General features: G+C 45.7%; 206 protein-coding genes, 12 tRNA genes and 1 pseudogene (2 of these 219 only partly in view). 119 read left to right on the top strand and 100 right to left on the bottom strand.

The genetic code is table 11. The features are described 5' to 3' along the window. Both arcB and M1D72_RS18845 read right to left on the bottom strand, forming a co-directional pair. Positions 1-55 carry the 5' portion of an aerobic respiration two-component sensor histidine kinase ArcB gene (arcB, locus tag M1D72_RS18840; RefSeq protein ID WP_456296174.1) on the bottom strand. It extends 2294 nt beyond the left edge of the window, so the window shows 55 of its 2349 coding nt (coding positions 1-55); the start codon lies at positions 53-55; its stop codon lies beyond the left edge, outside the window. A 154-nt stretch (positions 56-209) separates the two neighbouring features. Further along, on the bottom strand, positions 210-1160 hold the full coding sequence (locus tag M1D72_RS18845) for a TIGR01212 family radical SAM protein (RefSeq protein WP_456296175.1): 951 nt from the start codon (positions 1158-1160) through the stop codon (positions 210-212). A 510-nt stretch (positions 1161-1670) separates the two neighbouring features. Between M1D72_RS18845 and gltB (M1D72_RS18850) the strand changes: the two genes are divergently transcribed. From gltB (M1D72_RS18850) to M1D72_RS18870, 5 genes are all read left to right on the top strand, one after another. Continuing rightward, a complete protein-coding gene (gltB, locus tag M1D72_RS18850; protein ID WP_456296176.1) occupies positions 1671-6209 on the top strand; it encodes a glutamate synthase large subunit in 4539 nt (1512 codons plus the stop codon). Continuing rightward, positions 6209-7678: a glutamate synthase subunit beta gene (locus M1D72_RS18855; protein WP_456296177.1), complete on the top strand. Its 1470-nt coding sequence runs from the start codon at positions 6209-6211 to the stop codon at positions 7676-7678. Before gltB (M1D72_RS18850) ends, M1D72_RS18855 begins: the two co-directional genes overlap by 1 nt. A gap of 406 nt (positions 7679-8084) precedes the next feature. Beyond that, entirely contained in the window at positions 8085-12548 is a 4464-nt protein-coding gene (gene gltB, locus M1D72_RS18860; protein WP_456296178.1) for a glutamate synthase large subunit, read from the top strand. 22 nt (positions 12549-12570) lie between these two features. Beyond that, positions 12571-13983: an FAD-dependent oxidoreductase gene (locus tag M1D72_RS18865; RefSeq protein WP_456296179.1), complete on the top strand. Its 1413-nt coding sequence runs from the start codon at positions 12571-12573 to the stop codon at positions 13981-13983. 73 nt (positions 13984-14056) lie between these two features. Next, entirely contained in the window at positions 14057-14479 is a 423-nt protein-coding gene (locus tag M1D72_RS18870; protein WP_456296180.1) for a DUF1499 domain-containing protein, read from the top strand. A 45-nt stretch (positions 14480-14524) separates the two neighbouring features. Here M1D72_RS18870 and truB read toward each other — a convergent pair whose 3' ends face one another. The 12 genes from truB to rlmE form a co-directional block, all read right to left on the bottom strand. After that, positions 14525-15472: a tRNA pseudouridine(55) synthase TruB gene (truB, locus tag M1D72_RS18875; RefSeq protein WP_456296181.1), complete on the bottom strand. Its 948-nt coding sequence runs from the start codon at positions 15470-15472 to the stop codon at positions 14525-14527. Next, positions 15472-15867: a 30S ribosome-binding factor RbfA gene (rbfA, locus tag M1D72_RS18880; protein WP_456296182.1), complete on the bottom strand. Its 396-nt coding sequence runs from the start codon at positions 15865-15867 to the stop codon at positions 15472-15474. The genes truB and rbfA overlap by 1 nt, the downstream gene beginning before the upstream one ends. Positions 15868-15999: 132 nt before the next feature. Continuing rightward, on the bottom strand, positions 16000-18723 hold the full coding sequence (gene infB / locus M1D72_RS18885; RefSeq protein WP_456296183.1) for a translation initiation factor IF-2: 2724 nt from the start codon (positions 18721-18723) through the stop codon (positions 16000-16002). 27 nt (positions 18724-18750) lie between these two features. Continuing rightward, a complete protein-coding gene (gene nusA, locus M1D72_RS18890; RefSeq protein ID WP_390193551.1) occupies positions 18751-20238 on the bottom strand; it encodes a transcription termination factor NusA in 1488 nt (495 codons plus the stop codon). 36 nt (positions 20239-20274) lie between these two features. Next, complete coding sequence (gene rimP / locus M1D72_RS18895; RefSeq protein ID WP_390193553.1) at positions 20275-20730, bottom strand: ribosome maturation factor RimP; 456 nt, start codon at positions 20728-20730, stop codon at positions 20275-20277. Between the two features lie 209 nt (positions 20731-20939). Next, positions 20940-21016, bottom strand: a tRNA-Met gene (locus M1D72_RS18900). Positions 21017-21072: 56 nt separating this feature from the next. Further along, a tRNA-Leu gene (locus M1D72_RS18905) sits at positions 21073-21156 on the bottom strand. 9 nt (positions 21157-21165) lie between these two features. Then, complete coding sequence (gene secG, locus M1D72_RS18910) at positions 21166-21504, bottom strand: preprotein translocase subunit SecG (protein WP_390193555.1); 339 nt, start codon at positions 21502-21504, stop codon at positions 21166-21168. 221 nt (positions 21505-21725) lie between these two features. Next, entirely contained in the window at positions 21726-23066 is a 1341-nt protein-coding gene (gene glmM, locus M1D72_RS18915) for a phosphoglucosamine mutase (RefSeq protein WP_390193557.1), read from the bottom strand. A gap of 27 nt (positions 23067-23093) precedes the next feature. Next, the gene (folP, locus tag M1D72_RS18920) at positions 23094-23924 is read right to left on the bottom strand and encodes a dihydropteroate synthase (RefSeq protein ID WP_456296184.1); all 831 of its coding nucleotides are present in this window, start codon (positions 23922-23924) and stop codon (positions 23094-23096) included. A 66-nt stretch (positions 23925-23990) separates the two neighbouring features. Continuing rightward, positions 23991-25961: an ATP-dependent zinc metalloprotease FtsH gene (gene ftsH / locus M1D72_RS18925; protein WP_456296185.1), complete on the bottom strand. Its 1971-nt coding sequence runs from the start codon at positions 25959-25961 to the stop codon at positions 23991-23993. Between the two features lie 109 nt (positions 25962-26070). Continuing rightward, positions 26071-26700 carry a 23S rRNA (uridine(2552)-2'-O)-methyltransferase RlmE gene (rlmE, locus tag M1D72_RS18930; RefSeq protein ID WP_390193564.1) on the bottom strand — a complete coding sequence of 210 codons (630 nt, stop codon included), beginning with the start codon at positions 26698-26700 and terminating at the stop codon, positions 26071-26073. Positions 26701-26810: 110 nt separating this feature from the next. Between rlmE and yhbY the strand changes: the two genes are divergently transcribed. Next, a complete protein-coding gene (gene yhbY / locus M1D72_RS18935; protein ID WP_456296186.1) occupies positions 26811-27107 on the top strand; it encodes a ribosome assembly RNA-binding protein YhbY in 297 nt (98 codons plus the stop codon). Between the two features lie 88 nt (positions 27108-27195). Here the strand turns inward: yhbY and greA are convergent, their stop codons facing one another. Further along, positions 27196-27669, bottom strand: a complete 474-nt coding sequence (gene greA, locus M1D72_RS18940) for a transcription elongation factor GreA (RefSeq protein ID WP_390193570.1) — start codon at positions 27667-27669, stop codon at positions 27196-27198. Positions 27670-28220: 551 nt separating this feature from the next. Here greA and M1D72_RS18945 point away from each other — a divergent pair. The 3 genes from M1D72_RS18945 to M1D72_RS18955 all read left to right on the top strand — a co-directional run bounded on the left by M1D72_RS18945 (position 28221) and on the right by M1D72_RS18955 (position 31269). Continuing rightward, positions 28221-29228 (top strand): porin, encoded by a 1008-nt coding sequence (locus M1D72_RS18945; protein ID WP_456296187.1) that lies wholly within the window; start codon positions 28221-28223, stop codon positions 29226-29228. A gap of 100 nt (positions 29229-29328) precedes the next feature. Beyond that, complete coding sequence (gene dacB / locus M1D72_RS18950; RefSeq protein WP_456296188.1) at positions 29329-30762, top strand: serine-type D-Ala-D-Ala carboxypeptidase; 1434 nt, start codon at positions 29329-29331, stop codon at positions 30760-30762. 105 nt (positions 30763-30867) lie between these two features. After that, positions 30868-31269, top strand: coding sequence for a YbaN family protein (locus M1D72_RS18955; protein WP_390193577.1), 402 nt, complete (start codon positions 30868-30870; stop codon positions 31267-31269). 74 nt (positions 31270-31343) lie between these two features. On the opposite strand, the gene tyrS is transcribed toward M1D72_RS18955, so the two are convergent. Continuing rightward, complete coding sequence (tyrS, locus tag M1D72_RS18960; RefSeq protein WP_456296189.1) at positions 31344-32531, bottom strand: tyrosine--tRNA ligase; 1188 nt, start codon at positions 32529-32531, stop codon at positions 31344-31346. A gap of 127 nt (positions 32532-32658) precedes the next feature. Between tyrS and M1D72_RS18965 the strand changes: the two genes are divergently transcribed. Then, positions 32659-33945, top strand: coding sequence for a peptidoglycan DD-metalloendopeptidase family protein (locus tag M1D72_RS18965; protein ID WP_456296190.1), 1287 nt, complete (start codon positions 32659-32661; stop codon positions 33943-33945). Positions 33946-34009: 64 nt separating this feature from the next. Here the strand turns inward: M1D72_RS18965 and erpA are convergent, their stop codons facing one another. Then, complete coding sequence (gene erpA, locus M1D72_RS18970) at positions 34010-34351, bottom strand: iron-sulfur cluster insertion protein ErpA (RefSeq protein WP_390193583.1); 342 nt, start codon at positions 34349-34351, stop codon at positions 34010-34012. Positions 34352-34621: 270 nt separating this feature from the next. Here erpA and hemL point away from each other — a divergent pair, with 270 nt between their 5' ends. Then, on the top strand, positions 34622-35914 hold the full coding sequence (hemL, locus tag M1D72_RS18975) for a glutamate-1-semialdehyde 2,1-aminomutase (RefSeq protein ID WP_456296191.1): 1293 nt from the start codon (positions 34622-34624) through the stop codon (positions 35912-35914). Between the two features lie 35 nt (positions 35915-35949). On the opposite strand, the gene M1D72_RS18980 is transcribed toward hemL, so the two are convergent. After that, a complete protein-coding gene (locus M1D72_RS18980; RefSeq protein ID WP_456296192.1) occupies positions 35950-36111 on the bottom strand; it encodes a hypothetical protein in 162 nt (53 codons plus the stop codon). Positions 36112-36147: 36 nt separating this feature from the next. Between M1D72_RS18980 and M1D72_RS18985 the strand changes: the two genes are divergently transcribed. The 12 genes from M1D72_RS18985 (at position 36148) to M1D72_RS19040 (ending at position 56197) form a co-directional block, all read left to right on the top strand. Then, positions 36148-37233 carry an AI-2E family transporter gene (locus tag M1D72_RS18985; RefSeq protein ID WP_390193588.1) on the top strand — a complete coding sequence of 362 codons (1086 nt, stop codon included), beginning with the start codon at positions 36148-36150 and terminating at the stop codon, positions 37231-37233. A 63-nt stretch (positions 37234-37296) separates the two neighbouring features. Then, entirely contained in the window at positions 37297-38319 is a 1023-nt protein-coding gene (gene rsmC, locus M1D72_RS18990) for a 16S rRNA (guanine(1207)-N(2))-methyltransferase RsmC (RefSeq protein WP_456296193.1), read from the top strand. Positions 38320-38504: 185 nt separating this feature from the next. Next, a complete protein-coding gene (locus tag M1D72_RS18995) occupies positions 38505-41897 on the top strand; it encodes a response regulator (RefSeq protein ID WP_456296194.1) in 3393 nt (1130 codons plus the stop codon). Between the two features lie 712 nt (positions 41898-42609). Beyond that, the gene (locus tag M1D72_RS19000; protein ID WP_456296195.1) at positions 42610-44292 is read left to right on the top strand and encodes an ABC transporter substrate-binding protein; all 1683 of its coding nucleotides are present in this window, start codon (positions 42610-42612) and stop codon (positions 44290-44292) included. Positions 44293-44460: 168 nt separating this feature from the next. Continuing rightward, the gene (locus M1D72_RS19005) at positions 44461-45447 is read left to right on the top strand and encodes an ABC transporter permease (RefSeq protein ID WP_456296196.1); all 987 of its coding nucleotides are present in this window, start codon (positions 44461-44463) and stop codon (positions 45445-45447) included. A 2-nt stretch (positions 45448-45449) separates the two neighbouring features. Beyond that, positions 45450-46475 (top strand): ABC transporter permease, encoded by a 1026-nt coding sequence (locus M1D72_RS19010; protein ID WP_456296197.1) that lies wholly within the window; start codon positions 45450-45452, stop codon positions 46473-46475. 2 nt (positions 46476-46477) lie between these two features. After that, entirely contained in the window at positions 46478-47461 is a 984-nt protein-coding gene (locus M1D72_RS19015; RefSeq protein ID WP_456296198.1) for an ABC transporter ATP-binding protein, read from the top strand. 24 nt (positions 47462-47485) lie between these two features. Then, positions 47486-48478 carry an ABC transporter ATP-binding protein gene (locus tag M1D72_RS19020; RefSeq protein ID WP_456296199.1) on the top strand — a complete coding sequence of 331 codons (993 nt, stop codon included), beginning with the start codon at positions 47486-47488 and terminating at the stop codon, positions 48476-48478. Between the two features lie 84 nt (positions 48479-48562). Beyond that, the gene (locus M1D72_RS19025) at positions 48563-50302 is read left to right on the top strand and encodes a glycoside hydrolase family 9 protein (RefSeq protein WP_456296200.1); all 1740 of its coding nucleotides are present in this window, start codon (positions 48563-48565) and stop codon (positions 50300-50302) included. Positions 50303-50333: 31 nt separating this feature from the next. After that, complete coding sequence (locus M1D72_RS19030) at positions 50334-52262, top strand: beta-N-acetylhexosaminidase (RefSeq protein WP_456296201.1); 1929 nt, start codon at positions 50334-50336, stop codon at positions 52260-52262. 69 nt (positions 52263-52331) lie between these two features. Continuing rightward, the gene (locus M1D72_RS19035; protein WP_456296202.1) at positions 52332-54737 is read left to right on the top strand and encodes a GH36-type glycosyl hydrolase domain-containing protein; all 2406 of its coding nucleotides are present in this window, start codon (positions 52332-52334) and stop codon (positions 54735-54737) included. Between the two features lie 47 nt (positions 54738-54784). Next, on the top strand, positions 54785-56197 hold the full coding sequence (locus tag M1D72_RS19040) for a phosphoglucomutase/phosphomannomutase family protein (protein WP_456296203.1): 1413 nt from the start codon (positions 54785-54787) through the stop codon (positions 56195-56197). An 86-nt stretch (positions 56198-56283) separates the two neighbouring features. Here the strand turns inward: M1D72_RS19040 and M1D72_RS19045 are convergent, their stop codons facing one another. The 6 genes from M1D72_RS19045 to M1D72_RS19070 all read right to left on the bottom strand — a co-directional run bounded on the left by M1D72_RS19045 (position 56284) and on the right by M1D72_RS19070 (position 62336). Continuing rightward, positions 56284-57312 (bottom strand): ABC transporter ATP-binding protein, encoded by a 1029-nt coding sequence (locus M1D72_RS19045; protein ID WP_456296204.1) that lies wholly within the window; start codon positions 57310-57312, stop codon positions 56284-56286. After that, complete coding sequence (locus M1D72_RS19050; RefSeq protein WP_390193614.1) at positions 57312-58937, bottom strand: ABC transporter permease; 1626 nt, start codon at positions 58935-58937, stop codon at positions 57312-57314. Before M1D72_RS19050 ends, M1D72_RS19045 begins: the two co-directional genes overlap by 1 nt. An 80-nt stretch (positions 58938-59017) precedes the next feature. Further along, positions 59018-60031, bottom strand: a complete 1014-nt coding sequence (locus tag M1D72_RS19055; protein ID WP_456296205.1) for a Fe(3+) ABC transporter substrate-binding protein — start codon at positions 60029-60031, stop codon at positions 59018-59020. A 143-nt stretch (positions 60032-60174) separates the two neighbouring features. After that, entirely contained in the window at positions 60175-61404 is a 1230-nt protein-coding gene (locus M1D72_RS19060; RefSeq protein ID WP_390193619.1) for an ammonium transporter, read from the bottom strand. A 27-nt stretch (positions 61405-61431) separates the two neighbouring features. Continuing rightward, positions 61432-61770: a P-II family nitrogen regulator gene (gene glnK, locus M1D72_RS19065; protein WP_093274608.1), complete on the bottom strand. Its 339-nt coding sequence runs from the start codon at positions 61768-61770 to the stop codon at positions 61432-61434. A 197-nt stretch (positions 61771-61967) separates the two neighbouring features. Next, positions 61968-62336, bottom strand: coding sequence for a UPF0231 family protein (locus M1D72_RS19070; protein ID WP_456296206.1), 369 nt, complete (start codon positions 62334-62336; stop codon positions 61968-61970). Between the two features lie 87 nt (positions 62337-62423). Between M1D72_RS19070 and M1D72_RS19075 the strand changes: the two genes are divergently transcribed. The 3 genes from M1D72_RS19075 to M1D72_RS19085 all read left to right on the top strand — a co-directional run bounded on the left by M1D72_RS19075 (position 62424) and on the right by M1D72_RS19085 (position 66125). Continuing rightward, positions 62424-63569, top strand: coding sequence for a sugar diacid recognition domain-containing protein (locus tag M1D72_RS19075; RefSeq protein WP_390193623.1), 1146 nt, complete (start codon positions 62424-62426; stop codon positions 63567-63569). A gap of 137 nt (positions 63570-63706) precedes the next feature. After that, positions 63707-64972: a GntP family permease gene (locus M1D72_RS19080; protein ID WP_390193625.1), complete on the top strand. Its 1266-nt coding sequence runs from the start codon at positions 63707-63709 to the stop codon at positions 64970-64972. Positions 64973-64991: 19 nt separating this feature from the next. Then, positions 64992-66125 carry a glycerate kinase gene (locus M1D72_RS19085; RefSeq protein WP_456296207.1) on the top strand — a complete coding sequence of 378 codons (1134 nt, stop codon included), beginning with the start codon at positions 64992-64994 and terminating at the stop codon, positions 66123-66125. Between the two features lie 159 nt (positions 66126-66284). On the opposite strand, the pseudogene tnpA reads toward M1D72_RS19085, so the two are convergent. The 5 genes and pseudogenes from tnpA to hrpB all read right to left on the bottom strand — a co-directional run bounded on the left by tnpA (position 66285) and on the right by hrpB (position 76987). Further along, a pseudogene (tnpA, locus tag M1D72_RS19090) lies at positions 66285-66745 on the bottom strand (IS200/IS605 family transposase). 224 nt (positions 66746-66969) lie between these two features. Further along, the gene (gene acnB / locus M1D72_RS19095) at positions 66970-69567 is read right to left on the bottom strand and encodes a bifunctional aconitate hydratase 2/2-methylisocitrate dehydratase (RefSeq protein WP_456296208.1); all 2598 of its coding nucleotides are present in this window, start codon (positions 69565-69567) and stop codon (positions 66970-66972) included. A 253-nt stretch (positions 69568-69820) separates the two neighbouring features. After that, positions 69821-72088: a patatin-like phospholipase family protein gene (locus M1D72_RS19100; RefSeq protein ID WP_456297432.1), complete on the bottom strand. Its 2268-nt coding sequence runs from the start codon at positions 72086-72088 to the stop codon at positions 69821-69823. Between the two features lie 73 nt (positions 72089-72161). Then, positions 72162-74510, bottom strand: a complete 2349-nt coding sequence (gene mrcB / locus M1D72_RS19105; RefSeq protein WP_456296209.1) for a penicillin-binding protein 1B — start codon at positions 74508-74510, stop codon at positions 72162-72164. Further along, a complete protein-coding gene (gene hrpB, locus M1D72_RS19110) occupies positions 74507-76987 on the bottom strand; it encodes an ATP-dependent helicase HrpB (RefSeq protein ID WP_456296210.1) in 2481 nt (826 codons plus the stop codon). The genes mrcB and hrpB overlap by 4 nt, the downstream gene beginning before the upstream one ends. 56 nt (positions 76988-77043) lie before the next feature. Between hrpB and sfsA the strand changes: the two genes are divergently transcribed. From sfsA to panC, 7 genes are all read left to right on the top strand, one after another. Next, positions 77044-77757, top strand: a complete 714-nt coding sequence (gene sfsA / locus M1D72_RS19115; protein ID WP_456296211.1) for a DNA/RNA nuclease SfsA — start codon at positions 77044-77046, stop codon at positions 77755-77757. 137 nt (positions 77758-77894) lie between these two features. Beyond that, positions 77895-78344, top strand: a complete 450-nt coding sequence (dksA, locus tag M1D72_RS19120; protein ID WP_390193637.1) for an RNA polymerase-binding protein DksA — start codon at positions 77895-77897, stop codon at positions 78342-78344. A 118-nt stretch (positions 78345-78462) separates the two neighbouring features. Next, positions 78463-79353: a tRNA glutamyl-Q(34) synthetase GluQRS gene (gluQRS, locus tag M1D72_RS19125; RefSeq protein WP_456296212.1), complete on the top strand. Its 891-nt coding sequence runs from the start codon at positions 78463-78465 to the stop codon at positions 79351-79353. Positions 79354-79440: 87 nt separating this feature from the next. Beyond that, positions 79441-80790: a polynucleotide adenylyltransferase PcnB gene (pcnB, locus tag M1D72_RS19130; RefSeq protein ID WP_456297433.1), complete on the top strand. Its 1350-nt coding sequence runs from the start codon at positions 79441-79443 to the stop codon at positions 80788-80790. After that, positions 80787-81272: a 2-amino-4-hydroxy-6-hydroxymethyldihydropteridine diphosphokinase gene (gene folK, locus M1D72_RS19135; protein WP_390193641.1), complete on the top strand. Its 486-nt coding sequence runs from the start codon at positions 80787-80789 to the stop codon at positions 81270-81272. Before pcnB ends, folK (M1D72_RS19135) begins: the two co-directional genes overlap by 4 nt. 24 nt (positions 81273-81296) lie before the next feature. Further along, entirely contained in the window at positions 81297-82091 is a 795-nt protein-coding gene (gene panB, locus M1D72_RS19140; RefSeq protein WP_390193643.1) for a 3-methyl-2-oxobutanoate hydroxymethyltransferase, read from the top strand. Between the two features lie 11 nt (positions 82092-82102). Beyond that, entirely contained in the window at positions 82103-83005 is a 903-nt protein-coding gene (panC, locus tag M1D72_RS19145; RefSeq protein WP_456296213.1) for a pantoate--beta-alanine ligase, read from the top strand. A gap of 59 nt (positions 83006-83064) precedes the next feature. Here panC and M1D72_RS19150 read toward each other — a convergent pair whose 3' ends face one another. Together M1D72_RS19150 and M1D72_RS19155 are read right to left on the bottom strand one after the other, a co-directional pair. Continuing rightward, a complete protein-coding gene (locus M1D72_RS19150; RefSeq protein WP_390193647.1) occupies positions 83065-83835 on the bottom strand; it encodes an ABC transporter permease in 771 nt (256 codons plus the stop codon). Positions 83836-83839: 4 nt separating this feature from the next. Then, entirely contained in the window at positions 83840-84763 is a 924-nt protein-coding gene (locus M1D72_RS19155; protein WP_456296214.1) for an ABC transporter ATP-binding protein, read from the bottom strand. Positions 84764-85049: 286 nt separating this feature from the next. Between M1D72_RS19155 and can the strand changes: the two genes are divergently transcribed. Then, entirely contained in the window at positions 85050-85718 is a 669-nt protein-coding gene (gene can / locus M1D72_RS19160; RefSeq protein WP_390193652.1) for a carbonate dehydratase, read from the top strand. A gap of 79 nt (positions 85719-85797) precedes the next feature. Here can and hpt read toward each other — a convergent pair whose 3' ends face one another. Continuing rightward, positions 85798-86328: a hypoxanthine phosphoribosyltransferase gene (gene hpt / locus M1D72_RS19165; RefSeq protein ID WP_390193655.1), complete on the bottom strand. Its 531-nt coding sequence runs from the start codon at positions 86326-86328 to the stop codon at positions 85798-85800. 292 nt (positions 86329-86620) lie between these two features. Here hpt and M1D72_RS19170 point away from each other — a divergent pair, with 292 nt between their 5' ends. Beyond that, positions 86621-87235 (top strand): LuxR/HapR/OpaR family quorum-sensing transcriptional regulator, encoded by a 615-nt coding sequence (locus M1D72_RS19170; protein ID WP_390193658.1) that lies wholly within the window; start codon positions 86621-86623, stop codon positions 87233-87235. Between the two features lie 103 nt (positions 87236-87338). On the opposite strand, the gene lpdA is transcribed toward M1D72_RS19170, so the two are convergent. From lpdA to xerD, 7 genes are all read right to left on the bottom strand, one after another. Continuing rightward, positions 87339-88763, bottom strand: a complete 1425-nt coding sequence (gene lpdA, locus M1D72_RS19175; protein ID WP_390193660.1) for a dihydrolipoyl dehydrogenase — start codon at positions 88761-88763, stop codon at positions 87339-87341. 267 nt (positions 88764-89030) lie between these two features. Beyond that, entirely contained in the window at positions 89031-90908 is a 1878-nt protein-coding gene (gene aceF, locus M1D72_RS19180; RefSeq protein ID WP_456296215.1) for a pyruvate dehydrogenase complex dihydrolipoyllysine-residue acetyltransferase, read from the bottom strand. A gap of 17 nt (positions 90909-90925) precedes the next feature. Next, positions 90926-93586 carry a pyruvate dehydrogenase (acetyl-transferring), homodimeric type gene (gene aceE / locus M1D72_RS19185; RefSeq protein ID WP_390193666.1) on the bottom strand — a complete coding sequence of 887 codons (2661 nt, stop codon included), beginning with the start codon at positions 93584-93586 and terminating at the stop codon, positions 90926-90928. A gap of 49 nt (positions 93587-93635) precedes the next feature. Continuing rightward, the gene (pdhR, locus tag M1D72_RS19190; protein WP_390193670.1) at positions 93636-94403 is read right to left on the bottom strand and encodes a pyruvate dehydrogenase complex transcriptional repressor PdhR; all 768 of its coding nucleotides are present in this window, start codon (positions 94401-94403) and stop codon (positions 93636-93638) included. A gap of 355 nt (positions 94404-94758) precedes the next feature. After that, positions 94759-96498 carry a single-stranded-DNA-specific exonuclease RecJ gene (gene recJ, locus M1D72_RS19195; protein WP_456296216.1) on the bottom strand — a complete coding sequence of 580 codons (1740 nt, stop codon included), beginning with the start codon at positions 96496-96498 and terminating at the stop codon, positions 94759-94761. Between the two features lie 38 nt (positions 96499-96536). Further along, positions 96537-97325, bottom strand: a complete 789-nt coding sequence (dsbC, locus tag M1D72_RS19200) for a bifunctional protein-disulfide isomerase/oxidoreductase DsbC (protein WP_456296217.1) — start codon at positions 97323-97325, stop codon at positions 96537-96539. A gap of 5 nt (positions 97326-97330) precedes the next feature. Further along, positions 97331-98185, bottom strand: a complete 855-nt coding sequence (xerD, locus tag M1D72_RS19205; protein ID WP_456297434.1) for a site-specific tyrosine recombinase XerD — start codon at positions 98183-98185, stop codon at positions 97331-97333. Positions 98186-98371: 186 nt separating this feature from the next. Here xerD and fldB point away from each other — a divergent pair, with 186 nt between their 5' ends. After that, positions 98372-98890: a flavodoxin FldB gene (gene fldB, locus M1D72_RS19210; protein ID WP_456296218.1), complete on the top strand. Its 519-nt coding sequence runs from the start codon at positions 98372-98374 to the stop codon at positions 98888-98890. A 70-nt stretch (positions 98891-98960) separates the two neighbouring features. Here the strand turns inward: fldB and ampD are convergent, their stop codons facing one another. After that, complete coding sequence (ampD, locus tag M1D72_RS19215; RefSeq protein ID WP_456296219.1) at positions 98961-99506, bottom strand: 1,6-anhydro-N-acetylmuramyl-L-alanine amidase AmpD; 546 nt, start codon at positions 99504-99506, stop codon at positions 98961-98963. 132 nt (positions 99507-99638) lie between these two features. On the opposite strand from ampD, the gene nadC reads away from it, so the two are divergent. The 8 genes from nadC to yacG all read left to right on the top strand — a co-directional run bounded on the left by nadC (position 99639) and on the right by yacG (position 106639). Continuing rightward, positions 99639-100526 carry a carboxylating nicotinate-nucleotide diphosphorylase gene (gene nadC, locus M1D72_RS19220; RefSeq protein ID WP_456296220.1) on the top strand — a complete coding sequence of 296 codons (888 nt, stop codon included), beginning with the start codon at positions 99639-99641 and terminating at the stop codon, positions 100524-100526. A 94-nt stretch (positions 100527-100620) separates the two neighbouring features. Next, the gene (locus M1D72_RS19225) at positions 100621-101172 is read left to right on the top strand and encodes a type IV pilin protein (protein WP_456296221.1); all 552 of its coding nucleotides are present in this window, start codon (positions 100621-100623) and stop codon (positions 101170-101172) included. Beyond that, complete coding sequence (locus tag M1D72_RS19230) at positions 101169-102809, top strand: GspE/PulE family protein (RefSeq protein WP_456296222.1); 1641 nt, start codon at positions 101169-101171, stop codon at positions 102807-102809. The genes M1D72_RS19225 and M1D72_RS19230 overlap by 4 nt, the downstream gene beginning before the upstream one ends. Positions 102810-102821: 12 nt before the next feature. Continuing rightward, positions 102822-104039, top strand: coding sequence for a type II secretion system F family protein (locus M1D72_RS19235; protein ID WP_456296223.1), 1218 nt, complete (start codon positions 102822-102824; stop codon positions 104037-104039). A gap of 66 nt (positions 104040-104105) precedes the next feature. Then, positions 104106-104975 (top strand): prepilin peptidase, encoded by an 870-nt coding sequence (locus M1D72_RS19240; protein ID WP_456296224.1) that lies wholly within the window; start codon positions 104106-104108, stop codon positions 104973-104975. A 1-nt stretch (position 104976) separates the two neighbouring features. Next, positions 104977-105585, top strand: a complete 609-nt coding sequence (gene coaE, locus M1D72_RS19245; protein ID WP_390193692.1) for a dephospho-CoA kinase — start codon at positions 104977-104979, stop codon at positions 105583-105585. A gap of 40 nt (positions 105586-105625) precedes the next feature. Continuing rightward, positions 105626-106366 (top strand): cell division protein ZapD, encoded by a 741-nt coding sequence (gene zapD, locus M1D72_RS19250; protein ID WP_390193695.1) that lies wholly within the window; start codon positions 105626-105628, stop codon positions 106364-106366. Between the two features lie 75 nt (positions 106367-106441). Then, on the top strand, positions 106442-106639 hold the full coding sequence (gene yacG, locus M1D72_RS19255; RefSeq protein ID WP_390193697.1) for a DNA gyrase inhibitor YacG: 198 nt from the start codon (positions 106442-106444) through the stop codon (positions 106637-106639). Between the two features lie 333 nt (positions 106640-106972). Here yacG and rplS read toward each other — a convergent pair whose 3' ends face one another. From rplS to ffh, 5 genes are all read right to left on the bottom strand, one after another. Next, a complete protein-coding gene (rplS, locus tag M1D72_RS19260; RefSeq protein ID WP_390193699.1) occupies positions 106973-107326 on the bottom strand; it encodes a 50S ribosomal protein L19 in 354 nt (117 codons plus the stop codon). A gap of 41 nt (positions 107327-107367) precedes the next feature. Continuing rightward, positions 107368-108111, bottom strand: a complete 744-nt coding sequence (trmD, locus tag M1D72_RS19265; protein WP_456296225.1) for a tRNA (guanosine(37)-N1)-methyltransferase TrmD — start codon at positions 108109-108111, stop codon at positions 107368-107370. A 26-nt stretch (positions 108112-108137) separates the two neighbouring features. Next, the gene (gene rimM, locus M1D72_RS19270) at positions 108138-108686 is read right to left on the bottom strand and encodes a ribosome maturation factor RimM (protein WP_456296226.1); all 549 of its coding nucleotides are present in this window, start codon (positions 108684-108686) and stop codon (positions 108138-108140) included. 17 nt (positions 108687-108703) lie between these two features. Continuing rightward, the gene (rpsP, locus tag M1D72_RS19275; protein WP_004742593.1) at positions 108704-108952 is read right to left on the bottom strand and encodes a 30S ribosomal protein S16; all 249 of its coding nucleotides are present in this window, start codon (positions 108950-108952) and stop codon (positions 108704-108706) included. A gap of 262 nt (positions 108953-109214) precedes the next feature. Next, positions 109215-110594: a signal recognition particle protein gene (gene ffh, locus M1D72_RS19280; RefSeq protein WP_390193704.1), complete on the bottom strand. Its 1380-nt coding sequence runs from the start codon at positions 110592-110594 to the stop codon at positions 109215-109217. 176 nt (positions 110595-110770) lie between these two features. Here ffh and M1D72_RS19285 point away from each other — a divergent pair, with 176 nt between their 5' ends. Together M1D72_RS19285 and M1D72_RS19290 are read left to right on the top strand one after the other, a co-directional pair. Further along, complete coding sequence (locus M1D72_RS19285; RefSeq protein WP_456296227.1) at positions 110771-111565, top strand: cytochrome C assembly family protein; 795 nt, start codon at positions 110771-110773, stop codon at positions 111563-111565. Between the two features lie 110 nt (positions 111566-111675). After that, positions 111676-112944, top strand: a complete 1269-nt coding sequence (locus M1D72_RS19290) for an HlyC/CorC family transporter (protein WP_390193709.1) — start codon at positions 111676-111678, stop codon at positions 112942-112944. A 77-nt stretch (positions 112945-113021) separates the two neighbouring features. Here M1D72_RS19290 and rpoS read toward each other — a convergent pair whose 3' ends face one another. The 12 genes from rpoS to folB form a co-directional block, all read right to left on the bottom strand. After that, positions 113022-114002 carry an RNA polymerase sigma factor RpoS gene (gene rpoS, locus M1D72_RS19295; RefSeq protein WP_390193711.1) on the bottom strand — a complete coding sequence of 327 codons (981 nt, stop codon included), beginning with the start codon at positions 114000-114002 and terminating at the stop codon, positions 113022-113024. A 74-nt stretch (positions 114003-114076) separates the two neighbouring features. Continuing rightward, positions 114077-115039 (bottom strand): peptidoglycan DD-metalloendopeptidase family protein, encoded by a 963-nt coding sequence (locus M1D72_RS19300; RefSeq protein WP_456296228.1) that lies wholly within the window; start codon positions 115037-115039, stop codon positions 114077-114079. A gap of 4 nt (positions 115040-115043) precedes the next feature. Continuing rightward, entirely contained in the window at positions 115044-115670 is a 627-nt protein-coding gene (locus M1D72_RS19305; protein WP_456296229.1) for a protein-L-isoaspartate(D-aspartate) O-methyltransferase, read from the bottom strand. A 2-nt stretch (positions 115671-115672) separates the two neighbouring features. Next, a complete protein-coding gene (surE, locus tag M1D72_RS19310) occupies positions 115673-116419 on the bottom strand; it encodes a 5'/3'-nucleotidase SurE (protein ID WP_390193720.1) in 747 nt (248 codons plus the stop codon). An 11-nt stretch (positions 116420-116430) separates the two neighbouring features. Next, complete coding sequence (truD, locus tag M1D72_RS19315; RefSeq protein WP_456296230.1) at positions 116431-117477, bottom strand: tRNA pseudouridine(13) synthase TruD; 1047 nt, start codon at positions 117475-117477, stop codon at positions 116431-116433. A 17-nt stretch (positions 117478-117494) separates the two neighbouring features. Further along, complete coding sequence (gene ispF / locus M1D72_RS19320) at positions 117495-117971, bottom strand: 2-C-methyl-D-erythritol 2,4-cyclodiphosphate synthase (protein ID WP_456296231.1); 477 nt, start codon at positions 117969-117971, stop codon at positions 117495-117497. After that, positions 117968-118693, bottom strand: coding sequence for a 2-C-methyl-D-erythritol 4-phosphate cytidylyltransferase (gene ispD / locus M1D72_RS19325; protein ID WP_456296232.1), 726 nt, complete (start codon positions 118691-118693; stop codon positions 117968-117970). Before ispD ends, ispF begins: the two co-directional genes overlap by 4 nt. Further along, the gene (ftsB, locus tag M1D72_RS19330) at positions 118690-118971 is read right to left on the bottom strand and encodes a cell division protein FtsB (protein ID WP_390193734.1); all 282 of its coding nucleotides are present in this window, start codon (positions 118969-118971) and stop codon (positions 118690-118692) included. Before ftsB ends, ispD begins: the two co-directional genes overlap by 4 nt. 124 nt (positions 118972-119095) lie before the next feature. After that, positions 119096-119899: an undecaprenyl-diphosphate phosphatase gene (locus tag M1D72_RS19335; RefSeq protein ID WP_456296233.1), complete on the bottom strand. Its 804-nt coding sequence runs from the start codon at positions 119897-119899 to the stop codon at positions 119096-119098. Between the two features lie 91 nt (positions 119900-119990). Further along, complete coding sequence (locus tag M1D72_RS19340; protein WP_390193740.1) at positions 119991-120761, bottom strand: undecaprenyl-diphosphate phosphatase; 771 nt, start codon at positions 120759-120761, stop codon at positions 119991-119993. Positions 120762-120781: 20 nt separating this feature from the next. Further along, positions 120782-121270: a 2-amino-4-hydroxy-6-hydroxymethyldihydropteridine diphosphokinase gene (gene folK, locus M1D72_RS19345; RefSeq protein WP_390193743.1), complete on the bottom strand. Its 489-nt coding sequence runs from the start codon at positions 121268-121270 to the stop codon at positions 120782-120784. Continuing rightward, positions 121267-121620, bottom strand: coding sequence for a bifunctional dihydroneopterin aldolase/7,8-dihydroneopterin epimerase (gene folB / locus M1D72_RS19350; RefSeq protein ID WP_456296234.1), 354 nt, complete (start codon positions 121618-121620; stop codon positions 121267-121269). Before folB ends, folK (M1D72_RS19345) begins: the two co-directional genes overlap by 4 nt. Positions 121621-121741: 121 nt before the next feature. Between folB and plsY the strand changes: the two genes are divergently transcribed. Next, positions 121742-122356, top strand: coding sequence for a glycerol-3-phosphate 1-O-acyltransferase PlsY (gene plsY / locus M1D72_RS19355; RefSeq protein WP_390193748.1), 615 nt, complete (start codon positions 121742-121744; stop codon positions 122354-122356). Between the two features lie 19 nt (positions 122357-122375). Here plsY and M1D72_RS19360 read toward each other — a convergent pair whose 3' ends face one another. Both M1D72_RS19360 and tsaD read right to left on the bottom strand, forming a co-directional pair. After that, on the bottom strand, positions 122376-123191 hold the full coding sequence (locus M1D72_RS19360; RefSeq protein ID WP_456296235.1) for an alpha/beta fold hydrolase: 816 nt from the start codon (positions 123189-123191) through the stop codon (positions 122376-122378). 121 nt (positions 123192-123312) lie between these two features. Continuing rightward, positions 123313-124332, bottom strand: a complete 1020-nt coding sequence (gene tsaD, locus M1D72_RS19365) for a tRNA (adenosine(37)-N6)-threonylcarbamoyltransferase complex transferase subunit TsaD (RefSeq protein ID WP_456296236.1) — start codon at positions 124330-124332, stop codon at positions 123313-123315. A 228-nt stretch (positions 124333-124560) separates the two neighbouring features. Here tsaD and rpsU point away from each other — a divergent pair, with 228 nt between their 5' ends. From rpsU to M1D72_RS19400, 7 genes are all read left to right on the top strand, one after another. Further along, positions 124561-124776, top strand: coding sequence for a 30S ribosomal protein S21 (gene rpsU / locus M1D72_RS19370; protein ID WP_001145625.1), 216 nt, complete (start codon positions 124561-124563; stop codon positions 124774-124776). Between the two features lie 27 nt (positions 124777-124803). Then, positions 124804-125247 carry a GatB/YqeY domain-containing protein gene (locus M1D72_RS19375; protein WP_390193757.1) on the top strand — a complete coding sequence of 148 codons (444 nt, stop codon included), beginning with the start codon at positions 124804-124806 and terminating at the stop codon, positions 125245-125247. A gap of 99 nt (positions 125248-125346) precedes the next feature. Next, positions 125347-127110, top strand: coding sequence for a DNA primase (dnaG, locus tag M1D72_RS19380; protein ID WP_456296237.1), 1764 nt, complete (start codon positions 125347-125349; stop codon positions 127108-127110). A 102-nt stretch (positions 127111-127212) separates the two neighbouring features. Further along, positions 127213-129078 carry an RNA polymerase sigma factor RpoD gene (rpoD, locus tag M1D72_RS19385; RefSeq protein ID WP_390193763.1) on the top strand — a complete coding sequence of 622 codons (1866 nt, stop codon included), beginning with the start codon at positions 127213-127215 and terminating at the stop codon, positions 129076-129078. A gap of 143 nt (positions 129079-129221) precedes the next feature. Continuing rightward, positions 129222-129297 (top strand) — tRNA-Ile (locus tag M1D72_RS19390). Positions 129298-129395: 98 nt separating this feature from the next. Then, positions 129396-130487, top strand: a complete 1092-nt coding sequence (locus tag M1D72_RS19395; protein WP_456296238.1) for a tyrosine-type recombinase/integrase — start codon at positions 129396-129398, stop codon at positions 130485-130487. A gap of 428 nt (positions 130488-130915) precedes the next feature. Then, a complete protein-coding gene (locus M1D72_RS19400; protein ID WP_222803407.1) occupies positions 130916-131845 on the top strand; it encodes an Abi family protein in 930 nt (309 codons plus the stop codon). 326 nt (positions 131846-132171) lie between these two features. Here M1D72_RS19400 and M1D72_RS19405 read toward each other — a convergent pair whose 3' ends face one another. Both M1D72_RS19405 and M1D72_RS19410 read right to left on the bottom strand, forming a co-directional pair. Next, a complete protein-coding gene (locus M1D72_RS19405; protein ID WP_222803406.1) occupies positions 132172-132558 on the bottom strand; it encodes a hypothetical protein in 387 nt (128 codons plus the stop codon). Then, entirely contained in the window at positions 132551-133426 is an 876-nt protein-coding gene (locus M1D72_RS19410) for a hypothetical protein (protein WP_222803405.1), read from the bottom strand. The genes M1D72_RS19405 and M1D72_RS19410 overlap by 8 nt, the downstream gene beginning before the upstream one ends. A 698-nt stretch (positions 133427-134124) precedes the next feature. Between M1D72_RS19410 and M1D72_RS19415 the strand changes: the two genes are divergently transcribed. From M1D72_RS19415 to M1D72_RS19470, 12 genes are all read left to right on the top strand, one after another. After that, positions 134125-134364 (top strand): MerR family transcriptional regulator, encoded by a 240-nt coding sequence (locus M1D72_RS19415; RefSeq protein WP_017048924.1) that lies wholly within the window; start codon positions 134125-134127, stop codon positions 134362-134364. Between the two features lies 1 nt (position 134365). Then, positions 134366-134710 (top strand): TraK family protein, encoded by a 345-nt coding sequence (locus M1D72_RS19420; RefSeq protein WP_456296239.1) that lies wholly within the window; start codon positions 134366-134368, stop codon positions 134708-134710. Between the two features lie 343 nt (positions 134711-135053). After that, the gene (gene traJ / locus M1D72_RS19425; RefSeq protein WP_456296240.1) at positions 135054-135419 is read left to right on the top strand and encodes a conjugal transfer transcriptional regulator TraJ; all 366 of its coding nucleotides are present in this window, start codon (positions 135054-135056) and stop codon (positions 135417-135419) included. A 2-nt stretch (positions 135420-135421) separates the two neighbouring features. Then, the gene (gene traI / locus M1D72_RS19430) at positions 135422-137194 is read left to right on the top strand and encodes a TraI/MobA(P) family conjugative relaxase (RefSeq protein WP_456296241.1); all 1773 of its coding nucleotides are present in this window, start codon (positions 135422-135424) and stop codon (positions 137192-137194) included. Between the two features lie 29 nt (positions 137195-137223). Then, positions 137224-138000, top strand: a complete 777-nt coding sequence (gene trbJ / locus M1D72_RS19435) for a P-type conjugative transfer protein TrbJ (RefSeq protein ID WP_193267246.1) — start codon at positions 137224-137226, stop codon at positions 137998-138000. A 2-nt stretch (positions 138001-138002) separates the two neighbouring features. Further along, positions 138003-138191 carry a hypothetical protein gene (locus M1D72_RS19440; RefSeq protein WP_055467082.1) on the top strand — a complete coding sequence of 63 codons (189 nt, stop codon included), beginning with the start codon at positions 138003-138005 and terminating at the stop codon, positions 138189-138191. Between the two features lie 2 nt (positions 138192-138193). Beyond that, positions 138194-139285 (top strand): P-type conjugative transfer protein TrbL, encoded by a 1092-nt coding sequence (trbL, locus tag M1D72_RS19445; RefSeq protein WP_456296242.1) that lies wholly within the window; start codon positions 138194-138196, stop codon positions 139283-139285. A gap of 101 nt (positions 139286-139386) precedes the next feature. After that, entirely contained in the window at positions 139387-139632 is a 246-nt protein-coding gene (locus M1D72_RS19450) for a hypothetical protein (protein WP_456296243.1), read from the top strand. Between the two features lie 167 nt (positions 139633-139799). Continuing rightward, positions 139800-140462 (top strand): hypothetical protein, encoded by a 663-nt coding sequence (locus M1D72_RS19455; protein ID WP_456296244.1) that lies wholly within the window; start codon positions 139800-139802, stop codon positions 140460-140462. A 547-nt stretch (positions 140463-141009) separates the two neighbouring features. Next, positions 141010-141291 (top strand): hypothetical protein, encoded by a 282-nt coding sequence (locus M1D72_RS19460; protein ID WP_158141134.1) that lies wholly within the window; start codon positions 141010-141012, stop codon positions 141289-141291. A 302-nt stretch (positions 141292-141593) separates the two neighbouring features. Further along, on the top strand, positions 141594-141767 hold the full coding sequence (locus M1D72_RS19465; protein WP_158141135.1) for a hypothetical protein: 174 nt from the start codon (positions 141594-141596) through the stop codon (positions 141765-141767). Between the two features lie 53 nt (positions 141768-141820). Further along, positions 141821-143377: an anti-phage dCTP deaminase gene (locus tag M1D72_RS19470; RefSeq protein ID WP_456296245.1), complete on the top strand. Its 1557-nt coding sequence runs from the start codon at positions 141821-141823 to the stop codon at positions 143375-143377. A gap of 146 nt (positions 143378-143523) precedes the next feature. Here the strand turns inward: M1D72_RS19470 and M1D72_RS19475 are convergent, their stop codons facing one another. The 6 genes from M1D72_RS19475 to M1D72_RS19500 all read right to left on the bottom strand — a co-directional run bounded on the left by M1D72_RS19475 (position 143524) and on the right by M1D72_RS19500 (position 147055). Continuing rightward, a complete protein-coding gene (locus tag M1D72_RS19475; protein ID WP_456296246.1) occupies positions 143524-144309 on the bottom strand; it encodes a hypothetical protein in 786 nt (261 codons plus the stop codon). A gap of 102 nt (positions 144310-144411) precedes the next feature. Then, a complete protein-coding gene (locus tag M1D72_RS19480) occupies positions 144412-145299 on the bottom strand; it encodes an FRG domain-containing protein (protein ID WP_317344629.1) in 888 nt (295 codons plus the stop codon). A 157-nt stretch (positions 145300-145456) separates the two neighbouring features. Then, positions 145457-146185 (bottom strand): hypothetical protein, encoded by a 729-nt coding sequence (locus tag M1D72_RS19485; RefSeq protein WP_317344631.1) that lies wholly within the window; start codon positions 146183-146185, stop codon positions 145457-145459. Next, positions 146182-146598: a hypothetical protein gene (locus tag M1D72_RS19490; RefSeq protein WP_317344633.1), complete on the bottom strand. Its 417-nt coding sequence runs from the start codon at positions 146596-146598 to the stop codon at positions 146182-146184. Before M1D72_RS19490 ends, M1D72_RS19485 begins: the two co-directional genes overlap by 4 nt. Positions 146599-146681: 83 nt before the next feature. Beyond that, on the bottom strand, positions 146682-146909 hold the full coding sequence (locus M1D72_RS19495) for a DUF2188 domain-containing protein (RefSeq protein ID WP_456296247.1): 228 nt from the start codon (positions 146907-146909) through the stop codon (positions 146682-146684). 11 nt (positions 146910-146920) lie between these two features. After that, complete coding sequence (locus M1D72_RS19500; protein WP_082038639.1) at positions 146921-147055, bottom strand: zinc ribbon-containing protein; 135 nt, start codon at positions 147053-147055, stop codon at positions 146921-146923. A gap of 988 nt (positions 147056-148043) precedes the next feature. Here M1D72_RS19500 and M1D72_RS19505 point away from each other — a divergent pair. From M1D72_RS19505 to M1D72_RS19530, 6 genes are all read left to right on the top strand, one after another. Beyond that, positions 148044-149510, top strand: a complete 1467-nt coding sequence (locus M1D72_RS19505) for a leucyl aminopeptidase (RefSeq protein WP_456296248.1) — start codon at positions 148044-148046, stop codon at positions 149508-149510. A gap of 512 nt (positions 149511-150022) precedes the next feature. Continuing rightward, positions 150023-151774, top strand: coding sequence for a lysophospholipid acyltransferase family protein (locus M1D72_RS19510; protein ID WP_456296249.1), 1752 nt, complete (start codon positions 150023-150025; stop codon positions 151772-151774). A gap of 99 nt (positions 151775-151873) precedes the next feature. After that, positions 151874-152812, top strand: a complete 939-nt coding sequence (locus M1D72_RS19515; protein WP_456296250.1) for a CorA family divalent cation transporter — start codon at positions 151874-151876, stop codon at positions 152810-152812. A 469-nt stretch (positions 152813-153281) separates the two neighbouring features. Beyond that, complete coding sequence (locus M1D72_RS19520; protein ID WP_456296251.1) at positions 153282-155189, top strand: PTS mannitol transporter subunit IICBA; 1908 nt, start codon at positions 153282-153284, stop codon at positions 155187-155189. A gap of 131 nt (positions 155190-155320) precedes the next feature. After that, positions 155321-156469 carry a mannitol-1-phosphate 5-dehydrogenase gene (locus M1D72_RS19525; RefSeq protein WP_456296252.1) on the top strand — a complete coding sequence of 383 codons (1149 nt, stop codon included), beginning with the start codon at positions 155321-155323 and terminating at the stop codon, positions 156467-156469. Between the two features lie 48 nt (positions 156470-156517). Then, entirely contained in the window at positions 156518-157048 is a 531-nt protein-coding gene (locus M1D72_RS19530; protein WP_390193817.1) for an MltR family transcriptional regulator, read from the top strand. A gap of 87 nt (positions 157049-157135) precedes the next feature. On the opposite strand, the gene M1D72_RS19535 is transcribed toward M1D72_RS19530, so the two are convergent. Both M1D72_RS19535 and M1D72_RS19540 read right to left on the bottom strand, forming a co-directional pair. Continuing rightward, the gene (locus tag M1D72_RS19535) at positions 157136-158830 is read right to left on the bottom strand and encodes a methyl-accepting chemotaxis protein (protein WP_456296253.1); all 1695 of its coding nucleotides are present in this window, start codon (positions 158828-158830) and stop codon (positions 157136-157138) included. Positions 158831-159005: 175 nt separating this feature from the next. Beyond that, positions 159006-159995: a Solitary outer membrane autotransporter beta-barrel domain gene (locus M1D72_RS19540; protein ID WP_456296254.1), complete on the bottom strand. Its 990-nt coding sequence runs from the start codon at positions 159993-159995 to the stop codon at positions 159006-159008. A 194-nt stretch (positions 159996-160189) separates the two neighbouring features. Here M1D72_RS19540 and M1D72_RS19545 point away from each other — a divergent pair, with 194 nt between their 5' ends. Next, the gene (locus M1D72_RS19545) at positions 160190-162766 is read left to right on the top strand and encodes a glycoside hydrolase family 3 C-terminal domain-containing protein (RefSeq protein ID WP_456296255.1); all 2577 of its coding nucleotides are present in this window, start codon (positions 160190-160192) and stop codon (positions 162764-162766) included. A gap of 77 nt (positions 162767-162843) precedes the next feature. Here M1D72_RS19545 and glmS read toward each other — a convergent pair whose 3' ends face one another. After that, the gene (gene glmS, locus M1D72_RS19550; protein WP_456296256.1) at positions 162844-164676 is read right to left on the bottom strand and encodes a glutamine--fructose-6-phosphate transaminase (isomerizing); all 1833 of its coding nucleotides are present in this window, start codon (positions 164674-164676) and stop codon (positions 162844-162846) included. A 63-nt stretch (positions 164677-164739) separates the two neighbouring features. Further along, positions 164740-165504 (bottom strand): DeoR/GlpR family DNA-binding transcription regulator, encoded by a 765-nt coding sequence (locus tag M1D72_RS19555; protein WP_390193832.1) that lies wholly within the window; start codon positions 165502-165504, stop codon positions 164740-164742. Positions 165505-165937: 433 nt separating this feature from the next. Between M1D72_RS19555 and pykF the strand changes: the two genes are divergently transcribed. Beyond that, positions 165938-167350, top strand: coding sequence for a pyruvate kinase PykF (gene pykF / locus M1D72_RS19560; protein WP_390193835.1), 1413 nt, complete (start codon positions 165938-165940; stop codon positions 167348-167350). A gap of 165 nt (positions 167351-167515) precedes the next feature. Next, complete coding sequence (locus tag M1D72_RS19565) at positions 167516-168175, top strand: GntR family transcriptional regulator (protein ID WP_390193838.1); 660 nt, start codon at positions 167516-167518, stop codon at positions 168173-168175. Positions 168176-168225: 50 nt separating this feature from the next. Here M1D72_RS19565 and M1D72_RS19570 read toward each other — a convergent pair whose 3' ends face one another. From M1D72_RS19570 to M1D72_RS19580, 3 genes are all read right to left on the bottom strand, one after another. Next, positions 168226-170103, bottom strand: coding sequence for a diguanylate cyclase (locus M1D72_RS19570; protein WP_456296257.1), 1878 nt, complete (start codon positions 170101-170103; stop codon positions 168226-168228). Positions 170104-170224: 121 nt separating this feature from the next. After that, positions 170225-170923 carry an oxidative stress defense protein gene (locus M1D72_RS19575; RefSeq protein WP_456296258.1) on the bottom strand — a complete coding sequence of 233 codons (699 nt, stop codon included), beginning with the start codon at positions 170921-170923 and terminating at the stop codon, positions 170225-170227. Positions 170924-171020: 97 nt separating this feature from the next. Next, the gene (locus tag M1D72_RS19580) at positions 171021-171917 is read right to left on the bottom strand and encodes a LysR family transcriptional regulator ArgP (protein ID WP_456296259.1); all 897 of its coding nucleotides are present in this window, start codon (positions 171915-171917) and stop codon (positions 171021-171023) included. Between the two features lie 111 nt (positions 171918-172028). Between M1D72_RS19580 and M1D72_RS19585 the strand changes: the two genes are divergently transcribed. Continuing rightward, positions 172029-172643 (top strand): LysE/ArgO family amino acid transporter, encoded by a 615-nt coding sequence (locus M1D72_RS19585; RefSeq protein WP_456296260.1) that lies wholly within the window; start codon positions 172029-172031, stop codon positions 172641-172643. 49 nt (positions 172644-172692) lie between these two features. Here the strand turns inward: M1D72_RS19585 and mscS are convergent, their stop codons facing one another. From mscS to M1D72_RS19615, 6 genes are all read right to left on the bottom strand, one after another. Then, complete coding sequence (mscS, locus tag M1D72_RS19590; RefSeq protein ID WP_456296261.1) at positions 172693-173595, bottom strand: small-conductance mechanosensitive channel MscS; 903 nt, start codon at positions 173593-173595, stop codon at positions 172693-172695. Between the two features lie 313 nt (positions 173596-173908). Further along, positions 173909-174985, bottom strand: coding sequence for a class II fructose-bisphosphate aldolase (fbaA, locus tag M1D72_RS19595; protein ID WP_390193856.1), 1077 nt, complete (start codon positions 174983-174985; stop codon positions 173909-173911). Positions 174986-175143: 158 nt separating this feature from the next. Further along, entirely contained in the window at positions 175144-176307 is a 1164-nt protein-coding gene (locus tag M1D72_RS19600; RefSeq protein WP_390193859.1) for a phosphoglycerate kinase, read from the bottom strand. Positions 176308-176452: 145 nt separating this feature from the next. Further along, positions 176453-177475 carry an erythrose-4-phosphate dehydrogenase gene (gene epd / locus M1D72_RS19605; protein WP_456296262.1) on the bottom strand — a complete coding sequence of 341 codons (1023 nt, stop codon included), beginning with the start codon at positions 177473-177475 and terminating at the stop codon, positions 176453-176455. A 171-nt stretch (positions 177476-177646) separates the two neighbouring features. Then, a complete protein-coding gene (locus M1D72_RS19610; protein ID WP_456296263.1) occupies positions 177647-178603 on the bottom strand; it encodes a siderophore ABC transporter substrate-binding protein in 957 nt (318 codons plus the stop codon). A 77-nt stretch (positions 178604-178680) separates the two neighbouring features. Next, positions 178681-180774 (bottom strand): TonB-dependent receptor domain-containing protein, encoded by a 2094-nt coding sequence (locus M1D72_RS19615; protein WP_456296264.1) that lies wholly within the window; start codon positions 180772-180774, stop codon positions 178681-178683. A gap of 136 nt (positions 180775-180910) precedes the next feature. Here M1D72_RS19615 and M1D72_RS19620 point away from each other — a divergent pair, with 136 nt between their 5' ends. Beyond that, positions 180911-181825: a LysR family transcriptional regulator gene (locus M1D72_RS19620; RefSeq protein WP_456296265.1), complete on the top strand. Its 915-nt coding sequence runs from the start codon at positions 180911-180913 to the stop codon at positions 181823-181825. An 82-nt stretch (positions 181826-181907) separates the two neighbouring features. Here the strand turns inward: M1D72_RS19620 and M1D72_RS19625 are convergent, their stop codons facing one another. Further along, a complete protein-coding gene (locus tag M1D72_RS19625; RefSeq protein ID WP_456296266.1) occupies positions 181908-182465 on the bottom strand; it encodes a BON domain-containing protein in 558 nt (185 codons plus the stop codon). 201 nt (positions 182466-182666) lie between these two features. Further along, positions 182667-183092: a hypothetical protein gene (locus tag M1D72_RS19630; RefSeq protein ID WP_456296267.1), complete on the bottom strand. Its 426-nt coding sequence runs from the start codon at positions 183090-183092 to the stop codon at positions 182667-182669. A 211-nt stretch (positions 183093-183303) separates the two neighbouring features. On the opposite strand from M1D72_RS19630, the gene M1D72_RS19635 reads away from it, so the two are divergent. Continuing rightward, positions 183304-184650, top strand: a complete 1347-nt coding sequence (locus M1D72_RS19635; RefSeq protein ID WP_390193877.1) for a sigma-54 interaction domain-containing protein — start codon at positions 183304-183306, stop codon at positions 184648-184650. Here M1D72_RS19635 and M1D72_RS19640 read toward each other — a convergent pair. The 3 genes from M1D72_RS19640 to tkt form a co-directional block, all read right to left on the bottom strand. After that, a complete protein-coding gene (locus tag M1D72_RS19640; protein ID WP_456296268.1) occupies positions 184647-186302 on the bottom strand; it encodes a diacylglycerol kinase family protein in 1656 nt (551 codons plus the stop codon). The genes M1D72_RS19635 and M1D72_RS19640 overlap by 4 nt on opposite strands. 131 nt (positions 186303-186433) lie before the next feature. Beyond that, on the bottom strand, positions 186434-186667 hold the full coding sequence (locus M1D72_RS19645) for a hypothetical protein (RefSeq protein ID WP_390193882.1): 234 nt from the start codon (positions 186665-186667) through the stop codon (positions 186434-186436). Between the two features lie 234 nt (positions 186668-186901). Beyond that, the gene (gene tkt / locus M1D72_RS19650; protein WP_456296269.1) at positions 186902-188914 is read right to left on the bottom strand and encodes a transketolase; all 2013 of its coding nucleotides are present in this window, start codon (positions 188912-188914) and stop codon (positions 186902-186904) included. A gap of 314 nt (positions 188915-189228) precedes the next feature. Between tkt and metK the strand changes: the two genes are divergently transcribed. The 8 genes from metK to ruvX all read left to right on the top strand — a co-directional run bounded on the left by metK (position 189229) and on the right by ruvX (position 195682). Further along, positions 189229-190383 (top strand): methionine adenosyltransferase, encoded by a 1155-nt coding sequence (gene metK / locus M1D72_RS19655; protein WP_390197278.1) that lies wholly within the window; start codon positions 189229-189231, stop codon positions 190381-190383. Positions 190384-190603: 220 nt separating this feature from the next. Continuing rightward, complete coding sequence (locus M1D72_RS19660; protein WP_390197281.1) at positions 190604-191395, top strand: DUF2189 domain-containing protein; 792 nt, start codon at positions 190604-190606, stop codon at positions 191393-191395. A 79-nt stretch (positions 191396-191474) separates the two neighbouring features. Beyond that, on the top strand, positions 191475-191975 hold the full coding sequence (locus M1D72_RS19665; RefSeq protein WP_456296270.1) for a SprT family zinc-dependent metalloprotease: 501 nt from the start codon (positions 191475-191477) through the stop codon (positions 191973-191975). Positions 191976-192114: 139 nt separating this feature from the next. Continuing rightward, on the top strand, positions 192115-192780 hold the full coding sequence (locus M1D72_RS19670; protein ID WP_390197480.1) for an endonuclease: 666 nt from the start codon (positions 192115-192117) through the stop codon (positions 192778-192780). 116 nt (positions 192781-192896) lie between these two features. Next, a complete protein-coding gene (gene rsmE, locus M1D72_RS19675) occupies positions 192897-193628 on the top strand; it encodes a 16S rRNA (uracil(1498)-N(3))-methyltransferase (RefSeq protein WP_456296271.1) in 732 nt (243 codons plus the stop codon). Between the two features lie 14 nt (positions 193629-193642). Further along, positions 193643-194593 carry a glutathione synthase gene (gene gshB, locus M1D72_RS19680; protein ID WP_456296272.1) on the top strand — a complete coding sequence of 317 codons (951 nt, stop codon included), beginning with the start codon at positions 193643-193645 and terminating at the stop codon, positions 194591-194593. A gap of 59 nt (positions 194594-194652) precedes the next feature. Next, the gene (locus tag M1D72_RS19685; RefSeq protein ID WP_390197291.1) at positions 194653-195216 is read left to right on the top strand and encodes a YqgE/AlgH family protein; all 564 of its coding nucleotides are present in this window, start codon (positions 194653-194655) and stop codon (positions 195214-195216) included. A 34-nt stretch (positions 195217-195250) separates the two neighbouring features. Continuing rightward, a complete protein-coding gene (gene ruvX / locus M1D72_RS19690; protein ID WP_390197294.1) occupies positions 195251-195682 on the top strand; it encodes a Holliday junction resolvase RuvX in 432 nt (143 codons plus the stop codon). Positions 195683-195743: 61 nt separating this feature from the next. Here ruvX and M1D72_RS19695 read toward each other — a convergent pair whose 3' ends face one another. Together M1D72_RS19695 and M1D72_RS19700 are read right to left on the bottom strand one after the other, a co-directional pair. Continuing rightward, positions 195744-196853 carry a PilT/PilU family type 4a pilus ATPase gene (locus M1D72_RS19695; protein WP_456296273.1) on the bottom strand — a complete coding sequence of 370 codons (1110 nt, stop codon included), beginning with the start codon at positions 196851-196853 and terminating at the stop codon, positions 195744-195746. Between the two features lie 9 nt (positions 196854-196862). Next, positions 196863-197909, bottom strand: a complete 1047-nt coding sequence (locus M1D72_RS19700; RefSeq protein ID WP_456296274.1) for a type IV pilus twitching motility protein PilT — start codon at positions 197907-197909, stop codon at positions 196863-196865. A 24-nt stretch (positions 197910-197933) separates the two neighbouring features. On the opposite strand from M1D72_RS19700, the gene M1D72_RS19705 reads away from it, so the two are divergent. From M1D72_RS19705 to hemW, 8 genes are all read left to right on the top strand, one after another. Continuing rightward, on the top strand, positions 197934-198644 hold the full coding sequence (locus M1D72_RS19705) for a YggS family pyridoxal phosphate-dependent enzyme (protein WP_456296275.1): 711 nt from the start codon (positions 197934-197936) through the stop codon (positions 198642-198644). 45 nt (positions 198645-198689) lie between these two features. Next, positions 198690-199508, top strand: a complete 819-nt coding sequence (gene proC, locus M1D72_RS19710; RefSeq protein ID WP_456296276.1) for a pyrroline-5-carboxylate reductase — start codon at positions 198690-198692, stop codon at positions 199506-199508. A gap of 40 nt (positions 199509-199548) precedes the next feature. Further along, entirely contained in the window at positions 199549-200106 is a 558-nt protein-coding gene (locus M1D72_RS19715) for a YggT family protein (protein ID WP_390197309.1), read from the top strand. Beyond that, complete coding sequence (yggU, locus tag M1D72_RS19720; RefSeq protein ID WP_456296277.1) at positions 200106-200396, top strand: DUF167 family protein YggU; 291 nt, start codon at positions 200106-200108, stop codon at positions 200394-200396. Before M1D72_RS19715 ends, yggU begins: the two co-directional genes overlap by 1 nt. 297 nt (positions 200397-200693) lie before the next feature. Beyond that, positions 200694-202514, top strand: a complete 1821-nt coding sequence (locus M1D72_RS19725; protein ID WP_456296278.1) for an ATP-dependent nuclease — start codon at positions 200694-200696, stop codon at positions 202512-202514. A 502-nt stretch (positions 202515-203016) separates the two neighbouring features. Continuing rightward, a complete protein-coding gene (locus M1D72_RS19730; protein ID WP_456297435.1) occupies positions 203017-203424 on the top strand; it encodes a DUF4426 domain-containing protein in 408 nt (135 codons plus the stop codon). 39 nt (positions 203425-203463) lie between these two features. Beyond that, positions 203464-204060 (top strand): XTP/dITP diphosphatase, encoded by a 597-nt coding sequence (locus M1D72_RS19735; protein ID WP_456296279.1) that lies wholly within the window; start codon positions 203464-203466, stop codon positions 204058-204060. 28 nt (positions 204061-204088) lie between these two features. Then, entirely contained in the window at positions 204089-205261 is a 1173-nt protein-coding gene (gene hemW / locus M1D72_RS19740; protein WP_456296280.1) for a radical SAM family heme chaperone HemW, read from the top strand. A gap of 36 nt (positions 205262-205297) precedes the next feature. Here the strand turns inward: hemW and glsB are convergent, their stop codons facing one another. Beyond that, positions 205298-206218 carry a glutaminase B gene (gene glsB, locus M1D72_RS19745; protein ID WP_456296281.1) on the bottom strand — a complete coding sequence of 307 codons (921 nt, stop codon included), beginning with the start codon at positions 206216-206218 and terminating at the stop codon, positions 205298-205300. A gap of 123 nt (positions 206219-206341) precedes the next feature. After that, a complete protein-coding gene (trmB, locus tag M1D72_RS19750; protein ID WP_456296282.1) occupies positions 206342-207061 on the bottom strand; it encodes a tRNA (guanosine(46)-N7)-methyltransferase TrmB in 720 nt (239 codons plus the stop codon). 173 nt (positions 207062-207234) lie between these two features. On the opposite strand from trmB, the gene mutY reads away from it, so the two are divergent. The 12 genes from mutY to M1D72_RS19810 all read left to right on the top strand — a co-directional run bounded on the left by mutY (position 207235) and on the right by M1D72_RS19810 (position 211351). Further along, entirely contained in the window at positions 207235-208284 is a 1050-nt protein-coding gene (gene mutY, locus M1D72_RS19755; protein WP_456296283.1) for an A/G-specific adenine glycosylase, read from the top strand. A gap of 13 nt (positions 208285-208297) precedes the next feature. Next, entirely contained in the window at positions 208298-208573 is a 276-nt protein-coding gene (locus tag M1D72_RS19760; protein WP_390197332.1) for an oxidative damage protection protein, read from the top strand. Positions 208574-208683: 110 nt separating this feature from the next. Further along, entirely contained in the window at positions 208684-209811 is a 1128-nt protein-coding gene (gene mltC, locus M1D72_RS19765) for a membrane-bound lytic murein transglycosylase MltC (protein WP_390197335.1), read from the top strand. Positions 209812-209920: 109 nt separating this feature from the next. After that, positions 209921-209996: transfer RNA gene (locus M1D72_RS19770), tRNA-Phe, on the top strand. 53 nt (positions 209997-210049) lie between these two features. Then, positions 210050-210125: transfer RNA gene (locus tag M1D72_RS19775), tRNA-Thr, on the top strand. Positions 210126-210132: 7 nt separating this feature from the next. After that, positions 210133-210208: transfer RNA gene (locus tag M1D72_RS19780), tRNA-Phe, on the top strand. A 47-nt stretch (positions 210209-210255) separates the two neighbouring features. Then, a tRNA-Asn gene (locus M1D72_RS19785) sits at positions 210256-210331 on the top strand. A 498-nt stretch (positions 210332-210829) separates the two neighbouring features. After that, positions 210830-210905, top strand: a tRNA-Phe gene (locus M1D72_RS19790). 44 nt (positions 210906-210949) lie between these two features. Beyond that, a tRNA-Thr gene (locus tag M1D72_RS19795) sits at positions 210950-211025 on the top strand. A 32-nt stretch (positions 211026-211057) separates the two neighbouring features. Continuing rightward, a tRNA-Asn gene (locus M1D72_RS19800) sits at positions 211058-211133 on the top strand. A 35-nt stretch (positions 211134-211168) separates the two neighbouring features. Beyond that, positions 211169-211244, top strand: a tRNA-Thr gene (locus tag M1D72_RS19805). A 31-nt stretch (positions 211245-211275) separates the two neighbouring features. Continuing rightward, a tRNA-Asn gene (locus M1D72_RS19810) sits at positions 211276-211351 on the top strand. A gap of 506 nt (positions 211352-211857) precedes the next feature. Here M1D72_RS19810 and M1D72_RS19815 read toward each other — a convergent pair. The 8 genes from M1D72_RS19815 to mlaF form a co-directional block, all read right to left on the bottom strand. After that, on the bottom strand, positions 211858-212595 hold the full coding sequence (locus tag M1D72_RS19815; protein WP_390197338.1) for a 1-acylglycerol-3-phosphate O-acyltransferase: 738 nt from the start codon (positions 212593-212595) through the stop codon (positions 211858-211860). Between the two features lie 111 nt (positions 212596-212706). Continuing rightward, positions 212707-213972, bottom strand: coding sequence for a UDP-N-acetylglucosamine 1-carboxyvinyltransferase (gene murA / locus M1D72_RS19820; protein ID WP_456296284.1), 1266 nt, complete (start codon positions 213970-213972; stop codon positions 212707-212709). A 9-nt stretch (positions 213973-213981) separates the two neighbouring features. Further along, positions 213982-214236: a BolA family iron metabolism protein IbaG gene (gene ibaG / locus M1D72_RS19825; RefSeq protein ID WP_390197344.1), complete on the bottom strand. Its 255-nt coding sequence runs from the start codon at positions 214234-214236 to the stop codon at positions 213982-213984. 9 nt (positions 214237-214245) lie between these two features. Next, the gene (locus M1D72_RS19830; protein ID WP_390197347.1) at positions 214246-214557 is read right to left on the bottom strand and encodes an STAS domain-containing protein; all 312 of its coding nucleotides are present in this window, start codon (positions 214555-214557) and stop codon (positions 214246-214248) included. Then, complete coding sequence (locus M1D72_RS19835; protein ID WP_456297436.1) at positions 214557-215186, bottom strand: ABC transporter substrate-binding protein; 630 nt, start codon at positions 215184-215186, stop codon at positions 214557-214559. Before M1D72_RS19835 ends, M1D72_RS19830 begins: the two co-directional genes overlap by 1 nt. Before the next feature lie 25 nt (positions 215187-215211). Further along, positions 215212-215694: an outer membrane lipid asymmetry maintenance protein MlaD gene (gene mlaD, locus M1D72_RS19840; RefSeq protein ID WP_390197350.1), complete on the bottom strand. Its 483-nt coding sequence runs from the start codon at positions 215692-215694 to the stop codon at positions 215212-215214. Between the two features lies 1 nt (position 215695). Beyond that, a complete protein-coding gene (gene mlaE, locus M1D72_RS19845; protein ID WP_390197352.1) occupies positions 215696-216487 on the bottom strand; it encodes a lipid asymmetry maintenance ABC transporter permease subunit MlaE in 792 nt (263 codons plus the stop codon). Further along, complete coding sequence (gene mlaF / locus M1D72_RS19850; RefSeq protein WP_390197355.1) at positions 216484-217281, bottom strand: phospholipid ABC transporter ATP-binding protein MlaF; 798 nt, start codon at positions 217279-217281, stop codon at positions 216484-216486. The genes mlaE and mlaF overlap by 4 nt, the downstream gene beginning before the upstream one ends. Positions 217282-217526: 245 nt before the next feature. Here mlaF and M1D72_RS19855 point away from each other — a divergent pair, with 245 nt between their 5' ends. The 12 genes from M1D72_RS19855 to mgtE all read left to right on the top strand — a co-directional run bounded on the left by M1D72_RS19855 (position 217527) and on the right by mgtE (position 226755). Further along, positions 217527-218492: a calcium/sodium antiporter gene (locus M1D72_RS19855; RefSeq protein WP_390197359.1), complete on the top strand. Its 966-nt coding sequence runs from the start codon at positions 217527-217529 to the stop codon at positions 218490-218492. A 26-nt stretch (positions 218493-218518) separates the two neighbouring features. Beyond that, on the top strand, positions 218519-219481 hold the full coding sequence (gene kdsD, locus M1D72_RS19860) for an arabinose-5-phosphate isomerase KdsD (protein ID WP_456296285.1): 963 nt from the start codon (positions 218519-218521) through the stop codon (positions 219479-219481). Further along, positions 219481-220038 carry a 3-deoxy-manno-octulosonate-8-phosphatase KdsC gene (kdsC, locus tag M1D72_RS19865; RefSeq protein ID WP_456296286.1) on the top strand — a complete coding sequence of 186 codons (558 nt, stop codon included), beginning with the start codon at positions 219481-219483 and terminating at the stop codon, positions 220036-220038. Before kdsD ends, kdsC begins: the two co-directional genes overlap by 1 nt. Then, the gene (lptC, locus tag M1D72_RS19870) at positions 220035-220598 is read left to right on the top strand and encodes an LPS export ABC transporter periplasmic protein LptC (RefSeq protein WP_390197367.1); all 564 of its coding nucleotides are present in this window, start codon (positions 220035-220037) and stop codon (positions 220596-220598) included. The genes kdsC and lptC overlap by 4 nt, the downstream gene beginning before the upstream one ends. Then, a complete protein-coding gene (gene lptA / locus M1D72_RS19875) occupies positions 220579-221076 on the top strand; it encodes a lipopolysaccharide transport periplasmic protein LptA (RefSeq protein WP_390197370.1) in 498 nt (165 codons plus the stop codon). The genes lptC and lptA overlap by 20 nt, the downstream gene beginning before the upstream one ends. 2 nt (positions 221077-221078) lie before the next feature. Further along, positions 221079-221804 carry an LPS export ABC transporter ATP-binding protein gene (gene lptB, locus M1D72_RS19880; RefSeq protein ID WP_456296287.1) on the top strand — a complete coding sequence of 242 codons (726 nt, stop codon included), beginning with the start codon at positions 221079-221081 and terminating at the stop codon, positions 221802-221804. Between the two features lie 48 nt (positions 221805-221852). Further along, positions 221853-223358 carry an RNA polymerase factor sigma-54 gene (locus M1D72_RS19885; RefSeq protein WP_390197376.1) on the top strand — a complete coding sequence of 502 codons (1506 nt, stop codon included), beginning with the start codon at positions 221853-221855 and terminating at the stop codon, positions 223356-223358. 25 nt (positions 223359-223383) lie between these two features. Then, positions 223384-223671: a ribosome hibernation promoting factor gene (hpf, locus tag M1D72_RS19890; protein WP_390197378.1), complete on the top strand. Its 288-nt coding sequence runs from the start codon at positions 223384-223386 to the stop codon at positions 223669-223671. A gap of 2 nt (positions 223672-223673) precedes the next feature. Beyond that, complete coding sequence (ptsN, locus tag M1D72_RS19895) at positions 223674-224120, top strand: PTS IIA-like nitrogen regulatory protein PtsN (protein ID WP_390197380.1); 447 nt, start codon at positions 223674-223676, stop codon at positions 224118-224120. Positions 224121-224134: 14 nt separating this feature from the next. Then, positions 224135-224995, top strand: a complete 861-nt coding sequence (gene rapZ, locus M1D72_RS19900; protein ID WP_390197383.1) for an RNase adapter RapZ — start codon at positions 224135-224137, stop codon at positions 224993-224995. A 5-nt stretch (positions 224996-225000) separates the two neighbouring features. Beyond that, the gene (locus tag M1D72_RS19905; protein WP_390197386.1) at positions 225001-225282 is read left to right on the top strand and encodes an HPr family phosphocarrier protein; all 282 of its coding nucleotides are present in this window, start codon (positions 225001-225003) and stop codon (positions 225280-225282) included. 114 nt (positions 225283-225396) lie between these two features. Beyond that, on the top strand, positions 225397-226755 hold the full coding sequence (mgtE, locus tag M1D72_RS19910) for a magnesium transporter (RefSeq protein WP_456296288.1): 1359 nt from the start codon (positions 225397-225399) through the stop codon (positions 226753-226755). 83 nt (positions 226756-226838) lie between these two features. On the opposite strand, the gene pmbA is transcribed toward mgtE, so the two are convergent. Next, positions 226839-228182, bottom strand: coding sequence for a metalloprotease PmbA (gene pmbA, locus M1D72_RS19915; protein WP_456296289.1), 1344 nt, complete (start codon positions 228180-228182; stop codon positions 226839-226841). A 113-nt stretch (positions 228183-228295) separates the two neighbouring features. On the opposite strand from pmbA, the gene yjgA reads away from it, so the two are divergent. After that, positions 228296-228823, top strand: a complete 528-nt coding sequence (gene yjgA, locus M1D72_RS19920) for a ribosome biogenesis factor YjgA (RefSeq protein WP_390197394.1) — start codon at positions 228296-228298, stop codon at positions 228821-228823. Positions 228824-228866: 43 nt separating this feature from the next. Here the strand turns inward: yjgA and thiQ are convergent, their stop codons facing one another. Together thiQ and thiP are read right to left on the bottom strand one after the other, a co-directional pair. Beyond that, a complete protein-coding gene (thiQ, locus tag M1D72_RS19925) occupies positions 228867-229580 on the bottom strand; it encodes a thiamine ABC transporter ATP-binding protein (RefSeq protein WP_456296290.1) in 714 nt (237 codons plus the stop codon). Then, positions 229574-230686 carry the 3' portion of a thiamine/thiamine pyrophosphate ABC transporter permease ThiP gene (thiP, locus tag M1D72_RS19930; protein WP_456296291.1) on the bottom strand. Its footprint extends 513 nt past the window's final position, so 1113 of the gene's 1626 nt are visible here — the last part of the coding sequence; its start codon lies off the right edge, out of view; it ends in the stop codon at positions 229574-229576. Before thiP ends, thiQ begins: the two co-directional genes overlap by 7 nt.

Here is a 230686-nt window from a genome sequence, read left to right on the forward strand (position 1 = left end):
CGAGTTTGACAAGCAAATCGACATAATACTGGGCGAGGTTTTTTATAGTTTTCATGCCGCATCCTAGGGGTAAACGATGGTCAAAGTTTACCGTGTTTCTTACGAGGAGGTAAGAGCCGAACCAATCAGCCAAAGGTTAATTTGTCGTTGTGTGATAAAGACATAACAGCGACTATGACTTGACGGTAATCCGCGCTTGACGCTCTCTTTTATGACAACGTCGAGTGAAAAATGGGCGGAATATAATGAAAAGGTCGCCCTAAACTTGAGCCTTGCGGCCCCTGCTCATCCAGCGCTTTGCCAATTTCCGTCATCGCCAGCCAACGATTCTCACACCATAACGGCGCTAATAACGTCGGGCGGCGCGCCGCCGAACTGACGCGATGGTAGATAATATCGGGCGGCGTCATGCGAATCAGCCGACTGGCAGTCGAGACATACTCATCAAGGGTTGGAGCTTGCAGGCGCCCTGCCTTCCACGCTTTTGCCATGCTGCTCCCTTCAACGATATGTAACCCATGCAGTTTGATACCATCCGTCCCCGTTTCAAGCACTTGTTCCAGTGTTGAAACATTCTCGGTTTGCCCCTCTTTGGGTAAACCAACAATGAGGTGAGTACATACCTTTATACCCAACGCTCGGGCTCGCTGAGTAATGGCGTTGTAGCACGCAAAATCATGGCCTCGGTTAATACGTTTTAACGTTTTGTCATGTGCAGTTTGCAAGCCAAGTTCAAGCCAAATTTCATAACCTTGGTCGACATAATTCGCCAGCAGGCTTAACACCGAATCAGGCACACAATCAGGTCGCGTACCCACACATAAGCCGACAATATCCGCCGCAGTCAATGCTTGTTCATACATCGTTTTTAACGTCTGTACTTCTGCATAGGTACTGGTGTAAGCCTGAAAATAAGCGAGGTACTTTTTAGCTCGTCGAATTTCACCAGCGCGGTCACGAAGCTGCTGGTCAATCGTGTGTACTTGGGTATTTTCATCAACAAACGAGGAGACATTACAAAATGTGCATCCCCCTCGGCCGATCGTCCCATCGCGGTTAGGACAGCTGAAACCACCGTGCAGCGTCAGCTTATGAACGCGTTCTCCGTACCGGCGTGATAAATCTTGGCCTATGGTATTCACCAACTCATGTAACTGCACATGCCCTCCTAACGGGATAAGAATAACTCTCATTCCCATTTAGTAATAAAATTACACAATTAGTTTATTAAACAGAATATTGTACTTATTTTGGTCAATGTGACTTATGAGAATAATCAATAAAAATGCACAAAAATACGTGAAAATGCTTAATGTTAACTGGTTGTTACACATAAAAATGCACATTTGCAACTTTGTTTTGATTGCCAACCTAGCCCTCAAAAATGTAGGATACTTACAGATCCTACACATTTTGTGTAATTTTAAGTCCACAAAATGTGTAGGACATTCTGTGATATTCACCCCCTCCGCTATAAAGCACTATAAACTCATATAAAAACTATGGATATCACTAGGGATTAAGTTTCTCGCGACACATTTCCTGCGAGAGAGAACGGACTCAAACCAGTCGCCTAAACTGGTTTCGATACACATTACAAGGACAACGGCAGAACCAGAACGCAACACAGATGCGCCTAACGTTCTGCCAATAACTGGAAGGATGTATTTATGGTAGATCTAAAACAGGCGCCACAAGGCCTCTATACTCCAGAATTGGAGCATGATGCTTGTGGTATCGGTTTTGTCGCCCACCTAAAAAACCGAAAATCACACCAAGTGCTGACTCAAGCACTGGATATGCTGGCTCGTATGGAACACCGCGGCGGACAAGGTTGCGATCCGTGCAGTGGCGATGGTGCGGGCATTTTATTGCAAAAACCCCATGAGTTTTTGCTTGAAGAGGCACAAAAAGTCGGCATTAAGCTACCTTCTTTTGAGAAATACGGCGTCGGCGTGATGCTATTTCCTCAAGATGAATACCAACGAGCGCAATGTCGTGACATTTTAGAGCGTAACGCCAAACGCCTGGATCTGGATATCCTAGGCTATCGCGTACTGCCAACAGACAACAGCATGCTTGGCCATGATCCACTGACCACAGAACCACAATTCGAACATGTGTTTGTCTCTGGTGGACCAGGCATGTCACCAGAAGAACTTGAGCGTAAACTCTACGTATTACGCAACTACACCGTACGTGTATGTTTGGAAAGCGTGTCCAACATCGGGGATAATTTTTATATTAACTCCATGTCTTACAAGACGATTGTTTATAAAGGCCAGCTCACAACAGAACAAGTTCCGCAATATTTCCTCGAATTGCAAAACCCAACCATGGTCACGGCGCTGGCATTGGTTCACTCACGCTTTTCCACCAACACGTTCCCGAAATGGCGCCTAGCACAGCCTTTCCGTTATATTGCCCACAATGGTGAAATCAACACGGTTCGTGGTAACTTGAACTGGATGAAAGCTCGTGAAGCCATTCTCGATTCACAGCTATTCACACAAGCAGAAATCGATATGTTACTGCCGATCTGTCAAGAAGACAGCTCGGACTCCTCCAACTTCGATATGGTGCTTGAACTGCTTGTTCTTTCAGGTCGTAGCCTTCCTCATGCGCTCATGATGATGATTCCTGAAGCTTGGCAAGAAAATAAAAATATGGATCCGACGCGCCGTGCGTTTTATCAATATCATGCCAACATTATGGAACCTTGGGATGGCCCGGCATCAGTGTGCTTTACCGATGGTGTCCAAGTGGGCGCGACTTTAGACCGTAATGGCTTACGTCCATCTCGCTACACGGTAACCAAAGATGACTTTTTGATCATGGCGTCGGAGTCGGGTGTGGTCGAAATCGCACCGGAAAACGTTGAATACCGAGGTCGTCTGCAACCGGGCCGTATCTTTGTGGCGGATTTAGAACAAGGCCGCATTATCTCTGACGAAGAGATTAAAGATGGCATCGCCTCCGCACAGCCTTACCAGAAGTGGGTCGAAGATAACCTGCTAAGCCTGAAAAAACTGCCGGAAGCGGATAACGCCCACAGCCAACCAAATGCGGAGCGATTGCTTCATCGCCAGTTAGCCTTTGGTGTGAGCAACGAAGAAGTGAATGAGATCATCACGCCAATGACGCGTGACGGTAAAGAACCGTTAAGTGCGATGGGTGCCGACTGGCCTCTAGCCGTGCTTTCTCACCAATCTCAGCACCTTTCCAACTATTTCAAGCAGTTGTTCGCTCAGGTGACCAACCCACCGATCGACCCGATCCGTGAGCGAATGGTGATGTCACTTAACAGCTACATTGGTAAAGACCAAAACTTGCTGTCAGAGTCGCCGGTTCATTGTCGTAAAGTCGAATTAGAATCCCCGGTTATTTCTAACGCTGAGCTTGAAAAGCTGCGCGCAATTGACAATGAACACTTACAAGCCAAAACCTTGGATATTGTATTTCAGGCCAGCGGTGATACCGGTAAGCTTGAGCGAGCATTAAAACGTATTTGCCAATACGCCGAAGATGCCGTCATTGATGGCTACTCCATCCTGCTGTTGAGTGATCGCGCCATCAATTCTAACCATGCAGCGATTCCAGCTATGCTTGCCGTTGGTGCGGTTCACCACCACCTAATTCGTAAAGGCTTGCGCGCGAAATGCGGTATCGTGGTTGAAACAGGTGATGCTCGCGAAACCCATCATTTCGCAACGCTGCTTGGTTATGGCGCCGATGCGGTCAACCCATATTTGGTGATTGAAACTTGCGTAGATTTACAGCGCCGTAAAAAGTTACCGCAAGACCAAACCACAGCCCAACTGTTTGACAGCTATCGTAAAGCGGTCAATGGCGGGCTACTTAAAATCTTCTCAAAAATGGGGATTTCAACCCTGCAATCGTACCAAGGTGCACAAATCTTTGAGGCGCTTGGTATCAGTAAAGCCGTGGTTGATAAATACTTCACAGGCACCGTTACTCGCATTCAAGGTTTGACGTTGGATGAAATTGCTAGAGAAGTAGTCGTGCGTCATCGTGTTGGCTATCCGACTCGAGAAATTCCAGTACAGATGCTGGATGTTGGCGGCGTTTACCAGTGGAAACAACGCGGTGAAAAACACCTGTTTAATCCTGAAACCATTTCTTTGCTGCAGCAATCTACGCGTAACAAAGATTTCGCTCAGTTTAAGCAATACACCCAAGCAGTTGATCAGCAGTTAGATCATGCAGTGACACTGCGTAGCCAGCTCGAATTTGTCAAAAATCCAGCGGGCAGTGTTGCCATCGAAGACGTTGAACCTATTGAAAGTATCGTCAAACGTTTCGCAACAGGGGCGATGTCGTTTGGATCTATCTCCTACGAAGCTCACTCAACACTTGCCGTGGCTATGAACCGCCTTGGCGCCAAGTCAAACTCTGGCGAAGGCGGCGAAGACGCAGCGCGCTTTGAACCTAAAGACAATGGCGATTGGGAGCGCTCTGCGATTAAACAAGTCGCATCAGGTCGCTTTGGTGTAACCTCGTACTACTTGACCAACGCCGACGAGCTGCAAATCAAAATGGCTCAAGGCGCGAAACCTGGTGAAGGGGGTCAATTACCCGGAGATAAAGTCGACGACTGGATCGGCGCAACAAGGCACTCAACGCCAGGGGTTGGTCTCATTTCTCCGCCACCGCACCACGATATCTACTCTATCGAAGATTTAGCCCAGCTGATCTACGATTTGAAAAATGCCAACCGTGCGGGACGCGTCAACGTCAAATTGGTGTCTGAAGCCGGTGTCGGAACCATTGCGTCTGGCGTTGCTAAAGCCAAAGCCGATGTCGTATTGATCGCAGGTTACGATGGCGGTACGGGGGCTTCTCCGATGTCATCGATTCGCCATACCGGTTTACCTTGGGAGCTTGGTCTAGCTGAAACGCATCAAACTCTGCTGAAAAACGGTTTACGTAACCGCATCGTCGTGCAAGCCGATGGTCAAATGAAAACCCCTCGTGATCTGGCGGTAGCGACTTTGCTCGGTGCCGAAGAATGGGGTGTGGCTACAGCCGCGTTAGTGGTAGAAGGCTGTATTATGATGCGTAAATGTCATAAAAACACCTGCCCTGTCGGTATCGCAACTCAAAATAAAACGCTGCGTGAGCGCTTTGATGGCCGCGTCGATGACGTTGTTACCTTCTTCCAATATATGGCTCAAGGGCTGCGTGAAATCATGGCGGAACTTGGCTTTAGAACCGTTGATGAGATGGTTGGACAAGGTCATAAACTGAAAGTCCGTGATGATATCCAGCATTGGAAATATCAACATTTGGATTTGTCACCCATGCTGCATATTGAGCAGCCACGTGAACAAGACGGCGTATACTGCCAAACCCAACAAAACCACCAGCTTGAACATGTGCTTGATAGACAATTAATTCAAGCCGCGGCTCCAGCTTTGGAAATGGGCAAAGCAGTGAATCTAGAATTACCAATTATTAACACCGACCGCTCAGTCGGTACTATGTTGTCCAACGAAATATCCAAGGTCTATAAAGATCAAGGATTACCACAACCAATGAATGTGAAATTCCACGGTTCTGCGGGACAATCGTTTGGCGCATTCCTAGCCAAAGGTGTGACGTTCGAAGTCGAAGGTGACGCGAATGACTACTGGGGTAAAGGGTTATCAGGCGGTACATTGGTTCTGTATCCCAACACCCAATCTAACATCGTTCCAGAAGACAACATTGTCGTTGGTAATGTGTGTTTCTACGGCGCGACCTCTGGTGAATCCTACATTCGTGGTTTAGCCGGCGAGCGTTTCTGTGTACGTAACTCTGGCGCAAAAGTTGTGGTCGAAGGTGTGGGTGACCACGGCTGTGAATACATGACCGGCGGCGTTGCAATTATCCTTGGCTCTACCGGACGCAACTTTGCTGCAGGTATGAGTGGCGGTGTTGCTTATGTTTGGGACAAATCCGGTGACTTTGCATCGAAGTTAAATCCAGAGCTTGTCGATGTTGATCCTATCGAAGCAGAAGATCGTGAACTGCTAAAAGAGATGGTCACCAAACATATGAACTTCACAGGCAGTGAGGTCGCTCAATCGTTCCTTGATAATTTTGAGTCCAGTATGGCATCGATTGTCAAAGTCATGCCTCGTGACTACAAAGCCGCGCTAAAACAGCGTCAACTTCAGGCACAACCAACCGCAGCGGAGGCAGTATAATGGGTAAGCCGACGGGATTTTTAGAGCATGGTCGTGAACTACCGAAGAAAATCGACCCTGCTGAGCGAATTCAAAATAACCAAGAATTTGTACTAAACGACGAGTTTGGTAGCAAAATCAATACACAAGCATCACGCTGCATGGACTGTGGCGTGCCGTTTTGTCACAACGGTTGTCCAATTGGCAACATCATTCCTGAGTTCAATGATGCGGTTTACCGTGACAGCTGGGAAGAGGCATGGACGATCCTAAGCTCGACCAATAACTTTCCAGAGTTTACTGGCCGTGTTTGCCCTGCCCCTTGCGAGAGCTCTTGCGTTCTAGGCATCAACCAGGATCCAATCACCATCTGTAATATCGAGAAAACCATTGTCGAAACCGCCTACCGTGAAGGCTATGCTAAACCAAAGACGCCACGTGCGCGCAGCGGTAAAACCGTGGCAATTATTGGTAGTGGTCCAGCGGGCCTTGCCGCAGCTGAGCAGCTCAATAGTGCTGGGCATAGTGTGACGGTCTTTGAACGCGATGAAAAAGTCGGTGGGTTACTGCGTTTTGGTATCCCAGATTTCAAACTCAGCATGGCCGTCATTGATCGTAAAATAGATCTAATGGCACAAGCGGGTATCGAGTTTAAGGTCAACCAGCACATTGGCGTTGATGTGAATGCACAGCAACTGCGACAAGAATACGATGTCGTTCTGCTGACTGGCGGTTCAACGGTTCCGCGAGATCTACCGATTCCAGGTCGTGCTCTTAATGGCGTCTACTTTGCCATGCAGTTCCTTGGTCAAAATAACCGCCGCGCCAATAAGATGGATCTCAAAACCGATGAGATCCATGCACAAGGTAAACATGTGGTCGTAATTGGCGGCGGCGATACGGGCTCTGACTGCGTCGGTACATCAAACCGTCACGGGGCAGCAAGCATAACTCAAGTAGAAATAATGCCGATGCCACCGGAGAAGCGCCCAGCGAATATGCCTTGGCCGCAATATCCGATGATTCTACGTACATCGACCTCTCATGAGGAAGGTTGTGACCGTCATTGGAATATTTTAACCAAAGAGTTTATTGGCAACGATCAAGGCGAAGTAACAGGGCTACGTATTGCTGATATCGTTTGGCAGGATGCGAAACCTGGTGAACGTCCAAGTTTTGAAGAAGTACCAGGCAGTGAGCGTGTTATTCCATGCGATATGGCTTTCCTTGCGATGGGCTTTTTACACCCAGAACCTCACGGTGTGCTTGCCCAGCTGGATATTAAGCTTGATGAACGTGGTAATGTCGCAACCGATAGCTTCCAAACCAATCAAAAAGGTGTATTTGCCGCGGGGGATATGCGCACAGGACAATCGTTGGTGGTTCGCTGTATCAACGAAGGCCGAGAATGTGCACGGGAAATCGACAGCTACTTAATGGGTAACACCAACTTGGAGGCTAGGGCTAATTCGCTCATGCTATCCGCTTAACCTAAGCAGGCAGTCCATTTTAACGTCTGACAATTGACTGCCTTATCGCTAAATAGACGTAAATTCCTTCCAAAGTTATCTCTTAGACCAGTATATTATGCTGGTCTTTTTTTATAACTGACTAAATAAATGTTGCGACATTGCAACAGTCAAAATCTTATCTGATTGAAATAACAAGACTTATTCAGACAAATTAATGGTAAATCTCAGCTCAGCGTGATATTCCACCAAAAACTTGACCTTTTTCACAATAACCTATAGGTTGTGAAGTCGATGAAAATAAATTCGTCGCAAACCGTTAAATTTATATCGACAAAAACTGAATAAATATACAAAATAATAACAAAATTCAAAATAGTTAGTCATTTCTCTGCCAGGAGCGGCAGGAAGCAAAGGGAGAATTGCAATGGCTCTTTACGATCCTCGTCTTGAAAAAGACAACTGCGGATTTGGCTTAATCGCTCATATGGAAGGTGAACCAAGCCATAAATTGGTTCGTACCGCAATTTCAGCACTTGATCGCATGACCCACCGTGGCGGTATCGCTGCCGATGGAAAAACAGGCGATGGCTGTGGTTTACTCCTTCAAAAGCCCGATTCCTATCTAAGACTCATTGCTAAAGACAATGGTTTTGCTCTTAGCAAACAATACGCTGTGGGGATGATTTTTTTCAGTCAAGACCCAGTAAAAGCACAGTTTGCCAAAGACATTATTAATAAAGAGCTAACGCAAGAAACGTTAACCGTAGCAGGTTGGCGTGAAGTTCCGACCAACCCTGAAGTGTTGGGACCTATCGCAGAATCCTCGCTACCTAATATTCAACAAGTCTTCATTTCCGCCCCCGCCGGTTGGCGTGAGCGTGATATTGAACGCCGCCTGTACATTGCGCGTCGTCGTATCGAGAAGCAAATCACCGATGACAGTGACTTTTACGTGTGTAGCCTTTCTACTCAAGTCATTGTTTATAAAGGTTTGTGTATGCCGGCTGACTTGCCGCGCTTCTACTTAGACTTAGCCGATTTACGCATGGAATCAGCCATTTGTCTGTTCCACCAGCGTTTTTCAACCAATACGCAACCTCGTTGGCCTCTAGCTCAACCGTTCCGCTATCTCGCACACAACGGTGAGATCAATACCATTGAGGGTAACCGCCAATGGGCACGCGCACGTGCTTACAAGTTCTCGTCACCGCTATTACCGGATTTGCAGACCGCTGCGCCGTTTGTCAATGAAACGGGTTCAGATTCCTCCAGCTTAGATAACATGCTGGACCTGTTCCTATCTGGCGGGATGGATCTGTTCCGAGCAATGCGTATGCTTGTGCCGCCAGCATGGCAAAATCACCCAGATATGGACGATGATCTGCGCGCCTTCTATGACTTTAACTCCAAACATATGGAACCATGGGATGGGCCGGCAGGTATCGTACTTTCTGATGGACGCTACGCGGCTTGTAACCTAGACCGTAACGGTCTACGCCCAGCGCGTTATGTCATTACCAAAGACAAATTCATTACTCTGGCTTCTGAAGTCGGTATCTGGAACTACGCGCCTGACGAAGTTGCAGAGAAAGGCCGTGTTGGACCTGGTGAGCTATTGGTGGTCGATACACGCAAAGGTAAGTTGTGGCAATCTGGTGAGATCGATAACGATCTTAAGAGTCGCCACCCGTATAAGGAATGGATGGAGCACAACGTTCGTACGCTCACGCCATTCTCTGAGCTGCCTGACGATAAAGTAGGCCAACGTGAGTTTGATGAAAGCTTGCTGCAAACCTATCAAAAGCAATTTGCGATGACCAACGAAGAGGTTGATCAGGTCCTGCGAGTAATGGGTGATATGGGCCAAGAAGCGGTTGGCTCGATGGGCGACGACACTCCGATGGCGGTGCTGTCTTCCAAAGAACGTTTAGTCACCGACTACTTCCGTCAAAAATTTGCTCAGGTGACCAACCCACCGATTGATCCACTGCGTGAAAAGCACGTAATGTCTCTAGCGACCAGTATTGGTCAAGAGATGAATGTGTTTAACGAAACCGATGGCCACGCCCATCGTGTGACGTTTGAATCACCTGTGCTGCTGTATTCTGATATGCAGCAACTGCTGGCTCTGAGCGATGATCATTATCGTAATACCATTCTAGATATTAATTACGATCCTCAGCAAAAAGATCTGCAGCAAGCGCTCGTCGAATTGTGTGATGAGGCGGAGAAAGTGGTTCGCGAAGGCACGGTCTTGGTCATCCTTTCTGACCGAGCGTTAGTCAAAGGTCGCTTACCGATTCCTGCAGCTATGGCGGTCGGGGCCGTACAAAAACGTCTTGTCGATGCCAACTTACGCTGTGATGCCAATATTGTGGCGGAAACCGGCGCGGCCCGTGATCCGCATCAATTTGCGGTGTTACTTGGCTTTGGTGCAACCGCGATATACCCGTACCTCGCTTATGAAGCATTAGGTAAAGTCATTGACGATGGTGCACTGGACAAAAGCTATCGTGAAGTAATGCAAAACTACCAGTACGGCATCAATAAAGGCTTATACAAAATCATGTCGAAAATGGGCATTTCAACGGTTGCTTCATACCGCTGCTCTCAACTGTTTGAAGCGGTTGGCCTACATCAAGACGTGATTGAGCTGTGTTTTAAAGGCGTTGCTAGCCGAATTCAAGGTGCAAACTTTGATGACTTCCAACAAGACTTGTTTAATTTGGCGCGTAAAGCTTGGGCCAAACGTAAGCCGATCGAACATGGTGGCTTACTCAAGTATGTTCATGGTGGAGAGTATCACGCGTATAACCCGGACGTAGTGAGTACACTGCAAACCGCTGTAAAATCGGGTGAACATGCCGATTATAAGAGTTTCGCCAATAACGTTAATGCTCGCCCAGTTGCGATGTTGCGTGACCTGATGAAACTTAAAAAGGCGCAACAACCGTTAACGCTTGAAAATATCGAACCAAAAACCGAATTATTTAAACGCTTTGACTCCGCAGCAATGTCAATTGGTGCGTTAAGTCCTGAAGCGCACCAGGCGCTAGCGACGGCGATGAACCGCTTAGGGGGTTACTCAAACTCTGGTGAAGGTGGTGAAGATCCTCGCCGCTTTGGTACTGAGCGTAACTCTCGAATCAAACAGGTCGCCTCTGGACGCTTTGGCGTGACGCCACACTACTTAACCAATGCCGATGTTCTACAGATCAAAGTGGCACAAGGTGCAAAACCAGGTGAAGGCGGCCAGCTTCCAGGGCATAAAGTTACGGCAGAAATCGCTAAATTGCGTCACTCAGTACAAGGGGTGACCTTGATTTCTCCACCGCCACACCATGATATCTACTCGATTGAAGATTTGGCGCAGTTGATCTTTGACCTTAAACAGGTCAATCCAAGCGCGCTAGTGTCAGTCAAACTGGTGTCTGAACCCGGTGTTGGTACCATTGCGACAGGGGTGGCGAAAGCCTATGCCGACCTCATTACCATCTCTGGTTACGACGGCGGTACTGCAGCGAGCCCACTAACTTCGGTAAAATACGCAGGCAGCCCTTGGGAACTAGGCCTCGCTGAAACTCAGCAAGCCTTAGTCGCGAATGGGCTACGTCATAAGATTCGCCTTCAAGTCGATGGCGGTCTAAAAACAGGCCTTGATGTGGTCAAAGCCGCTATTCTTGGTGCTGAAAGCTTTGGCTTTGGTACGGCACCGATGGTCGCTATGGGTTGTAAATTCTTGCGTATTTGTCATCTCAACAACTGTGCAACGGGCGTAGCAACACAAGACGAAACACTGCGTAGAGAGTTCTTTAAAGGCTTGCCTGAAATGGTGATGAACTACTTCACCGGTCTTGCGGATGAAGTGCGTGAGTTGCTCGCCGAACTTGGCGTACAAAAACTGACTGACCTCATCGGTCGTACTGACCTACTTGAAGCGGTCGAAGGCATGACAGCGAAACAAACTAAGCTGGATCTGTCCGGTATTTTGGAAGCGCCGGTGTCACCAGAGAACCATCCGTTATTCTGGCATCAACCAAATACACCGTTTGATAAAGCAGAACTCAACAACAAGATTGTTGACGATGCATTGGCCGCCGTAGAGGCGCAAACCTCAGCCAGCTTCTTCTACGACATCATCAACACCGATCGCTCGGTAGGTGCTCGTCTTTCTGGCGAAGTAGCCAAACGCTACGGAAACCAAGGCGTGGCCGCCTCCCCGATTAAGATTCACCTAAACGGAACCGCAGGTCAGTCATTTGGGGTTTGGAATGCCGGTGGTGTTGAGCTTTATCTCACTGGTGATGCCAACGACTACGTCGGTAAAGGCATGGCCGGTGGTAAGATTGTGATTAAACCGCACCTTGGCACGGCGTTTAAGTGTAACGAAGCGACCATTGTTGGTAATACCTGTCTCTATGGCGCAACCGGCGGCAAACTGTTTGCCGCAGGTAAAGCAGGCGAACGTTTTGGTGTGCGTAACTCAGGCACGATTTCAGTGATTGAAGGCGCGGGTGACAACGCTTGTGAATACATGACCGGCGGTATTGTGGCCATTCTTGGCGCGACCGGGGTTAACTTTGGCGCTGGCATGACAGGCGGTTTTGCTTATGTCATGGATGAAAATGACGACTTCCAAGGTCGAGTGAATAACGAATCGGTTGAAGCCATTGCGCTATCGGATTTGTATATTCACCAAGAACATTTGCGTGGCTTAATTGCTGAGCACCTTGAGGAAACGGGTTCTGTTCACGCAGAAAAAATCCTAGCTAACTTTGATGAATGGATTCCAAAGTTCTATCTCGTTAAACCTCAAGCAGCAGACCTCAACACCTTGTTGGGGCATCAAAGCCGTAGCGCGGCCGAACTGCGCGTTCAAGCACAATAAGAATTGGAAGGAGCCAAAGCAAATGAGCCAGAATGTATACCAATTTATCGATGTTCAGCGCGTAGATCCGGCTAAAAAGCCTATTGATGTGCGTAAAATCGAGTTTGTCGAAATCTATGAACCCTTTACTAAGCAACAAGCGACCGCGCAAGCGGATCGCTGCTTAGACTGTGGTAACCCATACTGTGAGTGGAAATGTCCGGTTCATAACTACATTCCTCAATGGTTAAAACTGGCCAATGAAGGACGTATTTTAGAAGCGGTAGAGCTTTCTCACCAAACCAACAGCCTGCCTGAGGTTTGTGGGCGCGTATGCCCACAAGATCGCCTGTGTGAAGGCTCATGTACTCTAAATGATGACTTCGGTGCGGTCACCATCGGTAATGTTGAAAAGTACATCACCGACAAAGCGTTTGAAATGGGCTGGAAACCAGACATGTCTCATGTTGAGTGGACAGATAAGAAAGTCGCAATTATCGGCGCGGGCCCTGCTGGCCTCGCCGCAGCGGATGTTCTTGTTCGAAACGGCGTGAAACCTGTCGTGTTCGATCGCTATCCAGAAATTGGTGGCTTGCTGACATTTGGAATTCCCTCATTCAAGCTCGAAAAAGGAGTGATGGAAAATCGCCGTCGCATCTTTAGTGAGATGGGTGTTGAGTTTCGTATGAATGTCGAAGTGGGTAAAGACGTGGAGATGCAGCAGCTACTCGATGAGTACGATGCCGTATTTCTTGGCGTAGGGACTTATAAATACATGCGTGCAGGGCTGGAAAACGAAGATGCAAATGGCGTTTATGACGCTCTGCCATTTTTGGTTTCTAATACCTACAAAGTAATGGATTTGGAACACGACCAACCGTTCATTGATATGGCGGGTAAAAAAGTCGTCGTACTCGGTGGTGGTGATACCGCGATGGACTGTGTTCGTACATCGATTCGTCAAGGCGCATCAAACGTAATTTGTGCCTATCGTCGAGACGAAGAGAATATGCCGGGCTCACGCCGAGAAGTTAAAAACGCGAAGGAAGAAGGCGTAGACTTTATGTTTAACCTGCAACCTTTGGCCATTGAGGTTAACTCCGCAGGGCAAGTTTCAGGCGTGAAAGTGGTGAAAACCGCACTGGGTGAAGCGGATGAAGCGGGCCGACGCCGTCCTCAACCGGTTGAAGGCAGTGAGCATGTGTTAGATGCGGATGCGGTCATTATGGCGTTTGGTTTCCAACCGCACCAAATGTCTTGGTTAGAACCGTTTGATGTAAAACTGGATCAATGGGGACGCATTCAAGCTCCTGTGAGCCAAGAGTTTATGTACCAAACCTCTAATCCAAAAATCTTCGCTGGCGGCGATGCAGTTCGTGGGTCAGATCTCGTCGTGACAGCCATTGATGAAGGTCGTAAGGCGGCTGACGGAATTTTAGACTTTCTCGACGTCTAACTCATTCAAAAGCCGTTATACTAAAAGGGATGCCGAGTGCATCCCTTTTTGTTTGTGAAACCCAAGGACAGTGATGAAATACCCCCTGATATTTTCGGTGCTACTGTTAACAGCGTGCAGCCAGACGCCGGATCAAATAGCGGATCGCAGCGCAACGCTTTGTCCGGATAGCCCGAACTGTGTTTCAACCCAGGATAGCCGAGAGTCTCATCACTTAGCGCCTTTTTTACTAACCGAGAGCGCAACCTTAGACCAAATACAGCAGGTAGCGACCACACTTCCTCGAGCGAAAACAGCGGTCAAGCAAGCAGACTACCTGCGTATCGAATACACGTCTTTGGTGTTTCGCTTCGTTGATGACTTAGAATTAAGGATATCTGGTAGGGAACTTTGGGTGCGCTCTCAATCTCGAGTCGGCTATTATGATTTTGGCGTTAACCGTCAGCGAGCAGAAGCCTTAAGAGATTCATTGCAACAAGCTCAACTAATTGAGTAATCGTAAGCATAAAAAAACCGAAGCCTTGGCTTCGGTTTTAAGTATCTATTCTTGCTCTTCACGAAACACAACGAGCCGTTTCGGGGCAATTTTGCCATCATCATTCATTTCACCAACACCAATGAATAACTTTTCATTGCCGGAGGTAAGGCGTACCTGACCTTGAGTCGGTGCGCCAAACACCTGTACAGGCTGACCATGTTGAATGAGATCGGTAAGCTCAGCATTAACGTTCACTTCTGGCAGCGCTTGAACGGCAGTATCCATTGGTAACAACAAAGGATCAAGAAGAGACTTTGGCGCAATCTCCTGGCTCTGAGCTTGTTCCAACAACTCATTTAACTGTTCAAGCGTTACCATACTTTCGTAAGGATAATTGGCGACGCCAGTACGGCGCAGCATGGTGACATGAGCGCCACAGCCAAGCATCTCACCCAAGTCATCGACGATAGTGCGAATATACGTTCCTTTCGAACAGTGCACTTCCATTTCAACTTCATCACCTTCAAAACGATGAAGCGCAATATCGTACACCGTGATTTTTCGCGATTCACGTGGCACTTCTATCCCCTGACGAGCATACTCATACAGAGGCTTTCCTTGATATTTCAGCGCCGAAAACATCGATGGTACTTGATCCGTTTCTCCGCGAAACTTTTCAATGCAAGCCATTAATGTTTCTAGGTCAACACTCACTGGACGTGTTTCGACCACATCACCATCGGAATCCGACGTGTCGGTGCGCTCACCCAATTTCGCAATCACGCGATAGCGTTTATCGGAATCAAGTAAAAACTGAGAAAACTTAGTGGCTTCACCCAAACAAATGGGCAACATACCAGTTGCAAGAGGATCCAGTGCACCAGTATGCCCTGCCTTTTCGGCAAAATAGATACGCTTTACTTTTTGAAGCGCATCATTTGAAGAGATGCCTGTCGGCTTATCAAGGAGCACAACACCATTAATTGGACGACCTTTGCGACGACGAGCCATTACTCTTGATCCTCATTCCCTGAATCTTTGTGCTTGAGCTTATCTTGATGAACCACTTCCGTCACCAAGTTAGACATACGCATCCCTTCCACCAAGGTATTATCGTAATGGAAACGAATCTCGGGCGTTAAACGTAAGCGAATACGTTTTCCAAGCATCATGCGCACATGTGCTTCATGCTCGCGCAGTGCGGATAAACACGACTCAGGCGTTTGTTCACCCACACATAAGAAAGTGACAAACACTTTGGCGTAGGCAAGGTCACGCGATACTTCTACATCAGAAATGGTCACCATTCCTAAACGAGAGTCACGGACTTCGCGTTGAAGAATCATCGCGAGTTCTTTTTGCAACTGCTGCGCTACGCGCTGCGTGCGGCTAAATTCTTTTGACATATCTTTACTCACTTAATACTTAGCGCGGCAAAAATTATGCGCCTAAGTAACGAAAGAATGGGGGGATGGTAAAAACCAGCCCCCCATGGTGTATTCAACAACCAATCACTGTATGACAGTAATTTTAGTCAATTAGTCGAGTGTACGTACCACTTCAACAATTTCGAAGACTTCGATTTGGTCACCAACGCGAACATCATTGTAGTTCTTAACGCCGATACCACATTCGTAGCCATTCTTAACTTCTTGTACGTCGTCTTTAAAGCGGCGAAGTGATTCAAGCTCACCTTCATAAATAACCACGTTATCGCGTAGAACACGAATTGGGTTATTACGCTTAATCAGACCTTCTGTAACCATACAACCAGCGATAGCACCAAGTTTAGGCGACTTAAACACGTCACGAACTTCAGCAAGACCAATGATCTCTTGCTTGAATTCTGGTGCCAACATACCACTCATCGCTTGCTTCACTTCATCAATCAATTGGTAGATGATTGAGTAGTAGCGAAGGTCAAGGCTTTCAGCTTCGATAGTACGGCGTGCTGATGCATCGGCACGAACGTTAAAGCCAAGAATGATTGCATTCGATGCGGCTGCCAATACGGCATCAGTCTCGGTAATACCACCAACACCAGAACCAACGATGTTCACTTTAACTTCTTCAGTCGACAGTTTCACGAGTGAGTCAGCAATCGCTTCAACCGAACCTTGAACGTCGGCTTTCAGTACGATATTTAGCTCAGCAACGTCACCTGCCGCCATGTTCGAGAACATGTTCTCTAGTTTCGATTTCTGCTGACGAGCAAGTTTCACTTCACGGAACTTACCTTGACGGTAGTTTGCAACTTCACGCGCTTTACGCTCGTCACGAACGACTGTCGCTTCATCACCAGAAGCCGGAACACCAGAAAGACCTAAAATCTCAACTGGAATCGATGGACCCGCTTCAGACACTTCATTACCAGTTTCGTCACGCATCGCACGAACACGTCCGTATTCCTGACCACAAAGGACAATATCACCCTTGTGAAGGGTACCAGATTGAACCAGTACCGTTGCAACCGGACCACGACCTTTATCAAGGCGAGATTCAACCACAACGCCAGAAGCCATACCGTCAGCAACCGCTGTCAGTTCAAGAACTTCTGCTTGAAGAAGAATCGATTCAAGTAGACCATCGATATTAGTACCTTGTTTCGCAGAGATGTGAACGAAGATGTTCTCACCGCCCCACTCTTCAGGAATAACATCGTATTGTGCAAGTTCATTCTTCACGTTGTCTGGGTTTGCGCCTTCTTTATCGATCTTGTTCACTGCGATGATAAGAGGAACTTCCGCGGCTTTCGCGTGTTGAATGGCTTCCACAGTTTGAGGCATAACACCGTCGTCTGCTGCAACAACAAGTACAACGATATCTGTTGCTTGAGCACCACGAGCACGCATTGCGGTAAACGCCGCGTGTCCAGGAGTATCCAAGAAAGTGATCATGCCGTTGTCAGTTTCTACATGGTAAGCACCGATGTGCTGCGTAATACCACCCGCTTCACCAGAAGCAACGTGTGTACGACGAATGTAGTCCAACGTTGATGTTTTACCGTGGTCAACGTGACCCATAATAGTAACCACTGGTGCACGTGAAACGGCCTCTGCAGTGTCATCACCACGGTCTTGCATCACTGACTCTTCCAACTCATTCTCTTTGCGAAGAATAACCTTATGGCCCATTTCTTCAGCAACAAGCTGAGCAGTTTCTTGGTCAATGACTTGGTTAATGGTAGCCATCGCGCCCATCTTCATCATCACTTTGATAACTTCAGTGCCTTTTACTGACATCTTTTGTGCTAGCTCAGAAACCACGATGGTTTCGCCAATCACAACATCAGATTTTGCGACCGTTGCTGTTTTATCAAAGCCATGTTGCATTGAAGCAGGCTTAGCAAGCTTACCTTTACGGCCTCGGCCGCGAGTGTTGTTACGACCACCGCGTTCTTGCTCGTCGTTTTTAGAAGAAGATTTTTTCTTCTTCTTATTGCTAGTACGACGAGAGGCTTCTTCACGACGGTCTGCTTCATCTTCGGCTTCACGTGCATATTGTGAAGTCGTTACATGGTAATCTGTATCTTCCATATCACCCTTTTTCTTTTCTTCCGCAGACCAACGCTCATTATTTTTTTCGGCCAGTTCGCGAGCTTCCTCTAGCTTGCGTTGGCTTTCTTCTTCGGCTTTTCGCTTAGCTTCTTCTTCCTGACGGCGTTTAAGCTCTTGTGCCTCTTTTTGCGCTGCTTCTTGCTTAGATTTATCTTCAGCGGTACTCTGATCAGCATCAGCTGAACGTTGTTTCGCTTTTCCTTCAGCTTCACGCTTCGCCTTTTCTTCAGCTTCGCGTTTCGCCTTCTCTTCAGCTTCACGCTTCGCTGCTTCTTCAGCTTCACGTTTCGCCTGCTCTTCAGCTTCGCGCTTCGCTGCTTCTTCAGCTTCGCGTTTTGCTGTTTCTTCCGCTTCACGTTTTGCCGCTTCTTCAGCTTCACGTTTCGCTTCATCTTCGATTGCACTACGTTTTACGTATGTACGTTTCTTACGTACTTCAACCTGAACATTCTTACTCTTACCGCCACCCGCATTCACACTGAGTGTGCTTCGAGTTTTACGTTGCAGAGTTAAACGAGTAGGACCAGACTCATTTGAGCTGTCACCGTGTTCTTTCTTTAGATGAGTGAGTAGTTTTTGCTTCTCATCGTCAGAAACAGCATCGCCACTCGCTTTTTTCATCCCCGCATCAGCAAGTTGTTCTAATAAGCGGTCGATTGGCGTACCAATCTCTTCACTGAGTGTTTGAACTGTTCTTTGTGTCATGCCGCTTCCTCCCCCTTGCTGAAATAATTATGCGTCTTCGCCGAACCAACAAATGTTGCGAGCTGCCATGATAAGTTCACCAGCACGCTCTTCGGTTAGACCTTCAATGCCTTCTAGATCGTCGATGCCCTGATCAGCGAGATCTTCAAGTGTTGCAACACCTTTCGCCGCCAATTTGTAAGCCATCTCGCGCTCGAGGCCATCAAGAGCTAAAAGGTCATCAGCAGGCTCTACGCCTTCAAATGATTCTTCTTGAGCAAGTGCAATTGTGGTTAACGCATCTTTTGCACGGGTACGTAGCTCTTCGACTAGCTCTTCGTTAAGGCCGTCGACTTCAAGTAGCTCGTTTACAGGTACATAAGCGATTTCTTCTAATGTAGAGAATCCTTCTTCAACCAGTAACTCGGCAAAGTCTTCTTCAATATCGAGGTACTTCATGAAGTTTTCAAGCGATGCTTGAGATTCTTCTGCATGTTTCTTTTGTAGATCTTCAACAGTCATTACGTTCAGTTCCCAACCAGACAGTTGAGATGCCAAACGAACGTTTTGACCATTACGCCCAATCGCTTGAGCTAAGTTATCGGCTTCAACCGCGATATCCATTGAGTGCGCATCTTCATCAACGATGATAGAAGCCACATCAGCAGGTGCCATTGCATTGATAACAAATTGCGCTGGGTTATCATCCCACAGCACGATATCAATACGCTCACCGCCAAGTTCACCAGAAACCGCTTGAACACGAGCGCCACGCATACCAACACACGCACCAACAGGGTCAATACGACGGTCGTTAGTTTTTACTGCAATTTTCGCACGTGAACCAGGGTCACGAGCAGCGCCTTTCAGTTCGATGATTTCTTCAGCGATCTCAGGAACTTCCACTCGGAATAGTTCAGCCAACATTTCTGGCTTTGAACGAGTAACAAACAGTTGGAAACCGCGTGCTTCAGGACGAACTGCGTAAAGCAGGCCACGAACACGGTCACCAGGACGGAAGTTTTCACGCGGTAGTTGATCGTCACGTAAAATCACGGCTTCGGCGTTATTACCTAAATCGAGAATAATGGTATCACGATTCACTTTCTTCACCGCACCAGTCACCAATTCACCTTCATTGTCGATGAATTGTTCGACGATTTGCGCACGCTCAGCTTCGCGTACTTTTTGTACAATAACCTGTTTTGCTGTCTGAGTAGTGATACGATCGAACGTTACAGATTCAATCTCATCCTCGACATAATCACCAAGTTGCACAGTCTCATCATCATACTGAGCAGCTTCAAGTGAAATCTCTTTGGTTGGGAACTCAACTTCCTCAACCACTAACCAACGACGGAAAGTTTCGAATTCACCGGTTTTACGATCGATCGCAACGCGCACATCGATTTCGAATTCATGTTTCTTCTTAGTCGATGTTGCTAGGGCAATTTCTAACGCTTCAAAAATACGCTCACGAGGTACGCCTTTTTCGTTGGATACCGCTTCTGCAACCGCTAAAATCTCTTTACTCATTTTAATTAGCCTCTTCAGCTCTTTTCTCTAGGAGAACTAAAATTTAGGGATCAGGTTCGCTTTGGAAATATTGCTTAGAGCAAATTGCTCTTCTTGGCCGTCAACCTGGACAGTAATCATCTCGCCATCAACGGCTTGAATAATCCCTTTCCATTTACGACGATTGCCAACAGCCATTTTCAATACGATGCTTACCTCGTGACCAATAAACTGTTGATAGTGTGCTGGCTTGAAAAGTGGTCGTTCTAAACCTGGTGAAGACACTTCTAGGTTGTAAGCCACTGAGATTGGATCTTCAACATCTAGAACCGCACTTGCTTGATGACTAACTTCAGCACAATCATCAACCGTAATACCATTCTCATGATCGATAAAAAGACGCAATGTTGAGTGCTCGCCAGCACGAATAAATTCTAATCCAACTAACTCATATCCAGCTGCTGAAACCGGAGCTTCAAGCAATTCAGTAAGTTGTCTTTCTAAACCAGTCATTTAAACCACTCCAGAAACAAAAAAAGGGCTCAGAGCCCAATCTAAATACCAAGCAACTATCCGATTTAAGAAAATCAGATAACAAAAAACCCCGATAGTCGGGGTTTTTTGTTGCTGGACCCTGAATGTTAAGTGACATTTCACTTAACCCGCAGCGGGTTAGCACTGCGCAAACTTGCCCAATCTTATCTTCATAATGATATAAAGATTGGTTGCGGGGGCCGGATTTGAACCGACGACCTTCGGGTTATGAGCCCGACGAGCTACCAAGCTGCTCCACCCCGCGTCCGACTAGTGAGCAATTATACGCTCCACATAGTGTTTTACAAGTTTGTAAAAGAATGGTGCCGAGAGAGGGACTCGAACCCTCACACCTAAGGCACTAGCACCTCATGCTAGCGTGTCTACCAATTTCACCATCTCGGCATCGAATTCTTATTGAGGAATTTCTTCACCCGTAGGGGCTGGAACTTCACTCACTGTCTCATCAGCTTTCTTTTCAATGGTTACACCTTGTGACGGGTCTACCCATTGAGATTCAGTTTTGTGCGTTGACATATTACCAAGCACTAAGCTGATGATAAAAAATACTACTGCAAAAATTGCTGTCATTCGGGTTAAAAAGTTACCAGAGCCGCCTGCGCCAAACACTGTGTTTGATGCGCCTGCACCGAATGAGGCTCCCATATCTGCGCCTTTACCTTGCTGAATCAACACCAGGCCAATTACACCAAGCGCTGCCAACAGGTAAATCACAAGTAGAACAGTAAACATATTTCCACCTATGTTCCAAATTGTTGAGCCAGCGCCGTTTAAACGACTTAAACAAGGCTAGCGGCCTCCTTTGCGAAGGCGGAGCAATACTAGCGGAACCCAATAGCGCTGACAAGGGGTATTTCTTAAATTTTCTCGATATCCGAATTAAATGCTCAAAAAAAGGGCAAGTTAGCGAATAAATAGCCGAGAGGACAAGCTATTAGCCCCTCGGCATTGCATTAACTGTTTGCTTTTACTGTCTCAGCAATCATTAACGCTAAGCGTTGAACTAATTCGGCATCTTCGCCTTCAACCATAACGCGAATCAACGGCTCGGTACCAGAAGCTCGCAACAAGACGCGCCCTTTATCACCAAGTTCGGTTTCAGCGGCATTAACTGCTGTTTTTACCGCTTCTGACGACATAGGGTCAGAATCACCAGCAAACCGCACATTTTCCAATACTTGTGGATAGAGCGTCATACCTTGAGAGAGATCGTACAATGATTGATGGCTACGAACAACCGAAGATAACACTTGAAGCGCTGCAACAATGGCATCTCCAGTGGTCACTTTATCGAGTAAAATAACGTGCCCAGAATTTTCAGCGCCAATCTTCCAGCCGTTCTCCAACAGTTTTTCCATCACATAACGGTCACCGACGGCTGCCCTTTCAAACGGAATGCCAAGCTCTTTCAAGCCATTTTCCATTCCGAGATTGGTCATGAGCGTGCCAACCACTCCACCTTGCAGCTTGCCGGTTTTCTGCGCTTCACGAGCAATAATGTATGCAATCTGGTCACCGTCGACTTTATTGCCAAGGTGATCAACCATAATAAGGCGATCACCATCACCATCAAAGGCCAGACCTAAGTCCGCGCCTTCCGCAAGGACACGTTGCTGTAATGCATTAACATCGGTCGCCCCAACTTTATCGTTGATATTGGTGCCGTTGGGCTCGACACCCATTGCAATAAGTTCAGCGCCTAATTCTCGGAACACACTTGGCGCAATATGATAGGTCGCCCCATGAGCACAATCGACGACGATTTTGAGTGTCGATAAACTTAATTCATGTGGAAAAGTACTTTTACAAAACTCAATATAGCGCCCAGCAGCATCGGTTAAGCGCGCCGCTTTACCAAGAAGCGATGATTCAACACACTCAAGTTCTTTATCCAATTCCGCTTCAATGGCCAATTCGACTTCATCTGGCAGTTTAGTGCCTTCTGACGAGAAGAATTTAATTCCGTTATCGTAGTAAGGGTTGTGTGATGCAGAAATCACGATACCCGCTTCGGCGCGAAATGTTTGAGTCAAGTAAGCGACCGCAGGTGTCGGCATTGGCCCAGTGAGCGTTGCTTTGAGTCCAGCAGCAGCAAGACCTGCCTCGAGTGCAGATTCCAACATATAGCCTGAAATTCGAGTATCTTTTCCAATAATCACTTGTTTGGTGCCTTGCTTAGCAAGCACTCGACCAGCCGCCCAGCCAAGCTTCAATACGAAATCAGGTGTGATTGGGTAAGTACCTACTTTGCCTCGAACACCGTCTGTACCAAAATAACGTCTTTGATTCGACATGATGTATCCTTTGTTATAATTCTGGTGTTACTGATTCTCTAAGACGGCATTCACGATTTTGACCGCTTCTAATGTCTCTTCGAAATCATGTACACGGATAATTTGCGCACCTTTGAGCGCCGCGATGGTGGCACATGCAACACTGGCAACCATGCACTCGGCAGGCTGTTTATCAAGTAACTTAAACAGCATAGATTTACGTGACATCCCGGCAAGCACTGGCAAGTCATAGCGATGGAACTCTTCAAGATGCGCCAGCATAGAGTAATTATGTTCTACTGTTTTGCCAAATCCAAAGCCCGGATCTAAGATCAGCTGCTCACGTTTTATGCCAGAGGCAACACAAACATCAATTCTTTCACCTAAAAACTGATGTACTTCCTCCATCAACTGATCATAGCGTGGATTATTTTGCATTGTTTGCGGATCGCCCTGCATATGCATAATACAGACAGGAACATTGGCTTTGGCAGCCACTTCCAACGCGCCTGGTTCGGTTAATGAACGCACATCGTTGATAATGTCGGCACCAGCCTCAATCGCTTGCCTCATGACCTCGGCTTTGCTGGTATCGACAGAAATCCAAACGTCATAATGCTCTCGAATCGCTTTTACAACGGGAATGACGCGAGCAAGCTCTTCTTGTTCACTCACTTCAGGTGCGCCAGGGCGAGTCGACTCGCCGCCAATATCAATGATCGTGACACCAGCATTGACCATCGCTTCCACTCGCTGTAACGCCGTCTCGATAGTATTGAAACGACCGCCATCAGAAAAAGAGTCGGGAGTGACATTTAAGATCCCCATCACGTGTGGTTTGGTCAGGTCAAGAACTCGATTATGTGCTGTTAACTTCATTTTAAAACTCATTATCCCTAAAACAAAAAACCCCGAGTAAACTCGGGGTTTCAATCAAAAGACGGGTTACTCGCTGTCTTTTTTCTCAGCTGATTCGTTTAAGTTGGTATCTTCGGATACTTCACTCTTCGAATCATCGTCAACTTTGGTTGGCGCTGCTGGAGATGGTTTCTCGTCAGGCTTTGCTCCTTTAGAACCGCTACCATGGTCGTTATCAACCCACCCTGCAGGTTCACGGATATCCGCCTTACGTTCCATCAAATCATCGATTTGCCCAGCATCAATCGTTTCATACTTCATCAATGCATCTTTCATCGCATGCATGATATCCATATTATCTTCAATGATTTGCTTAGCTCGGTCATAGTTGCGATCAATGATCTTACGAACTTCATCGTCAATCAGCTTAGCGGTGTCATCTGACATATGCTTAGTTTGCGTCACGCTACGGCCAAGAAAAACTTCGCCTTCATCTTCAGCATATAAAAGAGGACCCAGTTTTTCAGAGAAGCCCCATTGGGTAACCATCTTGCGAGCAATTTCTGTTGCACGTTCGATATCGTTAGAAGCGCCAGTGGAGACTTTGTCAGCACCATAAATAAGCTCTTCTGCTAAACGTCCACCATACAAGCTGGAAATCATCGACTCCAAATGCTGACGCGACATACTGACTCGATCATGCTCAGGAAGATACATCGTCACACCTAAAGCGCGGCCACGTGGAATAATCGAGACTTTATAAACAGGGTCATGTTCAGGCACCAAGCGCCCAACGATTGCGTGTCCCGCTTCGTGGTACGCAGTAGACTCTTTCGTCTCTTCAGACATCACCATAGAACGGCGCTCCGCACCCATCATGATTTTGTCTTTAGCCAGTTCAAATTCGACCATCGAGACATTACGCTTGTTACCACGTGCAGCAAATAAAGCCGCTTCGTTAACAAGGTTTGCTAAGTCAGCGCCCGAAAAGCCCGGTGTACCACGTGCGATCAAAGACGGCTCAACGTCTCCCGCTAGCGGAACCTTACGCATGTGAACTTTAAGGATTTGCTCACGGCCTCGAACATCGGGTAGACCAACCACGACTTGACGGTCGAAACGACCGGGACGAAGTAGCGCAGGGTCAAGAACATCAGGACGGTTGGTTGCCGCGATAACGATGATACCTTCGTTACCTTCGAAACCATCCATTTCAACCAGCATTTGGTTTAGCGTTTGTTCACGTTCATCGTGTCCACCGCCCACACCAGCACCACGTTGACGACCGACAGCATCGATTTCATCGATAAAGATGATACAAGGCGCTGCCTTTTTCGCTTGTTCAAACATGTCACGGACACGGGATGCACCGACACCAACAAACATTTCAACAAAGTCAGAACCTGAGATCGTAAAGAATGGGACTTTTGCTTCACCCGCAATGGCTTTCGCGAGCAAGGTTTTACCCGTACCTGGAGGACCAACCATCAATACACCAGTTGGAATCTTACCACCCAACTTTTGGAATCGACTCGGATCACGCAGATAATCGACCAGCTCTTTCACATCTTCTTTGGCTTCATCACAACCAGCGACATCAGCAAAGGTGGTTTTGATTTGCTCTTCGCTCATCATCCGCGCTTTACTTTTACCGAAAGACATTGCGCCTTTACCGCCGCCACCTTGCATTTGGCGCATAAAGAAGATCCACACACCGATCAACAAAATCATCGGGAACCAAGAGATAAAGATGGTTCCAAGCAAGCTTTGTTCTTCCGGTGGAGTACCTTGAACTTTGACGTTTTGATTAATCAAATCATCGAGAAGCTTTTGATCATAAACGGGCATGTACGTCACGTTGCGAGTTGCGCTACCACGACGTGTAAAGGTGATTTCACTATCTTTGAAAGTTGCTTCTTGAATCTGGCCTTTGCCAACTTCTTGTACAAAGGTCGTATAATCGACTGCTCTGCCGCTGCTTTCACCAGGGCCAAAGCTCTGGAAAACAGACATCAATACGACAGCGATAACGAGCCACAAAATTAAATTTTTTGCCATGTCACTCAAGGTGTCAGCCTCTCGATAACTAATTGTAATTAAAAGGTAGGGTACTACAGATTATAAACTGTAGCTATAGGGTAAACCGTAGCGTCAATTCGCTATTTGGTTAACCTTTGTAACCAGTGGCTACAATATAAACTTCTCGAGAGCGAGCGCGAGAAGAATCTGGTTTGCGTATCTTAACCGCTTTAAACAGATCACGGACATCTTTAAGATACTGATCAAAACCTTCACCTTGGAAGACTTTCACCACAAAACTACCATTAGGTGCCAGAACTTGTCGACACATATCTAATGCTAGCTCAACTAGATACATTGCACGAGGTTGGTCGACAGATAAATTGCCTGCCATGTTTGGCGCCATATCTGACATCACCACATCCACCATGCTTGGTTGAATTCGTTCAAGCAACGCGTCTAATACCGCTTCTTCACGAAAATCACCTTGTAAAAAAGCCACTCCAGCAATCGAATCCATCGGCAAAATATCACAGGCAATCACCTGCCCTTCATCGCCAACGATGCCCGCGGCATATTGCGACCAACCACCAGGGGCTGCCCCGAGATCCACCACTGTCATTCCCGGTTTTAGCAACTTGTCTTTATTTTGAATTTCTTCGATTTTAAAAATCGCACGGGAACGGTAGCCTTTCTTTTTGGCTTCATTCACGTATTTATCATCAAAATGTTCTTTCAACCAGCGTCCGGAGCTGGCTGAGTGTTTTTGTTTACTCATCTATTTTCGACCGGTAGAGCGCATCTAGCCCAATAATTGATAGTCTTAAGGGATAGATGGCGTTAAAATGCAGTTTTTCAACCCTAATAGTAAATAAAATTGGCCGCGTAATGAACCTAAGCACCAAACAAAAGCAGCATCTCAAAGGTCTAGCTCACAATCTGAAACCTGTCGTCCTACTGGGCGCAAATGGCTTAACCGAGGCTGTACTAGCAGAAATCGAAATCGCGCTGGACCATCATGAACTGATCAAGGTAAAAGTGGCTTCAGAAGATCGCGAAACAAAAAACTTGATTGTTGACGCCATTGTTCGCGAAACAGGCGCAGAAAAAGTCCAAGTCATTGGCAAAACCTTGGTCTTGTATCGCCAAAGCGAACAGCGCAAGATTGAATTACCACGCAAGTAATCGCTGTGTGCAGAATAAAAAAGGTCGTAATTACGACCTTTTTTATTAACTTGTATTTGAAATCTAAGCTGTCGCTAAGAAAACAAATTTAAATGTAATCGACACGGTCGATTTCGTAATCTTTCACACCACCTGGTGTGGTAATCGATACTTCATCGCCTTCCAGTTTACCAATCAATCCACGCGCCATCGGCGAACTGACCGAAATACGACCGGCTTTAATGTCCGCTTCATCATCACCGACAATTTGGAATGTCTTTTCTTCTTCAGTATCCATGTCAATCAGGGTAACTGTCGTCCCAAAAATGACTTTGCCCGTGTTTTCCATTTTCGTCACATCAATAACCTGTGCAATGGAAAGCTTGTATTCAATATCACGAATCTGAGCTTCGCAAATGCCCTGCTCTTCACGGGCAGCATGGTATTCTGCGTTTTCTTTTAAATCACCCAATTCGCGCGCTTCAGCAATTGCTTGTGAAATTTGTGGGCGAAGTTTTAGTAGTCTGTCGAGTTCTTGGCGCAGCTTCGCTTCGCCATTCACAGTCATTGGGACTTTTTCCATTTCATACCTCTATGCCAAAGTAATTTTTGGACAAAATAAAACTACCCAACCCAAGAGGGTTAGGTAGTGGTGGTGAATATTCAATTTCTTGTAGTGTAAACAAAGTTAGCTATGAAATCATCCTAATTCCGGCACGTGTGATCCACTTCAAATAAATAAAAAGTTACCAAAATGAATAAATTTGCTTACTCGTATCAATCTCGTGATTATCAACAAATATTAAACTAAAAAAAACTAAAAGATCATTTAACTAAAAAAATCATAAATAAGGCACAATTTAATTAAATATCAGTAGTTTGATATTTTTTCCGCTAAAAATAAAACACTGTTCAAATGTGTAATTTATATCATTTTACTATCTAATCGCGGAACTTTAGCGGTACAACTAGTTCCGAGATTCCTTAGCGGAAGTCCAATGATTTTTATATTTTAACAACTGTTTAATATAAAACGCATTGGCTAAGGCTATCCCCCCCTACGGGCAACTCGTGTATTCATGCTTGAGTGCCCAGCTCAAATTTATTTATGGACAGTAAATTAGGACTAATAAAATGAACAAGACTCTGATTGCTCTAGCAGTATCAGCCGCAGCAGTGGCGACAGGTGTAAATGCCGCGGAACTTTACAACCAAGACGGTAACACTGTGAACATGGGCGGCCGTGCTGAAGGACGTATGCTTCTACAAGACGGAAAAGCAACAGATAAAACTCGTATTCGTCTAAACTTCGAAGGCAAAGCTCAAATTAATCAAAACCTATACGGTTTGGGCTTCTGGGAAGGCGAATTTACGACAGCGGAAAACGGTCAAACAGACGGTGACGACGCTAGTGACCTGACCACTCGTCTTGCTTACGCAGGGTTAGGTGGTAATTTTGGTGAAGTCGCTTACGGTAAAACGGAAGGTGCTTTAGGTGTCATCACTGACTTTACCGATATCATGGGCTACCACGGTAACTCAGCTGCGGACAAACTAGCAGTAGCAGATCGTACTGACAACATGTTGGCATATAAAGGCAGCTTCCAAAACTTAAATGTTAAAGCAAGCTACCGCTTCGCAGATGCGAACGATGACCTAAGTGGCGATAACGACCAAGACGGTTACTCACTATCGGCCATCGCAGCCCTAGGTAATACTGGTGTTAACCTAGGTGCCGGTTACGCTTCTCAAGACGAAGCGAACGAGTACATGGTTGGCGCGAACTGGACTTACAATAACTTGTATCTAGCCGGTTTGTTCACTGACGGTGAAAAACAGATCGAAAGTTCAAATGACACTGTTGACTACACTGGTTACGAATTTGCAGCGGCGTACACTGTAGACAAAACTGTATTTACTACCACGTACAACAATGCTGAAACTAACGATGAAACATCAGCAGATAACATCGCAATCGATGCTTCTTACTACTTTAAGCCTAACTTCCGCGGTTACGTTTCATACAACTTTAATCTAATCAGCGAAGGCGATGCTATCAATAAAGTTGCCGCAACCAACACCAATGCATCTAAGTCTGATTCTGAAGACTCAATTGCTCTAGGTCTACGTTACGACTTCTAATCTCTCGATTAAAGTCATAAAGATAAGACGCCTGCTCGCTAGCAGGCGTTTTTTTTACTCGCTATACTGTGTCACTGTTTTTCTATTCTGCCGACTTTCTATGTTTCTTCGACGCTTATTTTGCCTAGCGGTACTGATTTTCGCTTCCGTATTCACCATCCAGGCTAGTGAACTCACAGCTCCCCTCCCTAGTGGCACTCGCGTCGGCCTAGTCATTCAAGAGTTGGCGACACAACGCAATTTAGAAACCACTGGCAATCAAGATGTTTACTTTCCACCAGCCAGTACGCTCAAACTGGTTACTGCACTGGCGGCGAAACTTGAGCTTGGTGACGATTTTCGCTATCAAACCGAGTTATCAAGCGCTGACCAAGATCTGGTTTTTCACTTTTCTGGTGATCCGACGTTAACCACCTCCGATTTGCATGCCATGCTCGTGAGTGCGAAGAAACAAGGCATCACCCATATTGATGGCGACATTTGGCTAGATACCAGCGTATTCAGTGGTTATGATCGCGCTGTAGGTTGGCCGTGGGATATTCTTGGCGTTTGCTACAGTGCGCCCGCCAGTGCAGTGATTATCGATGACAACTGTATTGAAGCCTCAATATACACCAAAAAAGATGGCTCAACTCGTGTGTTTGTCCCTGAGCATTACCCGATACATGTCATTACCCAAGCTCAAACCGTCACTAAAGCCGGACAAAAGAGCAGTCAGTGTGATCTAGAGCTATTGACCACTCAGAATAACCACTATCAGTTACAAGGCTGTCTCGTGGAACGTTCCAAACCGCTTCCTCTGCGCTTTGCGGTGCAAAACCCAACGCTCTATGCCTCTCGCGTCATATACGCCCAACTTCGTCAGGCCGGCATTGAGCTTAAAGGCCAAGTTAAGATCGGTACGCCAAACAGTGCTCAACAAGTAAAGCGTCTCGTTATTCATCAGTCTGAAACGTTGGATGGATTACTTGATACGATGCTTAAGCACTCTGATAATTTGATTGCTGACAGCCTGACTAAAACCATTGGTGCACATTTCTTCATTCAACCGGGGAGTTTCAATAATGGCACCGAGGCGATCAAACAAGTTTTGTTCTCACACGCGAACTTGGATTTGTCTGATTTACCGATGGCGGATGGCTCTGGCTTGTCACGCAATAACCGCATGACGGTAAAAGCAATGAGCGATGTTTTACGCTACATTTGGCAACAAGATGATAAGCTGAATCTAATTCGTCATATGCCAACCGCGGGGGTAGATGGAACGTTAAAATACCGACGCAGCATGCGTCGAGCACCGATACAAAACAACATCATAGCCAAAAGTGGCTCTTTATATGGCAGTCATAATATGGCGGGATTTGGTTTAGATCGTTTTGGCAAACCGAAAACTCTGTTTGTGCAATATGTGACTGACTACTATCCACCTGAACGTAATGAGGCTCAGCCAAGCACCATCGCACCACTCACCCAATTTGAGCAGCGCTTTTACCGGATCATTGTGACTGACAGTCAAGCTACGGCAAAAAAGTAAACATCAATTGATAAAAGCAACACGAACTATCGTTGAAATCTATTTGCTTATCGGTACTTCGCTAACGATACTAAAAACATTGTTCCTATATATTGTGTCGATGAGATGAACCAACCCTGTTCAAAAACAGAAGCAATAAAACGCAAGGGGTATAGTTGTGTCGGTTGGACCTGCGTCATCCTCGGGTTGATTGGCGTCACCGTTCCATTATTACCCACCGTCCCTTTTATCCTGTTGGCCTTATATTGTTTCGGCTGCTCTTCACCAGCCTTCCAGCAATGGCTGCTGGATCATCGAACTCTTGGGCCGATTGCTCGACGTTTGAAAGATAAAAAAGGATTAACCAAACGTGAGAAATGGCAATCTTTGGTGGTTATTTGGTTGTCGATGGGCAGCGTATTGTACTTTGTTGCTTACGGAACTCACTGGCAGTGGGCGATCATTAGCCTGCTAGTATTTGAAACTTGGTTTATTCTTCGTTTTCGCACTTATCAGCCAGAACAATGAGATCATGCTAAGTCAATGGAAATAAAAAAGCGCCACAAAGGCGCTTTTTTATTAACGGGGGTTATTAACCTCGATTACTTGATAGTAATACGAGCGAATTTACGTTTACCCACTTGGAAAACATACGTTCCCGCTTCTGGCGTTAATTTCGCGTCAGTGATTTTTTCACCATCCAACTTCGCTGCGCCTTGTTTCACCATACGCATAGCATCAGACGTTGAAGAGCAAAGTCCCGCTTCTTTTAGCAAATTGCTCACCGGTACACCTGAGTCAAAACTAAACTCTGGCATCTCATCAGGCACCGCACCTTTTTGGAAACGATTAATAAACTCTTGCTCAGCCGCATCCGCATCCGCATCCGTGTGATAACGCGCAATGATCTCTTTCGCCAACAGAATTTTGATATCGCGTGGGTTCTTACCGTTAGCAATTTCCTGTTTAAACTGTGCAATTTCTTCTAGCGGACGGAACGAAAGTAATTCGTAGTAGCTCCACATCAGATCATCTGAAATCGACATGATTTTACCGAACATTTCGCTGGGTGCTTCGCTAATACCAATATAGTTGTTCGCTGACTTAGACATTTTCTTCTCGCCATCTAACCCGACTAACAATGGCATCATCAACACAACTTGAGGTTTCTGACCATTGGCTTTTTGTAGTTCACGCCCCATCAACAAGTTAAATTTCTGATCGGTACCGCCTAATTCGACATCGGTTTCCATCGCGACCGAGTCATAACCTTGCAATAACGGATACATGAACTCGTGAATCGCGATAGGTTGGCCGCTTGAGTAACGCTTTTTAAAGTCATCACGTTCTAGCATGCGCGCAACGGTTTGATTCGCAGCAAGACGAATCATGCCTTCCGCGCCTAATTCAGATAACCAATTCGAGTTAAACTCGATCTTGGTTTTCGCCGGATCCAGAATCTTGAATACCTGTTCTTTATAGGTTTCCGCATTACGTAGTACGTCTTCACGAGTCAACGGTGGACGCGTGGTATTTTTGCCGGTTGGGTCCCCCACCATACCGGTAAAGTCACCAATCAAGAAAGTCACATCATGACCAAGCTCTTGAAACGTGCGTAACTTATTAAAAATAACCGTGTGCCCCAAATGGATATCTGGCGCCGTTGGATCCGCACCTAATTTAATACGAAGGGGACGGCCTTCTTTCAGTTTTGCGAGCAATTCCTCTTCTGGAATCAACTCATCCACACCACGCTTAATCTCGGCCAGTGCTGCTTCAATACTCGCCATTCTTGTTCTCTCCCACAGATTTGGCAAAAATTTGATAGTTCGACATCTTACTTGAATAGCGATGCTTTTTGAAACCAGTTAGACTTAACCAAGCCGTTTTTTATGATTTTGTCGCTACGAATTTATAATGTTATCTATTTTTGCTCGTTTACCGAAGCTTCATCGTATCCTCATTGCGCTGTGCATTGTTCTCATGATCGTTGCGCTGTGCTTGCCTTCCCCTAAAAGTTTGCATCACGAGACAAGTTTTTATCAAATTGGTCAACACTATCCGATTGAAATCAACCCTCAGAACCTCTCTTCCCCCAAAATAGACTCTCCTCTCGCGAGTTTAAAGTGGGAAAAGCACACCGTAGGTTCAGGGGAGAGTGCTGCGGTATTGTTCAAACGTTTAGGGCTCTCATCACGGTTGCTTTATCAGCTGACGACAACCAATAAAGACATTAAGCAGCAACTGACGCACTTACGCCCAGGCGATGTGTTGGAGTTTGGCTTTGATGAGCAAAGAGATCTGATTCAACTCAAACGACGTCTTAGTGCAGATGAAACCTTTGTCATCTCCAAAACGGAACAGAGTTATGATTCCAGCGTAGATAAAAAAGAAGTGCATTATCAATATAACTACGCGCAAGCTTCCATTACCTCGAGCTTTTGGAATGCGGGTAAAGCCGCGGGGTTAACCGCTAATCAAATCATCGAGATCGCCAAAATTTTTGGCTGGGATATCGATTTCGCGCTAGATATTCGTCGCGGGGACGGATTCAAAGTGCTGTATCAGGAAAAAATTGTTGAAGGTGAAGTGGTACAACGAGGACGAATTATCGCCGCTATCTTTACCAACCAAGGCGAGACATTCAAAGCGATCTACGACGATCATAGCGAAAGTTATTATGATGAAACAGGCCGAGCGATGAAAAAAGCCTTTTTGCGCTCCCCCCTAGATTTTCGTCGTGTTAGCTCCAACTTCAACCCTCGCCGCTTACACCCAGTCACAGGTCAAGTCAGGCCTCATCGCGGCACAGATTATGTGGCCCCGGTTGGCACACCTATTTGGGCGGCAGGTGATGGTATCGTTCAGAAATCGAGCTACAACAAATATAATGGTAACTATGTGTTTATTCGTCACAGCAGCACATACATCACCAAATATCTGCATCTAACCAAACGTACAGTCAAAACCGGTCAACGTGTTAAACAAGGGCAAACCATCGGCACTCTGGGTAGCACAGGTCGTGTGACCGGCCCTCACTTGCACTATGAATTCTTGGTCAATGGTCGCCACAAAAACCCGCGAACCGTCTCTTTACCTCAGTCAAAATCATTGACCGGTAAAAACAAAGCGACGTTTATCGCCAACGCAAAAGTACGCTTAGGCAAACTTGATCGCTACAGTCAGTTATTAGCCAAGCAGTAACTAAATGCCAAGAACAAAAAAAAAGCACTGATAAATCAGTGCTTTTTTTTTGGTGATTCAGTGTTTATACACTAAATGAAGCGCCACAGCCGCAAGTGGTAGTGGCATTTGGGTTATCAATAAAGAAGCGTGCACCTTCTAACCCTTCGGTGTAATCCACTTTACCACCGATCAAATATTGCAAACTCATGGGATCAACCACCAGCGTCACGCCACTGTTGACGATCGTGGTGTCTCCATCATTGACGTTTTCGTCAAAGGTGAAACCATATTGAAAACCGCTACAGCCGCCTCCAGTAATGTATACTCGCAGCTTGAGCTCTGGGTTTTCTTCTTCTGCAATCAAGGTTTTGACACGCATTGCAGCTGTATCAGAAAACGTTAAAGGTACATTGACTTCGCTCACGACGACCTCTCTTTTTTATTTGGGTGAGACTGAATAGACACAGATGCCACAGCCTATCCCATGTATCTCATATTAGGTGATTATCTAATACCTGACTGCTGCGTTCAAGTATTCACCAATAACATTCCACTCAGTTGACGCTTTTTTCTTGTTTTAAGACGCTTTTTTTAAATGATATCGCGATTATTTTTAACTTATCATTCCTCGCTGAGTCTTGGACAGGTACAATGCCTTGCAAATTGGTCCGAGCAATCAAAAGAGGATATACCAATGACCAAATCCGCAGAGCTTTACGCAAAAGCACAGCAACGTATTCCCGGTGGCGTTAACTCGCCAGTACGCGCGTTTAATGGTGTCGGTGGTTCGCCTTTATTTATCGAACGAGCAGACGGCGCCTTAATCTTTGATGCCGATGGCAAAGCGTACATCGACTACGTAGGGTCTTGGGGTCCGATGATTCTTGGCCACAATCACGCGGTTATCCGTGAAGCGGTCATTGAAGCCGCTCAGCGGGGTTTAAGCTTTGGAGCCCCTACCGAGCTTGAAATTAATATGGCCGAATTGGTGAGTGAACTCGTCCCCTCTATGGAACAAGTACGCATGGTAAGCTCAGGTACTGAAGCAACCATGAGTGCGATTCGCCTCGCTCGCGGTTACACCGGACGCGATAAAATCATCAAATTTGAAGGCTGCTACCACGGTCATGCTGATAGCCTGTTAGTCAAAGCTGGGTCTGGTGCGCTCACCTTGGGCCAACCTAGTTCTCCCGGTGTACCTGCTGATTTTGCGAAACACACATTAACCGCAACCTTTAACGATCTGGAGTCTGTTCGTGAGCTGTTTGCCACTCACAAAGATCAAATTGCTTGTATTATCGTTGAACCCGTTGCTGGCAACATGAACTGTATCCCACCTGTCGATGGTTTTCATCAAGGTCTACGCGAGATCTGTGACCAAGAAGGTGCGTTACTGATCTTTGATGAAGTCATGACCGGTTTTCGTGTGGCATTGGGCGGCGCTCAAGCACACTACAACATCAAACCCGATTTGACCACGCTAGGTAAAGTCATCGGCGGCGGTATGCCTGTAGGGGCCTTTGGCGGTCGCAAAGAAGTAATGCAGCACGTGGCTCCAACAGGGCCGGTTTATCAAGCGGGCACGCTCTCTGGTAATCCGGTGGCCATGGCGGCAGGCTACGCGTGTCTCAACATGCTAAAAGAAGAAGGCAATGAAAAACGCCTAGCGTCTAAGACCAAACAACTTGCTGACGGCTTCAAAGAGCTTGCAGACAAGTACGGCATTCCGTTGGTCGTACACCAAGTTGGCGGGATGTTCGGTTTCTTCTTTACCGACCAACCGGAAGTCACTTGCTACGAACATGTCGCTCAATGTGATGTAGAACGCTTTAAACGCTTCTTCCACCTTATGTTGGGGTACGGCGTATACTTGGCGCCATCAGCCTTTGAAGCCAGCTTTACCTCGCTCGCTCACGGTTCAAAAGAGATTGAAGCAACGCTTGAAGCGGCAGAACGCAGCTTTGCTGAACTCGCCAAACAAGCATAAAAGTCAGCGCTCAGGCGAGAATTCGTCTGAGCGTTTTATTGCCAATTAAGCATCACCAAGATAGCTAAAATCCCCAGCACCACACCAAACCATGGCACCTTTCTGATTTTATTCATGTTTTGGTTTTTATCTTTTGCCTTATTATCGCAACACCCCATTTCACTGACTCCATTGATCGCACTTACGTTTGCCGTCATTATACTCTCATTCAAATCACCATATAGGTCATGAACGTGAGAGAAAATCTAAAAATATCATCCAGCCATTGGGTATTGATCATTGCGTTATTGGCCGCAATGTTTGCCTGTTACCAGCTGTTAATTCCTTATCTCAATCCGATTATCTTGGCGTTTATCATTTCGATGTTGATGTACCCACTGCATGAAAAAATCGAAGCGCGATTTGGTGAGCACCCCAATATTTGTTCCCTAATCTCCTGTACCATTTTGACCTTTATTATTGTGATACCACTACTTTTTGTACTCTCAGCCTTAGTACAACAAGGGTCTGTATTATCAGAAAACATATATAAATGGGTAACCCATGATGGTATTCAAACGGCCTTTGAACACCCTTGGGTCACGACCGCTTTAAACTGGGCAAATCACTATTTACCTTTTGATGAAGTGGAACCTCAAGATATTGCTAAACGCCTTGCTGAATTTGCTTCTGGTTTTGGCACACGCCTGGTTGGCATGAGTGCCAAGATATTAGGAGACGCCACCAACTTCCTACTCGACTTCTTCTTAATGCTGTTTGTGCTGTTCTTTTTACTTCGCGATCACAATCGTATTATTCATATTATTCGTCATATATTGCCGTTTTCACGTAGCCAAGAAGACCGTTTGTTTGAAGAAGTAGAGAAAGTGTCCAAATCTGCGGTAATGGGCTCGTTTTTAACCGCACTTGCTCAGGGATTTGCTGGTGGTATCGGAATGGGCATTACCGGATTTCCTATGTTATTTTGGGGCACAATGATGGGCTTTGCCTCATTCATCCCCGTTGTTGGTACCGCTTTAGTTTGGATTCCCGCCGCTGCGTATCTCTTTTTGACTGGCGACACGACCTGGGCGATTTTCCTTGCAGCGTGGAGTATTGTGGTGGTGGGTTCCATTGACAACCTTCTGCGCCCACTGCTAATGCAGGGCAGCAATGGCATGAATACCTTGATGATTTTCTTCTCTTTATTAGGAGGATTGCAATTGTTCGGGCTTATAGGGCTACTTTACGGCCCATTAATTTTTGCTATTACCATCGTGTTGTTTAATCTCTACGAGGAAGAGTTTTCTCGCTTTCTCGATAAGCAAGATCAAAGCTAATGCTTCAAGCAACGGGCGGTTTATGCGAAAATCGCCCCTTGTTTTGACTACACCATCATTTTTATGTCTGCTTATACTGCTCCAAGCCAAATTGCTCAGCGTCAATTAGCCTATTTTGCCGATAAACACCTTGTTGTTGCCGGCGAAGTTGAAGACTTATTTCCTCTTGAGCTTACCGAGCACTGCGCATCGGTTTCCGTCTTTACAACCCATTACGGCTATTACCGTCAATTGCAGTCTCACCCAGAGATCTACAGTGAGTTTGGTATCGAGTGGCGAGCAGAAAAACCCGCAGATATGATTCTACTCTATTGGCCTAAAGCGAAAGCGGAAGCGGAATATTTACTGTCAATGTTAATGAGTAAATTGGGCGTAGGTACCGAAATTGTGGTGGTTGGTGAAAACCGCTCAGGCGTCAAAAGCATTGAGCAACAATTTCAGGCGTATGGCGCAATCAATAAATATGATTCAGCCCGGCGCTGTTCCTTTTATTGGGGGCAATGCGAACAAGTCACCAAACCCTTTGAACTGCAAGCTTGGTTTAAAACCTACCAAGTTGATTATCAGCAGCACACACTTACAGTAAAAAGCTTACCTGGTGTATTTAGCCATGGTGAATTTGACCATGGCTCTCGCCTGCTGTTGGATTCACTTCCAACATTGCGGGGAAAAACGCTCGACTTTGGCTGTGGTGCGGGGGTTATCGGCGCAGTGCTTGCCACGTTGAATCCAGATATCGAACTAGAGATGACCGATGTCAGTGCGCTTGCCATAGCCTCTAGCCAAGAGACATTGAATGCCAACCAATTGACAGGTCGCGTATTTGCCTCGGATGTGTATTCCAACACGGCGAGCGATTACGATTATATTATTAGTAATCCACCGTTCCACTCGGGGCTGGACACCAGTTACAGCGCGACTGAAACCTTATTACGTGACGCGCCGAACCATCAAACCGCTCACGGTGAATTGTTTATCGTTGCCAACAGCTTTTTAAAATACCCACCGATTATTGAGGGGAGTTATGGGCACTGCGAAACCATCAATAAAACCAATAAATTTTCCATTTATCACGCGAAAAAGTAATATTTAGGCCTGAAAATCACCGTATTTTCAGGCTCTTTCATTCCTTACTGGTAAAAAGTGGGCGTTTAACCACGCTTCCTACCCAACTTACTTGTCAAAGCGAAAAAACTCTTTAATTTGTGCTGTTAGAGCCTTGAGGGCTCTCAACCATCGTGACTTTCCCTCTTGGAATAAACAGCATAATTATGTTCAGCCTTTATAAAAAACAGAAATTTAAGCGTCTTCATAACACCTTAATGCTGGCTTTTTTGGTCTTGAGCATTACTCCACTCACGGTTACCGCGCTGTTTTTCCTTCAATCTCACAGTAAAGATCTTCAAGAACAAAGTACGTCTCACTTACGCTCTGTCCGCGATAGCAAGCAACAGCAGGTTATTGACTACTTGCTGGCGAAAGAGTCCGAAGTGATGGGATTTGTCCGCTCGGAGCTGGCTTACGCCAGTGGTGGGCGATTTTATGGGTTAGTCAACGCTTTCCAAAACCTAGGACTAACCATCGAGCAAGCTCGCAGTAATGCTCAGCAGCGTTATATCAGAGGTTCTGGGGACCAAATAAAAACATCGATTTTACCGGAATCGTCCTTATTTAACGGAACGGAGCGATATCGCTTATTGCATAAACGTTACCATCGAAGTTACTTAGAACTGCTTAAACGATCCGATTTTGACGACATTTTATTGGTCGACCGTGAAGGAAATGTCACCTATTCCATCTATAAATATGGCTACTACGGGACAAACTTGCACAGTGGTCGCTATAAAAACGACAAACTTGGTGAGACATTTCGTCAACTCGAACAATGGGTACACGAAAAGCGAAAAACCAACGAAGACTTTACGCCTGTTGTACTCTCTGATTTCGCACAAGATGAACATGGAGAGCGCGTCGCTTGGCTTGCCGCGCCGATTATTCAGCAAGGCTATCTTCACAGCTATGCGATGTTTCGGCTACCCAATAACGGCATTACTAAGCTCATAGCGGATAAATCCCGTCATACTTCAGGGCTTCGAACGCTATTAGTTGGTGAAAACCACCAATCAAAGACATTGGCTTATCAACAATCAGACATTGATAAAAGTGTTGATGTGATCGACAAAGCGCTGGCAGGCGCTGCCGATGTCGGGACCTATACCAACACCAACAATCAACCGATTATCGCCGCGTATGCGCCAATTTCACTCAAAGGAATCCATTGGGCCATCGTCGTCGAAATTCCGCAAAAAGAAGCGTTCGCTCGAGTTAATCAGCTCGAAACCGTATTTATTTTCGCTATGGTTACCGCCATTATTTTAGTCTTTATCGCCTCTCATTATCTTTCTAACTTCATTACCGCACCGCTACTGAAGCTCACTTGGGCTGCCGAAAAGGTCTCAGCGGGTGAGCTAGACACCGAAATTATTCATACCGACCGCAAAGATGAAATTGGTCGCTTAGCCGTCAGTTTTGAGCGGATGCAACGCTCGATCCACGATAAAATGCAACTGATCAATCAAAAAAATCAGGAACTGGCAGAAAACCTCAAGCTGATTCAAAAGCAAAATGACGATTTGCAACTCGCCGATAAGCTCAAAGATGAATTCTTGGCAACCACCTCCCATGAGTTAAGAACTCCACTGCATGGTATGGTCGGGATCGCAGAGGCGTTAACCAGCGGAGCGAATGGCCCCCTGACCTCTGATCACAAATATCAATTAGATATCATCATTAGCAGCGGCCAACGTCTTGCTAATTTGGTCGATGACCTGCTCGACTACCATAAGATGCGCTATGGAAATTTAGATATTCATACTACCGCTGTCGATATCTCCAGCTCGACACGCCTTGTCTTAGAGCTATCCTCTCACCTGCTGGGTAACAAGCCGCTGCGTATTATTAATCAGATTGAAGATCAGCCACTGTGGGTCAGCGCCGATCCTCAGCGCCTTGAGCAAGTGATGTACAACTTGGTTGGCAATGCCATTAAATACACCAGTGAAGGAAAAATAGTTATTTCTGCCAGTGTGGTTGATGACCACATTCGCGTTCAAGTCGTCGACACCGGGCAAGGCATTCCAGCCGATCAACTTGAGCATATTTTTGAACCACTGATACAAGCGGGCAATGATGCCAACCGTTATCGACAAGGCGCAGGGCTCGGGCTTTCAATTAGCCGCCAATTAGTCGAACTGATGGATGGTTCGCTCTATGTCAGCAGTCAACCTATGGTGGGGACCACCTTTAGCTTCACACTCCCCGTTGCTTCAAGAGAACAAATTGAGCAAGTTGATCAACGGAATAACACCCATTTTAGTGTGCCTGAAAGCAATGACCTCGACTTAACTGACCGCCGCGGCCTGCAAGAGAATCCTGATGGGCCTTTGCTACTCATTGTTGATGATGAACCGGTCAATGTCCGGGTACTCGATAGCTTCCTGCGCATGGAAGGTTATCGAGTACGCAGCGCGCAAAGCGGTCCTGAAGCACTGGAGTTAATTGACCAGCAAAAACCGGAATTACTTCTGCTTGATATCATGATGCCAGGAATGAGTGGCTATGAAGTATGTGAAACACTGCGTCAGCGCTACGATCATGCCAGTTTGCCGATCATCATGCTCACCGCATTAAATCAGCCCAATGATCGTATTCGAGGGTTTGACGCCGGTGCCAACGATTACCTATCAAAGCCATTTAACAAACAAGAATTAGCGGCACGTATTGCAGCTCATTTAACGGCCAGTAAAGCCGAACAGCGGCGGCTAGAAAATCAGTTCCTAAAATCAGAACTCAAGCAAAGAGCAATGATCGAAGCAAGCCTGCTAGAAACACAAGGACGCTTACTTGAACAACTTGATAGCGCGCCTGAAGCCATATTATGTCTACGCGAAGACAATCGTATTCGCTATGCCAATGAAGCTGCAGCTAAGCTGTTTCATCGAACCCAAGAGCAACTCAAACGCTCCAACGCCAGCGAGTTGATCGCGCTAAAATATCTCGAGGTGAATCAAGAACATTACTGTGGCGATATCAGCGTCTATATTAAGGAAGTCCGCCAAACGTTAACCTGTGACATTCTGACTCTTCCAAAAGGAGGTGAGCTGAAATCACTGTATATCTTTGCCGCTGAAGGGACCTATCACAGCCACCGTATTACCGATCTAGAAACCGCAGTCGAAGCGCTTTCCAGCTATGCGTTTGAGGGCGATGCCGCGAAACTCGAGGAACTAAAACAGCTTGGCGGCGAATTCAGCCAAATGGTAGACAAAGCGGGGGATGACCGCTTGTCTAAACCCGAGTTGATGCGTGAAGTCTTAGTCGATGCGATGACCAGCGCACTCGACTATTGGGAGAATGTCACCGGCCAGAGTAAATTTACTTTTGCTGAGCAAAGTGGCTTATGGCGCGTATACCTAGATAGAAGCACTCTACAAACCCGTACCTTAGATAAATACTTACGCATCGAAACGCTCCCCAAAACCCCGCGTTGGCGTACCGTATTGAACTCCCTGGATTACATTCTTGAGCATTGCCAAGAGCAAAGCCCTGAGCGTGTGCATATCGAAAAGCTACGCGACAAACTGCAGCACCTGCTGACGAGCTGATCAACGTGTCTAATCACGGTTGATATCATGAGCATTAATACCGCCCTGACTCCCTTAGCCTGCGCTTTGAAGTATCATGCCTAAGGCGCGATACCCTTATTGCACCTTATCAACCGGACTTGCTGCGATGAGATAAGCGTCTGGGTATTTGCTCTTAATAATTGATGAGAAATAACATCAAGATTCGATTTCCACTAAAAGAGAAGTGGGCGGATAAAGCTGACAAGCGCACTACTTAGCAGCGATAAAACGTCATAAAACCTGCGGATTGCGAGTCTAATCACAACAATCTCAGCATGGTAATTTGGACGCATAAAATAATCGTCAACCACCAAGTGATGAAGATCGCACCTCAAAATAAAATCAGACAACCCCTTATTATAAAAAACCTGAAAAGTAAGTAAATACTCACACACATATAACAAAGGTGGAGAAACTGCGAGCCAGTTCAAGCGTCTTTTTAGGATGTCCAACGTGAGTTTTTTCTTATTTTTGCAGATATTGACGGACTTCAAAGTGGTTTTGACGTTTTTAACGAGAAAGGCAATTGCCTAATTTGTCGATAAGGTGTTTTCTTAACTCTAACTAAGGGCTACAGGCCACTCATATTACTTTCAGCCATCGGCAGAAACGATCCCTGAGGTAGTTCTTAGAGAGTGATGAAAACGTGATTCATCACAAGTGAAATGAAAGCAAATAGTAAGGAACAGCTATGCTTGCCAATATAAAAAAAACCGCAGTAGCAACCGCAATGATTGCTACTGCAACCACTGGATATGCTTCGTTTGCAAACGCAGCAGAACGCAGTGAGTTAACGGTTCATCCTAAAGAGTTTACTACTTTTGTTCGTAACTTTAATCCTTATTTGGGCGCAACTAACCTGCACACGACGACGGACTTTATGTACGAACCTCTTGTGGTCTTTAACGAAATGCATGGTAATACTCCTGTATTTCGTTTAGCTGAAAGCTACAAAATGGCTGACGATCTAATGAGCGTCACTTTTAACATTCGCAAAGGCGTCAAGTGGTCAGATGGCCAAGCGTTTACCGCCGATGATGTAATTTATTCGTTTAACTTAGTAAAAGAAAAACCAGAATTGGATCAAAGTGGTATCAACTCTTGGGTTTCTGGTGTTGAAAAGATTAGCGACTATCAAGTTCGCTTCCGCTTAACGGAAGCCAACTCCAATGTTCCTTACGAAATTTCAAAAGTGCCGGTTGTCCCTGAGCACATCTGGAAAAACGTTAAAGACCCAGCAACATTTACTAACGAGAATCCGGTAGGGTCCGGTCCTTTTACCGAAATCGATACCTTTACGGCTCAGCTGTACATTCAATGTCGTAACCCCAACTACTGGGACAATGACAATCTAGACGTTGATTGTTTGCGAGTGCCACAAATCGCTAATAACGATCAATTTCTAGGTAAAGTCGTGAACGGTGAAATGGATTGGACGTCTTCGTTTATTCCCGATATCGACCGGACTTACGCTGCGGCGAGTCCAACCCACCACTACTGGTACCCGCCATCAGGTACTCAAGCGTTCGTGGTGAACTTCAAAAACCCAGACCCTGCGAAAAATGAAGCCCTCACCAACGTCGATTTTCGTCGTGCATTCTCAATGGCGCTGGATCGTCAAACAATCATCGATATCGCTTTTTACGGTGGCGGTACAGTCAATGACTTCGCTTCCGGCCTGGGCTATGCGTTTGAAGCTTGGTCTGATGAAAGTGTTCACAACAAGTTCAAACAATATAACTCTTATAACCTCGACGCTTCGAAATCTCTACTCAACAAAGCTGGATTTCAAGATGTGGATGGTGACGGGTTTGTTGAAACACCTTCTGGTAAATCTTTTGAGCTGATGATTCAATCCCCCAATGGTTGGACGGACTTTAACAACACGGTGCAATTAGCCGTTGAACAGTTAGCTGAAGCGGGCATCAAAGCCAAAGCTCGTACGCCAGACTTCTCGGTTTATAACCAAGCGATGCTCGAAGGTACCTACGATGTGGCTTACACCAACTATTTCCACGGTGCCGACCCTTATACCTACTGGAATAGTGCCTATAACTCAGCGTTGCAATCTGGTGAAGGTATGCCGAGATTCGCGATGCACTTTTACAAGAATCAGAAGCTGGATGGGTTGCTAAACAGCTTCTATAAGACTGCGGATAAAGATGAGCAGTTAGATATCGCTCATGGGATTCAGCAAATCATTGCCAAAGACCAAGTAACCATTCCTGTGATGTCTGGCGCCTACATGTTCCAGTACAACACCAAACGCTTCACGGGTTGGTGGAATGAAGAGAATCCGAAAGGCCGTCCAAACATTTGGGCTGGTATTCCAGAGCGTCTCTTGCATGTATTGGATTTAAAACCAGTTCAGTAACAGTCCCTCTGTTAGCGGCACGCGACTGTGTGCCGCTCTATCCCCCTAACTATCAATATCTTAATTGATGGCGCTCGTACGTCAGGGGGGAATTTACTTTGAATTTAAGGTTTCAAAGTCATCTCCAACCAGAGCCAATAAATCTGGGTGAGTTTTAAGGTGTGAGTTATGGGTTATTTTTTAAGACGTCTGTCATTTTATTTGGTCGCTTTACTGGTTGCGGCAACATTAAATTTTGTTATTCCACGAGCAATGCCCGGCGATCCGGTAACGATGATGTTTGCAAACGCCTCGGTGCAAGTGACGCCTGAGCGAATTGCCGCCATGAAAGAACTACTGGGCTTTGTCGATGGCGGTCTGGTCACTCAATACATTGCTTATATGAAAAATATATTGAGCTGGGAATTAGGCACATCCATTCAATTTTATCCTTTGTCTGTCAACTCACTGCTTGGCAGCGCATTTGGCTGGTCACTGTTTTTAGCAGGCAGTGCGGTCATTCTGTCTTTTTCTCTCGGTTCACTGCTTGGCATTTTTGCCGCTTGGAAGCGCGGCAGTAAATACGACACTTTCGTAACACCTGGCATGTTGATACTACAAGCCGTACCACAAGTGGTCATTGCCATGCTGGCACTATTTATCTTTGCCATTGGTCTCAAATGGTTTCCAACCGGTTATGCCTATACCCCAGGAACCACCCCTGACTGGACAAACTGGGCGTTTGTAAAAGATGTCGGTTACCACGCGGTATTGCCTTTGATTTGCGCATCAGTCGTTCAAATCGGTGGATTTCTGGTCAATATGCGTAACAACATGATTAACCTTCTCGCCGAAGACTACATCACCATGGCAAAAGGCAAAGGATTAAGCGAAAACCGAGTGGTATTCAACTATGCGGCGCGTAACGCCCTACTGCCAAGCGTTACGGCTCTCTCTATGTCACTTGGCATGGCAATCGGTGGTCAGCTGATTGTTGAGATCATTTTCAACTACCCAGGACTTGGAACGGTGCTGCTCAATGCTATCAATGCTCGTGACTATCAGGTTCTCCAGGGGCAGCTGCTGATCATGACCTTGTTCATGCTGTCCTTCAACTTAATCGCAGACATGTTGTATGTCGTACTCGATCCTCGCCTACGTAAAGGAGGCAAATAATCATGCAAGCTCTGATTCAACTGATCCTGCGTAATCCGGTCGCTCGTGCGGGTTCGTTCATCGTCGGTCTGTTCTTATTCGTTGCACTCGCGGCCCCTCTATTAACTAAGCATGCGCCGGATAAGCGTACTGGTAACCCTCATGAATACCCAAGTTGGGTGACCAAAGCCGCCAATACTAACCCGGACGGTTGGATTGCGACTCACTTGGGTAATGACCGCCGTACGCTTGCGATGTCCAAAAAGCAAGACCATACCCTTGGTACGACACGAATGGGACGCGACGTATGGTCCCAACTGGCGCACGGAGCTCGAGTATCTCTCGCGGTAGGCTTTGGCGCTGGAATAACGGTCTGTTTCCTTGCGACTGTAATTGGCATTTCAGCTGGCTATTTTGGCGGACGTATCGATGATGTGCTTACCGCGGCAATGAATATCATGCTTGTGATTCCACAGTATCCGCTGCTGTTTGTCCTTGCCGCATTTATTGGTGAAGCTGGGCCACTAACCATCGCCATTATTATCGGTTGTACATCGTGGGCCTGGGGGGCTCGTGTCGTGCGATCACAAACCTTGGCGCTGCGAGAGAAAGAATTTGTCAAAGCAGCAGAGGTTCTTGGAGAGTCTGCTTTTCGCATCATTTTCGTTGAAATCTTACCCAACCTCGTGCCAATCGTCGGTGCAAGTTTTATAGGCTCGGTGATGTATGCCATCACCATGGAATCGATTATCTCCTTCTTGGGGCTAGGCGACCCGAATACCATCAGTTGGGGCATTATGCTTTATAACGTTCAAACGTCTTCATCAATGCTTATTGGTGCTTGGTGGGAGTTGCTAGCGCCTTGTATTGCTCTGACTCTACTTGTCACCGGTTTAGCGCTACTTAACTTCGCCGTCGATGAAATTGCCAACCCACAACTACGGGCTCAAAAAGGCATGAAACGCTGGAAGAAACTGGTCAAGCAAGAGAAACAATCTCAGAAGCCAGAGCCATCAACTCAACATGCCTTGTGGAATGGAGACAAATAATCATGACTCAACCGCTAATTTCAATCCGCAATCTATGCGTTGACTACATTACTGATGCTGGCGATGTCCGTGCCTGCAATAACGTGAGCTTTGACATAGCTCCTGGTGAGGTTTTTGGCCTCGCTGGAGAGTCTGGCTGTGGTAAGTCTACGGTTGCCTTCTCGCTCATGCGCCTTCACAAGCCACCAGCATTTATCACCGGCGGAGAGGTTGTTTTCAATGGTGAAGACATCCTCAAGTACAGCGAATCCCAAATGCAGGCATTTCGCTGGAGCCAAATGTCGATGGTATTTCAAAGTGCCATGAATGCATTAAATCCCGTTCTTACGATGGAAGAGCAGTTTTGCGACGTGATCATGCGTCATACCAGCATGACGCGTCGTCAAGCCAAAAACCGAGCGGAAGGTCTATTAGAGATCGTCGACATTCATCCTAGCCGATTGAACGATTATCCTCATCAGTTTTCAGGTGGAATGCGCCAACGCTTAGTGATCGCGATTGCTTTGGCACTGAATCCCAAAATGATCATTATGGATGAACCGACAACGGCATTGGATGTCGTGGTCCAGCGTGAAATTCTACAAAAGATATACGCACTCAAAGAGGAGTTTGGCTTTTCGATCCTCTTTATCACGCATGATCTCTCGCTGATGGTCGAGTTTTCAGATCGCATTGGCATTATGTATTCGGGTGAACTGATCGAAGTGGCGCCCTCAAAACAAATACTGCAAAGCCCTTATCACCCCTACACTCATGGCCTCGGGAGCTCTTTTCCACCACTAACTGGGCCCAAAACCAAGCTCAAGGGCATTCCTGGCAACCCACTTAACTTGTTAGAAATCCCGACGGGTTGCCGCTTTCAAGCACGCTGTGATCGAGTCCATGACGCTTGCACTCATGTTGCAACGGAACTGCGCTGCATTGAACCGGGCCGCTATTCCAATTGCCACCTATACGGTGATCCCATCGTTCAAAGCAAGTTGTAACTACGAATTTTTCTGGAGTCGAATATGAGTCAAACACACGGTGAACTGTTGGTTGAAGGCAAAAACTTAGTGAAAGATTTTCCAATCAACAGCAATGCTCTGAATCAGCCAATGATGCGCGCTATTAATGACGTGTCATTTAAAATGTATAAAAGTCGCGGGCTTTCTGTGGTGGGAGAATCCGGATCAGGTAAATCAACCACGGCCAAGATGATCGCAAAAATGTACGCACCAACCGACGGTGCGATTGAATACAAAGGACGTGATATCGCCACGATCCGCGCGAAAAAAGATCTCATGTATTACCGTGAAGGTATTCAAATGGTATGGCAAGATCCTTTTGGTTCTCTCAATCCTACCCACAATATCTTTCACCATATTGCTCGGCCGCTGTTGATCCATAAAAAAGTCGCTCGCGGTAATAAGAAAGAGCTGCAGGAACGCGTTTATGACTTGCTCGAGCAAGTCGGACTGATCCCTCCCAAAGAAACGGCAGACAAGTTCCCCCATCAACTTTCCGGTGGTCAACGTCAAAGGGTGAATCTTGCCCGCAATATCGCTGTGGGCGCTGAAGTGGTTCTGGCCGATGAACCAACGTCCATGCTTGATGTTTCGATTCGCGCTGGCGTGTTGAATTTGATGGAAGAAATGAAGTTTGAGAAGCAGATGTCGCTGCTGTACATCACGCACGATATCGCCACAGCGCGCTATATAGCCGAAGACCTAGCGGTGATGTATGTCGGCCACATGGTGGAATGGGGAGACACCGAACAAATTATCCATGATCCTCAACACCCTTACACTCAACTGTTGGTTTCGGCGGTGCCCGATCCAAGTAAATCGATTCACGACAAGCTAAAAGGTCATCGCGGAGAAATTCCTCTGTGGACACCTCAGTCTACTGGATGCCCATTTTCTGGACGCTGCACTCACGCAACAGAGCGCTGCAAAGAAAGGCTTCCAGAAGTTACCCAACTGGCGGACAACCATTTTGTTCGTTGTTACCTGTATCAATAACAGGATCTTTTTCTATCGGGGCCAACCGCCTTTTCTGGCCTCGATAGAACCTTTAACCACATGATTATGGTGTTGGAGAGAGAAATGCAACTGCTCATTAACCACCTCGGCTACGAAACTGATGGCCCAAAGCAAGCGATTCTGATGACTCAGCAGCCACGTCTGACCTGTGACAATGCGAGATTGGTCGATGCCACTACCCATTTAACCGTTGCGCATTACATCGTACACCAAGGAGAAAAGGTCGCTAACTGGCCTCAAGGTTACTTCCATCAAATCGATTTTTCGACGTTAAACCATAGTGGTCAGTTTTATTTGATCTTTGAGCAAACACAATCGCCTGTATTTGAGGTTAAACCTCATCTTTTGTTGAAACGAACCTTCTCCGACCTGCTGCACTATTTCAAATCACAGCGCTGTGGTGGCCAATTTGAACAAGCTGACCACCAAGTCCCTATCTTTCAAATCAATCACCAAACTTCGCCACAAAAAGTCGACGTTCACGGCGGTTGGTACGATGCCTCTGGCGATGTCAGCAAGTATTTAAGCCACCTTTCTTACGCGAATTACTTTAATCCACAACAAATTCCTATGGTGGTTTGGAGCTTCTTAAAAAGTCATCAAACGTTAACCACGCAACAGATGTTAGCGCCCTTTGTCACTTTACGTTTAGAGGAAGAAGCCCTGTATGGCGCCGATTTTCTGATGCGAATGCAAGCGCCATCTGGCTATTTTTACATGACGGTCTTTGATCAATGGTCGAAACACACTGATCAGCGTGAAATTTGTGCTTACCAAACCCAAAACGGTGATAAATCACAAGACCATCAAAGTGGTTTTCGCCAAGGTGGGGGGATGACGATTGCGGCATTGGCTCGTATTGCACGCTGGCAATTAGCCGGGAATTACACACCACAACAATATCTTCATGCCGCCGAGAGTGGGTACCAACATTTGAGAGAGTACAATAAGCATTATCTCGATGATGGATGCGAAAACATTATTGATGAGTATTGCGCTCTGCTCGCATGTGTTGAGTTATATAAAAGTACCCAGCGAGATGAGTACCTTAAAGACAGCCGAATCTGGGCTGATCGTGTTTGTCAGCGTCAGCTCAGCGACAATAACTTCTGCCATTTTTGGTCAGCAAATAACGATGGGAGTCGGCCTTATTATCATGCTGCAGAAGCCGGGCTTCCAGGGCTTGCCCTGTGTGAATTTCTCACCATTGAATCCGATAATGATCGCAAACAAAGAATAAAACACGTGATCATTCAGGCCTGTCAATTTGAGCTGACGATTACGCACGCGACAAACAACCCATTCGGCTACCCACGCCAATACGTCAAGCCGCTTGAACAACCTAAGCATGACGCCTTTTTCATCGCCCAAAACAACGAAACAGGCTACTGGTGGCAAGGCGAAAACGCACGGCTTGCTTCCTTAGCCAGCTTTGCCTACCAAGCCGCTGAGCTCATTGACGACTCGAACTTGGGCAAAAGACTGCTCGACTATGCACAGCACGCCATTGATTGGATTTTGGGCCTCAATCCATATGACATCTGCATGCTTGATGGCCATGGTCGCAACAATCCCGATTACTTACCCCAACTTGGTTTTTTTAATGCCAAGGGAGGCATCTGTAACGGCATAACTGCAGGCGTTGATGATGCCGATGGCATCGCCTTCAATCCAGAACCTCACTGTCATGACTTGCTGCAAAACTGGCGCTGGGGAGAACAATGGATACCTCATGCCGCCTGGTTTTTACTGGCGATCAGCCAACAAACCGTACATTACTCTGCCCATTCATCACAGCATTAACCATGCCGTAAAGATTTCATGAGACGCAATAATGAATTACCGCATTGATCTTACCGTATTGAGCGAATCTGAACGCGGATGCCTAATGGGCCTGACCGTTCACAACCTCAGTGACCAACGTATTAGTTCTTGGTCACTGGAATTTCTCTTTGACCGTTATATCGAACCGAAAAGCTTAACTACAGGAGACATCCAGCAAGTGGGGAGTGATTGTTTACTGACACCGAACATGACACCACTTGAGGCCAATGGCCACTTCTATTGTGAGTTTCTCATACAGTCGATGCCGATTCGTTTTCATAGCGACGGAATTAAACAGGCGATATTAGTGGTCGACAACCACCTTCGTTACCCTGTGGACGTCACACCTATCGCACTTACGCAGCAAAATGCCGACTCATCATCGCTGCCCCATCCTCCAGTTAGCGCGATCGCGATCATTCCCAAACCGCAACAATTACAAGCGCTATCGGGGCAATTCTTACTCTCTAGTAACACCTGTCTCTTGTGTCATAGCTCGCTCGCGGCGAACGCAAAACAGTGGCTTGAACAAGAGATGGCTGAGCTATATGCCATCGAATTTGGCCAGCAACCAACCCCCACGAATCATGTGGAACTTAAATTTAATCCAACACTGAATGCACAAGGCTATCGGCTCAACGTTCAATCTCACTGCGTGTTGCTTGAGGCCAGTAGCGAACGAGGTTTTGTATATGGTGTCGCCAGCTTGCTGCAACTCTTAACCTCCCCTGACGAAAAAAACAAGTGTGGATACTTGCCATGCGTACTGATCGTCGACAAACCACGGTTTACTTATCGTGGCATGATGTTGGACTGTGCTCGTCACTTCCACAGCATCTCTAGCATCAAAAAGCTCATTAATCAGTTAGCCTATTACAAATTCAATACCTTGCATTGGCACCTAACCGATGACGAAGGCTGGCGCATCGAAATTCGAGCGTTTCCCCAACTCACCGAGATCGGGGCAAAACGCGGCCATGGCACTCAACTCGAACCTCAATTTAGCCATTTAGACAGTGTTTACGGAGAATTTTATACCCAAACGCAAATTCAAGATGTTATCGAGTATGCTGCGATTCGAGGCATTACCATCATTCCTGAAATTGATATCCCCGGACACTGCCGTGCGGCCATCAAATCTTTGCCCGAACTGCTGTTTAATCCCAATGACCACTCTCAATATAAAAGTGTTCAGCACTATCGTGACAATGTTTTATCCCCAGCTTTAGCTGGCACCTACACCTTCCTTGATACGGTCTTAGAAGAAGTCTGCGCACTCTTTCCTTCACCATGGCTGCATATTGGCGCGGATGAAGTTCCTGAAGGCGCATGGAGTGACTGCCCACTGTGTGCGGAACTGATGAAAGATCATGGCTATGAGCAGCCCAATCAGTTGCAGGGGCATCTTTTAAGCTATGTAGAAAGCAAACTCAAAAAATTGGGAAAACGTATGGTTGGTTGGGAAGAAGCACAGCATGGAAACAAAGTCAGTAAAGATACCGTGATTTACTCATGGCTTAGTGAACAAGCGGCGCTGAACTGCGCCAAGCAGGGGTTTGATGTCATCTTACAACCTGGGCAGTACACTTATCTTGATATGTGCCAAGACTTTTCCCCACAGGAACCTGGTGTCAGTTGGGCGAACGTATTGCCGTTGGAAACCACTTATCGCTATGAACCTCTCGCACAACTCGCCACCAGCGACCCAATTCGTAAACGCATTCTTGGCATTCAATGCGCCCTATGGAGTGAAATCGTCACCACGCCTCAACGCTTGGAATACATGGTGTATCCAAGGCTAAGTGCGGTTGCTGAAGTCGGTTGGAGTCAACCGACACAGCGTGAGTGGCATGATTACCTCAGCCGGTTACCCGTACATCTTAAGCGCTGGGATAAACAAGGCGTTGGCTATCGAAACCCTTGGAAAACGAGTATTTGATTGCCCCGGTGGCCAGCAACGCCCTTAATTTCAGTTACTACCCAGGTCTATTTTTACAAGGATAACGCCATGAAATACGGCTATTTCGACAATGAAAATCGCGAATACGTCATTACGCGCCCAGACGCACCTGCTCCATGGACCAACTATCTCGGTACAGAAAAGTTTTGTTCCGTGATCTCCCATAATGCAGGAGGATACGCATTCTATAACTCTCCAGAGTACAATCGAATAACCAAATTCCGCCCCAATGCAAGCTTTGACCGCCCAGGGCACTACGTATATCTGAGAGATGATGACACTGGTGATTATTGGTCTATCTCTTGGCAACCAGTCGCCAAAAGCCTCAATGAAGCCAATTATGAAGTACGTCATGGCCTCTCCTACTCTAAATTTCGCTGCGAGTATTCCTCTATTGTGGCGACCAAAACACTGTTTGTTCCTAAGGGTGAAGACGTTGAGATTTGGGATGTAGTGATTCGCAATACTGGCGATACACCGAGAAAAATCAGCGCCTTCTCTTTTGTTGAGTTCTCTTTTAGCCATATCGCTTCGGATAACCAAAATCATCAAATGTCACTCTATTCAGCAGGCACCAGCTACCAACAAGGCGTGATTGAATATGACCTTTTCTACAACACCGATGAATTTGAAGGTTTTTACTATCTGGCATCGACGTTTGAACCAGACTCTTATGACGGTCAACGCGATCAGTTTTTAGGTCTTTATCGTGATGAATCGAACCCGATTGCGGTTGAACAAGGTCAATGCTCAAACTCAGCGCAAACTTGCTATAACCACTGTGGTTCTTTACATAAACAATTTGAATTACAGCCGGGTGAGGAAGTCCGCTTTGCCTACTTATTAGGCATCGGCAAAGGCAACGGTCAACGCCTTCGCCAGCATTACCAGAAACCACACAACGTTGACAGCGCATTTGCCCAGATTCAGCAGCATTGGCAACAACGCTGTGACCAATTTCAAGTCCGCTCACCCAACCCAGGGTTAGATACCATGATCAACACTTGGACCTTGTATCAAGCAGAGACTTGCGTGGTTTGGTCACGTTTTGCTTCCTTTATCGAGGTCGGTGGACGCACTGGGCTTGGTTACCGTGATACGGCGCAAGACGCCATCTCCGTGCCCCATACCAACCCAGATAAGACCCGTAAGCGCCTTATTGATCTTCTACGAGGTCAAGTACAAGCAGGCTACGGTTTGCATCTGTTTGATCCTGACTGGTTCGATCCCGACAAAGCAGATGTCGCGCCATCCAAATCACCCACGGTCGTTCCTACGCCCTCGAATGAAGATAAAATCCACGGCATCAAAGATACCTGCTCTGACGATCACCTTTGGCTGATTCCAACCATATGCCGCTACGTAATGGAGACCGGAGATCATGACTTTATTGACCAAGTTATTCCTTACGCTGATGGTGGTGAAGACACGGTTTACCAGCACATGAAAGCCGCACTGGATTTTTCCGCCTTGCATGTTGGTCAAAGTGGGATTTGTAAAGGGCTGCGCGCGGATTGGAATGATTGTTTAAACCTAGGCGGTGGTGAGTCTGCAATGGTGTCATTCTTACATTTCTGGGCATTACAAGAATTTATCGCCCTCGCTCAATATCGAGGTAAAACTCAAGACGCCGAGCATTACACACGTATGGCTGCAGACGTAAAAGAAGCCTGTGAGAGTGAGTTATGGGATGAAGAAGGCGGCTGGTATATTCGCGGCCTGACTCAGCAAGGCGATAAAATTGGAACGGCGCAACAAACGGAAGGTCGGATTCATCTTGAGTCAAATACGCTTGCCGTACTTTCCGGCCTCGCAGAGCCTGCTCGCGGCCAGCAAGCGATGGATGCCGTTGACCAGCATTTATTCAGTGATTACGGGTTACACCTGAATGCCCCGTCATTCGCCACCCCCAATGATGATATCGGTTTTGTCACACGAGTTTACCAAGGCGTGAAAGAAAATGGCGCTATTTTCTCACACCCGAACCCCTGGGCTTGGGTGGCGGAAGCAAAGCTAGGACGCGGTGATCGTGCGATGAAATTTTATGACGCGCTTAATCCTTACAATCAAAATGACATGATCGAAAAACGTATCGCAGAACCTTACTCGTACGTGCAATTTGTTATGGGCCGAGATCACCAAGATCATGGCCGAGCCAATCATCCGTGGCTCACCGGCACCTCAGGATGGGCCTATTTTGCCGTCACCAACTTTATTCTTGGCATCCGTACCGGGTTTGATGCATTAACAATAGACCCTTGTATTCCCACCGACTGGCCAGGGTTTGAAGTCACTCGCCAATGGCGCGGGGCTCGCTACGTCATTACCGTCAAGAATCCATCTGGCGTTAGCAAAGGAGTAAAAAGAATACAGCTCAATGGCAGCGCTATCGAGGGAGATATTCTCGCTCAACCTCAAGGCACAGTGAACCATGTCGTGGTTACGCTCGGTTAAGCAATGATAAGGCCTCATAGCGTGAGGCCAAATACAAGGAATGAGTCATGATTCAATTTGGAACAGGAGGCTGGCGAGCCTTGATTGGCGAAGAGTTTACACGCGATAATGTTCGCCTTATCGCGCAAGCACTGGCCAATATTCTCAATCAAGAAGGCAAACAACAAAGCGGATTCGTTATTGGTTATGACCGCCGGTTTTTGTCAGACAAAGCCGCGCGTTGGCTGGCAGAAGTTTTAGCTGCCAATGGGATTAACGTCAGCTTCATCGATAAATTTGTCCCTACCCCTGTCGTGATGTTTAAAGCGAAACAGATGGACTGCGCCTACTCTGCATGCATTACCGCTTCGCACAACCCAGCTGACTACAATGGCATTAAAGTCTTTATCCAAGGGGGGCGCGATGCTGACGAAGAGATTACTCAGAGGATAGAAAGCCAAATCGCGCAATTAACCTTTGGTGATGTTTATAGCGTCGACTTTGATCATGCCGTCAATGATGGCTTAATCAAGATCATCAACCCAATGAATGAATTTGTCGATTCAATCATTAACTTTATCGATATTGAGGCCATTAAAGCAGCGAATTTGCGAGTATTGATCGATCCGATGTTCGGCGTGGCGAAAAATGCACTGCAAACCGTGTTAATTAACGGCCGCTGCGATGTTGATGTCATCCACGATGGAAAAAATCCTGATTTTGGCGGTTTAATGCCTTCACCAAACGCCACAACGCTTTATCGGCTCAAACATCTGGTCGCCGCTGAAGGCTATGACATTGGCATTGGCACTGATGGTGACGCTGATCGCTTGGGTATCATCGATGAACAAGGGCACTTTATTCATCCGAATGAAGTCTTATTGCTACTTTATTACTACCTACTTGAATATAAAGGCTGGCGCGGCTCTGTAGTCAGAAATATCGCAACCACCCATTTATTGGACAAGATCGCCGCTGAGTACGGAGAAAAGAGCTTTGAGGTTCCTGTAGGCTTTAAGCATATCAGCGCTCAAATGGAAGCAGCCGATGCGCTGCTTGGCGGCGAAAGTTCAGGAGGCTTGACAATTCGCGGGCATATCAAAGGGAAAGATGGGGTGTTTGCCTCAAGCTTACTGATTGAAATGATCTCGGTCACAGGCAAGACCCTGTCTCAATTACTCGGCGAAATTTACGATAGATACGGTTATGCTTATACGGCAGAAGGCGACTGCAGTTTTAAACCAGAACAGAAGCAGAGATTGCATGACAAACTCTATGTCCAACGTCAGCTACCAGATTTTGTCGTGGCGATAGAGCGCGTAAGTTACGACGATGGCGCTAAAGTTTATTTTAGCAATGGAGGGTGGGTCATTGCTCGATTTTCAGGGACAGAACCACTGCTGCGGATATTTTCGGAAATGGCAGATAAACCCTCAGCACAGAATATGGTCAAGATAATGAAACATTTTCTAGCTCTGTAGGAGTGAGTATCTTTAAGGCCAATCATTGCACAGAAGTAGGGGATATGAAGTCCCCTATTTTTGATTCTGCGACTAGCACTCGGCGGTTAAAACGCCAATACGCCTTGCGGCTGAAGTCTCACCGCCACGGCTTGCCCTACCGTCAATGGCTCGTTGGAGCTTGCCAATAATTGGCTGCCGCTCGCATTGATCACATAGCGACAATGATCGCCCATAAACTGCTGCTCTAAAACATGAATATCGCTGTTATTCACCGCTTCTAGCACCAGATGCTGTGGACGAAGCAACAGCTCGCAAGCTTGGTTTAAATCGATATTGTGTTGCGCTTTTGCAGGGATACAACCAAGCTGTGTTTGATACTCCGACTCAGAAATTCGCCGAGCCGCTAGGTAACTTCCTCCACCAAGAAAATCGGCGACGAACTTACTCGAAGGGTGGTAATAAAGCTCACTCGCGGTTCCGTATTGTTCAATAACGCCGTGGTTCATCACCGCCATCTTATCAGCAAAAGCGAACGCCTCTTCACGGCTATGAGTGACAAAAATCGCGGTCACGCCTTGCTGTTTGAATAATCGACGTATTTCAGCAATAAGCTCATGACGAACCTGAGTATCAATATTAGAAAAAGGTTCATCTAGCAACAGTAAATCCGGCTTATAAGCCAGTGACCGAGCAATGGCCACACGTTGTTGCTGTCCGCCAGACAATTGATGTGGATAGCGCTGGGCGAAGTCTTGCAAGTGCACCAGATGCAACATTTCATTGACCTTGTCAGCGCGCTCATTAGGCTTAACGTCCGTCAATCCAAAGCCGACATTCTCCGCCACAGTGAGATGAGGAAACAGAGCGTAATCTTGAAAAATCATACCAATATTGCGCTGCTCTGGAGGTAGCCAATCGCGTCCATCGTCCAATGTTTGATGGCGCAAACTAATACTGCCAGAGCTGAGTGGTAACAACCCCGCAATGGCTTTGAGTAACGTTGTTTTCCCGCAGCCACTGGCTCCCAGCAAACAAACGATCTCACCCTGCTCTACCTTCAGAGACAGCGATTCAAGAATCACTTGTTGATCATACTTACACGTCAGGTGATTAATCGATAATGCGCTATTCATCAGTGTGTTTGCTCCAAGGAACGGTTAACTAATACGAGAGGCACCAGTCCCACCAGCACCAACAAAACGGCAGGAAGTGCGGCTAGCTCTAACTGCTCATCTGAGGCAAAGTTGTAGACATAAGTCGCCAGAGTTTCAAAATTGAAAGGACGCAGCAATAAAGAGGCATTGAGCTCTTTCATTGACTCGATAAAGACCAGTAACCCGGCAATCAGAGCCCCACGTTTAATCAGAGGCAGATGTACTCGCCGCAGCATTTGATTTGGCGTACAACCCATGGTTCTTGAAGCCATATCCAGAGAAGGAGAGAGCTTACTTAAGCTGCTTTCAACACTGCCAATCGCAACGGCTGAGAAACGTACAACCATAGCAAAAATCAACGCTAACATGGTGCCAGAGAAAATCAGACCAGGCCGTCCCCAATCCATCCACTTCGCGACATCATTGATTGCATGATCCAGTGACAAAACCGGCACCATTATTCCTATCGCTAATACCGTTCCAGGCACCGCATACCCAAGTGAAGATAAGCGCAAAAAACTCAAGCTACGCTTGTTGCTTTCTAAGCGATGATAGAAATTGACCGTCAACGCCACCATCACGCTGACGACAGCGGCTGCCAATGATACATACAAACTATTAAGTGCAAACTGGCGAAATTCTTCAGTCCAACTTTGTGCGAAATAATGCCATGCAAAGACCATCAATTGTCCTAAAGGAAAAATGAAAGCCACAGCAATCAAACCCCAACACCAAATCAGAGCACACCACTTCTTCCATCCCTTCAGCGTGTAGCGAAAATCTTCACGACTGGTAAATTCACTTTGAAATAGCTTCTGTTTACGCCGGCTATAACGCTCACTACTGAGCAGTATAACGATGAGAACCAACATCATCGCCGAGATTTTCGCCGCAGCACTTAGGCTGGAATATCCAAGCCAAGTGTCATAAACCGCCGTGGTTAAGGTATTCACCGCAAAATAACTGACCGTGCCAAAGTCACCAATCGTCTCCATAGCGACAAGTGACAGACTGACTGCGATTGCTGGGCGTACAAGAGGGAGAGAGACACGTCGAAAGCTCTGCCAAGGGGAACATTTTAATAACCGCGCCGATTGGAGCAAAGAGACATTCTGCTCCATAAATGCAGCGCGGCACAGCAAATACACATAGGGATAGAGCACCAACGCCAGCACAATCGCGGCGCCGGTTAACGTTCGAATATCAGGAAACCAATACTCCTTAGCCTGCCAACCCGTGATATCGCGCAGCATGACTTGGATAGGGCCTGCAAAATCAAACCAATCAGTAAAGATATAACCGACAATATAGCCAGGCATCGCGAGCGGTAATACCAAAGCCCATTGTAAAAATCGTTCGCCAGGTAAACGACACATCGCCATAAACCAAGCACTTGGAATACCAAATAGGAGCGCTAAAACCATCACCCCTAGCGTCAGTAAAATGGTGTTATAGGCGTAGGTAGGCATGACCGTTGACATCAGATGGGCAAATAGCTCATCAGTGTCTCCGACCGAGGTATAGAAAATCGCGACAATAGGCAATACCAGTAGCAGCGTGAGAACGCCACTACTGGCCTGCCATAAATAATGTTTATCTTTCATTAAGGCCTAATGGGCGAAAATTACAGCGCTTACAACAACCCGCGCTGTGTTAAGTCTTTCATTGCCAACAATAATAACAATTAAAGATCAAATTTCACTTCATCAAGTAACTTTATTGCCGCTTCGTGATGTGCCGCAATCTCATCTAAAGGCAAGGTATCCGCTTTAAACTCACCCCATGAGCCCACTAATTCAGACGGTTCAACGCCTGGTTTCACCGGGTATTCAAAGTTGATCTCAGCATACATTGTCTGTGCGGTGTCGTTTGATAAAAACTCCATCAGTTTCAATGCATTTTCACGGTTAGGTGCGTATTTCGCCATCGCCATCCCAGAGATATTCACATGCGTACCTGTGCTATCTTGGTTAGGGAAGTTGATATACACCGAGTCTGCCCACGCTTTTTGTTCAGGGTCTGTCACCATTTTGCCTAAGTAGTAGCTATTACCCAGAGAAACGTCACACAAACCTTCCTTGATTGCTTTAACTTGAGCACGGTCATTACCTTGTGGCTTACGTGCTAAGTTAGCTTTGACGCCTTCCAGCCACTGTTTGGTTTCTGCCTCACCATAATGAGCGATCATCGATGATACCAATGAAATGTTGTAAGGGTGCTTTCCACTACGCGTACAGATTTTTCCTTTGAATTCAGGCTTGGCAAGATCAAGATACTCAAAGTCTTGGCCAAGCTTTCCAATACGCTCTTTTGACGAATACACAGAACGAGTGCGCGTTGTTAAACCAAACCACTCGTTATTACTGTCTTGATATTGACTTGGAATATTGGCTTCAAGAACTTCGCTATTTACAGGCTGAACCACTTTCTTATCGGTGAGTTCCGAGAGGCGAGCAATATCCACGGTGAGCAAAACGTCCGCCGGGCTGTACTCACCTTCCTGAACTAACTTTTCTGCGATACCCGTTTTAGCAAATTTCACATTGACACGAATCCCGGTTTCACGCGTGAACTCTTCAAGCATAGGTTCCACGAGAAACGGTTGACGATAAGAGTAAACATTGACTTCTTCAGCAGCCATCGCTGATGGAGTCAGCGCACTTAGTGCCAATAGAGAAAGTGGAAAATATTTAGTCATTCAGGCAGTCCTTTACAATTATTAGTAGTAATAATGATTATCAATTGAATAATTATAAGCAGACTAAAACGGTATACAACGCTGTAAAAACAAAAAACCTGCCCGAGGGCAGGTTTTTTTCGTTTCGTTTTGTAACCGAAAGTTTATTTCACAGTAACGAATTCAGGGTAAGCACCAACACCACAGTCATGCATGTCCATACCTTCCATTTCTTCGTCTTCAGAAACTCGGATACCGATCGTTGCTTTCAAGATAGCCCATACAATCAAGCTCGCTACGAATACCCAAGCAAAGATAACAACGGCACCAAGTAGCTGAGAACCAAATGAAGCATCACCATTGCTTAGAGGCACAACCATTAGACCAAAGAAGCCACACACACCGTGTACAGAGATAGCACCCACTGGATCGTCGATTTTTAGTTTATCAAGACCAATAATGCTAAACACAACGATTGCACCAGCAACAGCACCGATAGCCACAGAGTAAAGCGGGCTTGGTGATAGTGGGTCAGCAGTAATCGCAACAAGACCAGCAAGTGCACCGTTAAGGATCATAGTTAGGTCAGCTTTGCCCCAAGTTGTTTTACAAACAAGAAGTGCGGCAATAGAACCTGCGGCTGCAGCTGCGTTAGTGTTTAGGAAAATTTGACCAACGGCTGTTGCGTTCTCAAAGTCAGAAACCATAAGCTGAGAACCACCGTTAAAGCCAAACCAGCCAAACCATAGAATAAAGGTACCTAGCGTTGCTAGTGGCATGTTTGAACCAGGGATTGGGAAGATTTCGCCGTTTTTACCGTATTTACCTTTACGAGCACCCAGCAACAGTACACCTGCAAGCGCAGCAGAGGCACCCGCCATATGAACGATACCAGAACCAGCAAAGTCGCTGAAGCCAGCAGCAGATAGGAAACCGCCGCCCCAAGTCCAGTAGCCTTCCATAGGGTAGATAAACGCTGTTAGTACAACAGAGAAAATCAAGAACGCCCATAGTTTCATACGTTCAGCAACTGCGCCAGAAACCACTGACATTGCTGTTGCAACGAACACAACTTGGAAGAAGAAATCAGATTCTAGAGAGTGGTCTGCACCTTCACCTTGAGAGCCAATCAGTGCTCCGAATGAAGGAAGCCAACCGCCTTCTGCGTTATCTACATACATGATGTGGTAACCCACTAGCAGGTACATAGTACAAGCGATAGCATAAAGAACGAAGTTCTTAGTTAAAATTTCAGTTGTGTTCTTTGAGCGAACAAGGCCCGCTTCAAGCATGGCAAACCCTGCTGCCATCCACATTACCAACGCACCGGAAATGAGGAAGTAGAAGGTATCAAGTGCATAACGTAACTCGGTTACTGTTGTTGCGATTTCCATAGTATTACTCCAATCCTTATTATTCTTTTACAGCGCTTCTGTATCCATTTCACCAGTACGGATACGAACGGCATGGCTCAGATCGTAAACGAAGATCTTACCGTCACCGATTTTTCCGGTGTGCGCTGCTTTAGTGATGGCTTCAATCACGCGATCAACGTTCTCAGCTTGAGTTGCGATCTCCAATTTTACTTTTGGTAGAAAATCTACCTGGTATTCGGCACCGCGATAAAGCTCGGTGTGACCCTTTTGACGTCCGAAGCCTTTGACTTCTGAAACAGTCATACCCTCGATACCCACATCAGCAAGTGCTTCGCGAACATCGTCTAATTTGAACGGTTTGATTATGGCGTTAATGAGTTTCATTGCATCCTCTCTGAAGCAGTCTTCCTTTCACAGCAATAAACAAAACAAGTGTCGTGCCAACTTTTTAACCTATTGATAGTTAAAAGATTTAGTAAAATCCTTTGCATATAACAAAAAGGGTTGCACTTTTTGAGTGCAACCCTTTCCCTAAAACAATGCGCTTTTTTATTCGCTCACCAATTCAGTGCAGTTGGTTTTCAGCGCATGATGAATTTTTTCCAATCTTGCATCACTAAATCGAAATCTTCTAAACCACAATAGCTCACACTTTCGCTGTCATAGATCTCAAAAGACTCACCAGAAAGTTCATCTCCCTCTCCTTCAAGCGCATTTTGCTTTATTTCAACTTCATTATTCGAAATAAACATACTGATCTCACGACCAACTAATTGAAAAGTTTGGCTGTTATTTTTTTTAGAACTTACAATTAAATCAAAGATTTCTTCTACTCTTTCTAAACGATTTCCGACTTCCTCTTGCAGCCAGCGCCCCAGCACTTCATGGCCCATTGAGAACGAACAGGTATAACTGCCATCCAGAGTATTTTTTTTAAATTCGTAATCCATCGTGTTTCCGTTTGGCTAATCACTATAGCTTATTGTACTTTGCCTGATATTATCCTTGATTCCACTCGTAGACTCCAAATAGAAATCATGCAGTTAAATGAAGTGATCGCCAAACAAATCGTTGAACGGGCCATGAAAATTATTCACTACTCGATTAATGTCATGGACGAACAAGGACGAATCATTGGCTCTGGCGACCCAAACCGACTCTACCAGCAACATGACGGTGCTATTTTGGCGATCACTGACAACCGTGTCGTTGATATTAACGTAGCCACCGCCGAAAACCTCCAAGGCGTAAAGCCGGGCATCAATTTACCGATTCACTATCAAGATCAAGTCATTGGTGTGGTTGGAATTTCAGGACAACCCGATGACGTTAGGCGCTATGGCGAATTAGTAAAAATGACCGCTGAGTTGATCATAGAACAAGCGGATATGATGTCCAAGATCGAGTGGAATAAACGCCATCGTGAAGAACTACTACTTCAGTTGATAAAAGGAGTTACGCTTAAAGAAGAGCAGATCAACTCCATTGCTGAACGGCTAAATTTGGATCTCAGCCAACCAAGAATTGCATCAGTGATCAAAGTCATCCCCAAAAAGGGGCATGTGATCACCCTTGAACACTTGCAAAGAGTGGTTCACCTTCTCGAATCACCAGAAAAAGACAGCATAGTTGGTATTCTTTCCGTCTCATCGAACCAAATTGTGGCATTAAGACCAATAAGCATCACTTCACAAGGTTGGTCCCAAGATATTGAGACGAAACGACTGCATACTCTTCTCAAACGCATTCAGCAGGAAAACGAATTTTCGGTCAAAATTGCGATTGGCGATTACTTCCCCGCTCTCTCAGGATTGGCGCAATCCTTTGAAACAGCACGATTAACCATGCAATTAAAGCAGAACAGTACAAAGTCACTGCTGTTCTATAGCGACCACCAATTACCCGTGTTACTCAGCGGTATAGAGTATCAAGATTGGCAGCAACAATTACTCAGAGAGCCGATTGATAAACTTGAAAGGCATGACAAAAAAGGGACGTTGCTGAAAACCCTGCACATTTATTTTTCCCAAAACTGCGACCTGCATCAAACTAGTGCAAGCCTACATATTCATCGCAATACTCTACGTTATCGACTGGAACAAGTAGAAAAGATAACATCTTTAAATTTCAATAAGTTAAATGAGAAAACTTTGCTGTATTTAGCCTGCCAGTTCCACCTATAACGTCTGAAATCTTGTAAAAAAACACAACAAACTAAGGTCTTGCATGCCGACTATTTGTTCAATAGTACAAAGAAGCGATGCATCGCTTTCCATATAGTAGCCAAGTTAAAAACCTAAAAATACTATGGAAATAGAACATGATTGAAGTCTCTACTTTAGGTGCTCTGGCTGCATTAGTTGTAGCAATCACATTGATCTTAAAAAAAGTACCACCTGCATACGGCATGATTATTGGTGCCTTAATCGGCGGTGTGGTCGGTGGGGTCTCACTGACAGAAACGGTCAGTTTGATGATTGGTGGTGCTCAAGGAATTGTCACCGCAGTCCTGCGCATATTGGCGGCGGGTGTATTGGCAGGCGTACTGATTGAGTCTGGTGCCGCTACATCAATTGCAGAAACCATTGTAAAAAAAGTTGGCGAAACACGAGCGTTATTAGCTCTAGCCCTCGCCACGATGATTTTGACTGCTGTTGGCGTTTTCGTTGACGTTGCGGTCATCACCGTCTCGCCTATTGCTCTCGCTATCGCTCGTCGTGCAGACCTTTCTAAAATGGCCATTTTGCTGGCGATGATCGGTGGTGGTAAAGCAGGAAACGTGATGTCACCTAACCCGAATGCCATTGCAGCAGCCGATGCCTTTAATGTACCTCTGACCTCCGTCATGGCCGCAGGTATTATTCCAGGATTATGCGGTATGTTCTTCGCGTATTTCATTGCCAAAAAGCTGGTTAATCGCGGCTCAAAAGTGCAAGAGAAAGAAGTGATCGCAGTTGATCATGCCAAGCTGCCTGGCTTTGGCGCTGCAATTGTTGCTCCATTAGTGGCGATTGCCTTGCTTGCGCTTCGTCCTATCGCAGACATCAATGTGGATCCACTGATTGCTTTACCACTTGGAGGCCTGCTGGGAGCATTGGTCATGGGACGCTTCCGTGACACTAATCATTTTGCCGTATCAGGACTGAGCCGCATGGCGCCAGTGGCCGTGATGCTGTTAGGTACGGGTACTCTAGCCGGTATTATTGCTCATTCCGGTCTTAAAGACGGTCTGATTGATCTATTGACCGCTTCCGGGCTGCCTTCATATTTACTTGCCCCTATTTCAGGTGCCATGATGTCATTGGCCACCGCATCAACAACGGCAGGTACTGCCGTCGCTTCCAATGTGTTTAGCCATACTATTCTTGAGTTAGGTGTACCAGCATTGGCCGGTGCAGCAATGATCCACTCGGGGGCAACGGTATTGGATCACATGCCTCATGGTAGCTTCTTCCATGCCACTGGTGGTGCCGTGCACATGGATATTCGTGAACGTCTAAAATTAATCCCTTATGAATCTGCGGTCGGTCTTATGATTGCGTTCATCTCTGTGATGGTCTTTGGCGTCTTCGGCTGGTTTATTTAATTTCAGTTAGGAACATAAAATGAAAATTGTCATTGCTCCAGATTCTTTCAAAGAGAGCTTGACGGCGATGGAGGTCGCTCAAGCGATTGAGCAAGGTTTTCGCCAAGTCTTGCCAGACGCTGAGTACGTAAAGCTTCCCATGGCAGATGGTGGTGAAGGCACCGTACAGTCTTTGGTTGATGCCACTCAAGGTTCTATCGTTGAACTCGATGTTACCGCGCCGCTAGGCAATCGTGTTAAAGGTTTTTTTGGCCTGATGGGGGACAAAAAAACCGCAGTAATTGAAATGGCAGCGGCCTCTGGTTTGCACTTAGTCTCATTCGAGCAGCGAAACCCGTTACTGACCAGCAGCGTGGGTACTGGCGAGCTGATCAGAGCGGTACTCGATCAGGGCGTGAAACATATCATCATCGGTATTGGTGGCAGTGCGACTAATGACGGTGGTCTCGGTATGGCGCAAGCCTTAGGTGTCAAAATGCTGGATGCCGAAGGAAATGCTCTCGGCGCTGGTGGTGGTGAGCTCAATAAATTGGCTCGAATTGATGTGAACGAGTTAGATCCTCGCTTAAGTCAAATCACCCTTGAGGTCGCTTGTGATGTTGATAATCCACTTTGTGGTCCTAAAGGCGCCTCACATGTGTTTGGCCCTCAAAAAGGCGCGACGGAGGAGATGGTCAAAACCTTGGATGAAAACTTAGCACACTACGCCCAGATCATTGAACGCGATCTTGGCTGCTCAGTCAAAGATCTTCCAGGCGCGGGTGCTGCTGGTGGCCTAGGAGCGGCGTTTGTTGCGCTTCTTGGCGCTCAACTTCGTCCAGGTATTGATATTGTCATGGATGCGGTCAACTTTGATGATGTCCTCGCCGATACTGATTTAGTGATTACTGGTGAAGGTCGAATTGACAGCCAAACCATTCATGGTAAGACACCAATCGGTGTCGCTCGAATGGCTAAAAAGCACGACCTTTCGGTGATCGGTATTGCAGGCAGTTTGGCTCAAGATTGTGGTGTCGTACATGAGCATGGGATTGATGCGGTATTTTCGGTGGTAAATGGAGCAGTGCCATTAAAAATGGCTCTAGAACAAGCAGCCGATAACCTGAAATTGACCGCGCGTAATGTCGCAGCGATGTACAAAATGCGCTATTAAACGCTTGTTGTTTGACCACATCATCGTGACCAAATAACTTGGTTACTGACCAAAAAAAAGTATCCACCGGCATAGCCGGTGGTTTTTCATATGCGCCTATAAGGCTCTCCTACTGGCAGCGCCCTAGCAGGCGCGTAGTGATCTGACATTTGCATATGACTATTTCCTGCGGCCCGTAAACGGGCTACCTGAATACGGGAGCGATAATTGCTCTCCCATTTTATCTTGCTCTAATTGGTGCTTGATGTAATTTTGTATCTTGCTCGTATTCTTACCTACCGTATCTACTAATAACCTCGGCACCAAAACTCTCGATTTCTATATTTAAACTTCAAATCGCCGAATCGTTCATAAAGCATTAGGCTACTTTTGCCTTTCAAGTACCCCATAAACCCTGAAACACTCATTTTGGGCGGTATTTCTAAAAGCATGTGGATATGATCCGCGCAACATTCCGCTTCAAGAATGTTCACATTTTTCCATTCACATAGTTTCCTCAATATTTCACCTATCGCTCTACGTTTTTCTCCGTAGAAAACTTGCCTTCTATATTTCGGTGCAAAGACTATGTGGTATTTACAGTTCCAGCGCGTGTGCGCTAAGCTCTTTTCGTCCCCCATTGGGACCCCCTTTCAATTCTTAATTAACTCTTGCAGTTGCCAGACCACAAGACGTTTTTATCAAATTGAAAGGGGTTATATAACTGACTTATAGCTATAAGCTTTACGGAACCCCCAGCCTAGCTGGGGGTTTTCTCTATACAATAAAAAAGCCGCTGAGTTCAGCGGCTTTTTTTCTGTTGCTTACCCTATGGATATTCTAGGGCAAGCTGCGCTAGAGCTGCTTACGCTGGCTCTTGGAAAATAACATCCTGCGCTTTCTCAACATAGTTATCCATCAAGTGGAAGTTGAGGTAACGATAAGTATCGGCTGCTGTTGCATCGATTTGCTCAGCATACTGCAGGTACTCATCTTTGGTCGGAATACGGCCAATAATAGCCCCCACTGCAGAAAGTTCTGCTGAGGCCAAAAATACGTTCGCACCATTACCAAGACGGTTCGGGAAGTTACGTGTCGACGTCGACATTACGGTTGATTTCTCAGCAACACGTGCTTGGTTACCCATACACAATGAACATCCCGGCGTTTCTATACGCACCCCGGCACGGCCAAAGATGCCATAGTAACCTTCTTCAATCAGTTGGTCTTTATCCATTTTGGTTGGTGGAGCCACCCAAAGACGTGTTTCCAATTGACCATTGTACTTATCAAGCAGTTTACCCGCAGCGCGGAAGTGACCGATGTTAGTCATACAAGAACCGATAAACACTTCATCAATTTCCGTACCTTGAACATCTGACAACAGGCGAGCATCATCCGGGTCGTTTGGTGCACACAGAATTGGCTGATCGATTTCTGCGAGATCGATTTCGACAACATGCGCATATTCGGCATCTTTATCCGCTTCCATCAATTCAGGTTTCGCTAACCACTCTTCCATTGCTTTCACGCGACGCTCAATCGTACGGCGATCGCCATAACCTTCTGAGATCATCCATTTCAGCATAGTGATGTTAGAGTTGAGGTACTCAGAAATCGATTCTTGAGATAATTTCACGGTACAACCAGCGGCTGAACGCTCAGCCGATGCATCTGATAATTCAAACGCCTGCTCAACCGTTAAATGCTCAAGACCTTCAATCTCCAACACGCGACCAGAGAACTCATTAATTTTACCTGCTTTCTCTACCGTTAATAGACCTTGTTTAATACCGTAATAAGGGATCGCATGAACCAAATCACGTAACGTGATACCTGGCTTCATTTTTCCCTTAAAACGCACTAACACTGACTCAGGCATATCAAGAGGCATCACACCGGTTGCCGCAGCGAACGCCACAAGACCAGACCCCGCAGGGAAAGAAATACCAAGAGGGAAACGGGTATGTGAATCACCGCCTGTACCCACGGTATCAGGTAGCAACATACGGTTTAACCATGAGTGGATAATACCGTCACCAGGACGTAGAGAGACACCACCGCGATTCATAATGAAATCGGGTAAAGTATGGTGCGTATTGACGTCGACAGGTTTTGGATACGCCGAGGTGTGACAGAATGACTGCATGACTAAATCTGCAGAGAATCCTAGACACGCTAAATCTTTGAGCTCGTCACGGGTCATTGGACCGGTGGTATCTTGCGAGCCAACGGTGGTCATTTTCGGTTCACAGTAAGTACCAGGACGAATGCCTTCGACACCACACGCTTTACCGACCATTTTCTGTGCAAGAGTGAATCCCTTGCCTGAATCAGCAACTGGCACAGGTTTCGCGAATACATCACTTGGCTCAAGACCAAGAGACTCACGTGCTTTATCTGTTAAGCCACGACCAATGATCAGTGGAATACGTCCGCCAGCACGTACTTCGTCAAGCAAAACACCGGTTTTCAATTTGAAAGTCGACAGGACTTCATCCGTGCCGTGAGCGCAAACTTTGCCTTCATAAGGGTAAACATCAATCACATCCCCCATGTCCAGCTTCGATACATCCAACTCAATAGGTAATGCACCAGCGTCTTCCATCGTATTGTAGAAAATCGGGGCAATCTTACCGCCAAGCACAAAACCGCCTGCGCGCTTGTTCGGCACAAACGGAATGTCATCACCCATAAACCAAAGCACAGAGTTGGTCGCAGATTTACGAGAAGAGCCTGTACCAACCACGTCACCAACGTACACCAGTTTGTGGCCTTTCTCTTTTAGCGCTTCGATCTGTTTGATCGGGCCAATTGTTCCTGGCTGATCCGGCTCAATTCCTTCACGTTCGTTTTTGAGCATCGCCAAAGCGTGGACAGGAATATCAGGTCGAGACCAAGCATCTGGAGCTGGAGACAAGTCATCCGTGTTGGTTTCACCCGTGACTTTAAAGACCGTTAACGTGACTTTTTCTTCCAGCTTAGGCTTTTTCAGGAACCATTCGGCTTCAGCCCACGACTTAAGAATCGTCTTCGCAAACTCATTGCCATTTTTAGCTTTTTCTTCAACATCATAGAAAGCGTCAAACATGAGCAAAGTATGAGACAAGGCTTCAACAGCAATCGGAGCAAGCTGTTCATCATCAAGTAAGGTAACCAAAGGCTCAATGTTGTAGCCGCCTTGCATAGTGCCAAGTAGCTTGGCCGCATGTTCACGACTGACGAGAGGGGATTGGACTTCACCTTTGGCAACAGCAGTCAGAAAGCCGGCTTTTACATAAGCCGCTTCATCAACACCAGGTGGAATACGGTTTTCCAACAGGTCAAGAATAAACGCTTCTTCACCTTGAGGGGGATTTTTCAGAAGTTCAACCAGACCAGCGACTTGCTCAGCGTCTAGTGGTTTAGGGACGACTCCTTCGGCAGCACGCTCTTCGACGTGTTTACGGTAGGCTTCAAGCACGACTTATTCCTCTCATTGCGGTTCCTCCTATATTTTTTTAAAAATGAGGAGTGAACATCCTTGGAAACTTGGCTCCCTTTCGCCTTTTAATCACTCATTTTTGACTGAGAAACAGCGCCAGAGAGGCCAAACTGTGGAACGGAGAATAGCAAATTTAACTTAAAATTAAAATCTCATCACTTTGACCAACATATCAACTTGGAACAAAACTTGATGAATATCCCCGTTTTATATTATGTCTTGGCAAAGTGCACTATTTAAAAGTAGTACCTAAGATCAAGTACACAGAATTATAGCCCTGCTCCGTTTGTCCATAAGCGAGCATAATAGGCCCGAGTGGCGAATCTACGCCAGCAAAAACTGACCCAGCAACATACAAGGGCAATTCTTTGTAATTCAATGAATCATCAGTCCATACGCCACCATACTCCATCGACGCACCAAGATAAAAGGGCGAAGTGAACAATCCGAAGTTATTATCAAACCAGCGATAACGGTACACAAGGCTTGCATACGCTTTGTTTTGTCCAATTAAGCTATTGCGCGGAATTCCGGACAGATTTAAGAATCCGCCCACTTCTTTAGGGTTGATCGGCATGGTCGAGTTTTTATTTTCCACCCACTCAAAGTCAGTATTCACCACCGCGGTGTGGCGTTCTTCCGTATATGCCCACATAAATTTCGCTTGGAATTCATGGGAAGTATCATCGCCAGACTCGAGGTCAATTTGGCTTTGATGATCTTTGATGTTGTCATGGGAAACTCGATATTTAAGATCCAGATAAACCCCGCGAGTCGGCAAACTGTAATTATCCAACGAATCAATTCGATAATTAATAAACGCCCCTAAACTTCTAAAGTCAATTTCCCCATAAGAAGGCAAGGTCGAGTAATTGCCACTGCCTTTGGTAAAATTAATACCGAGTTTGAGTTCTCGCCACAACCAAGCTTGGTAACCAATGGTCGTTTCAAACTCAAATTGGCGATAGTTGACTGGCAAATAGTTCGTGGTGGTGCTGAGGTCTGTATTCTCAAAGCCAGCCACCGGCGCACTGCGTTGCTCATCTGCATAACCGACACTAAAGGTCGTAAAAACTTCTTGATGAGAGAAAAAAGGCGAATAGAGTTCGGCTTCGAGTAACTTATCTGTGCCCATTTCAACATTGGTACGCAGTTCTGCGCCATGCTGATTGAGGTCAGTAAAATTAAACGATGCTCCCAATGAATACTGACTTTCGGTTTCAAAGTCATCTTCCAAGAAAAAGCGAAAGTTAAGGTAATTCGGGCCCCAAGATTTTTCATTAACGTCGACGGTCAACGTGGTTTGCTGCGCATCATCTTGTGAGTAGCGGTAATTGATCAATTCGAAACGATCCAGTGCATATAAGTCCTGAATTCGCTGTTCAATGTCTTCCGATTTATAGGTATTACCCGGCTCTAAATTGAGTTTGTTTTCAAGAATCAAATCGCTGTAGTGGGTTCGATTATTGATCACCAACTTATCAATTCGGGTATTCGAACCATAATGCAACTGACGTCGCACTCTTTGTTTATGCTCAATGTAGCGCTGGTAATCCCCTGGGGAGAGCGCAATTTTCTCCAGCTCATCCTTAAGAGCCATGACCGCACCATACCCTTTGACATACGCCTCAGGCATTTTTTGAAACTCCGTCGTTTCCATATCGCCAACTTCAGGGCGTATCAGGAAGTCAGTGTCGCTTAACGTATCGGCCTGCTCTTTGGTACTGCGCCTAACTAGATAGTTAGAGAGTTGCTCTCCAACCGTAAAAAAAGTTTTGAAATCGTCTTCGGTTTTATAATCAGTACTGATATCCACAGCAATGACGACCTCCGCACCAATTTCACGGGCGATGTTGACCGGCATATTATTAATCACACCGCCATCGACCAGCAGCCGGCCATTCAAATTGTAGGGCGGCAAAGCGCCAGGCACCGACATACTTGCCATCATGGCATCGGCTAAATTGCCCTTATCAAGAATCACAGGTTCCAGTTTGACGATGTCCGTTGCGACAGACCGATAGGGAATGGCTAATTCATCAAACGACTCAAAAGCGGGCAAGTTACCAGACGTTTCGCGCAAAATACGTAACATTCCTTGCCCCTGAACGAGACCTCGGTAAGCGCGAATCTCCCCCCAGCGTACGCCTAAATCTGTGGTTAGTTGATAGCGGTCTTCATATTCTTTATCACGAATTCGGCGATCACTTCGGCTCACTCGGTCACGGTAGCCGCTATTCCAATCCACCGAATAGATCAATGCTTCGATCTCATCGGCGCTCATCCCAGTGGCATACAATCCACCAAAAAATGCCCCCATACTGGTGCCAGTAATGAAGTCGATTGGGACGTGCAGATCTTCGAGCGCTTTAAGAACGCCTATATGCGCAGCACCTTTGGCACCACCACCAGCAAGCACCACGGCAATTTGAGGATGATGTGGTGGGGTTGGATGGAGCGATTGCGCCGCCACCTTAAAACTGAGCAACCCCAAAATCATCAAATAAACACTATTTCGCACTGCTTATTGTTATCCTTACTATCACGCACATTGGGCTCGAAGTGCCAAATCACTACCAACTAAAAATACGTTTAATCCATTGTGCCGGTTGATCTTCACATTGTTTTTTCAACGCGCCATCTCGATCCCACACCGGAAGCTTCTGGCGATCATTACAGTCTAACTCTAACCCACCTTCAGAGGTTGGTGAGAAGCCTAACGTTGTAATGCCTTTTGGCCACGGCAAAATCAATTTTTGTGGGACACGCTGCGCAAGGTAATCTGCATAAATACGTAAAGCGCCGCTCGATCCCGTCAAATGTGTCGGCTTGTTGTCGTCGCGCCCAACCCAAATGGTTGTCACTTCTCGACCATCAGTCCCCACAAACCAACTGTCACGAGTGTCGTTACTGGTACCGGTTTTCCCCGCCAGTGCCGCCCACCCAAATTGGCTACGCAGATAGCGCCCAGTCCCTTCCAAAACACCGCGTTTCATGGCGTAAGTGGTTAACCACGCAGCTTGCTGATCGACGGTTTGTGACACGCGTGGAATGGATTCGTAAATCACCTTGCCATCGAGATCAATGACCGATCGCAACGCTGATAATTGGGCTTTTTTACCCGAATTTGTCAAGGTTTGGTACATTTGTGCGACTTGAATTGGGGTCAAGGTAAAGGATCCCAAAAACATTGATGGAACAGGACGAATTTCATCGCCACTAACGCCAAGTCGAGTAAACGTGTCGACCACGTTATCAATGCCAAGCTGCATGCCTAGCTGTACGGTCGGTACATTTAGCGATTTGGCGAGCGCCAAATACAAGGGGACATCACCTCGGAACTTACGATCATAGTTACGTGGTGCCCACAAATCGCCGCTCTCATTTTTCAGCGTCAGTGGTTTATCATCAAGTGTGGTCGCCAAATTATATTTATCTGGTTGCGACAAGGCGGTTAGGTACACCGCAGGCTTTGCCAACGAGCCAATTTGACGGCTGGCATTGAGCGCTCGGTTAAACCCATCATAGCCTGCGCGTTTACCTCCAACCATGGCGCGAATTTCACCACTGTGACGATCAACTGCGACAGCCGCCGCTTCAAGCTCATTGCCACCCACTTTGGCAAGATCAGGTATTTTACGCGCCACTGATTTTTCCAGTTCATCTTGCGATACCGGATCCAGCGAGGTAAATACTCGTAATCCCACTTCCGATTTAAATCCTGCCCCGACCTTCGCTTTCAGCTCACGATTAAGTTGTTCAAAATAGGCAGGCTGTCGGCTGGCAATTCTGGGATTATCCTGAATATCAAGATTTCGACTCGCGGCCTGTTCATATTGGCGCGGCGTCAAAATATTTTGCTGCATCATCAATTTTAAAACCAAATCCCGGCGTTCTTTGGCACGTTCAGGGTAGCGGACTGGATTATAGTAGGAAGGACCTTTAACCATTCCCACCAACAGTGCCAGTTGATCAATACGCAGCTCTTCTATGGGTTGACCAAAATAAAGGCGAGAGGCCAAACCAAAACCGTGAATCGCTTCTCCGCGTGATTGCCCTAAATACACCTCATTCAGGTAACCTTCCAAAATACGGTCTTTGCTGTAGCGATAATCAATGATGAGAGCCATGTAAGCTTCACGTAATTTACGCCACAAAGTCCGGTCACTGGATAAAAAGATGTTCTTGGCCAATTGCTGAGTCAGCGTGCTACCGCCTTGCACCGTGCGTCCAGCCTTAATATTAGCCACCAGTGCACGCGCGATCGCCATCGGAGAAACACCGTCATGACGATAAAAGTTGCGATCTTCGGTGACAAGAAGCGCATCAACCATCACTTCCGGAAATTGTTCGCGACGTAGAAACAGTCGTTGTTCATCTTGCCCTTTTTCCAACATCCCCAACATTTTAGGCTCAATGCGTAAGTAACCCAAATCGCCTCGCTTCTCTAACGACTGAATACGTTGCAAGCCAGACTGGTTAAAATAGAGCATAACGTGACGATCCGGTTCTGGGCCGTCAGAGAATTCGAACGGACGACGGATCACTTCAATCTTGGTCGAAGATGATGAATATTCCCCCGGATAATGTGGCTGAGAGACTTTACGATAGTTGAGCACATCCAGTTCGTTACGGACTTCTTGAATCGAAATATCATCACCAGGCGCCAAATTCAAAATTCTGGCATACACCACCGTTGGTAATTCAAACAAGTGCCCTTCAAAGCGCTGTTTGACCACGCTATCAAGATAGATACCGACAAAAATCAGTATCGCGATCACCACCAACGCGACTTTCCAACCAATGCTCCACAAACGTTTTAAAATGGAATGCTTGGCTGAACCACTGCGGTTTTTTGAGCGCTTTTTCGAACTGGCCGTATTGTTAGTTCGGGGCTTTTTCGGCGTTTTCTTATCAGTCATGAATTCAGTTGTCGTTTGGTTTTCGTTGTCGCGATGTGGGATGCAGGATCATCAGGCCACACATGTTTGGGGTAACGCCCTTTCATTTCTTTTTGTACGTCTTTATAGGCGCCTTGCCAAAAAGCCGCTAAGTCTTGTGTCACTTGAAGAGGACGTTGAGCAGGGGAAAGCAACTCTAACACAACCTTCACCGTACCGTTCGCAACAGTTGGAGAGGTTTGTTCGCCAAAGACCTCCTGCATGCGAACGGAGAGCGTCGGTTGCTTTCCTTGCTGATAGAGAATTGCCTTGCGAGTGCCCGTCGGCAGTTGATATTCACAAGGCAACCATTGGTCGATAGACTGGTTTAATGGCCACCCTAAATAAGCATTCAACGCTTGATACACATCGACCTTGTTTATCTGCTTGGCAGAATGAATTGAGTGAAGATACGGCTCGAGCCAATCTTCCAGATGGCTCAACAACGCAGAGTCATCGAGTTCAGGCCACGCTTGCTCGGGCAACCATTCTGCGCCACAGCGAGCACGTTCCAGCAGGTTAGTTGCTTTTGGCGTCCAATTTAATACTTTCAGACCATGGCGACGGACATAGTTAAGTAAAGCTTGCGTCATTTTTTTGCGAGGCGGATCGGCAAGCGCTTGGCGCTCTAATATCAACTGCCCAAGTTGCACTCGCAATTCAGCGACTAGACGACCACGCTTATCATCCCAATCAACCCACTCATGCTCAACGAGCAAATGCGGAATATGCTGTTGAACGCTAATAATATCAAGCTCAGCGGCAAGCAATACCCGGCTTGATTGGCGAGCATTGGGACTGCGCATGACATCGGCAACCACCAAATAATCGCATTGTGCTAAAGGGTGTTCATCACTCAATTCAACACCATGGCCATTCGCTAATAGGTAGCTGACTTGCCCATTTGGCGATTGCGTAGGACGTCGCTGCGCAATGCGTTCAGGAAAAGCTCGACACAGCATCGTGGCCAGTAATGTCGGCTCCACAGCATGGCTCTCAAACGATTCACCGCATAAACGGGCGAGTTGGGTCGCCCGTGCCAACACACGTTGCTGAACGCTATGACGACGTGATAAAAAGCGCTGTGCACTGTGGGCAAAATCCACTTGCTGCTTTTCAGGTTCTTCAAGCAAGGCCGCAGCAAGCGCGGCGGTGACGGTTTGCGAACGATTCTCTGCGCTGGTGAGCATAGCGCCGATTCTTGGCGCAACACCAAGGTGTTGGTTTTTCTGCCCTTGCGTGGTGAGTTGATAATGGCGGTCCATCAACCCCAGACGCTGTAAGAGTGCCCTCGCCTGATTGAATGCCGCAGTTGGAGGACAATCTAACCAAGCCAATTCGGATACCTGAGTCGTTCCCCATTGAGCCAACTCCATCGCCAATGGCGATAAATCGCTACGCACAATTTCTGGAACTGGCACATAGGGTTGTTGTTTGAGCTGAGACTCGCTATACAAACGCACACAAATACCAGCTTCAAGGCGCCCAGCCCGGCCAGCGCGCTGCTCAGCAGACGACTGAGCAATGCGAATTTGTTCAAGCTTACTGATACCCGTTTTGAGATCAAAGCTGGCGGTGCGTTCAAGCCCACTATCGACCACTAAGCGAATGCCTTCAATGGTCAAAGACGTTTCCGCTATGTTGGTCGCAAGTACCACTTTACGCCGCCCCTTTGGGCTTGGCTCAATGGCTTTTTGCTGCTCATCAGCACTTAATTGACCAAAAAGCGGGCAAATATCCACGTCATCGGCAATCAATGATTCGAGCGTTTGCTGAGTCTGCTTGATGGCACCAACGCCAGGTAAAAACGCGAGCAATGATCCATGATGCTGATAAAGAAGCGCGCTGATTTTTTTGGCCATAAACGGCGCTAAATACTCATTGGCCCCCAAGGGTTGATAGACAATATCAACCGGAAACGATCGCCCTTGTGACTCAATGAAACGCGCTTCGGGCAATAATTGCTGGAGAGCTTGTCCATCCAAGGTCGCCGACATCACCACCAGCTTTAAATCGTCACGAAGTGCTTGTTGAATTTCCAAACACAGAGCCAACCCGGTATCCGCATGTAGGCTGCGTTCATGAAACTCATCAAACATCACCATACTGATACCGCTCAGTTCGGGATCAGACTGAATCATCCCGGTTAACACGCCTTCAGTCACCACCTCGAGACGTGTGTGCGTACTGGTTTTGGTTTCCCCACGAACGCGATACCCAACGGTGTGTCCAACTTGCTCCCCCAGTTGTTTGGCAAGATAACGCGCAATATTCCTCGCGGCCAAGCGCCTGGGCTCAAGTAAAATAATCTTTTCTGGCAACAGGTTGGCCTGCAAAACTGACAATGGAAAGTGAGTAGACTTGCCCGCCCCTGGTGCAGCTTTAAGGATCAATTGTTGGCAATCAGACACCGCTGCAAGCAATTGCGGCATCACTGTTTCTATGGGCAGTTGTGACAATGGAGAAACCTTGTGGTGTAATGACAACAGACATTGTACATAAAAACAGTAACTAAATGCACTTTCAACCCGAACTCCAACCGGCGATATTAATTAAACGCTACAAGCGCTTCCTCGCCGATATCACGTTACACGACGGCAGTGAGCGAACCATCCATTGTGCGAATACAGGGGCAATGACTGGCTGCGCTGACCCCGGCAGCACCATCTGGTACTCAACTTCCGATAATCCAAAACGCAAATACCCAAATAGTTGGGAACTGGTTGAAACCGCAAAAAGGCATACCATTTGCATTAATACCGCTCGCGCCAACCAATTGGCGATAGAAGCCATTGAGGCTGGCGTCATTGATGAGCTACAAGGGTATGAGCAACTTCAGGCAGAAGTGAAATATGGCAATGAAAATAGCCGGATTGATATCTTGCTCAAATCAAACGCTCAACCAAAATGTTATATAGAAGTAAAAAGTGTCACCTTGTTGGATGAAGCACAACATGGACAAGGCTACTTCCCCGATGCGGTGACGACTCGTGGTCAAAAGCACCTGCGAGAATTAACGGAAATGGTCAATACTGGAAGCAGAGCGGTACTTTTGTTTGTAGTTTTACATTCAGGTATTGAAAAAGTCTCTCCGGCACACCATATAGATGCGAACTATTCAAAATTATTGAAACACGCGCAAAGACAGGGAGTCGAAGTCTACTGCTATAAAGCAGAGATGAACAAAGACGGTATGGCACTGAACGAGTCAATTGAGTTCATTAACTGACAGAAAAAATGATGTTGTGTTCACATTGACAACAAGTTTACCAATCAGTGTTTGCCTCGCCCAATTCTTTTTGCTATAGATACCCGCCTCAAATTAACTGCTCAAGCAGTTGACTAGGTGTTAGTAGGAGATGCTGCATGCCAGAATCATCAAAAAAGAAAGCGCTAGGCATCCTAGCCATTGCTGGTGTTGAGCCATACCAGGAAAAAGCAGGTGAAGAATACATGTCACCTGAGCAACTGGCTCATTTTAGAAAAATTTTAGAAGCTTGGCGTAATCAGTTAAGAGAAGAAGTCAACCGTACTGTGCATCACATGCAAGACGAAGCCGCTAACTTCCCAGATCCGGTTGACCGAGCATCTCAAGAAGAAGAGTTCAGCCTAGAACTGCGTAACCGAGACCGTGAACGTCGTCTGATCAAAAAGATCGAAAAGACACTGAACAAAATCGAAGAAGATGATTTCGGTTTCTGTGAGTCTTGTGGCGTTGAGATCGGTGTTCGTCGTCTAGAAGCTCGTCCTACAGCAGACCTATGTATCGACTGTAAAACGCTGGCTGAAATCAAAGAAAAACAGATGCAGGGTTAAACCGCTGCTATTAATCAAAAGGGAGCTATGGCTCCCTTTTTGGTTTACTACATCGTGAAATTTATATTTTCGGGGTTTGCATCTCCGCCCCATTCACCACCTTTTCGCGAGCAATGTCATGACATATATTGGACGCTTTGCCCCTTCCCCGTCTGGTCCCTTGCATTTTGGATCTCTTGTCGCGGCTTTAGGCAGTTACTTTCAAGCCCGAGCCCAACAAGGCCAATGGCGAGTCAGAATCGAAGATCTCGACCCTCCACGTGAAATGCCAGGCGCAGCCGACGCAATTCTAAGAACGCTTGAAGCTTATCAGCTGCATTGGGACGGCGAAGTCGTATACCAAAGTCAGCGCCACGATTTGTATCAATCGCAAATTGACCATTGGTTAGAACACAATGCCGCTTACTACTGTGAATGCACTCGAAAACAGATAAAAGCTGAGGGCGGTTTTTATCGCGGAACTTGTCGTAATAAACACATTACCTCCCCTAAAGCATGTTCTGTACGCCTGCGCATGACACAACCCGTCTATCAATTTTACGATATCAAACACGGTGAGATTAAAATCCCTAAACCATTGGCGGATGAAGATTTTATTATCAAAAGACGCGATGGTTTGTTTGCGTACAATTTAGCAGTAGTATTAGACGACATTGACCAAGGTGTGACCGAAGTTGTGCGCGGCGCAGATCTGATTGAACCAACAGGACGTCAGTTGAGTCTCTATAAATTGCTCGCAAAGCCTCAGGTAAGCTACTTGCATTTGCCCCTCGCATTAGATCAACATGGGCATAAATTATCTAAGCAGAATCATGCGACAGCGATTGATGACCATCAGCCTCGTCTCGCGCTACTCAATGCGATGCAGTTTTTGGGCTTTCATGTTCCTGATGACGTATCACAAGCCAAGATTGAAGAAATTCTTCAATGGGGAGTGGCGCATTGGCAAGTTTCTCAGCTACCGATGGCACTCGAGATCACACCAAGATTCTCAAATGCGGCGCGCTAAGCTATTATTAGCCGCAAAATTCGTCCCGATTGGGCCTAAGTGAATAAACCAAGCAAGGTTGGCTTTAGTGATTATTGCCAAAAGCAGATGAATAAGAACGATACAAAACCGAGCGAGGCAACGCATATTCCAGAACTCGCTTTAAATCTCATGACTCGAGAAGAGCACAACATTTCCCGCAAGCAGATCAGTGATAACGCGCTGAAAGTCCTTTATCGTCTGCACAGTGCTGGATTTGATGCGTATCTTGTTGGTGGTGGTGTACGAGATTTACTTTTAGAACACACCCCCAAAGACTTTGATATCGCCACCAATGCGACGCCAGAGCAGATCAAAAAACTGTTTCGTAACTGTCGTTTAATCGGTAGACGTTTTCGTCTTGCCCACATTATGTTTGGTCGTGACATCATTGAGGTGGCGACTTTTCGTGGTCATCATCAAGAGAAAGCTCAGAATATTGCTCAGCAATCAAAAGAAGGCATGCTACTGCGTGACAACGTCTATGGCACCATTGATGAAGATGCTGAGCGTCGTGATTTCACGATTAATGCGATGTACTACAACATCGCTAATTATGCGATCCACGATTACGCTGGTGGCGTAGAAGATCTCGAAGACAAACTGGTGCGCCTGATTGGCGACCCAGAAGTACGCTATCGTGAAGATCCAGTTCGTATGCTGCGTGCCATTCGATTTGCCGTCAAACTAGATTTTGACATTGAAGAAGACACGGCCGATCCTATCGAGCATCTTGCGCCGTTGTTGAAAGATATTCCGTCAGCACGTCTGTATGAAGAATCACTCAAAATGCTCCAGACCGGGCTTGGCTTGGAAACCTATCATTTGATGCGCGAATATCAGCTGTTCCAACAACTGTTTCCAACCATCGCTCAGTTCTTTACCGACGATTATTCGTCGCCAACAGAACAGATGTTGGATTTAGTACTGGATGCGACCGATCAGCGCATAGAGAGTGGTAAACGCATCAACCCTGCGTTTATGTTTGCCGCGATGCTGTGGTATCCAATGCAAGCCAAAGCGGAGCAGCTGCAGGCCGAGCGCAAGCTGTCCTATTACGACGCTGTGATGGAAGCGGGTAACATCATTATTGATGAACAAGTAAAAACCATCGCCATTCCTCGCCGTCATACCGCTACGATACGAGAAATCTGGCAACTGCAGCTACGCCTGCCACGTCGCAACGGCAAACGCGCTTTTCGCTTAATGGAGCTGAACAAGTTCCGTGCTGGGTTTGATTTTCTTGAAATGCGCGGTGAAATTGAAGGCGAAGAGACAAAGCAACTTGCCAAATGGTGGGAAACCTTTCAAAATGCCGGCCGCAATATGCGCCAAGCGATGGTTGCAGACATAGACGGTGCTTCGCCAAAACCAAAGCGTCGCCGTACCAATAAGAAAAAAACCAAGGCAACATCATGATTACCGTTTTTATTGCGATTGGCAGTAATCTTGATGATCCGGTGAGCCAAGCTCAGCAGGCGATTGAAGCACTTAAAGATCTTCCAGAATCCACTTGGGTGAGTGCTTCTTCGCTCTATAGCAGCACACCGATGGGGCCACAAAATCAACCCGACTACATCAACGCAGTCGTGGAAATAAAAACAACTTTGACGCCGTTGGCTTTACTTGATTGCACACAAGCAATTGAGCAAAAGCACGGGCGCGTACGTAAAGACGAACGTTGGGGGCCACGAACCCTCGACCTCGATATTTTACTTTACGGCAATGAGGTGATCGACTCTGAGCGTTTAACCGTTCCTCATTACGGAATGAAGCAGCGCGAATTTGTGCTTTATCCGCTCGCTGAGATCGCACCGAATTTGACTCTCCCTGATGGGACTGAGCTCCCAGCCCTACTTGCGACAGTAGACAAAAATGGACTCAGCATTTGGCGCCCCTAGCCATTCCCTGCTAAGGACAAGAACATGAAAAAAATTACCATTAATGACTTGATGAAGTGGAAGCAAGAAGGCCGTAAGTTTGCTTCGGTAACCGCTTACGATGCCAGCTTCGCTCAACTGTTTGAAAGCCAAGAGATGCCGGTGCTATTGGTCGGCGACTCATTAGGTATGGTATTGCAAGGTCGTGAAGACACCTTGCCAGTGACCGTTGAAGATATTGCTTATCACACACGTTGTGTACGTGCGGGTAGCCCAAACAGCTTACTGATGGCCGACATGCCCTTCATGAGCTATGCCACTCCACAACAAGCGTGTGAAAACGCAGCGAAGATCATGCAAGCAGGCGCGAACATGGTCAAAATCGAAGGTGGTGAATGGTTGGTTGATTGCGTAAAAATGCTGACTGAGCGCGCCGTTCCTGTGTGTGCACATCTCGGCCTAACGCCTCAATCTGTCAATATTTTTGGTGGTTATAAAGTCCAAGGTCGTGACAGCGACAAAGCCGATCGCATGGTAAAAGATGCGTTGGCTCTTCAAGAAGCTGGCGCACAAGTTATTTTACTTGAATGCGTTCCGGCCGATCTTGCTGCACGCATTACCGAAGTATTAGACGTCCCGGTCATCGGAATCGGTGCAGGCAACCAAACCGACGGTCAAATTTTAGTGATGCACGATATGTTTGGTATTTCCGCCAACTATATGCCGAAATTCTCGAAAAACTTCCTCGAAGAAACAGGAAATATGCGAGATGCTGTGACCAAGTACCTACAAGATGTGCAATCAGGCACTTTTCCTGATGAACAACATACGATTGCCTAGAGGACATACTCATGCAAACCATTGCTGACATTTCGACGTTAAGAGAACAGATCGCCCAATATAAGCGTGATGGCCGAACGATCGCTTTTGTCCCAACCATGGGCAACCTGCATGAAGGCCACATGAGTTTAGTGCGCAAAGCACGCGAAGTGGCGGATATTGTTGTCGCTAGTATCTTTGTTAATCCGATGCAATTTGATCGCGCCGACGATCTTAATAGCTATCCGCGCACGCTCGATGACGATCTCAACAAGCTTAACCAAGAGTCTGTGGATCTGGTTTTTACACCAACGCCTGAGGCTATCTATCCTGAAGGATTGGATAAACACACTTACGTCGATGTACCTGGGTTATCCACTATGCTTGAAGGCGCGTCTCGTCCGGGACACTTTCGCGGTGTGACAACCGTGGTCACTAAGCTATTTAACCTAGTTCAACCTGATATTGCCTGCTTTGGCGAAAAAGATTATCAGCAGTTGGCGGTGATTCGTAAGATGGTCTCCGACATGGCCATGAACATCATCATCATTGGTGTACCCACGGTGCGTGAAATGGATGGCCTTGCGATGAGTTCACGTAACAACCGTTTGACGCTTGATCAACGCCAGCGTGCTCCTGTCCTTGCTCGTACGATGCGCTGGATAAGCAGTACGATTCGCAGCGGACGACGAGACTACGCCTCGATCATCGAAGACGCTAATGATCAATTGCGAGCCGCAGGTTTGCACCCTGATGAGATTTTTATTCGAGACGCCCATACTTTATCAACGATTACTGAGCAAAGTATTCAAGCGGTGATTTTGATGTCTGCGCACTTAGGTCAAGTACGACTGATTGATAACCAAGTCATCGATCTCAACACCGAAACGAAAGATAAAGACACACAAAGTGAAGCGTCTCACCAAGACGCCTAATGGATTAGCAATAAAAAAGGTCGACATCCGTCGACCTTTTTTATTGCCTTTGTTATCGGTTAGGTACGCAGGCCAATTCCTTTCGTCACCAAGTAGTGCGCTACGGAATAAAGCAATACAACAAAAATGCCCAGCACACTGAATGAAGTAACAATCCCCACATCCGAAACGCCTAAGAAGCCATAACGGAAGGCATTGACCATATAGACAATCGGGTTCACTTTAGAGACTACTTGCCAAAAGTCCGGTAGCAGACTGATCGAGTAGAATACCCCACCCAAGTAGGTTAATGGGGTGAGCACAAACGTCGGGACAATAGAGATATCATCAAACGTTTTCGCAAATACGGCATTAATCAAACCACCTAACGCAAACACGACTGAAGTCAGGAAGACGGTGACAATAATAATGCCCCAATGTTCGACATTTAAATCAACAAACAGCAGAGAAACCAGAGTGACTAACGTCCCCACCAGCAAACCACGTGTAACGCCTCCCATCACATAACCAGCGATAATCACATAGTTCGGCACAGGTGCGACCAACAGTTCTTCGATATTTTTCTGCATTTTGGCGCTAAAAAATGATGATGCAACATTGGAGTACGAGTTTGTAATCACCGACATCATGATTAAGCCTGGAACGATGTATTCCATATAGCTAAAGCCGTTCATTTCGCCAATACGCGAGCCAATCAAATTACCGAAAATAATGAAATAGAGTGTCATGGTAATCGCTGGCGGTACTAGGGTTTGTACCCAGATACGCATAAAGCGATGAACTTCTTTACTTAATAAGGCGCGAAATGCTGTCCAATACAACTGATACATTCGACTAGGCTCCTTGTTGTTCACGTACAATGCTGACAAATAACTCTTCGAGACGATTGGCTTTATTGCGCATTGACGTCACGGTCACACCAAGATCTGTTAATTGAGTAAAGACTGAATTCAAGCCTTGGCTTTTGTTCAGTTCAATTTCCAGCGAACCATCCACCATCGCTTGGGCGTTCACCCCGTTTAGCGTAGGCAGTTCAATATCATTGTTTTCGAGATCAAGAATGAAGGTCTCGACACTCAGTTTACTCAGCAATGACTTCATCGTGGTGTTTTCGATTAATTCACCACGATTGATAATACCGATATGCCGACACAGCATTTCCGCTTCTTCTAAATAGTGGGTAGTCAGGATGATAGTAATGCCTTGGTCGCGGTTAATTTCTTTTAGAAACTCCCACATTGAGCGGCGCAATTCGATGTCAACTCCAGCGGTTGGCTCATCCAAAATCAGCAATTTGGGTTCGTGCATTAACGCACGAGCAATCATCAGTCGACGCTTCATCCCACCCGATAAGTTGCGCGCACGTTCATCACGCTTCTCCCAAAGATCGAGTTTTGACAGATATTTTTCTGCGCGCTGCTTAGCCACTTCTTTGGAGACACCGTAGTAACCCGCCTGCTGCATCACAATTTGCTCAACCGTTTCAAACTGGTTGAAGTTAAACTCCTGCGGAACCAGCCCAAGGTTTTGTTTCGCCAATTCAAGATCGGTATCGATATCATAACCAAAGACCTTAACGCGGCCAGATGTTTTGTTGACGAGTGAAGAAATGATACCGATAGATGTAGATTTACCTGCCCCATTGGGGCCAAGGAGTGCATAAAAGTCTCCTTGTTCGACATTTAAGCTGATGCCCTTTAATGCTTCAAAACCTCCAGCGTAGGTTTTTCTAAGTTGTTCTATTTCTAATGCGTACATATATAAGTCGCTTGTTTTCTCAAGACCCTCTACAGATGCCGTTGAAATGCGGCTTTTTCAACCCTAGAGGGAAATTAATTATTTGATTCCGACACAAAATTGTACAGAAACCACACAACAATTTACACATCGACGACGAGTCAGGCTTGCAAGTCGTAGAAAAGATCGGCAGATTTCAATTACGGAACCCATAACACATCTGAACAGTCCTATCCTGCCTATTTTTTGCGAGAATGCTGTCGGGTATTTGTGTATATTGGAAACAGGTTTTTAGGGAAATGTTAACATGCCGGAAATTAAACAGCTTTTTGAAAACAACTCAAAATGGTCGGAGTCAATCAAATCCGAACGTCCAGAATACTTTACCAAGCTAGCCGAAGGTCAAAAACCTGATTTTCTATGGATCGGCTGCTCAGATAGCCGTGTACCGGCCGAACGCTTAACCGGACTTTATTCCGGCGAACTGTTTGTTCACCGTAACGTTGCGAACCAAGTCATTCATACCGACCTCAACTGCCTATCCGTCGTCCAATACGCGGTTGATGTGTTGAAAGTCAAACATATCATCATTTGTGGTCACTATGGTTGTGGCGGTGTGAATGCGGCGATTGATAACCCGAATCTGGGCCTTATCAACAACTGGCTACTGCACATTCGTGATGTCTACTTTAAGCATCGTGAATACTTAGACCAAATGCCAGCGGCCGATCGCGCTGACAAACTTGGTGAAATTAATGTCGCAGAACAAGTCTACAATCTGGGTAACTCAACCATCATGCAAAACGCATGGGAACGAGGTCAAGACGTGGAAATTCACGGCGTTGTTTACGGTATTGAAGACGGCCGTTTGGAATACTTAGGTATTCGCAGTAATTCAAGAGAGACAGTTGAAGCTTCTTACCAAACCGCACTGGACACTATTTTAAACCCAGATCAGAAGCTGCTTTGCCGCTAAGATTGAGCTTTTCAGGTTTTCAGTCATAAAAAAACGCCCAAATGGGCGTTTTTTTATGAGCGTTTATCAGGCAATGAGATTACTCAAGAGGAACCACTTTGCCAATAAACGGCAGATGACGATATTTCTGCGCGTAGTCAATACCTACACCAACGACGAATTCATCGGGAATATCGAAACCAATCCATTCGACTTTTACGTCAACTTCGCGGCGACTTGGCTTATCCAACAATGTACAGATATTAATCGAATTTGGCTCACGCAATGACAAAATTTCACATACTTTTGAAAGTGTATTTCCAGTATCAATGATATCTTCGACCAATAATACGTCTTTACCTTTGATGTCATCATCTAGGTCTTTCAAAATACGGACATCACGCGAGCTTTCCATGCTGTTACCGTAGCTCGACGCGGTCATGAAGTCGACTTGATGAATCACGTCAATGCTACGAGCAAGGTCTGCCATAAAGACAAACGAGCCACGTAAAAGGCCGACAAGAACCAGTTCTTCGCTGTCTTTATAATGTTGGGTGATCTGTTTACCTAGCTCGTGAATGCGCTCCTGAACTTGCTGTTCAGAAATCATCACATCTACTCTGTGCTTCATAACTCTCTCGTTTTTCTATTGACGATTTGGTTGGAACGCAGTGCGCACCGATTTTAAGGCGCTAAGTCTACCACTGATGGTAATGAAGTAAAAATGACAATAGAAAAATACAAATTTAGTTAATTTTGACCTGTATTTTATAAATTATATAATTAATTATAAAAGCCCAGCAAAGGATTGACCAAAATGATATGCACCATTACACTCATAATGCTAAAAAGCAAATAATAATTAATTATATAGGGCATATCAGCCCATACAACGACAACTCAATTGGCAAGGAAATACCCTTATGGACTCAATAGCTAAAAGGCCACGTACACGGCTTTCGCCTCAAAAACGTAAGCAGCAGTTAATGGAAATAGCACTCGAAGTGTTCGCCAAACGCGGTATTGGACGAGGCGGTCATGCAGACATTGCAGAAATCGCGCAAGTGTCTGTGGCGACTGTCTTTAACTACTTTCCTACTCGTGAAGATTTGGTGGATGACGTACTCAACTACGTCGTGCGACAATTCTCTAACTTCCTCACTGAAAACATCGACCTTGACCTTCACGCCAAAGACAACATTAACAACTTAACCAGTGCTATGGTTCACCTTGTGGTTAATGATTGTGATTGGCTACGCGTATGGTTTGAGTGGAGCGCTTCAACGCGCGATGAAGTTTGGCCGCTGTTTATCAATACCAACGAGACCAATCAGAAACTGATTCAAAACATGTTTGCGAAATCAATGGAACGCGGAGAATTGAGCAACGAGCACGATCCTGAAGATCTGGCGACATTGTTCCATGGCTTATGTTACTCATTGTTCTTGCAATCAAACCGTCTACACAATGAAGAAGCGATGCAACGCTTAACGCAAAACTATTTGGACATGCTCTCGATCTACAAGAAAGCGTCTTAATAATGCTTCGAGTAACACGTGACTTATGTTGTATCACTGATAATAAAAAACCGCTGACGTAATCAGCGGTTTTTTTGTATTTAAAGCTAACGTGTAAGACGCGTTATTTCTTCTTCGCTTTCGCGTTCGGAAGGTCAGTAATGGTACCTTCAAAGACTTCAGATGCAAGACCAACAGACTCATGCAATGTTGGGTGAGCATGAATGGTCAATGCGATATCTTCGGCATCACAACCCATCTCGATCGCAAGACCGATTTCACCAAGCAACTCACCACCGTTAGTACCAACGATAGCACCACCAATAACGCGGTGAGTTTCTTTATCAAAGATAAGCTTAGTCATACCGTCAGCACAGTCAGAGGCGATTGCACGGCCTGACGCTGCCCAAGGGAAGGTAGCCACTTCGTACTTAATGCCTTCTTCTTTGGCTTCTTTTTCAGTTTTACCAACCCAAGCCACTTCTGGCTCAGTGTACGCAATTGAAGGAATGACTTTCGGATCGAAGTAGTGTTTCTTACCAGCAATAACTTCAGCCGCGACGTGACCTTCATGCACACCTTTGTGGGCAAGCATTGGTTGGCCAACGATATCGCCGATTGCGAAGATGTGCGGTACGTTTGTACGCATTTGCTTATCAACATTGATAAAGCCACGCTCGTCCACTTCCAGACCCGCTTTCTCAGCTTCCAGAAGTTTGCCGTTTGGTACACGACCGATAGCCACAAGGACCGCATCGTAACGCTCAGGTTCTGCTGGCGCTTTTTTGCCTTCCATCGAAACGTAAATACCATCTTCTTTTGCTTCAACCGCGGTGACTTTGGTTTCTAGCATCAAGTTGAACTTGTCTTTGATACGTTTGGTATAAACCTTAACGATGTCTTTATCTGCTGCTGGGATTACCTGGTCGAACATCTCAACCACGTCAATTTGTGAACCTAGAGAGTCGTAAACGGTTCCCATTTCCAGACCGATGATACCACCGCCCATGATGAGAAGTTTTCCAGGAACTTCTTTCAGTTCAAGCGCATCCGTTGAATCCCAAATGCGTGGGTCTTCATGCGGGATGAACGGCAGTTTGATTGGGCGAGAACCCGCTGCCACGATAGCGTTGTCGAAATTAACGACGGTTGTGCCGTCTTCGCCTTCAACTTCAATGCTGTTAGGACCCGTGAACTTACCAAGACCGTTAACCACGTTAACTTTACGCATCTTAGCCATACCGCCAAGACCACCAGTCAATTGGTTGATCACCTTCTCTTTCCACAAACGTACTTTATCGATGTCCGTTTGAGGTTCACCAAAGACAATACCGTGCTCTGCAAGGGCTTTTGCTTCTTCAATTACTTTCGCAACGTGAAGCAAGGCTTTTGATGGGATACAACCCACGTTTAGACACACGCCACCAAGCGTGCTGTAACGTTCAATAAGAACAGTGTCCAGACCTAAGTCTGCACAACGGAATGCAGCGGAGTAACCAGCAGGACCGGCACCAAGTACAACCACTTGGGCTTTAATTTCTTTGCTCATTTTGACCTCTTGTAGTCATTATCCCTAACAGGCTGAGTGGGTATTGATTTTGTAGGTATAAAGTAATGTTGGGCTTTAACCAATTTTTCAGACCGTCAACAGTTTACAGAGATGTTAATGGTGTGAAAAGTAAATCCATTTAGCCTGTGAGCTAGACAACAATTCGCTTGTGAAACCAGATTTTTGACTCCGATTTTAACGAAGTTGTCGTCAAAGTTGATTAGAGAGGCGGCCTAACGCCGCCTCTCTTTAATCATCGAATGTCTATTAAAGAACTAGACGACGAATGTCAGATAGACAAGCGTTCAAGTAAGTAATGAAACGCGCACCTTCTGCACCATCAATCACACGGTGATCATACGACAGTGATAGAGGTAGTTGTAGACGCGGAGCAAATTCTTTGCCGTTCCACACAGGTTTCATTTCAGACTTAGAAACACCCAAAATGCCAACTTCTGGCGCATTCACGATAGGAGTAAATGCCGTACCACCGATACCACCAAGGCTTGAGATAGTGAAACAGCCACCTTGCATATCAGAAGCCGTCAGTTTACCTGCACGTGCTTTCTTCGATACCGCCGCCAACTCTTCTGAAAGTTCGTAAATACCTTTCTTGTTCACGTCTTTAAAGACAGGAACCACTAGGCCATTTGGTGTATCAACCGCAATGCCCACGTTGACGAATTTCTTCAGAATCAAGCTTTCGCCATCTTCAGACAGAGAAGAGTTAAACGCAGGGAACTCTTCAAGCGCTTTAGCCACGGCTTTCATGATGAACACAAGAGGCGTGATCTTCATACCCGTGTCTTTTTTCGCTTCGATCGCATTTTGTTCTTTACGGAATTTCTCTAGCTCAGTGATATCTGCGTTATCCCATTGGGTAACGTGTGGGATCATCACCCAGTTGCGGTGCAGGTTCGCACCCGAGATCTTCTTAATGCGTGAAAGTGGTTTAACTTCTGTTTCACCAAACTTGCTGAAGTCCACTTTTGGCCAAGGAAGTAGGCCAAGTGCTGCACCGTCACCTTTACCTGATGCTCCCGAACCAGACTCAAGACGCTTAAGCGCTTCTTTGACGTAATTCTGAACGTCTTCTTTTAGGATACGGCTCTTACGACCCGAACCTTTAACCTTAGAAAGGTTAACGCCAAATTCACGAGCAAGACGGCGAACAACTGGAGACGCATGCGCATACTCGTTGTTTTCTTGGAAATCACCGGTAGAGGCTGCTGGTGCCGCTTCCGCTTTTGGAGCTTCCGTTTTGGCTGCTGGTGCTGCAGGTGCTGCTGCTTGAGCAGGAGCGGCAGCTGGCGCTGCGCCTGCTACTTCAAAGACCATGATCAGAGAGCCAGTAGACACTTTATCGCCAGCAGCGATCTTGATCTCTTTTACTTTACCTGCGAATGGTGCAGGTACTTCCATTGACGCTTTGTCGCCTTCAACGGTGATCAAAGATTGCTCTTCTTCAATCATGTCGCCAACTGCAACCATGATTTCAGTGACTTCAACTTCATCGCCGCCGATATCTGGTACGTTCACTTCTTTGTCAGCCGCTGCTGCAGGAGCCGCTGCTGGCGCAGATGCTTCTGCCGGCGCTGCTGGAGCACCAGAACCTGCGGTTTCAAAGACCATGATCAGTGAACCTGTTGACACTTTGTCACCAGAAGCGATTTTGATCTCTTTGACGGTGCCGGCAAATGGAGCCGGAACTTCCATTGAAGCCTTATCACCTTCAACGGTGATCAACGATTGCTCTTCTTCAACCGTATCACCGACAGCGACCATGATTTCAGTGACTTCAACTTCGTCGCCACCGATGTCCGGTACGTTCACTTCTTTGACTTCAGCTGCAGCAGGCGCTGCCGCTGGGGCTGGTGCCGCTTCTGCAGCAGGAGCCGGCGCTGCTGCGCCCGCTTCTTCTTCAAAGACCATGATAAGAGAACCAGTAGAAACTTTGTCACCTTCAGCGACTTTAATTTCTTTAACTACACCGGCTTGAGAAGCTGGAACTTCCATAGAAGCTTTATCGCCTTCAACCGTGATCAGAGACTGTTCTTCTTCAACCTTGTCACCAACGCTTACCAGAATCTCAGTAACTTCAACCTCATCCGCACCGATGTCTGGTACATTAATTTCGATTGCCATTGCTTTTCCTACCTTTATTAAGCGTATAGTGGGTTTGTTTTGTCTGCGTCGATGTCGAATTTCTTAATCGCTTCAGTCACGACAGATTTCTCAACATCACCACGTTTCGCAAGCTCATTTAGCGCAGCAACCACAACGTAACCCGCGTTCACTTCAAAGTGACGACGTAGGTTATCGCGGCTATCTGAACGACCAAAGCCATCTGTACCCAACACTTTGTAAGACTCAGCAGGAACAAATGCACGGACTTGTTCAGCGTAGTTCTTCATGTAATCAGTCGCGGCGATTGCCGGTTCACTGCCCATCACGGTTGTGATGTAAGGTACTTGAGCTTCAGCTTCTGGGTGAAGCATGTTGTAGCGCTCAGCTGCTTGACCATCGCGAGTCAGCTCATTGAATGACGTGACAGAGTAAACGTCAGACGCAATGCCGTATTCTTCGCTTAGGATTTGGCCTGCTTTACGCACTTCGTTCATGATCGTGCCAGAGCTTAGTAGCTGAACTTTGGCTTTTTTGCCTTCGTTGCTTTCAAGCTTGTAGATACCTTTACGAATGCCTTCTTCAGCGCCTTCAGGCATCGCTGGCATTGCGTAGTTTTCATTCATTAGCGTCAAGTAGTAGTAAACGTTCTCTTGCTCACCATACATACGACGAATGCCGTCTTGCATGATCACTGCAACTTCGTAAGCAAAAGTTGGGTCATAAGAGATACAGTTAGGTACTGTGTTCGCCATGATGTGTGAGTGACCATCTTCGTGTTGAAGACCTTCACCATTCAATGTTGTACGACCAGCCGTTGCACCCAATAGGAAACCACGAGCTTGTTGGTCACCTGCCATCCACGCCATGTCGCCAACACGTTGGAAACCGAACATTGAGTAGTAGATGTAGAAAGGAATCATTGGCAAGTTGTTGGTGCTATATGATGTTGCTGCAGCAACCCATGAAGACATTGCACCTAGCTCGTTGATACCTTCTTGCAGAACTTGACCTGAGGTGTCTTCTTTGTAGTAAGAAACCACACCGCGGTCTTCTGGCGTGTAAGTTTGACCATGCGGGTTGTAGATACCCACTTGACGGAACAAACCTTCCATACCAAAGGTACGTGCTTCATCAGCGATGATAGGAACGATGTTTTGACCAATGTTCTTATCTTTCAGCAGGACGTTTAGAGAACGAACAAATGCCATGGTTGATGAAATATCACGTTTTTGCTCTTCAAGTAGTGCTTTAAAGTCACCCAGTTCAGGTACTTTAAACTCTTGAGTAAAGTTAGGTAGACGCTGAGGCGTATAACCATGAAGCGCTTTGCGGCGAGCATGTAGGTATTCGTACTCTTTTGAGCCTTCTTCCAGTTTCAAGTATGGAAGTTCTTTAATTGTCTCATCAGAAACCAAGTCTTGTAGGCCAAGACGATCACGCAAGTGTTGTACGTGAGTCATGTCCATCTTCTTAACTTGGTGCGCGATGTTTTTACCTTCCGCCGCTTCACCCATGCCATAGCCTTTCACGGTTTTCGCTAGAATAACCGTTGGCTTGCCTTTGGTGTCTTGAGCGTTTTTGAACGCCGCGTATAGTTTCGAAGACTCATGACCACCACGTTTCAGTGCGAACACTTCGTCGTCAGTCATGTCAGCAACCAATGCTGCTGTCTCTGGGTATTTACCAAAGAAGTGTTCACGAACGTACGCGCCATCTTTTGATTTGAAGGTTTGGTAGTCGCCGTCAATGGTTTCGTTCATCAGTTGAAGAAGCTTACCAGACGTATCTTTAGCAAGTAGCGAATCCCAGTTGTTACCCCAGATAACCTTAACAACGTTCCAACCAGCACCTTTGAATAGACCTTCAAGTTCTTGAATGATCTTACCGTTACCCATTACAGGGCCGTCAAGACGCTGTAGGTTACAGTTGATTAGGAAACATAGGTTGTCCAGTTTTTCACGTGCTGCGAATGAAATTGCACCGCGTGATTCTGGCTCATCCATTTCACCATCGCCAAGGAAAGCGTAAACGCGCTGTTCTGAAGTATCTTTCAGACCACGACCTTCAAGGTATTTTAGGAAACGCGCTTGGTAAATTGAGGCGATAGGACCAAGACCCATAGAAACGGTTGGGAATTGCCAGAATTCAGGCATCAGTTTCGGGTGAGGGTATGAAGGAATACCTTTGCCATCCACTTCTTGGCGGAAGTTATCTAGCTGCTCTTCAGTTAGACGGCCTTCAACGAATGCGCGAGAGTAAACCCCTGGAGAGATGTGACCTTGATAGTAAACCAAGTCACCGCCGTCTTTTTCGTTTGGCGCACGGAAGAAGTGGTTAAAACATGTCTCATAGAATGCGGCAGATGATTGGAAAGACGCCATGTGGCCGCCTAGCTCCAAATCTTTCTTAGACGCACGTAGAACGATCATGATTGCATTCCAACGGATGATGGAACGAATACGACGTTCTAAAGTGGTATCACCTGGGTATGCAGGTTCTTGATCGGCTGGAATCGTATTGATGTAGTTGGTGGTGATTCCGGTTGGCATGTCAACACCGTCTAGACGTGCTTTGTCTAGAACTTGCTCAAGTAAGAACTGAGCACGTTCCACACCTTCTTCACGTACAACTGACTCAAGGGCAGCAAGCCATTCTTGAGTCTCCAGTGCATCTACGTCATGCTTCATATCAGACATGGCGATCTATCCTTCTGTTGGTTGGATCTACTTAAACGAGCATGACTCGTTAAGAGTCATTGCCTTGTTGAATTCGACGCAAAGAACGCTCGCGACGAGACTCTTCGCGAGTCAAATCCAACAATGTTTCTTCGATATAAGCTAAATGCGAATGACACATTTCTCGCGCCTTGTCTGGCTGACCTGAAACAATCGCATCCACAATGTTAGCTCGGTGTTTGCTTACTTTCTCCACCACGTCATCGCGGCGGTGTAATAACTTTAAATTTTGAGAAATATTCTGCTCAAGCAAAGGCGCTAAGCTACGAACAATATGCAGCAAGACCACGTTATGGGCCGCTTCGGTAAGCGCAATCAAAAACTCCATAACCGCGGCAGATTCTGCTTCGACGTTTTTGCTAGCTTGTTGCTCACTGATACGTTCTAAGCACTCTTGAATTCGAGCAAAATCTTCGCTGGTACCACGCAATGCTGCGAAATACGCTGAGATACCTTCCATCGCATGGCGAGTTTCCAGTAAATCAAGCTGTGTTTCTGAGTGACTAGACAATAAATTTAGCAAAGGATCAGAAAAGCTCGTCCAAATGTTGTCACTAACGAAAGTGCCACCACCTTGACGACGCGTCAGTAGACGCTTTGCTTCCAAACGCTGGATGGCTTCTCGGATTGACGGACGAGACACGTCAAACTGCTTAGCCAGTTCGCGCTCTGGAGGCAACTTTTGCCCCGGAGAGAGTGTTCCTTCCACAATCAACCGTTCTAACTCTTGTTCAATCACATCTGAGAGTTTTGGCTGACGAATCCTTTGATAAGCCATAATTTGTTATTCTGTTACTCTTGTAGGCAATTGGTAATACCAATTTTAAGATGGCGAAGAAATTAACATAATTAAAACGTTTTTGTCCAGCCAAAAATTGACCTAAGTCATAGAAGCTATCAGGACTCAACAGCCTGATAACATTCGGGCATTAAAACAACAATAAAAATGGTCTGACCAATTACAACCGGTCAACACACTCCACTTTTGGGAGCCTGTTGGCACAATAGTCGACGGGTTTTAACAAAAGGTGAAGAATTTGCGTGAATGAGTGTTACATCGAGCCAAGATAAATAAATAAAAAGCCAATGACGTAGCATTGGCTTCGATGATTTATATATATCGATTTGTTTTATTATTTCGCTTCAATATGCTCGATCATTATTTGTAACGACTGATTTCCACGAAACTCGTTGATATCCAACTTATAGGCGAGACGTACCGTTTTCACTGACGCATCAGGCCAGCGACGTAAATCAACATTAAATGCGATTCCATCGATAGTGAGGTTGGTAGGATGTCCACGATACAGGGGTTCAAGCATCATTTTTAAGTGCTTTTCCCCGACTAACTTTTGATGCAAGACTTTAAACTCTCCATCAAAAATTGGCTCAGGAAAGGCTTGCCCCCATGGGCCTGCTGCACGCAGCATCTCTGCGGTATACATCGAAAACTCTTCGGGCGTCAGTTCGCCATCAGAGAGTACAACACCTTTCAGTGCTGCCTCATCAAGATCCTGCTTAACCATCTCATCGAATAAACGCGCAAAACGCTCAAAATCATCTTCTTTGATGGTTAATCCCGCCGCCATCGCATGACCACCGAATTTTAAAATTAGCCCCGGATTCTGAGTATCAATTTTATCCAGTGTATCTCGCATATGTAAGCCGGGAATTGAACGGCATGAGCCTTTAACCGTACCCTCTCCACCGTCTGCAAATGCAATTACTGGGCGGTGGAACTGCTCTTTGATTCGTGATGCTAAAATACCGATAACGCCTTGATGCCAGTCACGTTGAAACAGAACCAACCCATGAGGTAATTGGCTGTTTTCGCCAAACTGCAACCGCTCACAGAAGGCCATGGCTTCTTGCTTCATCCCCGCTTCTATTTCTTTACGAGTCTGATTCAGCCCATCCAATTCACTCGCCATGCGTCTCGCAGCATGAATGTTATTACACATTAACAATTCAACGCCAAACGACATATCATCTAAGCGCCCTGCCGCATTAATTCTGGGCCCAAGCGCAAAGCCAAAGTCCGTGGCGATCAAACGTCGCGCGTCACGTTTGGCGACCTCAATCAAAGCTTGAATTCCCGGGCGCGCTTTACCCGCCCGAATGCGTTGTAACCCTTGATGAACCAAAATACGGTTATTGTCATCCAATGGCACCACGTCAGCGACGGTACCTAACGCCACTAAATCAATCAGTTCCATTAGCTTAGGTTCTGCCATCCCTTGGGTTTGGAACCAGCCGACTTTGCGCATATGGACACACAAAGCCATCATCAAGTAAAACGCGACCCCCACCCCAGCCAGCGCTTTTGAAGGAAATGAGCAGGTTTCAAGATTTGGGTTGACGATGGCATCGGCAATGGGCAATTCATGCCCCGGTAAGTGGTGGTCTGTCACCACAACTTGCAGACCATTTTGCTTGGCGTAACGCACACCTTCAATTGAGGAAACGCCGTTATCTACCGTCATGATCACTTCGACGCCGAGTTCCAGCGCCTGATCCACCACTTCTGGGCTTAGCCCGTAACCATCTTCAAATCGATTCGGAACTAAGTAGTCAACGTTGTGACACCCCAACATACGCAATGCCAGCACCGATAACGCGGAGCTAGTCGCGCCATCGGCATCAAAATCTCCGACCACGATAATACGTTTATGGTTTTGAATTGCCGCAAATAAAATCTCTACCGCCTGCTCGATACCATCAAGCATTTGATACGATTTTAACGCTTTTGCTGCCGTATTTAGCTGTTCAGCTTGGGTAATTCCACGACGAATGTATATTTTGCGCAGCAGCGCAGGAATGGAATCAGGAAGTAATGAGAGATCGACTTCCGGACGCTGTTGAATTTCAATCATAATAAATTCGGCAGGCGAATTGCCTGCCTTCCAAATCGTTAAATACTTTCAAGCTCTTGCAGTAAGCGCTCCGGTGGTAGATAGCCACCGATCATTTTACCGTTAGGTAAGAAGATGGCAGGCGTTCCGCTCATACCGAGTGCAACACCAAGATCATGTTGATTTTTCACTTGCTGCTTACACTGTGCCATATCACCACTTGGCTCAGGGACTTCGCGCTTGGTTTTTGCAGCATCTAATGCGGCTTGTTTGTCATCCGCACACCAAATCGCTGCCATATCATCGGCAACTGGCCCCGTGCTGCCTTGGCGAGGGAAAGCCAGATAATGCACGGTAATACCCAACTCATTGTATTGCTGCATTTGGCTATGTAAACGGACACAGTAACCACAGGTGATATCAGTAAATACAGTGACGATATATTTTTCGTTATCCGCCTTGTACTCAATCATTTGGTCACGAAACTCTGCGATTTTCTGTGCATTGATTGGCGCCTGGCGTACCGCCTGAACATCTTCGTAACGCCCTTGCTCATCCAAATGATACAAGGTACCCGCGATGAAATACTGACCATCCGGTGACGCATAAAGAATCCCACCCTGAGTGTGTACTTCAATGAGACCCGGAATATCGGCTGGCACAATATCAGAGACTTGAAGATTCAACGCAGAAAAACGTTCAATCAACGCTGCTTTATCAATACTTTGTTCACTCACTGCCGCGCTGCTGCTATTGTCACTGCTCGCTTCTTCGGCATTACACGCTACCACAAATAGCGGTAGCGTTAACAAAGCCAGTTTTCTGATTACGCTGAATACTTTGGTCATTATTTTCAAGCCCTTGGATGATGCTGATTATGAATTTGTTTGAGTCTTTCCGTTGCCACGTGAGTATAAATTTGCGTGGTTGATAAGTCACTATGCCCCAGTAGCATCTGCACCACTCTGAGATCTGCCCCATAGTTCAGTAGGTGCGTTGCAAAGGCATGTCTCAATACGTGCGGTGATAGCATTTCGGTATCAATTCCGGCAAGAACAGCATAGTGTTTAATTCGGTGCCAAAAGGTTTGCCGTGTCATCTGACGTGCGCGTTTACTCGGAAAAACAACGTCGGATGTCTGTTCGCCAAGCAATATAGACCGCCCCTTCTCAAGAAAAGTTTCAATCCAATCGACGGCATCTTCCCCCATTGGAACCAAACGCTCTTTTCCGCCTTTACCAGTTACTCGCACTACCCCTTGGCGCAAACTGATATTTTCCATGGTTAAGCTCACCAATTCGGTAACACGAAGACCAGTGGCATACAGTAACTCCAACATTGCTTTATCACGCAGTTCAAGTGGATCGTTCGGATCCGGCGCATTCAATAATGCATCAACCTGATCTTCGGTGAGATCTTTTGGAAGACGTTTGGGTAATTTGGGGCTAACCAGCAATGCACTCGGATCATCAGCACGTACTTTTTCACGATGCAAATACTGAAACAGCCGGCGAATAGCCGACAACATTCGAGCGCGTGAGGTTTGTTTATAATCTTGGTCAAGTAACCAAGTTTGATATTGTTGAAGACCTGTCAAGCTGATGAAGTTCAAACGGTAATTGTTCTCTTCCATCCACGCTAGCAATTTCATTAGATCATTTCGATATGATGCCAAGGTGTTTTCAGACAATCCTCGCTCCATCCACATCGCATCTAAAAACTGTTCAACCAGACCTTGCTCGGCCAACACTCGTTCTGACACAACTTACCTCTCGACAATTGACCGCTTCACTCTACGGGAGCCATCCACACAATGCTACAAAATTTATCATGTAAAAGGCGTAGGAATACGGTTAGAATTTGCTGGTTAACGTAAGAATTGAAAAAGAAAATTATGAAGATTGGTCTGTTTTATGGCTCCACCACTTGTTACACCGAAATGGCGGCAGAAAAAATTCGTCAGTTGATCGGTGAAGAATTGGTCGATGTCCACAATGTCAAAGATTCTCCTCTATCCTTAATGAACGAATACGATTTTCTGATCTTGGGGATTTCCACGTGGGATTTCGGTGAGATTCAGGAAGACTGGAGCGCGGCATGGCAGCAAATCGATGGCGTATCGCTAAAAGACAAACACGTCGCATTGTTCGGCTTAGGCGATCAAGAAGGTTATGGGGAATGGTATCTGGATGCGATGGGCCTACTTCACGACGAAATCGTGAAGACGGGTGCAACGATCCTGGGTTACTGGCCAAACCAAGGGTATGAATTTGATGCTTCAAAAGCCCTCACCGAAGATGAGAGCCATTTTGTTGGCCTTGCGCTCGATGAAGATTCGCAATATGAATTGAGTGACCAGCGGCTCGAAGCCTGGGTTGAACAGATTTTAGTGGAATACCACGACGCACTCTAAGCTCGTCACCAAAGACTTACGACAAAAGCAAATTAAGCGGGGCGTTCCTCGCCCCTAGCCGCCGCTTGCTTTACCTAACAAGCAAGCGGCGAAATCTCCGCCAATCAAATACCAATCCGGGGTCGGTTTTTCTTAAGGGTGCAATATATTGGTGCCCGGTAATTCGAGGCTCAGTGATCTGCGGGTAATGGGCCATTAAGTGCTGAGTCAGCGTAGCTAAAGCTTGATACTGCTCAGCGCTATACGCCACAAAGTCGCTGCCCTCTAACTCAATGCCAATAGAGTAATCGTTACACTTTCCTCGCCCAGCAAATGATGATTTTCCGGCGTGCCATGCTCGGTCAAGAAAAGAAACAAACTGTACCACTTCTCCGTCTCGACGAATCAAACAATGCGCCGAGACCCCCATGTTATGGATGACCTTAAAGAAAGGATGCTGATTGGCATCCAGTTGACCGGTAAAAAATTGTTCGATGTAAGGCCCACCAAATTCTCTCGGTGGCAAACTGATGTTATGAACCACCAGCAGCGAGATATCCTGCACATCACTGCGCTGGTCAAAATACGGTGAAGGAACCTGTCTCGCGAATTGGTACCAGCCGCTAGAATCGATCATCACATTACCCTTATCTATTTGCGCTACAAAGATTTTATCGCCTTCTTACTGAAAAGCGAGATTAATGGCTGAATTTGATGTCAAGACACCGTATCATAGCCGCTCAGTTTATTCGGTTTGATAAGATTTGTGATGAAAGATACCCATAACAGCCAAGCTCGCCTTGACTATTTAAAGCAGCAACTTCCGCTTGAAATCACACGCTCAGTGACAGACACCTTAAAAGAAGACTTGGGTGGTACACTCGATCCCAATGCGGATATCACAGCGAGTTTGATTCCCGCAGATGCACAGAATGAAGCGACGATCATCACTCGTGAAGCTGGTGTCTTTTGCGGTCAAGCCTGGGCTGACGAAGTCTTTAAATTACTGGGTGGTGAAGTCGTCATCCATTGGCTCGTTAACGATGGCGATCAGGTTGAGCCGAATCAAACCTTATGCCACCTCAAAGGGCCTGCACGCATTCTGCTTACGGGTGAACGTAATGCGATGAATTTTATTCAAACCCTTTCAGGATGTGCCACAGAAACAGCCAAATACGCCAATATTCTACAAGGGACAAACTGCAAACTACTCGATACTCGTAAAACCATTCCTGGCCTGCGTAGTGCTTTGAAATACGCTGTCGCTTGTGGCGGTGGCTTTAACCACCGCATCGGAGTATTTGACGCCTATCTGATTAAAGAGAATCATATCATTGCATGTGGTGGCATAGAGCAAGCGATTGCAACCGCCAAGCAGCTTAACCCCGGTAAACCGGTCGAGGTCGAAACCGAGAGTTTGGAAGAATTACAGCAAGCCATCGATGCGGGAGCGGATATTATAATGCTGGATAACTTCTCAACCGAAATGATGCGTGAAGCGGTCGCCATTAATGCAGGTCGCGCGGCATTAGAAAACTCAGGCAATGTGACCTTAGAAACGCTACGTGAATATGCTGAAACGGGTGTGGATTATATCTCGGTTGGTGCGCTGACTAAGCACGTCAGAGCTATGGATCTTTCAATGCGTTTCAAATAATCATCACTTTCATTGATAAAAACAGAAGGCACCTGCCTTCTGTTTTTGTTTCGACCGAGATCAAATGACGCCGTAAACCCAATGTCGCACAGCGGTGAATTTTCTTTACTGCTTACGCACTCACCGAATCATTCCACCGCTAAATTCACTCGATACTTTTACTCTCAGTGCATTCGAAATAAATCGGCTGATCAAACAAGCAATGCGCACATTCTCTTGCTCAAAGCACTCTGGATTTACCCTAATTGAATTGATGATTGTCGTCGCGATCATTGGCATCCTATCTTCTATCGCGGTTCCGGCTTATCAACACTATGTAAAGAAAGCGGAAATGGCCTCCGCGTTGAGTATGCTTAAGTCACTGCTTACCCCAGCCGAACTCTATTATCAGCAACATGGTGCTATATCGAGTGAGCAGTCCAATGACATATGGCAAGCGCTCGGGACCTCTGCCAGTGCTTCTAGTTTAGGCACACTGTCTATAGAGGATGATGGCTTCGCGTTTGCTTTCGACAACAGCGCGATCACCACAGGTACTCGTCTGCTTTACTCAAGAGCCGCGAATGGCTGGTTTTGTACTACGTTTCTTGGCGAAGGCGAATCCGCCGACATTATTGCGAGCAGTTGTCCGGAGAGCCAACCATGAAGGCAGTACTTATCGATCTGCTGCGCCAAGCAAATTGGCTGACTGAAGAGCAATGTGCTCAAATCGAGATTCAAGGGGATCCAGACCTAAAAACCTTAGTCACAGAGATCGGACTCAATGCTCAGCAATTGTGTCAGTTCTTAAGCCACCAATTAGGAATTGGCGTCGTCTCATTAAGTGATTACGACTACCTCAAGCTTTGCCGTGAGCTCAACCAAGGAAAGCTATGGCATGATTATCAAGCCCTTCCCATAGAACGTCATCTTCAGCATTTAACCATAGCGGTCGCCGATCCAACGACAGACCAGCTTGAAGAAATGCTGCGTTTCCATTGTGGTTGCAACATTGAACTGGTTTTGTGTAACGGTGTAGAGCTCATTGGCGCACTGCAATACCTTTACGAGTTTGGCTCGCAAACGCCCCCATTTGCGATTCATGAAGCCACACCACAAGCTCACACGCCTTCCAAAGATTCACTAGATAATGAGCCTGACCATCAACATGCAACCATAAGCCAATACATCGATGACTTATTTACCCAGGCTCAGCGTCGCCAAGCTTCTGACATCCATCTCGAGCCCTTTGAGCATCATTATCGAATTCGCTTACGCTGTGATGGCCTGCTTAACGTGATAGACCAACCCGATATTCAGTTAGGGCGCCGAATCATAGGACGAATTAAAATTCTCGCTAAGTTGGATATTGCCGAGCAAAGACTGCCGCAAGATGGACGTTTACAGATGACGCTAAACCAAGGCTTAGAGCTGGATATGCGTGTATCAACACTCCCAACACTATGGGGTGAAAAAGTGGTACTTAGAGTGGTCGATAAAAACGCCGCCGATCTTGATCTCACCAAATTAGGATTAACTCCGGCCCAGCAACATCACTATGTGACGGCACTCAATAAGCCACAAGGGCTGATTTTAGTGACAGGCCCAACGGGCAGTGGCAAGACGGTCACTTTATATAGTGGCCTCAAACATTTAAACCGCACCGATCTGAATATAGCCAGCGCTGAAGACCCAATCGAGATCCAACTCGATGGTATCAACCAAGTGCAAATAAATACGGGTATTGGCTTTCATTTCGCCCACGCGCTTCGAGCGTTCTTACGCCAAGATCCCGATGTGTTAATGGTCGGAGAAATTCGCGATCAAGAAACTGCCGATATCGCTGTCAAAGCCGCGCAAACCGGGCATTTAGTGTTAGCAACGCTACACACCCAATCCGCCTCAGAAAGCATTACTCGACTCTCTCAAATCGGCGTGGAGATGTTCAATCTCGCATCGTCAATCAATCTGATTATCGCCCAACGACTCGTTCGTAAGTTATGTACTCACTGTAAACAGCCTGCTGTGACTGAGTCCGGCGATAATAACGCGCAACATTCATCATTTACTGCTGATCCGAATGGTTGTTCACACTGCTATCGTGGCTATCAAGGAAGAGTGGGCATTTACGAATTGATGCCCATTGACCGAGAACTCGCTCTTGCCATTGCCCAATCACAGCCTATCGAACATATCCAGCATTTAGCTGAGCAGAAAGGCATGCAAACGTTGCAGCAATCGGCAACGCTTGTCTATCAGCAGGGTAACACCAGTTATGCTGAGATCCAGCGGGTACTTAGCTAGCAAACCACGTTTATGATGCCGAAATCGCCCTTACATCGTTATCGATACACAGCTAAACGTTCGAGCGCACGGGTTCGAGGATCGCTACTGGCCTGTTCAAGTGAACATGCCAATGAGCAACTTAGAGCTCAAGGATTAGAGGTACTGCGACTCACTCAGCTGTCGCTATCGCTTTTTGCTCAGCTGAAACATCGTGTGACACAATCAGATATTACGATGTTAACTCAGCAGCTCTCAACACTGTTGAACTCTGGCGTGGCACTCTTACCCGCTTTGGCACTAATCACACAAACTCAACACAAAGCAGGGATGCGTGCATTGCTTTACCAATTAATCACTCATCTTGAATCAGGGCATTCACTCGCCAACGCTTTACGCCATGCCAGCCCTCAGTTCGATGACTTCTATTGTCAGCTGATTGCGAATGGCGAACTCTCAGGGCGACTTGCGCCCACTCTTTCTCGTTTAACCGAGTATCGAGAGAAGTCACAGCGTTTAAAGTCAAAAGTGATTAAAGCCATGATCTACCCATTGCTGATTGTCATTGTGGCCCTCGTTGTCAGTTACTTAATGCTGACGATGGTGATTCCCGAGTTTGAGCGTATGTTTTCAAGCTTCGGAGCACCGCTCCCTTGGTTTACTCAGCAAGTGTTAACGTTGTCGACCTACATTCAGACATTGAACGTCGTGCATTTGATCCTTGCCACCCTTCCTTTCACTGTCCTTCACTGGGCCGTCAAACGTCATCCGCAATGGCAATTAAGTCTGAGTCGTTTAAGTTTAAGGTTACCGATTATCGGTGAGCTTCTAAGCAAGGCCGCATTAGCCCGATTCAGCCGCAGTTTGGCTTTAAGTTGCCAAGCTGGTGTATCGATACTCACTGGGCTAGAAAATGCCATCGCGACCACGCAGCACGCCTACTATCAAATCCAGCTGCAACACGCCCTTCAAGATACGGCTGCCGGGAGTGGGTTAACGAATGCATTGCGCCAGGCACAGTGTTTTCCCGAGTTAATGCTTCAAATGCTGCACATTGGCGAGCAAAGTGGTCAAATGGATACCATGTTATTGAAAGTCTCTGACTTATATGAGTTTGAGGTAGAAAATCTCACCGATAACCTTGGTAAAGCGATAGAGCCCATGATTATCCTCGTTTTAGGCTCGCTGATTGGTGCATTAGTTATCGCGATGTATTTACCAATCTTTAATTTAATGAGTGTATTAGGGTAGAATCCTCTCCACTTTAGCGCGAAAGTTGTGCCAAGCTTATGACTTGTCATCAATAAGAGAGACTCTATGGAAGCTTTCCAGTTTTACCTTTGGCTATTCCCTCTGATGGCCGCTATTTTTGGTTTGATCATTGGCAGTTTTCTTAATGTGGTGATATATCGCCTGCCACTTATGATGGAACGAGAATGGCGACGAGACTGTGCCGAAAGCTTTCCTGAATATCATATCGAACCACCCACTGATGTATTCAATTTAAGTCTGCCAGCATCGACTTGCCCACACTGCCAAACTCGGCTCAAAGTTAAAGACAATATTCCCCTGATAAGCTGGCTCATGCTCAGGGGCAAATGTCGCTATTGCTCACAGCCAATCGGTATTCGCTATCCTTTGGTTGAGCTCCTTTCTGCGCTCACGTGTGCCAGTGTCGCCTGGCAATTTGGCCCAACACCTTATGCCCTTGCCCTGATTGCATTCACACTCGTTCTTATTGCATTAACTGGTATCGACTTTGCCACTTTGCTCCTGCCCGACCAAATCACTCTACCGCTTATTTGGGCGGGAATTTCCTTGGCCTTAGTCGGTATTAGCCCGATATCCTTGCAAGACGCGGTGATTGGTGCGATCAGTGGTTACCTCTGCTTATGGACAGTCTATTGGTTGTTTAAATTACTGACTGGCAAGGAAGGTATGGGCTATGGCGATTTTAAATTACTTGCCGCCCTTGGCGCTTGGTTAGGCTGGCAAGCTCTCCCATTCGTTGTTCTGCTTTCGTCAGTAGTTGGATTAGTGTTTGGCTTAATTCAGTTGAGGCTACAAAAGCAAGGTATCGATAAGGCTTTTCCTTTTGGCCCTTATCTAGCCATTGCTGGTTGGGTCATTATGATGTGGGATACGCCATTTATGGCCTGGTATTTTCAGCATTATTTGGGGTATTAACATGACTTATGTTGTCGGTTTGACCGGAGGTATTGCCAGCGGAAAAACCACCGTCGCCAACTTATTTCATCAACATTTTGACATCGAGATCGTCGATGCGGATGTCGTTGCCCGTGAGGTTGTTGAACCCAATACCATCGGATTAAATGCACTTATCGAACGCTACGGAAATGAAATAATTCTCAACGATGGTCGCCTTAATCGTAAGAAACTAAGAGAAATCATTTTTTCTGACGAAAGTGAAAAGCACTGGGTCAACCAGTTACTTCACCCATTGATTCGTCAAAGTATGCTTGAACAACTCGATATGGTGCAATCGCCCTATGCGTTATTGGTTATTCCATTAATGGTAGAGAACGATCTCCAGCGTCTTGCTCAACGCGTATTAGTGGTCGATGTTGAACCCTCGACCCAGATTGAACGAACCATGCAGCGTGACCAAGTTTCAGAGCAGCAAGCACGTGCAATTCTTGCTGCGCAGGCCGATCGTGAACAACGTTTAGCCATCGCTGACGATGTGGTTAAAAATGATGCAAAAAACCAGAAACTTTTGCCTCAAATCACAGAATTACACCAAAAGTACCTAGCATTGTGTAGGGAAAATCTGTGAGAATGAATAAGGTAATCTTACAGGAAGGCTTTTTTATTGCATGACAGCTCATTATTTTGAACATCCACTAAACGAGAAGACACGAATCTACCTGCGCGTTGAATATTTGTTGCGCCAGTTGAAAGTGTCCGCTCAATTTCGCGATGAGCTCCAGCACCTACTTTTCTTCCGTTCATTGTTTGATTTGCTCGAAATCTTTGATCAGATTCAGTTAAAAAGTGAGTTAGCGAAAGACATTGAAAAGCAGCGATTAACTTATCGTAGCTGGCTCAATGTAGATGGTGTCGACCAAGAAATGCTGCAGCATGTATTGCAAGATATCGACACCATTCACGGCACCTTGATGCAATCAGAACGCTTTGGTCTGTCACTCAAAGAAGATCGCTTCCTAAGTGCGATTCGCCAACGATTTAACTTACCAGGCGGAGCATGTGGCTTTGATCTGCCTGCGCTACATCATTGGCTTCACCTTAGTGAAGACGTCAAAACTCGCGACACCAATAAATGGGTAGAAAAGCTCAAGCCGCTGTCAGACGCCCTAGAAATGTGGCTACGCCTAGCGCGAGAAACCGGAATGTTTAAATCCCACATTGCAACCAACGGTTTTTATCAAAGTGATGCTGAAGAAGCGAACATTCTACGTTTATCGATACCGGGTCACTATGGCGTTTATCCAATGATTTCCGGACACAAAAATCGCTTCGCAATCAAATTCATTGATTTTGCCAGTGGTCAAGCAAGCTCCGCCGACGTCGAATTTGAACTCGCGGTATGCTCTTAACCGTCGACGTTCTATTTGCAATTCCTTGTTGAAGCGTCAACAATACCCGCATTGTCTCCATACTAGGTTTTGATCATGGAAAAAAAGGTAACGATCGTTAAATGCCCTCAATGCGGCACTGATGTCGAATGGGGAGAGCAAAGCCCTCATCGCCCATTTTGCAGTAAAAAATGCCAAATGATTGATTTTGGCGAATGGGCGGATGAAGAGAAGTCTATCCCTGGTGCGCCAGATATGTCGGATAGCGATGGTTGGTCAGAAGACCAGTACTAAACCGAGAATTATCGAATGATTTATAAGGTTGATGTGTGAACATCAGCCTTTTTATTACCTATAAGGCCAGAGCTAAGCTCAAACGCCCCAAGAACCAAATCGCGTTATTTCTGCTAATTTATTCTTCCTTCCCCTTTATCGAATTCAACACAACACTCTCGTTGCGCTTTGAACCTTGATATTTTTCTCTGACAAGGAGGAATTGCGGAGTTTATAAGTATAAATGAGCACTTACGATGCAGTGAGAGGGGAAAAATAGCCAGTTCAAATCGTAGCGATAAAAAAACGGGGCCTGTAAAGGCCCCGTTTCGTATGAGAACGCTAGTTATAGCATTACTTCTTAGCAAGTTTCTCTTTGATACGAGCTGACTTACCAGAACGCTCACGTAGGTAGTACAACTTGGCACGACGTACTGCACCACGGCGTTTAACTTCAATGCTATCAACCATTGGAGAGTGAGTTTGGAACGTACGCTCAACACCTTCACCGCTAGAGATTTTACGTACAGTGAAAGCAGAGTGTAGACCACGGTTACGAATACCGATAACTACGCCTTCGAACGCCTGTAGACGTTCACGGTCGCCTTCTTTTACCTTAACTTGAACAACAACAGTGTCACCTGGTGCAAAGTTAGGTAGGTCTTTTTTCATTTGCTCTTGCTCAAGAGCTTTGATGATGTTACTCATTTTTTAAATTCCTAGAATAAACTGATACTAAATAAATTAGGTTACTGAGCTCGATACTCTTTAATGAAATCAGCCAGTAATAGTTCCTGTTCGTCAGTCAGAGCTAGGTTTTCCAGGAGCTCTGGTCTTCGTAGCCAAGTACGGCCTAGCGATTGCTTTAATCGCCAACGACGAATGTCCTTATGATTTCCCGACTTAAGCACTGAAGGAACTTCAACGCCATCGAGCACCTCAGGACGAGTATAGTGGGGACAATCCAATAAGCCATTGGCAAAAGAGTCTTCTTCTGCCGACGCAAAATCGCCAAGTACCCCCGGAATAAACCGAGAAACTGAATCAATCAACGTCATGGCTGGTATTTCACCACCCGTCATTACAAAATCACCAATCGACCATTCTTCGTCGACTTCTGATTGAATAATGCGTTCATCTACCCCTTCATAACGACCACAAATGAGCAATAAATTGTCATTGGTTGCCAGTTCTTCAACTCCTTGTTGGTCTAATTTGCGACCTTGAGGAGAGAGATAAATGACCTTCGTCTTACCCGGTGCTGCCTGTTTTGCCGTATGAATGGCATCGCGCAAAGGCTGAACCATCATCAACATACCAGGGCCACCACCGTAAGGTCTATCATCAACAGTGCGATGCTTATCATGAGTGAAATCTCGAGGATTCCATATCTCAACTGATAAAAGACCTTTTTTAACCGCTTGGCCTGTTACTCCAAAATCCGTAACGCTGCGGAACATGTCAGGAAATAGGCTAATAACGCCAACCCACATAGTGTTCTTACTCCGTTACAGGGGAGTTAAAATCCAGGATCCCAGTCAACTTCGATCCGTTGAGCTGAGCGATCAATCTGTATGATCACCTGCTCTTCAAGGAACGGGATTAATCGTTCCTTTTGCCCAAAAGCATCTTTTAGATTGGCTTTGACTACCAAAACATCGTTTGAACCTGTTTCAAGCATATCTGTCACAACACCAAGGTCATAACCTTTGGTCGTAACAACTTGCATGCCAAACAATTCACGCCAGTAGAACTCATCTTCTGACAGTTCAGGCAGTACCGCCGGGTCAATAGCAATTTCAAAGTTCGTCATTAAATGCGCGTCTTCACGAACATCCATGCCTTCAAGCTTAACCACCATACCTTTGTTATGGCGTTTCCAGCTTTCCACTTTGTACTCAACCCACTCACCCTTTTGGTTCACAAACCAAGGGCTGTAATCGAAAATGCTTTCAGCATTGTCTGTGTAAGAAAAGACTTTAAGCCATCCACGAATTCCATAAGTCGCGCCAAATTTGCCGACAACTACTTTATCGCTCTGCTTATTGTTCATTTCTTTACCTTCCATCGAGTTAAGCTACTCAATTAAGCCGCTTTTTGAGCGTCTTTAACTAGCTTAGCTACGCGGTCAGATACAGATGCGCCTTGACCAACCCAGTGGTTAACGCGATCTAGGTCTAGACGTAGACCTTCTTCTTGACCTTGAGCAGTAGGGTTAAAGAAACCTACTTTTTCGATGAAACGGCCAGTTGCAGCATTGCGGCTATCCGCTACTACGATTTGATAGAATGGACGCTTCTTAGCGCCGTGACGTGCCAAACGAATGGTTACCATATCGTCCTCTTTGCTTTCTCAAAAATAAAATTAACCCCAGAAGCTACTCATAAAAAATAACTTGGGGTCTCGTGCCAAAATAAAGCTCCGGAATTTTACCCTTATTCCAACGCAATGCAAGGGGTTTAGCTATTTTTTAGCCACTTGATTGGCTCAAGCCGTTCTGTGACCAAGCTAACAAAAGTACTTACGAACCTTTAACCCCTTAATATAAAAAGAGCGCGGCTATTTGCTACGCTCTTTTTTAAAATTTCAGGCTTGTCTAGCGGCCAAATGGGTTAAAACCGCCACCACCACCGCCGCCCATCATTCCTTGCATATTACGCATCATGCCTTTCATGCCACCCTTCTGCATTTTTTTCATCATTTTTTGCATTTGGGTAAATTGCTTGAGCAGACGATTAACATCTTGTACCTGAGTGCCCGAACCTGCAGCGATACGCTTTTTACGTGAACCTTTAATCAGTTCAGGACGCTGACGCTCTTTCATGGTCATAGAGTTAATGATAGCTTCCATTTGTTTAAACATTTTATCATCAACTTTGTCTTTCACATTATCAGGGAGTTGGGACATACCGGGTAGTTTGTCCATCATCCCCATCATGCCGCCCATATTTTGCATTTGCCCCAACTGCTCACGAAAATCTTCTAAATCAAAGCCTTTTTTCTCTTTGAATTTTTTCGCCAGCTTCTGTGCTTTCTCTTCATCAACGTTACGCTGCAGATCTTCGATAAGCGACAGAACATCCCCCATTCCAAGGATGCGTGATGCAACACGATCAGGATGGAAAGGTTCGAGAGCATCGGTTTTCTCACCCACACCCAAGAATTTGATTGGCTTACCAGTGATATGACGAACCGACAGCGCGGCACCACCACGAGCATCACCATCTACTTTGGTCAGAATAACACCAGTGAGCGGCAACGCATCACCGAAAGCTTTGGCTGTATTCGCCGCATCTTGACCTGTCATGGCATCAACCACAAACAGCGTCTCAACAGGCGTAATCGCATTATGCAACTGCTGGATTTCTGCCATCATATCTTCGTCGATCGCAAGGCGACCTGCAGTATCGACAATTAGCACGTCAAAGAATTTCTTCTTAGCGTGGTCAATGGCAGCATTAGCAATATCAATTGGCTTTTGATCCGGTGAGGATGGGAAGAAATCGACACCGATATCTGTAGCAAGCGTTTCCAACTGTTTGATCGCGGCTGGGCGATAAACGTCAGCAGAAACCACCAAGACTTTCTTTTTGTCACGCTCTTTAAGGAGCTTGGAGAGTTTACCTACACTGGTGGTTTTACCCGCACCCTGTAAACCAGCCATCAAAATCACGGCAGGTGGTTGAGCCGCTAGGTTGAGCGCCTCGTTAGACTCCCCCATCACCGCTTCAAGCTCAGATTGAACGATCTTGATGAACTCTTGGCCAGGCGTCAACGATTTAGAAACCTCAACACCCACCGCGCCTTCTTTTACGCGTTTTACAAAATCACGAACCACAGGCAACGCAACGTCGGCTTCCAACAAAGCCATACGAACTTCACGCAGGGTTTCCTTGATATTGTCTTCGGTCAAACGACCTTTACCGCTGATGTTTTTCAGCGTTTTGGATAATCGATCCGTTAAATTATCAAACATCTTTTACTCTTCGCTTGCATTCGGCGATAAATTAAAGTGAGTATACCTTAGCCATGCAAAGCATGACACCGATCTATGCAGATTTAAACTTTCACTTTTACAATTGTTTTATAGACATAGCCCAACTAATTGATGCAGGGTATAATCTGCCCAACGTATTTCAATATAAGAGACTCATGGATAACATTGCTGCCGTTGCTGCTGCCATTCTGTACGTTTTGGCTATCGCAACCATCGTACCAGGACTGGTTCAACAAACAGGCATTCGCGTCAAGACCGTTTTCATCAGCGCGGTTGGAGCTTTGGTGTTTCACGGTTGGCTTTTGCACGACCTCATCATTGCCAGCTCGGGACAAAACCTCAGCATTCTTAACGTCGCTTCTTTGATAGGCTTTATCATTTCTCTATCAATGAGTATTGCTATGGTCAAAACGCGATTGTGGTTTTTACTCCCTGTTATCTATGGCTTTTCAGCGATTAATTTACTCGCTGCAGCCTTCTTACCCAGCTCGTTCATTACGCATCTTGAGCACGAACCTGCTTTGCTATTTCATATTTCCATCGCGCTGTTTGCCTACTCAACGCTATCAATTGCTGCCCTCTACTCTCTGCAACTGGTATGGTTAGATCGCAAATTAAAAACCAAAAAAGCGTTAGCAATTAACCCTAACCTTCCGCCTTTAATGATGGTAGAAAGACAACTTTTCAAGATCATCCTAGTCGGAAATGTGCTGTTGACCGGAACTTTATTAACCGGGTTTATGTTCGTCCAAGATATGTTTGCACAAGGACAAGCTCACAAGGGCATCCTCTCTTTTGTTGCATGGGTCGTCTATTCCGTTTTATTGTGGGGGCATTACCAACGTGGGTGGCGAGGACGTCGAGCCACTTGGTTGACGGTGATTGGTGCGATGATTTTGACGCTCGCCTATTTTGGTAGCCGCTTTGTTCGAGAATTTATACTGCACTAAACCGATCGACACCTTGTTTTGGGCGCTAGGTAGTAGTTTTCATTATCTTTCAACGTTATTTTCAGTTTAGCCCAAAACTCATTCATTATTGTATAAGGAAGTTTTAAGCTTTGGACGACATATCAACGGGTATCTTATTTGCGCTACTCGCGTGTCTTATTATTATCTCCGGTTATTTCTCTGGTTCAGAAACAGGCATGATGTCGCTGAACCGTTATCGCCTTAAACACCTTTCCAATAATGGCCACAAAGGCGCTCGTCGTGTTGAAAGACTACTCAATCGACCAGACCGTTTGATTGGTTTGATTCTCATTGGTAATAACCTTGTTAATATTCTTGCCTCCGCCATCGCGACCATTATTGGTATGCGTCTCTACGGCGATATGGGGGTCGCGATTGCAACGGGTGTGCTGACATTGGTCATTTTGGTATTTTCAGAAGTGACGCCAAAAACCTTGGCCGCTCTTTATCCAGAACGTGTCTCTTTTACCAGTAGTATCGTATTGATATTTCTGATGAAGTTGCTCTCTCCTCTTGTGGTATTTGTTAACTTCATTACGAATGGTTTTATTCGTTTACTCGGCATACGTGTCGATAATCATGGTGATGACCATCTAAGCTCAGAAGAATTGAGAACCGTCGTTAATGAAGCTGGCGGCCTGATTCCTCGCCGACACCAAGATATGCTGCTGTCTATTTTGGATTTAGAGCATGTCACCGTGAATGACATCATGGTGCCAAGAAATGAGATCAGCGCCATCGATATCAACGATGATTGGAAATCCATTTCTCGTCAGTTAACGCACTCGCCTCATGGGCGTATCGTTTTATATCGTGACAATGTGGATGAAGTCGTAGGCATGTTACGCTTGCGCGAAGCATACCGTCTGATGCTTGAGAAGAACGAGTTTAATAAAGAGACCTTATTACGCGCTGCAGACGAGGTGTATTTCATTCCCGAAGGCACACCACTCAACGTCCAGTTGTTAAAGTTCCAGCGTAATAAACAGCGCATTGGCTTAGTCGTCGATGAATATGGTGACATTATTGGCTTGGTGACACTGGAAGATATTCTGGAAGAAATTGTCGGTGAATTTACCACCTCCATTGCACCGAGTTTAGCCGAAGAGATAACCCCTCAAGGCGATGGAAGCTTCTTAATTGAAGGTAGTGCAAACATTCGTGATATCAACAAAGGGTTAAAGTGGAAGTTGCCGACTTCAGGACCACGAACTCTAAACGGCTTGATTCTTGAGTATTTAGAGCATATTCCAGAAAGCAATTTAAGCGTTGTGGTTTCTAACCATCCGATGGAAATCGTTGAGCTAGAAGAGAATCGCATCAAACTGGTTCGCGTGTACCCACGTCGCAAGAAATAATTCTTTTCATTAGAGACAATAAAGCCTTGGCAAACCGCCAAGGCTTTTTTCTGCTTATCAAGACACAATAAGAAACGTTATTCTTCTTCAACGCTAAACAGGCTTTCCATATTAAGCCCTTGTTTGACGAGTATTTCACGCAAACGGCGTAAGCCTTCCACCTGAATTTGACGAACACGTTCACGGGTTAGATTGATTTCACGCCCGACTTCCTCTAGCGTCGAAGGCTCATACCCCAATAGTCCAAAGCGACGTGCAAGCACCTCTTTTTGTTTAGGATTAAGCTCTTCAAGCCAGTGAATCAAAGAGTTCTTGATGTCATCATCTTGAGTTGAAACCTGTGGATCACAATTATTAATATCTGGAATGATATCGAGTAAGGCTTTCTCACTCTCACCACCACCAATTGGCGTATCTACCGAACTGACTCGCTCATTAAGGCGCAACATTTTACTGACGTCATCCACCGGACGGTCCAACTGCTGAGCGATTTCTTCTGCGGTAGGTTCATGGTCAAGCTTTTGCGATAACTCACGAGCGGTGCGCAGGTAGATATTCAATTCTTTGACAACATGAATAGGGAGACGAATAGTACGAGTTTGATTCATCAGCGCACGTTCAATGGTTTGACGAATCCACCAAGTCGCATACGTAGAAAAACGGAAACCACGTTCAGGGTCGAACTTCTCGACAGCACGAATAAGACCGAGGTTACCTTCTTCAATGAGATCAAGCAGTGCTAAACCGCGATTGCTGTAACGACGCGAAATTTTAACCACCAAACGCAAGTTACTTTCTATCATACGTTTGCGAGCCGCCTCATCTCCGCGTAAAGCACGACGGGCGTAAAGAACTTCTTCTTCTGCGGTTAAAAGTGGTGAAAAGCCGATTTCTCCTAAATAAAGCTGAGTGGCATCCAAACTTTTGACAGATGCATCAAACTCTTCTTTAAGAGCTGTATTTGAAAGGGTGTCAGAATTGTCCTTCTCCAAAGCTTCCATGGCTTCGTTGTCGATATCAAATTCTTCTACTTTAGATGCTGTATTGCTGATACTCATAACGCCTCCCCCTGGCGAGATAGCAAGACATTACTGCTTAATATGTCGCTATTTTTACTCTTTACAAGTAAACATTACGGTAAGTAGCGTTTGGGATTCACTGACTTACCTTGATAGCGAATTTCAAAGTGCAAGCGAACACTGTTAGAACCCGAACTTCCCATCGTGGCAATCTTTTGGCCTGCTTTGACACTTTGTCCTTCGTGTACAAGCAACCGGTCGTTGTGCGCATAAGCGCTTAGGTAATTATCATTATGTTTAACAATAACTAAATTACCATAACCTCTGAGTGCATTACCCGAGTAGACGACGGTGCCTCCTGCTGTGGAAACGATTGATTGACCACGCTGACCCGCGATATCAATGCCTTTATTTCCTTGGTCCCCAGCAGAGAAATTTTTAATGACTCTCCCTTTCGTAGGCCATAACCATTTGGTTACTTTGTCGTTTTTAGGCTTGGTTCCACTGGCAGTTTTATTAACATTTCTTTTACCAGCAGAATCAACATACTCCTTTGATTTTGATTGTTCAACCCTCTTTTCTGCGTCTTTTTTGCTCAACTTTTGAGCTGGAGAAAGCGGTTTAGTGCTAACTCCTTGACTAGAGTTTTTGTTCAAAGATGCAGCAGATGAGGAGGATGAGGGGGAAGAAACAATCGGTTTAGAGGCCGCAACGCTAGGTTTTACCGTACTTGCTACGGCACCCACCTCGGCCCCAGCTCCTGTTCCACCATAAGATGGAGGGGTATAAACTGGACGCCATAAATTGAGTTTTTGGCCTGGGTAAATGGTATAAGGTTTTTGTAAATGATTGTAACGAATAAGGTCATTTACATCTTTATCTGTGATGTAAGCGATAAAGTACAGCGTATCGCCTTTTTTAACTTCGTAATAGCTGCCTCGGTAACTTCCTCTCGGCACACTGTCATAATCTTTATGTAAACCTGATACTGGCGCAGGGGAATGCACAGCACACCCAGTTAAGGAAAGTGCAATGCTAGCCATTAATAAGGTTTTCGATTGTAAAGATTTATTCATTTAACTACGCTAAATCACCTGCTACCAGTGGAACAAAGCGAACCATTTCAATCGGCTCCGAGATAAAGTCTTCTCCACGACGAGTGATTTTAAGCAGTTGCTGTTCTACATCACCGACGGGAATCACCATTACGCCCCCTTCAGTCAACTGCTCAAGGAGTAACTGCGGTATAAAAGTCGGGGCTGCAGTGACGATGATCGCGTCAAATGGGCCGCGAGCGGGCCAGCCATTCCACCCATCACCATGCTTGGTAGAGACATTATAGATATCTAACTGTTTGAGACGACGCTTGGCTTCCCACTGCAGCGACTTAATTCTTTCGATAGAATAAACGTGTTCCACCAGCTGTGCCAACACCGCCGTCTGATAACCCGATCCTGTGCCCACCTCTAAGACTTTACTGTCATGACGAAGTTCCAAGCACTGCGTCATTTTAGCAACGATGTATGGCTGAGAAATGGTTTGCCCCTGACCAATTGGAAGCGCGTTATTATCATAAGCTTGATGGATCATGGCTTGAGAGACAAAACGCTCTCTTGGCACTCGATAGATCGCATCCAATACTCGCTGGTCTTGAATGCCATTTGTACGCAAAAATTCAATCAGTCGGTCGGCTTGTGGTCTGGACATGCCTACTTATCCTTTAACCAATTATCCATAGTGAGCAATGATTCATGGGCCGTGAGATCCACTTGCAGCGGTGTGAGAGAAACATAACCGTTTTCAATTGCATGGAAATCCGTCCCTTCTCCAGCATCTTGCTCTTTGCCTGGAGGACCTAACCAATAGATGTCATGTCCTCTAGGATCCTTTTGTTTGATCATATCCTCTGCATGATGACGCGCACCAAGGCGAGTAACAAAAGTTCCCTGTAACTGATCAATAGCGACATCAGGCACATTAACATTCAATAAACGGTTAGTGGGAATAGGCTGCTTTAGATGCTGTTCGACTAATTCTCGAGCAATATGAGCGGCAGTGGCAAAATGCGTTTTACCCACAAGGGAAAAAGCAATGGCTTGCACACCTAAAAAATGCCCCTCCATGGCCGCGGCAACTGTGCCAGAATAAAGCACATCATCACCTAAATTGGCGCCATGATTAATCCCAGTTAATACCAAATCAGGCATACGATCTTTCATTAACTCATTGAGCGCAAAGTGCACACAATCGGTCGGAGTCCCCTCAACTGAGTAGACTTGAGGCTCAATTTCACGCACGCGCAAAGGCTGTTCTAACGTCAGTGAGTTTGAAGCTCCAGACCGGTTACGATCTGGGGCGACGATGGTGATATCTGCGCGGTCACGTAGCGCATCAGCTAACACTCGAATCCCTTCAGCATGCACACCGTCATCGTTACTCAGCAAAACTCTTAACACAACTTCCTCCGTTAGTACTCGCGTATTACTTCGATTTCGTTAATCAATTCTCGGGTAATTGAGGTTGCATAACAACCTGATGGCAAAGAAAAATTCAAAGTAATACGTGATCCGTCCACTTGCCAACTGAATTGTTCTGGCTTCAATGCAATCGCACGGCGCTCATGGCGCATGCGGTTACCCCGAATTAATGCCATTAAATCGGGTTCTGCATCAAGATGGGGCTGCTCAAGAATTAATGCCTGAGCGGTTGTAGGCAAAGCATTATCTCCTGCAAGTGCCGCGCTAACCTGCGCGTCACCATTAATCACTTTCTGCTTTGCAGCCGTGAGGTCTTGTTCGCTCACTGGCTCACTCGGACGGCCATTTTCCAGCAACAGATCACCAACCACAACATCATCAAACACATTGTTGTTAATGCGAGCCGAGACAATATGGTTGAAAATCCACGATCGCGCCGTTGAAAGATACAAACTGCGCTTGTTTTGATTACGAGTCCGCACGTTATCACGTCCCCAACGTCTAGCTTCGTCGAGGTTGTTGCCTTGCTGGCCAAATCGTTGTGCGCCGAAATAGTTTGGCACTCCGCGCTCAGCTATCGCCGTCAAACGATTCACCACCTCTTCAACATCACTGACGTCACTCAAAGTGACGACAAAGTGGTTCCCTTGGAGGTCACCGGGGCGCAGCTTTTTGTTATGACGAGTTTTCTCTATAACTTCAATGTGCGGATACTGAGCAAGAAACGCGCTGAGATCTGGTTCATCACCTTTTGGTAAATGAACACTAAACCACTGCTCTGTCACCGCATGGCGATCTTTGAGCCCGGCCCAACTCACGTCTTTTGATTTAACTTCGCAAGCTTTGGCTAATTCATTGGCAACAAATGCCGTATTTTCGCCTCGCTTACGGATCCGCAACATCAAATGCTCACCTTGGCCAGACAGTTCGTAGCCAAGCTGTTCGTAAACTTGAAAATCTTCTGCGGTTTCTTTTAATTTAGCACTTGCCGTAGGCTGGCCATGAAGGTACGCAAAGGGCGTTAAAATATCTGTCATGATGCATTTCTTATTAATTAAGCTTTAACCAGTAGCACTACAGCTTCCGCTGCAATACCTTCTTTACGCCCAGTAAATCCTAAACGCTCTGTGGTTGTGGCTTTCACGTTCACATTCCCCAGTGACGTCTCTAAATCGTCTGCAATCGCTTGGCACATGTATTCAATGTGCGGGGCCATTTTAGGCGCTTGCGCCATTATCGTGACATCCGCATTGCCTAACACATAGCCCTGCTTTTTAACGCGTTGATACACGTCTTTCAGCAGTTCGCGACTGTTGGCTCCTTTCCACTTATCATCGGTATCAGGAAAGTGGCGACCAATATCACCAGCCGCTATTGCGCCGAGTAAAGCATCAGTGAGCGCATGCAAAGCGACATCACCATCAGAATGGGCCAATAAACCTTGCTCATAGGGCACTGCAACGCCGCCAATAATAACCGGGCCTTCTCCGCCAAACTTATGAACATCAAAGCCGTGACCAATTCGAATCATGATTTATCCTTGTTTTCTCTTTGTAAATAAAACTCAGCCAAGGCGAGATCTTCAGGTTGAGTAATTTTAATGTTGTCTGCCGACCCCGTCACTAAAAGTGGCTGTTTACCAGCCCATTCGAGTGCAGAGGCTTCATCGGTGATGACGGCTGAACTGGCTAAAGCGCCGCGTAGTGCATGCGTTAAACTTTCGACAGGAAACAGTTGCGGTGTTAATGCATGCCACAGAGCAACACGTTCGACGGTTTGTGTAATATGCGCGCATGGCGTCGAACGCTTCATGGTATCGCGCACCGGAGCGGCTAAAATGCCACCGACATCATGACACGAGACTTGCTCAATAAGCCGATCGATATCTGTTAGGCGTACACACGGACGAGCAGCATCATGCACCATGGCCCAATGAGCATGACAATGCGCTTGAATAAATTCTAACCCTTTGAGCACTGAATCTGCTCGCTCTTTTCCACGCGCAATCGAGACTCGTTGAATACGGGGATCCGCTGCACAAGGCAGCGCAGAAAAGTAGGGATCATCATCAGTAAGAACCACCACGACTTGTTGAACCTGAGGATGTTCAAGCAGGCGATAAATGGTATGTTCAAGTACGGTTTTCTCACCAATCGTTAAATATTGTTTGGGACGATCAGCTTGCATGCGGCTACCAATGCCAGCGGCCGGTACTAATGCAATAACCGAAAAATCTGCGCGATGAGCACTCATTGTGCTTCCTCTCCGATAATCCGGTAGAAGGTTTCTCCCTCTTTTACCATACCTAACTCATGGCGTGCTCGCTCTTCAATAGCATCTAACCCTTGGCGCAAATCATCGATTTCAGCAAACATTTCACTATTTCTGGTTTGTAAGCTTTTGTTTACTTGGTGTTGCACCTCGATTTCGCTGTTGACGGCTTTAAAGTCACTAACGCCGTTCTTACCAAACCACATGGTGTATTGCAGTGCGGCAAATAACGTCAACAAAGCTAAAGAAAATAATCGCATAATGTTTATTGCAACCCAGAAAAAACAAAGACCACATATATACCACAATGGCGCATTTCAAGCGACATTGCTCTATGTGGTCTTGATAAAGATCTGACTTTATATCGTGTTAAATCTTAAATGGTTAGTTTTGCATCATAAACACCATCAATCCGATTCCGAGCAACAACCGATAAATAACAAAAGGTGTCATCCCCATGCGCGAGATCATCTTCAAAAAGAAGTAGATACATAGATAAGCACTGATAAATGACGTGATAATCCCCGTCAGTAAGAAACCGAGATGTACAGGCTCACCACTGGTAATTAACTGAGCACCGAGGTAGCTACCGGCTAACAAAATGATCGGAATCGACATTAAGAAAGAGAAGCGCGCTGCCGCTTCACGTGTAAAGCCCAAATACAGTGCTGCGGTAATGGTCGCGCCAGAACGTGATGTTCCAGGGATCATGGCCACAGCCTGAGCGATGCCAATCATTAGCGCTTGTTTCCAACCCGCCTGATACTCATCATCACGAAGAGGAGCGTTGCGATCCACCACCCAAAGCAGTAAACCAAATATAATGGTCGTCGCCGCAATCACCCAGGCACTACGAAGGTATACCTCAATAAAATCTTTCATTAGGTAACCAAATAAGCAGGCTGGAATGGTGGCAATCACAATCATCCATGCCAATTTAGCTTCTTTACTGCGGTCGCCTTTAAAAATTGAGGCCAAAAATGCCGTAAGCAACGTTACCACTTCATGACGAAAGTAAATCACCACAGCTAACAATGTCCCAACGTGAACGGCCACATCAAAGGCAAGCCCTTGGTCTTCCCAACCTAAAATTGCGGACGGTAATATCAGGTGAGCGGAACTTGAGATCGGAAGAAACTCCGTTAAACCCTGAATCAGAGCCAAAATAAACGCTTCAAAATAACTCATTATTTTCTCTTATTTTTATTGCTCTACGCTGCCTTTGATTGACGAGCGCAGACATTTATCACTGTGCGGAGAATACACCACACATCAAAAACTATGCATGTAACCAAAGCAATAAGGCAACGCCAAAGACGATTCGGTAGAGACCAAACGCTCTAAATGTGAATCGACTTAGGAACGCCAAGAACACTTTCATTACGACCCAAGCAGACAGATAGGAAACCGCAAAACCAACCAATAATGGCATCGCTTGCTCACCAGTAAAGTCCTGATAGTGTTCAATCAAATCCAAGCCACTCGCGGCTACCATAACGGGTAAAGCCAATAAGAAAGAGTATTCTGCACTGGCCGTACGGCTGACTCCTGCCAGTAAAGATCCGACGATCGTCGAACCTGCACGACTGGTTCCGGGCACTAAGGCAAAGATCTGAGCAAAACCGATAATACCTGCCTGGCGGTAACTTATGTCATCTAACGTTAAAGTCGTGGGATCCCGATCTTTTAAATAGTGTTCGACCCACAAGAAAATCACCCCGCCGATGATGAACATCACTGGGACAACGTCGATGGTAAATAGAGATTTCACTTGGTCTTTAAAAATGAAGCCAACGATGGCGATAGGAAGGAATGAGATCAACACTTTGACCCATAAAGAAAAATATTTGGGCTGAAAGCGCTCCTTGTAATTGGTGACGACCGCCAAAATAGCGGAAAGTTGGATAATAACTTCAAATGCTTTATTGCTGTCCGTTTGTGGTAAACCGAGCCACTCACTCGCAATAATCAAATGTCCGGTTGAAGATATCGGCAAAAATTCAGTAACACCCTCGATCAAACCGAGAATGGCACTTTGAATTATATCCATGTATTTACTCTAGTGTTGGGTTAAGGATTAAACCAAGGTTTAACCTCATCTAATAAATGTAAATCTTTGGCTTGATGCCAAACTGCTCGGACAGTGCGACCATCGTTCGGTAAGATAAGTTCCGGACAAAGTTCATAAAGAGGTTGAATCACAAAGGGATACCGATAGATATCAGAACGCGGCAACTCAGGCTTTGAGTCTGAAACGGCATCGCCAAAGAGCAAAATATCCAAATCAATCGTGCGTGCTTCAAACTTTTTCGCTTGGCTGTCACGCCCACAGTGAAACTCGATTTCTCTCAAAGCCAAAGAAAAATCTTGTAAATTCAACGCGGTTTTCATTTCTAATACAAGGTTGTAAAAGGGCTCACTTTTGAACCCAACAGCTTCACTCTGATAGATCGTTGATAATTTAATCTGCTCACCCAACGAACGGAGCAGAGAGACCGCGTGTTCTATATGACGTTCGCGGTCAACATTCGAGCCGATCCCCAGATAAACCGTGGTCATTGCAGACCTCGCTCAATGACAACCCCTACCCCACTCGCTTGAGCAACAGCCCCCGGCTTGGTTAAGCGAATCTTAACCCAAGGCACTGAGAACTGAGTTTGAATAAGCTCAGCGACTTCTTCTGCAACGCGTTCGACCAGCAGAAACCGTCCCTGTTCGATGTGATCAATAATCGCCTGGCTCACTTTGGCATAATCCAGTGCATCTTCTACGTTATCACTCAATCCAGCTGGGCGATTGTCATGACCCATTTCGATATCCAAGACCAATTTTTGCTTAATTTGCTGTTCCCAGTCATATACGCCAATCGTAGTAATAACAGTCAGTTGTTCGATAAAAACTTTATCCATGTGGTTCAAATCCTATACAGGTCGGATACCTAAACTCGGTAAAACATCGTACTATGTGCCATAAGCAGGTATGATATCAACTACTTGCTTATCGAGCACCTGTTTCACGCGAGTAACCTTTATGACGCCATTAGCACTGTCGATGATTATCTGCGCCTATCTGCTAGGTTCTATTTCTAGCGCAGTGCTGATCTGTCGATTACTCCGCCTACCCGATCCTCGTTCCGTCGGCTCCAACAATCCAGGAGCAACCAATGTAATGCGCATTGGCGGGAAAAAAAGTGCGGCAGCGGTACTGTTGTGTGACATGCTAAAAGGCACGATTCCAGTATGGGCAGGGTATTTTCTTGAAATTGAACCTTTAATTTTAGGCTTGGTGGCGATAGCGGCGTGTCTTGGGCATATGTACCCCCTATTTTTCCATTTTAAAGGCGGAAAAGGGGTGGCGACCGCTTTAGGGGCAATTGCACCGATTGGCTGGGATTTGACTTTACTGATCATGTTCACTTGGCTGGTGATCGCCGTGGTCTTTCGTTACTCGTCGCTGGCAGCAATCATTACCGTCCTTATTGCTCCCTTATATACTTGGCTTATCAAGCCACAATACACTTTACCCGTCGCTATGTTGTGCTGCTTGATTGTCTTGCGTCACCATCAAAATATTCGGCGATTAGTGAGTGGTACCGAACCCAAAGTCGGTAAAAAGACAGCCTCTTCGTTGAAGAAACCATCTTAATCACCTTGCCAATTTAGCCTCAGCGGCGAATTTTCTCGAGGAAGGATTGCAACGTTCGCGTGACGTATTCTGGCTGCTCAAGATTGGCAATATGGCCAGCACTCGGAATTTCGATCAACTGACTCCCCTCAATGCAATCATGCATTAAATATGACTCAAGCACTGGTCGCGGTATATCGTCTTGCCCAACAGCAATTAGCACCGGTAAATGAAACGTTTCAATTTCATCGATCATATCGCGGCGACCAAAAATCATCCGTCCAACACGGGCGATTTCTACGGCATCTTGTCCTTTGATGGCTGCCAAACGACGCTCAAATAGCTCTATCAAGTGCGGGTTATCTTGACGAACATTCTTCGCGAAAAAGATAGGCCCAACCGTATCAATTAACTGCTGCGGCACCATCTGTGATAAAGAGATGGTTTCTAACATCGCAAAATATTTTCGATTGGTAACTTCAGGCTCTAACCCCAAAAACGTGTCCATCAAAACCAACGACTCAACCCGCTTCGGCGCTAGTGACACAACCTCCGCGCCCCACATTCCTCCCATGGATAAACCAACAATCGAGAAAGTTTCAACCCCGAGATAATCCATCAAAGCGAGAATGTGAGCGGCGTAATCACGTAAGTTAGCCATGTTGTAAGGCGCGGCTTGCGATAAACCATGAGCCCAAAAATCGGGAACAATACAGCGATAAGACTGACTCAACATTTCTATTTGTGGTTGCCACATTTGACTGTCCCACAAATAACTGTGGCCAAATACAACAACAGGGCCTTGACCATAATCATGGTACGCCATCTGTTGGCCATCTATCGAAAACGTCTTCATCCTGTTCCTACTTTTTTATAAAACTAAACGGTTCATTTTTACCGCGAAATAGGCGCCTAAGAAAAACAAAAACAGCCACCGAAGTGACTGTTTTGAATCGGCATCAATTTATTGTTGAGAATCATGAAGCAACGGGCGTTAGCTGATCAATAGGCCAACGCGGTGTTGCTTGCACTTCAAGATCAGCCACTTCACCATTACGTAAACGTTGCATGCCGGCATAAGCAATCATTGCCCCATTGTCGGTGCAAAACTCAGTACGAGGATAATAAACGTCCCCTCCGACTTTTTCCGCCAACTTAGCAAGCTCAGCACGTAAACGTTTATTGGCACTGACACCGCCAGCGATGACGATACGCTTCATCCCTGTCTGTTCCAATGCGCGGCGACATTTAATCGCGAGAGTGGCGCATACCGCTTCTTCAAACGCTAGGGCAATATCCGCGCGAGTTTGCTCGTCGTCCCCATTAGCCGCAATGGTATTGGCGGTAAACGTTTTTAAGCCCGAAAAGCTCATATCCAAACCTGGGCGATCAGTCATTGGTCGAGGGAATTTAAAACGTCCCGGCGTTCCTTTTTCAGCCAGACGTGAGAGCAACGGGCCGCCAGGATAATCCAATCCCATTAATTTGGCAGTCTTATCAAACGCTTCACCTGCGGCATCATCAATCGATTCACCTAAGATGGTGTATTCGCCAATGCCCTTAACTTCGACCATCATCGAGTGACCACCAGATACCAATACCGCCACAAACGGAAATGGCGGTGGATTATCTTCAAGCATTGGCGCTAATAAGTGACCTTCCATATGGTGCACCGGCACTGCAGGAACATTCCATGCGTAAGCTAAACTGCGGCCTATCGTTGCGCCAACAAGTAACGCCCCGACAAGCCCAGGCCCAGCCGTGTACGCCACACCATCAATATCTTGGGGCGTAAGATTCGCTTCTGACATCGCCGCTTTTATCAGCGGAATGGTTTTCTTAACATGATCTCGCGAGGCCAGTTCAGGTACAACGCCGCCGTAGTCGGCATGCAGTTTAACTTGACTATAAAGCTTATGAGCCAACAACCCATTTTGGTCGTCATAAATGGCAATGCCAGTTTCATCACAGGAGGTTTCAATACCTAGAATGCGCATGGTAATCTCGAAGGGGTTATTGCTGAATTTGAAATTGGCGGCAATCTTACCTGTAATTGGCGTCTCAAACAAATTTTGTACAGACAATAATCGACAAAAGGCTTTACAAACTGACTTGGTTCGGATTAAAATTCCGCACCATTTTTGATCTAGCTGGTTGTAGACCGGGTCACATGACTTGGCGCATAAACTCCAGCGTTAACGAATAACCCCTGAGGTGAAAGGCATATGCCAGTAGTTAAAGTACGTGAAAACGAACCATTCGACGTTGCTCTACGTCGTTTCAAGCGCTCTTGCGAAAAAGCAGGTATCCTTTCTGAAGTGCGTCGTCGTGAGCACTACGAAAAACCAACTACCGTTCGCAAACGCGCTAAAGCAGCAGCTCAAAAGCGTCACGCTAAGAAGCTAGCTCGCGAAAACGCTCGTCGCGTTCGTTTGTACTAATAGCTGAATCCCTAAGAGGAATTAGTTATGGCTCTTATTGACCAACTCAAAGAAGAGCAAAAATTAGCGATGAAAGCCAAGGACAAATTGCGCCTTGGCACTATTCGTTTAGCCTTATCTGACATCAAGCAACGTGAAGTCGACGAGAGAATTACTCTGACTGACGACGACATTATTGCAGTGTTGACCAAAATGGTTAAACAGCGTCGCGACTCTGTCGCTCAATATGAATCAGCAGGTCGTCAAGACCTTGCCGAAGCAGAGCAAGCTGAAATCACCGTTCTTGAGGATTTTATGCCTCAACCGCTTAGCGATGACGAAGTAAGTGCACTAATTGAACGTGCTATTGCTGACTCAGGTGCGGCGAGCATGCAAGACATGGGCAAAGTGATGGGCGTGCTTAAACCTCAGATTCAAGGGCGTGCAGACATGGGTAAAGTCAGTGGTTTAGTTCGCGCTAAGCTCGCTTAAGGTTTACCCACAAAAACTATTGCAGCAAGCCGTGCAATCCTATGGAACGCACGGCTTGTTTGTATTCTCCCGTCTGGTTTTCTTTTTTTGTTAGGTTTTATGGCAGGACACATTCCCCGCAGTTTCATTGATGATCTTCTTGCTCGACTGGATATTGTCGACATCATTGATGCGCGCGTGAAACTTAAGAAAAAAGGTAAAAACTATGGGGCTTGTTGTCCTTTTCACAACGAGAAAACCCCCTCTTTTTCAGTCAGTCAAGAGAAGCAATTTTACCATTGCTTCGGTTGTGGCGTTCACGGTAATGCCATCGACTTTCTTATGGAATATGAGCGTTTAGAGTTTCCTGAAGCAATTGAAGAGTTGGCGTCGTTCTTAGGTCTTGAAGTCCCAAGAGAACAACGCAGCGGCAGCCAAAATACTCCGCGAGGGCCGCAAGCCAGCAGTGAAGAAAAACGCAGCCTCTATGACTTAATGGGCAGTATTGCCCAGTTTTACCGTCAGCAATTGAAGCTTTCAAGCAGTAAAGTCGCCATTGACTATTTGAAGAACCGAGGTTTATCTGGCGAGATTGTCCAGAAATTTGGTATCGGTTATGTCGCTGACGAGTGGGATCTGGTGCGTAAGAACTTTGGTCAGCAGAAAGCGGTCCAAGACATGCTGGTGTCTGGCGGTATGTTGATTGAAAACGACAAAGGCAATCGCTATGACCGTTTTCGAGGCCGAGTCATGTTTCCGATTCGTGACCGACGCGGCCGTGTGATTGGTTTTGGCGGGCGAGTGCTTGGTGAAGGTACGCCGAAATATCTCAACTCACCAGAGACGCCTATCTTCCATAAAGGAAAAGAGCTTTATGGACTTTATGAAGTCTTGCAGGCTTATCGCGAACCACCCCACATTTTAGTGGTCGAAGGCTACATGGATGTGGTGGCGCTTGCACAATATGGCGTGGATTATTCCGTTGCCTCATTAGGAACGTCAACCACCGGCGATCATTTGCAAATTCTGTTTCGTCAAACCAGTAATGTGGTGTGTTGTTACGATGGCGACCGTGCCGGGCGAGAAGCGGCTTGGCGAGCGATGGAAAATGCTCTGCCCTATTTAACGGATGGCCGTCAACTCAAGTTTATGTTTTTACCTGATGGCGAAGACCCAGATTCTTACATTCGCCAACACGGTAAGCAGGCTTTTGAAGAACAAGTCGCCAATGCAACGCCGCTTTCAGAGTTTATGTTTAACTCTTTAATGCAAGATGTTGATGTCAGTACTCGAGAAGGAATGGCGAAGTTGAGCGCCTTAGCCGTTCCTTTAATAGAAAAAGTACCAGGTGGCACACTCAGGCTATACTTAAGGGAACTCCTTGGTAAACGCCTAGGATTAATGGATGAACGCCAGCTTCAGCAATTAATTAGTCGAGACGACAGTCAGGCTAAGCGTCCTCAACCTCATCGCGAGATTAAACGGACGCCAATGCGAGAAGTCATTGCACTCTTAATCCAAAATCCAAACTATGCTCAATTGATACCGGATCTCAGCAGTGTCAGAGACCTACCTGTGCCGGGGCTGAGTTTATTAGTCGATGTGCTTGATTATTGTAGGGCTAATCCCCATATCAATACCGGAATGTTAATAGAACATTGGCGAAATCATCAGCACGAGGCACCCTTGTCTCGTTTAGCCGGGTGGGAAGTACCACTCGATGACGACAATCAAGAAGATATATTTTTAGACTCATTGGACAGAATACTGGCTCAATGTGTGGAAAAACAAATTGACAAGCTGCAAGCCAAAGAGAGAAGCGTCGGCTTATCAGTCGATGAAAGAAGGGAGCTGATGGCATTAATGCTAGATTTAAAAGCGTAACCCTGTTTGTTTGAATAGTCAGCAATCAATTAATTTGTTAACATGTATGGTTTGCAATTCGCATACTAATTCCTTCACCAGATACTAAGTTGGATACCGTCTATGGATCAAAATCCGCAGTCACAGCTAAAACTCCTTGTAATTAAAGGCAAAGAGCAAGGCTATCTGACCTACGCCGAAGTAAACGACCACCTACCTGCTGAGATTGTAGACTCAGAACAGGTAGAAGACATTATTCAGATGATCAACGACATGGGCATCAAGGTAGTTGAAACTGCCCCTGATGCAGATGATCTTGCTCTAAACGATGATGACACCATTACCGATGAAGATGCGGCGGAAGCAGCGGCAGCAGCACTTTCTAGTGTTGAAAGTGAAATTGGCCGTACCACTGACCCTGTCCGCATGTATATGCGTGAAATGGGTACCGTTGAGCTACTGACTCGCGAAGGTGAAATTGATATTGCAAAGCGTATTGAAGACGGTATTAACCAAGTTCAAAACGCTGTTGCTATCTACCCAGGCACCATCCCATACATCCTAGAACAGTTCGATAAAGTTCAAGCCGAAGAGCTACGCTTAACTGACTTGATCACCGGTTTTGTGGACCCAGATGCAGATGAAACCGCTGCACCAACGGCGACCCATATCGGTTCTGAACTGGCTGAATCTGATCTCGATGACGAAGACGACATCGAAGATGAAGATGAAGACGAGGATGATGATAAAGATAGTGATGAAGAAGAAACCGATGTCGGTATTGACCCAGAACTTGCGCTAGAGAAATTCACGTCTCTACGTAATACATTCCAAGATTACCAGTTAGCGTTAAACGAGCACGGTGAAAACAGTGCAAAAGCAGACGCGGCTGGCGAAGTCATGTTGGATGTATTTAAAGAGTTCCGTTTAACACCGAAACAGTTTGACTATCTAGTACAAGAACTACGTACCTCAATGGAACGCGTTCGTACTCAAGAGCGTCTTATCATGCGCTCAGCGGTTGAATACGGCAAAATGCCGAAGAAATCATTCATCGCCCTATTTACAGGTAATGAATCAAGCGAAGCATGGTTAGATGAAGTTCTTGCTTCAGACAAGCCTTATGCAGAGAAGATTAAACGTTACGAAGATGACATTCGTCGCTCAATCTTGAAACTCAAAACGATTGAAAACGAAACATCACTGTGTGTACAAAGCATTAAAGATATCAGCCGTCGTATGTCGATCGGTGAAGCGAAAGCTCGTCGTGCGAAAAAAGAAATGGTTGAAGCGAACTTGCGTCTGGTTATCTCTATTGCCAAGAAGTACACCAACCGTGGTCTCCAATTCTTGGATCTTATTCAGGAAGGTAACATCGGTTTGATGAAAGCGGTGGATAAATTCGAATACCGTCGTGGTTACAAGTTCTCAACTTATGCGACATGGTGGATTCGCCAAGCGATCACTCGTTCAATCGCAGACCAAGCTCGTACCATTCGTATTCCAGTACACATGATCGAAACGATCAACAAGCTGAATCGTATTTCACGTCAAATGCTTCAAGAGATGGGCCGTGAGCCTCTTCCTGAAGAATTGGCAGAACGTATGCAGATGCCTGAAGATAAGATTCGCAAAGTACTGAAAATCGCGAAAGAGCCAATCTCGATGGAAACACCAATCGGTGATGACGAAGATTCGCATCTAGGTGATTTCATTGAAGATACAACGCTTGAGTTGCCACTGGATTCAGCAACAGCTACAAGCTTGAAAGGCGCAACTCGTGACGTACTCTCAGGCCTTACTCCACGTGAAGCCAAAGTACTGCGTATGCGTTTTGGTATTGATATGAACACAGACCACACGCTAGAAGAAGTAGGTAAACAGTTTGACGTAACCCGTGAGCGTATTCGTCAAATTGAAGCCAAAGCTCTACGTAAACTGCGTCACCCAAGCCGCTCAGAAACTCTGCGTAGCTTCTTAGACGAGTAACTCGTGTGTTATTGATTAAAAGGTGAGCGTTAGCTCACCTTTTTTATTGCTCGTAAGGTTAAGTGAATAAAAACTAAGCGCATTTAGCCACCTTACTGTCTAGACAGTATGAGCCGCTTCCCCTATAATTCTCGCTCCACATTGGCCCCTTAGCTCAGTGGTTAGAGCAGTCGACTCATAATCGATTGGTCCGCAGTTCAAGTCTGCGAGGGGCCACCATTCAAATCAAGCACTTATCGCTTACCCTTCTTTGAATGTTGCCTTTTATTCCGTCCCGAGGTACAAAATCAGTACAGTACGCATTCGGGAGTACTCACATGGCAACTTTAGTTAAAACCTCTTCAGGTACCTGGAAAGCCGTTATTCGAAAAACCGGCTGGCCGACGACGTCTAAAACTTTTCGTCTCAAACGCGATGCCGAGGATTGGGCAAGACGCACCGAAGATGAAATTGTACGTGGCGTGTATATCAAACGCTCTTCATCTGAACGCCTCACCATTGAAGAAGCATTAAAACGCTACCTGGCAGAAATCTCACCTACCAAACGACCGGCGACCGCTGCCTGTGACGCGAGACATTCCAAACCGCTCATCAAAGCCCTGGGAAAATACTCCCTGGCCGCCCTGACGCCCGAAATCATTGCCAAGTATCGAGACGACCGGTTAGCTGGCCTGGATCGTTGCGACGCCAGAGGTAACCCGGCCCCTAAGCCACGCTCACCTAACACCGTGCGCATTGACCTGGCCCTGCTCAGTCACCTGTACAACATTGCGATTAAAGAGTGGGGTATCGGCCTGGCAATTAACCCGGTCCAGAATATTCGTAAGCCCTCCCCGCCTTCTGGCCGGGAACGACGCTTAACCGAGGAAGAAGAGTTACAGCTCCTGGAAGCTGTTGAGGCGCACACCAACCCGATGCTGGCCTGGATTGTCCGTATCGCGCTGGAAACCGGGATGCGTTCCTCTGAAATCACTTCTCTGCGCCGCTCTCAGGTTGATTTGAAAAAGCGCGTGGTTTTCCTGGTCGAAACCAAAAACACCATGCCGAGAACCGTCCCGCTTTCTCTCCTGGCGTTAGAATCCTTTAAACAGGCAATTAATAATCCGGTACGGCCCATTGATACCGACCTGATTTTCTTCGGTGAACCAGGCAAAGACGGCAAGCGACGCCCGTACAACTTCAATAAAGTCTGGATGAAGATTAAAGCCAAGATTGGCCTGAAGGATTTTAAATTCCACGACCTGCGCCACGAGAGCGTCAGCCGTTTGGTTGAAGGCGGGCTAAGTGATCAGCAAGTCGCCGCCATCAGCGGCCATAAATCAATGCAGATGCTACGCCGCTACACGCACCTCAGAGCCGAAGACCTTGTTGAAGAACTGGACGCAATTGCGAAAGGGAAAAAGTCTTAGCCAACACCGCCCCTCAAGTGTCAATGAAATGAGGATTATGCCGGTGTGACCTGGCTATGAGCAATCGTCAGGACTGGTTTATTGACACTTGGGGGGCAGTACCTACGTGTAAGGGAAGTTACATACTGCCCAAATCATTTTTGGACAATAGTAATTTAGAGCCTGAATTCTAAGATGTAATCCTCAGATTAGTTAAAGTATCTTGAACTTAGAATGTTTATATGCAACCAATTGATACCTGAGTGGTATGCTAGATGAGAAATTATTGGCTTCTAGAAATTGAAAACCCCAGCTCAAGGCTGGGGCGAATTCTTTAGGTCTTTACGCAAGGTCTTGGATATAATCCTTAGAGCCAGACGTCAACCTTGTGGTAAATTATATGTAATACTAACGCAGGCGTCAACATTGAAGTTCGAGAGCAATAATAAATGCCACATACAATTTACTATCAAGAAATTATAGACGATCTTATCACAGAAGGACGTCTAAAAAGCTATGAAGTTACATTTAATACGCAAAACGATATTGAATTACTCGGAGCTTACTTATGGAACTCCCACGTTTGCTCAGCTCTCTACCCTTTACTTAGTGCCACAGAGGTGGCATTACGCAACGCTATTGACTCTGCACTAACCTCTTCAGAAGGTTTGGGTTACTTTTGGTGGAGGAAGAACAAGCTCCATTTTAAAAGTTTCAACCCAGATGAGCCAAATAAGAAGCCTCCATTTGAAGTCGAGGCTATAAGGACTAACTTCTCTAAGGCTGCATCACAAGTTAAACAAGACAAAAAGAAACGTTATAACATCAATAACCCAACTCCGAAACACCAAGAGATCATTGCAAAGACTGAATTTTCCACATGGGAATTCATTCTTAGCAAGGAGTTTATGGGGCCAGGTTTGATTTGGCCAACTCACCTAGGTACTGTGTTCAAAGGTGAATGGAACACAACCAAGACCAAAGAGCTGCTAAGCAATACAAAAGATCTAGTCAAAACCGTAAGAGAGTTCCGAAACAGGGTCTCTCACCACGAACCCGTGTGGAAAAAATATGGTGTGGCTACTGAAGATGATGCTATTGAACATTTGCACGAAAAAATAGACAAAATTTTGCAGCTTTTAGCTTTAGTATCTCCAGAAAAAAAGCGTCTTCTGGAAAAAAACAAAATTGTAGAGAGAGCTTACCGAGCATGTACACTCGGTGAATTACGACGATTCCAACACAATATCGCTACACACAATGTGAAGTCTATTTCTAAGCTTTGTCGATTAGTACAAAGCGCACAAGAAGCCAATTCAGTTGAGAAGATTCAAGTGTATAAAATGGGAAAAATGAGTTTTTTGATTCACCCAAACTAGGGGCCATACCACGTCAAATTACGCGGCTTGAAATCGGGTAAAATCTCGGCCTAGCTCGTTGGACTATCTTCACCTACTTCAGATAGCCTGATTTTAGTTAAATCAAAGCTGGCGACTTTAATAAAACGCGATTTTAGAGTGTGGGCGAAACTACCTCAGTCATGATTATAGTAGCTATTGTTAATTAAAATAATCAAATGATACGTATCAAAAGCCTACCTGTAGGGGGTGGCCTTTTTTATTAGAATGAGTATGAGACGATACAAAAGACAATGGGTTAGATTAATTCGGAATTGATTTTGGCTTCCTGGTATCACTAATGTCAATTACTCTTTAGACAAGTCACTCATGAGTGTTGATAACGGGATATAAAACATAATTCCAACTAAGAAAGTAACCACCTGAGCTATGTAAAAGTTGAAGTTAATATCAGGTATCAACTGGAATCCGATATACATTGCCATAGACAAAATAGACACAACAAAGATGTATACCTGATAAGTGCTAAACCTATCTCTTTTCTTGTTTTTATCAGGTACATCAAGTGTCTTAGCTAGTAACTGTCCGTACATGATAGAAGTCGCTAGAGAGAAGTCAGAGAGCTTTAAGAATGACATTAGCTCATTGTTAAGCATCTTTATCAAGAACAGCACCAGAAGCGGCAACGCTATGAATACCGCTTCTTTCTTCGCTGTGTCATAACTTCTAGTCATTTTCTAAGTCCAATGTGAATTGCTCTATCTCGCTTTGCGGGACAACTCGAATCACTTTTAAAATCTCGGTTTCGTATGATACTTTTTTCTTGAGCTTGTTAGTTCTTCGCTTCGTTCTTACTTGAACATGTAAAGCATCACCAGGCCATATTTGTTCTTCATGGTTCGACCATTTTTTGAACCATTTCTCGTCTAACATTTTCGCGCTGAAATTCTTAGGTTTGCGTGTATTGCACTCAAAGTCCCATTGTAGATTCTCAACATAAGACGGACGACGAACAATGAACACCTCTTTAGACGGAAAAGGCTGAACAGTGTCTTCAAAAATTTGGTCTCCCGTTCGAGGGCAAGAAAAATCTTTATTTATGTCATCAAAGTCTAGTTCACGACCGAATTGAACCAAATCGGATGGTGAAAGCATACCCTTGGCTTTGTAGATTTTGTTCAATGCGTTTGCCACATCTATCAAGTGAGCATCACCCTCACAAGTGAATTGCTCAAAAGATGATTCATTTGCAGATGCTATTGTATAGACGTTATCCACGAACTTTCGTACATCACTTTCTGAATCAATCTTATTAGCCGTAGCGATTTCTTTTCTTACGCCATTATAGATGCCGTCAAAGATGTTATTCAGCTTTGCATTGAGAATTTTGTCTTTCAGCTTTGTACCAATATCCGCGATACAAGAGCCTTCGCGAGTACTGTTTAATGAAGAAATAAACTCTATGTCTTTGCCGTAGCCTTTAATAAAAGCTTCTTGAAGTTCGTTGAACCCCTCGATGTATACAGCCATTGCGTGAAAGACTCGCTCTGGTCTTTCCTCGGTTTTGTCGAAGTCGATTCGGATTGAGTAGCCAACAGACATATAATTCTCCATTATTCAGTCTGTTAGATTTTCACCTGTAACTGGCGATGACACAAGTAGTTTGTCGTTGCAGATTAACGCAAGTTCATCAAAAGCAATAACAGGAGTAAGTGAAGTAAATCATTAAATTTGGCCTCGGTTTGGAGCGTTTACGAGTTAACACTTTCGTTTCATAAGCTCACATATATTGATATTGACACTTGAGGGGCACATTCACGCTGTGCAAAGAAGCCATAAAATGGACACCTTCAACCATAGTGATTTAAATCACAAATAAAGATGTAAAACAGAGAAAAATCAATTAAGCAATTTTACAAGTTAAGCGTATTCCCCCCCGAATTAATCCAACTCTACTGACTATCTCACTCGCTTGATTCCACTCCTCTCTCTTTATTTATAAATACAGAACAAAGGTAAATTTTAATAATTAAAACAACAGGATAAATAACCAACCATATCAATAGAGATATTAATGTTCGATATACCGAAATCAAGAACGCTCAAAATCAGCAAAGACTCTATTTTAGCCGCTAAAAAATAGAAAACATCAAATCAAAAAACTTACGACATATCGAAAATTGTCGACAAAATTCACGAAAAGTATAGCTATACCACCGAAAAGCTTCCATTTGACACGAAAACTCACATTTCATACGCTCAAATTCAAAGTAATAACGAACGTTACGAAGGAGAGCAACATGACGACTGAAGAATGGTTGTACAACAAATACGGAAATTCTCCGCTGCTGTCATTTACTCAGGTTGCGGAGATCCTGCATCGCAGTCCTGAAGGGTTGAGAATTACTCTTCGCACTAACTGTGATTTAGCCAACAAGCTGAAACCCAATCGACTCAAAATAGGCAGACGCGTTTATTTCAAGGTCTCCGATATCGCCAACTTAATTGACCAGGCTACCCCGGACAATATGGAGGCTTGAGATGCCGGATTCCGTCAAAGAGCTGCAAGCCTGGATTATTCAGCGTCAGCCCAATACTCGCTCACCCACCAAGCAGGAAGTCCTTGCAACCTTCCTTGGCGTTCAACCCTTCGTCGAGGAAAGCATTGAGGCCGGATATAACCTCAAAACCATCTGGGAGTACCTGACGGAGCAGAAATATATCTCGTTCCGCTATGAAACGTTTCTGCGCTACGTAAAGCAGTACATCGCGACGAAGTCCAAGCCCTGCACAACCAATAAGCCAGATGAAGAAAAGCAGAACGTTTCGCGCAAAATCAGCGGATTTTCGTTTGATGGCAAGCCAAATAAGCAGGACTTGATATGAATACGCCGCCACGCAGTTTACCCGCTGTCAGCTCGCAGTCGCGGCACTACCAACGCGCAACGCAGACACAACTTTGTGTGTTTTTCGCTGGTATTGATGTGGTTTGTTCGTGTTTTTGCCTGCTTTTGGGCTGGTTTACGCGCAATTGCGCGACAGCAGCGCAGCATACCTGCGGTATCCAAAACACAGTTGCGGGTGATATTGCGGGCAGGATAGGTGAAGTGGTCCCCCCGACAAGTCGGCGGTTACCACTTCACTTCCCTTATTCGCGCCAGGGCGCTCAACGGTAATCCTGCCCTGCGGGGCCGAGTCAGTAACAGACGGTTCGAGACGGAGACAACACATGAATCATTCACAGAAAGTCACCAGGAAGAATACGACGCCAATCAAAGTCTATTGCCTGCCGGAAGAGCGTGAACGGATTGAAGCCAACGCCAAACAAGCCGGGCTGAGCGTATCCACTTACCTGCGCAGAATTGGTCAGGGACGCCAAGTGAAAAGCGTCGTCGATGCACAGCAGGTGCGGGAACTGGTTAAGGTCAATGGCGATCTTGGCCGTCTTGGCGGTTTACTCAAACTCTGGCTGACCAACGATGTTAAAGCCGCGCAAATCGGTGTGCCGACCATCAAGGCCGTGCTGAACCGGATTGATACCACGAAAGATCAGATGAGCACCATCATGGAGTCGGTCCTGCGCCAAAGGTCATAGTCATGATTGTCAAACACATTCCGATGCGTTCCACGCACAAATCTGATTTTGCCGGCTTAATCAATTACCTCACCGATGCTCAGAGCAAAGAGCACCGCTTGGGGCACGTTAAGCTGACGAACTGCCACGCCGATTCCGTCCGGGACGCAATCAGCGAAGTACTTGCCACTCAGCAGTCGAACACCCGGGCAAAGAACGATAAAACCTATCACCTGATCATCAGCTTCCGAGCCAGTGAACAGCTTGCTCAGGACGTGCTTTCAGAGATTGAAAAACGTGTGTGTGACAGCCTTGGATTTAACGGACATCAACGTATCAGCGCCGTTCACAACGACACGGACAACCTGCATATCCATGTTGCCATCAATAAGATTCACCCAATGCGCCACACCATGCATGAACCGTATGCCGCCTATCGAACCTTAGCCGAACAATGTGAGCAGTTAGAAAAAGCGTTTGGACTCCAGCAGGACAATCATACGCCGCAACAAACTCACAACGCTGCGCGCGCGGCTGACATGGAACGACACTCTGGTATTGAAAGCCTGGCCGGTTGGATCAAACGAGAGTGTTTAGACGAGATGAAAGCCGCCCAAACCTGGGCAGAATTACACGATACCTGCCGCACACATGGCCTAACGCTATCGGCCAAAGGTAATGGCTTGGTTTTCTCGGCTGACAATGGCATCACGGTCAAAGCCAGTACGGTTGCGCGCGATTTCTCAAAACCCAAATTAGAAGCTCGATTCGGCGCTTTCCAATCGGCTAAGACCGATAGCAATCACTCCGGCCAAGCCGCGCAGCGTAAGTACCAAAAGCAGCCGCTAAAGACACGCATCGATATCAGCGAACTGTATGCACGCTATCAGCGTGAGCAACAAGCTCTCGCGACTCATAAGGCCACCGCTTTAGCCCAGCTTCGCCACAAGAAAAACCAGCAATTCATCAACGCCAAAAATAACAACAAGGTTCGCCGCGCCGCCATCAAACTGACCAGCAGCGGTCGATTTACTAAACGCGTACTGTATTCCCAGGCAAGTCAGGCGCTGCAAAGCCGCTTGGACTCTATCCATAAACAATATCAACAAGAACGCCAACAGGTTTATCAAACTCACAGCAAGCTCACCTGGGCCGACTGGCTGAAGCACCAAGCGCAACAAGGTGACCAAACCGCATTAGCCGCGTTGCGAGCGCGAGAAGCAGCTCAGGCACTGGATGGCAACACGCTCCAGGGAAACGGACAGACGCGCAAAGACCAGAGCAGTGTGATCGATTCAATCACCAAAACCGGCACCGTTCTGTTTCGCTCCAAAAATGGCGCGGTCCGTGACGATGGTCAGCGCCTCCAGGTTTCGACTCAATCCGACTCCGAAGCGATAACTCAGGCGCTGAAAATAGCCCTGGAGCGTTATGGTAATCAAATCAGTGTCAATGGTTCTCCGGAATTTAAAGCTCGCGTGATCCGCGCAGCGGCAGACACCGGCCTGCCTCTTACTTTCAGCGATAAAGGTCTGGAACAACGTCGATTAGCTTTGCTGTCTGCCAACCATCAGGCCACACCGGCTAAGGCTCAACGCCGTGGTGTTCCGCCAATTGGTAAAGCGCCGCCTGGCATCAGGCGCAACACGCTCAGCACCCTTTCTCAGCTTGATGTCATGCGTTTTGACAAGCCACAGGAGCAAAGGCCATCGGCGCTGGAACAACGTAAAGCGCAACTGCGCGCTGAAATGGCTCAGAAAAAACAGAAACAAGCCACGAAGAGCAGAAGTCGATAAACCACTTAAACGTCAGTAAGGAATACACGATGAACATCAGCACAAAAATTTTAGCGGCTAAAATTCGTCTTTTAGCACTCGGCGGAATAATGGCGCACGCCAGCCCTGTTTGGTCCGGTATACCGGTGGCCGATGGCGTTAACCTGCAACAAAACATCATTTCAGCGATGGAAGCCGTGACGCAGACTGCCAAACAAATCCAGCAGTATCAGTCCCAATTACAGCAGTATGAAAACATGCTACAAAACACCATGGCTCCGGCTTCCTACATCTGGGACCAGGCTCAATCCACGATTCATGATCTGACTCAGGCGACCAATACACTCTCCTATTACCAGAATCAGCTCGGCAGTCTGGACGAGTATCTGGGCAAATTTCAGGACGTGGCCTACTACCGCAGTTCACCTTGTTTTTCCTCTTCAGGGTGCAGTGAAACGGAAAGGACTGCCATGATCCAAAACCGTCGCTTGGCCTCTGAATCTCAGAAAAAAGCCAACGACGCCTTATTCAACAACCTGGCACTCCAGCAAGACAACTTACAAACCGATGCCCGCCAGCTTCAACGATTGCAGTCAGCCGCTCAGGGAGCCGATGGTCAGATGGCGGCTATCGGTTATGCCAATCAACTTGCCAGCAACCAGGCTAACCAACTGCTGCAAATCCGCAGTTTATTGATTGCTCAGCAAAACGCTGTAGGTGCCCGGATGCAGGCAGACGCCGATAAAGAGGCACTGCAACAAGCCGCCCACGAAGCACTTTTTGATTTTGGTTCGCCAACCGACCGTTCCCAAAACAGAGGGTTTTAAGCATGAAAATCACTTCACCTATCGCTTTGTGCCTGCTTACGTCATTGCTTCTGCTTGGCTGTGACCAATCCCAAGACATCAAAGATATCGATTGCGACTCACCGAACCTGACCAAAGCCGAAAAACAACAAGCCAACTGCTTTTGGAACATGGGTGACCCTACCGATCGCAGCCAGAATAAGGGGTTCTGATCATGAAGGCTCGTCAGGTAATTTCCTTGGGCTTGATTGTCCCTTCGGTGACCGCCCATGCTGCCATTGATAACAACGGTGTGCTGGATGACGTCGCATTGCAATTCATGACGGTCGCCAGTACCTGGACTAGCGTGATGACCAACTATGCCAGTTGGCTGTTCTGGCTGCTTGGTACTATCTCTCTGGTTTGGACCGGAGGAACCCTCCTCCTCCGCCAAGCGGATATCAGGGAATTCTTTGCCGAGTTTATCCGCTTCATAATGACGTTCGGCTTCTTTCTGTGGCTGCTACGCAATGGTCCTGAATTTGCCACGTCCATCATCGATTCACTGAGAATCATTGGCGCAGAAGCTGCGGGGTTACCGCGTGAACTGACGCCATCTGAGCCAATCAGTATCGCCCTGGATATTGTGGCTAAATCAGGCAATGCCTACAGCTTTTCCAGCCCCTTCGACAGCCTGGCGATCTTTATCATCACCCTGCTGATTGTCGTGTGTATGACTATCGTTTCTGCCAACGTGTTAGTGGCCTTGGTGTCGGCCTGGGTACTTTGTTATGCAGGAATCTTTGTGCTTGGTTTTGGCGGCTCGCGCTGGACTTCCGATATCGCCATTAACTATTTCCGTAACGTCCTTGGCCTGGCGTTAAAACTCATGACGATGACGCTCATGATCGGCATTGCGATGTCCATCATGGATTCATTCCTGGTCAATCTTTCTGACGATGCCCCCATGCGAGAGCTGCTGGTTATTTTCATTGTTGCTCTGGTCCTGGTGCTATTGATCCACTCCGTTCCCAATATCGTTGCAGGCCTAATCCCAGGCGCTGGATCCGCCGCCAGTTCAGGCAACATCAGTGCCGGAGCAATGGCCGGGGCCGCAATGACCACAGGGGGAATGGCCGCTGGTGCAGTCATGAGCACTGCCGGTGGCGCATCCGCCCTTCAAGCCGCGTTTAAGTCGGCGACCAACTCAGAGATGGCTGAGATGATGACAGGCTCAATTGGCAGCGATTCTGCCAAGTCCGAAGAACCAGGTACAGGTGACACACCGTTTGCCAGAGCTGCAGGTATGGGGCGTGAGTCGAATTGAGTTTTAGCGCGCAGGTAGACGGTTGGCTAAAGAATCACACACCGAAGTTCTGAGAGAACAATTCTTCAGGATTTCACCATTAGGCATAGAGGAGAACAAGCATGGATCTACATTTCCCACCTCAAAACTGGACCGACTTTAGCGCATTTTTCACGGTCATGTTCCTGGTGATGCTGGCGTTTTATTTTGCTGGTCAGTGGGCACACTCCACCAAATACAGTAAGCAGCTTTATCGCTTAGCTGACGTGCTGAAAGGGATTCAAAACAAAGTGGCAAACAAGGCGTATCGAGGAATGATGTCGTTGAATAAGCAAACCAACAAAACCAGAGGTTGGCCGTTCAAGTAAGGCAAATAATCAAGACACACAGGCCGGTGCTCGCAACACCGGCCCGCATTTTCACATTAACCTTCCTGAGAGGTATAACATGACAATAAAACATTATAGAGCACGCTTTAAAGATATAAAGTGCTCATTTTTCACCCTGACATATTCTATCTTCAAAGGGTGATCCCATGACCAACAAAAACAATAGCAGCACCCGACAAAATAAGCACCGTTTTAACAAGTATCGAGGAAAAAGGCTCAAAGCAGTACCAGAAACCACTCGTATCGTCTCAGACCGAGTCGCTAAATTCCCGGTACGTAGCTTTATGCTCAAATCGCTGGATATATGCCGCAAAGACGCTCGCCTCCGAATGTACCGAATACTCGAAACCTTAATTGATGCAGTAGATTGGTCGACTTTGCGTATCGGCGTAGCCAAAAAAGAGTTCTTGGACCCAATTACATACAAAGCCTTCATGAAACGCCATGAACGACTGCACAACGAAACGATTCCCCGTTCCACTTGGTACCGGTATATCAAAAAAATCACCGATGCAGGCTACTTAAATAGTATCACTGCAAGAATGAGTACGAGTGAAGGAAAGGTCTTCAACAAGCCCGCTTATAAATGGTTCACGAAAAAATTCATGACTGAACTCGGGTTCAAAAAAGATTGGCTTTCTCAGCAACAAGAGCACGCTCTGAAATCTCTCAAAGCTAAAGGGCTAAGTAATCAATGGCGAGTATTTAAAGGCCACGGTGCTCGTATCGCTCATTCTATGGCGATATCACTGCAAACAACGCAGGACTATCGTTATTGCGAAGCAGAGCCTTTTAGCAACGAGAGCTGACGGTACCTAAATCAAGCTCAACACTTCAATACAACACGCCGGTTTACTCCGGTCATATTCGCACGCCTGGCATCTGGAAATGTTCAATTTTTCGCCACTAATGAGCGATTCTGACCCCACCCCAAACTCCAATTTCTACAGATTTACTCATCAATCACTGTTCAGTAGCCCTTAAAACGAAAAAATTTAACTCGTACAAACCATATCGTCGATAAAGTGAGACTCTAAAACGGGACCACGGGAAGCACGAGAAGTGAGAACTGTACAGACTTCCTAACCTATTACTTCATGCATTGATTCATGCCTCGTACCTCCCCATGAATCAATGTCTTCGCGAACTTACGTTCGAATAAAATTTGAAGGTTTACGCTGCGCTATGCCCAAAGGGGCAAGCCCCTCTGGACTCCCTCATTGGTAACTTGGTCACCTGCTGTCGGTATAGGTTACTTATTGAGCATTAGTGCACGTGGTGAGATGATGGTTTGTACGCCAAGAAGTGAATGAATTAAACCACTGAGATCAACGTAGCTCGATCAATAGAGGTAACATGAAAAGAAAAGAACCTAATACAGAGCCACCACGCCCCCTCACAGAAGCCGAAAAGGAAAACTTGAGGAATGATATGCTGGAGTCGTCAAAATGGGCCAGAGAAGAGCTGAGAAAGAGAAAAACAGCCAAATCATCCAGTTCTGAGCAACTAGACCAGGATGGACCAAGACCACTCACACCTGAAGAAATTGAAGATCTGCGCCAGGACATGAAAGATGCGTCGGCCAAGATGAAAGAAGTTTTGGAAAAGAGATATAGCTCGAAGCTACGTCGCAACTAGGTAGGTAAAAGATAATTTGAGAATGTATAAGACGTTATATGTTTTCCGAGGCAGAAGAAACAAGTAACCAAAACATAAATTATTGATATTAAAGAACAAAAAATCAACATAAAAATCTTAATACAGCTATTAGTTATTCTTCATCAAGTTGAGCAACACCTCACATAAGAAAAATAAAGTTGTTTCATAGGGTGCTTTTACTATCATTGAGATGATATCTTCAAATCAAACGCAATAGAAATTTTATTGAAAGCACGGATTGCTTGTGTATAATTTGCGCGAATTTTTTCAAGGTGAATGCAATGAATATTGTTGATATGGCTGTGTCTGAAACTCGTACTGCTGAGAAAGTAAGCAAACATCCTTCTACCTCCCAAAAGGCAACGGTATCTTCAATTCACCAGAAGAAAAAGATGATCGCATTCGAAAATGCAAAGAAAAACCTCAAGGTAGCAGCAAGTAAGCTTGATTGGTAAAGTTGTTATGTCTGATAATATGACCCTATATGCGCAATCTATAGGGACTTATAATGCCAGCAGAAACTGTTACGAGTATATCCCCTTCACAATCTCCTTCGGCGGCGAATAGCGGCTATAGAAACTCGCTTGAAGCTATACGTTCTAGACACTCACAAGAGCTCGTTATAGGCCTCTGTGGTGCTGTTGGTGCAGGAATTAATAGACTTAAAAGCGTCGTAATTACTGAACTAAAGTCCGCCAACTATCATGTCGAACACATAAAGCTCAGTGACTTAATTGCAGCTACCCAACCAGATCCAGAATCCATACTCAGTTTACGTGGATTTCAGCGCTACAATACTCTACAGGATCTCGGAGATCAGCTTAGAAAGCAGCATTCAAACACTACAGTTGCTGAAATTGGCATTCGCAGAATACATCTAATCAGAAACTCAATATTTGGTGATGGAAGTGATAGTGGTAAAGCTGTCAAAGTCACAAAAAAAGTAGCATATGTCGTTGATCAGATAAAACACCACGATGAAGTAGCTCTGTTTCAAGAAGTCTACAGAAAAAACTTCTATCTCATTGGCCTTCTGAGAACTAAGGATCAAAGAGAGAAGAACCTCAAGGAAGAAGGCATTACAGACGGTACTGAAGCGATAAAGCTCATAGAAAGAGATCGGAATAGTAATGACAAATTTGGTCAGCATGTGGAGAAAGCAATCCAAATGTCAGACTACTTTATCAGAAACCTCGATGATACTACAGAACTCAGTCGGTCTATAAAAAGGTTCATAAACTTGGTCCATGGAGTCGGGAATCACACACCTACTAGAGATGAGAGAGGCATTTACTCAGCTCAATCAGCATCGCTCTCTTCAGCTTGCCTATCTAGACAAGTAGGCGCTGCAATCATGGATGATAAAGGGAAAATAATTGCTACAGGATGCAATGATGTCCCTCAGTTTGGAGGAGGCCTCTACGATAACGACAGTAAAAAAGACTTGCGGTGTTATAACCAATCAGGGTGTCAAAACGATAAACACAAATTACAACTGAAAGAACAGATAAAACAGATTCTTGTCGGTGAAGGAATCTCTGAACCAGGAAGAGTTGCTGACATTATCTTCAACAATTCAAAAGCAAAATCACTTATTGAGTATTCCAGAGCAATACACGCCGAAATGGATGCAATAGTCTCTCTAGCTCGCAGCAGCGGAGCAAGTACTATTGGAAAAACTTTGTATTGTACAACATTTCCTTGTCACAATTGTGCCAGACATATCGTAGCTGCAGGTATTACAAGCGTTGTTTACATTGAGCCTTACGAAAAAAGTTTAGCCCTCGATTTACATAGTGACGCAATCTCTCAAATAGATAGTCCAAATCACGATAAATTAGTGCTAAAGAATTTTGAGGGTGTTTCACCAAACAGATACGCAGAGTTCTTTATCTATAAGAAAGAGCGTAAGAATAGCGAAGGTGAAGTAATTAATTATGAATTACCTACCTCCAATCAAGTAGAGCCACATCAACTAGACTGCTACGTAGATTATGAAGTTAAAGTCGCCGACTTTGCCAATCAATCAGTTGGAGAGGATTCATACTCTGCCCCTGATACATGATATGGAAATTATAAAGTTTTTAGTTCCGAGAACCATCATCGCTTATTTTTTAAAGGTGGTTGTAATCCTGAATAAAATACCAAGAGACGGAACTGTGTGAGATGAGAATATGGCGAAAATTAACTATTGACGCCATACTCATGGCGTTATTTAGTTTTGCAAAAATATACTTCCGCCTCTTCTTTTGCACTTCCATTCAAGCCTTTATAATATTCTCCACTTTTGAACACCTTACACTGCCGTTCAAAATTGATAATTTTATTACTACCACTTATTACTATTACTTTAATTGGTTGAAAACTTGCGAAGCAAAGACACGCTGTAACGAACCAGGCAGTTTTTCTGAAGCGTTGAAAACCCATCAAGTTGAAGATTGGATTAACTAACAACCTAAATGGCCACCACACCAATACGACTAATATATAAATCATCCAACCGAGGTGAGAAAATGACTGTTCAGGGAATAATCCCTTGAGCAAAAGATCTCCGTAGCTTTTTATAAATAGTAATCCTAAAAGCAATCCATATAAAGCATATATTCGTAACCCATGAGCAAATATTTTATAAAAAATATCTTTGTAGTAATTAACATTACCTACTCGTAAACAGTACCAAGCAGTAAAAACTAAAGATAATGTGGCTGCATACAGGATACCATTAGCGATATAGATCGCGACTATGTGAACTGGATTAAATACAGATATTGTTTTGAATACAGCCCAAGACTTTTCAACTAAGGCTAAAAATAAACACGCGACTGACAAGAATCCTAATGCATTAAAAATGTCAACACCGGAATTCTGAAGCTGGGTAGAGCATGCATAACTATTATCTAAGACTGGATTCTTGATAAATCCAACCATTCGCTTCCTAAATTCCGGAAAAGGTATTTCATCTAGCACTCTTGCCAATATTTGTCGATAATTATCCATACTATCCCTACTACATAATGATGAGAACAGTTGCAAAATACAAGGCGCTACATTTTGGAAACCAAAACTCGTGATATGTATTTTTTCAATTCATTCGCCTTGTTAGAGTAAATTACGAAGAAAGTAACTTGTTTCCTTTCTTTTTATATCTCGAGATAAGGATTCAAGACCCGGATATATAAAAGATTCCGATATACCTAATGCTTGCAAGTCGTGGAAAATTTGTAGTGAATATTCATATGGTATAAATATTTTATTCAAAATATTTCGTAATGCAGTGTAATAATCCAATGGCCATATATTTGCACCATGCAGAGTAAAGTGCCCCGATTGCGATCTAATTCTTGTATCTATATGACTAGATTGAACCGCAATTGGTGTATAATTACTGCTTGGTTTATTCATTGGATCAAAATAAGAATCCCACTTATCAGGCTCTTCAGATATGTAAATTTTGTCTGATCTACCAATAGAGGTTTTATTTAATTTGGATGGACTAACAACAAATACTGCAGCACCATGAGGGCAAAACTCATCATGTTCCAAAAATTCTTCTGAAGCGGTATGATCATATATCTTTTCTTCTTCTGATTTTGGAAATGATTCTAATGCAAAAAACAAAGCAACTAGGGCATTTTCCGTCCAATCCAGCAATCTGGTAGGTAACCCATAATGTTGCATCAAAAACATCCATTCGAAATTATTTTTAGGCTCTCGACCTAAAAATGGCATTGCTCTCGATTTAAATTCGTAAAACATCCTTTCAGGATTGATTCCTGTAACTGTTCCACCTTCGGAGATGACTATTTGTCCGTCTTCGACTTGATTACCTCTACCATCCGTCAATGGAACACTATCACGCAGAACAGATGGTGTAAGTCTATATGAGGCATTTGCGTGACCACGAAACCATGCATCATCCACTTGGTCTACAATAGATGTCGCTATTGATATATACTCTGATAAAGATGTTGCAACATATTTTTCCAAATGTAACTCCGAATTTAATTATTATCACTCTAAAGCCATGTTAAGGTGTGAGCAACGCAATACCGATTCCGCCGCATACCACCTTAAACGCCAAACACAACGCATAGTGAAAATGCCACGCGTTGCGAATCACTCTTAAACAGTTTGTATACAGTATTTATTTGCAAAACGATTTCTTAAAGTTGTTGTACCACTTTGTACTCCAAGACATTTGCTGACAAAGGAACAGTAACTCTTTTTCATCGTTTACATTATTCCTAGTTATTAGGTCATGAGTGGACTTGTTGACAATTAAGCCATTATCCAAATAGTGGGCAATTTGAGGATAGGCACTTTTGCTACGTATGTGTGAAAACTCAGCTGTCCTTATATTCAAATCATCTCCAGTCAACTCATCCTTCGTTATTTTATGGACTTTGATTCTTATTGATTTTAGTCTTTTCAGCTTTTCTGAAGTTTGCTCATAGCGTTTAGCTCTAAGTTCTCGAGCTCGAGAACATCGGCGTGTCGCAACCAATAGTGCATAGGAATACTCCAAATAGTCTTCTGTATTTAGTTTTCCTGCGTAATTTACTCGCTCGTCCAAGTTTTTACACAATGAAGAACCACTAACATAAATATCCCCATTTTCTACTACAATTTTTTCATTGTTCGGCAGCTTTGAAACCCAGTATTTTGCATTTCCCTTAGTGGTTCTAATTACGGTATGCAATTTGCTTGATTCAACCCAAACAATACCCTCATCATTTATTATCCCAATTTTATCCCAAGCATTATCAATACCTTTTATGGTTTTAGAGTCTAAGTGCTCAAACTGCTCCATGCTTGGTTTTTTATACAAACCCTTAACGCTTTCACTCTTAAAAGGTAACAACTCATGCATCATTGCACCATTTCATTATAAATATCATTCAAAGCTCTTGTTGCTGCTTCTGAACGACTATCACTACATACGTCAGGATGTATTGCTTTCAGCACTTTATTTCTCCATTTTTTAGCAACAGATTTGTCTTTATAATGATTAACATCTACTTCTAAAAAATCGAGCCTAATCTTTCCGGATGTGTATAAGAGTACAAAGATGTACTTATTACTTTCAGATATGAAATCTCCATCTGATTTTTGTGGTTCTGAAATGTACAAGGCGCGAAGAGATGTTATTTTATCGAATAGTTCATTCCACCCTCTTGCATTAATTGATGAAATATTTTCAAGGTCACAATTTATCTTTTCCTTTACTGATTTAAAGCTTCCCAATTTCTTTAATGCTCTGAGTGAGTCGCAATCCCTCCAGTCCATTATTATCTCCTTACTCTAATACTACTAACGCCTCAATCAGCCGACGCAATAGCGGTCGGCTGCATTGATTTGTTAAATTTTAGTTATCCTTTTGGAGGGAAAGGATCGTTACCGTGGCTATCTTTTCCACCAATTTGGCCGTCCTTATTATGAATAACCAACTCAGTATTTTGATTTTGGCTAATTTCTCTCGCTCGATCTACCGCATCCTGTTTTCTGTCAAAATGACCAGATGAACGTTGCCCGCCGCTCTGCTTAATGTCCCAGCCACCATCAGAGTTTGGAACAACGTGCGTAGATTTACCACTCATAACACTCCCTCCTATGGTGTGTACTCAGTTTCTTGGCATTTTGGACAAGGCGGTAAAGTATCGGAGTTGTCATCTAATACAACCACCTGTCCGCAGTTATCACATGTGTATGCACCTTTTCCTGGTTTTTCCCCAGTGGTAGACATATCGTTTCTCCATTCAATTCCCTTGAAATGGCACTGCACTTGCCGTGAGGGATACGCGGAAAGATGCCAAGAAATTTAACAGTCTTTTTTAAGCAGACATTGTTTATATGAGATTTTAAGAAAACACAGACACCATCATATCAATGCACTGATTTATATGGTCAATTCTACTAAACACTCTGCAACTACAGAACATGTCTATCTCACCACCAATAATCTACTAAGCTCATAATCTGCCATTGATAAAAGGCGGTCAAGAAATGACAAAAGAAACGTGTCTATTATGTGCTGACTAGCCGGTTTTGTTGTGGGAAAATATTGCCTCTTCGGTCTTGGGGTACAGGAGTGGTGAAGGGCTCGATCGGAGAGTTCTGATATCACAGAGTGTGAGTACTGTACCGAAAAAAAGGTACGCTACCGGTACAGTCACTAGTTTTGACAACTTTAGAGAAACTACGCTAAACTACTGTTTAGTAAATACTTTAAGGTATTTTTAGTTACGCTTAATTTACCTCGGTTTTCCTAGACTTACTGCGTTAGTGGCTAACTCATAATCGATTGGTCCGCAGTTCAAGTCTGCGAGGGGCCACCATATTCTAAAAGCCTGATGAAGTCATTCGTCAGGCTTTTTTCGTTTTCTCTCCGTGCGCTCTTTCAAATCGATAGCAAGTCACTTAATTCATTCACTGTATTTGCTCTTACCAAAACACCTCAGGGGCTCAGTTATATGACCCAACCCGCAATGCGCGTTTCATATTATAACAATGCATATTGATCGACCGAGCTTAGTTGCGAATTGAATAGCCATCCCGTACCCTACTGACAGGCGTTGTTTTATAAAGAAAACCCACTTAATTCCTATCGCTTGGCTCTGCGCTTATCGCTCTCTGCTCAAACTTTATATGGCTTCACGTCGTGTTTTCTTTGTCATTCCGTGACCCCTCATTATTCAACGCCGATACAATAAATTAGTAAGGACACCTCACAGATGAAGATACAGTTTTCTCCGCTCACACTACCCACTGATGGTAACGCTCTATTTTTGATGGCTAAAGGCGCTCCGCTTTCTAAGCTTGCACAGCAATTGGATGCCCAGACCCAAGGCGCGCTCACTCGGGCGCTTGAGGTAGAAGAGTTTTCCGCGAGCAAAGACGCCTTGATTCATATCGTTGCCCCTTCCGGTAGCGAGTTGAAACGAGTACTTATCCTTGGAGTAGAAAGTGGGTCAGATCTTGATGTTCAGCAAGCAGCAGATACTCTCGTAAAACACATTGAAGCGCTACGTTTAACCGAGCTTAACGTGATTACCGAAGAGCCTGCACAAGCCGCTCATTTTGCCTATGGCTTGCAATTGAGCCACTATCGTTTTGACAAGTACCGCACTCAACCACAACGGCAAGCCAAGTATCAATTAGAAAGTGTCACGTTTTCCTCTGCTAGCCCTCAAGTCGCCCAAGACATGTACCAGCCACTTGATGCGATTGTCGAAGGTGTGAAAGTCACTCGAGATCTCATTTGGGAGCCCGCCAATGTGGTTTACCCTGAGTCCTATGCGCAGTTCTGCGAATGCCTCACAGAACACGGATTAGAAGTTGAAGTCGTCAACAGCCAAACGATGGCTGAACTGGGAATGGGTGCTCTCCTTGGTGTCGGTCAAGGTTCGGCTCGTGAAAGCCTAATGGTTATCTTAAAGTACTCTGGCAGTGACGCTTCTCAAGCGCCAGTGGCCTTTCTAGGGAAAGGCGTTACTTTTGACAGCGGCGGCCTTTCTCTAAAACCCAATGCCAGCATGAATACCATGAAAGAAGATATGGGTGGTGCCGCAACAGTTACTGGCTTAATGGTCACCCTAGCTAAACGTCAAGCAAAAGTGAATGCCATTGGTGTACTTGGTCTGGTTGAAAACATGCCCAGTGATAAGGCCCAGCGCCCTAGCGATGTGGTAACCAGTATGTCAGGACAGACTATCGAGGTCATGAACACCGATGCTGAAGGTCGCCTAGTTCTGTGTGATCTAATGACTTACACACAGCGTAACTTTAAACCTCAAGCGATGTTTGATTTAGCCACACTGACGGGAGCGGTACTGATTGCATTGGGTGAAGAGATCGCCGGTGTATTTTCAAACAATGATGCCCTGGTTGAACAACTCACTACAGCAGGCGAAGTCGAGCAAGAGCTAGTTTGGCGACTGCCAATGGGTGGGCAATTTGACCGCTTACTCAATAGCGATATTGCCGACATGCGCAATAACGGCAACAAGCTACGTATTGGTGGAGCCAGTGTCGCCGCCCAATTCTTAGCACGCTTTGTTGAAAATGATACACCTTGGGTTCACATTGATATCGCAGGCACTGCCTGGACCAGTGAAGGTCTTCCGAATAAGCCGAAAGGCGCTACAGGCTACGGTGTACGTCTTCTTGATCGTCTAGTCAAAGAGCAATTCGAAAAATAACACCGCTACAAATCTATCGTCATGGGAGCCAATAAGGCTCCCATTTTTTTATCTCAAGAATCAGCGATAGAAGATTTTTTTGCTTTTGGTCACCCATGATCTAAAAGCTTTTAGATCATGGGTGACCAAAAGACTCACTAACTATAAAAGTAAATTAAAACAAAACTTTGTGTATAGAAGTTATCACCATAAAAAACGGGAACCAAAAAGGTTCCCGTTATCCAGAGCAGCATCAACAAAGGTAAACTCAGTTTCTATGATTATTTATATTGCCCCAAAACAGTAGCAATAATTTTTCGATGATGTCGATAAAAGTCGCCAGTTTGTGAGGCAATTATGCTTTCAAGTGGCTCATCACAGCACATACAAACTTTCCTTTCAAATAGACTCGAAAAACGCCACAGCTTCATATAAGTGTCATATCAAGATCACTAAACACTCATTGAAATGCCGCGTAAGTGACACATGCATTTTTTACTCTCGACGAAATGAATCAGCGAGATGAATCCCTTATGTCACTAGTTAGCCCTTTTCGACTTCCTCGTAAAACACCATTTGCTCTTGGTGAAAATGTTGCCGAATGGGCAACCGGACTAAGTAAACTTGATAAGTTTTATGCCAAACGCCCCGTCGGTATCGATACTCAAGGTTTCTTACGTTTTACGTTAGAAGTATTAGGTATTGACTATCGAATTGCGCGAGGATCACTCAATAATGTGCCAGAAACAGGCGCGACGATTATTGTCGCCAATCATCCACTTGGGTGCGTCGAGGGAATCATCTTAGCGGAACTGCTGCTTATGCTCCGTAGTGACGTAAAAATCCTAGCCAATCACTATTTAAAAACCGTACCTGAGTTAGACCAACTGTTTATTGGTGTCGATGTGTTTGAGGGAAAACAAGCTCATAAAGCCAATCACCTTGCTCTGCGAGAAGCCCATCGACATCTACAACAACAAGGCCTGCTTTTGTTATTTCCTGCTGGCGAAGTCTCAACGATGGTCGATAGCAAACAAGGGCGATTAGAAGATAAGCAGTGGAGCCGCTCTGTCGCCAGTTTAATCCAATCCAACCATGCGACAACCGTCCCTGTATTTATTGATGGCCACAATTCAAAGCGCTTCTATCTTGCTGGGAAGGTACATCCCTTGTTACGAACCTTAATGCTCGGAAGAGAGTTGCTCAACAAACACAACCAATGTATTGATATTTCGATTGGCAGCGAGATAAAACCCAGAGAACTTAACCAACTTTCTGAGCACGCTTTAGTCGGCTATCTCAGGCTTAATACGTATCTGCTCCATCAGGACAACACGACCAAAACAGCCATCCGCAGCACGCAGCCAGAAAGCCCGATAGCCAAGCGGTTGCCACTCGATACTTTGCTTGAGGATTTAGCCAATCTGCCATTTCATCATAAGTTATTCACTCATCAAGATTTTGAGGTTTATTGCACGAAAGCATCAATGATTCCCGCTATGTTGCATGAAATCGGTCGAGTAAGAGAAACCAACTTTCGCGATGCGGGCGAAGGAACAGGCCATGGGCTCGATCTCGACGTCTTTGATCAGCACTATCATCACCTCTTTATTTGGGATCGAAAGGAGCAGCAATTAGTTGGCGCATATCGCCTAGGACTGGTTGATAAAATACTGACGCATCAAGACATTAATGGTCTCTATTCACACACCTTATTCGACTACAATTACTCATTTTTAAACAAAATGGGCAACGCGATAGAGCTTGGGCGCTCTGTTATTGCCAAACCGTACCAAAAATCGACGACCGCCCTATTGCTGCTTTGGAAAGGCATTGCCCATTTTATCTATCAAAACCCGCATTATACGCACCTGTTTGGCCCAGTGAGCATCAGCAATGATTACAGCGATCAAGCGCGGCAGTTATTGGTTCAAACATTAACCCAGCACTACTCTCATTCTGAATTTCAAGATGCGGTGACCGCTCGCACACCGTTTAGTGAGCGACAAACATGGTGTCCAGACATGTTAGCCGCTTTAAACGACGTTCAACGATTATCAAAAGTACTGAGCCGCATCGATGAAGGCAGAACCGTTCCGGTTCTCCTAAGACACTACCTCGGGCTCAATGGAAAAATCGTCAGTTTTAACCTTGATGCACAATTTAACCACGCGCTTGATGGACTTATTATGGTGGACTTAACCCAAGTGCCCGAGAAAACCTTACAACGCTACATGGGAGAGGAAGCAGCATGCCGTTATTTGACGATTCACAACCAAGTTTAACCTCAGGTATCTAAGCCCTAGAAGTCGCCACTCTTCGCTGGACAAAATAGAATTTGTGCCCACATAATCATTTAGTTAGCACTAATAATAGGATGTGATATGGGCTTTATGATAGACCACTGGGATTTTTCTGTATTCCCAGCGCAGCAACAACCTCTTGAAAGTGAGCCTTTACAAACGAATCACTGGTATCACTGTGAAAGGATGAGCCCTGAACTTCGCACTTGGTTGCTCGATAATGGCATTCCGGAAAGTACTGTCGACCAACTGCTGGCAGATGAGACGCGCCCATCCTTTCATCAATACGATGCGGATAATTTCATGCTGATTCTCCGTGGCATCAATATGAACAGTAACGATACGCCAGACAATATGCTCAGCGTTCGAATTCTGTATTATCAAGGTATCTTAATCTCGACGCGTAAAATTCCTTCCCGCTCAATTTTGGAAATTCGCCAAGCTCTTGAAAAAAAATCCGGACCTGGCGATCTCGCCGAATTGCTGCTGCAAATCATTGATGGCCTCAGCAGTAAAATCGATCTTTATTTAGAGGGGATTGATAATGCGATCAACGCGTTTGATATTAATGACAGTGAAACCTACAAAGCCATCGACACTCAAAAAGCCCTTCTAAGAATCAAACGCTTTATTCGCCCTCAACTGTATGCCATTCGTGATTTTTCTGAATCCGAGATTTCACCGCTGATACAGCACGAGCACCATGCTCATTACGCCCTCAACAACATTACCCGCATTAACGAAACTATCGATTTTTATTTGGGTGAACTAGACTTAATTCGAGATGAAATACGCCACCTTCGTGATGAGCAGGTAAACCAAAATAGCTACTTATTTACGGTCGTCGCTGCCATTTTTCTTCCAACCAGTTTTTTGACTGGCTTATTGGGAATCAACATCGGTGGTATGCCCGGCATGGAAGATGGCAATGCGTTTTGGTGGTTTTGCGCCGCTTTAATGGTGATCTTTGGTGCGGAAATTTGGCTTCTCCGATACCTCAAATTCTTTAACAAAGGCTAGTGACGTCAAACAAGATGTAAGAATAACGAAAAAACTTGTTAAAAAATTTCACGATTGAAGCTTTGGCGCTTTGATAGCGAGAGAACACCGAGTAAAAGCGCCTTAAAAAGTGACACAAATCACTATTAACCAGTAAATCTTTAAATTTAAATATAAAATAACGATCCTGATCACACTATTTTTTTATTAACAATAATAATAAAAGAGATATAGATCACCACCAAAGATATTGACAAATTTAGTTTCAGTTAAATGTAATTTATTTTCATGGTTAATAATTGAGTGTGATCACATAAAAAATTCTTTGTCACTCGGTTTTATTTGGAGTGGATCACGAAAACCCCGTCCTCAGCTCGAAATAGTAATTGTGTGGTAAATTGATTGGGAACTAAACAAACAATAAACGGTTTTGGCGAACCGTCACTACAACAAGATCTATATCTATCAGAACATCGAACGGGGAACTGTTATGATATCACCAGACGCAAAGGTCAAGATACAGAATTTTGGCCGCTTCTTGTCTAACATGGTGATGCCTAATATTGGGGCATTCATCGCTTGGGGCTTTATTACGGCTCTCTTTATTCCAACCGGGTGGGTACCAAACGAATCACTCGCCGCAATGGTTGGTCCTATGATCACTTACCTGCTTCCATTACTGATCGGTTATACCGGCGGTAAATTAGTGGCAGGAGAACGCGGGGCAGTTGTCGGCGCAATCACCACTATGGGTGTGATTGTCGGTGCCGACATTCCAATGTTTATGGGCGCAATGATGGCAGGTCCACTCGGCGGCTGGGCAATCAAAGCGTTTGACAAGAAAATCGATGGCAAAGTCAAAAGCGGCTTTGAGATGTTGGTAAACAACTTCTCAGCAGGCATCATCGGGATGATCCTTGCCATTCTTGCTTTCTACTTCATCGGGCCTTTCGTTAAGATTTTATCTGGCGCGCTAGCGGCTGGTGTAAACTTCTTGGTGTCAGCGAACTTACTTCCGTTAACCTCAATCTTTGTTGAACCAGCGAAAATTCTGTTCCTGAATAACGCAATTAACCACGGCATCTTCTCACCACTAGGGATTCAACAATCAGCTGAAACGGGTCAATCGATCTTCTTCTTGATTGAAGCGAACCCAGGTCCAGGCCTTGGAATTTTATTGGCCTACATGGTGTTTGGAAAAGGCACAGCAAAACAAACGGCTGGCGGTGCATCCATCATTCATTTCTTTGGTGGTATCCACGAAATTTACTTCCCATACATCCTGATGAATCCACGCTTGATTCTCGCAGCGATCGCAGGTGGTATGACAGGTGTATTCACTTTAACTCTGTTTAACGCTGGTATTGTGTCACCTGCTTCTCCAGGTTCGATTTTTGCCGTACTGCTGATGGCATCAAAAAGCTCGATCCCTGGTGTCTTGTGCTCAATAGCAGCCGCAGCCATTGTTTCGTTTGCCGTTGCCTCACTGCTGATGAAAACTCAGCGTAGCACTGGCGATGACGAAGATGCTTTAGAAAGTGCAACGTCTAAAATGAAAGACATGAAGGCCACTTCAAAAGGTGCGGCACCCGCGGCCTCAGGCAACATCAATATGGCGAACGTTAAAAGCATTATCGTCGCTTGTGATGCCGGAATGGGTTCGAGCGCAATGGGGGCGAGCATGCTACGCAAGAAAGTGCAACAAGCAGGCTTGAACATCGATGTAACCAATCTGGCGATCAATAGCTTACAAGATGGTGTTGATATCGTGATTACTCATAAAGATTTAACTGACCGGGCTCGTAAGCATGTTCCAAATGCACATCATATTTCTCTAACCAATTTCCTTGATGGTGATACATACAATCAATTAGTTGAAACACTACAAGCCGCGCAAAGTGGCAGTGCTCCAGTCGAAGCGACAACCGCAGAAACACCAGAGCAACAGCCTTCCGTGTTTCAAATCTCACCAAGCAACATTCATGTCGGCTTAACCGCGAATAGCAAAGAAGAAGCAATTCGCTTTGCTGGGAACCAGTTAGTTGAACTGGGTTACGTGGAACCAGAATACGTCGATGCTATGTTTGAGCGTGAAAAAATGGTCTCAACCTACTTGGGAGAATCGATCGCTGTTCCTCATGGTACCGTGGATGCCAAAGATCGCGTCATCAAGACTGGTATTGTGATCTGCCAATACCCACAAGGTGTGCAGTTTGGTGAAGATGATGATGACGTTGCGAAACTAGTTATTGGTATTGCTGCTCAAAATGACGAGCATATTCAAGTCATTACAACCATTACTAATGCTCTCGATGACCCAGAGGCCATCGAAAAGCTGACCAGCACGACAGACGTCCAGGATATTTTGAACATCCTAGCTGGCCATCAAGCCGCATAAGTGGCTGACGTAACGTCACCACTTTCAGAACATTGCTCGTTTCAATGCTCCTGAGCAATCTGAGGTCAAGCCATACCCCCTATGGCTTGCCTCTCCTTTCAATTCGTTAGTTATTTTTTGGTAGGTATAACATGAAAAACGCAGTTCATTTTGGTGCGGGTAATATCGGTCGTGGTTTCATCGGTAAACTCTTAGCGGACGCGGGAATCAAGGTTATTTTTGCAGATGTCAATGAAACCGTGGTCAACCTATTGGCTGAAAAACAGCAATATCAGGTTAAAGTGGTTGGAACAGAATGCCAAGTCGATACTGTGACCGGCGTCAGCGCCGTCAATTCAACGCAACCAGAAGTGGTTAAATGCATCGCAGAAACCGATCTGGTCACCACCGCTGTCGGGCCTAACGTTCTTGATATCATTGCTAAAACCATCGCAGATGGTATTGCTACACGCTTTGAGTCCGGTAATAAGCAACCGCTAAATATCATCGCTTGTGAGAATATGGTTCGCGGTACGACGCACCTGAAGGAAGAAGTACTGAAACACTTAGATACGAAATGGCATGCCCAAGCAGAAAGCCAAATCGGGTTCGTTGATTCGGCTGTTGACCGTATTGTACCACCAGCCGATGCAGACAGTCGCGATCCTTTGGAAGTGACCGTAGAAAGCTTTAGCGAGTGGATTGTTGATGAGACTCAATTTAAAGGCGATATTCCAGCTATTCCAGGAATGGAAAAAACCGACAACCTCATGGCGTTTGTTGAACGTAAGCTTTTCACATTAAATACTGGCCACTGTATTACGGCCTATTTAGGTTGCTTAAATAACCACGCAACAATACGTGAAGCGATTGAAAACCCTGACATTAAAGCGCAAGTAAAACAAGCGATGCGAGAAAGCGGTGAAGTCCTCATTCGCCGTTATGGCTTTGATCGTGATGCGCATGCCGCTTACATAGAGAAAATTCTAGGTCGCTTTGCCAACCCTTACTTGGTGGATGAAGTAGACCGTGTTGGTCGTCAACCAATCAGAAAATTAGGTGCAAACGATAGATTAGTGAAGCCATTACTCGGTACAATGGAATACAATACCGACAATCAAGCTTTACTTAAAGGCATCGCCGCCGCGTTTAAATATCAAAATGATGATGATCCACAAGCCGTGGAACTCCAAAACGCGCTGCAACAGCAAGGGCTCAGAAAAACACTCGCGCACTACACTGGATTAGATGAAAACGGTCCACAAGCGCAGCATATTGAAACCTTGTTCAATCAGTTATAAAGCTGTCAGAGGGAGCCTCGCTCCCTCTGTATAACCAATAATTTATGTATGGCAGACCAATTTAACGAAACCGACATCATCGAAAAACTCAATAGTGCGCCCTCGGTAAGAGGTTTCTTTATCGCTGCGGTTGAAGTGTTAAATGACTCCATCGATACGTTAATGCAAAGAATTTTTCGTAAAGATAATTTCGCGGTGCAGTCTGTTGTCGGGCCTTTGCTGCACGATACCGGGCCACTGGGAAATCTCTCGGTACGTCTCAAACTGCTGTTTGGACTTGGGGTCGTTCCCGACGCGATTTACCACGATATTGAGTCGATTGTTAAACTGAAAAACAAGCTCAATAGTGAAGCTCAAGACTATCAATTCAGTGATCCACTGATCTTGTCATCGATCCAAAGCCTCAGCCTCGTCCAACAAATGGGTATGATGCAGTTAGAGCCTCTCGAGCTTGATGACGATATTGATCTTAGCTTCTACCAGCTTCAACTTCAGCGCCAACAACAGGTGATCAAATCTGGGCTTTCCCTAGCAATCGTTGAGATCTGCAATCATCTCGACCGAGAAAGCCCTTTCTAATCATGAGTGTCGTCGATGCCGATCGGCGATTTTCAATGTTGATACTTACTCTTGATTTCCACACCCTAAGCCACAGAGCTTACCGCATCAAACGGCGCGTATTTTAAATTGCGCCATCAGTGTTTTCAGCCCATTCGCCTGCTGAGATAAATCTTCACTTGATTGCGCTGTCTCCTCGGCACTGCTTAGGACTTTCTCTCCTGCATCACGAATCCCAACTAGGTTTTGTGTCACCTCTTCAGACGTCACCGCTTGCTGTTCGCTGGCCGTCGCGACTTGAGTATTCGCTTCTGTCAGCTCATTCAAGGCAACAGCAATAATTTGGAATTGCTGCTCCGTAGCATCAATATGCTGGCAAGTTTTATGAATTTTTTCTTCACTTTCCGACAACGAATCAGCGGCGACATTAACGTTATCTGTCAGGTGTTTAATTAACTCACTGATTTCGTTTGTCGCTTTATGAGAACGCCCAGCTAAGGTACGAACCTCATCAGCAACAACAGCAAACCCTCGCCCTTGTTCACCCGCTCGAGCCGCTTCAATGGCAGCATTTAAAGCCAGTAAATTGGTTTGTTCAGCAATTCCCGCCACTTCAGCAATAAAGCGTTCAATTTGCTCAGTACTTTGCTGTAACTCCAACACTCGCTCTCGAGAAATTCTTCCTTGCTCAAGGAGCTCTTTCGCAATTTTTTGGGTGCTTAAAATCTCTTCACAACCGAGGGTTACATTTTGATCCGCTCGGCGGGTGGATTCAGCAGCGGATTCGGCATTACTTGCGACTTGAGTAATGGTTGCCGACATTTCAATCATCGCCGTCGCAACCATTGAAGTATTTTCTTGCTGCTCTTCGACACTTTGCCTATTACTTTGTGACACATGTGCAAGCTCAGTCACCGTGCTCGCGATAGAGTCGGAACGCTGATTAACTTCGCCCACTAGCTGACTCAGCGAAACAGCCATCTGATCAAGGTAATCTAACAGCTGACCAAGCTCGTCACGACTTTTGGATTTTAATTGATGAGTAAAGTTGCCTCGCGCCATCTCCTGAGCCATCACATGAGCTTTGTGAATAGTCGCGATAATGCGGCCACTGAATATGACCCCTATCAGTAAACCTAAAATAATCGAACACGCGGCGAGAATACTCATTCCTGTAAGAGCTTGATGTTCCTCTTTTTTCGTCACATCGACGGCAGTTTGCGTAATCGCCTCGATTTGCTGCATAAACACAATCAACTCTTTATCTAGTTGGTTTTGCAAATGTTCAAGTTCAATCGCATGCAGCTTGGCAGACTCAACTTGCTTTGATTCAATCTTGGTTAGCACATCCTGTAATAGCGCATCGTACTGATGATAATGCGCTTGAATACTGGCGACAAATTTCTCTAAGTTACTAAGTTTACCGATAACTTCCGAATCAAACGCATGCTGTTTGGCGGTAGTGAGAAGGGCATTGGCTTGCGACATTTTGTTCTCAAAACGCTGCGTCGCTGTTTTTATTTGATCAATAAATGCTTGCTGGTCTTGGAGGCTGAAATCATGAGGTACACTAGCGGCACGAAATAATTTTTCGACCTCAATCGCGGTTTGTAGCTGTTGAATAGACACCTCATTGGCGATCTTCACCAATGGAATATTTTCATCTGCAATGATATCGATTTCTTCTGCGACTCGGGCCATTTTCATGACCGCATAGGAAGAGACGATAATGGTAAAACCCAGAAGTATCAGCACCAAAGCCAGTAGTTTTTTTCTAATTGAAATATCCGTTATCCAGCGCATACACCCACTCTTTGGTATGAGAAAATTCGTCCTTTTATGAGCATAGACTAGACAATCAAAAACACAGGCCTGATTCTGTCTACCTCTTGCTCACTATCAAACCTGTGGCACAGAAAAACCATGCGACGCAAAAAATAAACGCCTAAGTACAGCGTATTGAAAATATGTTGGATATTTAACGTTGGTTCAAAAATAAAACGATGCCTCCTCCTTTAAAAGCACCACCGTAGTTCATACTCAATCCAAGACCGATATTATCGACAAAAGGAACATCAACGCTAGGAGCAACTAATCCTCCCAATGTGATTTGATAGTAGTGCGGAGCATCGAGCGATTTAACCACATCGCTTCCTAAATCCACTCTCTTAACCGAACTATACATCGAGATTTTGGACGACATTATCTCTGTCATATCGTAAAAAAGGTTCACACCATTGACGACATACCAGCCTTCCGGATTTCCCACATCACCATTGTTCGCTTCCCCCCAACCATACCCATAAAAATAGTGGGCACTGGAAAAGAAGTTCCAACTCCCCCATCCTGTATCATGTTGATATTGAACCTTGAGTTGAGGCTCATACACAATTGCCCAAGCGGATGTGTTGAAAATTAATCCATTTAAGAATGGCGCGACACTTTGTCCGAATGTACTCCTATAACTCACATCGTTTTGATAATGCATCAGGTGTGCTCTTAAGCTGGGTTCGAGTGACCATGAACGGCTCAATGCATAGTGATATTGGTATCCACCAGACACATCGATCATGAGTTGTGAAAAGTCATCACTACCGCTACCTTCATTCCACTGAATATCTTCTTTTGTCTGTGTAAAGGATAAACGGAAAAAGGCACTGGCATTCTGCTGATGCTCCAAATCCCATGAGTAGGGAAAAGCAAAAACACTATAAGCTTGGCGATTCTTAAGCGAATCTGTGGTTCCTAACTCAGGGTTGTCAGTATGCAGTAACCCATTCGGATCAAAATCCACCATGCCTAATGTAATAAAATCGCTGTCACTCAGCACGATTGCGGAAGCGAAATTAGCTTCTAAAAACTTTTCGATAAAAGAGTATCCCTCAGCTTGTGCTTGAGAGACTACGAAAAACAGAACTATCCATCTCCAATGAAGATTCACAATGCTTCCCATCAGACCTAACAACATATTCATTCGTATAAATATAGGTTAATGAGACAAGTGCCATTATGTAGCAACTAAGACGGCTAGATTCTCGCCTCGTGTTACCTCACATTTTTAATAATTTCACCCAAGGGCAAAAACTTCGCACCGAAGGAAAAAGTCGGCTTCGATGAAAGTGAATAGTATGAAGAGGACTTGATAGAACTCGGAGTATAATAATGTTAAACAGCAAGTTGAGTGTCCTTTCACTCGTTATCTCTGCCGCCCTTATCGCTGGCTGTAATGACAGCGACAACGATAATGACACCAATAATCCACCTACCCCGCCGAATGACTTGGAAGCTCAGGCTCAAGCTTTGGTATCGCAAATGAACTCAGATGAAAAATTGCATTTGGTCATCGGCCCAGGGTTTGGTACCACCGCAACTAATGATCGAGCGCCAGTATCAGGCACCGTTGGCTTTATTAATGGTGTACTAAATGATGAATCAGGCCTTGATATTCCAGCAACCAAATTGATGGATGGCCCTGCTGGCATTCGCATCAACCCAACACGCGAAGGTGATGCCAACACCTACTATGCAACGAACTTTCCTTCAGCCACCGTATTGGCCTCAACTTGGAATACTGACTTAGTTGAACAAGTCGGTGAAGCCGCGGGGGAAGAAGGCCATGACTATGGCGTAGACATTTGGCTCGCCCCAGCAATGAATATTCAACGCCACCCGCTCGCAGGCCGTAACTTTGAATACTTTTCCGAAGATCCTCTGATCAGCGGCATGATGGGCGCTGCCATTGTGAATGGTGCGCAAAGTCAAGGCATTGGGACAACCATCAAACACTACGTCGCCAATAACTCAGAAACCAACCGTCGTACAGCCAATACCGTGATCACACCTCGTGCCCTACGTGAAATCTATCTGCGCGGCTTCCAATATACAGTTGAACACGCTCAGCCTTGGGCCATGATGTCATCTTATAACTCCGTCAACGGCACCAATACTGGCGAACGTTTGGATCTCATGACAACGGTCGCGCGTGATGAATGGGGCTTTGATGGCTTTATTATGAGTGACTGGTGGGCAGGATGGAATCCTGTCGAGATGCTAAAAGCGGGCGTTGATGTGATAGAGCCCGGTGGTCAATGGCGATTTGGCCACAGTGACGATTGGTTTCCTTATATTGAGGCGGCCTATGCATCAGGTGAACTCACCGATGCCGATCTTGATCGTAATATCGTACGTATCTTGAAACAGGTTCTGAAAACGCCGAGCTCCCAAAACTATGCATTTTCAAGCAATCCTGATTTAACCGCCCACGCCGCGGTCGCATTGCAAGCCGCAGAGGAAGGTATTGTACTACTGAAAAATGACAACAATGCCCTACCGCTTTCAACGGCAACTCACACCATTGCGGCCTTTGGTACTGGTCAATACGGTACATTACCCGTTGGCGGCGGCAGTGGTTCGGTGAATGCTGAAAACATCATTAGCATTAACCAAGGACTCAAAGATGAGGGGTTTGCTGTCAACAGTGCACTTGATGAGGTCTACAGCGGCGCTTACGCAACCCGCAGCCTTGAAGGCTCAATGGATCTCTCAGCCAACGACTTCAACCCAGCAAAATACTGTGAAGGAGGCACATCTGCAGGCGAAACCAATCTCGGTGGTTTGTTCGCAGTATGTCGTGAGCTGGACCTGACCGATGAACAAATTAGTGATGCAGCAGAGAATAGCGATGTGGCAATCATAACCATTACTCGCAATACAGCCGAAGGGGCGGATAACGAAGAGCATGCGCTCGAGACAGACAGCGATGGCAACAGCAATCCAATGTCTGAAGGTTACTACCTTAATAGCGTAGAACAGTCGCTTATTGACCGCGTATCCAGTGCCTTCCATGCACAAAGTAAAAACGTCGTTGTGGTTCTCAATGTGGGCAACTCGATGGATACAGCCCAATGGCGCGATCAAGTCGATGCAATTCTAGTGGCTTACTTACCCGGTCAAGAAGCTGGTACAGCCGTTGCTAACATCGTATCCGGTGCGGTCAACCCTAGCGGTAAACTCGCGCAAACCTTCCCTTTAGATCTTGAGAAGGTATCAAGTTATTCTGAAGACGGCGGTTCATTTCCTGGTATCTATGAGGAAAACTACATCAACGGCGGGCCCGATGATGTGCCTGAGTTAAATTACGACGACCAAGTCTTAGCGAACGATGATCATCGTGATTTTAACCAGTACTTCAGTGATGACATTTACGTAGGTTATCGTTATAACACCACCTTCGATGTCGATGTGGCTTATCCATTCGGCTATGGTTTGTCATACACGGCTTTCTCATTGGACAATCCAGCCGTCAGTGCAAATACACTGAGTGATGAAGGTCGCGATGGCAGCGTGATCTTAACCACAACCGTGCGCAATACCGGAGGGTTTGCTGGTAAAGAGGTCGCCCAGGTCTATATTTCTGCACCTGAAGCTCGCCTTGCGAAACCGCAAATTGAACTCAAAGCGTTTGCTAAAACGGACCAGTTAGCAGTGAATGGGCAACAGCGCTTAACATTTACCATTCCAGCTGCCGACTTAGCGAGCTTTGATCCACAAACCAACCAATGGATAGTCGAGCAAGGTCAGTATCAAGCCTACATCAGTACGTCGTCTGACGTGACCGATGTTCAGCCAGTTAGCTTTGCGGTTAATCAGGATATTGTTGTCAGTGACACCACACCGGATACACTCCAGCTACAACCTGAATACGCGGGTGAATTAAACTCACGCTTACTCACCAAATAATGCGCTTTACGCTAAACCTAAACGTAAAAGAGGAGACCTTAGGTCTCCTCTTTTTTTCATCAATACGCGACGACGGATTACTCAACCGTTACCGCTTTTGCTAAGTTACGAGGTTGGTCAACATCCGTACCTTTGATAAGCGCAACGTGATAAGACAGCAACTGCATTGGGACTGTGTAGAAGATCGGCGCCGTGATTTCACTCACGTGTGGCATTGGAATAATCTTCATCGTGTCATCTTCTTCAAAACCGGCTTGCTCATCCGCAAATACATAAAGTAAGCCGCCGCGAGCTCGCACTTCTTCAACGTTTGATTTCAGTTTTTCTAGCAGATCATTATTTGGCGCAATCACCACAACAGGCATATCCGCGTCAATTAATGCCAGAGGCCCGTGCTTCAATTCCCCTGCCGCGTAAGCTTCAGCGTGAATGTAAGAGATCTCTTTTAACTTCAGCGCCGCTTCCATCGCGATTGGGTAGTATTCGCCACGTCCAAGGAACAAAGTATGATGCTTGTCAGCGAAATCTTCGGCCAGCGCTTCAATCTGTTTATCAAACGCCAAAGCGCTTTCAATCTGCACAGGTAGGGCGTGAATCGCTTCAACGATTTCCGCTTCTTTTTCACTGCTTAAACGACCTTGCTCTTTACCAATTGCCGTTACCAGCATCAGCATCGCTGCTAATTGGGTGGTAAACGCTTTGGTCGACGCCACACCGATTTCAGTGCCTGCACGGGTCATAAACGCAATATCCGACTCGCGTACCAATGACGAACCCGACACGTTACAAATCGTCATAGCAGCCATATAACCACGCTGCTTAGCGATCCGAAGCGCCGCCAAGGTATCCGCCGTTTCACCAGACTGAGATAGCGTGATCAACAGGCTGTTTGGACGCGTGACAAAGTTACGGTAGCGAAACTCTGAGGCAATCTCGACATCACAGCTCACACCTGCAATATCTTCAAACCAATAACGAGCAGCCATGCCTGAGTTGTATGACGTACCACAAGCAATGATTTGTACGTGCTCAACTTTACTCAAAATTTCAACGGCATTAACACCAATACTTTCAGTGATCACTGAGTTATGGGTAATACGTCCTTCCATTGTACCTTTGAGCGCAGTCGGCTGCTCAAAGATCTCTTTTTGCATAAAGTGACGGTATTGACCTTTATCACCAGCGTCATGCTCTGCATTCGATTCAATAACTTCGCGCTCAACCGCTTTGCCTTGGCTATCAAATACCTTCACTTCGCGGCGGGTCATTTCAGCCACGTCACCTTCTTCCAGATACATAAAGCGACGAGTCACATTCAGTAACGCCAGTTGATCCGATGCTAAGAAATTTTCACCAACGCCAAAGCCAATCACAATCGGGCTACCAGAACGTGCCACGACGAGTCGAGTTGGATCTTTACGGTCGAAAATAACAGTGCCGTACGCGCCTTCAAGCTGAGCGGCAGCGCTTTGAACGGCTTCACGCAGTGAAGAAGCACTGCGTAGCTCCCATTCGACCAAGTGGGCAATCACCTCGGTATCGGTTTGAGAAACAAACTCGTAGCCACGCGCTTTAAGGACTTCACGCAATGCTTCATGGTTTTCGATAATCCCATTATGCACAACGGAGATATCACCTGAGATGTGTGGATGAGCATTGATTTCCGAAGGCTCGCCATGCGTTGCCCAACGTGTATGGGCAATGCCCGTACCACCAACTACGTGTTGCTCATCAATGGCATCAGAGAGCTCTTGCACTTTGCCTAAGCGACGAATTCGAGTTAGATTTTGCTTGTCGTCTACGATAGCCACACCCGCTGAGTCATAGCCTCGATATTCCAAACGACGTAAACCTTCAACCAAAATTTCTGCGACATCACGCTGAGCAACCGCCCCTACGATTCCACACATAAATTATTCTCCACTATTCCTAAATACCGATTTACTTTTCACCAAGTGAAAAGCCAAAAATTACTAACTGGCGCGAATCACTTTCACACCATGAGATTCAATTTCAGCACTTTGCTGAGCAGATAACCCCGAATCAGTGACCAAGACGTCAATGCAATCCCAGGCCAGTTCCAAGTTTGGAATCTTACGACCAATTTTTTCTGATTCGACCAACACCACGACTTCACGTGATACTTCTGCCATCACTTTGCTAAGTCCAACCAACTCGTTAAATGTGGTCGTGCCTCGCGCTAAATCGATGCCATCGGCGCCAATAAACAGCTGATCAAAATCATAAGATCGAAGAACCGATTCAGCCACCTGCCCTTGAAAAGATTCGGAATGCGCATCCCAAGTTCCTCCGGTCATCAGCAACGTCGGTTCACTTTCGAGTTCGTTGAGCGCATGAGCAAGGTTCAGTGAATTGGTCATAACAACTAAGCCATGTTTCTGATTCAGTTGCTCAATCAAAGCTCCTGTCGTACTGCCGCTATCAATCACAATTCGGTTATGGTCACGAATTAATTTTGCCGCTGCTTTTGCCACTTCAACCTTACGAGTCGAAACCTTTTTCTCCATTTCATCACTTACGACTTCTTTCGGTAGTGCGATAGCGCCACCATACCGGCGCAATAGCTGACCATTTTTTTCTAATGAGGCTAGATCTTTACGAATAGTGACTTCGGATGTTTCAAACAGGTGGGAAAGCTCTTCAACACTGACCTCGCCTTTCTCATCAACCAACTTGGAAATCGAGTGTCTTCTGAGCTGAGTATTTCGTTTCGACATTTAAAACCGACATTTAAGTTTCGAAGTAAAACTTAATATAATCACATCGAAAGTTTATTGTCTATTTATTTTGAACCAAAAAATTAATCTTTACTGGTAAAACCTTGTCCTAAGACAATTCTTTAGCAGTGATATTGAAATAATTCAGTGGTAGAATTCGTCCGAGAAAAGAAAAAAAATTACAGAATTGAACACATTTTTTGGCGTGAAGTGTCGCATTTAGGGGAATATACCCCAAAAAGAGCCATATTCACCCATACATATTGGTCATAAAATGACTAAACTTTTTGTAAGACTTTCAGTTCTGGAGTCATGCTGCCGTTCTCACGAACAGACAAAGATTCGTCGAAAGTAGGTATCAAAATGGCGGACTTCAGGCAGGCGAACCAAATTTCAAATTGTAACTATTAATATTTACCGGAGATACTCTTCCATGAAAAAGACCAAAATCGTTTGTACGATTGGCCCGAAAACAGAATCTGTAGAGAAGCTGACGGAACTTGTAAATGCAGGCATGAATGTGATGCGCCTGAACTTCTCTCACGGTGATTTCGACGAGCACGGTACTCGTATCGCAAACTTCCGTAAAGTAATGGAAACAACAGGTAAACCACTTGCAATTCTACTTGATACTAAAGGTCCTGAGATCCGTACTATCAAGCTAGAAGGCGGTAACGATGTCGATCTCGTTGCAGGTCAAGAATTTACTTTCACCACTGACACCAGCGTCGTCGGTGACAAAGATAAAGTTGCAGTAACTTACGCAGGCTTCGCTGCGGACCTAAGCTCAGGTAACACTATCCTCGTTGATGATGGCCTGATTGAAATGGAAGTCATTTCAACCACAGACACCGAAGTAAAATGTAAAGTACTGAACAATGGCGCTCTAGGTGAAAACAAAGGGGTTAACCTTCCTGGCGTTTCAGTTAACCTTCCTGCGCTTTCTGATAAAGACAAAGGCGACCTTAAGTTTGGTTGTGAGCAAGGCGTTGACTTTGTTGCCGCTTCTTTCATCCGTAAAGGTTCAGACGTTCAAGAAATCCGTGAAGTATTGAAATCACACGGTGGCGAAAATATTCAAATCATCTCAAAAATCGAAAACCAAGAAGGTGTCGATAACTTTGATGAAATCCTTGAGCTTTCTGACGGCATCATGGTTGCTCGTGGTGACCTTGGCGTAGAAATCCCAGCAGAAGAAGTTATCTTCGCTCAGAAGATGATGATTGAGAAATGTAACCGCGCACGTAAAGTGGTTATCACTGCCACTCAAATGCTTGATTCAATGATCAAAAACCCACGTCCGACACGCGCAGAAGCGGGTGACGTAGCGAACGCGATCATGGATGGTACTGATGCGGTAATGCTGTCTGGTGAAACGGCGAAAGGTAAATACCCTGTCGAAGCAGTAACTATCATGGCGCAAATCGCAACTCGTACTGACGCGGCAGTTAAAGCAGAACTTGGTTCTCGCCTAGATAGCCCTCGTCTACGTATCACCGAAGCGGTATGTAAAGGCGCAGTCGATACAGCTGAGAAACTGGCTGCACCGCTGATTGTTGTTGCAACTGAAGGTGGTAAATCTGCTCGCTCTGTACGTAAGTACTTCCCAACAGCAAACATTCTTGCGCTAACAACGAATAAGAAAACCGCTGCTCAGCTTGTACTGAGCAAAGGGGTAACACCTATCGTTGTTGACTCTATCGAAAACACTGACGCTTTCTACCACTTAGGTAAAGAAATGGCGCTTGAGACTTCTTTAGGTAAGAAAGGCGACATCGTGGTTATGGTTTCTGGTGCACTTGTTGCTTCAGGCACGACCAACACTGCATCGGTACATGTTTTATAATAAACAAGATGCACATCAAACTAATGACAAAAAGAGGGCTTCGGCCCTCTTTTTTATTTATTGTTTCCCTTGTCGACACATATGACCCACGGTATTATCTCACCGTAACAGTATAATATACTGCTAGTACTTTAATTGTAACAAGGATGCTCAGAGGTAACCGTCGTGTCTAGTCCAACTTTAACCGATAAGGTATCTAAGTTTATACGCCATGACATACTTACCGGTCAACTAAGGCCGGGACAAAAGTTAGTCGTCGCGGAACTGAAAGATAAATACAATGTAGGTGCGTCGCCAATTAGAGAAGCTTTAGTTCAACTCTCATGGTCTAAATATGTCAAACTTGAGCCCCAAAAAGGAAGCTGGGTCGCTTCGGTTTGTCAGGATGAACTTAAAGATCTTTTCGACAGTTTACGTGTTGTATCGTCCGTCCTTCTTCAAAAGGCTATTGAGTCTGGAGATGAACACTGGGAGTTAGATGTACTGACATCATTCCACAAATTATCTCGTCTCGATAACCCAAAGACCGATGAAGATTGGTCAGAGTGGGAAGAACGCCATCTTCAATTTCATAAGTCCCTGCTTGAAGGCGCCAATTCAAAAACGATGATGTCATTTTTTAATGATCTCATCAACCAGATCAAAAGGTACCGCTACTTTGCGATCACTCGAATGAATGAAAACGAAGAACTGTACAATCTTGAACAACACGAAAAACTGATGAAAGCGGCCTTAGCTAAAGATACCAAAGCTGCAGCAGAAGTGCTTGAAACTCACCTAACGCGATCGTTAACGGTGATTAAAAAGAGCATTGATGCCGCGTAGTCCTCACGATTCAGGCTGAGGGCTCTCCTCAGCCTTCTTACCTTCTATTCTTAAGCAATATCTTCACAATCCAAGCACAATGACACTTGGTTACGACCAATTGTTTTCGACTCATACAAGGCGATATCGGCACATTTATAGCTGCGAGTGTAATCCGGCGTCAACTGTGTAAAGCCAACACTGACAGTCACACTCGCTTGTGTATCAATTTCGACTTGCTCGCGAATTCGGTTCAATGCCATGTTGGCATCCGCAATGCTGGTGTTGGGCATAATGACCGCAAACTCTTCGCCGCCAATACGCGCCAAAAAGTCACTGTGGCGAACCACGGAAGACATGACATAAGAGACACGGCTGATAATACGGTCACCCTCATCGTGGCCAAGTTCGTCATTAATCCGTTTAAAGTGATCAATATCGATCAAAGCCAAACACGTTGGTTTGTTTGAATCCGCTAGTTGGGCGAGCAACGCAGATCGACGCAATTCTTGCTCGAATTTACGGCGGTTCCATAGATCGCTCATCGGATCTTTTTCACTTAATACCCGCAACTTCTCTTCTAAAACTTTACGTTCGCTAATATCAACAAACGATACGATGTAATAACTAAGCTTACCCTTGCTATCAAATGAACTTTGAACACGCATAATCGTGGTGATTTCACTCTCACCTTGGTACAAAGTGACTTCGTCTTCCCAGATATCATGTTCACGCACATCAGCGAAAATCTGTTTGAACAGTTCTGCTTTGCGCTCGCCTAGTAGCCCTTTTAATACGTTTTTCGATTCGACGTAGGCGCTGGATAACCCAGTTAAACGCGTAAATTCCGGATTCACTAGTACCGTTTTACAATAACGGTCAATGATCATCACTGCCGACATCCCACTCAATGCGGCGCGAGCAAGATGGCTATCGATACTATTGCGTCGGTAGTACATCAACATAAAAGTGGTCGGCACAATAAAGAGCAACCCCAGTAAAATAGCTAAACCGGTTTCACGGTTTAGCGCTTCAATCGCCTCTTGGGCTAACCCCGTCAATTCATCTGGAGAAAGGGAAATCGCTAAATGCAGTGGTGTGGCTTCAATTAAATTCAGCGTTTTAAATACCGTAAGTACACCGTGCTCTTTGACAAATCCATCTTCAAATTCTTGCATTTTCTGCCAGGTTTTGGGCTGAACATCAGCGATGTTCGTCGCGGCGTGAAGCCGCTTACCGATATTCGACGTGTGCACTCGTTCAACACCATGACCGCCTTTAATCAAATACCCGCCGTTTTGATCAAGCAGATCCGCGCGGAGTAAAAGGTCAGGCGAGTAATTGACGCGTTGTGACAAACTTTCCATGTTCAAATCAAGGACCAAATATCCCTCGCGCTGGGCCTCGATGGTTAGGGGATAAATCAGCTTAATATCCAGTTCTTTGATGCCATTATGGTCATCTGAAGTCCATGGCCGATTTTCCCAATAACCGATCTGGTGATCGCTTAGTGTTTGGGCGTAAGCGAAAAATTCAGGCTGACTTTGAGCGCGTGTTTGATGAGCAAACTTTGAATGTGGTGGAAAAACGCAAAGTGTTTCCTGTCCTTGCGCATCAATAAATGCCAGCTTGTAATAACTTTGCTGATTCGAAAGTAGCGTCTGCCATTGCTCGGTCAACGCCTGTTTATGGTATTCAGTTTTGGTTTGCGCGTAATCATAGAGAGGTTTACTGTTGGCAATCAGTGTTGCCATACTTCTAAATTCATTCAGCGCTCGCTGATACTCTCTATCGGTATATTCGAGATAATTGAGCGCTTGCTGGCTAATTTGAGAAAGGCTGGTTTGGCGCAGTTCATGGTATCGCTGAAAATGAAATATCGCGGTAATGGCGACAAACATCACCACGACTGTCACGAGAACTTTTTGTAACGCTCGACGATATTTCACTGCCCTGAATCCACACTTACCAAAAGGCGTGGATTATATAGTATTTAATCAATATGGTTAAAGTTTTATCACTAAAGATTTATAAAAAATCTAAACTTTTATGCTTATTTTTTAAACATAGCTAATCATCAAGTTTATACAGTACATCAACTCGATCACGAATGGTTATCGCCGAATCTTGATAGCCGCTTTTTTCCATTCTTGCCGAATCCATCTGCATGGTTTTCATCAGAACAGGTTGAGTATTTGAGTTGTTATAGCGAATTTGCCAAATATCCCCCAACTCTTTATCAAATCCTTTCACCAAGGACTCTGCTTTCTGTTTAGCGTCTTTAATTGCAGCTTGTCGCGCCTGCTCTTGGTATTCAGATTCATTGCTAACTTTGAGCTCAATATTGTCAACTTGGTTGATGCCATCCACCAGTGCGACTTCGAGGTACTGATTTAATTTGCTGAGATCGTTCACAGTCACGTTGACGTTTCGCGATGCTCGATAACCCACCAGCTCGGGCTTTTCATCTTTAGGATAGTGATATTGAGGGGTAAGATATAAGTTTGAGCTCGAAATTGAATCCTCAGTCACCCCAGCTTGCGCCAGGCTAGAGATAAATCTTTCGACCACCTCATCAACCTTAGATTTAGCTTGCTCTGCCGTCATCGTACTTTCAACCACACTCACCGAAAAGGTCGCCATGTCAGGCTTGGCGATGACTTCACCATAACCTGTGGTGGTTAAATGTGGAAAGTCGACAGCAAATGCCGATGTATTTACACCTACCAGTAGTGATGAACAAACCGCGAAGAGAGCCATTTTTTTCATTGTTAAACCTACCTTTAGTCAATCCCGTTTTTTATCTTAGGTAATTAAAGACAATTAATCACCAGACTTTAATCAAACTTACAGAAGCTTGACGAGCCTATGCTGGCTCTAACACTGCTCGAGCATAATCAACAATTGCCTGACTGATCTCTTTCAATATGCCACTTTCTGCCTGCCAATGATGCCAGTAGATATGGTAAGAAAGATAATATTCTGGCGTGATATTGATTAATGTTTTCTGAGCCAACTCTTGCTCTATTTGCAACTTAGGCATTAAGCAGTAGGCGACCCCTGACAGCGCCAACTTAACAAAGGCCTCTGAACTGGCAACTTGATGGCGCAATCCCCCATTCTCTAAACCAAAAAACTGGCTGAGAAACTGTTGATGCATGTTGTCGTATTGATTAAATGACACCGAAGGCGCTTTATTTAAACTTTGCGTATCAACGCCGTCGGCAAAATACCGTTGGCAAAAGGCTGGGCTTGCGACACAGACATAATCCATACGTCCCAAATAATCCGCCGCACAACCAGAAACGGGTTTCGCGCCAGAACTGACCGCGCCCGCAACCTCACCACTTTTTACTTTTTCAATCGTACGATCCTCGGCATCCACGTAAATACTCATCTCGACATTACGCTGCTTCATTACCGATTCTAAAGCAGGAAGTAGCCACGTGGCTAAACTGTCGGCATTGCTGGCTATCGCCACCGACATCGGCATCTGTGATTCTTGATTAAGAAGGTTTGGTAATAGCTCGTTTTCCATCAACTGAACTCGGCGGTACAAACCCATTAGCTTTTTGCCGATCTCTGTCGGCCTCGGCGGTAACTCACGCACTAGCACCGGTTGAGCAACAAACTTTTCTAATTGTTTGATGCGTTGAGAGACAGCGGATTGAGAAAGAAACAACTTAGCGGCAGCCCGCTCAAAACTGCCAGTGGTTAATACCGCATCTAACGCTTCAATCGCCTTATAATCCAAACCTCGCATAGCACCTCATAAGAAAAACTGATAATCAATTAATATTATTCATTATACTGATATTAGCCATTTATAATATGGTGCGCTCCCTACTGTTTACAACACGATTGCGGAGACATCATGAACTTGTGGATTCTACTCCAAGGTTTTGGATTGGGAGCGACAATGATCATTCCAATCGGGGCGCAAAATGCGTACGTCCTAAACCAAGGAATGAAACGTCATCATCACTTTACAACAGCGACCATATGCAGCTTGCTTGATGTGCTGTTTATTTCTCTTGGTATGTTTGGCGGTGGTGCTTTGCTCACTCAACATGAATCTCTGCTGCAAGCCGTCACTATCGCCGGCATTGTCTTTTTAACGGTTTATGGTGCGATGTCTCTACGCAGTGCCTTTCGCACGCATCAACAACAATCTCCCAAACAGGCACAGAAGGTTTATGGTCGTAAAGGGGTGATTTTGGGCGCCATTGCGGTAACGGTGCTCAACCCTCACTTGTATCTGGATACGGTGGTGATTTTAGGCTCACTCGGAGGACAATTTGCAGGCCTAGACCGAGTTGCCTTTGCTATTGGCACCATGCTGGCCTCATTCACATGGTTTTATACAATCTCGTTTGCCGCAGCGAAAATGAGCCACATTCTTGCGCGGCCAAAAGTCAGTCAAGGGATTGATATTGCAGTGGCTATAATGATGTTTAGCATTGCAATGATGCTGTTTAAACAGCTTTAAGGCATAAAAAAACGAGGCAAGAGCCTCGCTTTTTTGTGGTTTGCGACGATTAAGCTTGTTGCTGCTCGTCACTGTTGCTGTCATTGGCAGCAACGGCTTTATCGAAATGAACATCCATTTGTGGGAATGGAATTTCAATACCTGCTTCGTCTAGATTCTCTTTGATTTTTTGCATTAAATCGAAATACGTTGGCCAGTAGTCAGCGGTTTTCACCCAAGGACGTACGGCAAAGTTCACCGAAGAATCCGCTAGAGCCAAAACACCCACGGTTGGCGCTGGATCTTTAAGTAAACGCGGCTCATCTTCAATGGTTTTAAGCAGCACTTCTTTCGTCTTCTGTAAATCAGAACCGTAAGAAACGCCAATCACCAAGTCAACACGGCGAGTGTCATGAGTCGAATAGTTGGTAATCGGCCCGCCAATCACTGATGAGTTGGGTACCACGACCATTTTGTTATCCGGTGTTTTCAAAATCGTTTGGAAAATTTGGATTGAATCCACAGAGCCAGCTACGCCGCCGGCTTCAACATAATCCCCGGCTTTAAACGGACGGAAAGCCACAATCAGTACGCCCGCAGCAAAGTTAGACAGTGACCCTTGCAGTGCCAAACCAACGGCTAAACCAGCGGCACCAATAACGGCAACCACAGAGGCGGTTTGTACACCAATTCGCCCTAGCGCAGCAATCAACACGATGACAAATAATAGGTAACGTACTAAGCCATGGATAAACCCGACAACCGCAGAGTCCATATCTTTACGTTTGAGCAGCTTCGCAACGCTGTTGGCGATCATCTTCGTAATGATGTTACCAATAAACAGAATCAGCACTGCTGAGATAATATTAATACCGTATTGGATTAATAGATCTGAATTATCTGTCAACCAATGTTGAGCGGTTTCTAAGCTCTCGGTAATTGGAGTCGGATCGTCCAACTTCTCACCTGCCATAATACGTTTCCTCTAAAATATCTAATGACTCACTATGTTCGATTTTTAGGTTATTACATCATTAAACTCGAACTGCTATAGCGCACTGTAGCCTATAACTTACTGAAAAAGCAAAACACCCCAGTTCTCACCCTAAAAAATAAGCCGAGTGAATTTCCATATGGCGTTCGCTTTTAGAGAGTAAGCAAAGGGCGTTTAAATCGCCACCTATTTGTCGACTTTCCTCACTCTGTCTTACTCTTAATCCTGTTTCGCCGCCATAAAAAAAGCTCGCTAAATAGCGAGCTTTTTAAACATTTTACGTATCTATGAATTATAGAACGTCAACCGCGTTTAGGTCAGCGAAGGCTTTCTCAAGACGAGCAACCATAGATGCCTGACCAGCGCGTAGCCATACACGTGGATCGTAGTATTTCTTGTTTGGCGCATCTTCACCCGTTGGGTTACCGATTTGACCTTGCAGGTAATCATGGTTGTCCGCTTCGTATTGACGGATACCATCCCAACAAGCCCACTGAGTATCCGTATCGATGTTCATTTTGATAACACCGTAAGAGATAGACTCTTGGATTTCAGCTTCAGAAGAACCAGAACCGCCGTGGAATACGAAGTTTAGAGAATTCTCAGGTAGACCGAATTTCTCAGAAACGTATTTTTGAGAATCACGTAGGATGGTTGGAGTAAGAACAACGTTACCTGGTTTGTAAACGCCGTGTACGTTACCGAAAGAAGCCGCGATAGTGAAACGATGGCTAATTGCGTTTAGTTTCTCGTATGCGTAAGCAACGTCTTCTGGAGAAGTGTAAAGCTCAGATGCGTCCATATCAGAGTTATCAACGCCATCTTCTTCACCACCAGTACAACCTAGTTCGATTTCAAGCGTCATGTTCATTTTTGCCATGCGCTCTAGGTATTTTGCAGAGATTTCGATGTTTTCTTCTAGAGACTCTTCAGAAAGGTCAATCATGTGAGAAGAGAACAGTGGCTTACCTGTTTCAGCGAAGTGTTTTTCACCTGCGTCTAGTAGCCCGTCAATCCATGGTAGAAGTTTCTTCGCAGCGTGGTCAGTGTGAAGAATAACAGGTACACCGTAAGCTTCAGCAACGTTGTGTACGTGTTTAGCACCAGAAATCGCACCAAGAACTTGTGCGCCTTGACCTTCTAGTTTCACGCCTTTACCAGCGAAGAAAGCCGCACCACCGTTTGAGAACTGAACGATAACTGGCGATTTCACTTTTGCTGCTGCTTCTAGTACTGCGTTGACAGAGTCAGTACCAATACAGTTAACTGCTGGAAGTGCGAAGCCGTTTTCTTTAGCAACTTCAAACACTTTCTGTACGTCATCACCAGAGATAACACCTGGTTTTACGAAGTCGAAGATCTTAGACATGGATAGAGTCCTATTTATCTGTCGTTTTAATAATTAAAACTTATTGTTAAGTATAAAAACTGGTAAATCGTTGCTCACAACTCGCACTATTCTAGCAAATTTGCCTTACGAGTGCAGCAAACATAAAAGCGGGAGATAACTCCCGCTCTATTGATTAATTATGCTTTAGCGCGTGCTTCTAGCATTTCGACTGCAGGAAGAACTTTACCTTCAACAAACTCAAGGAAAGCACCGCCACCCGTTGAAATGTAAGACACATCAGCCTTGATGCCGAACTTGTCGATAGCGGCTAGTGTGTCACCGCCACCCGCAACAGAGAAGCCATCAGAAGCGGCAATCGCTTCAGAGATACCTTTGGTACCCGCTTCAAAGTTTTTGAATTCGAAGACGCCAACAGGGCCGTTCCAAAGGATGGTTTTCGCATCTTTAAGAATTTTTGCAAGCTCTGCTGTTGAGTCAGGACCAAGGTCAAAGATCATGTCGTCATCTTGAACGTCAGCCACGTTTTTGATTTCTGCTTCTGCGTTTTCATCAAACGCTTTCGCACACGCTACGTCAGTTGCTACTGGGATAGCGCACTCTTCCATCAGCTTCTTAGCGGTATCCACTAAATCTGCTTCGTATAGAGACTTACCTACGTTGTTGCCAGCTGCGGCGATGAAAGTGTTGGCAATACCGCCACCCACAACCAGTTGGTCAGCGATTTTAGATAGAGACTCAAGCACTGTCAGTTTAGTCGATACTTTAGAACCACCCACGATAGCGACCATTGGGCGCGCTGGGTTATCCATCGCTTTACCAAGAGCTTCAAGTTCGTTAGCAAGTAGAGGGCCTGCACACGCAACTGGTGCATTCATGCCTACGCCGTGTGTTGACGCTTGAGCGCGGTGCGCGGTACCGAATGCGTCCATAACGAACACATCACATAGCGCTGCGTATTTCTTAGACAGTTCTTCTTCGTTTTTCTTTTCGCCTTTATTAAAGCGAACGTTTTCAAGAACGACGAGTTCACCAGCGTTAAGCTCTAGGCCATCAAGGTAGTCTTTTGCCAGTTTTACGTCACAATCAAGTGCATCGTTAAGGTAATTAACAACCGGTAATAGAGAGAACTCTTCAGCGTATTCACCTTCTGTAGGACGACCTAGGTGAGAAGTAACCATAACTTTTGCACCGGCTTCTAGGCAGTGCTTGATTGTTGGTAAAGATGCAAGAATACGCGCATCAGAAGTTACTTTGCCATCTTTTACTGGCACGTTTAGGTCTGCACGGATAAATACGCGTTTACCAGCGAGATCTAGATCAGTCATCTTGATTACAGACATGGTTTGTCCTCTCAATTAAATAAAGTTTTTAGTAAGCCCGGCAACCCTGCCGAACCTGAGAATCTTCAAATTATTTCTGATATGGAGATTTAACATATTTATTTCAAGCATGGAAATAAATATTTCTCCTTGGCGCCTAGTGGCATTAGGACGCCTGCATTGCGAGCGCAGTATCCAACATACGATTCGCAAAGCCCCATTCGTTATCACACCAGACCAGCATCTTCACCAGCCGTCCGTCGCTTACTCTGGTCTGTGTTCCATCAACAATCGCACTATGGGGATCATGGTTAAAATCAATGGAAACCAGAGGTGCTTCAGTATAGTCAACAATGTTGTGTAATGTACACTGAGACGCCTTGACTATGGTTTGATTTACGTCATTAACTTTCACATTTGTATTAATTGTGACACTTAAATCCATGGCCGTGACATTTACTGTGGGAACGCGCACTGAAATCGCTTCAAACTTGTTGGAAAATTTCGGAAATATCCGTTCAATCCCCTTGTGCAACTTAGTATCAACCGGAATGATCGATTGGCTGGCCGCGCGAGTACGGCGTAAATCTGAATGGTAAGCATCAATCACTTGCTGGTCATTCATTGACGAATGAATCGTGGTGATTGTGCCAGAGTCAATCCCAAACGCTTCATCCAGCACTTTAATGATTGGCACGATACAGTTGGTCGTGCAGGAGCCGTTTGAAACCACACGATGCTCATTGGTGAGGGTTTGGTGGTTCACGCCATAAATAATGGTATTGTCGACGTCGTTGGCACCGGGATGAGAAAACAACACCTTTTTAGCACCAGCTTGAATGTGCTGTAAACCATCCGCTTGGCTGCCAAATACGCCTGTGCAGTCGAGGACGATATCCACATCTAAATCCCGCCAAGGTAAGAGTTCGATTTCCGCCAAGTGTAGAATGCGAATTTTATCGGCTTCAAGGTTGTCGTGATGAACGTAAAGATGCTCTTGGTCATTGGTGACCTTTTTGACAAATCGTCCATGACTGGTGTCATATTGCAGTAGGTGAGCCATCGCATCCGGTTGCGCTAATTCGTTAACCGCAACCACTTTAATTTGCTGGTTCTTACCGCTTTCATACACCGCTCGCAATACGTTGCGACCGATTCGACCAAATCCATTAATGGCGACTTTTAGCATCTCACTTCGCTTCCTTTCCATTGACGCGCTAGATGGTAACGGCAAATGCCATCAAATTCACCTTTATTTATTGTGATTTCATGCACTATCAAAATACACAAATAAAAAACGCCCCTTACTGGATTGAGATAAGGGGCGAAAGCGTAATAAGAGCAAAATTGACGTTTGGAATTACTGGGTAAAGCGAGTACCTAAATCATCAACCGTTTTAGACACACTTTGATAGCCGCCAGTGGCCAAGTACCAAGCTTTTGGGTTGAGATAGTAAACATGCTCATCTTTCCACGCTGACGTGTCTGTCACATTCTCCATCGCGGATAAGGTGTCAACCGCTTGCCCTTCACCGCCAGTTGCCGCGCCGCGATCCAAAATAAACATCCAATTCGGGTCAGCCTTAAGTCCCGCGTTCAAGCGCTTCTGGCGCTCAACCTGCTGTTTTTTGGCTTCTTCAGAGCCCGGCTTCGGGCGTCCTTTTGAACCAGAAGATGGGTTGGCACTTAATACTGATGTCAATCCCGTTAACTCATACAGCATACCAAAACGTTCACCGGGCGCATGCGCCATAACGTGACCATTGACCGTAAACAACACCAAACCACTTCCCTGTTCAGTCGCTTGAGAACGCAACTGGCTAAGCTTGCTATCAAGCTCACTCTGTAACTGCTGTGCTTTTTGCTGTTGATTAAAGATATCGCCTAATAACGCTAAGTTGTGTTCCACTCCGTCAACAAAATGCGCTGGATCTATCGTTAAGTCCAAGGTTGGTGCAAGTTGACTCAATGCCTCATAAGCGCGAGCCGAGCGTCCCGCGACGATAATTAAATCTGGGTTCAAACCTTTTAATGCGTCGTAGTCTGGTTCAAATAAGCTACCAATCTTTGCGTAGCTATCATCAGCATACTGATCAAGATAAGTCGGCATAACGGTTCCCGGTACGCCTGCCGCCCTGACGCCAAGGGCACTCATGGTGTCTAATGTCGCAAGGTCAAACACGGCAACACGCTGCGGTGCACGCTCGATGACAGTGGTTCCCTGTGCATGATTGACTGTCACAGGAAAGGCGAAAGCAGGGCGAACAATACTGAACAGGCTAGTAAATAAAACCAGCCCGACTAACCATTTTTTCATTGCGAATTCTCTATTGATGTTCGAAAAAATCGAAGAAGTGATAAGTGAAGCGAGCCTTGCTCGCTTCACTCTCGAGTTTAGAAACGCATCGTTAGCGCGAGATTATATTTACGTCCATCAAGGATATAACGGTAGTTTTCGTCTTCCTCTGGATTAATCTCTTTGTTAAACGCGTTATATACACCCGCTTTCAAATTAATGTCTTTCTTGAGGTTATAAACCAGTCCAAGGTCAACCATAGTGTAAGCTGGAATCTGCAGACCATTGCTTGAGCGGCCGCTCGGCCCAGTCTGCCAACGTCCGGTCGTTTTACTGCGGTAATTGCCTTGAGTCCACAGCATCAATTGTTCCGTTGCTTGCCACTCAATTGACGCGTTGTACATATGCTTGGCGATATCATTTAGAGGCTCGCCTTTATATTCGCCACTCTTTTGCTCGGTTTCGCTAAAGGTATAAGATTGACGCAGCAAAATGTCTTGGTTGATTTGGTAATCCAACGTCGCTTCAATACCCGACATCTCAGCTTCGGCAATGTTCTCATAGGCGGTATAACCGTACTGATGAGCTGGGTATGTCGTACCACCATAAGTACACTCAACGTTGGCTTCGCAAATACGGCTGGTTCGATTAATTTTATCTTCAAACTCCGTCAAATAAGCGGTCAAGGTTGCTGAGACGCCCGAACCATAAACATCATCGAAAGCGATACCAATTTCGTAGTTCAAACTGGTTTCTGGCTCTAAATCTGGGTTACCAATAATGACGCCACCACGCGATACTGCACCAAAATCAGTGGCACTTTGACGTAAGCTTGGCGCTTTGTACCCTGACGTGACGCCACCTTTAAGTACCCAAGCATCGCTGATCCCGTAAACGGTATAGACTTTCGGGCTAAAGTGACTACCAAAGGCTTCGTTGTCATCAAATCGACCACTGAGTACGATTGACCAATCTTCCATTGGTAACCATTCGTTTTCGGCAAAGATCGAATACTGATAGCGTTCCATTTTGTTGATGGCATCGGCATCGGCAACAACCGGTTCTGACAGCCCGTTCGTCGCACCATCTTCAAGGTTCTCATTTTTATATGTCGCGCCGACAGTCAAAGTGTTGCTATCCCAGAACCAGTTAGCTGATGAGTTGACGGTCAGTACATCGAAATCAATTCCGTTGCCGGTATTATCATTGACGCGCGATGGGTTCTCAGAATCATCGTAATTAATAAAAGTTTTGAGACGCATGCCCTCGTAGTGTGCTTCGTGCTCAATAAAGTAAGTATCACGTATGGATTTGCTATAGCTGATTTCCGCATCGCTGATACTGCCGTCACGATTAGTCACGGTTTCAGAAATACTGACGCCCGGTGTATGAGTACGTTCCTGTTCATAACGACTGTACCCCATAGTGAGATTATTGTTGTCGTTAATAACCCAATTCACCTTGGTACTAAAATTACGGCGCTTATATTCAGGATCGGATGCTTCGCTATCATCGCTACCAATAAAGTGGCTTTCGTCCTGGTTAAGATAAGAGCCACTAAATTGCAGCGAAAGCGTATCGTCAATGAGCGGCGCATTCAGAGCAATGCTGGTTTGTGCCGAGTCTTCATTCACCTTATTTGAACTGTCAGCCATGGTGTATTCAGTCGTAATACTACCGCTCCACTCGTTGCCAACTTTCTTGGTGATCACATTGATAACCCCACCCATGGCATCCGAGCCATATAAAGCAGAAGCTGGACCACGGATCACTTCGATACGCTCAATTTCAGAAACTGGAGGTAAAAAGTTAATTGGCGTACCGGCCTGAGCCCCATTCAGACCAAAAGCATCATTTCCCTGAACTGGGCGTCCATCAATCAGAAACAGAGTGTAGCTTGATGACATGCCGCGAATCATGATCGCCTGTTCTACACCACCACCCGAAACTTGGACCCCTGAAATATTTTTTAACACATCAGTGATATCGGTATAGGATTTCTTTTCGATGTCTTCAGCAGTAATCACTGAGATGGTCGCGGGAGCGCGAGCAATATTCTGTTCATAACCGGCAGCCGTAACAACCACGGTCTCAGTCGTGTTGGAAGAGTCTGTATCGGCATACGCGTAAGGCGTGGTCAGCAGTACAGCACCACTTACTGCACTCAAATACCGACATTTCGAGATAGTCATAATTCGCTCCTAAACTGATAATAATTATCATTTGAATATTGATGATTATTCACATTCGTGATTGAATGAATAGTTAGATAACTGGAATGCCTCTTCCCAAAAATGGAACCCAACTCTCGTTCAACAGGATTTTGTCATGCATGATTTAACCTCAATAAGAGCCTTTGATGCGCTCAATGAACACAAAAGCCTGACAGCAGCAGCAAAAGCGTTAAATCAACCGAAATCTACCGTCAGCCGCCGCCTAGCTCAGCTTGAAGCGGATGTTGGTCAAGCCTTAACCATTCGCCAAGGTAACCGTTTGGTTATTACCAAAGCGGGACAAGTCTTTGCACGCTATAGCAAAAAAATGCTAGAGCTGGCCGATGAAAGCCAGGATGCGATTCAAGGCTTGAATAACCAAGTCTCTGGTGAACTGCAGATCATTTGTCATCCAGCATTAATGCGTGGTTGGATAAGTCAGGCTCTCAATCAATTTTTGACAGACAACCCCAAAGTACGTATTCGCTTAAGCAGTGAATACATCGCGGATTGTCATGGACCTGATTTGATCTTTTGGATTGGTCAAGTCCCTGATATTGAATGGCGAAAACAAACATTAGGTCATTGGCACTACGCCACTTATGCCGCACCAGATTATCTTGAAAAACATGGTCATTTTTCACACCCAAGTGAGCTGCATCATCATGCTTGGATTGACTTTGGTTCAGTGCGTGAAGCGGGGTTAGTGATGACTCACTCAGAGCATGGCGTATACTTTCTTGAGCCGATGGAAAGCCGTTTACAATGTGACAACTTAGCGCTGCAAATTGATGCGATCGCCAACGGTAATGGCATTGGGTTACTGCCAAAAACAATGGCGCAGGGTTATTCCTCTTACCACCCAGGGCGAATTGTTGAATGTTTGTCGGGTTGGGAAACTGGGCCAGTGGAGATCAACTGCTATACGCCAATTGGACGTCCACCACGCCGATTACTTGCGCTACTTGATTTGATCGAGGAGAGAATTCCTGACAGTTGGCGACGGCCGGTATCGCAAATCGAGTGTTAATCGGCAGTGAACAATGGCTGAGAAACGGACAAAATAAAAGGGCCCAAATGGGCCCTTTTTAATACTCAGCAAGAGTCATTAATTACTGGGTAACAATCTCAAGCTGGTTATCGACGTCTTTTACGTCATCGGTATTTTTCGCCAGCATGACAGCAAGTTGTTCCATCTCTTCTGACGTCACATGACCATCAAGCGTGACATTACCTTGGTCAACATCAACATCGATATCAGTACCGTTTACATCAGGATCCAGCAGTAGCGAAGACTTCACAACGGTCGCGATTTTTGCATCCACGACGTCTTGGCTAAAATCGGAGTCTTGCTCATCTTCGTTCATCACCGTTAGGTCGTTTTCGACCTCTTTAACGCCATCGATGTTACGAACCAATTCGCTCGCTAGACGTTTTTCGATATCAGAGTCGACTTTACCGGTTAGGTAAATGACGCCATCTTTTACATCGGTATTGATATCGAAGTTATTCAGTTCACTGTTAAACAAGAGTGTGGCTTCAGCTTTCCCATCGATCCAGCCATCGTGCGCTTCATCGCTCCAATCATTCGGCGCGGCCATTGCACTAAATGCAGTCACACCACAGGCAAGGATTACTGTTCGAGTTAACGTTGAAATCTTGGTCTTCATATCGTTTCCTCCATTATTTGGAATGCTTATTTAAGTCGCAGTTACACTGTTGCCAAACTTATGCCAAGTTTATTTTTCCATAAAATTCAAAACCTTATAAAAATCCTTTTTATTTTTCAATTCCTAGGCTGTGAAATAATTTCGTGTTTATCGGTAACTTCTTCAACACTGAGTGATGTGTTTGTTACCTTATTTCTCAACCTACCTTAATCGCTTTAGCGTTAAATGGGTCGCCTCTATCTCCATCTGAAGTGCTGCAATCCAATAGGATACCTTGTGCGCCAATTGGTTAGATTCTAAGTTTTTAACAATCGTTTTGCCTTTATCTATCAGATGCTTATCCGAAACAACCATGTTCATCATCAAGGTCATGTCTTGATCATCCTGCGGTGGTTTCGGGTTCATAAACAGTGGAAAAGGCGTATCGATCGCTTGTCGTAGATCTTGCGTTGCTTGGCGTTTAAGCAGCGTAATCCTCATCAATGATCGATATAAACTACTGTTTTCTATGCGATGTGATAGGAATCTCGCACTCATATAACTTTTATCTAACCAAGCAATCATCAGGCGTATCAAGTGCTCGTCTTTCGAGTTGACATCTATCTGCTGTCGGGCTTGATTATTCACAATCTCCTCCCGTGTATGAATAAACCTAAATAATCCCTTTCAAACTTCATACCAGAAATGTCGAACGTCGTTTTAGAGGTTAGAAGGCTGTCTAAAGTAGTTCTTAAGTATCAATTCGGTTAAAGTCAGGTAAAAAACGGTAAACCTTACTTGTTGACTCGGAAGTATTTACGTACATTATCGATCCCCCCTTATATGCTGAGGAAAGCAAATGAGCTTGCCTGTATTGTTCGTCCATCTTGTTAGTCAAGAATTTTGCGCACCACTAGCACAATGCAAAGCATTGTCTGAGTTTTCAGTGGTCAACGCCGATGGTGGAAGCCATTGGTTAGATCAATGGCAAGAATCCAAGGCTGACGCCGCTATCATTGATATCACCGCTCTTAGTGACCAAGAGCTGGATTTATTAGCGGCAGGCGATTTGTTCTCTCATCAAGACGTGATCTTATTTAGTGAAGGGAAACCGAATCCGAAATTGGATCAATTGATGCTGGGTGGCAGTGTCTTTCATTTTCGTACACCCGTTGATTTTGAATCGGTGAATGACACGCTAGAAGACATTGCTGGGTATTTCTTTCATAGCCAAGCAAAACGACAAGGCGTAAATAGCAGTAACTTGGATCAATTTGGTCTATTAGTGGGTTCATCACGTGTTATGCATCAGCTCTATCGAACTCTACGCCGCGTTGCACGCACAGAATCGAATGTTTTAATTATTGGTGAGAGTGGCTCAGGTAAAGAGCTGGTCGCTAATACAATTCACCTTGCTAGCGAACGCAATCATAAGCCTTTCATTGCGATAAACTGTGGCGCCATCAGCCCAGAGTTGGTCGATAGTGAGCTGTTTGGTCATGAGAAAGGGGCATTTACCGGCGCCCACCGCAACCATGCTGGGGTATTTAAGCAAGCCGAAGGCGGCACCCTCTTCCTTGATGAAGTGACTGAAATGCCAATAGAGCATCAAGTTAAACTTCTGCGTGTGCTTGAAACCGGAGAATATCGACCCGTTGGTAGCCAGCAAACACTCAAAGCCGATGTGCGTATTGTGGCAGCGACCAACCGCGATCCACAGAAAGCGATTGAAAATGAACGTTTTCGAGAAGACTTGTATTTCCGCTTATCGCAATTCCCGATACACGTGCCCCCTCTGCGTGAACGTAAGGAAGACATCACCGGTCTTGCTCTGCATTTTCTTGCGCATCGGAATACGGAAGAAAAACAGAATATTTCAATTTCTCCAGCTGCGCTTGAAGCGATCGCTCAACATTCATGGCCTGGCAATGTTCGCGAATTGAAACACAGTGTAGAGCGGGCTTATATTCTTGCTGATGACCAAATTGAACAGCAACATTTAGTGTTCGATGCCCCACCACTGCAGTCACCTTCAAGTGTCGAAGAGAGCATTCCAGCGGGTGTCGCATTGGAAGAAATCGAGCGTGCTGCAATTATGAACACACTCGCAGAAAACCAAGGAAACAAGACGGATACCGCTTCTGATTTAGGTATCAGCGTCAAAACCTTGTACAACAAGTTAGAACGCTACCAAGCCAAAGACTAATCGGTCTCTACATCATCAGTGCTGCGCCCTGCTTTTTCGGGCGTTAGCACCCAGAGTGAACGAGGAGCGGCTTCAATTTCAATCCCCTGCGCCTCAAAAAGCTCCCCATCAATGGCGTACTTCAGCCCCTGTTGAGATTCAATCACTATCTTCGAGACATGACGGTGCTGCACCGCATCATCAATGTTGGTTTGAACTACACTGTTGAAAATCAGTTCAGTCAAGGACCAAACATTATCGCTGACGTTTTCTGAACTCGGTAGCCATGTCACATCCAATTTGCCATCTTGCACATCAGGTACGCCCTTACCTTGAGCGAGAATCGTGCTAAAAGGCGCGGCATTCGCAATCACTATACTGCCCGTTTTTAATGTCTCTTGTGGCTGTTGGTCAAACGTGACCTTAAGCTCGAGCGCTTGATTTTCAGTCACGGCATTAAAAAAGCCTTTTAAATAGGCCCCTTGCCCTTGCTGGTTCTTTTCTTCACGGTTGGCATACTCAATCATCTGCTGTTCAAAACCGACGGCAATGACCATTAACGCTAACTCGCCATTACAGGTCGCGGTATCCATATGAATGGCTTTACCTTGCGTTAAGACGTCACAGGCGGTTTGAATAGGAACGAGTTTGGACTTCACTCCCCACAAAGCGTGACACAGTGAATTCGCAGTACCTAGCGGCAATATCCCGAGCTCAATTTCGCTACCGACTATCTGTGTCGCCACTTGGTTAATCGTGCCATCGCCCCCACCAGCGATAATCAGTTTGGGTTTATCTTGCACCGCCTGCTCAGCCAACTGACTCGCCGTGACGCTTTCTGTTGTTTCTTTAATGGTTAGACGATAATAAGGTGAGAGTTCTTCAACAATGTGCGCTTTGTTTTCAGGCCATTTTCCCCCGCCAGAAACCGGGTTGGCGATGATCCACGCATTGGGTTTGGCAAAACCAAAATTGTCTTTTTTTAAGTAATCACTCAACGCTTTCTCTTGCCAGCGGTTGAGCCGTGCATAGCGGCGAATGGATTGGATTTGTTTCATGACTTGCTGCAAGTCTTTATGCGGTGATTCTGCCAGCAAGTAAGCGGCCATCACTAACACCGAGCGTCCACGACCTAATGCGCAATGCACCACCACATTACGTTGATTCCGGCGCTGGCTGTCAATCCAGCGAATGGCTTGCATTAAGGTATCAAAATCTGGGTAGGCATGATCAAGAATGGGCACATTCAAATACTCGATTTCTTCGCCCAGTAGTGAAATTTTGAAGCTATCAAATTCAGCCGTTGCATCTAAAATCGCTTCGATTTTGTTTTTCTTGAGTAAATCCACATCCATAGGCGTAAGACGCGATGCTAAATATAAACCGGGTTCAATCTCTTGAATCACCGGAGAGCCTGAGCGCTTTTGAACAATGTGATTATAAATTTGCACGCCAAGCATAAACGGGAAGAACACCACTCGCATAAAGGTAGGAATATGTCCCCCTTTGCGCTTACGAAAAATCATGCCGTTATTTTTTTGATAAGCGTACGCCACCAAACCGAGCGCCAATGCCGTCCATGCCAGCAGAAAAGTTAACCACCACCATGGGCTAAGCACTGCTAACACCACAGTGGCAATACACCCATTAAAATAATAATTGGCTACTTTCATGATGCTCCTCACTATTGATACCGATTTTGTTGTTTGTATTAAAAAGCCTCCGACACTGCGGAGGCCCGATACTAGAAGTGTAGTTTGCTTATCGGTAAGTCAGTAACCGACAACAGGCCACTCACTTTTTATTAGCAGTCAGTATCTTGTGCATCAACACCTTCTTTGACATCTTCACAAGTATCTTCAATCGCGTTACCTGCATCTGTCATAGTGTCATCAATTTGATCGCTCGCTTCAGACATAGTTTGATCCACTTGCTCACCTGCATTTTCAGCAGGGCCATCATCGGTACATGCAGTAAGACCTAAAGTGAAAGCTGAAAATAGTAGTGTCATCAGTGCTGTTTTCATTGTCGTTTTCATGGGTACTCCTTAATGAGTTGAGCATAAATTTGTGTATAGACACTTTTAGTATTGCCAAACCCGTGCCAACTTAAAAAGTTCAATAAATTCATAAAGTTGACATTTTGAAAACAATGAAAATAATCGCAAAAATGTAAATCCTACATTCAGCGAAGAAAAACTTACCTTTGGATACATATAAAAAAAGAGGACCTAATGCCCTCTTTTTTAACATAAACACGGGTTTAATAATGGTTACGCCAGTACCTCTTTTGCCACGTTAACCACATTCTCAGTCGTAAAGCCAAACAGTTTGAATAGCTCACCAGCTGGCGCAGACTCACCAAAGGTTGTCATGCCCACAACGCGGCCGTTAAGACCCACGTACTTGTACCAGTAATCGGCAATACCAGCTTCCACCGCAACACGAGCCGTTACATCTGATGGCAATACCGCTTCACGGTACGCCGCATCTTGCTTATCAAACGCATCAGTGGATGGCATGGATACCACACGAACTTGTTTACCTGAAGCGCTAAGCTCTGCCGCAGCATTAACTGCAATCTCAACTTCTGAGCCAGTCGCGATCAAAATAAGTTCAGGTTTGCCTTCGCAATCTTTCAGGATGTAACCACCCTTGGCGATATCAGCCAATTGCTGCTCATTACGATCTTGCTGAGCAAGGTTTTGGCGCGAGAAAATCAGCGCGGTTGGCGCATCTTTACGTTCAATAGCCAGTTTCCAAGCCACTGCGGATTCCACTTGGTCACATGGACGCCATGTGCTCATGTTTGGCGTTAGACGCAGTGTGGCAATTTGTTCAACCGGTTGGTGAGTTGGGCCATCTTCACCAAGGCCAATCGAGTCGTGCGTATACACTTGGATGTTTTGCACTTTCATCAGTGCCGCCATACGCATTGCATTACGCGCGTATTCCATAAACATCAGGAAGGTCGCACCGTAAGGAATAAAACCGCCGTGCAATGCGATACCGTTGATGATGGCCGTCATACCAAACTCACGCACACCGTAGTGAATGTAGTTACCTGATGCGTCATCCGCAGTAATGGATTGAGAGCCTGACCAGATAGTAAGGTTCGATGGCGCAAGGTCCGCCGAGCCGCCCATAAATTCAGGGAGTAGCGCACCAAATGCTTCTAGTGCATTTTGTGATGCTTTACGTGATGCGATATTAGCTGGGTTTGCTTGCAGGTCGGCAATGATTTTCGACGCTTTCGCTTCCCACTCAGCGGGTAGGTCACCATCGACACGACGTTTAAATTCTGCGGCTAACTCTGGGTACGCTTTGGCGTAAGCGGCAAATTTTTCATCCCATGCTGATTCTTTAGCAGAGCCGGCTTCTTTTGCATTCCACTCAGCGTAGATATCGGCAGGAATTTCAAACGGACCGTATTCCCAACCTAGGAATTCACGTGCTGCTTTCACTTCGTCATCACCTAGCGGCGCGCCGTGACAGTCATGTGAGCCCGATTTGTTTGGTGAGCCAAAACCGATAATGGTTTTAGTACAAATCAGCGTTGGGCGAGCCGTTTCGGCTTTCGCGGCTTCAATGGCGGCATTAATCGCTTCAGGATCGTGACCATCAACCGCAGGGATCACATGCCAGCCGTACGATTCAAAACGTTTTGCTGTATCGTCAGAGAACCAGCCTTCAACGTGACCATCGATAGAAATGCCGTTGTCATCCCAGAACGCGATTAATTTGCCAAGGCCAAGCGTGCCCGCTAGTGAGCTTGCTTCATGAGAAATGCCTTCCATCAAACAGCCATCGCCAAGGAACGCGTAAGTATAGTGGTCAACGATATCGTGACCTTCTTTGTTAAACTGCGCGGCTAATGCTTTTTCAGCCAGTGCCATACCAACCGCATTGCTAATACCTTGGCCAAGTGGACCGGTCGTCGTTTCAATACCCGGCGCATAACCATATTCAGGGTGACCCGGTGTTTTTGAATGCAGCTGACGGAAGTTCTTTAGATCTTCAATTGGCAAGTCGTAGCCAGAAAGATGAAGCAGAGAGTAGATCAGCATTGAGCCGTGACCGTTAGACAGCACGAAGCGGTCACGGTCTGCCCAGTTTGGGTTCGCTGGGTTGTGGTTTAGGTGTGAACGCCAAAGTACTTCGGCGATATCCGCCATCCCCATCGGGGCACCTGGGTGACCTGAATTTGCTTTTTGAACGCCATCCATTGCGAGGGCACGAATCGCGTTCGCTAACTCACGACGTGAAAGAGAATTGCTGGAAGACATGTCTGCTCCTGAGTGTCTTTAAAAACAGTAAGAAAAAACTGCCAGCATTGTCGCAAAGCCCCTATATGCGTGCAAACCTTTTGGCGAGGATTTATCACCAAAATCACGCTATTGAACTAGGCTACTTTAAGATGTAACGGTATTTCATCAGGTTTAAATGCAATCGATTAACTATTCTCGTTCAAAAAAATAACTTGTAATTCGAGTATTTAAAATTAGAATAGACGTCTAGATGTAGAAACGCCTACAAATTTGTCTATTGCGATATTGGTCGAACGACGAGTATCGTCAACTTAATCAATAGTGGAGCTCTCATGGCTAAGCACCTGTTTACTTCTGAGTCTGTTTCAGAAGGTCATCCAGATAAAATCGCAGACCAAATTTCTGATGCTGTTCTTGATGCCATTCTCGAACAAGATCCAAAAGCACGTGTAGCATGTGAAACATACGTGAAAACCGGCATGGTAATGGTCGGCGGTGAAATCACCACCTCGGCTTGGGTTGACATCGAAGAGTTAACTCGTAAAACCGTACGTGAAATCGGTTATGTTCATTCAGACATGGGCTTTGATGCGGACTCTTGTGCCGTACTCAACACTATTGGTAAGCAGTCACCTGACATCAACCAAGGCGTCGACAAAACCGATCCTAAAGAACAAGGTGCGGGCGACCAAGGCATCATGTTTGGTTATGCATGTAATGAAACTGACGTGCTGATGCCTGCGCCAATCACTTACTCACACCGCCTAGTTCAAAAGCAAGCAGAAGTACGTAAAAACGGTACACTGCCTTGGCTTCGTCCTGATGCGAAATCTCAGGTTACGTTCCAATACGACCAAGGTAAGATTGTCGGTATTGATGCAGTCGTACTATCTACCCAACACGCTGATTCAATCTCAACGCCAGACCTACGCGAAGCGGTCATGGAAGAGATCATCAAGCCAGTGCTGCCATCAGAGTGGCTAAATAAAGAGACAAAATTCTTTATCAACCCAACGGGTCGTTTTGTTATCGGTGGTCCAATGGGTGACTGTGGTTTGACGGGTCGTAAAATCATCGTTGATACCTACGGCGGCGCTGCTCGTCATGGTGGCGGCGCGTTCTCAGGTAAAGATCCATCCAAAGTTGACCGTAGTGCCGCTTACGCAGCACGTTACGTAGCGAAAAACATCGTTGCGGCAGGTCTTGCGGATCGCTGTGAAATCCAACTCTCATACGCGATTGGTGTTGCAGAGCCAACATCTATCATGGTGGAAACGTTCGGAACTGAAAAAGTCGCTTCTGACATCATCGTTGAAGCGGTTCGTCAACACTTTGACCTACGCCCATACGGCCTACAAGAAATGCTTAACTTGTTACAACCTATTTACAAGAAGACAGCAGCATACGGCCACTTTGGTCGTGAAGAGTTCCCTTGGGAGAAAACGGATAAAGCCGCTATCCTACGTGACTTCGCTGGAATTAAATAAGTAAATTTAATCAGTTACATTTTAAAGCCTCGGTTTAAGCCGAGGCTTTTTTGTTGAGGAAAGGAAATTTCTCTTGATGCACATTGTATTTTTAGGGATCTCGGACAATAGTTAAAGAAACGTTAAATCCGTGTTTTCGTTAGCCAACCTTGGCGAGTCTACGCTTGGTTTGTATACCAACTTTCGTTGACTCTCCATTTTGTTCGTTTCAGGAGGAGTTATGCCTCGTACTGTTAACCCATCAAATATGCCGAGCAAACCGGTGCCCGACTCCGAATACGCTCGTACCATCCCCTGCAATACACTGGCTGTTAGCGCGCCCTTTCACTGGCTTAGCCTTGCCCTCAATGACTTAATTCGAATGCCACTGATTAGTGCTTTTTATGGCCTGTGTTTTATGGGAGCAGCCATCGGTATTGTGCTACTGATCCAATGGCAAGGCACTCACTTAGTGGTGATGCCCAGTTTGGTTGTTTATATGTTGATTGGGCCATTTTTAGCGCTAGGCTTGTACGATGCGAGCTGGGAGCGAGAAAAAGGCCACTCAGCCAAGCTAATGCACTCAATGCGAGCTATTGGACGCAATTCAACCTCCCAATGGGCGTTTGCGGTTCTGCTCGCCGTCGCGATGATTTTTTGGATGCGCATTGCTGCGCTGCTTCACGCACTCTACCCTTCGGTACAAGGCGCGCCGCTCACCGAATTTCTACCATTTTTAGTGATTGGTAGTTTGGTCGGTCTAGTGCTGGCTGCCATTGTCTTTAGTATCTCCGCTTTTTCTATCCCTCTTATGATGGAACGCCGAGTCGACATGATGACCGCCGTATTCACCAGCTTCAACGCAGTTAAATCCAATATCCCGGCAATGATCGTTTGGGCAGCACTGATCGCTGGCGGATTATTGATCGGCTTTGCAACTTACGGCATAGGAATGTTAGTGACAATGCCGCTACTCGGTTACGGAACTTGGCACGCCTACCAAGAAACAATAAAGAAAAAACATACTCCATGATGACTCCTAACATCTATCTTCAACTGGTATGATGTATTACTCGGCTTCGCGCCGAGTTTTTTTCTATTTGAGAGATTTGATGGATAACTTTGAGCTTCACTATCGCGCTGTCGCGCGCATGCAACACTGTATTACCCAAGCGAGTGAATACTTTAAACGTGACTTTTCCTTACCTAAACTGAACTATAAATTGAGGGGAAAAAGCGCAGGTAAAGCACTACTTCAGCTCAACGAAATTCGCCTCAACCCCACGTTGTTTGCTGAAAATCCGCAGGCGTTTATCGACGAAGTAGTACCTCATGAAACCGCACATTTACTCACTTGGCAGTTATTTGGTCGCGTACGCCCACACGGTAAAGAATGGCAGATGGTCATGGAGCAAGTCTTTGGCGTTTCGGCCAACACCACCCATCAATTTTCAGTTACGTCAGTACAAGGCAAAACGTTTGAATATCAATGTGGCTGTCGTCAACATGCCTTAACCATTCGTCGTCATAACAAAATACTCAAAGGTCAAGCTCAATACCGTTGCCAGCAATGCCAACAAACTTTGTCGTTTACGGGTAAACAACTGACTTAATGCCAGCCTGCTTCAAAGTTTTGAAAAGCAATGACAATATTTCACTCTAAAAATGCATGATAGAATGCACATTGTCATACTTTTCTAATACTTTTAAATCATGTCGATTGTTCGTCTCGGGTCTGCTTGCGTTATCGCAATGATGGCCTTTTCTGTTTGGGCAGGACACCCAACCTCATTCTCAAGTGCCAAACGTCAAGCCGTTAAAATCTATCAAACCCATCCGGTAAGTTTCTACTGTGGCTGTGATATCGAGTGGCAAGGTAAAAAAGGCAAGCCAGAACTGATTAACTGTGGCTATCAAGTAAGAAAACAGCCCAAACGCGCAAGCCGAATTGAGTGGGAGCACGTTGTTCCAGCTTGGCAATTTGGTCATCAGCGTCAATGTTGGCAACAAGGAGGACGTAAAAACTGCACGCGTCATGATCAAACATTTCGCTTGATGGAAGCGGATCTCCATAACCTAACGCCAGCGATTGGAGAAGTGAATGGCGATCGTTCCAACTATAATTTTAGCCAGTGGAATGGCGTTGATGGTGTAACCTACGGTCGCTGTGACATGCAAGTCAACTTCAAACAACGTAAAGTCATGCCACCGGATCGCGCGCGAGGCTCAATTGCCAGAACCTATCTGTATATGAGCCAAAAATACGGGTTTCGCCTTTCAAAACAGCAAACAAACCTGATGAACGCATGGAATAACACCTATCCCGCAGATGGATGGGAGTGTGAACGTGACAGGCGGATCGCCGAAGTTCAAGGGAATCATAACCCGTTTGTCGTCAAAGCCTGCCAAAAGCACTAAACTTAGACCCCATTGCACAAGGGCAAATCCCCATGGCTTTGGTGGTTTGCCCTTGTTTTTTCGATATAAAGCATCCATGTTAGTCATTAACTATTTGTAGGAAAATTCAAATAACCATGCGCATCCCTCGAATTTATCATCCTGAAATCATTCATCAGCTAAACACTCTGCCTTTAAGTGAAGATGCAGCGGGCCACGTAGGCCGTGTACTGCGAATGAAACCTGGGCAAGAAGTGTTGTTATTTGATGGCAGTGGCGCTGAATTCCCAGCTGTGATTGAAGAGGTCAGCAAAAAGAATGTGCTGGTAAAACCTCAAGAGCGGGTCGAACGTGATGTCGAGTCCCCCCTTGATTTGCATTTAGGCCAAGTCATTTCCCGTGGTGACAAGATGGAATTCACCATCCAAAAGTCGGTTGAGTTAGGGGTAAACACGATTACTCCACTGATTTCAGAACGTTGCGGTGTTAAACTCGATCCAAAGCGGTTTGAGAAGAAACTGATTCAATGGCAAAAAATCGCCATTGCCGCTTGTGAACAAAGTGGTCGTAACCGAGTGCCTGAAATTCGCCCCATCATGCAACTTGAGCAATGGTGTGAAGAAGAGTACGACGGCTTGAAGCTCAATTTGCATCCACGAGCAACCTACTCAATCAATACGCTACCAGCGCCTGTAACAAAAGTGCGCCTATTAATTGGTCCCGAAGGTGGGCTTTCGGCACAAGAAATAGACATGACACACCAATACCAATTTGAAGAGACGCTGCTTGGACCTCGCGTACTACGCACCGAAACCGCGGCTCTTACCGCAATTACTGCCCTCCAAGTTCGCTTTGGTGACCTTGGTTAAACCGGAGAAGCTCAATGATTAAACTCGGCATAGTGATGGACCCGATCTCGGACATCAATATCAAAAAAGATTCTAGTTTTGCGATGCTGCTTGAAGCACAGCGTCGTGGCTATGAAATTCACTACATGGAAATGAATGATCTACATTTAGATCAAGGTGTTGCAATGGCTGACACCAAAATCATAGAGCTAAAAGAGGATCCAAACGGCTGGTATCAGTTTAAATCTGAACAATCGATTGAGCTTTCTGAGCTTGATGCCGTATTAATGCGTAAGGATCCGCCTTTTGATACCGAGTTTATCTACGCAACTTATATTCTCGAGCGTGCAGAAGAAAAAGGCACATTGATCGTCAACAAACCGCAAAGCCTGCGTGACTGTAACGAAAAGCTGTTTACCGCTTGGTTCCCTGAGCTCACACCAACCACGATGGTGACACGTAAGGCAGAGAAATTTAAAGAATTTCGCGAACAACATGGGGACGTGATCCTTAAACCTTTAGACGGAATGGGCGGCGCGTCTATCTTTCGCGTCAAAGAGAATGATCCGAATGTGTCAGTGATCATTGAAACCTTGACCAATCATGGTCAAAACTACGCGATGGCACAGACCTTTGTTCCAGATATTAGCAATGGTGACAAGCGTATTCTGGTCGTTGACGGTGAACCAATGCCATACTGCTTAGCGCGAATTCCAGCCAAAGGTGAGACACGCGGCAACCTTGCTGCCGGTGGTCGTGGAGAAGCGCGCCCATTAAGTGAGACAGATAAACAGATAGCGAACGCTGTAGCGCCTACACTTAAAGAAAAAGGTCTGATTTTCGTTGGATTAGACGTCATCGGCGATAAGCTCACTGAGATTAATGTCACTAGCCCAACCTGTATTCGAGAAATCGAAGCGGCGTATGATATCTCTATCACTGGCAAGCTGATGGATGCCATCGAACGCCGCGTTAAGCAGGGCTAACTAACGATAACATGGCATCAATAATCCTATTGGATGCCACTTTTTGGATTGGAGTTGCTATGAATCTAACCAATCATTTCTTAGTTGCAATGCCGGGCATGAAAGATCCTTACTTTCAGCACCGAGTCATCTATGTGTGTGAACACAATGAAGAAGGTGCAATGGGGTTAATGATCAATGCTCCGGTCGATATTACCGTCGGAAAAATGCTCAAACAGGTTGAGATTGATCCTGTTCATCCTCAACTCAATACAGCGAGTTTGGATAAACCCGTGCTCAATGGCGGCCCCGTTTCAGAAGATCGCGGTTTTATCTTACATAAACCCAAAGATCGTTATGAGTCGAGTGTACAAATGACCGACCAAATTTACGTCACCACCTCACGTGATATTCTGTCGGTTCTCGGCACCGAAGCTGAGCCGAGTAATTATTTAGTTGCTCTCGGTTATTCAGGTTGGGAAGCTGGGCAATTAGAAACTGAATTGGCGGAGAACTCATGGTTGACCATTGAAGCCGATCCAAATGTTATTTTTGATACGCCGATTAATGAACGCTGGGATCGCGCCGTTGAAATGCTCGGCATTAACGCCACTCAGCTCTCAAGTGAATCAGGTCATGCTTAGGCATGACCTTCATTGTTAGAACAGCAGAAAACCGATGACATCAAGAACCATCATTGCCTTTGACTTTGGCACCAAGAGTATTGGCAGTGCAATAGGCCAAGAAATTATAGGCACGGCCTCACCGCTCCGTGCGTTTAAAGCAAACGACGGCATTCCTAATTGGGATGACATTGAAAAAATCCTCAAAGAGTGGCAACCGCAGTTACTCGTGGTCGGTTTACCCACTGATTTACATGGTAAGGCGCTCGAAACCATTACCCCACGAGCGAAAAAATTTGCCAACCGTTTGCACGGCCGATTTGGCTTACCCGTTGAACTACATGATGAACGTCTCTCTACCGCCGAAGCCAGAGCCGAACTCTTTGCTCACGGTGGTTATAAAGCCTTAAGCAAAGGCAACATTGACTGCCAATCCGCGGTGGTTATTTTAGAAAGCTGGTTTGAAGCGCAATGGGGCGATGAATAACCAACCGATAACTGATTGCTCAGTGATAAAAAAGCTTGGCGTTGCCAAGCTTTTTTAGTGGTTAATCCATATCAATCGTGACCCCGTCAAGCGCTCCACCTCGCGGATTTGTATCCATTTTGTGCGTTTTGAGCATTAGCCGTAAATCATTAGCCGAGTCGGCACTGTGTAGCGCTTCTTCAAGGTTAATTTTATCCTCAACTAATAATTGATACAGCGCCTGATCAAACGTCTGCATGCCAGCCTCACGTGATTTCGCCATTGTGGTCTTCAGTTCATGCAACTCACCCTGTCGAATCAGGTCGCTGACGCGAGGTGAGTTAAGCAATACTTCATACACGCCATGGCGCCCGCTACCTTGCTTATCACGAACCAATTGCTGACCAATCACCCCTTTCAAGTTAAGTGAAAGATCAAACAAAAACTGTTCACGCTGACCTTTTGGCATTAAATGCAAGATACGCTCTAACGCTTGGTTCGCATTATTGGCGTGTAAGGTCGCCAAACAAAGATGGCCCGTTTCTGCAAAATTCAGCGCATATTCCATGGTTTCTCGGTTACGAATCTCACCGATCAAAATCATGTCAGGCGCTTGGCGTAAGGAGTTCTTTAGCGCCACTTCATAGCTTTCAGTATCCAATCCCACTTCACGCTGAGTGACAATACAGCATTGATGCGGATGCACAAACTCGATGGGGTCCTCGACAGTGAGAATATGCCCATGACTATGCTGATTGCGATACCCTGTCATCGCCGCCATGGTGGTCGATTTTCCTGAGCCTGTAGCTCCTACCACCAGCACCAATCCACGTTTGGCCACGGCTAATGCCTTGAGTGCTTCAGGAAGTTTGAGCTGTTCAAAACTTGGAATCTCAGTTTCAATCCGGCGAATCACAGCGCCAGGCAATTCACGCTGGAAAAAACCACTAACACGAAAACGACCGACATCAGTCACTAACGCAAAGTTCGCTTCATGCTGAGCTAGGTATTCATCAAAGCGAGCCTCACCCATGGCTTGCGCCAGTAAATGATTAACTTCATCTCGATTAAGCTCAGCACCTTTGGGCTGTAGCTGCCCATCGACTCGATAGTGAATTGGAGCGCCGACCGTGATGTATAAATCGGAGGCCTTGCATTCGCTCATAACCTGTAAACAGTGTTTAATGTCCATTGCGCTTTCCTAGAACAGTGAATTCGCTGAGCCATCAGTTTCAATTTTTTGTGCCACTTCTTCTGGAGCAACAATGCCTTGCGCTAAGAGTTGCTTACTGTGTTGCTCCATGGTTTGCATCCCTGCCGCAGCACCGGTTTGAATGACAGAGACCATTTGCGCCACTTTATCTTCGCGGATCAAGTTACGAATCGCCGGATTGGCCATCATGATCTCATGACAAGCAACGCGTCCGCCCTCCATTCGCTTCAACAACTTCTGAGCAATGACCGTACGTAGAGATTCGGAAAGCATCGAGCGCACCATCGATTTATCTCCCGCTGGAAACACGTCAATGATACGGTCAATGGTCTTGGCTGCCGAACTGGTATGTAAGGTACCAAAAACTAAATGCCCGGTTTCCGCCGCCGTTAAAGCCAAACTGATGGTCTCTTGGTCACGCAACTCTCCGACTAAAATCACGTCAGGATCTTCTCGTAGCGCGCTACGTAGCGCATTTTTGAAACTGTGAGTATCGCGGTGCACTTCACGCTGGTTAATCAAGCACTTATGATTACTATGTACAAACTCGATAGGGTCTTCAATGGTGAGAATGTGTTTATTGTGGTGACGATTAATGTAATCCACCATCGCCGCTAATGTCGTTGATTTGCCCGACCCGGTAGGCCCAGTGACCAACACTAACCCTTTTTCAAAATTGGCGATTTTGGTAAATATTTCCGGAGCTTCAAGCTGTTCTAGGCTTGGAATCTCTGTCGGAATGGTTCGAAATACCGCTGAGCAGCCACGCGCCTGATTGAACGCATTGACTCGAAAGCGTCCAATCGCTGGCAACTCACAGGAAAAATCGACTTCAAGATGCGCTTCAAATTCACTACGCTGGGCATCGCTCATGATCTCAAAAACTAAACGATGCACTTCTTCATGACTCAAAGCTGGTACGCCAAGCTTCCTAACTTCACCATCTATACGTACCATTGGAGAAACACCTGCAGAAAGATGTAGATCTGACGCATTATGCTTTACACTAAAATCCAATAACTCAGCGATATCCATTTATTTTCCTTAGTAAAGTTAGCCATGAGTAGTATTCAACAAAATATTGAACATATCACCTCACAAATTGCCGACGTACAACAAAAGTGTGGACGAGCTCGAGACTCCGTGCAACTTCTGGCAGTGAGTAAAACCAAACCTAATCAAGCTATCCTTGATGCCGCCAAGGCTGGACAAACACGCTTTGGAGAAAACTACGTTCAAGAAGGCGTCGATAAGGTCCAATACTTTCAGACCAACCACCCTGAATTGGACTTAGAGTGGCACTTCATCGGACCTATCCAATCCAATAAAACGCGCCTTGTCGCCGAACACTTTGATTGGGTACATACCATCGACCGTGAAAAAATCGCCCAGCGTTTGAACGACCAACGCCCACAACACCTACCGCCACTGCAGGTATTAATTCAAGTGAACATCAGTGATGAAGCGTCTAAGTCCGGCGTTCAGCCACAACAAATATTTGACCTCGCCCAGTTGATTTCATCACTTCCCAACCTCACGTTAAGAGGGTTGATGTCGATTCCCGCGAACGTAGATAACCATCAACAACAGCTAGAGACATTCAAACAATTGGCTGCGTTACAAACCCAACTTGGTGAGCAGTACGCTCATATCGATACTCTATCGATGGGAATGTCTGGCGATATGGACGCAGCGATTGAAGCAGGGAGTACGATGGTACGAATTGGTACCGCTATTTTCGGAGCTCGTGACTACTCAAGCAAAGCGTAATACAACATTCAGACTCATCTCACACACTGTCAGGAAGAAACCGTTATGGAACACAAGAAAATCACTTTTATCGGCGCGGGAAATATGGCGCGCTCCATCATCTCCGGAATGATCGCAAACGGCTACCCTGCAGAGTTGATTACCGCAACAGCGCCAAGCCAAGCAACACGTGATTCTCTTGCCAACCAATATGCCATTAACACCACGGATGATAACCTCGCAGCCGCTAAGCAAGCCGAAGTGATTGTCTTAGCGGTTAAACCACAAATGATGGCAACTGTCGCTGAAGGCCTTCAATCGGTGGATTACAGCGACAAACTGGTTATTTCGATTGCAGCAGGCATTAATGCGGCGCGCTTTGATGAGATGTTTGCGACTAAGCTGACTCTCGTTCGCGTCATGCCTAACACGCCATCGCTGATTGGCAAAGGGATGAGCGGCCTTTACGCGCCAAATACGGTAACCAGCACTGATCGCCAATTTGCTGGAGATCTGATGTCTTTAGTGGGTGAGATCTGTTGGGTGGAACAAGAGTCAGGCATCAATAATGTCATTGCCGCAGCAGGCAGCGCTCCGGCGTACTTCTTCCTATTCATGGAAGCCATGCAAAAAGAAGCCATTGCTCAAGGCTTTGATGCTCAGACTGCGCGTAACCTCGTCCAGCAAGCCGCACTTGGAGCGGCGGAAATGGTCGTTGCTAACCCCGACACCGAGTTATCAACACTGCGCGAGCAAGTGACCTCAAAAGGCGGCACAACCGCTGAAGCACTGCGCACCTTTAATCAACATCATATTTCCGATATTGTAGCGAGCGCCATGCAAGCTGCGGTTACTCGCGCTGAAGAGATGGAAAAACTATTTTAATTACGCAGAATTTTGCTCTGCACTTAACTAAGGGTCATCTATGAATTCAATGAGTTTTTTGATATCTACGCTGTTTGATTTGTATATCATGGTGGTGATTTTACGCATCTGGTTACAAGCGGCTCGCGCAGATTTCTATAACCCATTTTCTCAGTTTGTCGTGAAAGCAACGCAGCCGATTGTTGGCCCATTGCGTCGCTTCATTCCATCAATTGGTAGCATTGATCTCGCAACCGTCCTATTTGCCTATGTACTGTGTGTACTCAAATACGTTGCGCTGATTTTGCTTCAATCCCGAGGCTCGGTCTCCTTTGACTCTTCATTTTTGATCTTAGGGGGTCTGTCTTTACTGAAAGCCGCGGGCGGTTTGCTGTTCTGGGTATTGTTGATCCGTGCAATCTTGAGCTGGGTTAGCCAAGGTCGCAGCCCAATTGAATACGTATTCCACCAGCTAACGGAGCCAATGCTTGCACCGATTCGCCGCTTTATTCCTGCGATGGGTGGCTTTGATTTCAGCGTGCTGGTTCTGTTTATTTTGCTCCAATTTGCCAACTTCCTAATGGGCGATCTCATTGGCCCACTGTGGTACCAGCTATAATGTCTTCAGCGGTGTGGCAAGACGGCGAAGATGTCATTCTTCGCCTGTATATTCAGCCCAAAGCAAGCCGTGATAAAATCGTCGGCTTGCATGGTGAAGAGTTAAAAATCGCCATCACTGCACCACCTGTAGACGGTAAAGCTAACGCTCATTTGAGCAAATTTTTAGCCAAACAGTTTAAAGTGGCGAAAGGGCTAATAGAGATAGAAAAAGGCGAGCTTGGGCGCCATAAACAAGTTCGCGTTCACACTCCCAGCCACATCCCCGCAGACATAAAAGCCATCTTGTAATGGCTTTTATGTCAATCTCTTAGATTGATTACATTTAACAATAAGTAAATCAATCCCACAAATCGACCACAACATGTAAAAAGCTCCATAGATGACTACGACAATCTACGGAGAGCTAACCTTGCCCCAAGTTGAAACATAAAGAAAACACAATTTTAACACTTTGTTTATAAAGAATATTATGAACAAAATGCAGGTGTCAGCGATCACAATTTATCCAATTTAATAGTCATAAAGTTTTATATTGGGGTTAACTTAAGGACTCAAAATGAAATCAATCGCATACTGAGACTAGAAATGAGATTACATGAACTCCAAATTAAAAATTTTAGAAAACTTAAAGACTGCAAAATAAATTTCAGAGATACCACTTTTCTTATCGGTTCAAACAATGCAGGAAAGTCTAGTGTATTCAAAGCGATAGACTACTTACACAAAGCACTGAATACGTCTAGAGAGGATTTCTCAAAAACATACGATGAAGCTCAAGATGATTATATCTATGCACCCGAGATAGAAATGATAGCGGAATATCAAAATGTTCCCCATGAAGCAAAAGAGTGGGTTGGGTTTAAGGGTAGAGTTATACCGACTGAATCGACTCTAGAGAACGAAACTGGAAATTCAATAATTTATAAGAAAGTGTGGAAACTTAATGGCTCTAAACCTACTGTCTGGATGAAAGAATTAAAAGTAACAGTAAAAGAAAAGTACCAAGCTGCAACGGTACTTTCAGAATTAGTGGGGGAAGACTGGAGCGAAGAATATTTAAAAGAGTTTTTTTCTGTAGATAAACTTGATGCGAAAGTAGGAAGCAAAAAAGTTTCAGAAAAACTTAGAGATCTACCTGAATACTGGGATATACAAACAGATGAAGACGAAGCTTCTTGGATTGAAAATCCCGGAGGTATCCCCGGCAATGTTCTTAAACGCCTACCAAATATAGTCATAATTCCGGCAGAATCATGCATGCAAGAGCTAACCTCCTCTGGTGGAGCGTTGCATAAATTACTCACCGATCTATTTAACAATGTACGAGAAAAATCGGTGAACTATGAAAAAGCTCAAGAGTTTTTGAAAAAACTAGCTAGCGAGTTAAATCCTCAAGATGCTGATACAGACTTTGGCCAGTTAATGAATGGATTGAACAATATGGTTGGTAACTTATTCCCAGACTCATCTGTACATGTTAATGCGTCTCTAGATGTGCCTGAAAAAGTAATAAAGCCCGAGTTCAATGTTGAGATGGAGAGCAATGTCAAAACCTCCGTAAATTATCAAGGGCATGGAATGATTCGCGCAACCGTTTTTGAATTACTAAGATTTGTACAAAATTTTGTAAATTCATCAATGGATATACCGACTGCTACAATTTTCTGTTTTGAAGAGCCAGAAATATATTTACACCCTTCAGCAGCTAACCAAATGAGAGACTCTTTATATGAATTAGCAGGAGAAAATTGTCAGATAATAGCGACCACACACTCTCCTTACATGATCAATCTAGGCTCAGATAAGAGTATGAGCCTAACCCAATTCTCACAAGAAGGCGGATTCACTAAAACTCATTCATTTAATCTAAATGATGCATTTTTAAACCTTCAACAAGAGGAGAAGCAAAATCTAAAAATGCTGCTAAAAGTTGACGATTACATTGCAAGAATATTCTTTACAAGAAAAAGTATTTTTGTAGAGGGAGATACAGAAGAAGTAGTTATCAGAGAAACAATTAAACGTCTAAAACCAGAGGACAGGGCAAAAGTAGTTGGTAACTGTGAGTTCCTTAGGGCGAGAGGTAAGTCTGTATTAATATCCTTAGCTAAATATTTAAATGCTTTATCCCTCAACTATACGTTTATGCATGATCGAGACGGTGGTACTCCGAAAGCTGAAGCCTTTAATGCTCCTATTTTAGCCCAAACAGGTGCTGAGAATAGAATCATGATTGAGGAATGTATTGAAGATATTCTTGGATATGAACCACCAAGTGGAGAGAAACCTTTTACTGCGTATAAATACATTAAAGACAACTGGGGTAATGATTTTTCCGATCTACCAGAGAATTGGAAGAATATCTTCTTAGATTTATGCTCACCAAATTTAGACCATTTGAAATAACAAATTACTTGATCAACTTTTTTTAGATTCAAGTCGAGTTAACCTTTGGTCCATTTTTTCCATCATCAGGCGTAACCACTTAACATCGGTTTTGAGGGTTACGCCAACCCCTATCCCACTAAAAAGGGCGCTGACTGCCGCAACAATCAGCGTTTGATACTCTGCTATTAGTCGAACTCTTTGCGAAAGGTTTCCCCATAGCCCAAGAAGTATAGGAACCGCTGTGCCTACAATGCCGCCATACTCCACACTATCCGGTGTTATGCTGGCGGCGGTGATTTCAGGGTGACCCGCAGCAAGCGACTCATGTAGTGAGGTGTATCTTTGCTCGTGATTTTATGATCAGTGTAAACAACATATACCTCTTACAAAAAAGCTTCGGTCATGCCACAATTCAAAAAACGATAACTTATGCACACATCTCCGGATAACTGGCAAAATACCGTGAGATTAACCTCATTAACGAGCATGAATGATGAAACTGAGTCGATTTGGATTTCTTATGGCTGCCTTTTTCTGCTTTTCAGCGTCGGCAGCTCAGTTCAAGCAACTAAAGCAGGTAGAAGTGCACTACTCCGCATTTAATTCCAGCTTTTTAACACCAAACATTGCACGCAGCTATCAACTTAAGCGTAACGGCTACTCCTCCATTCTTAATATCAGCGTGTTAGATACCAGCGAACCGGGTAAGCCTGCGACAACAGCAAAACTCAGCGGGCAAGCGAAAAACCTCCTAGGGCAAACGCGCCAGTTAACCTTTCGCCAAGTGAAAGAGGGAGACGCTATCTATTACCTCAGCGAATTCCCAATCACCAACGAAGAGACCTTGAGTTTTGATATTGATGTCGATGCTGGCATCAAAGGCAGTGGTAAACTCAAATTCACCCAAAAATTTTATGTAGAAGAGTAAGGTTTCGCCTCAGGAAACCCGCAACCAATAGGGATAGAAATGAAAAAAATAGTGCTCGCCACTGGTAATCAGGGCAAAGTTCGTGAAATGGCCGATCTACTGGCAGATTTTGGTTTTGATGTTGTCGCACAAAGCGAATTTAACGTCTCTGATGTAGCTGAAACCGGCACGACCTTTATTGAAAATGCCATCATTAAAGCACGTCATGCTGCCAAAGAGACTGGGCTACCTGCAATTGCAGATGATTCAGGTTTAGAAGTGGATTACCTTAACGGCGCACCTGGCGTATACTCCGCACGTTACTCTGGTGAAGGCGCTACCGACGAAAAAAATCTCAATAAGTTACTTGAGGCGATGAAAGACGTGCCTGAAGCTCAGCGCACTGCACGCTTTCATTGCGTGTTGGTCTTAATGCGCCATGAAAACGATCCAACACCTATCGTGTGTCATGGTCAATGGGAAGGGCGCATTCTCACCGAAGCCCATGGCGAAAATGGCTTTGGTTACGATCCTGTGTTCTTCGTACCTGAGCATCAATGTGCTTCAGCAGAGCTAGAGCCGGCAATGAAAAAACAACTTTCGCACCGTGGCAAAGCGTTGAAAAAGCTGTTCGCCACACTTTCACAGCAGTCCTAATTTTACATTCAGCATAAGCGAGATAGTCATGCTCACGCCTCCTGCACTTAGTTTGTATGTTCACATCCCATGGTGTGTACAAAAGTGCCCGTACTGTGATTTCAACTCTCATGAACTCAAAGAACAGATTCCTGAAAAGGCGTATATCAATGCCCTTCTGGAAGATCTGGATACAGATATCGATCGGTATCAGCTAGCGGATAATCCACGCCGATTACATTCTATCTTTATTGGGGGCGGAACACCGAGTTTAATTTCAGCTCAAGGTATCGCCCAACTAATACAAGGCATTGCTAAGCGAATTGTATTTGAGGATCAGATTGAAATCACCATGGAGGCGAACCCCGGAACAATAGAAGCTGAGCGCTTTAAAGCTTATCAACAAGCTGGCATTACGCGTATTTCGATTGGCGTTCAGAGCTTTGAACAACAAAAACTGGAACGCCTAGGTCGAATTCATGGTCAGCAAGAGGCGGTAAATGCGGCGAAATTGGCGCATCAAATTGGCCTCAACAGCTTTAATTTGGATTTGATGCATGGCTTGCCTGATCAAAGCATAGAACAAGCATTGGCAGACCTCGATCAAGCCATTGCACTCGACCCGCCGCATCTGTCCTGGTATCAGTTGACGATTGAGCCCAATACCATGTTCTACTATAAACCGCCGACGTTGCCTGATGACGATGATCTGTGGGATATCTTTGAACAAGGACACCAAAAACTGAGTGCGGCAGGCTATGTGCAATATGAAATTTCCGGATACAGCAAGCCAGGATTTCAATGCCAACACAATCTTAACTATTGGCGCTTTGGGGACTATCTTGGTATAGGCTGCGGCGCTCACGGTAAGCTTAGTTTCTCCGATGGGCGTATCATTCGAACCACAAAAATTAAGCACCCACGCGGCTACTTGGCGGCTTATCAAAATATGGTCAAACCGTATTTGGATCATGAACAGCTGGTGGCTGACCAAGACCGTCCTTTTGAATTCTTTATGAATCGCTTTCGGTTGCTTGAAGCCTGCCCCAAACAAGATTTTGTCTCTACCACAGGGTTGCCACAGCAAACGATTCAACCCACCATCGATTGGGCCTTAAACAAGGGCTATTTACAGCAAACTGAAACACATTGGCAAATTACGGAACAAGGTAAGCTGTTTCTCAACGACCTATTAGCCGCCTTCATGCCCGAAGACGAGTAGTAAAGTAAAGGGAGCATCACGCTCCCTTTTTTAAGCTTAAAATATGGATCGGCCCATCCGCTCGGAGAGTAATTCGAGAGCCTGCGTTCCGGCCAAAGAGTTACCCGAACGATCCAACTCTGGCGACCATACTGCGATCGTCATATCCCCCGGCACAATCGCAATAATGCCGCCGCCAACCCCAGATTTACCGGGCATACCGACACGATAAGCAAACTCACCCGCACCATCGTACAGACCACATGTTGCCAGCAAAGCATTCAGCTGTTTAGATTGCGTTTCGGTCACAATGCGCTTACCGCCATCGACCATACATCCTTTATTGGCGAGATAGCTGAACGTTCTCGCCAAATCGACACAGCTTAGTTTGATTGCACAGGCATGAAAGTAGTTATTGAGTACTGGAATGACTTCGTTGTCAAAATTTCCAAACGCTCGCATTAGGTAGGCGATCGCGGCGTTGCGATCACTGTGCATCATTTCTGAAGCGGCCACCACTTTGTCATAAACCACATGCGGGTTACTCGATAACTTACGCACAAATTCAAGCAAACGCTGACGCGGTGCGGATAAGCGGGATTGCAGCATATCGGCAACAATAATCGCGCCTGCGTTGATAAACGGATTACGCGGAATGCCCTGCTCCATTTCAAGCTGAATCATCGAGTTGAATGCTTGACCAGAAGGCTCTTTGCCCACTCGCTGCCAAAGCTCATTAGGCTGATATAGCCCCATTGCTAATGTCAGACTCAGCGCTTTAGAAATCGACTGAATCGAAAATGCTTCATGCGCATCACCAGCAGTGATCATGTCGCCTTGATTGGTATACACCGCGATCCCCAATTTATGATTCGAGACTTTGGCTAACGCCGGAATATAATCTGCAACCTTTCCTTGGCCGATTAACGGACGAACTTCTTCCAGTATCGTAGTTAACATTTCTGCGTTCGGTTTCATTTAGTACTTACCTCACAAACCCTGCTGTCGCAAATGACATTTTACTGGCTAATAAAAACAACAAAGCCAACATTAAATAATGTCGGCTTGGCTAGAATACGTGATAACGTCAGAGATTAAAACTTAGCTAACTCGCTGATATTTAATATCCCAAACCCCATGACCTAGACGCTGCCCACGAGCTTCAAACTTAGTTAACGGTCGATCGTCAGGGCGCTCAACGAATTGCCCATTTTGCGCAATGTTCTGATAGCCAGGCGCTTGCTCCATCACTTCAATCATATGCTCAGAGTAGTTTTCCCAATCTGTCGCCATATGGAAAATACCCTCGCCAATAATCAATTTTTGACGAATCATTTCTGCAAATTCAAGCTGAACAATGCGGCGTTTATGATGGCGTTTCTTATGCCATGGGTCTGGGAAAAACAGCTGCAATGTCGTTAAGCTATTATCAGGAATCATATGCTCAAACACTTCAACCGCATCATGACACATGACGCGCAGGTTAGTGACACCGGCGTCACGTGCAGAAGCTAAACATGCCCCCACACCAGGGCTATGAACTTCAATGCCGATAAAGTTTTTCTCTGGGGCATTTTTTGCCATTTCAACTAGAGAAGCACCCATACCAAAACCGATTTCAAGCACAACCGGATTATCGTTACCAAACACTTCATTCCAATTGAGCCGTTGAGGTTGGTAATCAATACCCATGGTTGGCCAGCACTCGTTCATCGCTGCCTCTTGACCTTTGGTCAGACGGCCTTCACGACGCACAAAACTGCGTACTTTACGGATCAATTTGCCGTCTTGGTTATATTCGTTGGTGGTCACTTCACTCATTGGTTTCGCCTGTTTAAAATTTGCTCTCGCCTCAAAGGGCTTGTGATTATCCAAAGAATTAGCTTTGGTGCAAGCAGAAAGATAAAACCACACCAAATGTCGGTTGTACATTTCACTCAGAATGTGGTGCAATTTTGCACCTAATTATATGTATAACTCATGTAGAGCAAGTCGTGACTCCTTTTGCTAAGGCTATTTTAAACTGGTATGACGCCTATGGGCGTAAAGAGCTTCCGTGGCAACATAACAAAACCGCCTATAGTGTTTGGTTATCGGAAATTATGTTGCAGCAAACCCAAGTGGCAACCGTTATTCCCTATTATCAGCGCTTCCTTGAACGTTTTCCTACCGTAACTGACCTTGCCGAAGCTGAGCAAGATGAAGTGCTGCACCTATGGACGGGACTTGGTTATTACGCGAGAGCACGTAATCTGCATAAAGCGGCCCAAATGGTTGCGAAACAATACGCTGGTGAATTTCCAACCGACATCGAGCAAATGAATGCGTTGCCAGGCATAGGCCGCTCAACCGCAGCTGCGATTCTGTCATCGGTGCATAAACAGCCTCACGCTATCTTGGATGGTAATGTGAAACGCACACTTGCGCGTGCATTTGCAGTGGAAGGTTGGCCGGGACAAAAAGCCGTTGAGAATAAGCTTTGGACAATCGCCCAAACGCACACACCAGACCACGATGTCGATAAATACAATCAAGCGATGATGGATATGGGGGCAATGGTCTGCACTCGCAGCAAGCCTAAATGTACTTTGTGCCCAATTCAATCGATGTGTGTGGCCTATAAACAAGGCAATCCACTCGACTACCCAGGCAAAAAGCCGAAAAAAGACAAACCCGTCAAAGAGACTTGGTTTATCATGCTTCACCATGATAATCAGGTATGGCTTGAGCAACGTCCACAAAGCGGAATCTGGGGTGGGCTCTTTGCGTTTCCCGAGAACACAGACGCGGATATCACTCAGCAATTGGAAAACCGAGGCATTTCTTCCTCAATCATTACTCAACATAAAACGTTAATTGCATTTCGCCATACCTTTAGTCATTACCATTTAGACATTACCCCAATACTGGTTGATGTTTCACAGCAACCGCATGTGATAATGGAAGGCAGTAAAGGTCTTTGGTATAACTTATCTCAACCGGAACAAGTAGGGCTGGCAGCCCCAGTGAAGCAGCTGCTAGAAACTCTGCCGTACGAACTTTAATCAAGGAGTCGTTATGAGCCGCACTGTATTTTGTGCTCGACTAAATAAAGAAGCCGAAGGGCTCGATTTTCAACTTTATCCAGGAGAACTGGGTAAACGTATTTTTGATAACATCTCAAAAGAAGCATGGGCTCAGTGGCAACATAAGCAAACCATGCTGATCAACGAGAAAAAACTCAACATGATGGATCCTGAGCATCGTAAGCTGATCGAAACGGAAATGGTCAATTACTTGTTTGAAGGCAAAGATGTGCAAATTGATGGTTACACGCCTCCGAGTGAGCAGTAAATAGAACTAGATTCAGATTTCTCTGATTTAGTCGGACGAATATTTGCATCCCTGATAATAAATGACATCATTACTGATGCTTTGGTGTCATTTATGTTAGGTAAAAAAGTATGAGAAAGCTTTGCTACTTTTTGAGTCTGCTTGTCTTGACCGGCTGTAGCCGAGAATTCGTTGAAAGTATTTATCAAGTCGATTACGAACCCACCAATCGATTTGCCAAAAATCTCGCCCAATTACCCGGTCAATTTACCAAAGACACCAAAGCGCTGGACTCTCTGATCGGCAACTTTACCAATAGTATCGAAAAAAAGTGGGGTAGCCGGGAAATCAAATACGCCGGCAAAAGTAACTACGTTAAGTACATCGATAATTACCTCAGTCGCTCAGAAGTTAACTTTTCTAAAGGGACAATTGTTGTTGAAACTGTCTCTCCGACCGACCCGAAATCGCACCTCAAAAACGCCATTGTCACGACACTATTAACGCCAGATGATCCGGCGAATGTCGATCTTTTTTCTTCAAAATCGATTCGCCTTGAAGGCCAGCCATTTCTCTACAATCAGGTCGTTGACCAAGATAAAAAACCGATTAAATGGTCTTGGCGAGCAAATCGTTATGCCGACTTTTTGATCGCGCACTATCTCAAAGTCAAACAAGTGGATTTTAAAAAGGCGTATTACGTTGAAATCCCTATGGTCGAGAATCAGATTGAAATTCGCGGCTATAAATACGCCGATATTGTCCGCCGAGCTTCGCGCAAATATGACATTCCAGAAGACTTGATTTACGCCATCATCAAAACCGAAAGCAGCTTTAATCCTTATGCTGTTAGTTGGGCCAACGCGTATGGGCTAATGCAAGTTGTACCTAAAACCGCAGGGCGTGATGTCTTTCAAATCGTTAAGAAGCGGCGTGGTCAACCGTCACCAGAATATTTGTTTAATCCAGAAAACAATATCGACACGGGCACCGCCTATTTCTATATTCTTAAAAATCGATACTTGAAAGATGTACGTAACGCAACCTCTCTCGAGTACAGCATGATTTCCGCCTACAACGGCGGCACCGGTGGCGTGCTTAATACTTTCAGCTCCAATCGAACTCGAGCGATGCGAGACTTAAATTCTCTCAAACCAAACCAAGTTTATTGGGCACTGACCAACAAACACCCGAACTCTGAGTCACGACGATATTTACAAAAAGTCACCAATTACAAACGAGAATTTAACGGCGGCTAAGCGCAATGACTTAAATCGGCTAAATTCGCAGCAGTTAACTCGTTTTTTGTTTTTTTTTCCAAAAACAAGTTGACGCCAAGCTCGAAAATCCGTTTAATAGCGCTCCGTTGCCCGGATAGCTCAGTCGGTAGAGCAGAGGATTGAAAATCCTCGTGTCGGTGGTTCGATTCCGCCTCCGGGCACCACAATTTGATTGTTGGTGTCTTTAGATATCAATATGCACAAAGAATATTAGTGTGCCGACTTAGCTCAGTAGGTAGAGCAACTGACTTGTAATCAGTAGGTCACCAGTTCGATTCCGGTAGTCGGCACCATTCTTTTGCCTCGATAGCTCAGTCGGTAGAGCAGAGGATTGAAAATCCTCGTGTCGGTGGTTCGATTCCGCCTCGAGGCACCATTATTTGGTGCTATCGTTCCTTTAAATAGGAAACATAGACAAATAATTCCCCCTTAGTTCAGTTGGTAGAACGGCGGACTGTTAATCCGTATGTCGCAGGTTCGAGTCCCGCAGGGGGAGCCACTTTTAAAAAAGCCGTGTCGCAAGACGCGGTTTTTTTATACCTAAAGCTCCTGATTTGTACCAAATCACTGTCTCAGACCTAGCCAGCCACGTTCGAGCCACTTTCAAAAAAGTCTTTCAACAAGCCGTCACCTTTTTCGGCCTAAAGCTTGCGACTTGAATGTGAGTCTCGACTTCCCAGCTCTGATTTCAAAAATGCTTCTCTCTAGAGTGATACGTCTGAAGCGCCACACTCTAATTGGCTCTTGATAGAGCGAAGTATGCGCTTTGAGCACAAATGTATCGTTAGTGACTAAAAGAAAACATTAGTTGGGATTTTCTTGCTAACAATCATGATTAAAGTCATCACGAAAACAGCACAACGCCCCCTGCCCATCATCGTTTTTTGTTTATAAATGAGCAAAAACACCACATTGAGTACAGAAAAACAACAAACGATATTTTTTTTCTATTTTAATGTTGACCTCTAAGACGAAAAGTCTTTTAATACACCCCGTTGCCTCGATAGCTCAGTCGGTAGAGCAGAGGATTGAAAATCCTCGTGTCGGTGGTTCGATTCCGCCTCGAGGCACCATGTTTACGTTGTTGGTGTAAAGTACGAGCAACATAAAAAATTGGGCCGACTTAGCTCAGTAGGTAGAGCAACTGACTTGTAATCAGTAGGTCACCAGTTCGATTCCGGTAGTCGGCACCATTTCTCTCTTAGAGAGTTTTAAAACAATTTATTCCCCCTTAGTTCAGTTGGTAGAACGGCGGACTGTTAATCCGTATGTCGCAGGTTCGAGTCCCGCAGGGGGAGCCACTTTCTTCATTAAGCATTGCTTGATGGAATTCGGAGCCGACTTAGCTCAGTAGGTAGAGCAACTGACTTGTAATCAGTAGGTCACCAGTTCGATTCCGGTAGTCGGCACCATTCTCTCTTAGAGAGAAATAAAATAATTTATTCCCCCTTAGTTCAGTTGGTAGAACGGCGGACTGTTAATCCGTATGTCGCAGGTTCGAGTCCCGCAGGGGGAGCCACTTTTAAAAAAGCCGTGTCGCAAGACGCGGTTTTTTTATACCTAACGCTCCTGATTTGTACCAAATCATTGTCTCAGACCTAGCCGGCCACGTTCAGTCCCGCAGGGGAGCCACTTTAAAAAAGCCGTGTCGCAAGACGCGGTTTTTTTATACCTAACGCTCCTGATTTGTATCAAATCATTGTCTCAGACCTAGCCGGCCACGTTCAGTCCCGCAGGGGGAGCCATTTTAGGAAGCCTCATCTTCTTCAGATTGGGCTTTTCTCTTATCTAAGCATCTCTAGGTATCTCGTGGCGAAATAAACATTTAGACAAATCACTCGCCTATTGGCGTGAGAAAAGCAATACGCATTAATTTAGGCTAAGTCCCGCATCAACGATAAAGTCTTGCCCTGTGCAACCACAGGACTCTTCAGAAGCAAGGAATGGAGCTAACCTAGCGACATTATCGCTACCCCAGAAACAAAAAAACCAGTGAAGATTCACTGGTTTTTCAAGTATTCGCGTTTATTTTACGCCTTCCGCTTGATTACGCTGAGCGACTTCAGCATCAAGCTCGGCGAGCTTATCTTTCATTTGCTGATGGCAGAGGTTGGCTAATTGACGAACATTTTGCTTGCTGTAATCCTCGGTGCTAACCACTGGAAGCATCTCAACAATCACGTGACCATTATTCCAACGGTTCAATTTCAGCCCGTCGGTTGAGCTACAGACAATCGGAATAATAGGGACTTCTGCCCCCACCGCGGCATGAAACGCACCGGTTTTAAATGGAAGTAAGCCTCGACCGCGAGAACGCGTGCCCTCTGGGAACATCCATACCGATACATCCGTTTTCTTAATACTATCGACAACTTGGTCAATGGTCCCTACCGCTTTAGAACGATTAGCACGGTCAATCAGAATATTACCGGTTAACCAGTACAGCTGACCAAACAAGGGTAACCATGCCAAGCTCTTTTTACCCACTGTCACGACTTTTGGTGTGACAGCCGCAGAGACGGTGAACATATCCCAGTTACTTTGATGGTTAGCAATATAAATATGCTGACCGCGAGAGTATGCATCTTCCGGTAAACGTAGTTCTAGTTTGATACCGAACAGGCGCGATAAGGAAGCAAAATAACGTCCAAAGCGAAACACATGTTTTGGATTACGTGGACTCAATAAGCAGTAACCACAACCAAAAACAAACATCACAATTGCCCAAATCGTGACAGCCAATACACGTAACAGTGCAATCATTCTGGGTCTCCGAAAAAATGACCAAATCAAGTTAACAATAACGCTGATAACTCGTTTTATAAAAAAAAGCCGAAACAGTTGTTTCGGCTTTACGTCTCAACGGTGATGAGTTTACCCTGTCTCAGACACGCGCTCAATGTTTGCGCCTAAAGCAGAGAGCTTGTCCTCAATTTTTTCGTAACCACGATCAATATGATAGATACGGTCAACAATGGTCTCACCTTTGGCAATGCAGCCAGCGATCACTAGACTTGCTGAAGCACGAAGGTCTGTCGCCATCACTTGTGCCCCACTGAGGCGCTCAACATCACCACAGATCACGGTGTTGCCTTCAATTTCTGCTTTTGCTCCCATGCGCATCAGCTCTGGCACGTGCATAAAACGATTTTCAAAAATGGTTTCGGTGATCACACCACCACCTTTCGCCATCATGTTAAGCAGCGTAAACTGCGCTTGCATATCTGTCGGGAAGCCAGGATGTGGCGCGGTTCTCACCGTCACCGCTTTAAGCTCACGTCCGGTCATATCTAGGCTGATCCAATCATCGCCTATTTCGATCTTCGCGCCAGCATCTTCAAGTTTCGCCAGCACCGCATCAAGCAAATGCGCTTTGGTGTTGCGACAGACAATCTTACCGCCAGAGACTGCAGCCGCAACAAGGAAAGTTCCGGTTTCGATACGGTCAGCGACAACCGCGTGTTGTCCGCCACCTAAACGCTCAACACCTTCGATAGTAATCGTATCAGTGCCAGCACCTGAGATTTTGGCACCTAGCGTATTAAGAAAATCAGCAGTATCGACAATTTCAGGCTCACGAGCAGCGTTATCAAGTACCGTTTTACCTTCTGCTAACGTCGCCGCGCACATGATGGTAATCGTGGCACCAACGCTAACTTTATCCATAACGATGTGCGCACCTTTGAGGCGACCATCGACACTTGCTTTGACATAACCATCTTCAAGTTCGATCTTCGCGCCCAGCTGCTCTAACCCGTGAATATGCAAATCGACAGGTCGAGCACCAATCGCGCAACCGCCAGGAAGTGAGACTTGGCCTTGACCAAAACGAGCAACCAAAGGCCCCAGTGCCCAAATTGACGCACGCATGGTTTTCACCAAATCATACGGTGCACAAAACTCGTTAATCTGGCTTGGGTCAACGTGCACAGAGCCATTACGTTCAACTTTGGCGCCTAAACGTTTGAGGAGCTCCATCGTCGTGTCAATGTCTCGCAAATGAGGAACATTGCTCACTTGTACAGGCTCTTCAGCCAAAATCGAAGCAAACAAAATCGGTAATGCGGCGTTTTTGGCACCTGAAATAGTCACTTCACCACTTAGCGGTTTATCTGACCCTATAACTCGAAACTTTTCCATTAATCAACCTTACAGTGACATCAACTTCTTATCACGAGCCCACTCGTCTGGCGTGTAAGCTTTAATGGATACAGCGTGAATGTCGTTTCTTTGAATGTATTCCATCAGCGGCGCATAAATCATTTGTTGTTTCTTCACGCGGCTCATGCCATCGAAACACGCGTCAACAGCGATCACTTCATAGTGACTGCCTTCGCCTTTTACGTGAAGTTCTTCTATTTGTAATGCCGCTGCGAGTATTTGTTGTACTTGTGCGCTATCCACACTTCACCCCTAAATTGTTTTGATATGGTCCGCCAGAATAGCGTCTGCGTTACTGAGATTCACTAGCATCAGCAATTTTTCTGGCACAAAACTCAGCATTATATGACAGTTTTGTTTTTTTGCATGCTCTATTAAGTGAATCAACAATACCATGCCAGCAGAATCGACACGGTCAACCCGCTCTAAAGACAACTCCATACCACCAGATTCAGGCGTCCATTGTTTTATATACGACCAAAGAGCAGGGACTGTTAATCGGTCAAGAGCGCCAGACAAAGTCACTTGGTCATCCGCTGCGCGGTGCCACTGAGGATGTGTCATTACTGCTTACTCTCGAAACGAATCGGCTGTGCCGCTAAGGATTCAAGCTCTTTTGCTACCGACAAAATACCGTCTTGGCGCAGTTTTCCACTCCACTCCGACTGTTTACTCGACAACAAGCTAATCCCTTCTGCAATCATATCAAACGCTTCCCAATCTCCGCTTTTGTCTTTGCGTAGTTTGAACTCGAGATTAATGTTTGGTCGTGGTGTATCAATAATATCGACTTTAATGCTGGTGATACGTTCTTGATCATCAATTTTGGGCTCGGGACCAAATTTTACTGTTTGATCAGTATATTGCGTTAAAACTTGTGCATAAGAACTGACCAAGTATTGATGAAAAGCCTCAATAAATTCACCCACATCTTCGCGCTTCGCGCCTTTCAAATTGGTTCCTAACAGTTTCAAAGCCGCATACTTGCTATTGACGTACGGCATCAACTCCTCTTCAACAATCGTTTTAAGGTGGTTAGGATCTTGATGAATACGAGTTTGCTCAGCGGTTAAGCGAGCAAAAGTCTGCCCGGACACTTGCTTCATCATTTGATACGGCTGAGTTTTATCGATTTCAGCGGCTTGCCCTACTAACGAAAGCGATAGCCCCAGTGTAGCGACAAGCGCCATCATCCAATTTTTCAACATACTTAGTTCCTTACTGGTCCGAATCTGAGTTACCACTGCTGTAAAGGAATTGACCAATCAAATCCTCCAGCACCATTGCTGACTTCGTATCTTCAATGAAGTCACCCTCTTTCAGCATCTCTTCATCATCAAAAACAAATCCAGGCGTCAGCCCCAAGTATTGTTCACCAATTAATCCTGAGGTCAGTATTTGTAAACTCGAGGTATCAGGAAATTGGTCAAATTGACGATCGACAGCAATGCTGACAACCGGCACCAAACGTTCACGGTCTAGATCGATGTTGGTCACTCGTCCAACTACCACGCCGCCGACTTTGACTGGCGACCGAACTTTTAGGCTACCGATGTTATCGAACCTTGCTTTCAGGGTGTAAGTATCACCCGATCCAAATCCCTTAACGTCAGCAACTTGAAAAATCATGACTAAAATTGCGCAAATTCCAGCCAGAACAAAGCTGCCGACCCATAATTCTGTTTTTCTTGTTGGTTGCATATTAATTTCCAAACATCAAAGCAGTTAGTACAAAGTCTAAACCTAAAACTGCAAGTGAAGAGTGAACCACGGTTCTAGTTGTGGCTCGACTGATTCCTTCTGAAGTAGGAATCGCGTCATACCCGTTAAATAAAGCGATCCAAGTGACGGTAATCGCAAACACCGCACTCTTAATTAAGCTGTTGCCGATATCTTGGCCAAATTCGACCGAGGACTGCATCGCGGACCAAAAGCTGCCATTATCAATGCCTTTCCAGTCCACGCCGACCAATTGGCCGCCCCAAATACCGACCGCAATAAAGATCATGGTCAGTAGCGGCATTGAAATCACCCCCGCCCACAAGCGAGGCGCAATAATGCGCTTTAAAGGGTCAACCGCCATCATCTCGAGGCTCGAGAGCTGCTCAGTGGCTTTCATTAACCCAATTTCAGCAGTCAACGCTGAGCCAGCACGTCCTGCAAACAGCAGAGCGGTCACAACAGGCCCCAGCTCTCGCAATAACGACAGCGCCACCATTTGGCCTAAGGCACCTTCAGCACCGAAGTCCACTAAAATCACATAGCCTTGTAAGCTAAGCACCATGCCAATAAACAGTCCGGAAAGGACAATTATGATCAGTGATTGAACACCAACGCTATAAAGTTGTTGAATAAGTAGCGGAAAGTGCTTGATAGGCCGCGGTTTTGACCAAACCGCTCCCCATAACATTAAACTGGCGCGCCCAAAAGCCGCGCAAACCGATAAAGAGCGTCGCCCAGTCGCTGCCACCCACTCGGTAATACTGGCTATCATTCAAATAAATCCTTCGCTAGATTGTCTGCTGGGTAACGAAATGGAACGGGTCCATCGGCTTCCCCAGTCAAAAATTGTTGGACTCGCGGATCGCTATTTTGACGCAATTCCTGTGGCGTACCACTCGCAATCACTTTGCCATCGGCCAATAGATAAACCCAATCAGCAATGCTCATGACTTCAGGCACATCATGGGAAACCACAATTGAGGTCAAATCTAACGCCTGATTAAGATTACCGATGAGCTCCACCAGCACACCCATCGTGATCGGATCTTGGCCGACAAACGGCTCATCAAACATGATCATCTGCGGATCAAGAGCAATCGCACGCGCTAATGCAGCGCGCCTTGCCATACCGCCTGAGAGCTCGCTAGGCATTAACTGCGCAGCCCCGCGTAAACCAACCGCTTCCAGCTTGAGCAACACCAATGAACGAATCAACGTTTCATCAAGATCCGTATGTTCACGCAATGGAAAAGCGACATTATCAAACACCGACAGATCGGTGAATAATGCGCCAGACTGAAACAGCATGCTCATCTTTTTACGTTCTGCATAAAGCTCAGTACGGCTTAATGTTGGTATATTGTGGCTATCGAACCAAATTTCACCCTTTTCAGGCGCGATTTGTCCGCCAATAAGACGCAATAAGGTTGTTTTACCGATACCAGAAGGGCCCATGATCGCCGTCACCTTACCTTTTGGCACGTGCAAGCTAATATCATCAAATATTTTCCTTGAACCTCTTGAAAAGGTTAAGTTTTTTATTGTGACCAAATCTTCTTGGCTCATAGTTAACTCTTTGCATGCTGCGTTTATTGATGGCAATCATAAGCAGATTGAAATCGAATTAAAAGCACTGTTCGATTATTTACCCTTGATTTACTTTTACTTTGCTTGGTGATGGATCGAGCAAAAATTCCTTAACCGATTTAAAAAAAGCAGACATTAAATGCGATGTTCAGCTTCCCTTTTCCTATCCAAACCGTCAAAATTAGCGGTTAATTTGTTGGTCTTAGAATTATTTAAGGATAGTCATGTTAACAGCTGTTGCGCTCCTCGTTGTGGGCTTAGTATTACTGGTTTGGAGTGCGGATAAATTAGTATACGGTTCGGCAGCTCTTGCACGTAACTTTGGTATCTCACCTTTGGTAATCGGCATGACGATTCTTGCAATGGGCTCTTCCGCTCCCGAGATGATGGTTTCTGCGACCGCCGCGCTTAGCGGTAAAACCGATACCGCTGTCGGCAACGTCCTTGGTTCGAACATCGCCAACATCGCGCTCATTCTTGGTATTACTGCTCTAATCAAACCCCTGTCTATTAGTTCCGGTGTACTGCGCAGAGAATTGCCTTTAATGATTGGCGTCACCCTCGTGGCAGGGGCGATCTTGTGGAACGACTTACTCGGATTTTATGAAGGGGTTCTGCTGTTTGTCCTATTCGCCGCTTTTATTCTCGCCATGATGCATATTAGCCGCAAAGATCAGAACAAAAACGACAGCATGTTGTCTGACCAAGAGTCAGAGGTTCCCCAAGGTGTCAGTAATGGAAAAGCCGCTTTTTGGGTTGTTGTCGGCTTGGTTCTGCTCCCCGTCTCTGCTGATATTCTGGTTGATAATGCAGTGATCATCGCCAAATACTTCGGAATGAGTGACTTAGTTATAGGCCTAACCATCATCGCAATTGGAACCAGCTTACCAGAATTGGCGGCTTCTCTAGCAGGCGTGCTCAAAGGCGAAGATGATATGGCAGTGGGCAACATCATCGGTTCAAATGTATTTAATATTCTCGCCGTAATGGGCATCCCCGGTATCATTAATCCTTCTGTGATTAATGAGTATGCGATGGGGCGTGATTTTTGGGTGATGCTTGGTGTATCCCTATTGCTTGTCGTGATGGCGTTGGGTAAATCTCGTAGCATCAACCGTATCGAAGGAATGATTTTATTTTTGAGCTTTGTCGCTTACCAAAGCTATTTATTTATGAACATGGCTGCCTAAGCCTTTCCGTCTTTCGGAGAACTTGAATGTTTGACTATCGCTCTGCCGCATTAGAAGTACTAAATACCGAAATTGCAGCGCTGCAACAGCTTGATCAGTACCTTGATCAGCACTTCCTTGATGCCTGTGACATGATTTTGGCCAATAAAGGCAAAGTCGTGGTGATGGGCATAGGTAAATCTGGCCATATCGGCAATAAAATAGCGGCAACCTTAGCCAGTACCGGAACGCCAGCGTTTTTTGTTCACCCTGGTGAAGCTGCGCATGGTGATCTGGGGATGATTGCCCCTGGTGATATTGTGCTCGCAATTTCAAACTCTGGTGAGTCACAAGAGATTCTTGCCCTGTTTCCCGTTCTTAAACGCTTACAAATAAAAATCATCAGTATGACGGGCAATCCGCAATCGAATATGGCGAAGTTGTCTGAAGGGCATTTGTGTATTCATGTTCCCAAAGAAGCGTGTCCTTTAGGATTAGCGCCCACCTCAAGTGCAACCGCAACCTTAGTGATGGGGGATGCATTAGCGGTCTCCTTACTTCAAGCTCGCGGCTTTACAGCCGAAGACTTTGCCCTCTCCCATCCGGGCGGTGCGTTAGGACGTAAATTGCTGCTTAAATTGTCTGACATTATGCACCTTGGCGATGATTTACCCATGGTCACACCTCAAACTCTGATTCGTGATGCCCTGCTTGAAATCAGCCAAAAAGGCTTAGGGATGACCGCGGTTATCGATGAAAAACAGCACCTACTGGGTATTTTTACTGATGGCGATTTACGGCGAATTCTCGATAAACGCATTGATATTCACACCACAGCAATCCGTGACGTCATGACCGAGAATCCAACGGTTGCCCATCCGGATATGTTGGCTGCAGAGGGCCTAAATTTAATGCAATCAAAGAGCATTAATGGTTTACTGCTTTGTGACCACAATAAACTGGTTGGTGCACTCAATATGCATGATCTACTGCGTGCGGGGGTAATGTAATGACAACCATGGTAGAAACACTGTATGGTCCAGTCGAACAGTCCACTTATCTTATCGCTAAACAGATCAAACTGCTGATCTGCGATGTCGATGGCGTCTTTTCCGATGGCTTGGTGTATATGGGAAATGACGGCGAAGAGCTAAAAACGTTTCACACCCGTGACGGCTATGGCGTTAAGTCGCTGATGAACGCAGGCATTGAAGTGGCGATCATTACCGGCCGTAACTCTAAGATCGTAGAAAATCGCATGCGTGCACTGGGTATTTCTTTGGTTTATCAAGGCCAAGATGACAAAGTCAAAGCGTACCTAGACATTTGCCGCCAGCTAAATATTGACCCGCAGCATACCGGCTATATTGGTGATGACTTGATCGACTGGCCGGTGATGGAAAAAGTGGCACTGCGTGTTTGCGTTGCCGATGGTCACCCCCTACTTCGCCAACGTGCCAACTACGTCACCCACATTCCTGGCGGGCGTGGTGCAGTGCGCGAAGTGTGCGACCTGATCTTGCAAGCTCGCGGTGAACTAGATGTGCATAAAGGACTGAGTATATGAGTTTGACTCGTATTGGTTACGTTCTTTTGGTGTTTGTTGTCTGCTGGTGTGGATATTATCTTATTGAACGCCAAGAAAGTTACGATCAACAGGTCGAACCAAATAGCGAATTACCAATGTTTAGCGGCCAAAACTTAACCAACACTTCGTACAATGAAGAGGGGATCCGCAGCTATGTGATCACCTCAGAACACCTCGACCACTTCGCTAAAAGTGGTGATACTGTTTTTGCACAACCGGTGCTAAAAGTGTACAAAGAAGGGGATATTCACGAGTGGGAAGTCACCGCAGACGAAGGTGTTCTTGATAAAGACCATGTTCTAACGCTAAAGGGCAATGTAAAAGCAAAAAACCTTCTTCCTGACTCAGGTTTTGATACATTAACCACCATAGAGCTGAGCATTCAGTTAGACAATCGAGATTTTTGGGCAGACAATCAGGTCACTCTGGTTGGGCCGCAGTTTGAAACAGTGGGACAAGCAATGAAAGGCAACTTTGCCGATAACACCGCTGTTCTTTACGAGCATGTACAAGGTAGATATGAAACTCTTACACCTTAGCCTCATGGCTTGCTTGATGGTTTCATCGAGCGCAATGGCGTTATCAACAGACCGGGACCAACCCGTCTATATCGATTCCGATAGCCAGCAACTGGATATGCAAAGCAACAAAGTCACCTTTACCGGTGATGTTAAGCTCAAGCAAGGCAGCATTAATATTAATGCGGATAAAATTATCGTCACTCGCGGCGCAAAAGATGGCGCAATTCAAGAAATTGAAGGCTATGGAAATCTCGCGACATTTTCTCAGCTCACCGATGATGGCAAAACCTTATACGGTGAAGCCAAAGAGTTGTACTACAAAATGGCTGATGACCAGCTAACGATGATCAACCAAGCCATGCTCTCGCAAGACGACAGCGTGATTAAAGGCTCACAGATTCGTTATAAAATCTCTTCGCAAAAGCTGATTGCCGATGGCAAACAGAGTGGCGATCGTGTCTCAACCGTATTACAGCCTCAAGCCGTTGAAGAGTAACTATGGCCTTATTGAAAGCAGAACATTTAGCAAAAAGTTATAAAAGTCGCCGAGTGGTTTCCGATGTCAGTTTGCAGGTGGAATCCGGTCAGATTGTGGGGCTACTTGGTCCAAACGGAGCAGGAAAAACCACTTCGTTCTATATGATTGTTGGTTTGGTCGCACGCGATGAAGGCAGCATCATGATTGATGATACCGACATCAGTATTCTGCCGATGCATAGCCGCTCACGCATGGGTATTGGCTATTTGCCGCAAGAAGCATCGATTTTTCGTAAACTTTCAGTACGCGACAATATCATGGCAGTGCTGGAAACTCGTGAAGAACTGACCCGCGAACAGCGCCAAGATAGACTAGAAGATTTATTGGAAGAGTTTCATATCCAGCACATTCGTAACAGTGCAGGTATGGCACTATCTGGTGGTGAGCGTCGACGCGTCGAAATAGCACGTGCGCTCGCCGCGAACCCTAAATTCATTCTTTTGGATGAACCTTTTGCAGGCGTTGACCCTATTTCAGTTATCGATATTAAGAAGATCATCGAGCATTTACGAGATAGAGGTCTTGGAGTCTTGATTACCGACCACAATGTGCGAGAGACTCTAGATGTTTGTGAAAAAGCATACATCGTTAGCCAAGGTAACTTAATTGCCGAAGGCACACCTGAGCAAGTCCTCAGTAATGAGCAAGTAAAACAGGTGTATCTAGGCGAACAGTTCCGGCTATGATAAAAATATATCAGTAAGATTCTTAAGGATTAAGGCAAGTACGACTGAATGAAACCCTCATTACAACTTAAACTGGGCCAACAGTTAGCAATGACACCGCAACTGCAGCAAGCGATCCGCCTGCTGCAGCTGTCAACTTTGGATCTTCAACAGGAGATTCAAGAAGCGTTGGATTCCAACCCACTGCTAGAAGTCGAAGAAGGCGCTGAAGAGAGCGGTCAAAATGATGAGCTCAATAGCGCCAATAGCAGTAGTGAAGCTGAAAATGAGGTTAAAGAGCCAACCGTTGATGTCGCTGATAGCGAAGCTGACCCACAAGATAGCTCAGAATTAATTGAGAAATCAGAAATTAGTTCTGAATTGGAAATCGATACGACGTGGGACGATGTCTATAGCGCCAACTCCGGTAGCACAGGCCTTTCTCTTGATGATGATGCGCCTGTTTATCAAGGTGAAACCACCGAGTCCTTACAAGATTATCTAATTTGGCAGCTTGATTTGACGCCATTTAGCGACACTGACCGCATGATCGCCATGTCATTAATCGACGCCATCGATGATTACGGTTATCTCACTCTGTCACTAGAAGACATTGTTGAAAGCCTCAATACCGAAGGCGTGGAGCAAGAAGAAGTTGAACTGGATGAAGTGGAAGCGGTGCGCAAGCGCATTCAGCAGTTTGATCCGCTAGGTGTCGCTTCGGTCAATTTGCAAGATTGTTTATTGCTTCAACTCGGTACCTATCCAGAAGATACACCGTGGCTCAATGAAGCAAAAGAGGTGTTACTCAACTATATTGATCATCTCGGCAACCGCGACTATCGCCAAATCATTAAAGACACTAAACTGAAAGAGACGGATCTGAAAGACGTTCTTCGCCTCATTCAGCAACTTGATCCACGCCCGGGAAGTCGTATAGCCTCGGACCATGCGGAATACGTGATTCCCGATGTATCCGTATTTAAGGATCACGGTAAATGGGTGGTAACCATCAACCCTGACAGCGTGCCACGATTAAAAGTTAATCAGCAGTACGCCAGTTTAGGTAAAGGTAACAGCGCAGACAGTCAATACATACGAACCAATTTGCAAGAAGCGAAGTGGCTAATTAAAAGTTTGGAGAGCCGAAACGAAACCTTACTCAAAGTTGCGAAGTGTATCGTTGAACATCAACGCGATTTCTTTGAGTATGGGGAAGAAGCCATGAAACCTATGGTGCTCAATGATGTAGCCATGGCCGTAGACATGCATGAATCCACAATTTCACGGGTGACCACCCAGAAATATATGCATACGCCACGTGGTATCTTTGAGTTGAAATACTTTTTCTCAAGTCACGTCAGTACTGACAATGGCGGAGAATGTTCATCAACTGCAATCCGCGCACTGATTAAAAAATTGGTCGCATCTGAAAACACAGCCAAACCGCTGAGTGACAGTAAAATTGCAGCACTACTAGCTGACCAAGGGATTCAGGTAGCTAGGCGAACCATCGCTAAGTATCGTGAATCACTAGGTATTGCCCCTTCAAGTCAGCGTAAACGCCTACTTTAAGGCCTACAACCGAGAAGGAAAGTCTATGCAAATCAACATTAATGGCCACAACATTGATCTGACCGATTCAATGCAAGACTATGTAAACGAAAAGTTTCAAAAGCTCGAACGATTCTTTGATCACATCACCAACGTTCATGTGGTTCTGCGTGTTGAAAAAGTCACGCAAATCGCCGAAGCTACCCTTCACGTAAGTCAGGGCGAAATCCACGCCTCCGCTGAAAACGAAAACATGTATGCTGCTATCGATGCGCTGGTCGACAAACTGACGCGCCAGTTGAATAAGCACAAAGAAAAACTAATCAATCATTAATCATGCGACTAAATGAAATATTGACAGTGGACTGCACCAAAAGTGCAGTCCACTGCACGAGTAAGAAACGCGCTCTAGAAATGATCAGCGAACTCGTAGCCCAACAAACAGGTCAAAGCTCAACGGAGCTATTTGAATGTATGCTCAGCCGCGAAAAAATGGGCAGTACCGGAATTGGCAATGGTATCGCCATTCCACATGCGCGTATGCAGTCAAGTCAAAAGGCGGTTGCAGTACTTCTTCAATGTGATGAGGCGATTGAGTTTGGATCAGTCGATAACCGTCCGGTTGATCTGTTGTTTGCCTTGCTGGTGCCAGATGAACAGTGCAAAGAGCATCTTAAAACGCTATCCAGCATGGCGGAACGTTTGAGTGATAAGCAGGTGTTAAAACAGTTACGTAAGGCTCAAAGTGATCAAGAGCTCTACGACATTATGGTTAATCAGTAAGAGAACTCCTTGCTATGCGTCTAATCGTCGTCAGCGGTCAATCTGGGGCTGGTAAAAGTGTCGCCCTGCGCGTCCTTGAAGATTTAGGTTACTACTGTGTTGATAATTTACCAGTCAACCTGTTGATTCCATTTATCGACTCAGTGGAAGACAGCAAACAGAATGTGGCTGTCAGCCTCGATATCCGCAACCTCCCAAAAGACCCGCAGCTGGTCGCTGACACGTTAGATCAACTCAAGCAAGACACCGAAGTGAACGTGCTGTTTCTTGATGCCAGTAAAGAAACGCTGCTTAAACGCTATAGCGAAACTCGCCGCATTCATCCTTTATCTATCGGTCAGGAAAATTCCCTCGAGCAAGCGATTGAAGAAGAAAAACGTGTTCTTCTGCCACTTCGCGATCACGCAGATCTGATCCTCGACAGCAGCAATAAATCCCTGCATGAGCTCAGTGAGGCAGTACGCATGCGAGTGGAAGGCCGCGAACAGAAAAAGCTGATCATGGTGTTTGAGTCATTTGGTTTTAAATATGGCCTGCCCAGTGATGCCGATTATGTCTTCGACGTTCGCTTCCTGCCTAATCCGCATTGGGATCCCGCTTTACGTCCGATGACTGGTCTTGATACTCCCATCAAATCCTTTTTGGAAAACTACCCAGAAGTTCTCGAGCTCAAGCAACAGATACAATTCTTTTTTGAAAACTGGCTCGATCTTCTACAAAAAAATAACCGCAGTTATCTCACTGTTGCCATTGGCTGTACTGGCGGTAAACATCGCTCGGTGTACATCGCTCAGCAGTTGGGTGAATACTTTTCCAGCCTAGGGCACCAAGTACAAATTCGTCATACTGGCCTTGAAAAAGAACCCAAGGAATAACCGACATGTCGCAGCAAGAAAGCCGTACTGTCTTAATTCAAAACCGCTTAGGGCTGCATGCTCGTGCTGCCATCAAACTCGTCGAGTTAGCTCAATCATTTGAATCAATACTGACCATTGAAAACCGTGAGGGTAAGCAAGCCACCGCCGATGGGGTCATGGGTTTGTTGATGCTGGAATCGGCGCAAGGCGAAGAAGTCACGATTCATGCTCAGGGGCCTGATGCCAGTGACGCACTAGAAGCGGTTTGTCACCTTATTGAAGATAAATTCGACGAAGGTGAGTAACTCCCTCCCTAATAAAGAAAAATATTTGTTCGCCTTCCTATTAACTTGTTAAACAAGCTCTAAAATTAAGTTACTATTCAGAGCATTGTACACACAGAGAGTCAGGAGGAACCAATGGCAGAGCAAATAGAGTTTGACCAAGCTCACCAAGCCCTCCAAGAAGTCAGCGAGGCTCTGGAAAATGGCCGTTTCGTCCATGTCCGTCGTCAATTGCAAGACATGGAACCGGAGGATATCGCCCATCTATTAGAAGCTTCGCCACGAAAAAGCCGTGAAGTGTTATGGCAACTGGCTGACCCCGAAGATTATGGTGACATCCTCGATGAGTTAAACGAGGATGTGAAAGACGATTTGGTCTCCAAAATGGATCCCGAAATGTTGGTGGAAGCCACAGAAGGGATGGATACCGATGACATGGCTTACGTACTACGAAGCCTACCTGACGATCTTTCACAAGAAGTCCTGTCGCAGATGGACAGCGCTGACCGTTTACGGGTCGAAACCGCGCTCTCCTACCCAGAAGATTCCGCCGGTAGCTTGATGAACACCGACGTCATCACTATTCGTGCTGACGTGGATGTGGACGTAGTATTACGCTATTTACGCATTCTTGGTGAAATTCCCGAAGCAACCGATGCCATTTATGTCATCGATGCCGAAAATAAGCTGATTGGCTATTTGTCACTAACCACGCTTATCACCACGCAACCTGATGTAAAAGTTCACGACGTGATGGAAAGCAGTAGTGATGCGATTGAAGTCACAATGAGTGACTCCGATGTCGCCAGTTTGTTTGAGCGTCGTAACTGGGTGTCTGCTCCAGTGATTGATGAGCACCAACAACTGGTGGGCCGCATTACCATCGATGACGTCGTTGACGTTATTCGTGAAGACGTTGAGCACTCGATGATGAGTATGGCGGGTATGGATGATGACGAAGATACTTTTGCGCCGGTCGTAAAATCAGCTCGCAGACGGAGTATTTGGCTCGGCGCGAACGTGCTGGCAGCCCTAGCTGCAGCTTCTGTTTCTAACATGTTTGAAAATACCTTAGAACAGATGGCGGCCATTGCCGTATTGATGACCATCGTGCCTTCAATGGGCGGGGTTGCGGGTAACCAAACCGTTGCTCTAGTGATTCGCGGCTTAGCACTCGGTCATATCGGTGATGCAAACCGCCGAGAACTGTTATTAAAAGAGGCCGCTGTTGGTTTACTCAACGGTATTTTATGGGCCACCATCATTGGCGGTATCGTGGTCGCGTGGAAAGGTAACTGGGTGCTTGGCGGCATCATATCGGCCGCCATGCTCACCAACTTATTTATTGCTGGGGTCGCTGGGGTCATGATTCCGGTACTGCTCAAAAAGATGAATATTGATCCGGCACTCGCTGGAGGAATGGCCTTAACCACCGTGACCGATGTCATCGGTCTGTCAGTGTTCTTAGGTTTAGCGACCATCTTGCTCACCTAGTTCATCTGTGAAGTTTTGATTGGTGTGATGTCTTTACAACGAAAAAGCCCAGCGAATGCTGGGCTTTTTTTAAAGCTAGAAACTTACTCGCCAGCGACTTTCATCGTTTCAAGTAGGATAGAGCCCGTTTGAATTTGTGAGCGCGTCTCGATGTCTGAGCCCACCGCCACGATTTGACTGAACATATCTTTTAGGTTGCCAGCAATAGTGATCTCCGAAACTGGGTATTGAATCTCACCATTTTCGACCCAGAATCCTGCCGCGCCTCGAGAATAATCACCGGTCACAGTATTAACTCCTTGCCCCATCACTTCGGTAACAAGTAAACCAGTGCCAAGTTCACGTAGCATTTGACGATAATCTTGACCCGTTGACGAGACAAACCAGTTATGAATCCCGCCAGCATGACCCGTCGGGGTCATCTTCATTTTACGCGCAGCGTAACTGGTCAAAAGATAGGTCGCCAACACACCATCGGTAATGATGTCACGATCTTGAGTCGCCAAACCTTCATTGTCAAATGGACTGGACGCGAGACCACGCAGAATATGGGGCCGCTCAGCAATGTTAAACCACTGCGGCAAAATACGCTCACCCAACTTATCCAGTAGGAAAGAAGATTTGCGATATAAGTTGCCGCCACTGATCGCCATCACCAAATGACCGATCAAGCCCGTGGCAACATCCGCTGCAAACATCACGGGATACTTTCCGGTAGCCAAACGCTTGGCATCTAAACGACTTACGGTTTTTTCAGCCGCTTGCAGACCGACTTGCTCTGGCTTAAAAAGATCATCACGGTGGCGCGCGACACTGTAGCTGTAATCACGTTCCATTTCACCGTTGCTGCCTTGACCAATAACACAGCAGCTGATGCTATGGCGGCTCGATGGATAGCTCGCCACTAAGCCGTGACTGTTGCCATACACTTTTACACCATAGTGACTGTCATAGCTTGCCCCATCACTTTGCTTGATTTTGCTGCTGTAGCCCAGTGCATGTTGCTCAGCTTCAATCGCTTGCTGAGCAGCATAATCTGGGTCAGGCGTGTCAGGATGGAACAAATCGAGGTCTGGAATCTCCTTAACCATCAACTCCGCAGGAGCAGGACCAGCGAATGGGTCTTCAGAGGTATACTTGGCAATGTCTAACGCGGCGAGTACCGTTTCACGAATCGCTTTTTCACTTAAGTCAGAGGTGGATGCGCTTCCTTTGCATTGACCCCGATAAACGGTAATGCCCAGAGCACCATCGCTATTGAATTCAACATTTTCGACTTCACGCATGCGAGTAGAAACGCTTAATCCGGTACTTTTGGTGATCGCCACTTCAGCGGCGTCAGACTTCTCGGCGGCAATCTCTAATGCTTTAGAAACGGCGGCTTCAAGCTCAACACGTTGCTGAGCGACTTGCTGTTTTACGTCCATATCTCTTTCATTCATTTTGTGTTGAACAGATAGAATAACAAGAATTTCGCTTTCTCCCCACGATTCTTGTTAAAATAGAGAAATATTATTTCATAGAACATACAGGCAAAAAAATGGCTCGTAAGAATAAAAAAGCGCCATGGGAACCAGAAGAAGAGATTATCTGGGTCAGCAAATCAGAAATGAAGCGCGATATGGAAGAGCTACAACAACTCGGTGAAGAGTTGGTGGCGCTCAAACCTTCAGTCCTTGAAAAGTTTCCTCTTGATGATGATCTGTTTGACGCCATCAAAGACGCACAACGCTTTAAAAATGAAGCTCGTCGTCGACAATTACAGTTTATCGGTAAATTGATGCGTAATATCGACCCTGAGCCGATTCAAGCCGCGCTGGATAAAGTACGCAACAAGCACTCTCAGCAAACTGCGGTACTGCATAAACTTGAGAAGCTGCGTGATGACGTCGTGGAAAAAGGCGATGAAGCCATCGCAGAAGTGATGGAGCTGTACCCACAAGCAGATCGCCAGCGACTACGTCAATTAGCTCGCCAAGCAGCAAAAGAAAAACAAGCGGGTAAACCGGCTAAAGCCTACCGTGAGATTTTTCAAATTCTCAAAGAGTTAAATGACGAGGAATACTAATCGCCTTTTCAGTATAAAAAAAGCTGGCCTAGAGCCAGCTTTTTTATAATTGACCTAACCCCGCGCGGATAAACGCCTGCAATCTCGGATTACCATGTTGCTCCGTCAAGTTGCCCACTTTGTCACTCACCTCAACATGACCTTGGTCGATATACGCAAAATCTGTCGCTATCGCTTTTACGTCACTCAAATGATGGGTCACCATCACCAAGGTAATCTCACGTTCAATCGCTAGCTTATTCACTAAGGCAAGCATGTCTTCTCTCAATATAGGATCGAGTGCTGAAAACGGCTCATCAAATAACCAGATAGGATGTGATTGTACAAAGCAGCGGGCTAAAGCAACCCGTTGACGTTGCCCTCCCGACAACTGTTCAGGAAGACGTTCCATCAACTCACTCACGCCTACCTGCTTGGCTGCATCCACCACTTGCTGACGCTGGTCGATGGACAACTTCAAACTCGGACTAAGCCCGAGAGCAATGTTGTCAAACACCGATAAATGGGCAAATAAATTGTGCTCTTGAAATAACATTGCAAAGGGGCGTTGATAAGGAGGCAGGCCCACAACATCACGTTGATTGGCGACAATCCGACCACGGCTTGGTTCAATAAACCCCGCCATCAATGCCAGTAAGGTCGATTTTCCAGCCCCACTCGGGCCAAGTAACGCCACCCGCGCCCCCGCATTAACACGTAAATCAAAACAGAAATGCTCATTTTGATACTCATAGAGAACGTTATCTAGGGCTAACATGTTGTTTCCTTTAAACCTGTGTCTGAAGCCATAAGTGACGCTTTTCGGGGTTTAATTAGCCATTCCACCAGAGAGAAAACGCCAATACTCAGCAATAACATGACTACCGATACCACCGCGGCCGAAGCCATTTGATAACTCCCCAGCAACTGGAATAAATAGAGCGGTAACGTTTTAAACTCTTGGCTACCAAAAAGCGCGATAGCGCTTAAATCGCCAATCGCAAACATAAAGCAAATCGAAAGCGCTTGCGCGACGGGTTTATGCAAAGCCCGCCATTCCACGACTCGAAAACGCTGCCAACCTTTAAGCCCGAGCGAAGCACACAAATATTGATATTGCTGCTCCACATGTAACATCGGCTGAGCCAAGGTTTTGATAACGTAAGGCAGCCCCATTAATGCATTAACCACAACCACAATCAGCCAAGCCAGTTGAAAGACATCCGTAAATTGACGCAACAAAACAAACAACCCAGTGCTCAATACCAAACCAGGCGTAATTAAGATAATCGCCCCCAGCATCTCAATGCCGTTTGCTCGACGGTTTTTGTCTTGCACACGCCAGCGACGACTGGTGGATAAAATGGCGATGCCCGCACTTAATGCTAAGCCACTCGACATGACGGCCACTTGTAGTGATGCACCAAGTGCAGACCAAAACTCGCTATCTGCCAATACTTTGAAAAATGCCGAGCTGATGCCACTGATAAACACCATCAGCAAAGGTGAAAAAACAAATATCACCGTTATCGTGATGACTCCCATATCCCAAACTCTCACCAACATAGACTCTCGCCCTTTAAACTGGGTTTGACGATAGCTGATACCGTTGATGGCTAAAGGCTTGGCAAAACGCTGAATACTCAAGGCTAAGGTGCCACATAAAAGCATTTGCCACATTGCAAGGAGTGCGCCACTTTGTAAGTCAAAATCAAACTTAATCGCTTGATAAATGGCCAATTCAATGGTCGTAGATTTGGGGCCTCCGCCGAGCGCCATCACCGTCGCGAAACTGGTAAAGCACAGCATAAATACCAACCCACATACCGAAGGTAATTGCTGCCTTAGCCGCGGCCACTCAACCCATTTGAATTTATCCCATGC

This window comes from Vibrio sp. AK197 (assembly GCF_053903115.1).

Coding starts and splice junctions, on each gene's coding strand:
- M1D72_RS19490 (WP_317344633.1), bottom strand. CDS start 146,598: ATGGACTGGAGGGATTGCGACTCACTCAGAGCATTAAAGAAATTGGGA.
- M1D72_RS19575 (WP_456296258.1), bottom strand. CDS start 170,923: ATGAAAAAAATGGCTCTCTTCGCGGTTTGTTCATCACTACTGGTAGGT.
- gluQRS (WP_456296212.1), top strand. CDS start 78,463: ATGACATATATTGGACGCTTTGCCCCTTCCCCGTCTGGTCCCTTGCAT.
- traJ (WP_456296240.1), top strand. CDS start 135,054: ATGAATCATTCACAGAAAGTCACCAGGAAGAATACGACGCCAATCAAA.
- coaE (WP_390193692.1), top strand. CDS start 104,977: ATGACTTATGTTGTCGGTTTGACCGGAGGTATTGCCAGCGGAAAAACC.
- tkt (WP_456296269.1), bottom strand. CDS start 188,914: ATGTCTTCCAGCAATTCTCTTTCACGTCGTGAGTTAGCGAACGCGATT.
- ampD (WP_456296219.1), bottom strand. CDS start 99,506: ATGATCGATTCTAGCGGCTGGTACCAATTCGCGAGACAGGTTCCTTCA.
- M1D72_RS19610 (WP_456296263.1), bottom strand. CDS start 178,603: ATGAAAAAATGGTTAGTCGGGCTGGTTTTATTTACTAGCCTGTTCAGT.
- yggU (WP_456296277.1), top strand. CDS start 200,106: ATGTCTTCAGCGGTGTGGCAAGACGGCGAAGATGTCATTCTTCGCCTG.
- rimP (WP_390193553.1), bottom strand. CDS start 20,730: ATGACTGGTTTAGAAAGACAACTTACTGAATTGCTTGAAGCTCCGGTT.
- M1D72_RS19360 (WP_456296235.1), bottom strand. CDS start 123,191: ATGAAGACGTTTTCGATAGATGGCCAACAGATGGCGTACCATGATTAT.
- M1D72_RS18955 (WP_390193577.1), top strand. CDS start 30,868: ATGAACCAACCCTGTTCAAAAACAGAAGCAATAAAACGCAAGGGGTAT.
- M1D72_RS19640 (WP_456296268.1), bottom strand. CDS start 186,302: ATGAAAGTAGCCAATTATTATTTTAATGGGTGTATTGCCACTGTGGTG.
- recJ (WP_456296216.1), bottom strand. CDS start 96,498: ATGATTGAAATTCAACAGCGTCCGGAAGTCGATCTCTCATTACTTCCT.
- M1D72_RS19035 (WP_456296202.1), top strand. CDS start 52,332: ATGAAATACGGCTATTTCGACAATGAAAATCGCGAATACGTCATTACG.
- M1D72_RS19000 (WP_456296195.1), top strand. CDS start 42,610: ATGCTTGCCAATATAAAAAAAACCGCAGTAGCAACCGCAATGATTGCT.
- pdhR (WP_390193670.1), bottom strand. CDS start 94,403: ATGGCTTATCAAAGGATTCGTCAGCCAAAACTCTCAGATGTGATTGAA.
- truB (WP_456296181.1), bottom strand. CDS start 15,472: ATGGCTCGTCGTCGCAAAGGTCGTCCAATTAATGGTGTTGTGCTCCTT.
- M1D72_RS19025 (WP_456296200.1), top strand. CDS start 48,563: ATGCAACTGCTCATTAACCACCTCGGCTACGAAACTGATGGCCCAAAG.
- M1D72_RS19070 (WP_456296206.1), bottom strand. CDS start 62,336: ATGGATTACGAATTTAAAAAAAATACTCTGGATGGCAGTTATACCTGT.
- rapZ (WP_390197383.1), top strand. CDS start 224,135: ATGCGTCTAATCGTCGTCAGCGGTCAATCTGGGGCTGGTAAAAGTGTC.
- proC (WP_456296276.1), top strand. CDS start 198,690: ATGGAACACAAGAAAATCACTTTTATCGGCGCGGGAAATATGGCGCGC.
- M1D72_RS19440 (WP_055467082.1), top strand. CDS start 138,003: ATGAAAATCACTTCACCTATCGCTTTGTGCCTGCTTACGTCATTGCTT.
- M1D72_RS19670 (WP_390197480.1), top strand. CDS start 192,115: ATGATGGCCTTTTCTGTTTGGGCAGGACACCCAACCTCATTCTCAAGT.
- tsaD (WP_456296236.1), bottom strand. CDS start 124,332: ATGCGCATTCTAGGTATTGAAACCTCCTGTGATGAAACTGGCATTGCC.
- rpoS (WP_390193711.1), bottom strand. CDS start 114,002: ATGAGTATCAGCAATACAGCATCTAAAGTAGAAGAATTTGATATCGAC.
- truD (WP_456296230.1), bottom strand. CDS start 117,477: ATGACAGATATTTTAACGCCCTTTGCGTACCTTCATGGCCAGCCTACG.
- lptA (WP_390197370.1), top strand. CDS start 220,579: ATGAAACTCTTACACCTTAGCCTCATGGCTTGCTTGATGGTTTCATCG.
- M1D72_RS19510 (WP_456296249.1), top strand. CDS start 150,023: ATGTCACTAGTTAGCCCTTTTCGACTTCCTCGTAAAACACCATTTGCT.
- ispD (WP_456296232.1), bottom strand. CDS start 118,693: ATGAGTGCTCATCGCGCAGATTTTTCGGTTATTGCATTAGTACCGGCC.
- yhbY (WP_456296186.1), top strand. CDS start 26,811: ATGAACCTAAGCACCAAACAAAAGCAGCATCTCAAAGGTCTAGCTCAC.
- M1D72_RS19580 (WP_456296259.1), bottom strand. CDS start 171,917: ATGCGAGGTTTGGATTATAAGGCGATTGAAGCGTTAGATGCGGTATTA.
- M1D72_RS19375 (WP_390193757.1), top strand. CDS start 124,804: ATGGCTCTTATTGACCAACTCAAAGAAGAGCAAAAATTAGCGATGAAA.
- M1D72_RS19635 (WP_390193877.1), top strand. CDS start 183,304: ATGAGCTTGCCTGTATTGTTCGTCCATCTTGTTAGTCAAGAATTTTGC.
- M1D72_RS19815 (WP_390197338.1), bottom strand. CDS start 212,595: ATGATTGCACTGTTACGTGTATTGGCTGTCACGATTTGGGCAATTGTG.
- hemW (WP_456296280.1), top strand. CDS start 204,089: ATGCTCACGCCTCCTGCACTTAGTTTGTATGTTCACATCCCATGGTGT.
- trbJ (WP_193267246.1), top strand. CDS start 137,224: ATGAACATCAGCACAAAAATTTTAGCGGCTAAAATTCGTCTTTTAGCA.
- mlaE (WP_390197352.1), bottom strand. CDS start 216,487: ATGATAGCCAGTATTACCGAGTGGGTGGCAGCGACTGGGCGACGCTCT.
- M1D72_RS19495 (WP_456296247.1), bottom strand. CDS start 146,909: ATGAGTGGTAAATCTACGCACGTTGTTCCAAACTCTGATGGTGGCTGG.
- zapD (WP_390193695.1), top strand. CDS start 105,626: ATGACAGCTCATTATTTTGAACATCCACTAAACGAGAAGACACGAATC.
- can (WP_390193652.1), top strand. CDS start 85,050: ATGCCGGAAATTAAACAGCTTTTTGAAAACAACTCAAAATGGTCGGAG.
- M1D72_RS19725 (WP_456296278.1), top strand. CDS start 200,694: ATGAGATTACATGAACTCCAAATTAAAAATTTTAGAAAACTTAAAGAC.
- M1D72_RS19625 (WP_456296266.1), bottom strand. CDS start 182,465: ATGAAGACCAAGATTTCAACGTTAACTCGAACAGTAATCCTTGCCTGT.
- M1D72_RS19450 (WP_456296243.1), top strand. CDS start 139,387: ATGGATCTACATTTCCCACCTCAAAACTGGACCGACTTTAGCGCATTT.
- glsB (WP_456296281.1), bottom strand. CDS start 206,218: ATGAAACCGAACGCAGAAATGTTAACTACGATACTGGAAGAAGTTCGT.
- M1D72_RS19700 (WP_456296274.1), bottom strand. CDS start 197,909: ATGGATATCGCTGAGTTATTGGATTTTAGTGTAAAGCATAATGCGTCA.
- M1D72_RS19835 (WP_456297436.1), bottom strand. CDS start 215,186: ATGATGGCGCTTGTCGCTACACTGGGGCTATCGCTTTCGTTAGTAGGG.
- tyrS (WP_456296189.1), bottom strand. CDS start 32,531: ATGGCGAGTATTGAAGCAGCACTGGCCGAGATTAAGCGTGGTGTGGAT.
- trmB (WP_456296282.1), bottom strand. CDS start 207,061: ATGAGTGAAGTGACCACCAACGAATATAACCAAGACGGCAAATTGATC.
- M1D72_RS19600 (WP_390193859.1), bottom strand. CDS start 176,307: ATGTCTGTAATCAAGATGACTGATCTAGATCTCGCTGGTAAACGCGTA.
- M1D72_RS19335 (WP_456296233.1), bottom strand. CDS start 119,899: ATGAGTTATTTTGAAGCGTTTATTTTGGCTCTGATTCAGGGTTTAACG.
- gshB (WP_456296272.1), top strand. CDS start 193,643: ATGATTAAACTCGGCATAGTGATGGACCCGATCTCGGACATCAATATC.
- M1D72_RS18865 (WP_456296179.1), top strand. CDS start 12,571: ATGAGCCAGAATGTATACCAATTTATCGATGTTCAGCGCGTAGATCCG.
- M1D72_RS19340 (WP_390193740.1), bottom strand. CDS start 120,761: ATGGATATAATTCAAAGTGCCATTCTCGGTTTGATCGAGGGTGTTACT.
- M1D72_RS18870 (WP_456296180.1), top strand. CDS start 14,057: ATGAAATACCCCCTGATATTTTCGGTGCTACTGTTAACAGCGTGCAGC.
- M1D72_RS19885 (WP_390197376.1), top strand. CDS start 221,853: ATGAAACCCTCATTACAACTTAAACTGGGCCAACAGTTAGCAATGACA.
- M1D72_RS19475 (WP_456296246.1), bottom strand. CDS start 144,309: ATGGATAATTATCGACAAATATTGGCAAGAGTGCTAGATGAAATACCT.
- M1D72_RS19735 (WP_456296279.1), top strand. CDS start 203,464: ATGAAAAAAATAGTGCTCGCCACTGGTAATCAGGGCAAAGTTCGTGAA.
- M1D72_RS19020 (WP_456296199.1), top strand. CDS start 47,486: ATGAGTCAAACACACGGTGAACTGTTGGTTGAAGGCAAAAACTTAGTG.
- M1D72_RS19055 (WP_456296205.1), bottom strand. CDS start 60,031: ATGACTAAATATTTTCCACTTTCTCTATTGGCACTAAGTGCGCTGACT.
- ftsH (WP_456296185.1), bottom strand. CDS start 25,961: ATGGCAAAAAATTTAATTTTGTGGCTCGTTATCGCTGTCGTATTGATG.
- aceF (WP_456296215.1), bottom strand. CDS start 90,908: ATGGCAATCGAAATTAATGTACCAGACATCGGTGCGGATGAGGTTGAA.
- ffh (WP_390193704.1), bottom strand. CDS start 110,594: ATGTTTGATAATTTAACGGATCGATTATCCAAAACGCTGAAAAACATC.
- ruvX (WP_390197294.1), top strand. CDS start 195,251: ATGACATCAAGAACCATCATTGCCTTTGACTTTGGCACCAAGAGTATT.
- M1D72_RS19150 (WP_390193647.1), bottom strand. CDS start 83,835: ATGTATCAGTTGTATTGGACAGCATTTCGCGCCTTATTAAGTAAAGAA.
- mscS (WP_456296261.1), bottom strand. CDS start 173,595: ATGGCAGGTGAGAAGTTGGACGATCCGACTCCAATTACCGAGAGCTTA.
- M1D72_RS19645 (WP_390193882.1), bottom strand. CDS start 186,667: ATGAAAACGACAATGAAAACAGCACTGATGACACTACTATTTTCAGCT.
- M1D72_RS19100 (WP_456297432.1), bottom strand. CDS start 72,088: ATGATTTTGGGGTTGCTCAGTTTTAAGGTGGCGGCGCAATCGCTCCAT.
- plsY (WP_390193748.1), top strand. CDS start 121,742: ATGACGCCATTAGCACTGTCGATGATTATCTGCGCCTATCTGCTAGGT.
- M1D72_RS19540 (WP_456296254.1), bottom strand. CDS start 159,995: ATGTTGTTAGGTCTGATGGGAAGCATTGTGAATCTTCATTGGAGATGG.
- M1D72_RS19455 (WP_456296244.1), top strand. CDS start 139,800: ATGACCAACAAAAACAATAGCAGCACCCGACAAAATAAGCACCGTTTT.
- M1D72_RS19010 (WP_456296197.1), top strand. CDS start 45,450: ATGCAAGCTCTGATTCAACTGATCCTGCGTAATCCGGTCGCTCGTGCG.
- traI (WP_456296241.1), top strand. CDS start 135,422: ATGATTGTCAAACACATTCCGATGCGTTCCACGCACAAATCTGATTTT.
- lpdA (WP_390193660.1), bottom strand. CDS start 88,763: ATGAGCAAAGAAATTAAAGCCCAAGTGGTTGTACTTGGTGCCGGTCCT.
- M1D72_RS19395 (WP_456296238.1), top strand. CDS start 129,396: ATGGCAACTTTAGTTAAAACCTCTTCAGGTACCTGGAAAGCCGTTATT.
- folP (WP_456296184.1), bottom strand. CDS start 23,924: ATGAAGTTAACAGCACATAATCGAGTTCTTGACCTGACCAAACCACAC.
- folK (WP_390193743.1), bottom strand. CDS start 121,270: ATGACCACGGTTTATCTGGGGATCGGCTCGAATGTTGACCGCGAACGT.
- yacG (WP_390193697.1), top strand. CDS start 106,442: ATGGAAAAAAAGGTAACGATCGTTAAATGCCCTCAATGCGGCACTGAT.
- M1D72_RS19585 (WP_456296260.1), top strand. CDS start 172,029: ATGAACTTGTGGATTCTACTCCAAGGTTTTGGATTGGGAGCGACAATG.
- pmbA (WP_456296289.1), bottom strand. CDS start 228,182: ATGGACGTAAAACAGCAAGTCGCTCAGCAACGTGTTGAGCTTGAAGCC.
- fbaA (WP_390193856.1), bottom strand. CDS start 174,985: ATGTCTAAGATCTTCGACTTCGTAAAACCAGGTGTTATCTCTGGTGAT.
- M1D72_RS19300 (WP_456296228.1), bottom strand. CDS start 115,039: ATGAATAAATCTTTACAATCGAAAACCTTATTAATGGCTAGCATTGCA.
- mgtE (WP_456296288.1), top strand. CDS start 225,397: ATGGCAGAGCAAATAGAGTTTGACCAAGCTCACCAAGCCCTCCAAGAA.
- M1D72_RS19015 (WP_456296198.1), top strand. CDS start 46,478: ATGACTCAACCGCTAATTTCAATCCGCAATCTATGCGTTGACTACATT.
- pykF (WP_390193835.1), top strand. CDS start 165,938: ATGAAAAAGACCAAAATCGTTTGTACGATTGGCCCGAAAACAGAATCT.
- M1D72_RS19305 (WP_456296229.1), bottom strand. CDS start 115,670: ATGTCCAGACCACAAGCCGACCGACTGATTGAATTTTTGCGTACAAAT.
- lptB (WP_456296287.1), top strand. CDS start 221,079: ATGGCCTTATTGAAAGCAGAACATTTAGCAAAAAGTTATAAAAGTCGC.
- secG (WP_390193555.1), bottom strand. CDS start 21,504: ATGTTTACTGTTCTACTTGTGATTTACCTGTTGGCAGCGCTTGGTGTA.
- mlaF (WP_390197355.1), bottom strand. CDS start 217,281: ATGAGCCAAGAAGATTTGGTCACAATAAAAAACTTAACCTTTTCAAGA.
- rplS (WP_390193699.1), bottom strand. CDS start 107,326: ATGAGTAACATCATCAAAGCTCTTGAGCAAGAGCAAATGAAAAAAGAC.
- epd (WP_456296262.1), bottom strand. CDS start 177,475: ATGCTAAAAGTCGCCATTAATGGATTTGGTCGAATCGGTCGCAACGTA.
- mltC (WP_390197335.1), top strand. CDS start 208,684: ATGAGAAAGCTTTGCTACTTTTTGAGTCTGCTTGTCTTGACCGGCTGT.
- glmS (WP_456296256.1), bottom strand. CDS start 164,676: ATGTGTGGAATCGTAGGGGCGGTTGCTCAGCGTGATGTCGCAGAAATT.
- metK (WP_390197278.1), top strand. CDS start 189,229: ATGGCTAAGCACCTGTTTACTTCTGAGTCTGTTTCAGAAGGTCATCCA.
- M1D72_RS19170 (WP_390193658.1), top strand. CDS start 86,621: ATGGACTCAATAGCTAAAAGGCCACGTACACGGCTTTCGCCTCAAAAA.
- M1D72_RS19620 (WP_456296265.1), top strand. CDS start 180,911: ATGCATGATTTAACCTCAATAAGAGCCTTTGATGCGCTCAATGAACAC.
- M1D72_RS19080 (WP_390193625.1), top strand. CDS start 63,707: ATGATTGAAGTCTCTACTTTAGGTGCTCTGGCTGCATTAGTTGTAGCA.
- M1D72_RS19730 (WP_456297435.1), top strand. CDS start 203,017: ATGGCTGCCTTTTTCTGCTTTTCAGCGTCGGCAGCTCAGTTCAAGCAA.
- ptsN (WP_390197380.1), top strand. CDS start 223,674: ATGCGACTAAATGAAATATTGACAGTGGACTGCACCAAAAGTGCAGTC.
- rlmE (WP_390193564.1), bottom strand. CDS start 26,700: ATGAGTAAACAAAAACACTCAGCCAGCTCCGGACGCTGGTTGAAAGAA.
- yjgA (WP_390197394.1), top strand. CDS start 228,296: ATGGCTCGTAAGAATAAAAAAGCGCCATGGGAACCAGAAGAAGAGATT.
- M1D72_RS19505 (WP_456296248.1), top strand. CDS start 148,044: ATGAAGATACAGTTTTCTCCGCTCACACTACCCACTGATGGTAACGCT.
- glnK (WP_093274608.1), bottom strand. CDS start 61,770: ATGAAACTCATTAACGCCATAATCAAACCGTTCAAATTAGACGATGTT.
- hpt (WP_390193655.1), bottom strand. CDS start 86,328: ATGAAGCACAGAGTAGATGTGATGATTTCTGAACAGCAAGTTCAGGAG.
- M1D72_RS19500 (WP_082038639.1), bottom strand. CDS start 147,055: ATGTCTACCACTGGGGAAAAACCAGGAAAAGGTGCATACACATGTGAT.
- M1D72_RS19075 (WP_390193623.1), top strand. CDS start 62,424: ATGCAGTTAAATGAAGTGATCGCCAAACAAATCGTTGAACGGGCCATG.
- M1D72_RS19520 (WP_456296251.1), top strand. CDS start 153,282: ATGATATCACCAGACGCAAAGGTCAAGATACAGAATTTTGGCCGCTTC.
- kdsC (WP_456296286.1), top strand. CDS start 219,481: ATGACAACCATGGTAGAAACACTGTATGGTCCAGTCGAACAGTCCACT.
- M1D72_RS18945 (WP_456296187.1), top strand. CDS start 28,221: ATGAACAAGACTCTGATTGCTCTAGCAGTATCAGCCGCAGCAGTGGCG.
- M1D72_RS19485 (WP_317344631.1), bottom strand. CDS start 146,185: ATGATGCATGAGTTGTTACCTTTTAAGAGTGAAAGCGTTAAGGGTTTG.
- M1D72_RS19685 (WP_390197291.1), top strand. CDS start 194,653: ATGAATCTAACCAATCATTTCTTAGTTGCAATGCCGGGCATGAAAGAT.
- M1D72_RS19855 (WP_390197359.1), top strand. CDS start 217,527: ATGTTAACAGCTGTTGCGCTCCTCGTTGTGGGCTTAGTATTACTGGTT.
- rpsU (WP_001145625.1), top strand. CDS start 124,561: ATGCCAGTAGTTAAAGTACGTGAAAACGAACCATTCGACGTTGCTCTA.
- M1D72_RS19155 (WP_456296214.1), bottom strand. CDS start 84,763: ATGTACGCATTAGAAATAGAACAACTTAGAAAAACCTACGCTGGAGGT.
- M1D72_RS19420 (WP_456296239.1), top strand. CDS start 134,366: ATGCCGGATTCCGTCAAAGAGCTGCAAGCCTGGATTATTCAGCGTCAG.
- dacB (WP_456296188.1), top strand. CDS start 29,329: ATGTTTCTTCGACGCTTATTTTGCCTAGCGGTACTGATTTTCGCTTCC.
- M1D72_RS18980 (WP_456296192.1), bottom strand. CDS start 36,111: ATGACGGCAAACGTAAGTGCGATCAATGGAGTCAGTGAAATGGGGTGT.
- hpf (WP_390197378.1), top strand. CDS start 223,384: ATGCAAATCAACATTAATGGCCACAACATTGATCTGACCGATTCAATG.
- M1D72_RS19045 (WP_456296204.1), bottom strand. CDS start 57,312: ATGAATAGCGCATTATCGATTAATCACCTGACGTGTAAGTATGATCAA.
- M1D72_RS19615 (WP_456296264.1), bottom strand. CDS start 180,774: ATGACTATCTCGAAATGTCGGTATTTGAGTGCAGTAAGTGGTGCTGTA.
- folK (WP_390193641.1), top strand. CDS start 80,787: ATGATTACCGTTTTTATTGCGATTGGCAGTAATCTTGATGATCCGGTG.
- M1D72_RS19410 (WP_222803405.1), bottom strand. CDS start 133,426: ATGTCTGTTGGCTACTCAATCCGAATCGACTTCGACAAAACCGAGGAA.
- fldB (WP_456296218.1), top strand. CDS start 98,372: ATGAAGATTGGTCTGTTTTATGGCTCCACCACTTGTTACACCGAAATG.
- M1D72_RS19030 (WP_456296201.1), top strand. CDS start 50,334: ATGAATTACCGCATTGATCTTACCGTATTGAGCGAATCTGAACGCGGA.
- gltB (WP_456296178.1), top strand. CDS start 8,085: ATGGCTCTTTACGATCCTCGTCTTGAAAAAGACAACTGCGGATTTGGC.
- M1D72_RS19905 (WP_390197386.1), top strand. CDS start 225,001: ATGTCGCAGCAAGAAAGCCGTACTGTCTTAATTCAAAACCGCTTAGGG.
- panC (WP_456296213.1), top strand. CDS start 82,103: ATGCAAACCATTGCTGACATTTCGACGTTAAGAGAACAGATCGCCCAA.
- pcnB (WP_456297433.1), top strand. CDS start 79,441: ATGAATAAGAACGATACAAAACCGAGCGAGGCAACGCATATTCCAGAA.
- infB (WP_456296183.1), bottom strand. CDS start 18,723: ATGACACAAAGAACAGTTCAAACACTCAGTGAAGAGATTGGTACGCCA.
- M1D72_RS19760 (WP_390197332.1), top strand. CDS start 208,298: ATGAGCCGCACTGTATTTTGTGCTCGACTAAATAAAGAAGCCGAAGGG.
- aceE (WP_390193666.1), bottom strand. CDS start 93,586: ATGTCTGATATGAAGCATGACGTAGATGCACTGGAGACTCAAGAATGG.
- M1D72_RS18855 (WP_456296177.1), top strand. CDS start 6,209: ATGGGTAAGCCGACGGGATTTTTAGAGCATGGTCGTGAACTACCGAAG.
- mlaD (WP_390197350.1), bottom strand. CDS start 215,694: ATGCAACCAACAAGAAAAACAGAATTATGGGTCGGCAGCTTTGTTCTG.
- M1D72_RS19530 (WP_390193817.1), top strand. CDS start 156,518: ATGGCAGACCAATTTAACGAAACCGACATCATCGAAAAACTCAATAGT.
- hemL (WP_456296191.1), top strand. CDS start 34,622: ATGACCAAATCCGCAGAGCTTTACGCAAAAGCACAGCAACGTATTCCC.
- dksA (WP_390193637.1), top strand. CDS start 77,895: ATGCCAGAATCATCAAAAAAGAAAGCGCTAGGCATCCTAGCCATTGCT.
- M1D72_RS19555 (WP_390193832.1), bottom strand. CDS start 165,504: ATGTCGAAACGAAATACTCAGCTCAGAAGACACTCGATTTCCAAGTTG.
- trmD (WP_456296225.1), bottom strand. CDS start 108,111: ATGTGGGTTGGCGTTATTAGCCTATTTCCTGACATGTTCCGCAGCGTT.
- xerD (WP_456297434.1), bottom strand. CDS start 98,185: ATGTGGATGGAGCGAGGATTGTCTGAAAACACCTTGGCATCATATCGA.
- rbfA (WP_456296182.1), bottom strand. CDS start 15,867: ATGTCAAAAGAATTTAGCCGCACGCAGCGCGTAGCGCAGCAGTTGCAA.
- trbL (WP_456296242.1), top strand. CDS start 138,194: ATGAAGGCTCGTCAGGTAATTTCCTTGGGCTTGATTGTCCCTTCGGTG.
- nusA (WP_390193551.1), bottom strand. CDS start 20,238: ATGAGTAAAGAGATTTTAGCGGTTGCAGAAGCGGTATCCAACGAAAAA.
- M1D72_RS19235 (WP_456296223.1), top strand. CDS start 102,822: ATGATGCCGAAATCGCCCTTACATCGTTATCGATACACAGCTAAACGT.
- M1D72_RS19060 (WP_390193619.1), bottom strand. CDS start 61,404: ATGGAAATCGCAACAACAGTAACCGAGTTACGTTATGCACTTGATACC.
- ftsB (WP_390193734.1), bottom strand. CDS start 118,971: ATGCGATTATTTTCTTTAGCTTTGTTGACGTTATTTGCCGCACTGCAA.
- M1D72_RS18995 (WP_456296194.1), top strand. CDS start 38,505: ATGTTCAGCCTTTATAAAAAACAGAAATTTAAGCGTCTTCATAACACC.
- M1D72_RS19465 (WP_158141135.1), top strand. CDS start 141,594: ATGAATATTGTTGATATGGCTGTGTCTGAAACTCGTACTGCTGAGAAA.
- M1D72_RS19470 (WP_456296245.1), top strand. CDS start 141,821: ATGCCAGCAGAAACTGTTACGAGTATATCCCCTTCACAATCTCCTTCG.
- M1D72_RS19285 (WP_456296227.1), top strand. CDS start 110,771: ATGGATAACATTGCTGCCGTTGCTGCTGCCATTCTGTACGTTTTGGCT.
- M1D72_RS19535 (WP_456296253.1), bottom strand. CDS start 158,830: ATGCGCTGGATAACGGATATTTCAATTAGAAAAAAACTACTGGCTTTG.
- thiQ (WP_456296290.1), bottom strand. CDS start 229,580: ATGTTAGCCCTAGATAACGTTCTCTATGAGTATCAAAATGAGCATTTC.
- folB (WP_456296234.1), bottom strand. CDS start 121,620: ATGGATAAAGTTTTTATCGAACAACTGACTGTTATTACTACGATTGGC.
- rsmE (WP_456296271.1), top strand. CDS start 192,897: ATGCGCATCCCTCGAATTTATCATCCTGAAATCATTCATCAGCTAAAC.
- M1D72_RS19005 (WP_456296196.1), top strand. CDS start 44,461: ATGGGTTATTTTTTAAGACGTCTGTCATTTTATTTGGTCGCTTTACTG.
- rpsP (WP_004742593.1), bottom strand. CDS start 108,952: ATGGTAACCATTCGTTTGGCACGTCACGGCGCTAAGAAGCGTCCATTC.
- M1D72_RS19660 (WP_390197281.1), top strand. CDS start 190,604: ATGCCTCGTACTGTTAACCCATCAAATATGCCGAGCAAACCGGTGCCC.
- M1D72_RS19240 (WP_456296224.1), top strand. CDS start 104,106: ATGGAAGCTTTCCAGTTTTACCTTTGGCTATTCCCTCTGATGGCCGCT.
- M1D72_RS18965 (WP_456296190.1), top strand. CDS start 32,659: ATGTTATCTATTTTTGCTCGTTTACCGAAGCTTCATCGTATCCTCATT.
- dsbC (WP_456296217.1), bottom strand. CDS start 97,325: ATGACCAAAGTATTCAGCGTAATCAGAAAACTGGCTTTGTTAACGCTA.
- gltB (WP_456296176.1), top strand. CDS start 1,671: ATGGTAGATCTAAAACAGGCGCCACAAGGCCTCTATACTCCAGAATTG.
- M1D72_RS19085 (WP_456296207.1), top strand. CDS start 64,992: ATGAAAATTGTCATTGCTCCAGATTCTTTCAAAGAGAGCTTGACGGCG.
- glmM (WP_390193557.1), bottom strand. CDS start 23,066: ATGTCGAATCAAAGACGTTATTTTGGTACAGACGGTGTTCGAGGCAAA.
- M1D72_RS19515 (WP_456296250.1), top strand. CDS start 151,874: ATGGGCTTTATGATAGACCACTGGGATTTTTCTGTATTCCCAGCGCAG.
- greA (WP_390193570.1), bottom strand. CDS start 27,669: ATGGAAAAAGTCCCAATGACTGTGAATGGCGAAGCGAAGCTGCGCCAA.
- M1D72_RS19545 (WP_456296255.1), top strand. CDS start 160,190: ATGTTAAACAGCAAGTTGAGTGTCCTTTCACTCGTTATCTCTGCCGCC.
- rsmC (WP_456296193.1), top strand. CDS start 37,297: ATGTCTGCTTATACTGCTCCAAGCCAAATTGCTCAGCGTCAATTAGCC.
- sfsA (WP_456296211.1), top strand. CDS start 77,044: ATGCACTTTCAACCCGAACTCCAACCGGCGATATTAATTAAACGCTAC.
- M1D72_RS19415 (WP_017048924.1), top strand. CDS start 134,125: ATGACGACTGAAGAATGGTTGTACAACAAATACGGAAATTCTCCGCTG.
- nadC (WP_456296220.1), top strand. CDS start 99,639: ATGAAAGATACCCATAACAGCCAAGCTCGCCTTGACTATTTAAAGCAG.
- M1D72_RS19830 (WP_390197347.1), bottom strand. CDS start 214,557: ATGACACATCCTCAGTGGCACCGCGCAGCGGATGACCAAGTGACTTTG.
- mrcB (WP_456296209.1), bottom strand. CDS start 74,510: ATGACTGATAAGAAAACGCCGAAAAAGCCCCGAACTAACAATACGGCC.
- rpoD (WP_390193763.1), top strand. CDS start 127,213: ATGGATCAAAATCCGCAGTCACAGCTAAAACTCCTTGTAATTAAAGGC.
- panB (WP_390193643.1), top strand. CDS start 81,297: ATGAAAAAAATTACCATTAATGACTTGATGAAGTGGAAGCAAGAAGGC.
- M1D72_RS19230 (WP_456296222.1), top strand. CDS start 101,169: ATGAAGGCAGTACTTATCGATCTGCTGCGCCAAGCAAATTGGCTGACT.
- M1D72_RS19400 (WP_222803407.1), top strand. CDS start 130,916: ATGCCACATACAATTTACTATCAAGAAATTATAGACGATCTTATCACA.
- murA (WP_456296284.1), bottom strand. CDS start 213,972: ATGGAAAAGTTTCGAGTTATAGGGTCAGATAAACCGCTAAGTGGTGAA.
- M1D72_RS19050 (WP_390193614.1), bottom strand. CDS start 58,937: ATGAAAGATAAACATTATTTATGGCAGGCCAGTAGTGGCGTTCTCACG.
- M1D72_RS19705 (WP_456296275.1), top strand. CDS start 197,934: ATGAGTAGTATTCAACAAAATATTGAACATATCACCTCACAAATTGCC.
- M1D72_RS19715 (WP_390197309.1), top strand. CDS start 199,549: ATGAATTCAATGAGTTTTTTGATATCTACGCTGTTTGATTTGTATATC.
- dnaG (WP_456296237.1), top strand. CDS start 125,347: ATGGCAGGACACATTCCCCGCAGTTTCATTGATGATCTTCTTGCTCGA.
- ispF (WP_456296231.1), bottom strand. CDS start 117,971: ATGATTCGAATTGGTCACGGCTTTGATGTTCATAAGTTTGGCGGAGAA.
- M1D72_RS19040 (WP_456296203.1), top strand. CDS start 54,785: ATGATTCAATTTGGAACAGGAGGCTGGCGAGCCTTGATTGGCGAAGAG.
- M1D72_RS19665 (WP_456296270.1), top strand. CDS start 191,475: ATGGATAACTTTGAGCTTCACTATCGCGCTGTCGCGCGCATGCAACAC.
- M1D72_RS19405 (WP_222803406.1), bottom strand. CDS start 132,558: ATGACTAGAAGTTATGACACAGCGAAGAAAGAAGCGGTATTCATAGCG.
- lptC (WP_390197367.1), top strand. CDS start 220,035: ATGAGTTTGACTCGTATTGGTTACGTTCTTTTGGTGTTTGTTGTCTGC.
- M1D72_RS19460 (WP_158141134.1), top strand. CDS start 141,010: ATGAAAAGAAAAGAACCTAATACAGAGCCACCACGCCCCCTCACAGAA.
- rimM (WP_456296226.1), bottom strand. CDS start 108,686: ATGGAAGGTAAAGAAATGAACAATAAGCAGAGCGATAAAGTAGTTGTC.
- M1D72_RS19695 (WP_456296273.1), bottom strand. CDS start 196,853: ATGGACATTAAACACTGTTTACAGGTTATGAGCGAATGCAAGGCCTCC.
- kdsD (WP_456296285.1), top strand. CDS start 218,519: ATGTTTGACTATCGCTCTGCCGCATTAGAAGTACTAAATACCGAAATT.
- M1D72_RS19525 (WP_456296252.1), top strand. CDS start 155,321: ATGAAAAACGCAGTTCATTTTGGTGCGGGTAATATCGGTCGTGGTTTC.